At 62.2% G+C, this 230,686-nt stretch carries 175 protein-coding genes, 2 tRNA genes, 4 pseudogenes, 1 CRISPR repeat array and 1 riboswitch (2 of these 183 only partly in view); of the genes and pseudogenes, 119 read left to right on the top strand and 62 right to left on the bottom strand.

Annotated features, from left to right (window positions below; genetic code table 11):
• From BL8807_RS01145 to BL8807_RS01125, 5 genes are all read left to right on the top strand, one after another.
• Positions 1-1,013, top strand: partial view of a sugar ABC transporter ATP-binding protein gene (locus BL8807_RS01145; protein ID WP_205408860.1) — the 3' portion only. 556 nt of this gene lie to the left of the window's left edge; 1,013 of the gene's 1,569 nt are visible here — the last part of the coding sequence; the start codon falls outside the window, past its left edge; the stop codon is at positions 1,011-1,013.
• Between the two features lie 51 nt (positions 1,014-1,064).
• Positions 1,065-2,069, top strand: coding sequence for an ABC transporter permease (locus BL8807_RS01140; RefSeq protein ID WP_072725813.1), 1,005 nt, complete (start codon positions 1,065-1,067; stop codon positions 2,067-2,069).
• A gap of 84 nt (positions 2,070-2,153) precedes the next feature.
• Complete coding sequence (locus tag BL8807_RS01135) at positions 2,154-3,086, top strand: transketolase (RefSeq protein ID WP_264298323.1); 933 nt, start codon at positions 2,154-2,156, stop codon at positions 3,084-3,086.
• Positions 3,083-4,042 (top strand): transketolase family protein, encoded by a 960-nt coding sequence (locus BL8807_RS01130; RefSeq protein ID WP_072725817.1) that lies wholly within the window; start codon positions 3,083-3,085, stop codon positions 4,040-4,042. Before BL8807_RS01135 ends, BL8807_RS01130 begins: the two co-directional genes overlap by 4 nt.
• 160 nt (positions 4,043-4,202) lie before the next feature.
• Positions 4,203-5,495, top strand: coding sequence for a citrate synthase (locus BL8807_RS01125; RefSeq protein ID WP_072725820.1), 1,293 nt, complete (start codon positions 4,203-4,205; stop codon positions 5,493-5,495).
• A gap of 356 nt (positions 5,496-5,851) precedes the next feature.
• Here BL8807_RS01125 and dapD read toward each other — a convergent pair whose 3' ends face one another.
• Both dapD and BL8807_RS01115 read right to left on the bottom strand, forming a co-directional pair.
• Entirely contained in the window at positions 5,852-6,841 is a 990-nt protein-coding gene (dapD, locus tag BL8807_RS01120) for a 2,3,4,5-tetrahydropyridine-2,6-dicarboxylate N-succinyltransferase (protein ID WP_072725828.1), read from the bottom strand.
• 136 nt (positions 6,842-6,977) lie between these two features.
• Positions 6,978-8,132, bottom strand: coding sequence for a helix-turn-helix transcriptional regulator (locus BL8807_RS01115; protein ID WP_072725830.1), 1,155 nt, complete (start codon positions 8,130-8,132; stop codon positions 6,978-6,980).
• A 120-nt stretch (positions 8,133-8,252) separates the two neighbouring features.
• Here BL8807_RS01115 and BL8807_RS01110 point away from each other — a divergent pair, with 120 nt between their 5' ends.
• Together BL8807_RS01110 and BL8807_RS01105 are read left to right on the top strand one after the other, a co-directional pair.
• Positions 8,253-12,323 (top strand): DEAD/DEAH box helicase, encoded by a 4,071-nt coding sequence (locus BL8807_RS01110; RefSeq protein ID WP_072725833.1) that lies wholly within the window; start codon positions 8,253-8,255, stop codon positions 12,321-12,323.
• A 137-nt stretch (positions 12,324-12,460) separates the two neighbouring features.
• Positions 12,461-12,856 (top strand): annotated as a pseudogene (locus BL8807_RS01105) (very short patch repair endonuclease); the annotation flags it as partial.
• 156 nt (positions 12,857-13,012) lie between these two features.
• Here the strand turns inward: BL8807_RS01105 and BL8807_RS01100 are convergent.
• Complete coding sequence (locus BL8807_RS01100; RefSeq protein ID WP_072725834.1) at positions 13,013-14,068, bottom strand: Gfo/Idh/MocA family protein; 1,056 nt, start codon at positions 14,066-14,068, stop codon at positions 13,013-13,015.
• Positions 14,069-14,350: 282 nt separating this feature from the next.
• On the opposite strand from BL8807_RS01100, the gene BL8807_RS01095 reads away from it, so the two are divergent.
• Complete coding sequence (locus BL8807_RS01095) at positions 14,351-15,517, top strand: aminotransferase class I/II-fold pyridoxal phosphate-dependent enzyme (RefSeq protein ID WP_072725935.1); 1,167 nt, start codon at positions 14,351-14,353, stop codon at positions 15,515-15,517.
• A gap of 270 nt (positions 15,518-15,787) precedes the next feature.
• A complete protein-coding gene (locus BL8807_RS01090; RefSeq protein ID WP_072725835.1) occupies positions 15,788-16,696 on the top strand; it encodes a cation transporter in 909 nt (302 codons plus the stop codon).
• 11 nt (positions 16,697-16,707) lie between these two features.
• On the opposite strand, the gene BL8807_RS01085 is transcribed toward BL8807_RS01090, so the two are convergent.
• The 4 genes from BL8807_RS01085 to BL8807_RS01070 all read right to left on the bottom strand — a co-directional run bounded on the left by BL8807_RS01085 (position 16,708) and on the right by BL8807_RS01070 (position 20,499).
• Positions 16,708-17,529, bottom strand: a complete 822-nt coding sequence (locus tag BL8807_RS01085) for an ABC transporter permease subunit (protein WP_072725836.1) — start codon at positions 17,527-17,529, stop codon at positions 16,708-16,710.
• Positions 17,526-18,329 (bottom strand): ABC transporter permease subunit, encoded by an 804-nt coding sequence (locus tag BL8807_RS01080; protein WP_072725837.1) that lies wholly within the window; start codon positions 18,327-18,329, stop codon positions 17,526-17,528. Before BL8807_RS01080 ends, BL8807_RS01085 begins: the two co-directional genes overlap by 4 nt.
• Positions 18,326-19,372 carry an ABC transporter ATP-binding protein gene (locus BL8807_RS01075; protein ID WP_226847398.1) on the bottom strand — a complete coding sequence of 349 codons (1,047 nt, stop codon included), beginning with the start codon at positions 19,370-19,372 and terminating at the stop codon, positions 18,326-18,328. The genes BL8807_RS01080 and BL8807_RS01075 overlap by 4 nt, the downstream gene beginning before the upstream one ends.
• Before the next feature lie 104 nt (positions 19,373-19,476).
• Complete coding sequence (locus BL8807_RS01070) at positions 19,477-20,499, bottom strand: endonuclease/exonuclease/phosphatase family protein (RefSeq protein WP_072725838.1); 1,023 nt, start codon at positions 20,497-20,499, stop codon at positions 19,477-19,479.
• A gap of 297 nt (positions 20,500-20,796) precedes the next feature.
• On the opposite strand from BL8807_RS01070, the gene BL8807_RS01065 reads away from it, so the two are divergent.
• The 3 genes from BL8807_RS01065 (at position 20,797) to BL8807_RS01055 (ending at position 23,435) form a co-directional block, all read left to right on the top strand.
• Positions 20,797-20,872: transfer RNA gene (locus BL8807_RS01065), tRNA-Arg, on the top strand.
• 166 nt (positions 20,873-21,038) lie between these two features.
• Entirely contained in the window at positions 21,039-22,088 is a 1,050-nt protein-coding gene (locus tag BL8807_RS01060) for an adenosine deaminase (protein WP_226847396.1), read from the top strand.
• Between the two features lie 501 nt (positions 22,089-22,589).
• On the top strand, positions 22,590-23,435 hold the full coding sequence (locus BL8807_RS01055; RefSeq protein ID WP_072725839.1) for an SDR family oxidoreductase: 846 nt from the start codon (positions 22,590-22,592) through the stop codon (positions 23,433-23,435).
• Between the two features lie 194 nt (positions 23,436-23,629).
• On the opposite strand, the gene BL8807_RS01050 is transcribed toward BL8807_RS01055, so the two are convergent.
• The gene (locus BL8807_RS01050) at positions 23,630-23,917 is read right to left on the bottom strand and encodes an exodeoxyribonuclease VII small subunit (RefSeq protein ID WP_072725840.1); all 288 of its coding nucleotides are present in this window, start codon (positions 23,915-23,917) and stop codon (positions 23,630-23,632) included.
• 196 nt (positions 23,918-24,113) lie between these two features.
• Entirely contained in the window at positions 24,114-25,400 is a 1,287-nt protein-coding gene (gene xseA, locus BL8807_RS01045) for an exodeoxyribonuclease VII large subunit (protein ID WP_226847497.1), read from the bottom strand.
• Positions 25,401-25,865: 465 nt separating this feature from the next.
• Between xseA and nrdD the strand changes: the two genes are divergently transcribed.
• Entirely contained in the window at positions 25,866-28,265 is a 2,400-nt protein-coding gene (nrdD, locus tag BL8807_RS01040; protein ID WP_072725843.1) for an anaerobic ribonucleoside-triphosphate reductase, read from the top strand.
• Positions 28,262-28,963 carry an anaerobic ribonucleoside-triphosphate reductase activating protein gene (gene nrdG / locus BL8807_RS01035; RefSeq protein ID WP_370737549.1) on the top strand — a complete coding sequence of 234 codons (702 nt, stop codon included), beginning with the start codon at positions 28,262-28,264 and terminating at the stop codon, positions 28,961-28,963. Before nrdD ends, nrdG begins: the two co-directional genes overlap by 4 nt.
• A gap of 118 nt (positions 28,964-29,081) precedes the next feature.
• On the opposite strand, the gene BL8807_RS01030 is transcribed toward nrdG, so the two are convergent.
• A complete protein-coding gene (locus BL8807_RS01030; RefSeq protein ID WP_072725847.1) occupies positions 29,082-29,945 on the bottom strand; it encodes a D-hexose-6-phosphate mutarotase in 864 nt (287 codons plus the stop codon).
• A gap of 221 nt (positions 29,946-30,166) precedes the next feature.
• On the opposite strand from BL8807_RS01030, the gene BL8807_RS01025 reads away from it, so the two are divergent.
• Positions 30,167-35,197, top strand: a complete 5,031-nt coding sequence (locus BL8807_RS01025) for an acyl-CoA dehydratase activase-related protein (protein WP_072725848.1) — start codon at positions 30,167-30,169, stop codon at positions 35,195-35,197.
• Between the two features lie 84 nt (positions 35,198-35,281).
• Positions 35,282-36,559 (top strand): glutamate-cysteine ligase family protein, encoded by a 1,278-nt coding sequence (locus BL8807_RS01020; protein WP_072725850.1) that lies wholly within the window; start codon positions 35,282-35,284, stop codon positions 36,557-36,559.
• A gap of 197 nt (positions 36,560-36,756) precedes the next feature.
• Here the strand turns inward: BL8807_RS01020 and BL8807_RS01015 are convergent, their stop codons facing one another.
• Positions 36,757-37,434: a TetR/AcrR family transcriptional regulator gene (locus tag BL8807_RS01015; protein WP_094725233.1), complete on the bottom strand. Its 678-nt coding sequence runs from the start codon at positions 37,432-37,434 to the stop codon at positions 36,757-36,759.
• A 252-nt stretch (positions 37,435-37,686) separates the two neighbouring features.
• Between BL8807_RS01015 and BL8807_RS01010 the strand changes: the two genes are divergently transcribed.
• The 4 genes from BL8807_RS01010 (at position 37,687) to BL8807_RS00995 (ending at position 43,654) form a co-directional block, all read left to right on the top strand.
• Positions 37,687-38,946, top strand: a complete 1,260-nt coding sequence (locus tag BL8807_RS01010; RefSeq protein WP_072725852.1) for an MFS transporter — start codon at positions 37,687-37,689, stop codon at positions 38,944-38,946.
• 27 nt (positions 38,947-38,973) lie between these two features.
• On the top strand, positions 38,974-40,524 hold the full coding sequence (locus BL8807_RS01005) for an alpha-N-arabinofuranosidase (RefSeq protein ID WP_072725854.1): 1,551 nt from the start codon (positions 38,974-38,976) through the stop codon (positions 40,522-40,524).
• Between the two features lie 256 nt (positions 40,525-40,780).
• Positions 40,781-41,416: a TetR/AcrR family transcriptional regulator gene (locus BL8807_RS01000; RefSeq protein WP_072725856.1), complete on the top strand. Its 636-nt coding sequence runs from the start codon at positions 40,781-40,783 to the stop codon at positions 41,414-41,416.
• A gap of 120 nt (positions 41,417-41,536) precedes the next feature.
• Positions 41,537-43,654, top strand: a complete 2,118-nt coding sequence (locus tag BL8807_RS00995) for a beta-galactosidase (protein ID WP_072725858.1) — start codon at positions 41,537-41,539, stop codon at positions 43,652-43,654.
• Here BL8807_RS00995 and BL8807_RS00990 read toward each other — a convergent pair.
• On the bottom strand, positions 43,651-44,274 hold the full coding sequence (locus tag BL8807_RS00990; protein WP_072725860.1) for a TetR/AcrR family transcriptional regulator: 624 nt from the start codon (positions 44,272-44,274) through the stop codon (positions 43,651-43,653). The two genes, BL8807_RS00995 and BL8807_RS00990, sit on opposite strands and share 4 nt — an antisense overlap.
• Positions 44,275-44,590: 316 nt before the next feature.
• Here BL8807_RS00990 and BL8807_RS00985 point away from each other — a divergent pair, with 316 nt between their 5' ends.
• On the top strand, positions 44,591-45,925 hold the full coding sequence (locus BL8807_RS00985) for an MFS transporter (protein ID WP_072725862.1): 1,335 nt from the start codon (positions 44,591-44,593) through the stop codon (positions 45,923-45,925).
• A 102-nt stretch (positions 45,926-46,027) separates the two neighbouring features.
• Entirely contained in the window at positions 46,028-47,374 is a 1,347-nt protein-coding gene (locus tag BL8807_RS00980) for a glycoside hydrolase family 30 protein (RefSeq protein ID WP_072725864.1), read from the top strand.
• 593 nt (positions 47,375-47,967) lie between these two features.
• Here BL8807_RS00980 and BL8807_RS12080 read toward each other — a convergent pair.
• On the bottom strand, positions 47,968-48,093 hold the full coding sequence (locus BL8807_RS12080) for a hypothetical protein (RefSeq protein WP_264298322.1): 126 nt from the start codon (positions 48,091-48,093) through the stop codon (positions 47,968-47,970).
• A 165-nt stretch (positions 48,094-48,258) separates the two neighbouring features.
• Here BL8807_RS12080 and BL8807_RS00975 point away from each other — a divergent pair, with 165 nt between their 5' ends.
• From BL8807_RS00975 to BL8807_RS00940, 8 genes are all read left to right on the top strand, one after another.
• On the top strand, positions 48,259-48,972 hold the full coding sequence (locus BL8807_RS00975) for a LytR/AlgR family response regulator transcription factor (RefSeq protein WP_158217111.1): 714 nt from the start codon (positions 48,259-48,261) through the stop codon (positions 48,970-48,972).
• Entirely contained in the window at positions 48,969-50,300 is a 1,332-nt protein-coding gene (locus tag BL8807_RS00970; protein WP_083570220.1) for an ATP-binding protein, read from the top strand. The genes BL8807_RS00975 and BL8807_RS00970 overlap by 4 nt, the downstream gene beginning before the upstream one ends.
• A gap of 146 nt (positions 50,301-50,446) precedes the next feature.
• Positions 50,447-51,901, top strand: a complete 1,455-nt coding sequence (locus BL8807_RS00965) for a family 43 glycosylhydrolase (protein ID WP_072725871.1) — start codon at positions 50,447-50,449, stop codon at positions 51,899-51,901.
• 17 nt (positions 51,902-51,918) lie between these two features.
• Positions 51,919-54,969, top strand: coding sequence for a glycoside hydrolase family 3 protein (locus tag BL8807_RS00960; protein ID WP_072725873.1), 3,051 nt, complete (start codon positions 51,919-51,921; stop codon positions 54,967-54,969).
• Positions 54,966-55,433, top strand: coding sequence for a hypothetical protein (locus BL8807_RS00955; protein ID WP_072725875.1), 468 nt, complete (start codon positions 54,966-54,968; stop codon positions 55,431-55,433). The genes BL8807_RS00960 and BL8807_RS00955 overlap by 4 nt, the downstream gene beginning before the upstream one ends.
• A 107-nt stretch (positions 55,434-55,540) precedes the next feature.
• Complete coding sequence (locus BL8807_RS00950; protein WP_072725877.1) at positions 55,541-57,094, top strand: MFS transporter; 1,554 nt, start codon at positions 55,541-55,543, stop codon at positions 57,092-57,094.
• Positions 57,095-57,207: 113 nt separating this feature from the next.
• Positions 57,208-58,425, top strand: coding sequence for a glycoside hydrolase family 5 protein (locus BL8807_RS00945; RefSeq protein WP_072725879.1), 1,218 nt, complete (start codon positions 57,208-57,210; stop codon positions 58,423-58,425).
• Between the two features lie 216 nt (positions 58,426-58,641).
• On the top strand, positions 58,642-60,288 hold the full coding sequence (locus BL8807_RS00940) for a glycoside hydrolase family 43 protein (protein WP_072725881.1): 1,647 nt from the start codon (positions 58,642-58,644) through the stop codon (positions 60,286-60,288).
• A 119-nt stretch (positions 60,289-60,407) separates the two neighbouring features.
• On the opposite strand, the gene BL8807_RS00935 is transcribed toward BL8807_RS00940, so the two are convergent.
• Positions 60,408-61,613 carry an ATP-binding protein gene (locus tag BL8807_RS00935; protein WP_083570221.1) on the bottom strand — a complete coding sequence of 402 codons (1,206 nt, stop codon included), beginning with the start codon at positions 61,611-61,613 and terminating at the stop codon, positions 60,408-60,410.
• 276 nt (positions 61,614-61,889) lie between these two features.
• On the opposite strand from BL8807_RS00935, the gene BL8807_RS00930 reads away from it, so the two are divergent.
• Positions 61,890-63,113 carry a glycoside hydrolase family 5 protein gene (locus tag BL8807_RS00930; RefSeq protein ID WP_193057477.1) on the top strand — a complete coding sequence of 408 codons (1,224 nt, stop codon included), beginning with the start codon at positions 61,890-61,892 and terminating at the stop codon, positions 63,111-63,113.
• A 210-nt stretch (positions 63,114-63,323) separates the two neighbouring features.
• On the opposite strand, the gene BL8807_RS00925 is transcribed toward BL8807_RS00930, so the two are convergent.
• Positions 63,324-63,758: a type II toxin-antitoxin system VapC family toxin gene (locus BL8807_RS00925; RefSeq protein WP_072725883.1), complete on the bottom strand. Its 435-nt coding sequence runs from the start codon at positions 63,756-63,758 to the stop codon at positions 63,324-63,326.
• Positions 63,755-64,024 carry a FitA-like ribbon-helix-helix domain-containing protein gene (locus tag BL8807_RS00920; protein ID WP_083570222.1) on the bottom strand — a complete coding sequence of 90 codons (270 nt, stop codon included), beginning with the start codon at positions 64,022-64,024 and terminating at the stop codon, positions 63,755-63,757. Before BL8807_RS00920 ends, BL8807_RS00925 begins: the two co-directional genes overlap by 4 nt.
• Positions 64,025-64,153: 129 nt before the next feature.
• Between BL8807_RS00920 and BL8807_RS00915 the strand changes: the two genes are divergently transcribed.
• Together BL8807_RS00915 and BL8807_RS00910 are read left to right on the top strand one after the other, a co-directional pair.
• Entirely contained in the window at positions 64,154-64,792 is a 639-nt protein-coding gene (locus BL8807_RS00915) for a TetR/AcrR family transcriptional regulator (protein ID WP_072725885.1), read from the top strand.
• Between the two features lie 121 nt (positions 64,793-64,913).
• Positions 64,914-67,277, top strand: coding sequence for a glycoside hydrolase family 3 N-terminal domain-containing protein (locus tag BL8807_RS00910; protein ID WP_072725887.1), 2,364 nt, complete (start codon positions 64,914-64,916; stop codon positions 67,275-67,277).
• 116 nt (positions 67,278-67,393) lie between these two features.
• Here BL8807_RS00910 and BL8807_RS00905 read toward each other — a convergent pair whose 3' ends face one another.
• Complete coding sequence (locus BL8807_RS00905) at positions 67,394-68,221, bottom strand: MerR family transcriptional regulator (RefSeq protein ID WP_072725889.1); 828 nt, start codon at positions 68,219-68,221, stop codon at positions 67,394-67,396.
• A 105-nt stretch (positions 68,222-68,326) separates the two neighbouring features.
• On the opposite strand from BL8807_RS00905, the gene BL8807_RS00900 reads away from it, so the two are divergent.
• The 3 genes from BL8807_RS00900 (at position 68,327) to BL8807_RS00890 (ending at position 71,673) form a co-directional block, all read left to right on the top strand.
• Positions 68,327-69,181, top strand: a complete 855-nt coding sequence (locus tag BL8807_RS00900; protein WP_094725235.1) for an SDR family NAD(P)-dependent oxidoreductase — start codon at positions 68,327-68,329, stop codon at positions 69,179-69,181.
• 139 nt (positions 69,182-69,320) lie between these two features.
• The gene (locus BL8807_RS00895; RefSeq protein ID WP_226847394.1) at positions 69,321-70,604 is read left to right on the top strand and encodes an L-lactate MFS transporter; all 1,284 of its coding nucleotides are present in this window, start codon (positions 69,321-69,323) and stop codon (positions 70,602-70,604) included.
• A 31-nt stretch (positions 70,605-70,635) separates the two neighbouring features.
• Positions 70,636-71,673, top strand: coding sequence for a Gfo/Idh/MocA family protein (locus tag BL8807_RS00890; protein ID WP_072725891.1), 1,038 nt, complete (start codon positions 70,636-70,638; stop codon positions 71,671-71,673).
• A 100-nt stretch (positions 71,674-71,773) separates the two neighbouring features.
• On the opposite strand, the gene BL8807_RS00885 is transcribed toward BL8807_RS00890, so the two are convergent.
• A complete protein-coding gene (locus BL8807_RS00885) occupies positions 71,774-72,874 on the bottom strand; it encodes a LacI family DNA-binding transcriptional regulator (RefSeq protein ID WP_072725957.1) in 1,101 nt (366 codons plus the stop codon).
• Between the two features lie 341 nt (positions 72,875-73,215).
• On the opposite strand from BL8807_RS00885, the gene BL8807_RS00880 reads away from it, so the two are divergent.
• The 4 genes from BL8807_RS00880 to BL8807_RS00865 all read left to right on the top strand — a co-directional run bounded on the left by BL8807_RS00880 (position 73,216) and on the right by BL8807_RS00865 (position 80,557).
• Positions 73,216-74,523 carry an MFS transporter gene (locus BL8807_RS00880; RefSeq protein ID WP_072725893.1) on the top strand — a complete coding sequence of 436 codons (1,308 nt, stop codon included), beginning with the start codon at positions 73,216-73,218 and terminating at the stop codon, positions 74,521-74,523.
• A gap of 130 nt (positions 74,524-74,653) precedes the next feature.
• On the top strand, positions 74,654-77,332 hold the full coding sequence (locus tag BL8807_RS00875) for a glycoside hydrolase family 78 protein (protein WP_072725896.1): 2,679 nt from the start codon (positions 74,654-74,656) through the stop codon (positions 77,330-77,332).
• 124 nt (positions 77,333-77,456) lie between these two features.
• The gene (locus BL8807_RS00870) at positions 77,457-78,776 is read left to right on the top strand and encodes an MFS transporter (RefSeq protein ID WP_072725905.1); all 1,320 of its coding nucleotides are present in this window, start codon (positions 77,457-77,459) and stop codon (positions 78,774-78,776) included.
• A gap of 191 nt (positions 78,777-78,967) precedes the next feature.
• Complete coding sequence (locus tag BL8807_RS00865) at positions 78,968-80,557, top strand: DUF5605 domain-containing protein (RefSeq protein WP_072725907.1); 1,590 nt, start codon at positions 78,968-78,970, stop codon at positions 80,555-80,557.
• 38 nt (positions 80,558-80,595) lie between these two features.
• Here BL8807_RS00865 and BL8807_RS00860 read toward each other — a convergent pair whose 3' ends face one another.
• Positions 80,596-81,183, bottom strand: coding sequence for a TetR/AcrR family transcriptional regulator (locus BL8807_RS00860; protein ID WP_072725910.1), 588 nt, complete (start codon positions 81,181-81,183; stop codon positions 80,596-80,598).
• A 223-nt stretch (positions 81,184-81,406) separates the two neighbouring features.
• On the opposite strand from BL8807_RS00860, the gene BL8807_RS00855 reads away from it, so the two are divergent.
• The 6 genes from BL8807_RS00855 to BL8807_RS00830 all read left to right on the top strand — a co-directional run bounded on the left by BL8807_RS00855 (position 81,407) and on the right by BL8807_RS00830 (position 90,975).
• A complete protein-coding gene (locus BL8807_RS00855; RefSeq protein WP_072725913.1) occupies positions 81,407-83,653 on the top strand; it encodes an exo-alpha-(1->6)-L-arabinopyranosidase in 2,247 nt (748 codons plus the stop codon).
• A gap of 198 nt (positions 83,654-83,851) precedes the next feature.
• Entirely contained in the window at positions 83,852-84,370 is a 519-nt protein-coding gene (locus BL8807_RS00850) for a MarR family winged helix-turn-helix transcriptional regulator (protein WP_072725916.1), read from the top strand.
• Complete coding sequence (locus BL8807_RS00845) at positions 84,367-86,217, top strand: ABC transporter ATP-binding protein (protein ID WP_072725919.1); 1,851 nt, start codon at positions 84,367-84,369, stop codon at positions 86,215-86,217. The genes BL8807_RS00850 and BL8807_RS00845 overlap by 4 nt, the downstream gene beginning before the upstream one ends.
• Positions 86,214-88,214 (top strand): ABC transporter ATP-binding protein, encoded by a 2,001-nt coding sequence (locus BL8807_RS00840; protein ID WP_072725921.1) that lies wholly within the window; start codon positions 86,214-86,216, stop codon positions 88,212-88,214. Before BL8807_RS00845 ends, BL8807_RS00840 begins: the two co-directional genes overlap by 4 nt.
• 235 nt (positions 88,215-88,449) lie before the next feature.
• Positions 88,450-89,682: an MFS transporter gene (locus tag BL8807_RS00835; protein ID WP_072725923.1), complete on the top strand. Its 1,233-nt coding sequence runs from the start codon at positions 88,450-88,452 to the stop codon at positions 89,680-89,682.
• A 276-nt stretch (positions 89,683-89,958) separates the two neighbouring features.
• Positions 89,959-90,975 carry a LacI family DNA-binding transcriptional regulator gene (locus BL8807_RS00830; protein ID WP_072725925.1) on the top strand — a complete coding sequence of 339 codons (1,017 nt, stop codon included), beginning with the start codon at positions 89,959-89,961 and terminating at the stop codon, positions 90,973-90,975.
• A 24-nt stretch (positions 90,976-90,999) separates the two neighbouring features.
• Here the strand turns inward: BL8807_RS00830 and lacZ are convergent, their stop codons facing one another.
• Positions 91,000-94,254: a beta-galactosidase, LacZ type gene (gene lacZ, locus BL8807_RS00825; RefSeq protein ID WP_072725928.1), complete on the bottom strand. Its 3,255-nt coding sequence runs from the start codon at positions 94,252-94,254 to the stop codon at positions 91,000-91,002.
• Between the two features lie 402 nt (positions 94,255-94,656).
• Here lacZ and BL8807_RS00820 point away from each other — a divergent pair, with 402 nt between their 5' ends.
• Complete coding sequence (locus BL8807_RS00820; RefSeq protein WP_072725930.1) at positions 94,657-96,126, top strand: glycoside-pentoside-hexuronide (GPH):cation symporter; 1,470 nt, start codon at positions 94,657-94,659, stop codon at positions 96,124-96,126.
• Positions 96,127-96,540: 414 nt separating this feature from the next.
• Here the strand turns inward: BL8807_RS00820 and BL8807_RS00815 are convergent, their stop codons facing one another.
• The 4 genes from BL8807_RS00815 to BL8807_RS00800 all read right to left on the bottom strand — a co-directional run bounded on the left by BL8807_RS00815 (position 96,541) and on the right by BL8807_RS00800 (position 100,241).
• Positions 96,541-97,185, bottom strand: a complete 645-nt coding sequence (locus BL8807_RS00815; protein WP_193057476.1) for a hypothetical protein — start codon at positions 97,183-97,185, stop codon at positions 96,541-96,543.
• 128 nt (positions 97,186-97,313) lie between these two features.
• Complete coding sequence (gene istB, locus BL8807_RS00810; protein WP_072727143.1) at positions 97,314-98,099, bottom strand: IS21-like element helper ATPase IstB; 786 nt, start codon at positions 98,097-98,099, stop codon at positions 97,314-97,316.
• Entirely contained in the window at positions 98,096-99,565 is a 1,470-nt protein-coding gene (istA, locus tag BL8807_RS00805; protein ID WP_072727144.1) for an IS21 family transposase, read from the bottom strand. The genes istB and istA overlap by 4 nt, the downstream gene beginning before the upstream one ends.
• 94 nt (positions 99,566-99,659) lie before the next feature.
• Positions 99,660-100,241, bottom strand: a complete 582-nt coding sequence (locus tag BL8807_RS00800; RefSeq protein WP_094725484.1) for a hypothetical protein — start codon at positions 100,239-100,241, stop codon at positions 99,660-99,662.
• A 203-nt stretch (positions 100,242-100,444) separates the two neighbouring features.
• On the opposite strand from BL8807_RS00800, the gene cas9 reads away from it, so the two are divergent.
• From cas9 to BL8807_RS00775, 5 genes and pseudogenes are all read left to right on the top strand, one after another.
• On the top strand, positions 100,445-103,837 hold the full coding sequence (gene cas9 / locus BL8807_RS00795; protein ID WP_072727130.1) for a type II CRISPR RNA-guided endonuclease Cas9: 3,393 nt from the start codon (positions 100,445-100,447) through the stop codon (positions 103,835-103,837).
• A 28-nt stretch (positions 103,838-103,865) separates the two neighbouring features.
• Positions 103,866-104,780, top strand: a pseudogene (gene cas1 / locus BL8807_RS00790) (type II CRISPR-associated endonuclease Cas1).
• Positions 104,767-105,099, top strand: a complete 333-nt coding sequence (gene cas2, locus BL8807_RS00785) for a CRISPR-associated endonuclease Cas2 (RefSeq protein ID WP_072727131.1) — start codon at positions 104,767-104,769, stop codon at positions 105,097-105,099. The pseudogene cas1 and the gene cas2 overlap by 14 nt, the downstream one beginning before the upstream one ends.
• A 51-nt stretch (positions 105,100-105,150) precedes the next feature.
• A CRISPR array of direct repeats spans positions 105,151-106,081; the repeat unit is 36 nt; unit sequence CAAGCTTATCAAGAAGGGTGAATGCTAATTCCCAGC.
• A gap of 1,005 nt (positions 106,082-107,086) precedes the next feature.
• Entirely contained in the window at positions 107,087-110,407 is a 3,321-nt protein-coding gene (gene ileS, locus BL8807_RS00780; protein ID WP_072727132.1) for a mupirocin-resistant isoleucine--tRNA ligase, read from the top strand.
• 187 nt (positions 110,408-110,594) lie between these two features.
• Positions 110,595-112,844 (top strand): elongation factor G, encoded by a 2,250-nt coding sequence (locus BL8807_RS00775; RefSeq protein ID WP_072727133.1) that lies wholly within the window; start codon positions 110,595-110,597, stop codon positions 112,842-112,844.
• A 30-nt stretch (positions 112,845-112,874) separates the two neighbouring features.
• On the opposite strand, the gene BL8807_RS00770 is transcribed toward BL8807_RS00775, so the two are convergent.
• Entirely contained in the window at positions 112,875-113,966 is a 1,092-nt protein-coding gene (locus BL8807_RS00770; RefSeq protein WP_143148029.1) for a helix-turn-helix domain-containing protein, read from the bottom strand.
• A 38-nt stretch (positions 113,967-114,004) separates the two neighbouring features.
• Between BL8807_RS00770 and BL8807_RS00765 the strand changes: the two genes are divergently transcribed.
• Together BL8807_RS00765 and BL8807_RS00760 are read left to right on the top strand one after the other, a co-directional pair.
• Positions 114,005-115,177, top strand: a complete 1,173-nt coding sequence (locus BL8807_RS00765; RefSeq protein WP_158217144.1) for an MFS transporter — start codon at positions 114,005-114,007, stop codon at positions 115,175-115,177.
• A 16-nt stretch (positions 115,178-115,193) separates the two neighbouring features.
• Positions 115,194-116,090: a glycoside hydrolase family 43 protein gene (locus tag BL8807_RS00760; protein WP_083570396.1), complete on the top strand. Its 897-nt coding sequence runs from the start codon at positions 115,194-115,196 to the stop codon at positions 116,088-116,090.
• Positions 116,091-116,296: 206 nt separating this feature from the next.
• On the opposite strand, the gene BL8807_RS00755 is transcribed toward BL8807_RS00760, so the two are convergent.
• Positions 116,297-117,571 carry an integrase catalytic domain-containing protein gene (locus tag BL8807_RS00755; protein WP_226805655.1) on the bottom strand — a complete coding sequence of 425 codons (1,275 nt, stop codon included), beginning with the start codon at positions 117,569-117,571 and terminating at the stop codon, positions 116,297-116,299.
• Between the two features lie 270 nt (positions 117,572-117,841).
• On the opposite strand from BL8807_RS00755, the gene BL8807_RS00750 reads away from it, so the two are divergent.
• The gene (locus tag BL8807_RS00750) at positions 117,842-118,519 is read left to right on the top strand and encodes a hypothetical protein (RefSeq protein WP_094725419.1); all 678 of its coding nucleotides are present in this window, start codon (positions 117,842-117,844) and stop codon (positions 118,517-118,519) included.
• Here BL8807_RS00750 and BL8807_RS00745 read toward each other — a convergent pair.
• The 3 genes from BL8807_RS00745 to BL8807_RS00735 form a co-directional block, all read right to left on the bottom strand.
• Entirely contained in the window at positions 118,516-119,010 is a 495-nt protein-coding gene (locus BL8807_RS00745; RefSeq protein WP_094725420.1) for a GNAT family N-acetyltransferase, read from the bottom strand. The genes BL8807_RS00750 and BL8807_RS00745 overlap by 4 nt on opposite strands.
• A 36-nt stretch (positions 119,011-119,046) precedes the next feature.
• Positions 119,047-119,886 carry a YwiC-like family protein gene (locus BL8807_RS00740; protein ID WP_072726865.1) on the bottom strand — a complete coding sequence of 280 codons (840 nt, stop codon included), beginning with the start codon at positions 119,884-119,886 and terminating at the stop codon, positions 119,047-119,049.
• Between the two features lie 127 nt (positions 119,887-120,013).
• The gene (locus BL8807_RS00735; RefSeq protein ID WP_072726864.1) at positions 120,014-120,661 is read right to left on the bottom strand and encodes an alpha/beta hydrolase; all 648 of its coding nucleotides are present in this window, start codon (positions 120,659-120,661) and stop codon (positions 120,014-120,016) included.
• Positions 120,662-121,241: 580 nt separating this feature from the next.
• On the opposite strand from BL8807_RS00735, the gene BL8807_RS00730 reads away from it, so the two are divergent.
• From BL8807_RS00730 to BL8807_RS00685, 10 genes are all read left to right on the top strand, one after another.
• Entirely contained in the window at positions 121,242-121,898 is a 657-nt protein-coding gene (locus tag BL8807_RS00730) for an amino acid ABC transporter permease (protein WP_072726863.1), read from the top strand.
• Complete coding sequence (locus BL8807_RS00725) at positions 121,885-122,559, top strand: amino acid ABC transporter permease (RefSeq protein WP_072726862.1); 675 nt, start codon at positions 121,885-121,887, stop codon at positions 122,557-122,559. The genes BL8807_RS00730 and BL8807_RS00725 overlap by 14 nt, the downstream gene beginning before the upstream one ends.
• Complete coding sequence (locus BL8807_RS00720) at positions 122,552-123,394, top strand: amino acid ABC transporter ATP-binding protein (RefSeq protein ID WP_072726861.1); 843 nt, start codon at positions 122,552-122,554, stop codon at positions 123,392-123,394. Before BL8807_RS00725 ends, BL8807_RS00720 begins: the two co-directional genes overlap by 8 nt.
• Positions 123,395-123,535: 141 nt before the next feature.
• Positions 123,536-124,432 carry a cysteine ABC transporter substrate-binding protein gene (locus BL8807_RS00715; RefSeq protein ID WP_072726860.1) on the top strand — a complete coding sequence of 299 codons (897 nt, stop codon included), beginning with the start codon at positions 123,536-123,538 and terminating at the stop codon, positions 124,430-124,432.
• A gap of 279 nt (positions 124,433-124,711) precedes the next feature.
• Complete coding sequence (locus BL8807_RS00710) at positions 124,712-125,692, top strand: ketopantoate reductase family protein (protein WP_072726859.1); 981 nt, start codon at positions 124,712-124,714, stop codon at positions 125,690-125,692.
• Between the two features lie 286 nt (positions 125,693-125,978).
• Positions 125,979-126,848, top strand: coding sequence for a MetQ/NlpA family ABC transporter substrate-binding protein (locus BL8807_RS00705; RefSeq protein ID WP_072726858.1), 870 nt, complete (start codon positions 125,979-125,981; stop codon positions 126,846-126,848).
• A 140-nt stretch (positions 126,849-126,988) separates the two neighbouring features.
• A complete protein-coding gene (locus BL8807_RS00700) occupies positions 126,989-128,095 on the top strand; it encodes a methionine ABC transporter ATP-binding protein (protein WP_072726857.1) in 1,107 nt (368 codons plus the stop codon).
• Positions 128,096-128,110: 15 nt separating this feature from the next.
• On the top strand, positions 128,111-128,767 hold the full coding sequence (locus tag BL8807_RS00695; RefSeq protein ID WP_072726856.1) for a methionine ABC transporter permease: 657 nt from the start codon (positions 128,111-128,113) through the stop codon (positions 128,765-128,767).
• A gap of 24 nt (positions 128,768-128,791) precedes the next feature.
• Positions 128,792-129,985 carry a pyridoxal phosphate-dependent aminotransferase gene (locus BL8807_RS00690; RefSeq protein ID WP_072726855.1) on the top strand — a complete coding sequence of 398 codons (1,194 nt, stop codon included), beginning with the start codon at positions 128,792-128,794 and terminating at the stop codon, positions 129,983-129,985.
• 177 nt (positions 129,986-130,162) lie between these two features.
• Positions 130,163-131,068, top strand: a complete 906-nt coding sequence (locus BL8807_RS00685; protein WP_370737560.1) for an SPFH domain-containing protein — start codon at positions 130,163-130,165, stop codon at positions 131,066-131,068.
• Between the two features lie 65 nt (positions 131,069-131,133).
• Here BL8807_RS00685 and BL8807_RS00680 read toward each other — a convergent pair whose 3' ends face one another.
• Together BL8807_RS00680 and murI are read right to left on the bottom strand one after the other, a co-directional pair.
• Positions 131,134-131,982 (bottom strand): patatin-like phospholipase family protein, encoded by an 849-nt coding sequence (locus BL8807_RS00680; protein WP_072726853.1) that lies wholly within the window; start codon positions 131,980-131,982, stop codon positions 131,134-131,136.
• 103 nt (positions 131,983-132,085) lie between these two features.
• Positions 132,086-132,865, bottom strand: coding sequence for a glutamate racemase (murI, locus tag BL8807_RS00675; RefSeq protein WP_072726852.1), 780 nt, complete (start codon positions 132,863-132,865; stop codon positions 132,086-132,088).
• 80 nt (positions 132,866-132,945) lie between these two features.
• Here murI and dapF point away from each other — a divergent pair, with 80 nt between their 5' ends.
• Positions 132,946-133,893 (top strand): diaminopimelate epimerase, encoded by a 948-nt coding sequence (dapF, locus tag BL8807_RS00670; RefSeq protein ID WP_072726874.1) that lies wholly within the window; start codon positions 132,946-132,948, stop codon positions 133,891-133,893.
• Between the two features lie 7 nt (positions 133,894-133,900).
• Here the strand turns inward: dapF and BL8807_RS00665 are convergent, their stop codons facing one another.
• Positions 133,901-134,545, bottom strand: a complete 645-nt coding sequence (locus tag BL8807_RS00665; protein WP_072726851.1) for a vitamin K epoxide reductase family protein — start codon at positions 134,543-134,545, stop codon at positions 133,901-133,903.
• Positions 134,546-134,841: 296 nt separating this feature from the next.
• Between BL8807_RS00665 and BL8807_RS00660 the strand changes: the two genes are divergently transcribed.
• A complete protein-coding gene (locus tag BL8807_RS00660; RefSeq protein ID WP_072726850.1) occupies positions 134,842-135,726 on the top strand; it encodes a PHP domain-containing protein in 885 nt (294 codons plus the stop codon).
• An 8-nt stretch (positions 135,727-135,734) separates the two neighbouring features.
• Here the strand turns inward: BL8807_RS00660 and BL8807_RS00655 are convergent, their stop codons facing one another.
• Both BL8807_RS00655 and BL8807_RS00650 read right to left on the bottom strand, forming a co-directional pair.
• Positions 135,735-135,959 (bottom strand): DUF3107 domain-containing protein, encoded by a 225-nt coding sequence (locus BL8807_RS00655; RefSeq protein WP_072726849.1) that lies wholly within the window; start codon positions 135,957-135,959, stop codon positions 135,735-135,737.
• A 132-nt stretch (positions 135,960-136,091) separates the two neighbouring features.
• On the bottom strand, positions 136,092-137,717 hold the full coding sequence (locus BL8807_RS00650) for a phosphotransferase (RefSeq protein WP_072726848.1): 1,626 nt from the start codon (positions 137,715-137,717) through the stop codon (positions 136,092-136,094).
• A 138-nt stretch (positions 137,718-137,855) separates the two neighbouring features.
• On the opposite strand from BL8807_RS00650, the gene BL8807_RS00645 reads away from it, so the two are divergent.
• Complete coding sequence (locus BL8807_RS00645) at positions 137,856-139,451, top strand: ATP-dependent helicase (protein WP_072726847.1); 1,596 nt, start codon at positions 137,856-137,858, stop codon at positions 139,449-139,451.
• Between the two features lie 106 nt (positions 139,452-139,557).
• Here BL8807_RS00645 and BL8807_RS00640 read toward each other — a convergent pair whose 3' ends face one another.
• Positions 139,558-141,162, bottom strand: coding sequence for a zinc-dependent metalloprotease (locus BL8807_RS00640; RefSeq protein WP_072726846.1), 1,605 nt, complete (start codon positions 141,160-141,162; stop codon positions 139,558-139,560).
• Between the two features lie 187 nt (positions 141,163-141,349).
• On the opposite strand from BL8807_RS00640, the gene BL8807_RS00635 reads away from it, so the two are divergent.
• The 4 genes from BL8807_RS00635 to BL8807_RS00620 all read left to right on the top strand — a co-directional run bounded on the left by BL8807_RS00635 (position 141,350) and on the right by BL8807_RS00620 (position 143,706).
• Complete coding sequence (locus BL8807_RS00635) at positions 141,350-142,204, top strand: YlbL family protein (protein ID WP_072726845.1); 855 nt, start codon at positions 141,350-141,352, stop codon at positions 142,202-142,204.
• A 106-nt stretch (positions 142,205-142,310) separates the two neighbouring features.
• Positions 142,311-142,727, top strand: a complete 417-nt coding sequence (locus BL8807_RS00630) for a DUF3052 domain-containing protein (RefSeq protein ID WP_094725422.1) — start codon at positions 142,311-142,313, stop codon at positions 142,725-142,727.
• 263 nt (positions 142,728-142,990) lie between these two features.
• Complete coding sequence (locus tag BL8807_RS00625) at positions 142,991-143,230, top strand: type II toxin-antitoxin system TacA family antitoxin (protein ID WP_083570308.1); 240 nt, start codon at positions 142,991-142,993, stop codon at positions 143,228-143,230.
• Complete coding sequence (locus BL8807_RS00620) at positions 143,227-143,706, top strand: GNAT family N-acetyltransferase (RefSeq protein ID WP_072726842.1); 480 nt, start codon at positions 143,227-143,229, stop codon at positions 143,704-143,706. Before BL8807_RS00625 ends, BL8807_RS00620 begins: the two co-directional genes overlap by 4 nt.
• 335 nt (positions 143,707-144,041) lie before the next feature.
• Here BL8807_RS00620 and BL8807_RS00615 read toward each other — a convergent pair.
• Positions 144,042-144,115 (bottom strand) — tRNA-Val (locus tag BL8807_RS00615).
• A 124-nt stretch (positions 144,116-144,239) separates the two neighbouring features.
• Between BL8807_RS00615 and BL8807_RS00610 the strand changes: the two genes are divergently transcribed.
• The 5 genes from BL8807_RS00610 (at position 144,240) to BL8807_RS00590 (ending at position 149,870) form a co-directional block, all read left to right on the top strand.
• Positions 144,240-145,727 carry a DivIVA domain-containing protein gene (locus BL8807_RS00610; protein WP_072726840.1) on the top strand — a complete coding sequence of 496 codons (1,488 nt, stop codon included), beginning with the start codon at positions 144,240-144,242 and terminating at the stop codon, positions 145,725-145,727.
• A complete protein-coding gene (dxr, locus tag BL8807_RS00605) occupies positions 145,727-146,911 on the top strand; it encodes a 1-deoxy-D-xylulose-5-phosphate reductoisomerase (RefSeq protein WP_072726873.1) in 1,185 nt (394 codons plus the stop codon). The genes BL8807_RS00610 and dxr overlap by 1 nt, the downstream gene beginning before the upstream one ends.
• Before the next feature lie 53 nt (positions 146,912-146,964).
• The gene (gene ispG, locus BL8807_RS00600; protein ID WP_072726872.1) at positions 146,965-148,188 is read left to right on the top strand and encodes a flavodoxin-dependent (E)-4-hydroxy-3-methylbut-2-enyl-diphosphate synthase; all 1,224 of its coding nucleotides are present in this window, start codon (positions 146,965-146,967) and stop codon (positions 148,186-148,188) included.
• A gap of 168 nt (positions 148,189-148,356) precedes the next feature.
• On the top strand, positions 148,357-149,076 hold the full coding sequence (gene recO / locus BL8807_RS00595) for a DNA repair protein RecO (protein WP_072726871.1): 720 nt from the start codon (positions 148,357-148,359) through the stop codon (positions 149,074-149,076).
• 2 nt (positions 149,077-149,078) lie between these two features.
• Positions 149,079-149,870, top strand: coding sequence for an isoprenyl transferase (locus BL8807_RS00590; RefSeq protein WP_072726839.1), 792 nt, complete (start codon positions 149,079-149,081; stop codon positions 149,868-149,870).
• Between the two features lie 173 nt (positions 149,871-150,043).
• Here BL8807_RS00590 and BL8807_RS12075 read toward each other — a convergent pair whose 3' ends face one another.
• The 9 genes and pseudogenes from BL8807_RS12075 to thiM form a co-directional block, all read right to left on the bottom strand.
• The gene (locus BL8807_RS12075) at positions 150,044-150,616 is read right to left on the bottom strand and encodes a GH32 C-terminal domain-containing protein (protein WP_264298335.1); all 573 of its coding nucleotides are present in this window, start codon (positions 150,614-150,616) and stop codon (positions 150,044-150,046) included.
• Positions 150,608-151,590, bottom strand: a pseudogene (locus BL8807_RS12070) (glycoside hydrolase family 32 protein); the annotation flags it as partial. The pseudogene BL8807_RS12070 and the gene BL8807_RS12075, both read right to left, overlap by 9 nt.
• Before the next feature lie 163 nt (positions 151,591-151,753).
• Positions 151,754-153,073, bottom strand: coding sequence for an MFS transporter (locus tag BL8807_RS00580; protein WP_072726837.1), 1,320 nt, complete (start codon positions 153,071-153,073; stop codon positions 151,754-151,756).
• A 232-nt stretch (positions 153,074-153,305) separates the two neighbouring features.
• Complete coding sequence (locus BL8807_RS00575; RefSeq protein ID WP_072726836.1) at positions 153,306-154,355, bottom strand: LacI family DNA-binding transcriptional regulator; 1,050 nt, start codon at positions 154,353-154,355, stop codon at positions 153,306-153,308.
• 98 nt (positions 154,356-154,453) lie between these two features.
• Complete coding sequence (locus tag BL8807_RS00570) at positions 154,454-155,764, bottom strand: serpin family protein (RefSeq protein ID WP_226847392.1); 1,311 nt, start codon at positions 155,762-155,764, stop codon at positions 154,454-154,456.
• Positions 155,765-155,872: 108 nt separating this feature from the next.
• On the bottom strand, positions 155,873-156,244 hold the full coding sequence (locus BL8807_RS00565; protein WP_072726834.1) for a thiamine-binding protein: 372 nt from the start codon (positions 156,242-156,244) through the stop codon (positions 155,873-155,875).
• Between the two features lie 85 nt (positions 156,245-156,329).
• Entirely contained in the window at positions 156,330-157,124 is a 795-nt protein-coding gene (thiD, locus tag BL8807_RS00560; RefSeq protein ID WP_072726833.1) for a bifunctional hydroxymethylpyrimidine kinase/phosphomethylpyrimidine kinase, read from the bottom strand.
• Positions 157,125-157,155: 31 nt separating this feature from the next.
• A pseudogene (locus tag BL8807_RS00555) lies at positions 157,156-157,929 on the bottom strand (thiamine phosphate synthase); the annotation flags it as partial.
• A 65-nt stretch (positions 157,930-157,994) separates the two neighbouring features.
• Positions 157,995-158,903: a hydroxyethylthiazole kinase gene (gene thiM / locus BL8807_RS00550; RefSeq protein WP_072726831.1), complete on the bottom strand. Its 909-nt coding sequence runs from the start codon at positions 158,901-158,903 to the stop codon at positions 157,995-157,997.
• Positions 158,893-159,000: riboswitch (TPP riboswitch) on the bottom strand. Its footprint overlaps the gene before it by 11 nt.
• Before the next feature lie 193 nt (positions 159,001-159,193).
• Between thiM and BL8807_RS00545 the strand changes: the two genes are divergently transcribed.
• The 12 genes from BL8807_RS00545 to BL8807_RS00490 all read left to right on the top strand — a co-directional run bounded on the left by BL8807_RS00545 (position 159,194) and on the right by BL8807_RS00490 (position 174,455).
• On the top strand, positions 159,194-160,645 hold the full coding sequence (locus BL8807_RS00545; RefSeq protein WP_072726830.1) for a C1 family peptidase: 1,452 nt from the start codon (positions 159,194-159,196) through the stop codon (positions 160,643-160,645).
• 186 nt (positions 160,646-160,831) lie between these two features.
• Positions 160,832-162,307, top strand: a complete 1,476-nt coding sequence (locus BL8807_RS00540; RefSeq protein WP_072726829.1) for a glycine--tRNA ligase — start codon at positions 160,832-160,834, stop codon at positions 162,305-162,307.
• 93 nt (positions 162,308-162,400) lie between these two features.
• Positions 162,401-163,543 carry a tRNA dihydrouridine synthase DusB gene (gene dusB / locus BL8807_RS00535; RefSeq protein WP_370737561.1) on the top strand — a complete coding sequence of 381 codons (1,143 nt, stop codon included), beginning with the start codon at positions 162,401-162,403 and terminating at the stop codon, positions 163,541-163,543.
• Positions 163,544-163,685: 142 nt separating this feature from the next.
• A complete protein-coding gene (gene ftsZ, locus BL8807_RS00530; RefSeq protein WP_072726827.1) occupies positions 163,686-164,873 on the top strand; it encodes a cell division protein FtsZ in 1,188 nt (395 codons plus the stop codon).
• A 25-nt stretch (positions 164,874-164,898) separates the two neighbouring features.
• The gene (locus BL8807_RS00525; protein WP_072726826.1) at positions 164,899-165,372 is read left to right on the top strand and encodes a cell division protein SepF; all 474 of its coding nucleotides are present in this window, start codon (positions 164,899-164,901) and stop codon (positions 165,370-165,372) included.
• A 95-nt stretch (positions 165,373-165,467) separates the two neighbouring features.
• A complete protein-coding gene (locus BL8807_RS00520) occupies positions 165,468-165,749 on the top strand; it encodes a YggT family protein (RefSeq protein WP_072726825.1) in 282 nt (93 codons plus the stop codon).
• Between the two features lie 129 nt (positions 165,750-165,878).
• Positions 165,879-167,201: a DivIVA domain-containing protein gene (locus tag BL8807_RS00515; protein ID WP_072726824.1), complete on the top strand. Its 1,323-nt coding sequence runs from the start codon at positions 165,879-165,881 to the stop codon at positions 167,199-167,201.
• A 20-nt stretch (positions 167,202-167,221) separates the two neighbouring features.
• Positions 167,222-167,842, top strand: a complete 621-nt coding sequence (locus BL8807_RS00510; protein WP_072726823.1) for a signal peptidase II — start codon at positions 167,222-167,224, stop codon at positions 167,840-167,842.
• The gene (locus BL8807_RS00505; protein ID WP_072726822.1) at positions 167,839-168,762 is read left to right on the top strand and encodes an RluA family pseudouridine synthase; all 924 of its coding nucleotides are present in this window, start codon (positions 167,839-167,841) and stop codon (positions 168,760-168,762) included. Before BL8807_RS00510 ends, BL8807_RS00505 begins: the two co-directional genes overlap by 4 nt.
• Before the next feature lie 41 nt (positions 168,763-168,803).
• Positions 168,804-172,379 carry a DNA polymerase III subunit alpha gene (gene dnaE / locus BL8807_RS00500; protein WP_072726821.1) on the top strand — a complete coding sequence of 1,192 codons (3,576 nt, stop codon included), beginning with the start codon at positions 168,804-168,806 and terminating at the stop codon, positions 172,377-172,379.
• A 124-nt stretch (positions 172,380-172,503) separates the two neighbouring features.
• Complete coding sequence (locus BL8807_RS00495; RefSeq protein ID WP_226847391.1) at positions 172,504-173,493, top strand: D-2-hydroxyacid dehydrogenase; 990 nt, start codon at positions 172,504-172,506, stop codon at positions 173,491-173,493.
• Between the two features lie 71 nt (positions 173,494-173,564).
• The gene (locus BL8807_RS00490) at positions 173,565-174,455 is read left to right on the top strand and encodes an aldo/keto reductase (RefSeq protein ID WP_072726819.1); all 891 of its coding nucleotides are present in this window, start codon (positions 173,565-173,567) and stop codon (positions 174,453-174,455) included.
• A gap of 106 nt (positions 174,456-174,561) precedes the next feature.
• On the opposite strand, the gene BL8807_RS00485 is transcribed toward BL8807_RS00490, so the two are convergent.
• The 4 genes from BL8807_RS00485 to BL8807_RS00470 all read right to left on the bottom strand — a co-directional run bounded on the left by BL8807_RS00485 (position 174,562) and on the right by BL8807_RS00470 (position 178,899).
• A complete protein-coding gene (locus BL8807_RS00485) occupies positions 174,562-175,464 on the bottom strand; it encodes an ABC transporter ATP-binding protein (protein WP_083570304.1) in 903 nt (300 codons plus the stop codon).
• A gap of 53 nt (positions 175,465-175,517) precedes the next feature.
• Positions 175,518-177,305 (bottom strand): ABC transporter permease, encoded by a 1,788-nt coding sequence (locus tag BL8807_RS00480; RefSeq protein ID WP_072726818.1) that lies wholly within the window; start codon positions 177,303-177,305, stop codon positions 175,518-175,520.
• 146 nt (positions 177,306-177,451) lie between these two features.
• On the bottom strand, positions 177,452-178,300 hold the full coding sequence (locus BL8807_RS00475; protein WP_083570302.1) for a nucleotidyl transferase AbiEii/AbiGii toxin family protein: 849 nt from the start codon (positions 178,298-178,300) through the stop codon (positions 177,452-177,454).
• A 2-nt stretch (positions 178,301-178,302) separates the two neighbouring features.
• Positions 178,303-178,899, bottom strand: a complete 597-nt coding sequence (locus BL8807_RS00470) for a type IV toxin-antitoxin system AbiEi family antitoxin domain-containing protein (protein ID WP_072726816.1) — start codon at positions 178,897-178,899, stop codon at positions 178,303-178,305.
• 85 nt (positions 178,900-178,984) lie between these two features.
• Here BL8807_RS00470 and BL8807_RS00465 point away from each other — a divergent pair, with 85 nt between their 5' ends.
• The 10 genes from BL8807_RS00465 to priA all read left to right on the top strand — a co-directional run bounded on the left by BL8807_RS00465 (position 178,985) and on the right by priA (position 186,220).
• Entirely contained in the window at positions 178,985-179,380 is a 396-nt protein-coding gene (locus BL8807_RS00465) for a DUF4186 domain-containing protein (protein WP_072726815.1), read from the top strand.
• A 149-nt stretch (positions 179,381-179,529) separates the two neighbouring features.
• Positions 179,530-179,910: a hypothetical protein gene (locus BL8807_RS00460; protein WP_072726814.1), complete on the top strand. Its 381-nt coding sequence runs from the start codon at positions 179,530-179,532 to the stop codon at positions 179,908-179,910.
• A complete protein-coding gene (locus tag BL8807_RS00455) occupies positions 179,894-180,274 on the top strand; it encodes a hypothetical protein (RefSeq protein ID WP_072726813.1) in 381 nt (126 codons plus the stop codon). The genes BL8807_RS00460 and BL8807_RS00455 overlap by 17 nt, the downstream gene beginning before the upstream one ends.
• Positions 180,275-180,313: 39 nt before the next feature.
• Positions 180,314-180,712 (top strand): DUF3592 domain-containing protein, encoded by a 399-nt coding sequence (locus BL8807_RS00450; protein WP_083570300.1) that lies wholly within the window; start codon positions 180,314-180,316, stop codon positions 180,710-180,712.
• Between the two features lie 88 nt (positions 180,713-180,800).
• Entirely contained in the window at positions 180,801-182,198 is a 1,398-nt protein-coding gene (gene hisD / locus BL8807_RS00445; RefSeq protein ID WP_072726812.1) for a histidinol dehydrogenase, read from the top strand.
• Entirely contained in the window at positions 182,195-183,370 is a 1,176-nt protein-coding gene (locus BL8807_RS00440; protein WP_072726811.1) for a histidinol-phosphate transaminase, read from the top strand. The genes hisD and BL8807_RS00440 overlap by 4 nt, the downstream gene beginning before the upstream one ends.
• A gap of 3 nt (positions 183,371-183,373) precedes the next feature.
• Entirely contained in the window at positions 183,374-183,973 is a 600-nt protein-coding gene (gene hisB / locus BL8807_RS00435) for an imidazoleglycerol-phosphate dehydratase HisB (RefSeq protein WP_072726810.1), read from the top strand.
• Positions 183,973-184,704: a hypothetical protein gene (locus tag BL8807_RS00430; protein WP_072726809.1), complete on the top strand. Its 732-nt coding sequence runs from the start codon at positions 183,973-183,975 to the stop codon at positions 184,702-184,704. The genes hisB and BL8807_RS00430 overlap by 1 nt, the downstream gene beginning before the upstream one ends.
• Before the next feature lie 58 nt (positions 184,705-184,762).
• Positions 184,763-185,410: an imidazole glycerol phosphate synthase subunit HisH gene (gene hisH, locus BL8807_RS00425; protein WP_072726808.1), complete on the top strand. Its 648-nt coding sequence runs from the start codon at positions 184,763-184,765 to the stop codon at positions 185,408-185,410.
• Positions 185,411-185,494: 84 nt separating this feature from the next.
• The gene (priA, locus tag BL8807_RS00420; RefSeq protein WP_072726807.1) at positions 185,495-186,220 is read left to right on the top strand and encodes a bifunctional 1-(5-phosphoribosyl)-5-((5-phosphoribosylamino)methylideneamino)imidazole-4-carboxamide isomerase/phosphoribosylanthranilate isomerase PriA; all 726 of its coding nucleotides are present in this window, start codon (positions 185,495-185,497) and stop codon (positions 186,218-186,220) included.
• Positions 186,221-186,332: 112 nt separating this feature from the next.
• Here the strand turns inward: priA and BL8807_RS00415 are convergent, their stop codons facing one another.
• A complete protein-coding gene (locus BL8807_RS00415) occupies positions 186,333-187,775 on the bottom strand; it encodes a DUF2252 domain-containing protein (RefSeq protein WP_072726806.1) in 1,443 nt (480 codons plus the stop codon).
• 193 nt (positions 187,776-187,968) lie between these two features.
• On the opposite strand from BL8807_RS00415, the gene BL8807_RS00410 reads away from it, so the two are divergent.
• Positions 187,969-189,306 (top strand): glutamine synthetase family protein, encoded by a 1,338-nt coding sequence (locus BL8807_RS00410; protein WP_072726805.1) that lies wholly within the window; start codon positions 187,969-187,971, stop codon positions 189,304-189,306.
• Between the two features lie 81 nt (positions 189,307-189,387).
• Complete coding sequence (locus BL8807_RS00405) at positions 189,388-190,539, top strand: MFS transporter (RefSeq protein ID WP_072726869.1); 1,152 nt, start codon at positions 189,388-189,390, stop codon at positions 190,537-190,539.
• Positions 190,540-190,738: 199 nt separating this feature from the next.
• Here the strand turns inward: BL8807_RS00405 and BL8807_RS00400 are convergent, their stop codons facing one another.
• Positions 190,739-191,566, bottom strand: a complete 828-nt coding sequence (locus tag BL8807_RS00400; protein ID WP_226847495.1) for a hemagglutinin — start codon at positions 191,564-191,566, stop codon at positions 190,739-190,741.
• Positions 191,567-191,709: 143 nt separating this feature from the next.
• On the bottom strand, positions 191,710-193,251 hold the full coding sequence (locus BL8807_RS00395) for a DUF5067 domain-containing protein (protein ID WP_072726804.1): 1,542 nt from the start codon (positions 193,249-193,251) through the stop codon (positions 191,710-191,712).
• A 347-nt stretch (positions 193,252-193,598) separates the two neighbouring features.
• On the opposite strand from BL8807_RS00395, the gene BL8807_RS00390 reads away from it, so the two are divergent.
• Both BL8807_RS00390 and BL8807_RS00385 read left to right on the top strand, forming a co-directional pair.
• Positions 193,599-194,456 carry an MFS transporter gene (locus BL8807_RS00390; protein ID WP_143249053.1) on the top strand — a complete coding sequence of 286 codons (858 nt, stop codon included), beginning with the start codon at positions 193,599-193,601 and terminating at the stop codon, positions 194,454-194,456.
• On the top strand, positions 194,423-194,818 hold the full coding sequence (locus BL8807_RS00385; RefSeq protein ID WP_072726802.1) for an MFS transporter: 396 nt from the start codon (positions 194,423-194,425) through the stop codon (positions 194,816-194,818). The genes BL8807_RS00390 and BL8807_RS00385 overlap by 34 nt, the downstream gene beginning before the upstream one ends.
• Before the next feature lie 889 nt (positions 194,819-195,707).
• Here BL8807_RS00385 and BL8807_RS00380 read toward each other — a convergent pair.
• Entirely contained in the window at positions 195,708-196,712 is a 1,005-nt protein-coding gene (locus BL8807_RS00380; RefSeq protein ID WP_072727158.1) for an IS30 family transposase, read from the bottom strand.
• Between the two features lie 122 nt (positions 196,713-196,834).
• Between BL8807_RS00380 and BL8807_RS00375 the strand changes: the two genes are divergently transcribed.
• The gene (locus tag BL8807_RS00375) at positions 196,835-198,076 is read left to right on the top strand and encodes a nucleotide-binding domain-containing protein (protein ID WP_226847390.1); all 1,242 of its coding nucleotides are present in this window, start codon (positions 196,835-196,837) and stop codon (positions 198,074-198,076) included.
• Positions 198,077-198,088: 12 nt separating this feature from the next.
• Here BL8807_RS00375 and BL8807_RS00370 read toward each other — a convergent pair whose 3' ends face one another.
• From BL8807_RS00370 to BL8807_RS00345, 6 genes are all read right to left on the bottom strand, one after another.
• Entirely contained in the window at positions 198,089-198,658 is a 570-nt protein-coding gene (locus BL8807_RS00370) for an SLATT domain-containing protein (RefSeq protein WP_072725273.1), read from the bottom strand.
• 63 nt (positions 198,659-198,721) lie between these two features.
• On the bottom strand, positions 198,722-200,344 hold the full coding sequence (locus tag BL8807_RS00365) for a restriction endonuclease subunit S (protein ID WP_072725114.1): 1,623 nt from the start codon (positions 200,342-200,344) through the stop codon (positions 198,722-198,724).
• Entirely contained in the window at positions 200,341-201,864 is a 1,524-nt protein-coding gene (locus tag BL8807_RS00360; protein ID WP_072725116.1) for a class I SAM-dependent DNA methyltransferase, read from the bottom strand. The genes BL8807_RS00365 and BL8807_RS00360 overlap by 4 nt, the downstream gene beginning before the upstream one ends.
• A gap of 9 nt (positions 201,865-201,873) precedes the next feature.
• Positions 201,874-204,255, bottom strand: coding sequence for an EcoAI/FtnUII family type I restriction enzme subunit R (gene hsdR, locus BL8807_RS00355; protein ID WP_083570169.1), 2,382 nt, complete (start codon positions 204,253-204,255; stop codon positions 201,874-201,876).
• 379 nt (positions 204,256-204,634) lie between these two features.
• Positions 204,635-208,699 (bottom strand): ATP-dependent RNA helicase HrpA, encoded by a 4,065-nt coding sequence (gene hrpA, locus BL8807_RS00350; RefSeq protein ID WP_072725120.1) that lies wholly within the window; start codon positions 208,697-208,699, stop codon positions 204,635-204,637.
• 67 nt (positions 208,700-208,766) lie between these two features.
• Positions 208,767-209,429, bottom strand: coding sequence for a class I SAM-dependent methyltransferase (locus tag BL8807_RS00345; protein ID WP_072725275.1), 663 nt, complete (start codon positions 209,427-209,429; stop codon positions 208,767-208,769).
• A gap of 234 nt (positions 209,430-209,663) precedes the next feature.
• Here BL8807_RS00345 and hflX point away from each other — a divergent pair, with 234 nt between their 5' ends.
• From hflX to BL8807_RS00330, 3 genes are all read left to right on the top strand, one after another.
• On the top strand, positions 209,664-211,106 hold the full coding sequence (gene hflX / locus BL8807_RS00340) for a GTPase HflX (protein WP_072725277.1): 1,443 nt from the start codon (positions 209,664-209,666) through the stop codon (positions 211,104-211,106).
• A gap of 197 nt (positions 211,107-211,303) precedes the next feature.
• A complete protein-coding gene (locus BL8807_RS00335) occupies positions 211,304-212,266 on the top strand; it encodes an L-lactate dehydrogenase (protein ID WP_072725122.1) in 963 nt (320 codons plus the stop codon).
• 367 nt (positions 212,267-212,633) lie between these two features.
• Positions 212,634-213,569 carry a cation diffusion facilitator family transporter gene (locus BL8807_RS00330; RefSeq protein WP_072725125.1) on the top strand — a complete coding sequence of 312 codons (936 nt, stop codon included), beginning with the start codon at positions 212,634-212,636 and terminating at the stop codon, positions 213,567-213,569.
• A gap of 3 nt (positions 213,570-213,572) precedes the next feature.
• Here the strand turns inward: BL8807_RS00330 and lexA are convergent, their stop codons facing one another.
• The gene (gene lexA, locus BL8807_RS00325; protein ID WP_072725279.1) at positions 213,573-214,286 is read right to left on the bottom strand and encodes a transcriptional repressor LexA; all 714 of its coding nucleotides are present in this window, start codon (positions 214,284-214,286) and stop codon (positions 213,573-213,575) included.
• Positions 214,287-214,456: 170 nt separating this feature from the next.
• Between lexA and BL8807_RS00320 the strand changes: the two genes are divergently transcribed.
• Both BL8807_RS00320 and nrdR read left to right on the top strand, forming a co-directional pair.
• Positions 214,457-214,810, top strand: a complete 354-nt coding sequence (locus BL8807_RS00320) for a LysM peptidoglycan-binding domain-containing protein (RefSeq protein WP_072725127.1) — start codon at positions 214,457-214,459, stop codon at positions 214,808-214,810.
• Between the two features lie 57 nt (positions 214,811-214,867).
• Complete coding sequence (gene nrdR / locus BL8807_RS00315) at positions 214,868-215,314, top strand: transcriptional regulator NrdR (RefSeq protein ID WP_072725130.1); 447 nt, start codon at positions 214,868-214,870, stop codon at positions 215,312-215,314.
• 120 nt (positions 215,315-215,434) lie between these two features.
• On the opposite strand, the gene serA is transcribed toward nrdR, so the two are convergent.
• Positions 215,435-216,634: a phosphoglycerate dehydrogenase gene (gene serA / locus BL8807_RS00310; protein WP_072725132.1), complete on the bottom strand. Its 1,200-nt coding sequence runs from the start codon at positions 216,632-216,634 to the stop codon at positions 215,435-215,437.
• Between the two features lie 9 nt (positions 216,635-216,643).
• The gene (locus BL8807_RS00305; protein WP_072725140.1) at positions 216,644-218,923 is read right to left on the bottom strand and encodes a HelD family protein; all 2,280 of its coding nucleotides are present in this window, start codon (positions 218,921-218,923) and stop codon (positions 216,644-216,646) included.
• Between the two features lie 411 nt (positions 218,924-219,334).
• Between BL8807_RS00305 and mraZ the strand changes: the two genes are divergently transcribed.
• From mraZ to BL8807_RS00255, 10 genes are all read left to right on the top strand, one after another.
• Positions 219,335-219,853: a division/cell wall cluster transcriptional repressor MraZ gene (gene mraZ / locus BL8807_RS00300; protein ID WP_072725142.1), complete on the top strand. Its 519-nt coding sequence runs from the start codon at positions 219,335-219,337 to the stop codon at positions 219,851-219,853.
• Positions 219,853-220,890: a 16S rRNA (cytosine(1402)-N(4))-methyltransferase RsmH gene (rsmH, locus tag BL8807_RS00295; protein ID WP_072725144.1), complete on the top strand. Its 1,038-nt coding sequence runs from the start codon at positions 219,853-219,855 to the stop codon at positions 220,888-220,890. Before mraZ ends, rsmH begins: the two co-directional genes overlap by 1 nt.
• Positions 220,891-220,899: 9 nt before the next feature.
• Complete coding sequence (ftsL, locus tag BL8807_RS00290) at positions 220,900-221,358, top strand: cell division protein FtsL (protein WP_072725281.1); 459 nt, start codon at positions 220,900-220,902, stop codon at positions 221,356-221,358.
• Positions 221,355-223,151, top strand: a complete 1,797-nt coding sequence (locus BL8807_RS00285; RefSeq protein ID WP_072725146.1) for a peptidoglycan D,D-transpeptidase FtsI family protein — start codon at positions 221,355-221,357, stop codon at positions 223,149-223,151. Before ftsL ends, BL8807_RS00285 begins: the two co-directional genes overlap by 4 nt.
• 28 nt (positions 223,152-223,179) lie before the next feature.
• A complete protein-coding gene (locus tag BL8807_RS00280; RefSeq protein ID WP_072725148.1) occupies positions 223,180-224,061 on the top strand; it encodes a hypothetical protein in 882 nt (293 codons plus the stop codon).
• Positions 224,062-224,107: 46 nt separating this feature from the next.
• Positions 224,108-225,592: a UDP-N-acetylmuramoyl-tripeptide--D-alanyl-D-alanine ligase gene (locus tag BL8807_RS00275; protein WP_072725150.1), complete on the top strand. Its 1,485-nt coding sequence runs from the start codon at positions 224,108-224,110 to the stop codon at positions 225,590-225,592.
• Positions 225,593-225,611: 19 nt separating this feature from the next.
• A complete protein-coding gene (gene mraY / locus BL8807_RS00270) occupies positions 225,612-226,715 on the top strand; it encodes a phospho-N-acetylmuramoyl-pentapeptide-transferase (RefSeq protein ID WP_072725152.1) in 1,104 nt (367 codons plus the stop codon).
• Between the two features lie 58 nt (positions 226,716-226,773).
• A complete protein-coding gene (gene murD / locus BL8807_RS00265) occupies positions 226,774-228,216 on the top strand; it encodes a UDP-N-acetylmuramoyl-L-alanine--D-glutamate ligase (RefSeq protein WP_072725154.1) in 1,443 nt (480 codons plus the stop codon).
• Positions 228,203-229,441: a putative lipid II flippase FtsW gene (gene ftsW, locus BL8807_RS00260; RefSeq protein ID WP_072725156.1), complete on the top strand. Its 1,239-nt coding sequence runs from the start codon at positions 228,203-228,205 to the stop codon at positions 229,439-229,441. The genes murD and ftsW overlap by 14 nt, the downstream gene beginning before the upstream one ends.
• Before the next feature lie 64 nt (positions 229,442-229,505).
• A protein-coding gene (locus BL8807_RS00255; protein ID WP_072725158.1) for a UDP-N-acetylglucosamine--N-acetylmuramyl-(pentapeptide) pyrophosphoryl-undecaprenol N-acetylglucosamine transferase crosses the window boundary here: on the top strand, positions 229,506-230,686 show its 5' portion. The gene runs 7 nt beyond the window's last position; the window shows 1,181 of its 1,188 coding nt (coding positions 1-1,181); it begins with the start codon at positions 229,506-229,508; the stop codon falls past the right edge of the window.

The raw sequence follows: 230,686 nt of genomic DNA, 5'->3' as shown, positions 1-230,686 counted from the left end.
TGAATGCCAAAGTTATTGTGCTGGACGAGCCGACATCATCGCTATCTGAAAAAGAGGTTGAAGATCTTTTCCGTGTCGTGCGCAAACTGAAAGCGCAGGGGATGGGCATCATCTACATCTCCCATAAGATGAGCGAGATTTTCGATTTGACAGACAACGTGATGATTATGCGTGATGGAACGTATATCAACACCGTCGTCACATCAGCTACGGATGAAGATGAGCTGGTCCGTATGATGGTGGGACGCGATGTTGAAAATTACTATTGTCGCGTTTTCAACACTCCTGGTGAAACGGCACTGTCCGTCAAGAACTACGTATGTAATCCTTGGCGGAAACCCGTGGATTTTGAGGTGCGTCGCGGTGAAGTTCTAGGATTCTACGGCCTGATTGGTTCTGGGCGTAGTGAGTTGCTCGAATCGATTATGGGATTCCGCGATGGTGGATCGGGTGAGGTTTATGTATTCGGCGAACAGGTGAGTGACAAAACCGACCCGATTCGAATGCATGGTCTCGGTTTGGCCTTGGTGCCGGAAGACAGAAAAACCGAAGGTCTGTTCCTCTTCAACGACATCAGATTCAATTCATCGATCGCCTCATTGCATGAGTTTATCTCCAAGTTGCGTGTCAACAATCATAAAGAGACGCAGATAGCGCAACATGCTGTGGATTCGCTCAATATCAAGGTGCCTTCGCTGGAATCCAAAGTGGGGAACCTCTCAGGAGGAAACCAGCAGAAAGTGGTTCTAGGAAAGTGGCTTGCCACAAATCCTAAGATTCTCATTCTGGACGAGCCGACTCGCGGCATCGATGTGGGAGCTAAAGCGGAAATCTACAGGATTATCAACTCTTTGGCATCTGACGGTGTTGCCGTGATCATGATTTCATCTGAACTCAATGAAGTCATGAATATGTCCGATCGCATGGCCGTTATGCGTGGAGGCGAAATCAGCGCAGTGCTTGAACGTGATGAGTTCAATCAAGACAAAATCCTCAAGTACGCGCTCGGCTAACAAACGAACATCCGTAACAGTGGAACACTTTCTATCCCAAGGAACAGAACAATGAAGATACAAACCAAGGTCCTCGATCGACTAGAGGACATCCCTGTCGTCGGCTCCGTTGCCAAGGTCGTCAAAGCCAATATGGGTATCCTTATCGGATTCCTCGTGCTTCTGGTCTTCTTGAGCATCTTCGCCGAGAACTTCCTGTCGTGGGCGAATATCGTCAATCTGATGCGGTCTGTGTCGACCAATGCGATTCTCGCCATCGGAGTCATGCTTTCAATCATGCTCGCGGGTATTGATCTGACCTGCGGTGCCCTTGTCGCTTTGTCCGGCGTAGTTGCGGTGTTGTCGATGTCGCAGTTTGGCATGCCTTTGCCTGTCGCGTTGCTGTTCGGCATCGCCATTGGTCTGGTCGTCGGTCTGCTTAATGGTGTGATCATCGCATATACCGGCATCCATCCGTTCGTCGTCACTCTTGCCATGCAGAGCATCTGTCGAGGGGCGGCCTATCTCGCTGCAGGTGGTAAACCCGTCACCGTGCGTAATGAGGCATTCACTGCGTTGGGTAACGGCTATCTGGGGCCGATTCCGCTGCCGGTCATCTATATGCTGGTATTGTTCTTCCTTCTGTACCTGCTCTTGAACAAGACCCGTCTCGGACGACACATCTATGCGCTGGGCGGCAATCCGACCGCGGCAAAGTACTCCGGCATCAATGTCACGCGAGTCAAAGTGTTCGTCTGGGCGGTGTCCGGTCTGCTTGCGGCTTTCGCCGGAGTGGTGCTCGCCTCACGTATGTCATCGGGACAGCCGACCTCCGGTGTCGGCTATGAGACTGATGCGATTGCCGCGGCCGTGATTGGTGGCACATCCATGTACGGCGGTGTGGGACGCACGTCTGGCGTGTTCATCGGTGTGCTGATTATTGGAATGATTTCCAATGGCCTGAATCTGCTGCACGTCAACTCGTTCTGGCAATACGTGATCAAGGGCATCATCATTATCGTTGCCGTCTATTTCGATATGCGCAAGAACAAAGGAAACGTCCGCACCGGTTTCTGACACGCGAATCCATGGATGAGCCGATCACGTCATCTCGGTTGAGCGATCGGCTCATCCGACAGACGCTCAACTCTTAGTCACGAATTGGGCGGTCGGATTCCTCTTCCTGTCCGACCGCCCTCCTTTACGAAAGAGCATGATATGGAACATACTCAACAAATCAAACTTGAAATCACCGCCGCAGAATGTCGCAAAGAAGCCCTTGCGATGGTTCAGGCGGCGCAATCCGGCCATTTGGGCGGATCGATGTCGGTTATGGATATCCTCACCGTGCTGTACTTCAACACAATGCGTATCACCCCGGACTCACCTAAGAATCCCGATCGTGATCGTTGTGTGCTGTCCAAAGGACATTGCACGCCCGCCATGTATTCGATCCTCGCGCATAAGGGATTTTTCCCCATCGAGGAATTGAAGACGTTCCGTCGTATCGATTCCAATCTTTCCGGTCACGTCGAAATGACGAAGGTGCCTGGCGTCGATATGTCCGCTGGATCTTTGGGCCAAGGACTATCGGCGGCTTTGGGCATGGCTCTTGCCGCGCGAATCGATGGATGCCAGTACCGTGTGTACTGCATCTGTGGCGATGGCGAGATACAGGAAGGCCAGATCTGGGAGGCAGCACAAGTCGCATCGCATTATGGCGCGAACAACCTTACCGTCATCGTGGACAACAACCGTATCCAGCTTGATGGTTTCACCGACCGCATCGGAGGTCCGTCGAACGCGGCCGACAAGTTCCGTGCATTTGGATGGAACGCTATAGAAATCGATGGGCATGATGTCAGTCAGATCGCGGCTGCTCTTGATGCAGCTGCTGCGGACGCGATTGCTCCGACTGCGATCATCGCCAATACGGTGAAAGGCCGTGGAGTTTCGTTCATGGAGAACAATCCAAAATGGCATGGCGGTACACCAAATGAAGACGAGTTCGCCATTGCGTTCTCGGAAGTGCAATCGCGTATCGACCATCTCAATGATGTTTTACACAAGATTTCGGAAGGGGTTTCACGATGAGTGATATGAATGTCGAGTCGACTCGAGTGGCCTATGGTCGAGCTCTGTGCGAGTTGGGCGAACGTAGGTCGGATGTGGTTGTTGTTGATGCCGATCTGACCACATGCACGATGACCTGCTTCTTTGCCCAGAAATTTCCCGAGCGTTTTTTCAACGGAGGAATCGCCGAATCTAATATGGTCGGCATGGGGGCAGGGCTGGCTACAACCGGTAAAACAGTATTCGTGAACTCATTCGCGATGTTCTCAGCCGGGCGTGCCTATGATCAGGTCCGTAACGCTGTATGCTATCCGCGTCTCAATGTCAAAGTTGTCGGTACCCATGCCGGTCTGTCCGTTGGTGAAGACGGAGCCACTCATCAGTGCATCGAGGATATCTCTTTGATGCGCACGATTCCTAACATGACGGTGATTGTGCCGTGTGACGCCGAGGAAGCCAAGCGGGCGACCATCGCAATGTCGGAATATGATGGGCCCTGCTATCTGAGGCTGGGGCGCTCACCAGTTCCGGCCGTCACTTCGGGAGTTGCGGATTATGACTTCCAGATTGGTAAGGCCTCCACTCTGAAACAAGGCACGGATGCCACCATCATCGCTTGCGGGTTGATGGTGGGCAAGGCCATGGAGGCCGCAGCCGTGTTGGAATCGACAGAGGGTTTGAATGTGCGTGTGGTCGACATGCACACCATCAAGCCTATCGATAAGGAAGCCATTCTTGCCGCCGCTCGGGAGACGGGGGCCATCGTGACCGCAGAGGAGCATAATATGATCGGTGGCTTGGGCGCTGCTGTGTGCGAGGTGCTCAGTGAGGTTCCGGCTGAATGCTGTGTGCCGATAATCAAAGTCGGTGTCGCAGATGTGTTCGGACACTCCGGAACCGCTGAGGCATGCCTCGAAAAATATGGCTTGACCGTTGGCCATGTTGTTGATGCAGTCAAAAAAGCGCGTTCTCTGTGAGTGTTGTAGCCGCTGATTGAAATGGTCTGTGCCGAAATGCCGTCCAGTCTGTTAGTATGGGCGCATTTCGGCACACTTGTGTATCGACGCGTATCGTGCGGTAACACACGTGCCATATGGTTTGTGGAGTATCCCGACAGGCGGGGTTCAAGGAGGTTGCATGGCAACGGCACAGTTGAACGTCGATGAGAGCAAATTCACGCTGCCCGTGGTCAAGGCCAGCAACGGCCCGGACGGCATCGTCGTCTCCGGTCTGCGCAACGACGGCTGGGTGACGCTGGATCCGGGTTTTCTGACCACCGCCCAGTGCGAGTCGAAAATCACCTTCATCGATGGCAACAACTCGGTGCTGCGCTATCGCGGCTATTCGATCGAGCAGTTGTGCGAACAGTCCGACTTCCTTGAGGTCGCTTGGCTGCTGCGCCACGGCGAACTGCCGACCAAGGCCGAATACGACCAGTTCTGCGCCGACGTGAACCATAAGACCATGGTGGGAGAGGATTTCCGCACCTTCATGGGCTCGTTCCCGCGTTCCGCCCATCCGATGAGCGTGCTCGCCTCGGCGGTGAACGCGTTGGCCACGTTCTACCCTGACACCACCGATCCGGACGATTCCGACCAGCTTGACGAGGCCGCCAAAATCATCATGGCCAAGGTGCGTACGATCGTCAGCTACATCTTCCGCCGCCGCCGTGACGAGCCGATGCTGTATCCGGATTACGCGCGCGGCTACGTCGACGACTTCCTGCGCATGTGCTTCGCCGTGCCGTACGAGCCCTTCGAATCCGATCCGCTGTATGTGCACGCGCTCGGCCGGTTGCTGATCATCCACGCCGATCACGAGCAGAACTGCTCCACCTCGGTGGTGCGCATCGCCGGCAGCGCCCACGCCAATCTGTATTCGGCGGTGTCGGCTGGCATCAACGCGTTGTCGGGGCCGCTGCATGGCGGCGCGAACGAGGCGGTGCTGCGTCAGCTCAAGGCGATTCGCGATTCCGGCAAATCCGTGCGTGAATTTGTCGATTGGGCCAAGGACGGCGGCCACCGTATCTCCGGATTGGGCCACCGCGTCTACAAGTCGTACGACCCGCGTGCGGCCATCGCCCGCCAGTATCTGGAGCGGATCATGGATCGCGAGGATACGCTCAAGCTGCCGGCCGACGAGCGTGCGCTGTTCGACGTGGCGGTTGAGCTGGAGGACATCGCCTTGAACGACGAGTATTTCGTCTCGCGTCACCTCTATCCGAACGTCGACTTCTACACCGGCCTGATCTATCGCGCGATCGGCTTCGATCCGGCGATGTTCACCACGTTGTTCGCACTGGGACGCATTCCCGGATGGATCGCACAGTATCGAGAGATGCTCGCCGATCCGAACACCAAGATCGGACGTCCGCGTCAGGTCTACACCGGTCCCGTCGAACGCGACTGGGTGCCGATGTCCGAACGGTAATTCAATTCTCCCATTTCCGTCCGTCGTCTGTTATCGAGTTGGCACTTGACCCCTCCAGTTGGCACTGGTCCGCTGTTGGTCATCGGCAGGAACATGGTTATTTCGCCATTCCGTGTTGTCGTCTTTATCCGACGGGTGCCAACTGGAGGCTCCAAGTGCCAACTGGATAAACGGCGTGAAATCGAAACGCATGTAGGATTCCTCTGCGTTGGCAGGAATCCTGGACGACGCGCAAGACGGTGTTGGAACGTCAACGTCAAATGGCTCGGGTCCTGGTCAATCATGCGTCACGCATGATTGACCAGGACCCGAGCCATTTACGATAACGGCTGCATAAGAACTAAGAACTGAAGTTCTTAGTTCTTATGCAGCTGCTCGTTGAGCTCGATGCCCGTTTTGCGGTGACGGGCCTCGATACCGCCGGTCAGCGAGTTGCGCAGGAACAGGATGTTGTTCTTGCCGCTCAGATCCGAGCCCTTGACGACCTCAAGCGGCTCGCCGGCCTCGACCTTGGCCTTGTCGTAGATGGTGATCTTGGTGCCGGCGGTCACATACAGACCGGCCTCCACCACGCAGTTGTCACCCAGAGAGATGCCGATGCCGGCGTTCGCGCCGAGCAGCGAATGCTCGCCGATCGTGTTGCGCAGCTTGCCGCCGCCGGAGAGCGTGCCCATAATCGAGGCGCCTCCGCCGATGTCGGAGCCGTCGCCCACGACCACGCCTTGGGAGATGCGCCCCTCCACCATGGAGACGCCCAGCGTGCCGGCGTTGAAATTCACGAAGCCGGCGTGCATCACGGTGGTGCCTTCGGACAGGTAGGCGCCGAGGCGCACGCGGTCGGCGTCGGCGATGCGCACGCCGGTGGGCACCACATAATCGGCCATGCGCGGAATCTTGTCGATCGCCAGCACACTCACATCCGCTCGGGGCAGACCGGAGGCTGTCTGCGTGGCGGCGGCCATCACGTCGAGTCTGCGCAGCGTGAAGTCCGGCACGGCGAACGGGCCGAAATTGGTCCACACCACGTTGGTGAGCTTGCCGAAGATGCCGTCGAGGTTCATCGTGTTCGGCTTGACCAGACGCATGCTCAGCAGGTGCAGGCGCAGGTAGGCGTCGGCGGCGTCCACAATCGGCTCGTCCAGAGCGCTGATGGTGAACACGGGGATGCGGCGCACGCCGCGCACATCGGTTTCGACGTGGACCATCGCATCGAACTGATGGTTCGGACGTGAGCCTTCGGCCGGCGCCTCGCCGAGCGTCAGCTTCGGGTACCAGACGTCCAGGGTGTTGCCGGCAGCGTCCACGCTCGCCAGGCCCCAGCCCCATGCCATGCGTTCATTGCTCATATTCGCTCCTTGTGTGTGCAGGGCAATTTTCAACTCCACCTTAGCGGCAGGTGCGCCGTAACCGCGCCGATGGCGGAAACGTCGCGTCGGCCGCCGGCGCGTACCGTGCCGCGATCGCGGACGTATGGCCCTCTCCTCAGGCCGTATCGTCGGCCTGGCGGCGGGATTCGCCGCGGTCACTGGCTTGCGGGGGGTTGGACCCCTGACGGTACGCCTTGATCAACGTGGTCCCCGCCTGGTACAGCCGTTGTTTGAGACTGTCGGGGCCGGCCACGATCACGGAGCCGTTCCACGAGTATTGCAACGCCCACCAGAACACGGCCCTCTCCGGCGCTTCGACGGCGACGACGTATTCGCGTCCCTCCGGCGACTCGTCGGATGTGTCGCTGTGCCGTTCGGTGACCGTGGGCTCGTCGAACCATTCGAACACGTTGTTCAACATCGACTGTCCGCGGACGACCATATGGATCGTAACGGGATCGTCCGTCACGGGGTAGGGGCGGTGGCGCATGAAATCCACCGCGTCGAAGCCCTCGGGCATGGGATTCCTCATGGCGATCCGCCCGCCGTGCAGGTCCACCTCGGCGATGCGGTCGACCACGAAGGTGCGCAGGCCGGGCCTGTCATGCAGCCGGCAGATCAGATAGTATCGTCCGTTCTTGTACACCATCTGGTACGGGTCGGCCGTGTAGACGGCCGGTTCGTCGCCTTCTCCCGCCGGGGCGGAACGGCTCACATGAGGCACCAGGGAGCCATCCGGCGCGTAGTCGCGATATGCGAAGGTGACCGCGCACCGCTCCTCGATCGCCTGGTTGAGTTGGTCGATGGTGTAGAGGAATTCGCCGTTCATATGCGCGTAGCTGGAGACGTGTTCCAGATGCGCGATGCCGTCGCCGGCAGCTCCCGCCAGATCGCGGATTTTGCCGACCAGTTCGCCCAACGCTTCGGGGTCGATTCTCGACAAGGTGAGACTGTCGGCCAGCAGACGCATCTGCGGCGCGGTGAGGAACGCGTCCATATACCAGCCCGGCTGCGGGTCGGCGCATTCGATGTCGGACAGTTCCTCCGCGCCCACGCGGTCGACGCGGCGTCCGAGAAAGCCGTTGGCACGCAGGTTGGCCAGTTGGTTGCGCACGGTTTTCTCCGTGGGCAGGGCGTCCGTGCCCGGATGCATGCGGGCGAGTTCGTCGAGAATCTGCCGCACGCTCAGCCCATGGCCGAAATACGTATGCCGCCACAACACCTCGGCCACATCGATGGAGGTGTTGCCGGCGTAGGTTTTACGCGTCATAGATGCAAGGCTACTCGCCCGCCTCGGCTTTGCGGAACGCTTGGTGCGCGTGTTGCATGGGTTGCGGTGGGCGGCGGCTAAGATGGGGAATCCGGTATTCGTTTGCGGGCAAGGAGCCATATGGACGGCATCACAGGAGTGTTCGGGCATGTGCCCGAGGATCCCTTCGCCGATGATTCCGACAGAGGCGAAAACCGCAGCAAGGGGAGTCGAGGCCGTTCCTGGCGTGCCGTCCATACGGAAGGCGAGCTGGACGATTTGGACGAATTCGGCGGCTTCGACGATCTGGGCGACGCATACCCATACGGCGGTTCCGACGATGTCGATGATGCCGACAATCCCTTCGCCAACTCCTTCGTCCCGTCCCGCGCGTCCCGCGTCTTTGGTTCGTCGGGCACACGTTTCGCGGATCTTACGGAGCCCCCGGATCATGCCGCCGTGCCGATTGCGGCGTTGAAATCCGATATGGAGAGCTCCGTCTCCCATGCGGTGTTGGAGCGCGCGCACGGCATAGCGCGTCGAAGCGGGAGCATGCTGGTCGATCCCTCGTACCGTGAGAACCGGCACACCGGCTACGGCGAGCTCGACGCGGTCGTCCGCGGCACGACCAGCCCCTCCGACTGTTATGACACCAACGTGCAATTCGATCTTCGCGACGGTGAGATGTCCGGCGGCAGCTGCACATGCCCCGCCTACCATCGTGGCTACGGCATCTGCAAGCATATGGCCGCCGTGGTGCTCGCCTTCAGCGACGATCCGCGGCTGTTCGAGGGCTACGAAGCCGGTCAGGTCCGCCCCTCCAGAGCGCTGCTGGCGTATATGGAACGTGAGGACGACCGTGAGGCGCGCGCCCGTCGGGCCCGACGCGAGGCCTTGCTCGCGCGTCTCGACTCGGCGTCGGGCGGTCGCGCGTCATCCGCCCGACGTGACGCCGGCCGGGCCTATGGGAATCACGGCCGATCCTCCACGTCGCCGCGGGCCTTGACGTTCGAATCCGACACCGTCGCGCCCGGAGAGGTCCACCTGCATCCGATTTTGAGTTTCATCGACGGCGTGTGGAGCGTGGAATTCCTCATCGGCGCGCCGTCCAACGGTTCGTCGTATGTGCTCAAATCGATTCCCCGGCTGGTGGGCGACCTGCGCGACGGCGCCTACGCGCAATACGGCAAGAAACTCGCCTTCACCCATACGTCGAATATGTTCGACGCCGAATCGCGTGGGATTATGCGCTGGCTTTCCACGGCGATGTCCGCGCGGCAGGCCGCTGAACGGCAGGACCGGTATTACGGGCATATCCCCATCGACCGGCATCTGACGCTCGGCGAGCCGGAGGTCGCCGCGCTGCTGCGCCTGTGCGAGGGCGGAGGAGTCGGACTGATTCTGGACACATGGTTCCACAATCAGCCGTCCAGCGTGTGGGTGGATGGTTCACAGGCGCAGCTGGCGCTGACGGTGCGTCGGCGTGATTCGCGGGTGTATGGCGACGACGCCGGCTATCTGCTTATCAGCGCGCCCGCGGTGGAGACGGTGGTCCGCGGCGATGATGACGACTGGCTGCTGCTCGCCTCAGAAGAGCCGGTGGGGTATGCGGCCGCGTTGACGTTGCAGGACCGCCGTCTTATGGAGACCCGCCGCAAACCCGCGTCGGGATGCCGGTTCATGCGCTGCCCCAAACGCGTGCGTCCGCTGTCCGCGCTGATCGGAGAGCTTTTCGAACCCGACGGCGAGGGCCAGCCGATTCCCGGCGACGACGTGCCGCTGTTCGCCCGCACGTTGCTGCCGCGGCTGATTGAAGCGGGCCTGGTCGACGAGGGGGAGATGCCGCATGAGCTCGCCGAACTACGTCCGGTCGAGTGCGTGGGCGAGTTCTATCTCGACCGTGACGAGCATGGCGTGCTGTGCGAGGTCAAAGCCCGTTACGGCGATGCCCGCATATCGTTGATGCCTGCGGCTTCCGGCGAATCCGTGCACGTCGGGCGCGACTATGACGCGGAACGGCTGCTGTTGGACGCGGCCTGTGAGTTCTTCGCCATGCCGTCCGTCGCCGGCGCGCGGGGCGGGGCGCGGAAGGGGCATCGTCGTGAGTTCGGACGGCCCGTGCCGTCACGCGCGCGCGAACCGCATACCGCATATATCGACCGCGACGACACGACGCAGCTTATCCGCCTGTTCGACGAGGGGCTTGCGACCTTGCGGTCCGTGGGCGCCGTCTACACCACGCCGGCATTCGACCGACTGCTCGCGCCCAAACCGCCAAGCGTCAAGGTCGGCCTGTCCATCAAGGGCAATCTCGTGGAGATCTCGCCCATCGCCGACGAGGTGCCGCCGGATGAGGTGGGCTCGCTGCTCGCCTCCTACCGTCGCCGCCAGCGCTACCACCAATTGTCCGACGGCACGCTGGTCAACCTGCGGGGCGCGCGGCTGGAGGCCATGGACCGCATCGCCGACGAGCTGGGGCTTGATGAGAAGCAGCTCAACTCCGGCCTGATCGAACTGCCCGGGCATCAGGCCTTCCTATTGGACGGCGAACTGCCCGACGACGGCTCCGACGCGGTCAAGGACGCCGCCTTCCAGGAGTATGTGGACGACCTGCGCGTCATCGATCCCAGTCGATATGAGGTGCCGGAAACGTTGGCCGCCGTGCTGCGGCCATACCAGGCTGAAGGCTACCGTTGGCTGCGCACCCTGTGCGACAAGGGATTCGGCGGCATCCTCGCCGATGAGATGGGCTTGGGCAAATCCGTGCAGCTGATCGCGTTGCTGGCGGCGCGCTCGCAGGAGAAGGACGGGCGGGATCCCTCGGCTTCGCTCGGGATGACGGAGACGGTGTCGTCCGGGATGACGGAATCGGTGTCGCTGATCGTCTGTCCGGCCTCGCTGGTCTACAACTGGGCCGCCGAATTCGTCAAATTCGCGCCCGGCATCGACGCGCGCACGGTGGCCGGCAGCAAAGCCGAACGCCGCGCCGCCATCGCACGGGCCTTCGAAGAACGGCCGCGGGGCGCGTCGAGCGTCGTGCTGATCACCTCGTACGATTTGCTGCGCCGCGACGTGGAGGAATACACGAAGTCCGGCCGCCGATTCGACGTGATGGCGCTTGACGAGGCGCAATACATCAAAAACCACACCACACAGGTCGCCAAGGCGGTGAAATCCGTCGCGGCCGACCATCGGTTCGCGCTTACCGGCACGCCGATCGAGAACAGGCTGAGCGAATTGTGGAGCATCTTCGATTTCCTGATGCCCGGGCTGCTCGGCTCCTACAAGCGCTTCCACGAGCGCTACGAGCTGCCGATCGCCAATGGACGCGCGGCCGACGCCAGCACCGCCGAAGGGCGCGCCGCGGCCGAAGTCAATCCCGAATCCGCCCGCGTGGCCCGCCGCCTGCAATCGTTGGTGGGCGTGTTCATCAAACGCCGGCTCAAATCCCAGGTGCTCACCGACCTGCCCGACAAACTCGAATCCGTGGTCACCGTGCGGCTTGCCGGAGAACAGCGCAAACTCTACGCCGCCCACGAGCAGCGTCTGCGCATGCAGTTGGAGCACAGCGATTCCGCCGATTTCAACACCTCCAAAATCCGCATCCTCGCCGAGCTCACCAAACTGCGGCAGATCTGCTGCGATCCGCGCCTGCTGTACGACGACGCCAAAGACCAGTCGGCCAAACTCGCCGCCATCGAGGAGCTGGTGGCCAACTGCATGGACGAAGGCAAGAAGGTGTTGGTGTTCTCGCAGTTCACCAGCTTCCTGGAGATGATCGCCGCGCGTTTCGACGCGCATGGCATCAGGCATTACTCCATCACCGGCGCCACGCCGAAGAAGCGCCGCTTGGAGCTGGTCGACCGTTTCAACGGGGACGACACCCCGGCGTTCCTGATCTCGCTGAAGGCCGGCAACACCGGATTGAATCTCGTGGGTGCCAGCGTGGTGGTGCACGCCGACCCTTGGTGGAACGCCGCCGCGCAGGACCAGGCCACCGACCGCGCGCATCGCATCGGGCAGACCCAAGATGTGAGCGTGTACCAAGTGGTGGCGGAAGACACCATCGAAGAGCGCATTCTGGAGCTGCAACATACGAAAAGCGAGCTCGCGCGCCAGTTCACCGACGCCTCCTCGCTCGGTTCGGACGCGGCTGGCGTCGCCTCCATCGCCTCCCTCACCAAGGACGACCTGCTCGACCTGCTGGGCTGACGCGATGAGCCGTCGTAATCGAGGGAGGAATTTGCTCACACGCATGAGCAGGTGCCGCCCTCACCGTGGTATAGGCTGTGAGGGTGGCACGAGGGCAGCAAACGGAGAAATACGAGCGGGGCACGCGTTCGTACACGATGTCGCGCATCCGGGGCAAGGACACCTCGATTGAGGTGATGGTGCGCCGTTACCTGTTCTCCCGCGGCCTGCGGTTCCGTAAGAACGACAAACGGTATCCGGGGCATCCCGATGTGGTGCTGCCGCGCTGGCACACCATCGTGTTCGTCAACGGATGCTTCTGGCATATGCACGACGATTGCCCCAAAGGCGTGCGCAATCCCAAATCCAACGTGGAGTTCTGGAGCGCGAAACTGCTGCGCAACCGCGAACGGGACAGGATGCAACGGGCCCAACTCGAGGCGGACGGATGGCATGTCATCACCGTTTGGGAGTGCGAATTGACGAAAGCCGCCCGCGAGGAGCGGCTTGAGCGTCTGTATGAGCAGATCGTCGGCGGTCCGGCCGATGATGCCACCGGCGACAGCGGCACGGCCGTATCTGATGACGTCAAGTCAAACGGCGTCACACCGGTCGGGGACGCATCGGCCGGGCCCATACCAAGCGAGACTTCGCCGGGTGACGTCGTCGTGCCCAATACGACGACGCCACCCGACACGTCTCGGTGACGCTCAGTCCTCGAACGGGAACCTCAGACCCCAGCGCATGCGAATCGAATCCATCAGCTCCATGATGCGCACCGTGTCCTTATGCGGCATGGCCTCGCATTCGGTTTTGCCGTCGATCAACGCGTTCGCCGCGTCGGCCACCTCGTATTCGTAGCCGGTGAGCTGCTCGGGCACGTCGACATGGCGTGCCAGCCGATGGTCCGCGCCATACACGTCGATGCCTTCCGGATTGTTGATGTTATGCACCACCAGATATCCCTCGGTGCCCCACACGTAGCCTCCGCGGTCGGAGGCGACGACCATCGAGCTGGCGGAAACGGCCATCACGCCGTCGTCGTAGACCAGCGTGGTGGAGTTCTGCGCGTCCACACCGGACTCATGCGCCACCATGGAGGTGTCCATATGGTCGATCGCGCGGCCATGGTCGGCGCCCACCGCCATATCGATGAAATTCAACGGATACACGCCCACGTCGAGCAGCGCTCCGCCGGCCGTGTTCGGATCGGTCATACGCGCCTTATCGGACACCGGATAGCACAGATTGGCGCTTACGGACTTCACCTCGCCGATCTCGCCCGAGCCGAGGATCTCATTGATGATCCGGCGGCTGGGCATGTACCGCGTCCAGATCGCCTCCGCGCACAGCATGCCGGTCTCGCGGGCCACGTCCAGCGTTTCGCGGGCCTGGTCGGCGTTCGCGGTGAACGACTTCTCCACCAGCACGTTCTTGCCGGCCTTCATGCATAGGATCGCCTGTTCGGCGTGCAGACTGTGCGGCGTGGCGATATACACCAGATCCACGGCCGGGTCGGCGACCAGATCCTCATACGAGCCGTACGCCTGATCGAATCCCCATTGGTCGGCGAAAGCCCGCGCGCGGCCCAAGTCGCGGGCCGCCACCGCATACGGGTGGATCAGGTCCGCATAGCGGGGGTCTGCGGCCATTTTGACCAACGTGTCGGCCATGGTGTGCGCGATGCGTCCCGCGCCCAGAATGGCCACGTTCACCTTCTCGTCATTGGTGTCGAATGCTGCGCGGGTGCCGTTCAGCCTGCTCATGGTTCTCCTTCGAACGTCGATGTTGGTTCGTCGTACCTCAGTATACGGTTCCGCCCGTGCATCGGGAGGCGCGCCGTCCCGCCTGGGATGTCAGGACGGAGGTGCCGTTTCTTTTCATCGCGCTGGCGCAGGCGTGGGCGGAGTCGAAGCATCTCGGCGGGGAGGGGATGCAATGTCCCGAATCGCGGTTACAACGACATTATGGAAAGCGCAGCACAGCAGCAGTCTCAGCCCTCCGGTTCCGCCAAGGCGTCCGGCGGCGGCCCGTCCCCGATGCCCGCGATGTCGCGGCGCGCGGCGGAATCCAACCCCTTCCGCGCGATGGTGTTCGGCGAAAAGGCCGACCGCATGATCGCGGACGGCGTCGACGTGATCAAACTCAGCCTCGGCGAGCCCGACTTCGGCGCGCCGCCCGCCGTACGCGACGCGATGCGCGAGCAATACGACGGACGCGCCCTGCCCTACACCGCGGCCATGGGGCTGCCCGAACTCAGGCGCGCCATCGCCGACTTCTACCACGAACGGCACGCGCTCGACATCGACCCCAAACGCATCGTCATCACCGCGGGAGGCTCGGCCGCGCTGCTGCTCGCCACCGCGCTGACCGTCGACCCCGGCGACGACGTGATGGTCGCCGACCCCTCGTACCCATGCAACCGCGAACTCGTGCGCTCCTTCGAAGGCAACGTCGTGGACGTGCCGACCAGCGCCGCGACCCGCTTCCATCTGACGGACGAACTCGTCGAACGGTATTGGACCGAACGCACCAAAGCCGTGATGATCACCTCGCCTTCGAATCCGACCGGCACCACCATCGGCTTCGACATGCTCTCCCGCGTCTGCGCGCTGGCCGCCGGCCGCGGCGCATGGCGCATTGTGGACGAGACCTACCTCGATCTGGCCGACCGCGAGCCGGACGGCACCAAGGTGCGTTCCGTGCTCGCCTGCGATCCGGACGCCATCGTGTGCAACAGCTTCTCCAAATTCTTCGGCATGACCGGATGGCGGCTCGGCTGGGCCATCATGCCCGACGACGACGCCGTGCTCACCGCGGTCGACGATCTGGCCACCAACTACTACCTGTGCGCGCATACGCCCACCCAACACGCGGCGCTCGCCTGCTTCACCCCCGACAGCCTCGCCGAATGCGAGCGCCGGCGTCGGGAACTGCTCGCCCGCCGCGCCATCGTGGTCGAGGGACTCAAGCGCATCGGGCTGCCGGTGGAGGTGGAGCCGAACGGCGCGTTCTACGCCTACTTCAACGTCTCCTCGACCGGAATGGACGCGTGGACCTTCTGCGAGCGCGCGTTGGCGGACGCGCATGTGGCGCTGACCCCCGGCCGTGATTTCGGCGCGGCCACCGCCGACACGCATGTGCGTCTGTCGTATGCCGCTTCGCGCGAGGCGCTGGAGGAAGGGCTGGAGCGGCTGGGGAGGTTTGTGGGGTGAGGTCGTCGTCGCACGGTCGCATCGGGCGATAAGTCCCGTGCGACCCTTTTTCGGGGCGCAAACGAACAGGTTTCGACTGAAATGGCTGTATTCCGCCAGACCGCGTAACATGCGCGTGTTTGTTTCTGTGCGGAAAAGTCGCACGGGCGTCGGTCGGGTGGTGCTTCGTGCGACCTCACGTCTCCGCCCCGCGCTGAATGCGCGGCGGCATCCGCGTATTGCCGCTAGCATGGGATTCGAGCCGCCCCGACGACGAAAGCGAGGTGGTGGATGCTCAATCAGAAACGTGTGGAACAGCGTGCGCTCGGCGTGGGTATCGCATGCAATGCGGTGATGGGCGCCGCGGGTCTGACGGTGTTCTTCATTACCGGTATGGAGGCGATTTTCCTAGATGGCGTGTTCACCGTCATCGCGCTGATCTCCGGGCTGGTGGCGCTGGTCGTCTCGTCGCGCAGCGCGCGCACCACAGACCGGTTCCCCAACGGATTTTTCGCGTTGGAACCACTGTATGCGATCGTCAAGGCGGTGCTGACCCTGTCGCTGCTCGCTTTCTCCACCATCAACGTCACGCAGGCGGCCATTGAGTATTGGCGGTTCGGCATAGGCGACCCATTGGTGCTCGGTCCGGTGGTCTGGTACGAGCTGGTGATGGTGGCGATCTGCGTGGGGATGGTGCTGTTCTACCGCTATGAGAACGCTCGCATCCATGGTGCCAGCACCATGCTCGACGCGGAGGCGCGCACCACGCTGGTCGACGGCATGGTTTCCGGCGGCATCGGCGTGGCCGCGCTGGCCCTCAGTTTCGTGCCGTTGGATTCGCCGCTCGGATGGCTCAACTACACCGGTGATTTCTTCATCACCATCGCTTTGGTGGCGATTTCGCTCAAGGAGCCGCTGACCGTGCTGCGCGACGGATTCGTCGAATTGATCGGAGGCCGCGTCATCGACGAGGACACCAACGAGCGCATCGAGCGTGAGGCGCGTGCGCATCTGCCCGGAGGCACCCGTTTCGACCACGTCCACGTGTTCAAACAAGGCATGAGCTACACGGTCGACGTGTACCTGCTGTGCGAGAACGACACGATGAACGTCAGCCACGTCAACAGCCGCAAACAGGAGCTGGAATCCGCGCTGCGCTCCCGGTTCCCCAACGTCGACGTGAACTTCGTGTTCGACTGATCCGCACGGAATCATTCGACTAGGTCGCGTTTGGCGAACGCCGTGTACGCGGCGGCCAACGCGGCCGCGACCAATGCCGCCGCCAACAGCGTGAATGGAAGGGAGACGGTGCCGTCCAATAGTTCGACGGGCGGCCAGTAGCGCATGGGGGAGCATAGTCGGGCGATCAGGGACACTCCGGCATGGTCCGGGAACATATCGTAGACGACCGCGGCCAGATAGCACAGCACCACCGCGCCACCACCGATCAACGCCGCCCGTTCCATACGTCGGCAGCAGGCGGCCAGCACGGCTCCCAATGCGCAGAACACCAGCGCGGTCAGAGCGGTCCATGCGGTGAATGCCGCGAACAGCTTCCATGGAATGGCGTCGGCGGTGGAGGGTCCGTCCATCAGGGCATAGCCGGCGGCGGACGACAGCAGATTCACCGCGCAGAACACGATGACGCACGCCAGCGCCGCCACGAGCTTTGCGGTGAGAATCGACGCGCGCGAGCGTGGGCGTGTGAACAGGAACTCGCATGTGCCGTCGGCGATCTCGCGGGCCACGGCGCCATGCCCCAATTGCACGCCGTACGCCGCTGCCATAATGCCGATATAGAACATGAGCACGGCGTAGAACCCCGGGAATGTGGCCACATTCAGTCCGGAAATCCCCAGCACCGCCAGCACGACGGAAGGAAAGGCGTCGATCACCTGCTGGGTGGCCTCGACCCCGCCGTCGGCGAAGCCGGAGAACTTCATCACGCCGACGATATCGAGGAACGCCAGCGTCACGGACCATACCGCCAGCGCTTTGGCGTTGGCCTTCAAATCGATGACGAACACATTCATCGCGCGCGCACGTCCTTTCGCACAAACAGAACCCAGGACACGGCGAAGCAGCACACGGCCACCGCGGCGGCGGCGACCAGCCAGCCGGTTTCGAACCGTCCCTCGCCCAGCGCCGTGTCTTGGGAGAAATACAGGAACGGCGCGATCGCGCGCCAGGAGTCCTCGCCGGTCAGTCCCGGAAGCGAGGCCGTGGCGAATCCCATAACGCCCAATCCCGTGGCGATGCCAGGCACCGAACGGACGCGGCGCAACGCCACGCCGAGCAGCGCGCCGAACGCAAGGAACACCACAGCGACCCCGGGAACGGCGAGCGAGGCCACGGCGAGATGCCCGGCCTCGACGCCGGCCCCGTCATCCACGGCCGTCGCCACCAGTTGCAGCGCACCCACATACAGCGCTCCGACCACGGCCACGCCGGTCAGGCAAGCGAACAGTTTGGCCGCGAACACACCGCCGCGTCCCACCGGCATCGTGAGTAGAAAATCCAGGGTTTTCGCGCGACGCTCCCGTGAGAACGACCCCAACCCCCACGAGCCTGCCGCGATGGCGGCGATCAGGGCGAGATACAGGTAACTGAACCGGTAGAATCCGGCGAATGTGAAGATATCGTCGCTGACGCCGAACGCCGCCGCGAATTGGGGCGGGAAGTCGTCGAGTATCGCCATGACCTGTGGTTTGGCGTCGCGGTAGATCGGATAGGCGCCGCCGACGAACAACACCAGCAGTCCCAGCAAGGCGACGGCCGCCACGGCGAAACCCCGCGCGAGCGAACGCAATTCGAAAAGGAACACATGGATCATCGCGCGGCCTCGCCAGGCTCGCAGGCGGAGCGTTCGTCGGTGTAGTAATGCATGAACACCTCTTCGAGCGTCGGCTCGGTGATCTCCACATCGGCAAGATCGAACGACGCGAGATGTCCGATCAGCCGGTTCGCTTCGCCCTCGAACAGGAACGTCGCCATGGCGGCCTGCTGCGGGGCGGATCGCCGTATATCGGATTGTCCGGTGCCGGTCGGGGTCGAGGCGTCTCCTCGGCTTTCGAGGATCTCAAACGAACGCACTCCGGGCAACGCGGCGAGACGGCCGATGTCGGAGGAGACCGAGGAACCGTTTGGGGAAGGCATCATCAGACGCACTTGTTTGACCGATGCCCGCCGCATCTCCTCGATGGCCCGCACGGCGATGATGCGGCCGTCTTTGATGATGGCCACGCGGTCGCAGATGCGCTGCACCTCGCTGAGGATATGGCTGGAGAACAGGATGGTGGCGCCGCGGTCGGCCTCTTCGCGAATCACATCGAAGAACGTGCGCTGCATCAGCGGATCGAGACCGCTGGTCGGCTCGTCAAGCATGATGACCTCGGGGGAGTGCAGCAGACCTTGGATGATGCCCACCTTTTTGCGGTTGCCAAGGCTCATATCCTCGATTCTGCGGTTCAGGTCCAGATCGAGTCGTTCGGCGAGTTCGCGAATGCGTCCGGCGCAGTCCCGCTCCGGATGGAAACTGGCCGCGTAGGCCAGCAGATCCTTGGCCCGCATGCCGTCGTAGTAGAACACCTCGCTGGGCAGATATCCCACATGGTGCATGATGTCGACGTGGTCGCGTTCGATGTCGAGGCCGAGCACGCGCGCCTGTCCGGAGGTTTTGCGGATCAGCCCCAAGAGGGTGCGTATGGTGGTGGATTTGCCCGCGCCGTTCGGGCCGATGAATCCGAAGATCTCGCCTGGGTATACCGTGAAGCTGACGTCGTCGATGCCGCGGGCCGCGCCGTAGCGTTTGGTCAGATGGTCGATTTCGATGGCCGGAGGTCGGCTGGATGATGGCTGGGCGATGGATGCGGTCACGGTGGACTCCTTTGGCTGCCCGATGAGACGCCTCCAGTCTAGCCGCCCAGGCGTTAGGAATCCGTTTGGACGGCCGCACCGCGTGTGTTGCGCCGCGCCCCGCTCTACCGCACCGCGACGGTCGCCAGCAGGGCCGCGTGGTCCGATCCGGTGACTTCCACCGTCTGGCATTGGCCTGCCGTCATGCCCTGGTCGAGCACCACATGGTCGATGCCGGCGAAGGCGGGCAGATACGGGCGGTCCATGGGCCAAGTGAAGGTGAATCCGTGTCCGGACTGGCGGGCCGCGTCCGTGAATCGGTCGCCGAGGAAGTTGCGGAATGGCGTGTGGTCGTAGGTGGCGTTGAAATCGCCCATGAATATGTATCGTGTGTCGGTGTCGGCTCGCATCAGGGCGAGTTCGTCCAGCGAGCGTTTCCACTGGGCCCAATAGCCGGGAACCGGGGCGGTGGTATGCACGGAGACGAAGCGCACCGCGGTGCCGGCGAAGTCCACCGTGCCGCCCGGCATGAATGAGGCGCTGGAATTCACATCGTCGTCGGCCGGATCGGATTGCGGCGCGGCCGACCAGATGCCGTTGCCGTACACGCCGTCGGACGAGGAGACGTTGGCGTACGGCAGGTAATATTCGATGCCCGCCTCGTTCAGGCGCTCCACGAAATCGTCGGTCGTCTCCTGCAGAGCCAGCACCTCGATGCGCTGGTCTCGCACCAGATCGACGATCTCCTGCGCGTCGGCCTGTCCTTTGTAGACGTTGAGCGTCATCACTCGCGCGTAGGCGTCCGAGGTGTCGGCCGAGGCCGAGGCCACCGCTTGCTGCGCCTCGTCGGGCAGTGTGGCGGATGGTTGAAAGAACGGCAACTGCCAGTAGACGTTCAATCCGATGGAAGCGATGGCGATCAGCGCCACAACCACACGACGGGAGACGATGGCGAGCAGCAGCGCGAGTAACGCCAATAGCGTGAACCACGGCGTGGCGGAGACGACGACCGGCACATAGGGGAGTTCCTGCAGGTCGGCGGGAAGCTCGCGCGCGGCCGTGCCCAGCAGCGCCGCGACGGCGAAGATTCCGGCGAACGCGCCGAGAATACGATGACGTCTCCTGCCTTTGCCAGCCGATCTTGCCATTTATGCCTCCTGTCTGTCGTCGAATCGTGTGCGTGACCGCGAACTGCCACCTTAACGCATGGGGCTTGGCGCGCGCACTCGTTCGCCGGGCTGATTCGCCGGTTTGCACCAAACCGGCACGAACTGTTCGATGGGCGCGCTGGAGGGCGGAGAACAAGTGTGCCCCAGATAGGAATCGAACCTACGACACCACCTTTAGAAAGGAGCGCCCTTTGTGTTTGCATCATTGTTCCGGCAACATCGGCTGCGACAATTGGTCGAATCAGGTGCGAAACGCGTGTACAATATCAACTCGTTGCCCCAGTAGCTCAGTGGATAGAGCACATCTCTCCTAAAGATGGTGTCGCAGGTTCGATTCCTGTCTGGGGCACCATTCCTTCGACATGTCAACGGCCGAGCCCGCCGGTGCGTTGTCTGGAAAAGCGTGCCGCTTTGCTGTACGGTTGGGGCATTCACAGTGAACGACGGGTGCGATACGGCTGGTCCGCAATGGAGGCGGCGCCGCCGATTCCCACGGCGTCGCAAGGGAAGGAACTCCTATGATGAACGCGGCGGCATCCGATTCGACCACCATCCAAGCATTGCGCGACATGCCGAAGGCGGAGCTGCATCTGCATATCGAAGGATCGTTGGAGCCTGAGCTGGCGTTGCGGCTGGCCGCGCGCAACCATATCGAACTGCCGTACCGAGATCTCGACGACCTCAAGCGCCAGTACGCCTTCGAGAATCTGCCGTCCTTCCTGGACCTGTACTACCGGCTGATGACCGTGCTGCGCTCGCGTGAGGACTTCCGCGATCTGATGCTCGCGTATCTCGAGCGCGCGCATGCGGATGGCGTGCGTCGCGCGGAGATTTTCTTCGATCCGCAAGTGCATATGGACAACGGCTGCGGCATCGACACCGTCATGGACGGATTGCTGGAGGGGCTGGCCATCGGACGCGAGCGTTACGGCATCCGCGGCGACCTGATCGTGTGCATGCTGCGCGACCGTCCGGTGGAATCCGCCATGGCCACGTTGGATGCGGTGGAGCATCGCGCCGGCGACCTGATCGGCATCGGACTGGACTCCGCCGAAGTGGGATATCCGCCCGAGCCGTTCGCCGAAGTGTATGCGCGGGCCGCGGCGATGGGCCTGCATCGCGTCGCCCACGCCGGTGAGGAGGGCTCTGCCGCGTATGTGACGGGCGCGTTGGACGCGCTGCACGTGGAACGCGTCGACCACGGCATCCACAGCGCCGACGATCCCGCCGTGACGCGGAGGCTGGCCGACGGGGGCGTCGCGCTCACCTGCTGCCCGCTGTCCAATCTGCGGCTCAACGTGGTGGGGGATGTGCGCGACCTGCCGTTGCGAGAACTGGCCCGGGCCGGCGTGCGCATCACCGTGAACTCCGACGATCCGGCCTACTTCGGCGGATACATCGCCGACAACTACATCGCATTGGCCGAAGCCGGCTATACGATGCCCGAACTCGCCGAATTCGCGCGCCAGTCGCTGCTCGCCACCTTCGACACCCCGGAGAACCAGTCCGCCGACCTCGCCGCATGGGAGGCGTGGCGTCGGCGGTACGGCTCGCTGCTGCTCCAGTAAGGCGCTGGCCTTCGGTTTCGCCCGACCGGCCTGTTCCGCTCCGCTCGGGCGGTTGCACGCCATGGATGGTGGGGGTGTTGCTTGGGACGGTGCGGTGTTGCGTGGGATGGTGGGTGGTACTGCCTATGGGCGGTTGCGTGCCGTCTATGGGCGGTTGTCTTGTCCTTCGGGCGGTTGATGGGTTGGCCGTTTCCATCGGCTGATTGTGTTCGTCAAGACAGGAATGGCTGAATTCCAACGTTTCTTATTGTGAGAACAAACGAATGTCGGAGAGTGGACAAAATCCTTGACCGCCCGAAGGCGGGGATTGCCGCCCGTAGGGCAAGACGGCCGCCCGAAGGTGGCGTGCAGCCGCCCGTAGGGCAAGGCAACCGCCCGTAGATGATTCACCGCCCGGCGTGGCGTTGCTGATTGCCGGCGAATTCGCGCGCCGGGATGATAGCGTTGCGGTACGGCCAAGCGCCGGACGGAACAACGACGTGACGTGAGAAAGGCAACGACATGCGTGACTATGATGCGATCTATCCCCTCGATAAATGGCGCGATCCCGACTATAAGGTGATGGACAAGTTTTCGTTGAACGGCAAGAAAGGCTTCGTCACCGGCGGTGCCGGCGGCATCGGACGCAACGCCGCCGCCGCGTGGGCGGAGGCCGGCGCTGACGTGGCCATCGTCGACATCGAACCGAAAAAGGGCGAGTTGGAGGCGCTGGCGGCCGAACTATCCGAACGCTATGGCGTGCGCGTCGTGCCGATGCTGTGCGACGTGTCCGACCGCGAGCAGGTCGCCGCGCTGAAAACCCAATTGGTGGACGAGCTTGGCACGGTCGACGTCGCGTTTCTGAACGCCGGCGTCAACGTGCCCGGCGACGACGCCGACGAGCCGTATGAGGTGTGGCGTACAACCATCGACATCAATCTGACCGGTGCCTATATGACCGCGCAGATCGCCCAGAACATCATGCGCGAGCATGGGCATGGCGGCTCGCTGATCTTCACCTCGTCCCTATCCGGGCACAACGCGAACTACATCGCCGGAGGCCCCTCGCCGGTCGCCGCGTACGGCGCGACCAAGGCCGGCATCTACGAGTACGCGCGTTATCTGGGCGCCGCGCTGGCTCCGTACGGCATCCGCTCCAACGTGATCTCTCCCGGATACGTATGGTCGGGCATCCACGCCGGCCGCATCGACGACGCGGTGCACGACGCGATGATCGATGTGGTGCCGATGAAGCGTTTCGGCTGCAACGACGAATTGGCGGGCGCGCTGCTGTTCCTCGCCAGCGACGCGTCCTCGTATATCACCGGCGCCAATCTGCAGATCGACGGCGGTTACGCCATCTATTAAACTCCGCGCCACGGCAGGACTCGGCGAATCACTGGGCTGAGCCGTGAAGCGCGGGCCCCTGTGGGGCGCGTGTAGGCGAGGTGGGCGGCGTGCCGCGAATGGGACTCAGGACAGATTGTCCTGGGCCGAGCCGTGGAGCGCGGGCCCCTGTGGGGCGCGTGTAGGCGAGGTGAGCGGCGTGCCGCGAATGGGACTCAGGACAGATTGTCCTGAGTCCCCGCCGTGTCCGCGCCGGAGGATTGCGCGGCTTGGGCGGCGTCCAGCTTGGCGCGCACGTCGTTGAGCAGACTCTGCGCGCGCTTGGCCAGCGCCTCGCCGATCTCCCATTGACGCATCGACTGGTCGAGGTTGAGTCCTCCTGCCTCCAGCGCCTGCACGGCTTGGATGAGCTTGTCGCGCGCCTCCTCGTACGGCATCTGCGCGATGGCCTCGCGTTCCTTATCGCTGAGGGAGGATGCGGGGGCGGTGTTTTTCTCGGTCATGTGGTTCTGCTTTCTGTGAGATCCCTCGACTTCGCTCGGGATGACGGGTGGTGTCGTTCGGGATGACGGGTGGTGTCACTTGGGTGGTAGGTGGTGTTGCTCGGGATGGTGGATGGCGCCGTCCGGGACGGGTGCGTCCGGGATTCGGAGGCTGACGGGGTGGTCGGGATTCGGGAATGTTGGGGCGACGGGCGGCTCAGTCGACGGTGGATGACGTGGCTTGGGCGGTGAGGACGCCGCGCTTCAGGGTCAGTGTGAGTTCGTCGCCGGGAGAGACGCGAGCCGCGTCGTCGAGCACATGCCCGTCGGCGGTCTGCACGACGGCATAGCCGCGGTTCAGTGTGGATTGGGGACTGAGCGCGGTGAGCGAGGCGTGCGCCTTCTCGACGGTGAGCGCCGCGTCGTCGGCGATGCGACGCAGGCCGATGTCCAATCGTTGCAGCGCCTCGTCCACGAACCGTTGGTGGGGTTCCAGCATGGTCAGCGGCTGGGTTAGGCTCGGCCGGTTCGCATAGCCTTCGACCAGACGGATCTCGTTCTCCACGCGGGCGCGCACGCGCAGCCGCATCTGGCCGATGGCGTTCTCGATCAGCTGTTGTTGCTCGCGCACGTCCGGCACCACACGTTTGGCCGCGTCGGTCGGTGTGGAGGCGCGCATGTCGGCCACCAGATCCAGCAGCGTCCAATCGTCCTCATGTCCGATGGCGGAGACCAGAGGAGTGGCGCAGGCATAGGCCGCGCGCACCACACGCTCGTCGGAGAATCCGATGAGATCCTCGAACGCGCCGCCGCCGCGGGCCACGATGATCACGTCCACCTGTGGGTCGGCGTCCAATTGTTCGATGGCTTTGACCACATCCGCGGGGCACTGTTCTCCCTGCACGTGCACGTGCACGACCGAGAACTCCACGGCCGGCCAACGCAGATTCACATTGGTGATCACATCGCCTTCGGCACGGGCCTGCGGCGCGCATATCAGGCCGATGCGGCCGGGGAATTGGGGCAGGGAAAGTTTGTGGTCCTCGTCGAACAGGCCTTCTCCCTTGAGCCGCTTGCGCAGTTCGTCGATCATGGCCTTCAGGCTGCCGCCAGCGCCGACGCGCAGGATCGTGTCGCCGCGCAACGACAGCGAGGTGCGTTTCGTCCACAGGTTCGGTTTGCCGTGGATCACCACGCGGTCGCCCTGCACGAATTGCGAGGCGGCCGCGGCGAACTGGCCGAAGCCGTTGACCTCCATCGCGATGTCCTCGAAGTCGTCGCGCAGGGTGATGTAGGCGGAGCCGGCGCGGCGTGTGTTGATCTGTGTGATCTGCCCGCAGACCCAGGCCGAGGGCCAGCGGTCCACGGCCATGTGGAACTTCTGGCTCAGGACGCTTACCGGCCATGGATTGGCCGCCGTGGTATCGCCGGCGCGCGCGGGCAGCTGGTCCAGCGGCCGCGGCTCGGCGGGGATGTCCACGGCGGCGGGCGCGCCCGGATTCATGGTTTCCATAAACGATGTCATAGCCCTCAACATTCCTCTATATAAAGGACATGCGTGTCTATGGCGGTGTTGCCGCATATGGGTCGGGATTCCTCGGCTTCGCTCGGGATGACGAGAGGGGACGCCCGCTCTGGGAAGACACGCCCGCTTTGGGAGGACGCAGCTGCCTTGCCGTCATCCTGAGCGGAGCAAAGTGGAGTCGAAGGATCCGCGCCCGCGGCGGTTCCGCGAAAGGGGCGCGCACGACACGCTGAGGCGAAATCGTTACCTTAATCACACACATGTAGTTTTGGCGGAAATACGCCAAAAACCACTATAAATAGTAGACACGCCGCATTGCGGTACTAGATATAGGGGTGCCCTTGTCGTACAGTTCATAAAGCTGATTGAATCACACGTGTGTAATTAAGGCAGCACGTACGGCCGCCACAGGGGCGGTTCGAGGTACTAGGAAAGGGACGACCGATGGACGCACAGGTTCTGGAGAGCACCGCGAAAACCAAGCAAGGGGCGAGGGTCTCCGTGGTGTTGGTGGAGAAGCGTGACGGTCGCGTCGTCGACTTCGACCCGCTGAACATCATCTCCGCGGTGAAGTCCGCGTTCGAGGATTTGGACAAGCGGATCGGCCCCGAGGAGGAGAAGCTCATCCGCGGCATCTCCGACCAGATCGAAGGCGAGATCAAGGAACGCTACGCCGGTCCCGCCAAAATCGAGGACATCCAGAACCTCGTCGAGCACGCGTTGATCGAGCGCCACCTGTACGACGTGGCCCGCAACTACACGAACTACCGTCTCGACCGCGACATCGAGCGAGCCAAGGCCACCGATGTGAACGAGGCCGTCTCCCGCTTCATCAACCATGATCCGACGCTGATCCACGAGAACGCGAACAAGGACTCCAACGTCTACGCCACCCAGCGCGACCTGCTGGCCGGCGCCGTGTCCAAGGCCGCGGCGTTCAACATGCTGCCCCCGGCCGTGTCGAACGCGCATATGAAGGGCGACATCCACTTCCACGACGCCGACTACTCCCCGTTCACCGCGCAGTCCAACTGCTCGCTGCCGAACTTCTGGGACATGCTGGCCAACGGCTTCACCCTCGGCAACGCGCCCATGGCCTCCCCGAAGTCCATCGCCATCGCCGCCACGCAGATCACCCAGATCATGAAGGATGTGGCCTCCAGCCAGTACGGCGGCCAGACCGCCAACCGCGCCGACGAGCATCTGGCCCGCTACGCCCGCAAGGATTACGAGAAGTTCCTTGAGGAGGCCCGCGAGACCATTCCCGACGGCATGCCTGTGGAGTTCGCCCGCCGCCAGGTGGAGAACGCCAAGCGCAACGAGCCCTCCAAGCTGCATTTCGGCTCCCGCGAGCCGTTGCCGATGGACACGCCGTTCCATACGGATGTCGACGAACTGGAGCAGGAGCGTGAGATCCTCGCCAAGATCCGCACCCGCAAGGCCATCTACGACGCCATGCAGACCATGGAGTACCAGATCAACTCCAACCGCGTGAGCAACGGACAGACCCCGTTCGTCACCATCGGCTTCGGTCTGGGCACCGACTGGTTCGCCCGCGAGATCCAGCGCGCCATGCTGCTCAACCGCATCCGCGGCCTCGGCAAGGAGCACCACACCGCGATCTTCCCGAAGCTTGTGTTCACCGTCAAGCACGGCGTGAACGCCGATCCGGGCGACCCGAACTACGACCTGAAGCAGCTCGCCCTCGAATCCGCCACCAAGCGCATGTATCCGGACGTGGTGTTCTATGAGAACATCGTCAAGATCACCGGCAGCTTCAAGGCGCCGATGGGCTGCCGTTCCTTCCTGCAGGGCTGGATCAATCCCGAAACCGGCCAGGACGAGGAGGACGGCCGTATGAACCTCGGCGTGGTCACCGTCAACGTGCCGCGCATCGCCTTGGAATCCCACGGCGACAAGGAACGCTTCTGGAAGCTGTTCAACGAGCGTATGGAGATCGCGCACCAGGCCCTGCAGTTCCGCATCATGCGCTGCAAGCAGGCCACGCCGGTCAACGCGCCCACCCTGTTCCGCTACGGCGCCTTCGGCCGTCTCGGCGCGAACGACAACATCGACCAGCTCTTCCGAGGCGAGCGCGCCACCGTGTCGCTGGGCTACATCGGCCTGGCCGAGGCGACCGCCGTCTTCTACGGCGAGCATTGGATCCGCGACCATGGCTGGGATCCGGAAGGCAAGGAGTTCGCGCTGTCCATCGTCAAGCGCATGAACGAGCTGTGCAAGCAGTGGAGCCATGCGGAGGACTACCATTATTCCGTGTACTCCACGCCCGCCGAGTCCCTGACCGACCGATTCAACCGCATGGACCGCGAGAAGTTCGGCGAGGTGGCCGGCGTGACCGACCACGACTTCTACACCAACTCCTTCCACTATCCCGTGTGGCTGCAGCCCACCCCGATGGAGAAGCTCAACTACGAGAAGGACTTCCCGTACTACGCTTCCGGCGGCTTCATCAACTACTGCGAGTACCCGTGCCTGCAGGACAATCCGAAGGCGCTCGAGGCCGTGTGGGACTACGCCTACAACATCGGCATCGGCTATCTGGGCACCAACACCCCGATCGACCACTGCTTCGAATGCGGCTTCCAAGGCGACTTCGAACCGACCGAGGAGGGCTTCAAGTGCCCCGAGTGCGGCAATTCCAACCCGGATAAGTGCAACGTCACCAAGCGCACCTGCGGCTATCTGGGCTCGCCGGTGCAGCGCCCGATGGTGCACGGCCGCCATGAGGAGATCGCCCATCGCGTCAAGCATATGAGCGGCTCCACCGGCAGGGTGGTGCTGGACGACGGCAACACCCGCGAATGGTTCGAGGAAACCAAGTGACCACGCGCCGCGACTTCGCGGCCGGCGAGACAGGGCGCGGCCCCTCCATTCCCAGCGGCGGATTCGCCAACGATCCGCGCGCCGGGCAGTGGGATGGCCGCCGCATGTCCAAGCGTATGATCGCCGACTACAAAACCTTCATCGTCACCGACGGCGTAGGCGTGCGCAATTCGCTCTACGTCTCCGGATGCCCGTTCCACTGCGTGGAATGCTTCAACGCCTCCATCTGGGATTTCCAGGCGGGGCACGAGTACACGCAGGCGCTTGAGGACAGGATCATCACCGATCTGGCCCAACCCTGGGTGCAGGGCATCACCTTCCTCGGCGGCGAACCCATGCTCGCCACACCGGTGCTGGTGCCGCTCGCGCGGCGGATCCGCCGTGAATTCGGCCACACCAAGGACATCTGGAGCTGGACCGGCTACACATGGGAGGAGCTGATGCGCGAGGGGGAGACCCCCGACAAGCGCGAGCTGCTCGAACTCATCGACATCCTCGTGGACGGCCGCTACCTGAAGCCCCAGCATGATTCGCTGCTGCAGTTCCGCGGCTCCGCGAACCAGCGCATCCTCGACGTGCCGAAATCGTTGGCTGCGGGGGAGCCGGTGATCTGGGCCAAACTGCACGACCAGGAGCGGTTCATCCCCGAAATCTACGGCAAGGATCGCGCCGCCGGCGAAGGGCAGCAGGCCAGCTGAGCGAACACGCGAATCCGACCGTCGAAGAACCGACGTCCATGTTCCGATATGGCGAAGGCCGCCGAACCAGTGGATTCGGCGGCCTTCGCCATAAGCAACGGGCGCGTGTTGGATTGCGTCAGGCGAGCGACACCGTCTGCGTCAGCGTATGCGTGGCGCCCGGCTCCAACGCGATGCCGCGGTCCAACCGCGCGACCGCCTCGACGCAGACGAATCCGCGCCATTCGCCTTGGTTCATGTCGCCGATCGCATCGCCCGCGGCCTCGCCGGGATTCCATACCACGGTCTGCGGGGCGCCCGATTTCCCAACCACGATGGTGCGGCCCAACACGGCATCCTCGATACGCACCGCGCCGTCCACCTCATACGTGCGGTCCACCATGCCGTCGAAGGTGATCGCCTCGCCGCTCGCTTCGACATAGGGCACGCCATCCTGGGCGTTGTCGAGATATCCGGCGGACTCCAGCCCGCGCACCACGGTCCGCTCCACATCGCCCACCTGGAAGTACGTGTGCAGCGCGGCCTCGTAGACCAGCGGCTGGGAGCCCGTGTTGGTGACGGTCAGCGCCATGGTCAGACGTTCGCCCACCGTCACATCGTAGACGGCCCGGAACCGCGGATCGGGGCAGCCGATCGTCCGCAGCAGTTCGGGCTCGCAATCAGCGGAATCCAAGATATAGCGCGCATGGCCGGCACGGTCGGAGTTGGCCTCGTCGAACTTCCAGAAGCTCGCGCGGGCGAATCCATGCTTCGGCTTCTTGTTCACGGGGCGGCCGCCGTCGTAGCCGGTGTTGAACCACGGGAAGATGATCGGCACACCGCCGCGGATGGCGGAACCCGATGCGAGATAGACCGCCTCGGGCTGCCAGACCACCGGTTCATGCCCCGCGGGGGCGTAGGACAGCACATGCGCGCCGTAGTCGCTGATGGTCGCGGTGGCGTCGTCGTTGACGAGTTTGCGGATGATGAAGGTTTCACTCATGCGCCCCAGTATACCCGTCCGCGCAGGCGGCCCATATGCCGACATAATCAAGGAAAATGTCGGTTTGTATGCATTCTACGAGCGAAAACGGCACGAACCACGACCTGTCTGACGAGGCGACCGACTACATTACCTATATGAGTAGCTGGGCGTAGCCATGCCCGACCGGCCGCCAAGGACCATTGCATGGCATCCCAGAAACAGAGCAGATGAGGACAAGTATGGTTGACGTCACCGCGACGACTCGCAAGGTCAAGCCGCTGCGTGTGGGATTGGATATTGGTTCCACCACGGTCAAGGCCGTGGTGTTGGACCAGTCCGACGCGCTCGGCGACACCCTGTTCTCCGACTACCGCCGCCATCACGCCAACGTGCGCGCCACCGTGGCGGGACTGTTGGTCGACATCCGTGAGACACTGGCCGAACTCGGCCGAGGAGACGAACCCATCCGTCTGGCCATCACAGGCTCCGGCGGACTCGCGCTCGCCGACAATCTGCATGTGCCGTTCGTCCAGGAGGTGATCGCCGAAACCGAGGCGATCGATGCGGAGTATCCGCAGGCCGATGTGATCATCGAACTCGGCGGCGAGGACGCCAAAATCACCTATCTGAAGCCCACGCCGGAACAGCGCATGAACGGATCGTGCGCGGGCGGCACCGGCGCGTTCATCGACCAGATGTCCACTTTGCTCGACACCGACGCCGCCGGTCTCAACGATATGGCGAAGGAATACCAGAACCTGTATCCGATCGCCTCGCGATGCGGCGTGTTCGCCAAAACCGATCTGCAGCCGCTGATCAACGACGGCGCGGCCAAGCCCGATCTGGCGGCCTCGATCTTCACCGCCGTGGCCACGCAGACCATCGCCGGCCTCGCCTCCGGCCGCCCGATCCACGGCACCGTGATCTTCCTCGGCGGCCCGCTGTTCTTCATGAGCGAGCTGCGCGCCGCCTTCCAGCGCGCGCTCGAAGGCAAGGTCGACGAGTTCATCGTGCCCACCGACGCCCACCTGTACGTGGCGTACGGCGCGGCGCTGCTCGCCGAATCCGACACCGACGACGAAGGCAACCATTTCGAAGCCCGGCCTTGCAGCGATATCCTGGCCCGACTGGATGAGTTGGAGAACCTGCCGAGCAACACGCCCACCATGCCGCCGCTGTTCCCCACCGAGGCGGACCGTGAGGCGTTCAACGCCCGCCACCATCGCGAGCATGTGCACGTCGGCACGCTTGAGGGCGCGCGCGGACCGCACTTCCTCGGCATCGACGCGGGTTCGACCACCATCAAGGCCACGCTCGTCAACGACGACCGTGAGATCGTCTGGTCGTCGTACGCGAACAACGAAGGCAGCCCGCTGACCGCCGCCATCAACATCGTCAAGCAGATCCAGTCCGAACTGCCGGCCGAGGCGTGGATCGCGCGCTCCTGCGCCACCGGCTACGGCGAGGGCCTCATCACCACGGGCCTGCATCTCGACGAGGGCGTGGTCGAGACCATGGCGCACTACCGGGGCGCCGAAATGACCAGCCCGGGCGTCACCGCCGTCATCGACATCGGCGGTCAGGACATGAAGTATCTGGCCATCTCCGACGGCGTGATCGACTCGATCGCCGTCAACGAGGCCTGCTCCTCCGGCTGCGGGTCGTTCCTGCAGACCTTCGCCATGTCGATGGGGCTGACCATTCAGGAATTCACGCAGAAGGCCCTCAACTCCACGCATCCGGTGGATCTGGGCTCGCGTTGCACCGTGTTCATGAACTCCTCCGTCAAGCAGGCGCAGAAGGAGGGCGCGAGCATCGAGGACATCGCCGCGGGCCTGTGCTATTCGGTGGTGCGCAACGCCCTGTACAAGGTGATCAAACTGCGCGACTCGGGCGAGCTCGGCGACACCGTCGTCGTGCAGGGCGGCACCTTCCTCAACGACGCCGTGCTGCGCGCCTTCGAACTGCTCACCGAACGTGAGGTGACCCGGCCGAACATCGCCGGCCTGATGGGCGCGTTCGGCGCCGCCCTCACCGCCCGCATGCACTACACGGACGAGGCGGACGCGATGGACGGCCAGTCGACGGCCGCGATGCAGCCCCAGACGGGCGCGTCCGGCGAGGAGTCCTCCACGCAGGCCTCCGACGGCTTCCGCGCCACCGGCGAGGTCTTACATACGGTGGTCGTCGACGGCGTCGCCCACACCTGCTCGTCGATTCTGACCGGCGAGGCGCTCGACAATCTGTCGATGACCTCCGAACGCGACATCTGCAAGCTGTGCCAGAACCACTGCAAGCTCACCATCACCACCTTCGCCGACGGGTCGCGCTACGTGACCGGCAACCGCTGCGAACGCGGCGGCGACGCCAAGAAACAGCGCTCCGACCGTCCGAACCTGTACGACTACAAGTACAAGCGTTGCTTCGCCTACCGCAGACTCACCGACAAGAACGCCACCCGTGGCGAGATCGGCATCCCGCGCGGCCTGAACATGTATGAGAACTACCCGTTCTGGTTCACGCTGCTCACCACGCTGGGCTTCAAGGTGATGATCTCCGGCCGCAGCTCGCACGAGCTGTTCGAAACCGGCATCGAATCGATCGCCTCCGAGAACATCTGCTACCCGGCCAAGCTGGTGCACGGCCATATCAAATGGCTGCTGGGCAAAGGCGTCACCACGATCTTCTACCCGTGTGTGAGCTATGAGGACAATCTCGTCGAGAACGCCGACAACCACTACAACTGCCCGGTGGTGGCCAACTATCCGCTGGTCATCGGCGCGAACATGCCCGAATTGCGCGACGAGAACGTGCGCTACATGCACCCCTACTTCAACCTCGCCAACCACGAGCTGATGGTCGACCGCATCGTCGACGAGTTCGCGTGGGCGAACGTCACGCGCGAGGAGGCCGAGACCGCCGTCAAGGCCGCCTACGCGGAAGACAAGGTCTTCAAGCACGACGTGCAGCAGGAAGGCCTGAAGGCGTTGGCCTACATGAAGGAGCACGACTGCCGCGGCATCGTGCTCGCCGGCCGCCCCTACCACATCGACCCCGAAATCAACCACGGCATCCCCGAGACGATCTGCTCGCTGGGCATGGTGGTGCTGTCCGAGGATTCGGTGTGCGAGCTGCAGCCGGGGGAGAAGCTCAACCTCACCGAATTCCTCGGCCAGGACGAGACCGATCCGCGCGCCAAAAACGCGAACGGCTTCCGTCACGTCGGCGACCGCAAGGTCACCAAAATGCCGCTGCGCGTCACCAACCAGTGGGCCTACCACGCGCGCCTGTACACGGCCGCCAATTTCGTCGCCTCCTATCCTGGACTGGAGCTCGTGCAGCTCAACTCCTTCGGATGCGGCCTCGACGCCGTCACCACCGACCAGGTGAGCGAGATCCTCGCCGACAAGGCCGATGTGTACACGCTGCTGAAAATCGACGAGGTCTCCAACCTCGGTGCGGCGAAGATCCGTCTGCGCTCGCTGAAGGCCGCCATCGAGGAGCGCGAACGCAACAGGTCCGCCATCGACGTCACCGAAGCCTCCTCGCCCGCCGTCCAGAGCCTTTCCTCTGCCAGCTCGAGCTCTCCCTCCGCCGACTCGAGCCTTCCCTCCGTCGACCCGAGCTCTTCTTCCTCCGTCATCCCGAGCGAAGTCGAGGGATCCCCCGACGAATCCGCCGCCCAAGCCCAAGCCGATCTCGACGCCGCCAAAGCCGAGCTCGCCAAGGCGCAGGCCGCGGTCGACGCCGCCGAGGCCAGACTCGCCTCCCGTACGGCTCCGAAGTCCACGGGATTCCGCAAAACCGGATCCGAAGCGCCGACTCCGGGCCGTCAGGTGCTGCTCGACGCCACGATGAAAGCCAATCCGAAGCTTACCCAGGCGGTCAAGGACGCCTCGAAACGCGCGTCGGAGAGCGCCGCCCAGAAGTCCGGCTCCGGCCACAACAACGCGACGATGAGCCGCTACGCGAACCGCGTGCCCTTCGGCAAGTCCATGAAGAAGGACTACACGATCGTGGCCCCGCAGATGAGCCCGATCCACTTCTCGCTGGTGGAATCCGTGATCCGTTCTGGCGGATACAAGTTCGACATCCTCGAACACGCCAGCCATGAGGATGTCGAAACCGGCCTCAAATACGTGAACAACGACGCCTGCTATCCGGCCATCATGGTCATCGGCCAGCTGGTGGACGCGATCATCGAAGGCAAATACGATCCGGACACCACGGCTCTGGCCATCACGCAGACCGGCGGCATGTGCCGTGCGACCAACTATTTCGGTCTGATCCGCAAGGCGTTGGTCGACGCGGGCTACCCGCAGATCCCGGTGATCGCCATCTCCACGCAGGGCATCGAGGACAATCCCGGCTTCACCGCCACGCCCACGCTGCTGCATCGCGCGATCAAGGCGCTGATCATCGGCGACCTGCTGATGAAATGCCTGTACCGCGTGCGTCCCTACGAGGTCGAACCCGGCTCCGCGGACGCGTTGTACCGCCAGTGGGACACCATTGTGCGCGAAACGCTCGAACACCACGGCCATTCCAAAACAGCGCGCAAGACGCTGGGCGTGGGCATGGGCTATCTGCCGTATCCCAAGCTCGTCAAGGAGATCGTCAAGTCCTTCGACGCGCTGCCGTTGAAGGATATTCCGCGCAAGGTGCGAGTCGGCGTGGTGGGCGAGATCCTCGTCAAGTACCAGCCGGACGCGAACAACCATGTGGTCGACGTCATCGAATCGCAGGATTGCGAGGCGGTGGTGCCCGGCATCATGGAGTTCATGACCACGCGTCCCTACATCTCCGATTGGAACGAGCGCAATCTCGGCACCGGCGGCAACAAGACGGCCTACGCGCTGATGCGCTGGGGCTTGGACCGGTATATGAATCCGGTGCGCGCCGCGATCGCCACGTCGAACGGCAAGTTCCAGCAGGACGAGCCGATGCCCGAACTGGTCAAGAAGGCGGCCGAGGTCACCTCGATCGGCGTGCAGGCCGGCGAAGGCTGGCTGCTGACCGCCGAGATCCTGGAGCTCATCGAGCAGGGATGCCCGAACGTGGTGTGCGCGCAGCCGTTCGCCTGCCTGCCCAACCATGTGACCGGCCGCGGCATGTTCGGCAAGATCCGCCGACTGCACCCCGAGGCCAACATCGTGAGCATCGACTACGATCCGGGCGCCAGCGAGGCCAACCAGCTCAACCGCATCAAGCTGATGATCGCCGCCGCCAAAAAGACCGCCGCCAACCAGGCGGGCGAGGCATCCAAGTGAGGATAATCCGCTATCGATTATTCGTATAGCGGATTGGCGCGCTTTCGGCCAGCCCGTATGCGCGCTCGAATACGATGGTGAAGCATGGTTACTCCACGGATCAGTTACGCGCACCTGCTGGCCACGCCTAATCCGAAGCATGTCGACAGTCTGCTGTCGTTCTTCGAGAACGGCCGGGCCCAGCGCGGCACCGGCGGCTTCGGCGTCGAAATCGAGCATCTGCCCGTGCATAACGCCGACGACACCGCCGTGAGCTACTACGAGCCGAACGGCGTCGAAACGCTGCTGCTGCGGCTTCGTCCGTATTACGACGAATCCAAGGAATACTGGGAGAACGGCCATCTGGTCGGGCTCGCCCGCGACGGCGTGTCCGTGTCCCTTGAACCCGGCGGACAAGTGGAGACCTCCATCGGCATCCTGCATACGCCCGAGGACCTCAACGCCCTGTATTCCCGGTTCCGCCAGGAGGCCGACCCCATCGTGGCCGAGCTGGGTTGGCGGTTCGTCGCCTACGGGTACCAGCCGAAATCCAGCTTCGCCGATATACCGGTGAATCCCAAGGACCGCTATGACGCGATGACCTCATATCTGGGTCGCGTGGGCCAGTTCGGCCCCTGCATGATGCGCTGCTCCGCCTCCACGCAGGTGAGCATCGACTTCGTGGACGAGCACGACGCCATCGCCAAAATGCGCATCGGCACCGCCATCGGCCCGATCCTCGCCTGGTATTTCCGCAACTCGCCGTATTTCGAGGGGCGGATTAACCCCTATCCGCTGTTGCGCCAGCGCATGTGGGATTATCTCGACTTCCAGCGCACGAACGTGATCCCCGGACTGTTCGACCAGCGTTTCGGCTGGGAGGATTACGCCATCGACGTGCTGTCCACGCCGCTGATGTTCGCCGACCTCACGCACACTCCGGAGGCGCTCGAATCCGGCGCCACGGCCAAGGAGCTGCACCGCGCCGCATTTTACGAGAACGCGGGCGACGTCTACCCGGACCGCGAGCTCAACTCGTACGAGATCAACCACATCATCTCCACCCATTTCAACGATGTGCGGCTCAAGAACTTCATCGAACTGCGCCACTGGGATTCGTTGCCCGTCGAACGCGCCGAGCGGCTCACCGAAATCGTCGCCTCGCTGTTCTACGTGCCCGCCAACCGCATCCGTCTCGAAAGCTACTTCGATGGGCTTCGCGAGGAGGATGTGCTCGAGGCCAAGGCCAACATCCAGGCGCGTGGCCGCGACGCCAGCCCATACGGACAGCCGCTCGATTTCTGGCAGGAGTTCCTGGGGATCGAAGGCATCCTCGTGGACGTCCCCGGCGACCCCGCCCATCCCGACGTGTTCCAGGCATGAATTACGAGGCAAAAGGGCGGCTTCCGTAATCTCGATCGTTGAGTTGCCATCAGTGGCGCGAATGACGGAAATCGCCGTTCTCTCGTGTAATTTCAGCCACTGGGTTTTCCCTAGCGGCGCCTTTTACGGAAATCCGCCGATGTTCGCGTAATAAGCGTCGCCGTCGGATATTGGTATTCCGATGAGGGGCCTATCGGTTACCGGTAGCCGTCCCATGTGGGGGAGGGGAAGAGCACCCGCTCGGCCCTGTCCCACAGCTCGACCATCGTCTCGTTGGGATTGGTCAATGATTGGATCTGCACGCCGTCCATAGCGAAGAACACGGTGACGATAAGGTCGTGCAGTCGCTCGGGATCGCGGTATTCCTCAGGGAGATTCCAGTCGCCGTCCATCATGCTCCGCAGCACGCCGGTATGACGTTCGACGTAGAAGTCGTGCGCGGGGTGGTGCGGGTCGGCGGCCTCGATCGCCAGTCGCATGAACAGCGACACCAGTTCGGGCCGCTGCGCGTTGGTGCGCACCACTTCGCGGATGGCGGATGGATAATTCCGTGGATGACGGTCGCCCGTCCCGGATTCGCCGTGTCCATCGGATTGGGTCTGACCGCTCTCCTCAGGGTTTTTGAGGAAGTCCATGCCGGAGTCGTAATAGGTTTCGATGATCTGCGCCAGCAGCTCCTCGCGGCTTTTGACGTAATGCCCCAGTCCAGGGAGCGTGAGTCCCACCGCATCGGCCAGCGACTGCATGGAGAAGCCGTAGGATCCGTACCGGCTGATCAGTCGGACGGACGCCTCGATGATCTGCGTGCGCCGTTCCTCGGCGGTCATCCGCACCCGCTTGCCGATGGGGCGGAAATCGTCATGCCGTTCGCTCATCAGATGAACCTCCTGTGTCCCCTTCAGCTTCCGAGGGTAGCAGAAGGGGCGCGGGAATCGGGTCCGTGCGCCGTGGGCACAGCGACACGCCGTATCACTATCTTATATATCTAAGATATAAAATAAATGTCGTGACAAGCAATGGTCGCCTGTCATGGGAGCGATCGAGCTCCCGACGAATCGCCGCGTGAGGACGGTATGGTCGCCGTCGCGGGTGGTTCGCAAGAGATAGAAAGAAACAAGGAGATTACCATGTCTCAGGTCGTTCAGCCCGCTTCGGGCACGGGCACGCTGTCGAAGACGAACAGGGTGCGGTTCTGCATCGCGTTCTTCGTCTTCTCGTTCTGCTGGATGCTGGCTCTTCAGGTTGTGGCGGCGGTGCTGCTGCCGCAGCGTCTGGCCGACATCGCCCCCGATTCCAAAGACGCGATCTTCGGTGTGCTCAACTCCGCCACCGCCCTCGCCTCGCTGATCTCGAACCTCGTGGTCGGCAACCTCTCCGACCGCACCCGCTCCGTCTTCGGCCGCCGCACCCCGTGGATCGCCTCCGGCGGCATCCTCGCCGGCATCACCCTGTTCGGCGTGGGCGTGCTGCCCAACGGCTTCCTCATCGGCGTGAGCTACTGTCTGGCCATGGTGGGGCTCAACATGATGATCGCGCCGATCATCGCCTCGCTTTCCGACCGCGTGCCTGAAAGCATGCGCGGCACCATGAGCGCGTTCATCTCCGCCGGCACCCTGTTCGGCTCCGCTCTCGGCCAGATCGTGGGCGCGCGGTTCATCACCATGCAGCTGCCCGGCTTCATCGTCTCCGGCGTGGTGATGGCGCTTTCCGGCGTGCTCGCCGTCCTCTTCTGGCCCAAGGAGGACTCCAGCAAGGACATGCCCAAGACGGAGGGCAGCCTCAAGGACCTGCTGGTCAGCTTCCGCCCGCCGACCAAGGGCGCGCGCGACTTCTGGCTCGCCTTCGCCGGGCGTTCCCTGCTGCTGTTCAGCTACTACATGATCCTCAACTACCAGCTGTATATCCTGCAGGACTACATCGGCCAAAGCGTCGAGGACTCCGCCGTCACCATCTCCACCATGAGCCTGGTGCTGATGGTCGTCTCTCTGATCTCCGCCCTCTCCGCGGGCCCCATCTCCGACAAGATCGGCCGCCGCAAGATTCCGGTCGTCATCGCCAGCATCCTGCTCGCCATCGGCTACGCCCTGCCCTGGCTGATGCAGAGCCCGCTCGGCATGATCCTCTTCAGCGCCATCGGCGGCTTCGGCTACGGCATGTACGGCTCCGTGGACCAGGCCCTCAACGTCGACGTGCTGCCCAACGAGGAGGAGGCCGGTAAGGACCTCGGCATCCTCAACATCGCCACCACCCTCGGCCAGATGGTCGGTCCGATCGTCACCTCCGCCATCGTGGTCGCCACCGGCTCCTACCAGCTGGTGTTCCCGACCGCCATCGTGCTGGTCGCGCTCGCCTGCGTCTTCATCATGATGATCAAGAAGGTCAAGTAGTATCCCATCCCAGGAAAGGACACGTCCATGACCACATTCATCGATCCGAGCCGCGAGATCGGGCGCATCGACCCCAAGCTGCACGGGCAGTTCATCGAATTCCTCGGCGAATGCATCGACGAGGGCCTGTGGGTGGGGGAGGACTCGCCCATCGAGAACGAACACGGCTACCGCAAGGCCACGCTCGACGCGCTGCGCGCCCTCGAACCCCCGCTGCTGCGCTGGCCCGGCGGTTGCTACGCCGACACCTACCACTGGCGTGACGGCGTGGGGCCGCGGACCGAACGCAAAACCACGTTCAACGAGAACTTCGCCACCTACGAGCTCGACGACCACAGCTTCGGCACCGACGAATTCCTGCGTCTGTGTGAGATGCTTGGCGCCGAGCCGTGGATCAACATCAACATGCTGTCCGGCACCGTGGCGGAGATGAAGGAATGGATGGAGTACTGCAACCGCGAACAGCCCACCGATGTGGCGCTCGAGCGCGCGCGCAACGGCCATGAGGCGCCCTACGGCGTCAAATACTGGGGCATCGGCAACGAGGTGTGGGCCGGCGGCGGCACCATGACCCCATCCACCTATATGGACGAATACCGCCGCTTCGCCTCCGCGATGCCGAAGTTCACCACCGACGTGTTCGCGCCCTCGCCGATGTACGCCATCGCCTGCGGTCCCGACGGCAACAAACCGCGCGAACGCGAGGCGTGGACGCAGGACTTCTTCCGCGCGCTCGCTGAATACCGCCAGCCTCCCAGCAACGGCTACGATCTGCACTTCTACAACTGGAACGTGGACAACGACGCCGACACCCCGACCGAATTCGACGAGGACGGCTGGAACACCGTGATCGACGGCTGTCTGGAACTGGAGGACATCCTGCGCGACCAGTGGCGGCTGATGCAGGACGGGCTCGCCCTGATCCACGAGCCCGAAGTCGCCATGGACACCAAACTCGAGCATGTCGACCTGATCATCGGCGAATGGGGCAACTGGCACAAGACCGCGTTCTTCGCCCGTCCGGCATTAAGACAGCAGGTGACCATGCGCGACGCGGTCACCACCGCGCTCACGCTCGACCTACTGCAGCGCAACTGCGACAAGGTGTCGATGGCCTGCAACGCGCAGACCATCAACGTGCTCAATTCGCTGGTGCTCACCGAAGGCGAGGCCACCATCCTCACGCCGAACTACGACGTGTTCATGATGTACAAGGCGCACCGCGACGCCGTCGCACTCGACGTGCCGCGTCAGGACGCCGCCGACGAATCGGTCTACACCTTCGCCTCCAAGTCGCAGGACGGCAAGGAGCTGCTCGTCGACCTCACCAATGCGCATATGAACGACGCCGCCGAGATCACCGTGGTGATTCCGGCCGTCGCGCGCGTCGAAGAGGCTACCGTGCTGGCCGCCGCGGATCCGCACGATTGCAACACCGCGGAGCAGACCGATCTGATCCGCGCCCGCACGGTGCCGGTTGCCGACATGGTGAAGGCGACCGCCGCCGGTTCCGGCACCGAACTGGTCGTCTCCCTCGCCCCCGCTTCGGTGAACACGCTGCGCATCGCGCTGGACTGAACCGAACCGAATCGCACGGCGAATGGGCGACTTCCGTAATTTCGTTCACTGAGTTTCCATCAGCGACGTGGATTACGGAAGTCGTCCATTCGCCGCGTAATTTCGTTCACTGAGCTTCCGCCAGTGAACGGATTTACGGATGTCCCTGAAACTTCGCGTAATATGCGCCCGAAGTGTCACCAGACGGCATATGTTGTGATGGCTATCAGTGCGGATAAACGGGGGATAGCGGCGGCTGCCGATAAACTGGTGAACTATGGCGAATGTGGAGAAAACGAAGCGGGTGCGTAAGAGCCCGCAGGAGCGACGGGAAGAGATCGTTGAGGCCGCGACCAGGTTGGTGGGCGAGCGTGGGTTCAATGGCATCTCGCTCAAAGATGTGGCCGACGAGGTGGGGATGAGCCAGCCCGGGCTGCTGCATTACATCGGCACCAAAGAGGGGTTGCTCTCGATGTTGGTCACGGACAGTTACGACACCACCGGCACTCCTGATGACTTTCTGAAATCCGGATTGCCCGGCAGTGATCCGGACGCTCCGTCGTTCCCGTCGTATCTGCGTTTTCTGGTGCGGCACAACGCCAGCCGGCGCATGATGGTGCAGATGTATATGATTCTGCAGACGGAGTCGCTGAATCCCGACCATCCGCTGCATGAGTACTTCGGCAACCGCCCCGAGTCTGTATGGGACTACTACAGCCGGTTCCCGTGGAGGATCCCCGAGCAGCTGGGCTCGTGGGACGAGGGGATGAGGCCGGTGGTCCGCCAGTGCATCGAGGCGATGGACGGCATCCAGCTGCGGTGGCTGCGCAAGCCGCCGATCGACATGTACGACGAATGGCTGGTGTTCGAGCGGATGATCTTCCCCTCGCCGATGTGGGACAGGTATCGCTGATGTACCGTATATCCGTTAGATAGGAAAACGGCGCTGTCATCTCGATTTGACAGCGCCGTTTCTTTTGCATATCATGTTTTATATCTAATGACCGTTAGATATAAAACAAAGGAGTTTATGATGAGCGCAGCATCGGTCGACCATATCCTCTTCGGCGCCGCTTACTACGACGAATACATCCCCAAGGATCTCGACCGGGTCGATACCGACATGCGGATGATGGTGGACGCCGGCATCAATGTGATCCGCATCGCCGAATCCACTTGGAGCACCTGCGAGCCGCAGCCCGGAGTCTTCGACTTCTCCCATGTCGACCGCGCGCTCGACGCCGCCCACCGCCACGGCATCGACGTGATCGTGGGCACACCGACCTACGCCGTGCCGACCTGGCTGGTCAGGATGCATCCGGACGTGCTGGCCGTCACCCCGAATGGTGAAGGCAAGTATGGCGCGCGCCAGATCATGGACATCGTCAACCCCGCCTATCGTTTCTACGGCGAGCGCGTGATCCGCGAACTCATCAGCCATGTCGCCGACCATCCGGCCGTCATCGGCTATCAGGTGGACAACGAGACCAAGTACTACGATTCCGTCTCCGCCGACATGCAGGCGCTGTTCGTCAAGTATCTGCGCGGCAAGTTCAACGACGACCTCGACGCGCTCAACGCGCATTTCGGCCTCGACTACTGGTCGAACCGCATCAACGCGTGGGAGGATTTCCCCGACGTGACCGCTTCGATCAACCAGTCGCTGCGTGGCGAATTCGACGTGTTCCGCCGCGCCCAGGTGGCCGAATATCTCGCCTGGCAGGCCGACATCGTGCGCGAATACGCGAAGCCGGGCCAGTTCGTCACCCAGAACTTCGACTTCGAATGGCGCGGCTACTCCTACGGCGTGCAGCCCGCGGTCGACCACTTCAAAGCCTCCCAAGCCGTCGACATCACCGGCGTGGACATCTACCACCCCACCGAGGACGAGCTGACCGGCAAGGAGATCGCCTTCGGCGGCGACATGACCCGCTCCACCAAGGATGGTGCCAACTATCTCGTGCTCGAAACCGAAGCCCAGGGGCAGCACGGCTGGCTGCCGTTCCCCGGCCAGCTGCGCCTGCAGGCCTACAGCCACCTCGCCTCCGGCGCCGACTCGGTGATGTACTGGCATTGGCACTCCATCCACAACTCCTTCGAAACCTACTGGAAGGGCCTGCTCAGCCACGATCTGGAACCGAACCCCACCTATCGTGAGGCCGGCGTGTTCGGCAAGGAGATCGCGCAGGTGGGGGAGCGCCTCGTGCATTTGCGCAAGCGCAATCAGGTCGCCATCATGGTGAGCAACGAGGCGCTGAGCGCCCTCGAATGGTTCCGCCTTGAAACCGGCTTCCCCGACGGCGTGGGCATGAACTACAACGATGTGGTGCGCCGCGTGTATGACGCGCTGTTCGCGCTCAACATCGAATGCGACTTCGTGCCCGTCGACGCGCCGGCCGAACGCCTCGCCAAGTACGCGATGGTCGTGACCCCGGCCCTGTACTGCGCTCCGCAGGCCACCACCGACACCCTGCGCGACTACGTGGCGAACGGCGGCCACCTCGTCTCCACGCTGCGCTCCTTCGTCACCGACGAAGAGGTGACCGTGTGGCACGACCGCGCCCCGCACAACCTCACCGACGTGTTCGGCATGACCTACAACCAGTTCACCCGCCCGAAGGGCAACGTGCCCGTCGACTTCGCCGGCGCGCTCAGCGGCGCTGCCCAGGCAGACGCGGAAGCGCTGATCGAACTGCTCAACACGGACGCAGACACCCTCATGCTCGCCTCCTACGGCCACTATGCATGGAAGGATTATGCGGCCGTCACACGCCACGCCTTCGGCAAGGGCAGCGCCGAATGGATCGGCACCGTGCTCGACGCCGACGCCATGAAGGCCGTGCTGGCCGAAGCCGTGGCGAACGCCGGCATCGAATCGGATGGCGCCGCGCTCGCGGGCTCTGTTGTGGTGCGCCAGGGCGAGAACGCCAAGGGCGAAACCGTCACCTACCTGCTCAACTACTCCGCCGAACCGGTTACGGTCGCCAGCCCCGTCGCGGGCGAGGTGGTTGTCGCTCCGGTCGTCGTCGGCACGGAGGGCACGGTGGATGAGGCGGCCTCGGCGGATCTGCCCGCCAAGGCCGGAGCCAAGGTCGCGGTCGGCGACGAGCTGACCATCGGCCGCTGGAACCTGATGGTGATCGCCGGCTAGGGAATCAGCAGGTCGATCAGAGCCTTCCACTCGCCGACGAAATCGACCTCGCGCGCACCGTTGAGCCAGCGCAGCTGCAAGCCTTCCATGGCGGACAGCGCCTGCACGGCGGTGCGCTCGGGGTCGGCCACGCCATCGCGCTTGGCGGCGAAGGCGTACTCCTTGAGCAGATTGATCTCACGCGCCTCGAAATACTCATGTGCCGGATGGTCCTGGCTTAAGGCCTCGCTTTCCAGCAGGGTGTAGAGGCGCACCAGCTCAGGCCGCGCTGCGTTGGTCTCCACGGTGGCGTTGAGGATGGCCTTCAGTCCGTGGTCGCAGTGGTAGGCGATGCCGTCGGCGAGCACGTCGCCGGTCACGCCCTCGACTCCGAGATGTTCGGCGATGGCGATCTGGTTGATGCGGTCGGCGTGCTTCAGCGCCTCCACCAGCAGCTCCTCCTTGCCGGAGAAGTAGTACAGCAGACCGGCTTCGGTGATGCCCTCGGCGTCGGCCACGTCGCGGATGGTGAAGCCCCAGAACCCGAACTGGGAGATGCAGGAGATGGTGGTGTCCAGGATATGCCTGCGCCGGTCCTCTGCGCTCATGCGTTTGGTGGGGGAGGGTGTGCGTCGTCTCATCGGCGCTCCTTTCTGGAGTGCGCGCGTCGTGCGGCAGGTCTCATATCAGATGAATTTGTCTACTTACAAGGTACTAGGTAAATGAGAAGGAGGTGTCGATTCCTCGGCGCGACACGCCGAATTTCCAGCTTTAGTTAGATGGGATTATTATCTAACTAAGCAATTACTAAGTACTGGAAAACAAGAACGGTGATTGCCCTACAACTCAAAGAGGAGTAGATCACCGCCGATTGCGAAATACTCGATAACCACACGAATATTCCGTATACCGGTACGGACCATGACGTCCATGATTTGCAAGAAAAGAGGTTTCCCAATGAGCGATCCGTTTACCGCCGCGCCCTCCAAGGAAGAGCGTCTGGCCGCGTACAACGCGAACATCGCCGCCGCCAACGCCGACCCGGCCCTGTCCCCGGCGACCGGCAACCCGCTGGACAAGCTGTCCGTCGCGCGATACGGCGCCGGCTTCCTGATCTTCGGCATCCTGTGGATGAGCGGCCTGGGCATCGTGTCCGCCGTGCTGCTGCCGGAGCACTACAAGAGCATCGAGGGCATCCAGCCCGAGGCCCTGCTGGGCATCGTGAACGCCGCCACCGCGGTCGCGTCCCTCGTCTCCAACCTGCTGTTCGGCAACTTCTCCGACCGCTCCCGCTCGCGCTTCGGCCGCCGCACCCCGTTCATCCTCGGCGGCGCGGTCCTGGGCGGCGTGACCCTGTTCCTGACCGGCACCACCACGAACCCGGTCCTGCTGACCGTGTTCTACTGCGCCTGCATGTTCGGCCTCAACTGCATGATCGCCCCGATGGTCGCGATCCTCTCCGACCGCGTGCCCTCCGGCATCCGCGGCACCATGAGCGCCTTCTACGGCGCCGGTGCCACCATCGGCTCGCCCATCGGCACCATGATCGGCGCCCTGTTCATCACCAACCTGATCCCCGGCTTCGCCGTCGCCGGCGTGCTCATGTTCCTCGGTGGTCTGGTCTCCGTGCTCATCATGCCCAAGGAGGGCCCGGCCGACTTCCTGCCCAAGGACAAGGGCTCCTTCGCGGACGTGCTCATGAGCTTCCGCCCGCCGAAGTTCTCCACCGCGCACGACTTCTACAAGGCGTTCGCCGGCCGCTTCTGCATGCTGGTGAGCTACCAGATGATCTTCGCCTACCAGCTGTACATCATCCAGAACTACGTGGGCCAGACCGCCGAGGAGTCCGCCGTCACGATCTCCGTGATGTCCTCCATCATCATGGTCGTCTCCCTGATCGGCTCCTTCATCTCCGGACCGGTCTCCGACATCATCGGCCGCCGCAAGCTGCCCGTGATCGTCGCCTCCGTGCTGTTCGCCGTCGGCATCGCCATGCCGTGGATCATGCCCTCCACCACCGGCATGTACCTCTTCGCCGGCATCGCGGGCCTCGGCTACGCGGTCTACTCCGCCGTCGACCAGGCCCTGCTTGTGGACGTGCTGCCGAACAAGGAGGAGGCCGGCAAGGACCTCGGCATCCTCAACCTCGCCACCACCCTCGGCCAGATGGTCGGCCCGATCATCATGAGCGCCATCGTGCTGTCCCTGGGCTACGCCTTCGCGTTCCCCATCTCCATCGCCCTGGCAATCATCGGATGCTTCTTCATCATGGTCATCAAGAACGTCAAGTGATCCCTTCTCCCAGCGCCCCGCGTCAGGGCGGCTTCCAGTCGGCCGGACGCGGGGCGTTCCCTATTCCCAATACTTTTCCAATCCCATGCAAAGGAGCATGATATGACCACGTGGATCGCCACGACGCAAGAGAACAAACTTGAGGACCGCTCGGCCGACATCGCCGCCACCGGCGCCACCACCGCCCCCGACCTGCAGCTCACCGGCGAGGAATTCCAAGCCCTGCGCGGCTTCGGCGGCTGCTTCAACGAGCTCGGCTGGCTGCCCTTGCAGCAGGTGAGCGAAGAGGAGCGCGACCAGATCATCAAGGAGCTGTTCAGCCCCGACGAGATGAACTTCACCTTCAACCGCGCGCCCGTCGCCGCCAACGACTTCGCCGACCATTGGTACAGCTACGACGAGATCGAAGGCGACTATGAGATGGAGCATTTCTCCGTCGAAAACGACGAAAGCACGCTGATTCCGTACATCCACCGCGCCCAGGAGTGGCAGCCCGACATGCAGCTGTTCTCCAGCCCGTGGTCGCCGCCCACCTGGATGAAGCGCCCGAAGGCCTACAACTACGGCCGTCTGATCCAAACTCCGGAGAATCTCAAGGCCTACGCCAAGTATCTGGTCAAGTATGTGCAGGCCTATGCCGAGCATGGCATCACCGTCAACCAGCTGCATGTGCAGAACGAGGTGTTCGCCGACCAGAAGTTCCCCAGCGCCCTGTGGGACTCCGAGGCGATGAAGGTGTTCATCCGCGACTATCTCGGCCCCGCGTTCGAGGAGGCCGGGCTTGACACCGACATCTGGCTGGGCACGCTCAACGGCCCCGAAGACATGGCATGGACCGGCGGCGGTTACGGCATGCGTCTGAACAACTACAACCGTTACGTCGACAACATCCTCTTCGACGACGAGGCGCGCAAGTACATCAAGGGCATCGCCTACCAGTGGGCCGGGCAGAACTGCATCGCCCGCACGCACGAGTCGTGGCCCGAGATCGAGCTGATCCAGTCCGAATCAGAATGTGGTATGGGCGACAACAGCTGGGAGTATGCGGAATACATCTTCCACCTGATCAACCATTACCTGCGCAACGGCGCCACCGCCTACACCTACTGGAATATGATCCTCGACGACCAGGATTCCACATGGGGATGGTGGCAGAACTCCTTGTTCACCATCACCGCCGACACCCATGAGGTGCGCCGCAATCCCGAATACTACGTGATGCGCCACTTCTCGCAATTCGTGCGCCCCGGCGCGAAGGTGCTCGGCACCACCGGCCACTTCAACTCCATGGCCATCGCCTTCCGCAACCCCGATGGCACCATCGCCGTCGTGGCGCAGAACGCGCTCGAAACGGAGATGCCGTTCGAATTCGCGGACCCGGCCGACGCCTCGCGCGGCATCAAGGCCACCCTCGCCCCGCGCTCCTTCAACACCTTCGTGCTGGACTAGGGGAGCGGCTGAAGTCATAAGAAAACGTCTTGCGGCCCATCCGGAAAGGATGTGCCGCAAGACGTTTTCTTAGTCTTGTTTCCCCACATCGCGATGGGTATCCGAATCGTAGCTGGAATCCGTAGGCCGCTGCCAATCGAAACGTGGACGCTCCGTAAAATCATCATCGAGGGTGATGAGTCTTTATCCAGTGCGTCGCAATGGAAAGCAGCACTCCGACTGAGGAAAAAACGAAGCCGAGTATGAGGTAATCGAGCGGCGGAAAGTAGATATTCCATCCACGGAACATATTTAACGATGTGCCGATGATCATCGTCGCAATCAACGACAATATCCCTGAAAGCAGTATGGTCAGCAGGTTTGCGCATACGCCTCGATGAGATCTCCCCGATTTGAAGCCGATATAAAGAAGCTGGCATGGGAGAACAATCCATAGCACGCCATAAATCGACAGAACTGACGGGAACACCCATATGACCACAAGCGATATTATCCAGACAAGCGCCTGAATCAATATAGGGGCTCTCCTCCGGGAGTTTGCGCCTCCCGTTCCTTCTTTGTGACTCATTCCACACATTGCGGCACCCCATTCCTTATGACTTCTTCTGCCGGTTGGGGCGATGGGCGGTGTCCATGTCGAGATACTGGGTGATGTCTTCTTCGCCCTCGTCGAAGATTTGGTCGAATTCCAGGGGCGTCTTCTTTGATGGCGTTTTCATATGAAAAGGCTATCACTTTCGATATGTGCTCTGGAAAGATGCGCGGGTAATGTCTGTTTAATTGACTGCTGGATGTTAGACGTGTGGGATGAGATCGTTGTATCTGATTTTTACGCGCATGTAATATCGGAGAGCAGACGGGTATGGGCCGGACGGAAGGATGATGTGGTGCTTTCAGTGTCCGTTGTGGAGGATGACGACGATTGCCGCACGCAGATGTGCGACTTTCTGCAGCGCTACGGCCGCGAGTGCGGCGAGCGCGTCGAAGTGACGACCTATGAGGACGGCGACGGCATCGCCAAGCAGTACAAGCCCGGCTGCGACATCATCCTGATGGATATCGAGATGCGCTTCATGAACGGCATGGACGCGGCCGCCGAAATCCGCAGAACCGACGACGCCGTCACTATCATCTTCGTCACCAACGCACCCCAATACGCGATGAAGGGGTATGAGGTGGGCGCGTTCGACTACATCCTCAAACCCATGACCTACGGCACGTTCCGCCAGCATTTCGAGCGTGCGGTCCGCAGCCTGCGCAGGCGGCAGGGGAGTTTCGTGACGCTGCCCATGGCGGGCGGCTTCCAGCGCGTGCGCACCGACGCCATCCGATACGTCGAGGTGCGCGACCATACGCTGGTGCTGCACACGACCAACGGCGACATGGCCGCCCGCGTCACCATGCGCGAGCTGGAGGAGAAACTCGACAGGAGCGTGTTCTTCCGCTGCAACAAGATGTTCCTGATCAACCTCGACTATGTGGACGGGCTCAACGGATCCGACGTGCTGATCGGAGACGAGACGGTGATCGTCAGCCGCGCCCGCCGCAAGCCCTTGCTGGACGCGCTTAACGACCGCATGGGGGAGACGGCGTTATGAGTCCGGATAATCCCATGGATATGACGCTGGTCGAAACCCCCGGCAGCTACTACATGTTCGCCTACTGGTTGGCCGCGCTGGTGCTGTGCGTGGCGCGTATGCCGCGCCGCTTCGACTGGTGGCGCACCACCGCCCTGTCGCTGGGCGCGATCGGCCTGCTGGAGGGGTGGATGCGGCTGACCGACGGCATTCCCATGATGCTGTACGTGCCCAGCGTCGCGTTGTGCATGGCGGTGGTGTTCGTTTTCATCCTCGCGACGTGCCGGTTGAACGCCATGCAGGCCGGATACTACACGGTGCAGGTGGTGATGCTGGGGGAGTTCGCCGCCTCGCTTGAATACCAGATCTACTACTATCTGATCAGCCGCTGGTCGGTGCCCAGCGTGCAGGTGGCGAACGTGGCGTGTCTGGTGGTGATCCATGCCGCGGTATTCTCGGCGGCGTGGTTGCTCACCCGGCGCAGTCGCGGCTCCGGCCCGGAATTGCGCGTGCGTTGGAACGATCTGCTGACGGTGGTGTTCATCGGTCTGTTCGCTTATTCGCTGAGCAATATCAGCTATGTGCTTTCGGACACTCCGTTCAGCACCACGCTGTCGGGCGAGTTGTTCATCATCCGCACGATGACCGATTTCGCCGGTGTGGCCATGCTGTTCGTATTCGACCTGCAGATGCGCGAACGGAACCTCGAGGTGGAGCAGGCGGCGCTGCGCTCCATGCTGCAGATGCAGTACAACAGCTACCGCATCTCCAAAGAGAGCATGGATGTGGTGAACCGCAAATATCATGACCTCAAACATCAGATCGCGCTGCTGCGGGCCGAAGGCGGTGACGCGAACGCGCATCTCGACCGACTCGAGCGGGAGATCGGTGCGTATGAGGCCGCCTACCGCACCGGCAACGACGTGCTCGACACGATGCTCACCATGAAAACCGAACGATGCCGCACGCTCGGCATCCAACTGCAATGCGTGGCGCAGGGGGAGAGCCTGGAATTCATTGATCCGATGGATTTGAGCTCGCTGTTCGGCAACGCTTTGGACAACGCCATCGAAGCGGCCGGCCGCGTGCGCGACGCCGACCGCCGGCAGGTCCTCTGCTCGGTCGCGGAGCGCAAGGGCTTCGTGCAGATCTGCGTCGAGAACGGATGCGAGGGGCCGGTCTCTTTCGACAAAGGCGTGCCGCGCAGTACCAAAGGTGACGATGTCAATCACGGCTTCGGATTCAAAAGCATGCGTGAGATCGTGGAACGCTACGGCGGCTCCATCACCGCGCGGGTCGATGACGGTCGTTTCATCCTGCGTATGCTGATTCCCGTGCGCTCGGCCTAATCCGGCGAACTGCCCGATCGCGTCGCAGAATGACAGTTCACGGCATAATCGCCACCGATGGCGTTCGCCGGGCCCTTCTCCCATGCCGCGTTCGGTACGTTGGAACCATCACAACAACGTGACGAACGAGACGAGGAGGTTCTCCCATGGCAGCGCTTCAGGCCTTCAACCCGTATCTGCCGAGCTACGAGTATGTGCCCGACGGCGAACCGCACGTGTGGGGCGACCGCGTGTACCTGTACGGCTCCCACGACCGGTTCAACGGCTACAGCTTCTGCCTCAACGACTACGTGTGCTGGTCCGCTCCGCTGAACGACCTGGCCGACTGGCGCTACGAGGGCGTGATTTTTTCGCGAGATCAGGATCCGCACGGCAACCGCAACCGCATCCAGTACGGATTCGCCGCCCCCGACATGTGCCAAGGGCCGGACGGACGCTACTATTTCTTCTACTTCATGGGCGACCACTACATCAAGGTGGCCGTCTGCGACGAGCCCGCCGGACGCTATGAGTATCTTGGCGTGGTCAAATACGCCGACGGTGTGGCGTTGGGCATGCGCAACGAGCCGAAGATGTTCGACCCCGGCGTGTTCGTGGACGACGACGGCCGCATCTACCTGTATTCCGGATTCGCGCTGCAGTCCAATCCGATTCTGCTGCACGGCGAGAAACCCACCGTCAAGGGTGCCATGGTGTTCGAGCTCGAACCCGACATGCTCACCATCAAGCCCGGCTATGAGGATGTGCACTACATCGGCGTGCCCGGACCGGGCGCCGCCGAGGGCACGGGCTATGAGGGGCACGAGTTCCTGGAGGCCGCCTCGATGCGCAAATTCGGCGACACCTACTATTTCGTCTACAGCTCGCAGTTGAGCCACGAACTGTGCTATGCGACCAGCGACAATCCGGTGAGCGGATTCCGCTTCGGCGGCGTGCTGATCTCCAACGGAGACATCGGACTCGACGGACGCACCGCCCAGAAGGCGACCAACTTCACCGGCAACAACCACGGCAGCCTGATTGAACTCAACGGCAAATACTACGTCTTCTACCATCGCCAAACGAACCGGCACCAGTTCTCCCGGCAGGCCTGCGCCGAGGAAATCCGGTTCGAGGATGGCAGGTTCCTGCAGGTCGAAACGACGTCGTGCGGACTCAACGGGGGCCCGCTCACAGGGAAAGGAGTATATGAGGCAAGAATCGCCTGCAATCTGATGTCCGCCAAGGGCACCCGATTCTACGGAGCGTTCAGAGGACTCAAAGGCCACGAGCCCTATTTCACGCAAACCGGGAAAGACCGCGAAAGCAATCCGGACCAGTACATCGCGAATATGAGAAACGGCGCGACCGCCGGCTTCAAATACTTCGCGCTGGACGATACGCGACGGATCGCCATCAGCGGCAAGGGCAACGCGCGCGGACGGATGGTGGTGTCGACTCGTATGCACGGCGAACCGGTCGCCAGCATCGACGTCACGCCGTCCACACGCATCACCACGTTCCCCGCGGCGGCATTGAAGCCGCAGACGGGAGCGCAAGCGCTGTACTTCACTTTTGAAGGCACCGGCGCCTTTGATTTCCATCAATTTGAACTGAACTAGAACAAGGAGAGCAGCGGATGTCCCGCAAGACAAACGTATGGCGTGGATTCACGACCATCACCGCCTCGTTACTGGCATTATCCGTGGGAGTGGCCACGGTGTGCGAAAGCTGGAAGGAGTCTTTGGACCAGAACCTCGGCACCACCTCCAGCTCGATCCAAACCAGCGACAAAACGGCAAGCGACACCTACACCTACACTTCGGACTACACCACCACCGACGAATTGGTGCAGGCCCACAAAGACCTCAACGAGCAGCTGAGCGAGGAAGGCAGCGTACTGCTCAAGAACAACGGCACGTTGCCGCTGAGCAGCGGAGACAAGGTCACGCTGTTCGGAGCGACGAGCCACTACCCGTACTATGGTCCCGAATTCGGAGGCTCCGTCGACGAAGAGAACGCGGTGTCTTTGGAACAGGCGCTGACGGATGGTGGTTTCGAGGTCAATCCGACCATGACCGCCCTGTATGAGACGCTCGGCAATGTCACCGATGGTAAGGACGACCAAGGCAACGACATCTACCCCTATCGTCCGGGCGCATTGACCTCCACGTTCATCGGCCCGGTTCCGGGACAGTACGCGGTCGGAGAGCCGCCGTTGTCCGCATACGAAGAGCATGCGGCAGGCTACCAGGATTCCTTCGCCGAGTATTCGGACGCCGCGATCGTGGTCGTGGGGCGCTCCGCCTCCGAAGCAGCGGACTATCTGCCCGGCGATGACGGATTGGCCGAAGGCGAAAGCGGCGCGAACGCGTTGGCGTTGAACGACGAGGAACGCGCGATGATCGATCTCGCCTGCCAGAATTTCGATAAGGTCGTCGTACTGATCAACGCCGTGAACCAGCTTGAAATCGGCGATCTGGCGGATAACGACCAAATCGACGCGATTATGTGGGTCGGTCTGCCCGGCGTCTACGGTTTCAACGGCGTGGCCGACGTGCTCAACGGAGAGGAAAGCCCCTCCGGTCATCTGACGAGCACCTACGCGGCGAACTCGCAGTCGTCTCCCGCCATGGTGAACTTCGGCAACTACGAATACGCCAACAAGGGAGACCAGATGGAGTCGATGTATCTGGTCGAAGCCGAAGGCATCTACTCCGGATACAAGTATTACGAAACCCGCTACGCCGATGCCGTCGCCGACCAAGGCAACGCGGATTCCGCAACGGGATCCATCGACGGCGATGCGTGGAACTACGAGGATGAAATCGTCTACGGATTCGGCGAAGGCCTAAGCTACACCACCTTTGAGCAGCGACTCGACTCGGTCGAGGCCGACGACGAGAACCATACGATGACTGTGACCGCGACGGTGACCAACACTGGTAGCGTGGCGGGCAAGGACGTCGTGCAGGTTTACGCGCAGTCGCCGTACACCGACTACGACAAGCAGAACAATGTCGAGAAAGCCGGCGTGCAGCTGATGGACTACGTCAAAACCGATGAGCTGCAGCCCGGCGAATCCCAGACCGTTTCGACCACGTTTGAGTTGAAGTATCTCGCCAGCTACGACTACACCACCGCGAAAACCTACATTATGGACGCCGGCGACTACTATGTGGCCATCGGCAATGGTGCGCATGACGCATTGAACAATATCCTCGCCGCGCAGGGTTATGACACCGCCGACGGTATGACCGCCGATGGTGACAGCTCGTTGACCTACACCTGGCATCAGGATGAGTTCGACGACACCACCTATGCCACCAGCGAGAACGGCACCGAAATCACCAACCAGCTTGACGATATGGATCTCAACTATTGGCAGGAAGGCACGGTGACATATCTCAGCCGCTCCGATTGGGAGGGCACGTGGCCCAAGTCCTACACGGACATCGCAATCACCGACGAGATGCAGCCGTACATGCAGTCGGACTTCTACGAGATGAAAACCGATGAGGACACCAGCGACATCTTCCCCGAAGAGGAAAGCAGCGTCTCCTTCTTGGAGATGAAGGGTGCCGACTTCGATGACGAGCGCTGGGAAGAGATCATGGACGGCGTCACGCTTGAGGACGCGCTCTACGGCATTCGAGTTGGCGGCACCCAGCCCAAGAAGTACGAATCCGTCGACGAAATCGTCAATGCGCTCGAATCGGATGGCCCCGGCGGCATCAACGGAACCGACCTTGCCACCCGCAGCACCGATCCCGACTCCCCGACGTACGTGTCCGAAGACGATCCGAACGCGACCTACAAGCCCAACGACTATGTCTGCGAGCCCATCGTCGCCTCGACCTTCAACAAGGACCTCGCCACCGCGCAAGGCGCGCTGTTCGGCAACGACTCGCTGTGGACGAACACCACGATCTTCTTCGCTCCGGGTGTGAACAACCAGCGCACGCCGTATAACGGACGCAACGACGAATACTATTCGGAAGATCCGATGGTAACGAACTACTGCGCCAGCGCCGTGGTGGCCGCCGCCAGGGAGAAGGGCACGATCATCGTTCCCAAGCATCTGGCCTTCAACGACCAGGAATCCGGCCGCATGGGCATCAGCGTGTTCATGAACGAGCAGAAGGCCCGTGAAACTGAGCTTCGCGGCTTCGAAGGCATGGTGGACGCGGGCATGAACGGCCTGATGACCTCCATGAACCGCGTCGGCGTCACCTACTCGTCCGGACATGTCGGCCTGATGCAGAACATCCTGCGCGGAGAATGGGGATATCAGGGCTTCCTGATGACCGATATCGTGTTCTCGATGAAGGACGTCACGGATTACATGTCCGCCAAGGAATCCGTCATCGGCGGCACCACGCTGATGGGCATCAGCTCCGACAGCCAGATCGGCAGCTCCGGTTCCTGGCAGTACATGACCGTGGAGGGCGTCAGCGGCGATCGTCAGTTCGTGCAGGCCCTCCGAGACAACACGAAGTACCTGTTCTACGCCCTCGCGAATTCGAACGCCATGAACGGCCTGAACAGCACCTCTCGTGTGGTGACGAATATGACATGGTGGCGTTGGAGCTACGCGGCGTTCATTGCGGCCGCGCTGGCGCTGACGGTGCTGTCCCTGACGATGTATGCTCGCGCGCTGCGCAAGAGCGGAAAGGAAATCGAACGATGAGCAAGAAGAAAATCGGCGTGGGAAACATCCTGCTGGCACTGTCCGCGCTGTTCGCCTTGGCAGGGACCGTGGTCTACGTCATCAATGCGACCGGAAGCTATTACGGTGACTTCGCGTTGCTCGTGCCGGTGCTCGGTGTGGTGACCGTTGTGTTCATCGCCGCACCTATCGTACTGGAAGCGGTTATGGGCAACCGGCAGTGGATCGATGCAATCTATCCGATCGCGGGCGTGCTTGGCATCGTCACGATGGTGCAGTACATCGCCGCTCGTGCCGAATCCGTGGCCCTGATTCTCGGATCCTCGCTGGAAGCCGGAAACGTCGCCGCGCATCAGGCCCTGTACACGGCGTTCGCGGGTATCGCTTGCTACCTGCTTGCGGTCGTCGCGGTATGTGCGGCGGGATTCTTCAACCGCGTCGCACCAGCATCCGCGGAAACGGTCGTCCAGCCGGTGACGGCCTGACCGATTCCCCTCGTGGTCATATGGCCCGCCTCCGGTTTCATTCCTCTTTCCTGGCGGCGGGCCGTATGGCCTCCTCAATTCCCTCTGAAACATAGGACTTTGCGATCATGACCTCCAAACTGCAGCGCTTCTTCGACTCGCCTCTTGTCGCGACGCGCGTCACGTCCGCGGACGTGAAGATTCCCGAAGCCGTGTTGGGCTATCTCGTCGGCCCGTTCCTGGCCTTCATCTCCAACGCGATTTTCGGCTCCTACCTCAACCGTTACTACTCCGACGTGCTCGGCTGGACCGACGCCCAGCGCTTTGGCGTCTTCTCCGGCCTGCTGCCCATGGTCTCCGTGGTGTTCGTCATCGTCGGCAACCTGTGGGTCGGCCGCCTTATCGACAACACGCGCACCTCCCAGGGCAAGGCCCGCCCGTATCTGCTGATTTCTGCCCCGCTGCTGCTGGTGGCGATCGTTTTCCTGCTGTCCGACCCATACACGGCGAGCCCCGTCGTGCAGATGGTGTGGATCGCGCTGAGCTACAACATCTACTACGCGGTCGCCTACCCGTTGTTCTACGCCTCGCACAGTTCTTTTGTGGCGCTCTCCACCCGTGATTCCAAGCAGCGTGGTCTTCTCGGCACCTTCTCCAACGCATCGATGGTGGCCGCCGTGGGCGTGGGCGCGAGCATTCTGGTGCCGATGCTGCTGCAAAGCTGGCTGTTCGTGGAAACCGACGGGTCGATCGACACCGTCGCCAGCTACAACCATTGGCGTATTCTGATGATCGCCCTGTGCGTGGTCACTGTTGTCGGCATTCTGATCGAGTACTACTTCACCCGTGAACGCATTACCGAGGAGAACCTCAAGCTCGGTATCGTCGAGCAAAAGGTGCCGTTGGGCAAGCAGATCGCCAGCTGCGTGAGCGAGCCGTATTGGTGGTTGATCATCCTGTACTTCGTGTTCTTCCAGTTCTCCGGCATGCTCAAGAACGGTTCGATGAGCTACTATTCGCGCTGGATGTTCGACGGTGTGACCGATGAGGCCTCCGCCGGCACCGTGATGAGCCTGCTCGGTCTGATCGGCGGTGTGCCCACGGCCGTCGGCATGCTGATCGCGTGGCCGATCGCCAGCAAACTCGGCAAACGTAACGCCATCGTCGCGGGTCTCGTCATCTCCGTGATCGGTGGGTCGGTGAGCTTCCTTGACGTGCACAACCTCACCATCGTGTGCGCGGGCGTGGTGCTCAAAGGCATCGGTTCGATTCCCGCCATGTACGTCACGCTCGCTCTGCTTTCCGATGTGCTCGACCATTTGGAGGCCAAGAACGGCTTCCGTTCGGATGGGTTCACCATGTCGGTGTACGGCTCGATTATGGTCGGCATGACGGGCCTCGGCAACGGCATCATCAACGCGTTGCTCGTCGCCGGGGGGTACGACGCCTCGCTCGCCGAGCAAAGCGGAGCGGTGCAGGCCGTGCTCACCGGCACCTATCTCGGTGGAGAGATCGTCTGTTATGCGATCATCGCGGTGCTGATGGTTTTCCTCGGGGTTGAGAAGCATGTGAAGGCCGATCAGGAGAAGATCGTCGCCTCGCAGAAGGCCGCGGTGGAGGCGGCCGGCGGCGAGTGGATCTCCCCGGAGGAGCGTCTGCGGATGGAGGAGTCCAAGGGCTGATTCGACACGACGCTCCCGCAGGCGAAGTTGCGCTTTCTTAAGAATGTATTATCATATAACTAAGTGATTACTAGATAATAGAAAAGTGGTCACACGAGTACGAAGGAGTGCACATGGACATCAAGTACATCAACGGCGTGAACCTCGGCAACTGGCTCGTCCTCGAGAAGTGGATGAACCCGGCTCTGTTCGACGGCACCACCGCGGATGACGAATACTATCTGCCTACCCAGCTCTCGCCGGAGGTCTATGAGGCCCGCATCAAGACCCACCGCGCGGAATACATCAACGAACGCGACTTCGCCACCATCAAGTCCTGGGGACTCGACTCGGTGCGCATCCCCGTGCCGTACTTCATCTTCGGCGACCGCGCGCCCTTCATCGGCTGCATCGAAGAGCTCGACAAGGCCTTCAACTGGGCCGAGAAGTACGGTCTGACCATCCTCATCGACCTGCACACCGCACCGATGAGCCAGAACGGATTCGACAACGGCGGCATCTCCGGCGTGTGCAAGTGGGCGCAACTGCCCGAAGAGGTGGAATTCGTACTCACCGTGCTCGAACGCCTCGCCCAGCGCTACGGCAACCGCGAATCCCTGATGGGCATCGAAATCATCAACGAACCGAACACCACCACATCCTGGCCGATGGCGAACGTGACGGAACGCTACAAGGCGGTCGACCCCGAACTCGCCGAAGGCACCGGCCCGATCGAATTCGACTGGCTCAAGGACTTCTACGTCACCGCCTACCATCGCCTGCGCGACGCCGAGCATGGCGCGCTGCCTGAAGACAAGGCCGTGGTGTTCCACGACGGCTTCGATATCTGGCAGTGGAAGGACTTCATGCGCGGCGAGGACGGCAAGCTCGCGCCCGAGTTCGTCAACGTGATCCTCGACACCCACCAGTACCTGATGACCGCCGAGATGATGGGCTGCCCGCAGACCGTGGAAGGCTACGACGACTTCGTGCGTAACACCTACGCGCCGATGATCAAGGAGATGAGCGAATACTTCCCCGTCATCGTGGGGGAGTGGTGCCTGTTCAACTCGGTCGGCTGCGGCGTCGACACCCACGGCGGACAGAGCGTGCTCAACGGCGAGGAAGGTGCGCAGGTCGAAGCGCTCACCCCGGCCGAGAAGCGCGACCTCTACCAGGGCGTCGCCAAGAGCCAGCTCGAAGCGTGGAGCCACGGTTCCGGCTACTACTACTGGAACTACAAGCTGCTCACCGACACCGTCAACACCCCCGGCTGGATCGGCTGGGACTCGTGGGATCTCGGCCGCTGCATCGCCCAAGACTGGTTCCCCACCCCCTCCGGCCGCAACTAGTCGGGACGAATCCGGCTCGCAAAACGTAACGAGCCGGTGGTCGGGATGTTCTGTTTAGGACCGTAAAGACTTGGCCTGAGCGGCCCGGAGCGTGTCATAAATAGAACATCCCGGCCACCGGCGGACACCGCACCATCCTAAACAATCGCAACTGTCGCAACCACCAGCGGACACCAAAACCATCGCAACCAATCACACAACCCAAGGAGAAACGCAATGCTGCTCAATCCGATCTTCAAAGGTTTCAATCCCGACCCGGCGATCTGCCGCAAAGGCGACGACTACTATGTGGCCGTCTCCACCTTCGAATGGTTCCCCGGCATCCCTGTCTACCATTCCAAGGACATGAAGCACTGGGAGCTGCTCACCCACGTGCTCACCGACGACACCGAGCCGAACCTCACCAAGCTGCCGTCCGCCAAGGGCATCTGGGCACCGTGCCTCACCTACAACGAGGAAGAGGACATGTTCTACGTGATCTACGGCGTGATGAACTCCATGAACGCCCGCTACTTCGACGTGGACAACTACCTCATCAAGTCCAAGAGCATCGAAGGCCCGTGGAGCGAGCCGGTCTACCTCACCTCCTCCGGCTTCGACGCGTCCATTCTGCATGACGACGACGGCAAGAAGTACATCGTCTCGCTCGAATGGGAGACGCGCGAAGGCTACGAGAAGCCGGGCGTGATCTGCATGGTCGAATACGATCCCGAAACCCAGCATGTGGTCGGCTACCCCAAGCGCATCTGGCGCGGCGCCACCGACCGCGGCTGCATCGAAGCCCCGCATCTGACCAAGCGCGACGGTTGGTACTACATCATGTGCGCCGAGGGCGGCACCGGCTACAACCATGCCGTCACCATGGGCCGCTCGCGTAACGTGTGGGGTCCGTACGAGCCGGATCCGCAGGGTGCGATCGTCACCTCGCAGCCGGTCGAATCCAACGAGCGCGCGGATGACGACCACTTGAAGCCCCGCTATTACAACCCGGATTCCGTGCTGCAGAAGTCCGGCCATGGTTCCTACGTGGACCTGCCGAACGGCGAGACCTATCTGGTGCATCTGACCTCGCGTCCGTTCGCGCCCGAACTGCGCTGCACGCTCGGCCGTGAGACCGCCATCCAGAAGATGACGTGGACCGAGGACGGCTGGCTGCGTATGGCCGACGGCTCAAATCTCGCCAAGACGGAGGTCGAGGAGCCGAGTCTACCCGACGTGCCGATGCCCGAAATCCCCGCGTTCGACGACTTCGACGGTGGCGAGCTGGGCAACTGGTACTATTCGCCGCGCCTCATGCCCACCACCTTCGCGAATGTGACCGAGCGTCCGGGCTGGCTGCGCGTGCGAGGTCAGGAGTCGCTGGCCTCGCTCAACCGCACGAGCCTCGTGGCCCGCAAGCTCACCAGCGTGTACGCCACGGTGACCACGAAGATGGAGTTCTCTCCGGAGGTCTACCAGCATTCCGCTGGCCTGACCATCTACTACGACAACATGAACAACATCTTCCTGCGCAAGTACTATTCGGAGACGCTCGGCGGCGCCGCCATCTCGCTGGTGCGCCTGGAGAACGGCGAGAAGACCGAGATGCTCGACACCCGCGTGGCCGTCGAAGATCGCGCGATCTACATGCGCCTGAACATCGAAGGCCGCCGCACCTGGTTCGAGTGGGGCTACGACGGTGAGAACTGGACCAAGATCGGACCCGAGTTCGACACCACCACCTTCTCCGACGAGTACTGCAAGTTCGGCGAGTTCACCGGCACGATGGTCGGCGTGGCAGTCACCGACGCCTCGCTGCACGAGCGCACCGCCGACTTCGACTTCTTCGACTACAGGGCCGACGAGTCCAAGCCCGTCGCCTGACGTGGCTGTCAGCGTGCCCGTCTTCTGACCGGCCGCACCTAAGCGCCGCTCCCGACGATCAATCGTCGCGGGCGGCGCTTTCTTGTGGTTGTTCGACCAAACGAGTTTTCTTGATATATCTACTTGTCCGCGGCCAACCAATCGAGCGCATAGACCTGCTGGATGCCGTCATGCGAGGTGGGGCGTACGTCATCGAGGGTGATCAAGGTTTTGGGGTAGTTGTCGCGGATTGAGGAGAATGACGACAATTCGCGTTCAAGAGTCTCCGGATTGTTCACCGATTCGCAGACCTGCCAATACCGTCGTCCTTGCGGGCCATTGGTGACGAAATCGATTTCGCCTGTGGGTCCTTGCCCGACGAATACCTCTTTGTCGCGGCGAAGCAGTTCGAGGTATACGATGTTTTCGAGGATTCTGCCGGTGTCGCGAACATTGTTCGAACATAGGATGCGGCGCAATCCCATGTCGACCGCGTAATACTTCTTTTCCCGTTTGAGGATGCGCTTGCCTTTGACGTCGTAGCGATCCGCGGAATAGAGCACGAACGCCGATTCCAGCGCTTCCAGATAAGCGCTGACGGTAGGGGTGGAGACTTTGGTCCCCGACGAGGTCAACGTGTTTGCGATGTTGCGAGGCGTGGTTAGATTGCCGATATTGTCGTACAGATACACCACCAAGCTCCGCAACAATGATGCGTTCGCGTTGATGCGTTGCGAAACGTCTTTGATCAGAATGGTGTTGAGCACGCCATCGAGGTAATCGTGTATGAGATTGTCGTTGCCGTCCAGCTCATTGACCGCAGGAAACGAGCCATCGTGGATATAGTTCGACCACCGACGTTGTTGGGAAGTCTCGGTGTTTGTGGGCGTGGTGAGATATTCGGCGAACGATAGCGGCAGCATCGAGATCTCCGTATATCGGCCGGATAGGAGGGTGGCCAATGTGCCGCCGAGCAGATTGGCGTTCGACCCGGTGATATACAGGTCGATGTTGGGGCGCACGTACAGGCTGTCGACGGCTTTCTGGAAATCCGGTACATTCTGGATTTCGTCGATCAGCACATAATGCATTGCATCGTCGGCGCATCGGCTCAGAATCTCATTGTGGAGCGCGTGATACTCCAGAAGCGGCTCGTTTTCGAGCAATTCGAGATTGATATGAATGATGTGGCTTGCGTCGATGCCTGCCTGCTCCTGCAGATAACGCTTCCACAGTTCCATCAGTGTGGATTTGCCGCAGCGTCGCACGCCTGTGATGACTTTGATGACGTCCTTGTCTTTCCAAGGCTTCAGCATATCCAGGTAATGCGGCCGCTCGATCATCATGCACCTCTCAAAGTAAAATCTTTTTTCAATTATACTCTATAGGCGGCAGAATGAAAAAATGTTTTCATTCAACCCATATTTGCTGGGGAATGAAGATTTCTTTTCTGTCGTGCCGTCTGTTGATGTCGGTGGCAGTGTGACGAGTTGTGCCGGGAAGTGTGGCGGAAATGGCGTTTCTTGTTGTGACATGTGAACATGGCCGCACTGTATGTCCAAGAAAGTGCCACATCGCAGGGGCGCATTATAGAATCGGGACATTCCTGCGAAGAAAGAGGGATGAGCATGGTGCTGGGGTGTGACGAGAAAATCAACGGCGTGAACCTCGGCAACTGGCTGGTGTTGGAGCGGTGGATGTCCCCGTCCTTGTTCGAGGAAAGCGGCGAGGACGACGAAATCTGGATGCATCGCACCATGCCGGCCTCTCGTTTGGAAGAGGTGCTACGTGAGCATCGCGATACCTATGTGACGCTGGCGGACTTTCAGGCCATCGCCGCGCGCGGATACAATCTGGTCCGTCTGCCGGTGCCGTACTTCGTATTCGGTGATGTGTCCGGGCATCCGGGCTGCATCGAATATGTGGACAAGGCGTTCGCATGGGCGCGTGAGACCGGATTGAAAGTGCTGCTCGATCTGCATACGGTGCCCGGATCGCAGAACGGATACGACAACGGCGGACTGACGGGCGTGTGCCGGTGGAGTCGTAGCCCGCGCGCCGTGGAATTCGCGCTCAGTGTGTTGACTCGTCTTGCCGAGCGCTATCGCGATGATCCCGCGTTGTATGGCGTCGAAGTGCTCAACGAGCCGATCAGTTGGCTGGTCTACCGCACCGCGCCTTCGACGGGACGTGCGAAAAGCATGGGCGAGGCGTACGGTAGCGGCCATGTGTCGATGCGGTTCCTTAAACGGTTCTATCGGGAGGCATACCGACGGTTGCGTTCTGTGCTGCGCCCTGAGACGGTAATCGTATTCCATGACGGATTCCGTCTGAATCGTTGGGGGAACTGGTTCCGACGTGAAGGTATGCGGCGCGTCATGCTGGACACGCATATTTATATCGCCGCGATGGAGAGTTTCGTGCCCATCCATGAGATGTGGGCGTACCGGCTGTTCGTGAAACTCAACGAACTGATGATCCGCCGCGCGGCGAGATATGTGCCTGTGGTGGTCGGCGAATGGTGCATTGAAAACCGGTGGGCCGCGTCGTGTGGTGAGGCTGGTGTGGTTGTCGACGATTCGGTTGACGCAATCTCCGAACGCGAACGACGCATGCGCGACGCCTACCGTGAGGTTGCGGCGCTGCAATTGCGCGCATGGAACGTCTCCGCCGGGCAGATCTACTGGAATTATCAGTTGGTGCGCGACGTCTCCGGTGGCGACGACTGCACTCGTCGCAAACAGGTCGATTTCGAAGCTTGGGACCTCACCCGCGTCTGGCGCAATGGTTGGATGGCTGATCGTCGAGCTGGGATTTGTGATCGCTTGACTCTTTTTCGCGAGTAACCTTGAAATCGCAAAGTTCATCACCTGTGCCATGCGTTTGCGCCCGCTCAAATCTTATATGAAGACCCATTTAATCAACCTTGGCCGATGACTCGATTGTTCTCCGGCGAAATGATTCAGGAATTACTGATTTGTGTTGATCTGCTGAATTCCAATGCCGTGACGCCGGCGGCATGACTTTGTGTTGGCGATTGTCTCATCTGCGAAGGATTATGCGGCGGGCTCCCACGGGTTGATGAGGGGAACGCCGGTGTGCTGGAAATCCTTGGTGTTGCGTGTGGCCAAGGTGCAGTTGTTGGCTTGGGCGATGGCGGCGATCTGCGCATCGGCCAAGCCGACAGGATGGCCGTGTGCGTCCAGATCGGCTCGGATAAGAGAGCATCGTATGCCGGCTTCGCGGTCAAAAGTCAGAATACGGTTCTCATAGTTTCGTATGGTTCGTTTAATGGTTTCGGCCATGACGGAACGTCTTGCGCCTTGCGGCATGCGCCATAGTCCGTACATCATTTCCATAATGGTGATGGACGATATGTAGGCCCCATCGTTCTGCTTCAACCATGCAATCACCGTTGGATTGGGGGTTGGTTTGTAGAACTCCGAGATAACGTTCGTGTCGACCAGAATAGGTCGTGATTTGTTGTTCATTCGAAATCCACCGGCCTTGGTTGTTCGTTCTTGTCTCGAGGCATGGGCTGGAATTCGTCCTCGTCGATGCCGCCGTCAAGCAGTTCAGTGCGGATGTGTTCGAAGAATTCCCAATCCGAAGCTTTGTGGGCCACCCATGAGGCGGCGAACTCCTCGAGCACGGAACGCGCCTGCGCCTCGGTGGAGCGGCCGTTGGCTTTCGCCGCCTTGGCCAGAGTCTCTTTAACGTCTTCGGGAAGCTTGCGAATCAGCAGTGATGTGGTCATAATGCCCCTCCTTAGTCTTGATATCACAATGATATCAAAGGTGGGATTTCTTAGACGTTCACGACGTGCTTCACACTCAAAAAACGTGAAGCACGTCGTGGTGTGGAGGATTGGCTAGACTTGCGTAGTATGCCTACATCGGAGAATAGCGGAAAGCGGGTGCGCAAGTCGCCTGAGGAGCGCAAGCGTGAGATTCTGGACGCGTCGGTGCGGCTGATCAGCGAACGCGGTTTCAATGGCATTTCGATTCAGGACGTCGCCGACGAAGTGGGCATCTCGAAGCAAGGGCTGCTGCGGTATGTGGGCAGCAAGGACAATCTTCTGGCGATGACCTACGAGGAATACTACGCCTCGTCGGGCACGGTCGAGGAGTTCATGGAATCGGGGCTGCCGGGCAGTGCTGCGGATGATCTTCGGTTCCCCGCCTATCTGCGTTTTCTGGTGCGGCATAACGCGCGGCGTCGCATGATGGTCCAGTTGTTCGCGATGCTGCAGGCCGAGGCGTTGAATCCGGCGCATCCGTTGTATGAGCATTTCCGTGTGCGCCATACGCAGATTTGGGAGAGCTACTCGCAGTACGCGTGGTCGATTCCGCCGCAGCTGGGGGAGTGGAGTCGGGCCATGCGCCCCTATGTGCGCAAGGCGATGGAATCGATGGACGGCATCCAACTGCGCTGGCTCGGCGAGCCGCCCATCGACCTGTATGACGAATGGCTGGAATTCGAGCGCATGATTTTCCCTTCGCCGCTGTGGGATGAATATCGCTGAGTCCGCTGTCTGCGTCGGTATGACTTTTTGTCGCTGATGTGTGTCGCGCCGCGTGTGATGTATACTCTTAATTACCGAATGGTAGTTAAAAAGTTCATCTTCATCGAGGAAGGCGACATTAATGACCGAAACCGCAGCCACCCTGCCCTACAAGAACCCCGATCTGCCGGTCGAGGAGCGCATCGCGGACCTGCTGGGCCGTATGACCCTTGAAGAGAAGGTCGGACAGATGATGCAGCTCGACGCCCGCAGCGGCGATCTGGACGATCTGATCGTCGGCAAGCACGTCGGCTCCATCCTGCACACCAGCCCCGAGGACCTGCCGCGCGCCGTCGAGACGGTGAACACCAAAACACGCCTCGGCATCCCGCTAGTCATCGGCGACGACTGCATCCACGGCTACTCCTTCTGGCCGGGCGCGACCATCTTCCCCGAACAGCTCGGCATGGCCGTCAGCTGGGATACGGAGAAAATCGAGGCCATGGGCCGCGCCACCGCCGAAGAGGTCTCCACCACCGGCGTGCACTGGACCTTCTCCCCGGTGCTGTGCATCGGCCGCGACACCCGCTGGGGTCGTGTGGGCGAGACCTTCGGCGAGGATCCGATGCTGATCGGCGAACTCGCCTCCGCCATCGTCAAGGGCTACCAGGGCGGTGCCAAGGCCGGCGAGCCGCTCGCCAAGGACGCGATCCTCGCCTGCGCCAAGCATTTCGCCGGATACTCCGAAACCCAGGGCGGCCGCGACGCCTCCGAAGCTGATCTGAGCCACCGCAAGCTCGAATCCTGGTTCCTGCCGCCGTTCGAACGCGTCGCCAAAGAAGGCTGCGGCACGTTCATGCTCGGCTACGAATCCATCGAAGGCGTGCCGGTCACCTTCAACAAGTGGCTGCTGAGCGACAAGCTGCGCGGCGCATGGAACTATCAGGGCACGCTGATCACCGACTGGGACAACGTCGGCCGCGCTGTCTGGGAGCAGCACGTCAAGCCCGACTACACGCATGCGGCCGCCGACGCGGTCAAGGCCGGCAACGACCTGGTCATGACCACGCCGCAGTTCTACGAGGGTGCCATCGAAGCCGTCAAGAACGGCATGCTCGATGAATCGCTGATCGACGCCGCCGTGGAGCGCATCCTCGCGCTCAAATTCCGTCTTGGTCTTTTCGAGGATCCGCGCCTGCCCGACCCCGAACGCATCAAGGCCGTCATCGGCTCCGAGGAGCATCAGCGACTCAACCTCGAACTCACCCGCGAATCCGTGGCGCTCCTCAAGAACGATGGCGCGCTTCCGTTCTCTCTCCCTCGTCATGCTGAGCAGAGCGAAGCGGCGTCGAAGAATCTCCGCATCGCCGTGGTCGGCCCGCTCGCCGACGACGCGCAAACCCAGCTCGGCGACTGGGCCGGCAACTCCGGCCAGGTCAACTGGATGCCCGACGGCCATCCGCGCGAGATGATCACCACCGTGCTCGACGGCGTCAAAGCGATTGCCGACGAGGCCGGAGCCGAAGTCGTCTACTCCCGCGGCGCGAACATCATCGACCTGGTTCCCGACCCCGAAGGCGAGTTCTATCCCGACGGACAGCCCCGCCCGAAGATCGGCGTCGCGGCACCCGTCGACCAAGCGCTGCTCGACGAGGCCGTGGCCAACGCCCGCCAGTCCGACCTGATCGTGGCCGTGGTGGGCGATGTGATCCAGCTGATCGGCGAAGGCTGCTCCACCGGCACGCTGGAACTCGTGGGTGGACAGAACGCGCTGATCGACGCGCTCGCTGACGTGGCCAAGGAGACCGGCAAGCCCTTCGTGGTGGTGCTGGTCAGCTCCAAGCCTCAGGTGATGCCGGCCAGTGTGGTCGGCGGATACGGTGTGATCGACAAGCCTGCCGACTCCGGCGTGAGCGCCTTCCTGTGGGCGCCGAGCCCCGGCATGAAGGGCGGCCAGGCCATCGCCGAAATCATCTTCGGTCTGACCGAGCCTTCCGGCCGTCTGCCGATCACCTTCCCGCGCCATGCGGGCCAGCTGCCGGTCTACTACAACCAGATCCGCGGCCAGCACGGCAACCGCTACGCCGACCTCACCCAGGACCCGGCGTTCGCGTTCGGCGAGGGCCTGAGCTACACGACCTTCGAATACGGCGAGGTGGCGATCACCAACGCCAGCGAATCCAAGCCCTTCGCTGAAACCGACACGGTGCATGCCGAAGTCACCCTGACCAACACGGGCGAGCGGCCCGGCACCGAAGTCGTGCAGGCCTACATCGGCGACATCGTCACCTCCTACAGCTGGACCGACCGTGAGCTCAAGGCCTTCAAGCGCGTGACGCTCGCGCCGGGGGAGAGCGCGACCGTCGCCTTCGACATTCCGGTCGCGGACTGCACCATCGTCGATCCGCAGGCCAACCGCATCGTCGAAGCCGGCGAGTTCGAGTTGCTCATCGGCCATTCGTCGCGCCGCGAGGACCTGAAGCGCGCCACCTTCACCGTCGCCTAGCGCGCGGATTCGTCGGTTGAAGGTTGAGGGCCGCCTCCCAGCATCGTCACGATGCATGGGAGGCGGCCCTTTTCGTTTACGTGCCAGTGCAGTGCTGAGCGGTGGTGCTAGAACTCCTACACCGCGCAACGGTGCCGCGAATAGCGGATCGACACCCTACCTCGCGACGCGCGGCTTCCCCAAATCTCCGTCATGGTGGCGTGGGGCCATTGCTCGGGGTCGTCGCGCATCGTCATGGCAGCACCCTCGTCGAAACACTGCGAGAGGCGGTCGCGTTCGATCGCCATGCTTTGCGCCGGTCCTCCCGCGGGATTGAGCACGGTGATCGACTCGTCGAAACGGTAAGGTCCGTCATGTGCGCCCTGCGGGTCGAACTGATGGTATGCCCACGCGCGTTCGTGCAGATGGTCGATGAGGATGCCGCGGCGCAACAACGGCGTGGCATCGGCCTCGCGCATGGCGTTCCGCAGCTCCGCCATAGTGCGCAGATACCGTTTGATGGCGAACGGTTGGTTATAGGCCCACGGTTTGGCCGCCAGCCAAGTGGGCTGTAGATCCGAGGAGACCACGCCGTCTTCGGGGGTCTGCGCCTTGCGCACGATCTCCTCCAAATAGTCGTTAAGACTGGTCTGCTGCTTGCGCAGGCGCGCGATTTCGTCATCCACCCGGGCGCGGCTGGCGCGCAGCACCCCACGCCAATCCAACGTGCCATCCTCCAGACGATGGCGTTCCAATGAATCCAGCGGCATGCCGGTCGCCAGGCAGATGCGCACGACGTCAAGCTCCAACACCTGGTCGGGGGAGTAGTAGCGGTATCCGGTGCGCGGGTCCACGACCTCGGGTTTGAGGATGCCGTGCGCGTCGTAATAGCGCAGCGCCTTCGTGGTGACTCCGTCCAGCTTGGCGACCTCGCCGATCGTCAGCAGCTCGTCATCATCGGCCACGCGCACCTCCTTGACCTTGCCCTTGGGGCAAAGTCTAGCATTCCGGATGTTGCCCCAACCAACGACGGACGGGGCGTGACGCATATATACAAGGAGGTATCTGCCATGGAGGCGGAACAGAAGCGTGATTGGCTGGGCATCATGGGAGATGTCTGCGTGGTGACCGGCGCGGTGGGCGGTATGGGCACCGCCATCTGCGGGGAGCTGGCCAAGGCCGGCGCGCGGCTGGCCATGGTCGACGTGTCCGAGGATGCCACCCGGCAGTTCGCCGACGAAATCGGTTCGACCTACGGGGTGGAGGCCAAGGGGTACGGCTGCGACATCTCCGACGCCGACGACGTCGCCATTCTCAAAGACAAGATCCTCGCCGATTTCGGCACCGTGGACGTGCTGGTCAACACGGTCGGCATCCTGCGGTTCGCTCCCCTGGAGGACCTGCCGTTGAGCGACTGGCGCGATGTGGTCAACGTGAATCTGACCGGCGCGTTCATCCTTTCGCAGGCTTTCGGCAAGGTGATGCTGGAACACAAGTCCGGACGCATCGTCCATATCTCCACGGTCGCCTCGCATTCGCCGGAGACCTTCTCCGGAGCCTATTCCTGCGCGAAGGCAGGATTGGGCATGCTCTCCAAGATGCTCGCCGCCGAATGGGGTCCGTTCGGCATCCGCAGCAACTGCGTGTGCCCCTGCTTCGTGAAGACGCCCATGTCGGCCTCGTTCTACGCCGATCCGAAGGTGACCGAGGAGCGCGAACGGCTCATCGCCTCCCGCCGCATCGGCGAAGTGGAAGACATCGCCAACGCCGTGGCGTTCCTGGCGAGCCCGCGTTCCGACTTCGTCAACGGCGATGAAATCAGCGTCGACGGAGGCTTCCACCTGATGATGGGCGATCTGACGCCGAAACCGGGCGGCCGCCGCCAGTTCGCCGTCAACTCGCTGAAGCAGCGCGGACTGATCTAAAGCGTCCCCGCGATCCCGAGATTCCGTGATTTCGGGATTTCGGGATTACGGAACCGGCGGCGTCCAGTCGACGTGTGGTCTGTGGTCGCCGCCAGGCGTTCATATCATCAACAGTTTTCCAATATTCAAGGAGCAATACGTGTCTTCGACAACCGCAACCGCAGCCTCGCCCAAAGAGGCCAACCGTTACGGCGTGCTCGCCGCCGCTTTCGTGGTCATGTTCTTCGTGGCCTCCATCGCTCTGTTCAGCGTGTTCCTCACGCCGCTGAGCGAACAGCACGGCTGGAGCACCGCCGAGGTGAGCCTGTCGTATTCGATCTTCCAGACGGTGATGGCCGTCACCGGCATCTTCTCCGGGCGCATCTGCGACAAGTTCGGCCCGCGCAAGGTGATGCTGATCGGCGGATTCGTTTTCGGTCTCGGCTGGTTCCTGACCGGTATGGCCGGCAGCATCCCGATGCTGTATCTCTTCCACGGCCTGATCGCCGGCATGGGCAACGGCCTGGTCTACAATCCGGCGCTGACCACCGCGCAGCGTTGGTTCCCGGACATCCGCGGCAAAGCCTCGGGCATCCTGCTGGCCGCCGCGGCCATCGGTCCGGCCACGCTTTCGCCGATCGCGAGCTTCCTCTCCAGCACCTTCGGCGTCTCGACCGCATTGAAGATCCTCGGCGTGACCTTCTGGGCGGCCATCACCTTGGGCGCGCTGTTCGTTTCGCCCGCGCCGGCGAACTATCAGCCGAACGGCTGGACTCCGCCCGATGAGAGCAAGCCGGGCGTGGCGCAGGGTGCCGTGGATGGATTCGACTGGAAGGGCATGCTCTCCACGCCGCGCTTCTACGTGCTGCTGCTCGTCTACGCCGCGGCCGCGACCGCCGGCACCATGCTGGTCGGCGCGCTCTCCTCGATCGCGCAGGAGCAGGTCGGCTCCGTGGGCGCGATGACCGCCGCCGCGTTCGGCGCGATGGTCGTGTCCATCAACACGCTCTCCAACTTCGTGGGTCGTCTGGCGTTCGGCGCGTTCTACGACAAGTTCGGCGCGTTCCGCTGCCTGTCCGTCATGCTCGTCGTCACCGCCGTGGCCATGGTCGCCATGTCGTTCGCCACATCGGCGCCGTTCTTCATCGGCTGCGTGATCGTGCTGGGCTGCGCGTTTGGCGCGCTGCTGGTGATCTACCCGCCGTTGACCGGCGAAACCTTCGGAGCCACGCATCTGGGCATCAACTACGGCATCATGTTCCTCGGCTACGCGCTCGGCGCGTGGATCGGACCGCGCGTGGCGACCAGCCTGCACAGCGATGTGTTCGGCTACCGCAACGCCTTCTATGCGGCCGCCGTCATCACCGTAATCGGCCTGGTCGTGGCCCTGCTGCTCGCCGCCCGAGTCAAGCGCGCCGGCACCATGCGCGCTTCCTGTCGCTAAGAACCCACCCAACTCACGCAAAGGAATCATCATGACCGAACAACTTAAACTCGCCGTCGTCGGCGCTGGGGCCATGGGCCGCGACCATATCCGCTACATCCAGGACGATCCGGGTGCCACGCTCGCCGCCATCGCCGATCCCACGGACGAGGCGCACGCGCTCGCCGATTCGCTGGGCGTGCCATGGTTCGCCGACTGCGAGGAGATGGCACGTGAAGGCGGACTCGACGGTGTGGTCATCGCCTCGCCGAACCATCTGCATCTGGCGAACGCCCGCGCCGCCCTCGCCCACGGCATCCCCGCCCTGGTGGAGAAGCCGATCAGCGACGACCTCGACGATGCGCGCGCCTTCGCCGCCGAAGCCCGCGAATCCGGCGTGCCCGTGCTGGTGGGTCAGCATCGCCGGCACAATCCCAAGGCCCGCCGTGCCAAGGAAATCATCGACTCCGGCGCGCTCGGCACCATCGTCGCGGTGTCGGTGCACTACGGCATCTACAAGCCGGACGGCTACTTCGATATTCCGTGGCGTCGCCAGAAGGGTGCCGGCCCGATTCTCGTCAACATGGTGCACGACGTGGATATGCTGCGCTTCCTGTTCGGCGAACCGGTGGAGCTCCAGGGCATGGCGGCCAATCAGGCGCGCGGCTTCGAGGTGGAAGACACCGCCGTGGTCAACGTGCGCTTCGCCAACGGCACGCTCGGCTCGATCACCCTCTCCGACGCGGCGGCCAGCCCGTGGAACTGGGAGTCGACCGCCCGCGAGAATCCCTTCTTCGCGCCCTTCGACACCGACGCCTACTACATCATGGGCACCAAGGGATCGCTGTCGATGCCGCAGCTCAAGCTGTTCACCCACGACGGCGGCGTGAGCGACTGGACCAAGCCGTTCGTCTGCGAGATCCAAGGCGTGCGCGAAGGATTGCCGCACCGCCTGCAGCTCAAGCATTTCCTCGAAGTGATCCGCGGCGAGGCGAGCCCGCTGGTCACCCCAGAGGATGCCATCAAGTCGCTTGAGGTGCTGAACGCCATCAAGCGTGCCGCCGACGAAGGCGAGATGATTCGTCTGTAGGCCGGCGATAGGCGCATACGCGCGGAAGCGGCGGGCCGTCCATATGATATGGGCGGCCCGCCGCTTCGTATATTCCCTGTATATCTCGTGCGAGCCTGCGCTACCGCCGTGTGGAGGCTCGTCGGATCAGCGTGGGGTCAAGCATGGTGGAGCCGTGAATATGCGAGGGATTGTTGATTTCGTCGAGCATCGTCATCATGGCTTTACGTCCCATATCCGCGCCCGGGGCGGCGACGACGGTGATCGCCGTGTTTCCGACGCTTTCGTTGCGCACGTTCTCGGTGCCGATGACGCTGACATCCGCGGGGATTGAGCACAGGCCTTCGTCCGTCAATCCCAAGGACAATCCGATGGCGAGCTGATCGCTGCCTGCCACGATGCCGTCCGGCGGCAAGTCGCCGTTGTTGGGAAGGGTCGTGGGGTCGTCTGAGGTGTTGGATGACGTCTTGCCGCGGGCCTTGTTGATTTCGACGGCGAGCCTTTTGCCGACTTCCATGCCGTCATCGAATGTCAGGCCGCCGGAATCGATCACCGTAAGCGTGGCGTCTCCTCCGGTTCGCATCACAGCCTGTTGCATGCCGAGATATCGGTCTTGTATGGCCTCGTAATCGAAGGAATGTGCGACGAACGCCAGACGTCGGCATCCGGAGCGGATGAGTTCCTCGGCGGCGAGGCGTCCGCAGGTCGCATTGTTCTCCTGCACGCTGCAAGCTGTGTTCTCACCGATGGGGGAGGTGTGGTCGAGCAGGATGATGGGTTTGTCCGCCGCGTCGGCGATGGCGATGTCTTCGGTCGGATCCTGCACGGTGGCAAGCATGATGCCGACCACATCGGGCATCTGCGTGAACAGACGCACCAATTCGTGCTGTCGCTCAAGATCGGAGAAGGCGTTGACGCCGATCACCTGCATGCCGTTGTCCTCGCACACCTCTTGGATTCCCTCGAAAATCGAGGTGAACAAGGAATGTTCGATGTCGGTCATCACGTATCCGACCAGCGGCGTGGACGGCGATGAGGAGGCTGCGGAAACGGGCATGGCGCGGCGCGGCACATAGCCGAGTTCGGCGATGGAGGCGCTGATCTTCGCCTTCAACGTATCGGAGACGCGTTCGGGATAGTTGAGATAGTTCGACACGGTGCCGATGGACACTCCCGCATGCTTGGCGATGTCCGATACGCCGACTTTCTTCGTTGCTGGCATACGCGCGTCCTCCTGTTCCGTCGCCGCGCTGGCGGGATATTCGATATGCTCCACAATACGCCGAAATCACGCATGATGTTTTGAAAAATTTCAACACGCCGTGAAGTTTGATTTGAATATTTCAAAATAGGGGAATATAATCATAGTTATCAAGGTGGAGCGGGAAATGCATGGCGGCTCATGTATCTTTCCTGACGAAACCAAGAGAATTCAAGAATAACAATGGTGTTGTCGTGAAGATGTCTCATGAGAAAACCATTGAATATCTTGAACAGAATTGAAAATATCAATTCACGTTTCAAGCCACAGTGGGTTTGAAACACGAGGTGCAAGGAAGAGATATGAATACTTCAACAAAGCAGGACAAGGGTCTCGGCGGATACATGCCGTTGGCCGTCGCCGCCGGCATCGGCTCGATGCTCGGCTCCGGCATCATCGTCGGCCTGTCCTCGACCATCACCGTCTGGCAGAACGGTTTGGGCCTGAGCACCGCCGAAGTCGGCGTGCTCTCCGGCGTGCTCACCTTCGCCATCGCCTTCGGCTCCCTGTTCGGCGGCCGTCTGGCCGACAAAATCGGTCGCGTCACCTTCTTCAACTGGATCAACCTGTTCTACGCCATCGGCGCGGGCATCTGCATCTTCGCCAACAACTTCACCGTATTGCTTATCGGCCTGATCATCGCGGGCATCGCCTCCGGCGCCGATCTGCCCGTGTCGATGACCGTCGTCTCCCATGACGCGCCCAACGACCAGATGGCCGCCCGCCTCGTCTCCACCACCCAGGTGTTCTGGCAGGTCGGCGTGTTCATCTCCTTCATCTGCGCCTTCCTCGTCTCCACGATGTCGGGCGCGACCGGCGGCCGCGTCGTCTTCGCCATCCTCGCCGTGTTCGCCGTGGTGGCATGGCTGTGGCGTCTGACCTCGCCGACCTTCCGTCGCTTCCACGAGGAGGCCGACGCCCGCGACGCGGCCAAGGGACGCGCCGCCTCCACCGAAAAGGTGTCCGTCGTCAAGGTGCTGTTCGGCGCCGACAAGAAGATGTTCCTCGGATTCTTCCTGGCCATCATGATCTTCTACCTCGGCTGGAACCTGCTGGCCAACACCTGGGGCCAGTTCCAGACCTACATGTTCGTGCAGGCCAACGCCTCGCAGACCCTCGCCACGGGCCTGGGCATCATCCTCAACTTCGTGACGCTGGTGCTCAACATCGCCTTCGCCTCCATCGCCGGCGGCAAATACCGCAACAAGATGTTCTTCGTCGGCATGGCCATCACGCTGGCCGCCATGGTCATGCTCTCCCTGGGCGGCACCAACCTGTGGGTGATCGTCGGCGCCACCGCCATCATGAACGTCGGCGGCCCCTTCGCCGGCGAGGCCCTCTACAAGGTGTGGACGCAGGAATCCTTCCCCATCGAGGTGCGCGCCTCCATCCAGGGCTTCATCAACGGATTCTCCCGCCTGTGCTGCGGCCTGTTCGCCCTCGTCACCCCGGCGCTTGTGGTGCCCGCCGTCATCAAAACCACCATGTGGGGCTTCGTGGGCGTCGTCATCATCGAACTCATCGCCGGCTCCGTGATGCTGGCGCTGCAGAAGAAGTACGGCACCGACGAGGAGCGTCAGGCGAAGGCCGCGGCGGCCGTCGAAGCCTGAACCTCGCAACCTCTCCGGTCGGGATCGAATCCTTGAACGGTTCCGATCCCGACCGGAGCGGCGGAACGCATACGCAACACGAATACCATGTGAGAAACGATCGCACCAGCGAGCCGACGAAGGAGTCATCATGAATGCCACCACACACGCACCGCAGGTCGTGCCGGCCGTAACCGCCGGAGAACTTGCCATCACCCGTTTCACCGTCGAGCATTACCCCGGCGACGCGCTCGGCATCGGCACCGCCGCCCCGCGCATGAGCTGGGTGTACGCGAAGCCGGTGCCGGCCGACGCGCAGATCCTGCTCAAGCTCACCCGACGTGTGCCCGGCGGCAAGCCGGTCGAGCTGGAGACCTATCTGCCGGTCGCCGACAGCGTGCTGGTGCCGTGGCAGTTCGAGCCGCTGGCCTCCCGCGAAGAGGTGTACGCCACCGTGCAGGTGGTGTCGGCCAGCCACCAGCCGCTGGGAGAGCCCAGCGAGACGCTGCATTTCGAGGCCGGTCTGTTGCTGGAGCATGACCATGTGGCCGATTTCGTCGGACCCTCATGGCCGGAGGCCCGCAGCGACCATCGCCATCTGCCGCTGGTGCGCACCGAAGTGGGACTGCGGGACAAGCCGGTCCGCGCCCGCCTGTACCTGTCCGCGCTGGGCTTGGTCGAGGCGGAGATCAACGGCGTGAAAGTCGGCAACGACGCGCTGATCCCCGGTTGGACGAACTACGAGAAGCGCGTGGAATGCTGGACCTACGATGTGGCCGACGCGCTCACCGCCGGTCGCAACGCGCTGGGATTCTGGCTGGGCGACGGCTGGTTCCGCGGCCGCATCGGCTTCGACGGCGGCTATGCGAACTACTACGGCGATAACATCGGCGTGTTCGCGCAGCTCGAGGTCGAATACGCCGACGGCGGCACCGAGGCGTTCTACTCCAACTCGTGGGACCGTACGTGGAAGGTCGCGCTCGGCCCCATCGTCTGCTCCGACCTGTGCGAGGGGGAGCGGTATGACGCCCGCCTCGAACGGGCCGGCTGGTCCGAACCCGGCTTCGACGACTCCGACTGGGAGCCCGTGTCCGAAGTGTTCTACAATCCGGCGAACATCGAAAACCCCGAAACCTCGCCGGTGCGCGCCCATGAGGAGCATAAGCCGCTCTCCATCGCCCGCGTCGGCGAAACTGCCCAAGGCCGCGGCGTATGGCTGGTCGACTTCGGGCAGAACTGCTCGCAGCGCATCCGCCTGCATATGCGCGGACTCGCCGCCGGTGAAACGGTGGAATTGCACCATGTCGAAGTGCTCGAACCCGACGGTTCGATCGCCACGCGCACCCTGCGCCGCGGCCAGCAGCACGATGTCTACACCTCCAACGGGCAGGACGCCTGGTGGGAGCCGCGTTTCGCCATGCATGGCTTCCGCTATGCGCAGATCGAAGGATTGCCGGGGGAGTTGACCGCCGACGACATCGAATGCCGCGTCTACCATTCGGTGATGGACCGCGCCGGCGAGCTGGAGACCTCCGACTCGCTGCTCAACAGGCTGCACGCCAACGCCGTATGGTCCATGCGATCCAACTTCGTCTCCATCCCCACCGACTGCCCGCAGCGCGACGAACGATTGGGCTGGACCGGCGACATCTGCCTGTTCGCGCCCACCGCCAGCTACCTGTATGACGTGCAGGGATTCCTCGGCAGCTGGCTCAAGGATGTGCGCGCCGACCAAATCAAATGGGGCACCGTGCCGTTCTATGTGCCGTTCGTGCCGCTCGGCGCGTGGGCGCATCCGCAGGCCATCTCCACATGGGGCGACTCCGCGGTGGAGGTGCCGTGGACGCTGTACATGGACAGCGGCGATGCGAAAGTGTTGGAGGACTCCTACGATCTGGTCCGCGCGTGGATCGACGAGGTCGCCGGCTACCTGTCGGATGACGGTGTGTGGGACCGCAGGCCGGATTTCGTGCTCGGGCAATTGGGCGACTGGCTCGACCCGGCCGCTCCGCCGGACGACCCCACCCAGGCGATGACCGAGAAGGAGCTCGTCGCCACTGCGTTCTACTACCGCAGCTGCGTGCAGGCCCAAGCCATCGCCGGAATCCTCGGCCGCGATGATGACGCCGAACGCTTCGCCGAATTGCGCGATCGCGTCTGCGCCGGATTCCTCGCCCGCTTCACGAACCTCGACGGCACCATGAGCTCCGATACGCAATGCGCCTACGCGCTGGCCATCGCCTTCGGCCTGCTCGACGGCGAGCCCGTGCGCCTCATCAAGGCCGGCAACCGTCTGGCCGAACTCGTGCGCCTGTCCGGCGGACGGGTGAGCACCGGATTCGCCGGCACGCCGTTCGTGCTGCCCGCACTGAGCATGACCGGCCACGACAAGGAGGCCTACGACCTGCTGACCTCGACCGAATGCCCCAGCTGGCTGTACCAAGTCAAGATGGGCGCCACCACCACATGGGAGCGCTGGGATTCGATGCGCGAAGACGGCACGCTCAATCCGGGCGGCATGACCTCGTTCAACCACTACGCGCTGGGCTCGGTCGCCGAATGGATGCACGCGCGCATCGGCGGACTCGAAGCCATCGAGCCGGGTTGGAAGCGATTCCGCGTCTCGCCGCGCGTCGGCGGCGGCATCGACCACGCCTCCACCTCGCACGTCACCCCCTACGGCAAGGCCGCGGTCGACTGGAAGGTCGCCGGCGACGTTCTTGAGCTGACCGTCACCGTGCCGGTCGGTACCACGGCGATTGTCGAAATCCCCGACTACGAGTCGCGCGAACTCGGCGCGGGCGAGCACCGACTCGAATTCCACCGGTGACGTTCCGGCTTCGGACGTGAGGTGCGGGCCGAGACGACACGTCTCCGCCCGCACCCCGCACCATCCCTTTCCTCGTATGCCTCTCGATATTCCGTGTTCACCATAATCAACGAAGGAAACGCTTATGACACTCAACGAAGAGTCGTCGACGACTCGAACCGCAACCGCTCCGACTGCCATCTCCAACCTCGCGCCCGACACGGGGCGTCCCCTAAGCGGCCGTGACAAAATCCGCTTCGGCGTGGGTTTCGCGCTGTTCTCCCTTATCTGGATGACCGCCGGAACCTCCGGCTCGGCCGTACTGCTGCCCCAGCGCTTCACCGAACTCGGCATCGGCGTGCCTGAGGTGATCCTCGGCACTATGAACTCCGTGGGCTGCGTGTTCGCGCTCGTGGCCAATGTCGTGTTCGGCGCGCTCTCGGACATCACGCGCTCGCGTTTCGGCAAGCGCACGCCATGGATCGTCGCCGGCGGCGTCGTCACCGCGGCCGGTTATGTGCTCGCCTCGCAAAGCGTGGGCCTGTTCGGCATCGTGGCCGGCTGGTCCGTCGTGCAGGTGGGCGTGAACATGATGATCGCCCCGGCCGTGGCCGTGCTCTCCGACCGCATTCCCGAGAACACTCGCGGCACGTTCTCCGCGTTCTACGGTGGCGCGCAGATCGTCGGCCAGTCTGCGGGCACCTTCCTGGGAGCGCAGTTCATCGAGAAGATGGGGCAGGGCTTCATGATCGGCGTCGCGCTGTTTGCCATCACCGGCGTCGTGACCGTGTTGGTCTGGCCGCGCGAACGTTCGTCGAAGACCGTCGCCGCCGGAGAGACGGCCGCCAAGCTGGACGCCAAAGCCATCCTCAAGTCGTTCGTGCCGCCCACGAAGAACTGCCGCGACTTCTACCTCGCGCTGGTCGGACGCCTGATGCTCATCCTCGGCTGGTCGATGATTCAGGGCTACCAGCTGTACATCCTGCAGAAGTACTGCGGGCAGACAACCGAAGACTCGGCCGCCACGATTTCCACGATGTCGGTCGTCTCCATGATCGTGCTCATCATCACCTCCGTGGTCTCCGGGCCGATTTCCGACCTGCTGCACCGCCGCAAGATCATCGTGGCCATCGGCTCGGTGATCATCGCGGTCGGCATCGCCATCCCATGGTTCATGCCCACCGGTTTCGGCATGATTCTGTTCGCCGGTGTGGGCGGTTTCGGATACGGCATCTACATCGCCGTCGACCAGGCGCTCAACGTCGACGTGCTGCCCAGCCAGGAGGAGGCCGGCAAGGACCTCGGCATCCTGAACCTCGCCAATACGGTCGGCCAGGTGCTCGCCCCGGTGATCGTCGGCGCGATCGTCGTGGCCACCGGCAGCTATGCGACCCTGTTCCCGATCGCCCTCGTCAGTGTGCTGCTCGGCGCCGTGGTGATCATGTTCATCCGCAAGGTGCGTTAAGTCAACGCGCGCGGGCCCATGGCTGATGGCGAGCGTCACAGCCATGGGCTTTGCCATATGCGTGCGATTCGAGGTGTGTCATCGGTTGCATATGATTCAATCGGCACTACAGTAGCTATCGGGATTCCAATGCCTCCCCGCGTTTTCCGACACGCACGCCGCAGTGCGTCCGACGAAAGGTAATCGCCATCATGGCCCCAATCGCACATGTCGAACGATACAGGATGTTCGAGCTCAATCTCACCGGAACCTCAGCGGGCAACCCGTACGCGGACGTGACGATTCAGGCGATGTTCACCAGCCAATCCACCGGCGAGACCGTCACAGTGAACGGCTTCTACCGCGGACAAGGGCGGTATTCCATCCGATTCATGCCGACCGAGGAAGGCGTGTGGACGTACGAGACGCGAAGCGACGCCCCCTCCATGGAAGAGCGGAAGGGCGAAATCGTCGTGGAACCTGCCGGCGAGGGCAATCACGGACGCGTGCTGAGAGCCTGCGACGTGGCCAAAGGCGCGTTGCGCGAGGCGTACGGCGCGCAATTGCCGTACTGCTTCTCCTACGAGGACGGCACGCCATACCAACCCTATGGCACGACATGCTACGCATGGACGAATCAGCCATCCGATGTGCAGGATCGTACCGTGGCCACGCTTGCCAAAGCGCCGTTCAACAAGATCCGCATGTGCGTGTTCCCCAAATATTATGACTTCAATACCACGGATCCCGAAATGTTCGCCTACGAGGGGTCCATGGCCGAGGGCTTCGACCACACCCGCTTCAATGAGCCGTTCTTCGAGAATCTCGACCGTCGTATCGAGCAGCTCGACGAGCTCGGCATCGAAGCGGACATCATTCTGCTGCATCCGTACGATAAGCCGGAATGGGTCTTCAGCGCGATGGGCGCGGAGGCGGACGGATTCTATCTGAGCTATATGGCCCGTCGATACGCGGCCTATAAGAACGTATGGTGGTCGCTGGCCAACGAATACGACATTCTGCTGCCGCAGAAACCCTTGGAGGACTGGCGTCGGTACGCCCGCATCGTGATGGCGAACGATCCCTTCAACCACCTGCGTTCCGTGCATAACTGCACGAGGATGTACGACTACAACGAAACGTGGTGCACCCACTGCTCGATCCAGCGCATCGACGTGACCCGCACCACCGAATGCATCGCAGACTGGCGGCGGGAATTCGGCAAGCCGGTCGTGTGCGACGAGCCCGGCTATGAGGGCAACATCTACTGGGGCTGGGGCAACCTGACCGGCGAGGAATTGATCCGCCGATTCTGGGAAGGGGTGATGCGACGCGGCTACGTGACCCATGGCGAGACGTTCATCGACCAAGGCGAGCAGGTGTGGTGGGCGCACGGCGGCGAATTGCATGGCGACGCTCCCGCACGTATCGCCTTCATGCGTGACGTGTTCGCGGATCTGCCGCTTGACGCCGCCCCTCTGGACGCCGACATGCCGTCTGAATTCGCATGGTCCACGCTTCTGCCGTCAGGAGAGAGGGTTCCTCATACGCCGCAGGGGGAGAAGGCGGGGCCGTATTGGGACGTGCCGGTGCTGCGCAGCAGCGATGACTACCAACTCGTGTATTTCGGCTGGTACCGCCCCGCCTACCGTGAGTTCTCGTTACCGGAAGGGAATCGGTACGCCGTGGATGTGATCGACACCTGGGGTATGACGATCGAGACGCTTCCCGGCACCTATGAGGGTTCGGTCCGCGTCGATTTGGGGCGTCAGTATATGGCTGTGCGCATCCGCAAAGCCTAGTCTGTCCGGTTTCGCGGGGCCACGGCACCGCGAAACCGTCAGCGATAGCCTTCCCACAGGGGTAGGGGGAAGAGCACGTTCTCGCATTCGGCCCACATGGCGTTCAGGTCCTGGCCGGGGGTGCGCAGCCATCGCAGCTGTATGCCATCCATCATGGCGAACCCGGCCTGCAGCATGCGTTCGGCATCCACGCCCTGGGGCACATGCCAGCGGATGTTGAGCGCCATATCGACGGTGTCGCGTTCGCGCGCCTCGAAATAGTCGTGGGCCGGGTGCGCCGGGTCGAGCGCTTCGGCGCTCAGGGTCGAGAACATATGCACCAGCTGCGGGCGCTCGGCGTTGATGGCCACGGTCCTGCGCCACAATTCGGCGATCAGCGGACGTTCCTCGCGCACCATGGACGAGGTGAGATCCACGGTTTCACGGTCGTACATCTCGCCGAGCACCAGATCGAGCAGTCCTTCTTTGGATCCGACGTGGTGGAGCACTCCGGCCTTGGTGAGTCCCACTTCGTTGGCGATGCGCTGCAGTGAGGTGCCGTAATAGCCCAGTGTGCCGAACGAGACGACGGCCGCGTTGAGGATCGCGGTGCGGCGGTCGGTGTCGACGGTGTTCTCGAATGTCATGGCTCTCCCTTCGCCGTCCTTCGTTGACGACATCCTCCGGTCCACGATGGGGTAGGAGGAAAGATGGGATAACCATACGGTTGGTAGGTAGTAATTTCAATATTCATCGGCGTGTTGAATGCTATGAATTGATAAAGTACCTACCAACCGGTTGGTAATAAACAGTCGCCGATGACCGACCGCTGGCCGGAACAACGAAGTGCAAGACAGAAACGAGGAATCCATGAGCGAGAACACCATCCCGTCCGTCAACGACCTCACCCTGGAGGAGAAGGCCTCCCTCACCTCGGGTGGCGACGCCTGGCATCTGCAGGGAGTCGAAGACAAGGGCATTCCGGGCTATATGATCACCGACGGCCCCCACGGCCTGCGCAAGTCGCTCGCCGTCGAAACCGGTGCCACCGACCTGAACGATTCGGTGCCCGCAACCTGCTTCCCGCCCGCCGCCGGACTCGCCAGCTCGTGGAACCCCGAACTCATCCACCAGGTCGGCGAAGCCATGGCCGAGGAGTGCATCCAGGAGAAGGTGGCCGTGATCCTCGGCCCCGGCGTCAACATCAAGCGCAACCCGCTCGGCGGCCGCTGCTTCGAATACTGGTCGGAGGACCCGTACTTGGCCGGACACACCGCCGTCGGCATCGTCTCCGGCGTGCAGTCCAAGGGCGTGGGCACCTCGCTCAAGCATTTCGCCGTCAACAACCAGGAGACCGACCGTCTGCGCATCTCCGCCAACGTCTCCCAGCGTGCCCTGCGCGAAATCTACTTCCCGGCCTTCGAGCACATCGTCAAAACCGCCCAGCCATGGACCATCATGTGCGCCTACAACCAAATCAATGGCGTGCATGCCTCACAGAACCATTGGCTGCTCACCGAGGTGCTGCGCGACGAATGGGGCTTCGAAGGCATCGTGATGAGCGACTGGGGCGCGGCACACGACCGCGTGGCCTCGCTCAACGCCGGCCTCAACCTTGAGATGCCACCGAGCTTCACCGACGACACGATCGTCTACGCCGCCCGCGAAGGCCGCATCGCTCCCGAGCAGCTCGACCGGATGGCCCAGGGCATGGTCGATCTGGCGAACAAGTCCCGCGCCGCCATGAGCATCGACGGCTACCGCTTCGATGTGGACGCCCACCACGAGGTTGCCCGCCAGGCCGCCATCGAATCCATGGTGCTGCTCAAGAACGATGATGCCATCCTGCCGCTGAACCCGGCCGCGAGCATCGCCGTGATCGGCGAATTCGCCCGCACCCCGCGCTACCAGGGCGGCGGCTCCTCGCACATCACCCCCACCAAGATGACCAGCTTCCTCGACACCCTCGCCGAGCGCGGCGTCTCCGCGAGCTTCGCCCCCGGCTTCGCGCTCGACCTGAGCGAGCAGGACCCCGCGCTGACAAGCGAAGCCGTCGAAACCGCCAAGGGCGCCGACGCGGTGCTGATGTTCCTGGGCCTGCCCGAAGCCGCCGAATCCGAAGGCTTCGACCGCGAAACCCTCGACATCCCCGCCAAGCAGGTCGCACTGCTCGAAGCCGTCGCCGCGGAGAACCCGAACGTGGTCGTCGTGCTCTCCAACGGCTCCGTCGTCACCGTGCATCCCTGGGCGGGCAACGCCAAGGGCATTCTCGAGGCTTGGCTGCTCGGCCAGGCCGGTGGCGGCGCGCTCGCCGACGTGATCTTCGGCGAGGTGAGCCCCTCCGGCAAGCTCGCGCAGAGCGTGCCGATGGACATCAACGACGACCCGAGCATGCTCAACTGGCCGGGTGAGGAAGGCCACGTCGACTACGGCGAGGGCGTGTTCGTCGGCTACCGCTACTACGACACCTACGGCAAGGCCGTCGACTACCCGTTCGGATTCGGCCTGAGCTACGCGAGCTTCGAACTGACCGACGCGGTCGTGTCCAAAACCGGCGCCAACACCGCGTCGGTGAGCGTGAAGGTGACCAACACCTCCGATGTGGACGCCGCCGAAACCGTGCAGGTCTATGTGGCGCCCGGCAAGGCCGAGGTCGCCCGCCCCAAGCATGAGCTCAAGGGCTTCAAGAAGGTGTTCCTCAAGGCCGGCGAATCCACCACCGCGACCATCGACCTCGACGAGCGCGCCTTCGCCTACTGGTCCGAGCGCTTCAACGACTGGCATGTGGAATCCGGCGAATACACGGTCGAGGTCGGCACCTCCAGCCGCGACATCGCCGCCACCGGCGTGGTCACGCTCGACGGCGACGGCAAGGCGCTGCCGCTGAACGAGTGGTCCACCTTCGGCGAATGGCGCACCGACCCGGTCGGCGCCCCGATCGTCGAGGCCATGCAGGCCAAGGGCGAAGCCGGCGAGCTGGTGAAGCTGCCCGACAACGACATGATGGCCATGTTCCTCAACTCCATGCCGATCAACAGCATGACCACCCTGCTCGGCGCGCCGGGCAAGGAGATCACCGCCTTCCTGCTCGACGAGTACGGCAAAGTGACGAAGTGATCGCTCGAACAAACGTCCTTCCCTAACTGTTAGGGGAGGGGAGTCGAAGCCGAGGAGGCCAGTCCGCGAATGAACCGGTGCGGACTAGTCTCCTCGGCTTCTTTGTGTGATACGCGACACGCCGATTGTTGTAGATGCAACTGTTGTATGTGCCACCTATTAAGGTGTGTGGAGCACACACCAAAAGGAGGTGCATACATGAATGACGATTGTGATCCGAACCGCATCCCGTTGGGGGTGGCGGTACGTTCGCTGAACAACATGATCGCGCGGTACGTCGCGGCCACCACAACGGAGGACCGATGCGAGGCCACCGGCGTCAACGCTGATATCATCGTCTTTTTGGTGCAACACCAGGACCGGGACATCTTCCCGCAGGATCTGGAACGGCGGTTCTGCACCACGCGCTCCACGGTATCCCGCGTGCTGGGACTGATGGAAAGCAAAGGATTGGTCGAACGCAGGCCGGTCGAACACGACGCCCGACTCAAGGCGATCGTGCTCACCGACAAGGCGAAGGCCATCGCCGAGTCGATGCGCCAACACGGGGATGCGATGGAGCGCACGCTCCTGCAGGGCATGGACGATGAGGAAGTGGCGGCGCTGCGGCGCAGTCTGCACACGATGCGGAACAATCTCCTGGCCACCGGCAAGGTCGGCAAGGACGACAAGGAATGTATGAACGACACGACAACGGAAGGAAAGAGCGAGGTATGACATCCACAACCGTGGACCGCGACGGCAACACCACGTCGCAAGCCCAGCAGCAGACCCCGCCGGCCAAGGTGCCGGTGGTGCGCACGCTGCTCAAATCACTACGCGAATATAAGAAGGCGAGTCTGCTCACCCCGGTGTTCGTCGCCGTCGAAGGCATTCTCGAAATCGTCATCCCCACCGTGATGGCGGAGCTTATCGACGAAGGCATCACCGGCGGTTCGATGCCCGTGGTCTGGAAGTTCGGCCTCATCCTGCTGTGCCTGGCGATGGTCTCCCTGGCATGCGGCTTCCTCTCCGGCAAGTACGCGGCCATCGCGTCCGCCGGCTTCGCGAAGAACCTGCGCCACGACCTGTTCGAGAAGGTGCAGGGCTTCAGCTTCACCAACATCGACCGCTTCTCCACCGGCTCCATCGTCACCCGATTGACCACGGACGTGACCAACCTGCAGAACGCCTACCAGATGATCGTCCGTCTGGGCGTGCGCGCCCCGATCATGGTGGTTATCGCTTGGCTGTTCTCCTTCCGCATCAGCCCGTCGATCTCGCTGGTGTTCCTCGCCTGCATCCCGATTCTGGGCATCGGTCTGATGGGACTGGCCGCGCTGGTGCATCCGGTGTTCGAGCGCGTCTTCCACACCTACGACGAGCTCAACAACACGGTGGACGAGAACCTGCAGGGCGTGCGCGTCGTCAAGTCCTTCAACCGTGAGGATCACGAGGTGAGCAAGTTCTCCCGCGTCTCCGAACGCATCTTCGTCGACTTCGTCAAGGCCGAGAAGATCATGAGCTTCAACATGCCGCTGCTGCAGTTCTGCATGTACGCCTCGCTGATCCTCATCGCATGGATCGGCGCGCAGCAGATCGTCGGCTCCGGCAACAACGCCGCCCTGGGACTGACCACCGGCGACCTGACCGCGCTGGTGACCTACGCCATGCAGATCATGATGAGCATGATGATGCTTTCGATGATTTTCGTGATGGTCATCATCTCGCGCGCCTCGTCCGAACGCATCTGTCAGGTGCTCGTCGAGCAGAGCACCGTCACCGACCCCGACCAGCCGGTCACCAAGGTCGCCGACGGCTCCATCGCCTTCGAAAACGTGAGCTTCCGCTACTCCGACAACGCGGAGAAGCCCGTGCTCGACCACATCGACCTGAAAATCGAATCCGGACAGACCATCGGCATCGTCGGCGGCACAGGCTCCGCCAAGTCGAGCCTTGTGCAGCTCATCCCGCGTCTGTACGACGTGACCGAAGGCTCGCTCAAGGTCGGCGGCCGCGACACCCGCGAATACGATCTGGAATCCCTGCGTGACGAGGTGGCCATGGTGCTGCAGAAGAACGTGCTGTTCTCCGGCACCATCGCCGAAAACCTGCGCTGGGGCAACCCGAACGCCACCGACGAGGAGCTGCGCCACGCCTGCCAGCTCGCCCAGGCCGACGGATTCATCCAGGAATTCCCCGACAAGTACGACACCTACATCGAACAGGGCGGCACCAACGTCTCCGGCGGCCAGCGCCAGCGTCTGTGCATTGCCCGCGCGCTGCTCAAGAAGCCGAAGATCCTCATCCTCGACGACTCCACCAGCGCGGTCGACACCAAAACGGACCAGCTCATCCGCGGCGCGTTCCATCACGAGATCCCGGACACCACGAAGATCATCATCGCCCAGCGAGTGGCCTCCGTGCAGGAATCCGACATGATCATCGTTATGGACAACGGCCGCGTGCTCGACAAGGGCACGCATGAGGAGCTGCTCGAATCCTGCGACGAATACCGCAGCATCTACGAATCGCAAACCAAGAACCAAGCCCAGCCCGACGAACTGGAAGGAGGCCAGGCATGAGCGCGCAGAACAAACCGCAGATGGCCAAGGCCGCGCCTGGCACCACCAAGCGCATCTTCGGCTACATCTTCAAATACAAATGGCAGGTCGCCCTCGTCGTCGTATGCATCCTGCTCTCCGCCGCGGCGCAGGCCGGCTCCTCGCTGTTCCTGCAGTCGCTGATCGACACCTACATTCTGCCGATGATCGGCGTGAGCGACCCCGACTGGGCGCCGCTGCTGCAGGCGCTCGTGTTCATGGGCTGCCTGTACGCGGTGGGCATCTTCAGCACCTGGTTGTACAACTGGATGCTCGTCGGCATCGAACAAGGCACCCTGAAGGACATCCGCGACGAGATGTTCGCCCACCAGCAGGAACTGCCGATCCGCTATTTCGACACCCACGAGCACGGCGACGTGATGAGCCACTACACCAACGACACCGATACGTTGCGTCAGGCCATCAGCCAGTCGTTCCCGCAGATGTTCTCATCGGCCATCACCGCGCTCGCCGCGCTGATCTCCATGCTGTGGCTGTCCGTGCCGTTCACCGTGTTCGTGCTTGTGTTCACCGTGCTGCTCATCGTTGTGGTGCGCGGCATCGTGAGCCGCTCCGGCCGCTACTTCGTGCGCCAGCAGCATGAGCTCGGCGACGTGAACGCCTTCGTGGAGGAATCCGTCAACGGCCAGAAGGTCATCAAGGTCTTCAACCACGAGGACGCCACGCAGCGCGACTTCGACGAGCGCAACGAACGCCTGTTCCACGCCAGCTCCGAAGCCAACATCTACGGCAACATCACCATGCCGGTGGTGGGCAACATGGGTTACATCCTCTACGTGCTGCTCGCCATCGTGGGCGGATCCGTCGCGCTGTCGGGCATCGGCAACTTCGGCCTGTCCGGCGCCGGCCCGCTCACACTCGGCACGCTGATCTCGCTGCTCACCCTCTCGCGCTCCTTCGTCAACCCGATTGGCCAGGTCTCCATGCAGTTCAACATGGTGATGATGGCCCTCGCCGGCGCGTCGCGTATCTTCGCGCTGATGGACGAGCCTGTCGAGGACGACGGCGGCACCGTGACCCTGGTGAACGTCGAACTCGACGAGGACGGCCGCACCATGCGTGAGGTCGACCACGTGACCGGCAACTGGGCGTGGAAGCGCGAGGAAGGCGACGACGGCACGCGCTCGCTGGCCGCCGCCCACCTGCTCAGCCCCAAGGCCGCCGAAGTGGCGACCAAGGCCCGCGAGCAGGCCGTCACCTCGCCGGACGGGCGTCTGACCCTGCTGCGCGGCGATGTGCGCTTCACCGACGTGACCTTCGGTTACACCGAAGACAAGCCCGTGCTGCACAATATCACCTGGTTCGCCAAGCCGGGCCAGAAAATCGCGCTTGTGGGCGCGACCGGCGCCGGCAAGACCACGGTGACCAACCTCATCAACCGCTTCTACGATGTGCAGGAAGGGCAGATCCTTTACGACGGCATCTCCGTCAAGGGCATCCGCAAGCCGGACCTGCGCCGCTCGCTCGGCATCGTGCTGCAGGACGTGAACCTGTTCACCGGCACCGTGATGGACAATATTCGTTACGGCAAGCTCGACGCCACTGATGAGGAATGCATCGCCGCGGCGAAGCTGACGAATGCCGACGGATTCATCCGCATGCTGCCCAACGGCTACCACACCGTGCTCGAAGGCGACGGATCCGGCCTTTCCCAGGGGCAGCGCCAGCTGATCTCCATCGCACGCGCCGCCGTGGCCGATCCGCCCGCGCTGATCCTCGACGAGGCGACATCATCCATCGATACGCGCACCGAGGAGGTCGTGCAGGCCGGCATGGACGCGCTGATGAAGGGCCGCACCGTGTTCGTCATCGCGCACCGCCTGTCCACCGTACGCAACTCCGACGTAATCATGGTGCTCGACCACGGCCGCATCATCGAGCGCGGCTCGCACGACGAGCTCATCGCGTTGAAGGGCGAGTACTACCAGCTCTACACCGGCGCGGTCGAGCTGGAGTAGGACAAAAGCTCGGAAGCATCCGACAAGCAACCCCTCACGGTGGAATTTGAGTCGTCGACTCCTTTTCCACCTTGAGGGGTTTCTTTTTATGTAGGCCCAGCGAGATAACGAGGTTCTTTGGTTTGATGTGTTTTCCTAGCGTGACTGGATGGACGCTTAATGGCAGACAGAGTTGTGCAATGTTGCTCGGAAACACGCCCATACATACCGTTGGGCTCCTGATAGCCTAACTGTTATGACACAGTCTTCTGCTCCTGCCGGTGCCGCTGCCGAGCCGAACTACAACCGCACGATGATCGCGTGTTTCGTGGGCTACATCACTCAGGCGGTGATCAACAACTACATGCCGCTATTGTTCGTCACCTTCGCGGCGACGCTGGGCATCGATATGGCGCGCCTGTCCGCGCTGATCACGGTGAATTTCGTCACGCAGCTGGTGGTGGATGTGTTGGCCGGGCGGTTTGTGGATAGGATCGGCTACAAACCCTGCATTATTGCGGCTCACGTGTCGGCCGCCGCGGGACTTCTGGTACTGGGACTGGTGCCAACGCGTGTATCTGACCCATATTGGGCCATTTTGGTGGCAATTTTGTTGTATGCCTTGGGTGGCGGACTAATCGAAGTGATGGTCTCGCCGATTGTGGAGGCCTGCCCCTCCGAGCACAAAGCCAAGGCGATGAGTCTGTTGCATTCGTTCTACTGCTGGGGTCAACTGGGCACTGTGGTGATCTCCACGCTGTTTTTGTGGGCGTTCGGTATGGGAACGTGGCCGGTGCTGGCTTGCCTGTGGGCGATTGTGCCGCTGGTCGGCATTGTGATGTTCTGGAGCGCGCCGATGCCGCGCGTCGTGCCCGAAGGTGTGGCGACGATGCGGCTGCGCGATTTGGCGGCCAAGCCGGTGTTCTATCTGCTGTTCGTGATGATGCTGTGCGCGGGCGCGGCCGAACAAGGCATGAGCCAGTGGGCGAGCACCTTTGCGGAGACCGGTTTGGGCGTGACCAAAGTGGTGGGCGATCTCGCCGGTCCTGCCGCGTTCGCGTTGATGATGGGTCTGTCTCGCACCATCTACGGCATGATGGGGCACAAGCTCAACCTCCGGGCGTTCATCGCCGGCAGTTCGATGCTGTGCGTGGCTACCTACCTGACCGCGGCGTTGACGACCTCGCCGGTGTTGGGGTTGGTAGCCTGCGCGTTGACCGGATTCTCGGTCGGCATCATGTGGCCCGGCACCTTCTCGTTAGGCGCGGATGCGATGCCCGGCGGCGGAACGCTGATGTTCGCACTGTTCGCGGTGGCCGGCGACCTGGGATGCGCCGGAGGGCCGGCCGTGGTGGGATTCATCGCCGCAGCCAACGGCAATAATCTCAAGGCCGGATTACTGTTCGGCTCGATTTTCGCTGTGATTCTGCTGGTGTGCGTCCTCATCGTGCGGCGCGTCGATGTTGTTGCTCCGTCTTCTCGTGGCTGAATTATGAAGTGTGTTTCTCGCGCATGCGGAGAGGAATAAAGTAACGGCTCGAATGTCACCTCAAGGTGTCAATCGGCCGTTACAAGTCCTAATCTTATCCAAGGGCTGTATCCTTATCCCGCCTGCCTCACATAGGTAACATCCTCGAGAACGGTGCAGGTTGCGTGGGATTCGCGCTCATAGCGTATCGTAAGCATTGAGGTCCCTCGCCATCCCCAATCCGCATGTACACTGGAGATTGGTAAATAATTTACTAGTTTTGACGAAAGAGTGTTCATGGCCACCATCAAGGACATCGCGCGGCATACCGGATTCTCTCAGGCGACGGTGTCGCGTCTGCTCAACGGCGATCCGACGCTGTCGGTCAAAGATGAGACCAAGCGCGCGATCATCCAGGCCAGCGAGGAGCTCGGTTATACGATGCAGGCCAAGCGCATCGTGCTGCCGCGCGAAGTGGCCGTGCTGAACAACGTCGATTCCGACGAGGAGCTGCAGGACGCCTACTTCGACGCGCTACGCGAAGTGCTGGAGACGAACGCGCGCGACCAGCATATGAACCTCACCTTCGTCGACGGCATCGACCATCTCGTGACCGACGCGAAGCGCTTCGACGGCTTCCTCTCCATCGGACCCGTGGCCTTGAACGGCGACGAGCTGCGCCGCCTGCACCGCGTGCTGCCCTACGGCGTGTTCATCGACATCAATCCGGCCCCCAACCTGTTCGATTCCGTGCAGCCCGACCTGTCCCAAACCGTGCTGGACGCGTTGGATGCCTGTCTGGCCGCGGATAAGCGTTCCGTCGCCTTCATCGGAGGTTTGGGGCGTGTGATGGGCATGCATGAGTATCCGGAGGATGTGCGCACGCTGGCCTACCGCAACTGGACTGAACGTCTGGGAGTGCCCGCGGATGGGCTGATTTACGCCGATGGTCCGTTCACCGTGGACAACGGCCGTAGGCAGGGCGAGCGGCTGATCCGTGACCATGCCGACACCCTGCCCGATGCGGTGATTGTCGCGGCCGACACGATTGCGGTGGGCGTGCTGCAGGCTTTCACTGCGGCCGGGCTGCTGGTGCCGCGCGACATCAGCGTCATCAGCATCAACAACCAGCAGATCGCCCGATACACGTCGCCCACGCTGAGCTCCTATGACATCGACCAAGGCGAACTGGCGCGAACCGCGATCTTCATGCTGGCCGAAGCGATCTCCAACAAACGCCGCACCCGCCAGCACACCTATATCTCCACCGAACTGGTCGTCAGGGACAGTTTCACGCCGGCGCAGGGCGCATAAGTCGCGCGCCGGCGTCGCCGTCAATTAGATGAGCGTGAGCTTCAGATCCAATTCGAGCGACCGGTCGGCGGGGACCTGATAGCGCGCATGGACCGGCGCACCCCAGGAATCGTCGCCGCCGACGCCCATTTGCGCCGCGAGCAGCCGCAGGAACATATGCCGCGGCTGCGGCAATTCGTCCTGATGCGTGGCCTCCTCCAGCATCATCGTGCTGTAGGGGAGCAGGCTGGCGCAGAACTGCTCCGATCCGGCCCTTTCGACCCGCATGCCGTGTCCCTCGTCGTCCGTGATCTGCGCCCAGCGGACGCCTTCATGATTGCCGGTCTCCTGCGGAACCAGATACGGAGCGCAATCCTTGAACGCGTCGGTGCTGTGGATGCCCAGCTTCGCGCCGTCACGCCGGTCGGCATAGGTCTCTTCGGGGCCGAGCCCGTAGAACCGCAGATTCGCATACCGCACGGGCAGCATCCATTCCAAGCCGAAAGCCGGCAAGGTGGGCGCGCCAGGCTCTCCCGGATACCGCACGTTCAAACGCAGTCCGCCATCGACGAGCGTCTGATAACGCACGCTGACCCGCGTGCGCTGCGGCGTGGCCAATTCGTAGACGTAAGTGGCGGTCACGCCGTCGCCGTCGCGCTCGAAACGTGAATCCACCACGCGGGCGTATCGGCCGGCCGCAAACCATTGCGCGCGGTCGAAGCCGCTGGACGCTCCGCGGTCGTTGTCGGTCAGAGGTCGCCAACACAGCAGATTCGGCCGACGGATCATCATCTCACGTCCGTCGCGACGCCAAGAGACCACGCCGCCCTGCGTATGCGACAGCAACGTCTCGCAATCGCCGTCCCGCACGCCGACGTTCCAACGGCCCATGGTGACCGTCGTCGTCGCAGCGCTCGCCGATGCGCCGTTATCCGCAATGACATCGTTCGCAGCCACGGTATCGTCGGCGGGCTCGACATCGTCGACGGAGGTGCGCCGTACAGTGACGGTATGCTGGCCGAACGCCAGTTCGTAGCCTTCCGGTGCCCAGAGGGTCGCCGAACCCAGATGCTGCGTGACTTCATAGGTCAGCTCGATTTCGTCGATTTCGTCGGCCGCGTTGGAAAGCCCATCGAACACGACGTCGGGGGAGGGGAAGTCGATGGGGAATCTGCGGTTTTCGCCGGCGGGCACGTCGAAGCGCAGTTCGCGGCTCCACACGGGCTCGCCGTCGACCAACAGCCGTGCGGTGAAACGGCTGCTGGCGGTGGAGACGAACAGATTGCCGTTCTCGACCGTCACCGACTCGCCGTCGGGGGTCAGCCGGACGTTCGCATACTGGTGTTTGACTTCCTGCAGTTTGGGCGAGGGCGTGCGGTCGGCGAACAGCAGTCCGTCGCCGGCGAACTCGTAGTCGCACGGACGCTCGTCGAAATCGCCGCCATAGGCGAGGCGTTCCGTGCCGTCCGGCAACCGCTGCCACAACGCCTGGTCCACGAAATCCCAGATGAATCCGCCCTGATAGTGCGGGTAGCGTTCCAACGCCGTGTACTCGTGCAGATTGCCTACGGAATTGCCCATCGCATGCGCGTATTCGCAGGAGATGTACGGCTTGTCCGGATTCTCGGTCAGGTAGCGTTCGATCTCGTCCGGTTTGGCGTACATGCGGCTTTCGATGTCGGTGACGTCGTCGTAGTCGCGATTCCACGTCACGCCCTCGTAATGCACTGGACGGGAGGGATCCAGCCGATGCGCGTGGTCGCTCATCGCGCGGAACACGTCGCCCGCGTAGGATTCGTTGCCCAACGACCAGATCAGCACCGAGGGATGGTTGCGGTCGCGGCGGATCATGCTGTTGACCCGATCCAAACATGCGGCCCGCCATTGGGGGTCGCTGCCCGGCACGCTGGTGTCGGCGACCACCACGTCGCCGGGGCTGGACCAGGTGCCATGCGTTTCGATGTTGGCCTCGTCGATCACATAAAGGCCGTATTCGTCGCACAATTCGTACCAGCGCGTCTGGTTGGGATAGTGGGAGGTGCGCACCGCGTTGATGTTGTTGCGTTTCATCAGGGTGATGTCGGCGATCATGCTCTCCTCGGTGAGCGCGCGGCCATGGCGGGCGTCGAATTCGTGGCGGTTGACGCCTTTGAAGACGATGCGTTTGCCGTTGAGCGTCATCACGCCGTCCTCGATGGCGAAGCGGCGGAATCCGACGCGCTGCTGGGCGGTTTCGATGAGACCGCCGTGGTCGTCCAGTATGCGCAACTGCACGGTATACAGATTCGGTTCCTCCGCGCTCCACGGATGGATGCCCGGAATGCGTGCGTGGAATGTATGCGTGCTCGTTGCGGGGTGTTCGTCGGTGGAGGCGGATGCTGTGTCGGAAGTGACGTGGATGGCTGTCACGTCCGTTGCAGCGGCGCATGATTGGGCGGATTGCCAGACGATCGTACCGTTCGGATCGCGTACGATGGCGGCGATGGTGTCGGCATCGCGTGTGTTGCGGATGTCGGCCTGCACGCCCAGTTCGGCGACGGCGTCGTTCGTGTCGTAATCCGTGGACAGCCGCAGGTCCTCCACATGCACATGGGGGTGAACGGCGAGCTCCACGTCGCGGAAGATGCCGTGCAATCGCCAGAAATCCTGGTCTTCGAGCCAGCTGGCGCTGCTGAATTCATAGCAGGCGACGGCCAGCGTGTTGACGTCGTCGCGCAGCAGGTCGGTCACGTCGAATTCGCTGGGGGTGAAGGAGTCCTCCGCATAGCCGACGAAATCGCCGTTAAGCCATACCATGATCGCCGTGGACGCGCCGTGGAAGGTGATGGTGACGCGCTCCTCTCCGGCGGTGTCACGAGTGGACAGCGCGTGGAGCGCACGCGGGGCGAGGGTGAATTCACGGCGGTACAGCGCCACATGGTTGCGTTGCGGAATGTTCGGGGCGACCGGGTCGTCGTGCCCATCCCAAGGATATTGCTGATTGACGTATTGGGGTGTCAGCAAACCTTCGGTCTCCAATGTCGAGGGCACCGTGATGCGCGTGTGGGCGGCGTCGTCGAAATCCGGCATGGCGAATGCGGGTGTGGCCTCGGCATCGAGGTCCAGGGCGTCCGCTTGGTCGATACGTACCGTCCACACGCCGTTGAGGCTTTGGATCAGGTTGGAGGGTACGCGTCCATCGTCAGCGACGTCGGTGTCGATGGCGGTATACGTGTGGCTGGTGTGCGCAGGCAGGCGATTGACCGCGAAGACGGTCGGATCGGTGATCCAGCGGGACTGGGAAGAGTGAAGTGAGGACATGGTTCCTGCTTTCGAGATACATCACGACGTTGTTCTGCACAAGAGAAGTAAATCTCTTTACATATACAAGTAAATCATATTATTCATCATGGTGAAGCCTTGCGTGTCGAATGATGTGTCTTATTGTCGGATGTCGTTGAGATGTGTGGTCCTTTGGTTGTCGGGAAGAGGGGAGGGCGTGTCGGTGGCATCTTGCTTGATGAGGTTATCTGTTTGTTGGGGGAGGAGGTATTTGGTGGGGAGCAAAGACTGTGTCGCGTTGTTGTCTCGTCCATGTGTGCGGGTCGCGACACGCTGGTAGTAATTATTTTCAGTAATGAATTTTACTAAAAATAAGTAATGACATATACTATCTTCTGAGATCAACGGATGATCTTTTCCATCTCTTAAGGAGAACAAGCAATGAGCGATCACCAAGAACAGTCGTCCGTCCCGGCATCGACGCGGGGCAATCTCGGACGGCGCGTCGCCTACGCATTCGGCAACCTCGGCCAGGCCGCGTTTTATAACGCGCTCAGCACCTACTTCGTGGTCTACGTGACCAGCGTGCTGTTCGTCAACGTCGACAAAGGCACCGCCACCAAACTCATCGGCCTCATCACCGGACTGATCGTGGTGATCCGTATCGCGGAGATCTTCCTCGATCCGTTGCTGGGCAACATCATCGACAACACCACCACACGATTCGGCCGCTTCAGGCCATGGCAGTTCATCGGAGGCCTCGTCTCCGCCGTGCTGCTGGTCATGGTCTACACCGGCCTGTTCGGTCTGGTCAACGTGAACCAGACCTGGTTCATCGTGCTGTTCGTCATCGTGTTCATCGTGCTCGACGTGTTCTACTCGATGCGCGACATCTCCTACTGGGGCATGATCCCCGCCATCGCGTCGGATTCCAACGAACGCAGCGTCTACACCGCGCTCGGCACCTTCACCGGCTCCATCGGATACAACGGCATCACCGTCGTGGTCGTACCCATCGTCTCGTACTTCAGCTTCAAATTCACCGGCTCGCATACGGAAAGCCAAAGCGGCTGGACCGCCTTCGCCATCATCACCGCGCTGCTTGGCGTGCTCACCGCATGGACCGTCGCGTTCGGCACCAAAGAGAACGAAAGCGCGCTGCGATCCAAAGCGCAGAAGAACGGCAACCCGTTGCAGGCCTTCGCCGCCCTAGCGAAGAACGACCAGTTGCTGTGGGTCGCGCTGTCCTACCTGCTGTACGCCGTGGCGAACGTCGCCACCAACGGCGTGATGTTCTACCTGTTCAAATTCGTGCTCGGTATGCCCGACTCGTTCTCGATCGCCGGCGTCATCCCCGTGATCACCGGTCTGATCATGGCCCCCGCCTTCCCCGTGCTCAATCGGTGGATTCCACGCCGCTTCCTCTTCATCGTCGGCATGGCGCTGATGATCGCGGGCTACCTACTGTTCAGCGTCGCCGCCACCAGCCTGCCGGTGGTCATCATCGCGCTCATCCTGTTCTACCTGCCGGCCACGTTCATCCAGATGACCGCCATCCTGTGCCTGACCGACTCCATCGAATACGGACAGCTGAAAACCGGCCGCCGCAACGAGGCCGTGACCCTGTCGGTGCGTCCGATGCTCGACAAGATCGCCGGCGCGCTGTCCAACGGCATCGTCGGATTCATCGCCGTGGCCGCCGGCATGACCGGGACCGCCACCGCAGCCGACATGACCGCGTCCAACATCAGCACGTTCAAAACCTTCGCGTTCTACGTGCCGCTCGCCTTCATCGTGCTGAGCCTGCTGGTGTTCCTCTTCACCGTGAAGATCGACGAGAAGATGCACGCGCAGATCGTCACCGAACTCGAAGAGAAGCTGGGCACCGAAAGCATCGAAGCCGACGAATAGTCCGCGACCGGGATGTCGTCTGTCCTCTCGAATCCGGAGAGCGAGCCGACGAGTCTGACCACCTTGCCGATGTGGGGAAGTCCATATCTCGGTGAACCAGTGGTTTGCGAGATTTCAATCGTGTCCTCACTGCGCGGAACCCAGATGCCCGAGCGTCGCTGGATTCGGCGTGTTATATTGGAAATGCTAATTCTCAGTAAAGACGGACTCGATAGCCGTCTTGAATGCTAAGCAGAATTCTGCAGGGGCGGATTTCCGCCCCGTTTTTCTTTTCCTGTTTTTGAGCGATAATAGATGCAATTATTTGTTGAACGAAGGGGCTCAAATGACGAATCGTCGTTATCGTATTGGAATTGACGTCGGTCTGGGGTTAAGTGACAAAATGTGGGTCTTATTCGGGCGTGTTGGTGTTGGTCATGATCGTCCGGCCCATCCTTTTCTGATGCCGAACCCGCTTTCGTAGGCGTCGACGCCGGTCGTGGGCAGCTGCACCGCGGTCTCGGTCCCGGGCGCGGGCCCGTCCGGCTCCTCCCGCCTCGTTCGTTTCGCCCGCCAGCATTCCGGCGTGACGAACGATTCGGGGTCGGGGTCCCGGCTCTTCATGTACACCACCCATTCGCAGCAGCGCCTCATGTGCTCACCGGTCAGGCCGCGGTGCGCGTCGAGCACGCGTTTGACGTCGGCGTTGACGCCGCCCTCGATCCGGTTCGTGGTGGACGGCACCGGACCGCCGGCCACGAGGTCCGGATCGCAGAACGCGAACAGCTCGCCCCTCCGGTTGAGACGGACGAGGCGGAAGTACGCGCGGCGCAGCCGCTCGTGCGTCCACCACCACCTCCTGCCCGCCCTCGCCCTGGGATCGGACGGATCCGACGACGCCATGGTCCGCTGCCTGATGAACGCGCCGTGATCGTTGTGCCACCGGTTCAGCCCGGCCAGCCATACGGCGGCCCCGCCGGCGTCCCCCACCTTGGCGAGCCGTCCGGCCAGGGCGAGCAGCTCCCTGCCGGCCGGGGTCCCGGGCCTGCCGGTCAGGTCCCTCCTCGTGTTCCTGACCACGTGCACCAGACTGTCTTTTGTCAAGTTCGTGTCGGCTGGATGGTCGTGTTGTTTTCCGCAGGATGTGCAGCGGGTTTTCCGCAGGATGATCGTCCTGTGGGTTCGCCCGCTGCCTTGGTTTGTTTTGGTTATTTGGTCATGAGGGCGTTGCGGCTGCGGTAGCTTTCGCCCTTGAAGCGGATGAGCCTGCCGTGGTGGACGGTGCGGTCCACGACCGCGGCGGCCATGTTCGGGTCGCCGAACACCCTGGCCCATCCGGAGAATTCGATGTTGGTGGTGTAGACGACGCTCCTTGTCTCGTAGGAGTCGGATATGACCTGGAAGAGGAGGCGGCTGCCCTCCTCGTCGATGGGGATGTATCCGAGCTCGTCGATGATGATGAGGCGGGCCTTGGCGATGGCGGCGAGCTCCCTGTCGAGCCGGTTGTCCGCCTTGGCGCGTCTCAGGCGCATGACCAGGCTGGAGGCGGTGAAGAACCTCACCGGTATCCCGGCCCGGCACGCGGCCCTGCCGAGCGCGATGGCGAGATGGCTTTTGCCGGTGCCGACCGGCCCGTAGAGCACGAGGTCCTCGGCTTTCCCGACGAATTCGAGGCCTTCGAGCTGGCTCCGTCCCCAGTCGGCGGGCATGTCCAGGTTGGTCCAGTCGTATCCGTCGAGCTCCTTGTCGGACGGGAACCCCGCCGTCTTCATCAGCCGGGCGCGTTTGGCCCGGTCGCGCGATTCGAGTTCGGCTTGGAACCATCGTTCGATGAAGTCGAGCTGGGCGGGCGTGGCCTCGGCCAGCGTGTTGGCGAGCACGCTGCGGGTCAGGGTCAGTTGCTTGCTCATCGCCATGATGCGCTGGCTTGTGGCGATGGTGTCGGCCCTGCGCCTGCGGGTCTCGGGGATCTGTGGTTCGGGTCTGGTGCTCATGCGGTCTCCTTTCCGGGCCGGTTGAACCTGTCGTAGGCGCCGAGGTCGGGCAGGTCGCCGCCGTAGTCGATGTCGCCTTCCGCGATGCGTCTGGCCAGGATCGTCATATCGGCCTCGGAGAAATCGCATCCGTGTCGGATGAGATGGCCGGCGGCCCGCATCGCCGGTTCGAAGCCCGCGGCCTCGCAGGCCCTGGCGATGGCACTGAGACTGGCCTTGAGGGTCTTGTCGTCGGCCTGGTCGAGCCGTTCCCTCACGTCGTCGGGCACGTCGGGGCGGATCGAGCAGTCGCGCCACGCGCCGGGTTTGCGCGCGAGCAGAGGGAACACCGTGGCGGGATCCTGGATCGTGCGCGACGATCTGCCGTAGACGCGGGAGAGCTCCGCGATTGTGCGCCCGTCCGGATCCTTGACGGTGACGCTTGTGGCGCGGATGGCGACGTCGACCCTTCTGCCGTGCAGCGCGGGGCCGATCTGGTAGCGGTTGGAGTCGATCTCGACGCACCCGTACTTGTCGGCCTTGCGGGTCTCCCATCTGACCGCGTCGAACCGGCACGAGGGCAGCGGGCGCAACGCCTTCAAATCGTCGGCGAACAGCACGTCGATCGGCTCCAGGGCGCGGTAATGGACCTGTTCGCCGAGTTCGTCGCATTTGGCGAGCATGAGCCGGGTGAGCTGTTCGTGGGTCTCGGCCGCCATGGGCGGGACCATGAGGTTGCGCCGCAGGAACCCGACCGCGTTCTCCACGCTGCCCTTCTCGTTGCCCGAGTACGGGTTGCAGAAGCGCACGTCGAGGCGATGGTGGCTGACGAACGCCTCGAACACGCGCGACAAGGTCACGTTCCCCCTAGAGTCGCGATGGCCCGCGCCGGACGCGTTGTCGATCACGAGCGTGTGCGGGACGCCGCCGATGTGCTCGAATATCGAGGTCAGGCCCTCGCAGATGCATTCCGCGTTCTCGGCGGGCAGGCTCGCCGCGTACCGCTTGTTCGAATGCGGGAACGTGACGACCAGGCAATGGTCGTCCACCCATTCGCCCGCCAGCCGCGCCTTGGCCAGGCCGAAGTCCATCTGCACGCTCCCCGGCATCCACTCCAGCTCCACGTAGCCGTCGGACGGCTCGCGGTTCGCCGCGCGCCACTCGTCCACGTAGCGCAGCACGGTGGAGTACGAGCCCGTGAACCCGTGCTCGTCCCTGAGCCGGTCGTGCACGCGCTTGGCGGTGTGGCGCTGCTTGCGTGGCATGAGACGGTCGGCCTCCAGCCACGAATCAATCAACGGCTTGTAGCCGTCGAGCACCGACTTCACCCTGCGCCTGGCGGGCGGTTTCGGCGAGCAGTCCTCCATGCCCGCCCACTTCGCGACCGTGCCCCGGTCCACACCGAGCCTTCTGGCGATCTCCGTATGCGGCAGGCCCTTCGCGTCGAGCCTCCTGATATCTTGCTGTTTGGACATGGGTATCGTCACTGTCCTTTCCTTCCCCGGGCCGGCGGCAACCGGCCCCTGGCTGCTATTGGTTTGCAACCCGGGAATCTAACAGGCAGGACGAACCCATGGCCGCTCATATCATCACGAAGATGACGACACTGCGGAAAAACAGCTGCACATCAAGCGGAAAACACCATGCCACTCCTGCCCAAAGAACATTGAACATAAACACCAGACACCGCTGGACCCTCGCGTCCGGCCACTCGTCGCCGGCGGCGGCCAGGCAGCCGGCCCCGCCGTCGGCCACCAGCACGTCCGGCATGGGGATCCGTCCGAACAGCCGCCGGTACGCGGCGCGGCTCTCCGCGTCGCACCACTGCCAGCCCAACGGCTCGCCCCCGCCGTCGACGGCGATCAGCATGCACCAGCCGTGCGCGTACGTGCCGTCCGTCTCGACGACGTGGCATACGGCGCCGTCCGTCGCGATGGAGGGCCTGACGTTCCAGCACCACGCGACGCGGCGGGCGAAGGTGCGGCGGCTCACGCCGAGCCCGGCCGCGGCCTGGGCGGCGGTGCTCCGTCCCGTGATCCACGCGAGGAACGCGCGGAACTCGGCCATCCTCGTCAGATCGACGCGTTGCGCGACCGTGCCGGCCCGGCACCGGTCGCAGTGCCACCGCTGCCTGCCGGCCGAGGTGAACCCCTTCTTGCGCATCGCCTCCCCGCACAGCCCGCACCGTCTCGCCCTCGCCGATTTTCTCCTGCCCATGCATCCCACGACAGCAGAAGCACGAAACACAAGGAAAGTCAACCACGCCGCCTGATCAACACGCAGGACGTTAAAACCCCGCGACACGCGTTGCACGACAACGCCCCGCACCGGATTTAAGACCCACATTCTGTCACTTAACCCTCGGTCTGAAATCCGTGGGGCTTGCATGTATCCAAGTGGATGACGACGGTATGCCAGTCAGGATCCTCAACGCACAGAGCGTGATTCATGACGGTGGCATTGATCCCCAGAAGAACAAGGAAGCAATCACTCGGAAGAACATGTCTGGCGTGGCACGTCGTACTAGGCGTATGCGGCACCGGCGTCGTAAGCGTTTGGAAAAGCTTGACGCATTGCTCCAACAGTATGGGTATCCGATTGTTGATTCCAATACCTTGACCGAGCCTTTCGCAGAATGGATGATTCGAGCGAAAGCGGCGGATGAATTCATCGCAGATGAAGAGCAACGTAAAGAGGCTATTTCCGTGGCTGTCCGTCATATTGCTCGGCATAGAGGATGGCGCAATCCGTATCATCGTACGGAGTCATTGTTGAACGAGAACGATTATTCCGAACAGTATGGGCAGCTTCTGGAAAAGACCGAAAGATATCTTGACCGTGATCTTCCAGAAGGCCTAACCCCTGCGCAAATTATTGAAGAGGTACTGTCCGCTGGTTACGCGGAAGCTCTACGGCTGAGAACCGGATCCGTTAATCGGGAAGCACGTGAAGGACTTCTTCCTACAAAGCTTATGCAGGAAGACAATGCTAATGAACTTAAGGTGATCTTTTCCATGCAGCATGTTCCTGAGGGTGAGTCGAGAAAGCTTCTCTTGGCGGTTTTTCATGCGCATTCGCCTAAAGGGTCTACGGAACATCGCGTGGGGAAAGACCCTTTTGACCATGAACTGCGTGCGCTGAAGGCATCTTTGGTATTTCAACGCTATCGGATTGTGAGTATGCTGGCAAACTTGCGTATCGCAGAAAACGGATTCCAGCGACCTCTGTCCATTTCCGAAAAGGGAACTGTGTATGACAGTCTCACCGCACCATCAACAGAAGAAATCACTTGGTCTGATGTGGCCGAGATATTCGGTTGGAAGCGTTCACAAATCAAGGGCGTGGGCAGTCTGACCCCGGATGGGGAGGAACGTATCACCAGTCGCCCTCCGCGGCTGAACTCAGTGCAAAGCATCTTTGAATGCAAAGACAAGAAGCTCCGTGCGAAGCTGATTGACTGGTGGAGGGCAACGGACGAATCATCTCATGAGTCCATGATTCGATTGTTGTCGAACACGGTTGACGTGGGTAAAGTCCATGATGATCCGTGCTATGAGCAGGCAATCAGTTTTATAGATCAGCTGAACGATGAAGAGTTGTCGAAGCTTGACGAGATAAACCTGCAATCAGGTCGTGCCTCGTACTCTGAAGGAACCTTGCGCAAGCTCACTCATCAGATGCTGACCACAGATGACGATTTGCATGAGGCTCGTAAGCATCTTTTCGGAGTGGGAGATAATTGGCGTCCCGCAGCGGAGAGGATTGGAACTCCAGTTGGTAATCCGTCCGTTGATCGAGTATTGAAAATCGTCAATCGATATCTGATGAGTTGTCGCAACCGTTGGGGAGATCCAGAATCGGTGCAGATTGAGCATGTGCGTGATGCGTTATCTTCCGTTGCGACTGCGGGTAGGAACAAGAAGGCGTATGAGAACACCCAGAGGCGACGTACGCTGTACCGAGAAGATTTGATCAAATACCTTAAGGACGATATGCGAATTGCAAGTCCTCGTGAGTCCGATATTCGACGGTTGGAAGCGATTCAGCGTCAGAATGGACAATGTCTGTATTGTGGTGCTGGCATTAGCTTTAAGACATGTGAAATGGATCATATTGTTCCGCGTAAAGGAAAAGGGTCTACCAATACTCGGGATAACTTGGCCGCAGTATGTGCGGAATGCAACCGTATGAAGGGGAAGACTCCATTTGCCGCATGGGAGAAAACAGTCGCCGCTCAAGCTCGCAGAGTTGATATGAAGCAAGCTTTAGAACGTGTGGAAGCTTTCCTTCCTGGTGCAGATACTTCCTCTGAACAGAGAGCTTTCAAGCAATCGGTGAGCATGCGCTTGAAACAAACGGAGGAAGACGAGGCGATTGATAATCGTTCCATGGAATCAGTTGCGTGGATGGCCGATGAATTACATCGCAGGATTGATTGGTTCTATAACGCAGATCGTTACAATGGCAAATCGTTAGCAAAAACAGAAAAGGCTTTTATTGCGGTTAATGTATATCGAGGGCGCATCATCGCTGACGCACGTAAAGCAAGTGGTATTGATGGCGCTATTCATTTTGTGGGAGCCCATTACAAAACTCGTCTGGACAGGCGGCACCATGCAGTGGACGCGGCGATCATCGCGATGATGGATTCAGACAGCGCGCAAACTTTGTCTGTGCGCGGATCTTTGCGCGAATCGCAGGTTTTTTACGGGATTCATGATGGAATGGTGAGCTGGAAACGGTATCCGGAACCGGGGTCTGGCTCCTATGATTCGTACCGGCAATGGTCGAATCGTATGAAAACGCTGCTGGTCCTGCTGAATGATGCTCTTGATCATAATCGGATTATGGTTTCGCAGTGGCAACGCATGTCCTTGGGGAATTCAATCGCTCACAATGCGACGATTCACGCGTTGGATAAGTGTGAATTGGGAAGTGCCATTGACTCGGATACGATTCGTAAAGCTTCCACTCCTGCACTGTATTGTGCGTTAACACGTCTGCCTGATTACGATGTGGCGCATGGTTTGCCAGAGAATGTAGATCGGGTAATTCACCTAAATGGCCAGCGACTCGACGCAGCGGATAGGGTGTCGTTTTTTGCATCAAATGCTGCTCAGATTGCCGTACAAGGAGGGTCTGCGGATATTGGGTCGGCCATCCATCATGCCCGTATATACCGTTGTTGGAAAGAGGGTGCAAAGGGCGACAAGTGTTTCTACGGTATGATCCGTGTATTCCAAGTTGATTTGCTGCGAAGTGCTAGTGAAGATTTATTCACTGTTTCGTTACCTGAACACTCTGTATCAATGCGTTATGGCGAAAAGAAAATCGTGCGGGCGATTTATGAAGGTCGAGAAGAGTATTTGGGTTCTCTGGTGGTCGGGGACCTTATCAGAGTGGACTTTGGGGAGCAAAAAATAACGGGGCAGATCGCTGACATGCTCAACTTCTTTCAAAAGGACTGTACGCAGTCATTCAATGTATGCAGCGATTGGACCGTCGCAGGATTTGGAGACCCCTCGAAATTGATTCTAAGGCCTCGCTTTCTCTCTGCGGAAGGTTTGAAAGAGACGGCTGAGAAAAAAGGTGCAGAAGTGCCAGACGGGGTTCAGAAAATAGTGAGCGGAAAAGGATGGCGTCCTGCTATTGATCCTTTGGCAAATTTAAAACCGCAAGTGCTGAGATTCAATGCGTTGGGTGAACCACGTATGCGATCTCTGCATGGACTACCCACTTCATGGAGGTGGTGCGAATAAGAAAGGCTGAGACGGATGCGAGGAAGGTATGCAAAATGCATGGAGAGTAATTGATTGTACGGAACTTGAGGGACGAATCACTTATGTCCGTGGACGAGTCAGTATACAGCCAACGAATGCTGACTCGCCTACGGAAGTGCCGCTTGCCCAGACTGCTGTGATGTTGCTGGGGCTGAAGGCGAATTGCTCGACTGCGGCGCTGTATGAGTTGGCCAAATATGGTGTAAGCGTTATATTGTGTGATTGGCGGTCCGTTCCCATTTCCGCAATGCACTCATGGAGCGAAACGCATACATATGTCACGGCACGGCATATTGCACAGTCGCAGATGTCGTTACCTCGAAAAAAGAATGCTTGGGCGCGTATCGTGCAGAATAAAATACGCGGACAAGCCGCTTGTCTGGATTCTCAACATATTGATGGTGGTGGTTTATTGCGAGGCATTGCCGCGCAAGTAAGATCAGGCGATCCCGCGAATGTAGAAGGTTATGCCGCTAGGGAATACTGGAAACGAGTATTCCCTCGTGACCATGAGTTCACGCGCGCCCCCGGAAGTGGATTGGGCCGTAACGCTCAACTGGACTATGCCTACATGGTTTTATGAGGTTTTGCGATCAAAGCGGTTATATCAGCAGGATTATCACCAGTGTTTGGAGTGAACCATCATGGCAGAGGCAATTACTATTGTCTCGCTGATGATCTCATAGAGGTTTACCGTCCAGCAATTGATTTGGCTGTATCGAATCTTGACGAAGACGACGTTCTCTCGGACCGTGAAATCAAGCGTTACCTTGTTGATGCTGTGAATCAGCAGTTTAACGGTGTTGGTTTGACCATTCCAAGCTCTTTGAATGACTTTGCTCAGCAGTTTGGAATGTACTGCGAGAAAAAGATCGACCGTCTTGAGGTTCCTCTCTTTGAGGGGATCTATGAAAATCGATGAGGACAGCGGAGGCATGTGGTGTTTGGTGATGTTTGATTTGCCGGTGCGAACCAAGAAGCAAAGGCAAGAGGCCACACGGTTTCGTAACTTGCTGCTTGATATGGGCTATTCGATGGTGCAATTCTCTGTATACGCTCGATATACGCCAACTCAGGCTGGAAACAGGGCGACGGTGAAGATGGTAAAAGAAAACCTGCCAGCGAAAGGGCAGGTCCGAATACTGCATATCAGCGATCACCAGTGGTCGACGGCGCTGCGTTTTTCCAGTCGTAAGGTGGATCATGAGGAAGAAACTCCAGATACGCTTTTGCTTTTTTGATTGGAAAATCGAGCGTAACCTATTGGAAAATAGCCCTTCTTGACGAGCTATCAAGCTTATCAAGAAGGGTGAATGCTAATTCCCAGCGACCATTGGCTCGTCTACGTATACGCCACAAGCTTATCAAGAAGGGTGAATGCTAATTCCCAGCATTTGAAGCCGTGTATGTCGTGCGGGTGCAAGCTTATCAAGAAGGGTGAATGCTAATTCCCAGCAAAGGAGTTGGCGATGAATCCGCTGAAGCAAGCTTATCAAGAAGGGTGAATGCTAATTCCCCGCTTGGTGTGACGTTCATTGAGGTTACATCCAAGCTTATCAAGAAGGGTGAATGCTAATTCCCAGCGCTCATGCGGGATGAGCAGACCATCTATCAAGCTTATCAAGAAGGGTGAATGCTAATTCCCAGCACGCGATAGATGTCGAGTTCGCGGACGGCAAGCTTATCAAGAAGGGTGAATGCTAATTCCCAGCCGATCATCTGCGTGCCGACGCCGTTGCCCAAGCTTATCAAGAAGGGTGAATGCTAATTCCCAGCTGCATAGTAGGCGGTGTTGCCGTGAGCTCAAGCTTATCAAGAAGGGTGAATGCTAATTCCCAGCTAAGATCGTATCGGGTGGCGGTGGCCATCAAGCTTATCAAGAAGGGTGAATGCTAATTCCCAGCTAAGAAGCGCATGTCCTATTACTTTTCGCAAGCTTATCAAGAAGGGTGAATGCTAATTCCCAGCTGTAGGCCTGCGGGATCTCATCGATGAACAAGCTTATCAAGAAGGGTGAATGCTAATCCCAGCCTTTGGTCAGGCGGTGAGCAGCACGAAGCAAGCTTATCAAGAAGGGTGAATGCTAATTCCCAGCCAAACATCCCGTGAATGCGGGCAAGATGCAAGCTTATCAAGAAGGGTGAATGCTAATTCCCAGCGAATGGAGCGGCCACGTTCCCGTGATGCCAAGCTTATCAAGAAGGGTGAATGCTAATTCCCAGCTAGATGGCGGAGGAGAGTTCGTGGAGGTTCAAGCTTATCAAGAAGGGTGAGCAGGGATCTTTCGTCGTCCCTGTTCCCGATATAAATAGAGTCGTATATGGTGTCGCTGAGTGATGACAATGAGACCTGCATCGGTGAAAATGTTAGTTCTTCATACGAGGGATTGGCGTTGTCTTTGTGAATGGTCTACTTTGGTTTTTGCGCGTGATTAATATTTGAAGCTGAGAATTAGTGCTTTAGTTGCGTGTTTAAGCCGTCTTCTGTTGGAGAAGACGGCTTTTTCAATATGTTTCATGACGACATCTGTTTTGAGATTCTGTCTCGGCATACCATGCCAATAAATATTTGGAGAGCCATGAAAGGAGATTCGGATGTGGCGTATAGATATGACTGTTATGCATGTGGAAAAGGAACGTCACTTTACGGTGAAAGTGCTAAGAGCCGCACTGCTGGTTGTGGTCAGCATGCGCGTAGCGATGCATTGCATATTCCAAGTGTTTTCCTATGAGAGAGTGATATAGCTTCTCTTTGTGAGCGGCAGTGCGTGCGGTAGATATTTCTCTTTGTTGAGCAGTGAACCTATTTCCGATCTTGTGAGGATTGTCGTGTGAACCTCTTGCAACACTGCGCGGAACCCACCGGAACTTCGTCCGCCCGGCGGTGCTATGATGGGCGGCGTTGTGACGCGACGATCCGTTATCAGCGGGGAGCGCTCGGAAGAACGGCGGCGGCCGTCGGTGCGAAGCATATCGCACGGCGAACGCGGCTTATTAGACCCGACGGGACCGGCCCGAAACAGCCGGACATGAAGCGGTCGCGCATCATCGCCCCAAACCGGGCGACGAAGCGTGGCAAGCGAGGTGGTACCGCGGTAATGCCGCGGCCGGTGCGGTCCGCATCCCGAAGCGCAGCAGCAGCGCGACAGCGGGGAACGGATGAAACGACCGGCCCGTCATCATCGTCCTCGTGAGGAAACCAACGAAGCATCTCACGAGGAGAACAGCGGTGAGCGAGAACACCAACAGCGTGTATCCCAAGGCATCGGTGAGCGACGAAACCCAGCACGTCGCCCCGAACCCCAGCTTTCCCAACCTGGAGGAATCCGTCCTCAAGTACTGGGACCAGGACGACACCTTCAACAAATCCATCGAACGCAACCCCTCCGGCGACCACAGCCAGAACGAGTTCGTGTTCTTCGACGGCCCGCCCTTCGCCAACGGTCTGCCGCACTACGGCCATCTGCTGACCGGCTACGCGAAGGACGTGATCCCGCGCTACCAGACCATGAAGGGGCGCAAGGTCAACCGCGTGTTCGGCTGGGACACCCACGGCCTGCCCGCCGAACTGGAGGCGCAGAAGGAGCTCGGCATCGACTCCGTGGACCAGATCCACGAGCTCGGCATCGACAAGTTCAACGAGGCCTGCCGCTCCTCGGTGCTCAAATACACCAACGAATGGCAGGAGTACGTGCACCGTCAGGCCCGCTGGGTCGACTTCGAGCACGGCTACAAGACGCTCAACATCCCCTACATGGAGTCTGTGATGTGGGCGTTCAAGCAGCTCTACGACAAAGGCCTGGCCTACAAGGGCTACCGCGTGCTGCCGTACTGCCCGAAGGACCAGACGCCGCTGAGCGCGCACGAGCTGCGCATGGACGCCGACGTCTACCAGGACCGTCAGGACACCACTGTCTCTGTGGCCGTCAAGCTGCGCGACGAGGAGGACGCCTACGCCGTCTTCTGGACCACCACGCCGTGGACCGTGCCCACCAACTTCGCCATCGTCGTCGGCGCCGACATCGACTACGTCGAGGTGCGCCCCACCGAAGGCAAGTTCGTCGGCAAGAAGTTCTACCTCGGCAAGCCCCTGCTCGCCTCCTATGCGAAGGAGCTCGGCGAGAACTACGAGATCGTGCGCGAACTCAAGGGTGCCGAGATGGAAGGCTGGCGTTACTGGCCGGTGTTCCCATACTTCGCCTCCGACGAGGCGCTCGCCGAAGGCGGCACCCCCGGCCCGAACGCCTATCAGATCTTCACCGCCGACTACGTCGACACCAACGAGGGTACCGGCCTCGTGCATCAGGCGCCCTATGGCGAGGACGATATGAACACGCTCAACGCGCACGGCATCAAGAGCGTGGACGTGCTCGACGAAGGCTGCCACTTCAACGCGCTGTGCCCCGACTATGAGGGCCAGTACGTGTTCGACGCGAACCTGCCGATCCTGCGCAACCTGCGCGCCGGCGACGGTCCGCTCGCCCGCATGGGAGAGGACCAGCGCGCGATTCTCTTCCAGGAGAAGAGCTACGTGCACTCCTACCCGCACTGCTGGCGCTGCGCCACCCCTCTGATCTATAAGCCGGTCTCCAGCTGGTTCGTCTCCGTGACCAAGATCAAGGACCGTCTGCTCGAACTCAACCAGGAGATCAACTGGATCCCCGACAACGTCAAGGACGGACAGTTCGGCAAATGGCTCGCCAACGCGCGCGACTGGTCCATCTCCCGCAACCGTTTCTGGGGCAGCCCGATCCCGGTGTGGGTGAGCGACGATCCGAAGTATCCGCGCGTCGACGTGTACGGCTCGCTGGAGGAGCTCAAAGACGACTTCGGCGACTATCCGCGCGATGACAAGGGTGAGATCAACATGCACCGCCCGTGGATCGACAATCTGACCCGCGTCAACCCGGACGACCCGACCGGCAAGAGCCGCATGCACCGCATCACCGACGTGCTCGACTGCTGGTTCGAATCCGGCTCCATGCCCTTCGCGCAGTTCCATTACCCGTTCGAGAACAAGGACTTCTTCGAACAGCACTTCCCGTGCGACTACATCGTCGAATACATCGGCCAGACCCGCGGCTGGTTCTACACGCTGCACATCATGGCCACCGCCCTGTTCGACAAACCCGCGTTCAAGAACGTGATCTGCCACGGCATCGTGCTCGGCTCCGACGGCCAGAAGATGTCGAAGCACCTGCGCAACTATCCGGACGTCAACGGCGTGTTCAACGACTTCGGCTCCGACGCGATGCGTTGGTTCCTCATGTCCTCGCCGATCCTGCGCGGCGGCAACCTGATCGTCACCGCCGAAGGCATCCGCGACACCGTGCGCCAGGTCATGCTGCCGGTGTGGAGCTCCTACTACTTCTTCACGCTGTACGCCAATGCGGCCAACGGCGGCAAGGGCTTCGACGCGCGCACCCTGCGTGCCGACGAGGTGGCCGCCCTGCCCGAGATGGACCGCTACCTGCTGGCCCGCGCCCGCATGCTGCTCGAGCGCGCGACCAAGTCGCTGGACGAGTTCGCGATCTCCGACGCCTGCGACGCGGTAAGCGACTTCATCGACGTGCTCACCAACTGGTACATCCGCAACACGCGAGACCGCTTCTGGAACGAGGACGAGAACGCGTTCAACACGCTGTACACCGTGCTCGAGGCGTTCATGCGCGTGCTCGCGCCGCTCGCCCCGATGGAGGCCGAAGCCGTGTGGCGTGGCCTGACCGGCGGCGAATCCGTGCATCTGGCCGACTGGCCGGCGCTGGTCGACGCGTCCGGCGCCGCGACCGAACTGGGCGAGGTGCTGGTGGGCGACGATGCGCTCGTCGCCGCCATGGAGAAGGTGCGCGAGGTGGTCTCCGGCACCTTGTCGCTGCGTAAGGCCGAGCAGATCCGCGTGCGCCAGCCGTTGTCCAAGCTCACCGTCGTGGTGGCCGATCCGACCGCCGTCGCCGCGTATGAGGAGATTCTGAAGTCCGAGCTCAACGTCAAGGCCGTCGCGCTCTCCACACTGGAGGACGCCGGCGAGCATGGGTTGAAGATCGTCAACGAGCTGCGTGTGAACGCGCGCGCCGCCGGCCCTCGCTTGGGCAAGCAGGTGCAGTTCGCGATCAAGGCCTCCAAGTCCGGCGCATGGCATGTGGACACCTCCGGCGCTCCCGTGGTGGAGACCCCGAACGGGGAGATCGCGCTGGTCGAAGGCGAGTACGAGCTGATCAACCGTGTGGAGCAGGAGAACGCGGATGCCGATGCGGCCGCCGTCTCCGCGGCTCTGCCGACCGGTGGTTTCGTGATCCTCGACACCGCGCTGACCGACGATCTGGTGGCCGAAGGCTACGCGCGTGATGCGATTCGCGCCGTGCAGGACGCCCGTAAGTCCGCCGGTCTCGACATCGCCGACCGTATCGCGCTGACGTTGACCGTGCCCGCCGCCGATGCGGCCAAGGCCGAACAGTTCAAGGATCTGATCGCCGGCGAGACGCTGGCCACCTCCCTTGAAATCGAGGCCGCGGACGTGAAGGAACTCGGCGTTCAGGTCGTCAAGGCCTGATTGGCGGGTTCGCATGGGCGTCGCGCGCAGTGACGCCCGTGCGAGGAAACCGCACACGAAAGCACATTTCGTATAGGCTGGGATTCGTTGGAATTCCAACGAATCCCAGCCATTTTTATTCGTTTGGTCCTCGCAAAAGGGTCGCACGGACACGTTCTGGACATCGCCGCGTGCGAAAGGGGTTCCGATGAAACACATCGTTGCGGGCATCGTGGCCCATGTGGACGCGGGGAAAACCACCCTGTCCGAAGCGTTGCTCTACCGCACGGGCGAAATCCGCAAACTCGGCCGCGTGGACCACGGCGACGCCTTCCTCGACACCGAATCGTTGGAAAAGCAGCGCGGCATCACCATCCATGCGCATCAGACCAAAGTCGTTCGCGGCGATCTCGAACTCACCCTGCTGGACACGCCGGGCCACGTCGACTTCGCGGCGGAAACCGAGCGTGTATTGCGCGTGCTCGATTACGCGATCCTCGTCGTCTCCGGCATCGACGGCGTGCAGGGGCATACGGAAACGCTGTGGCGATTGCTGTCGCAATACCATGTGCCGACATTCGTTTTCGTCAACAAAATGGACTCCCCAAGCGCCGACCGTGAGACGGTACTCGCCCAACTGCATCGCCGCTGCTCCGATGCGTGCCTACCGCTTGCGGCCGCCATGTTCGGCGGAGAGGAATCGTCCGACTCGACCGGGCAGGTGGGTGGAATCACATCCGGAGATGACGAACCTTCCGCCGAACTGCTCGAATCCATCGCCGAACAGGACGAACTCGCGTTGGACGAGTTTCTGGAGACCGGCGGAATCTCATTGGGCCGCATCCAAACCATGATCGCCGAACGCAGACTGTTCCCCGTCTTCTTCGGTTCCGCGCTGAAACTCGACGGCATCGACGAGTTCATGGCCGGCCTGTCGCGGCTGGCTCGCGAGCCTCAATGGCCGGCCGAATTCGGAGCGCGGGTGTTCAAAATAGCCCACGACCAGCAGCACAACCGCCTCACTTGGCTGCGCGTCACCGGCGGCACGCTGAAAGCCAAGACGATGCTGAGTTCCACGCCGGTCGCGTCGGAGGCACCGCTTCACTCAGCCGGTGGGCAGTCTGATGGGGGAGCGGCCGCGCAAGACGAACGCTGGCATGAGAAAGTCGACCAACTGCGCGTCTACAACGGCGCGAAATTCGACATCGCCACAGAGCTGCCCGCCGGCGCCATCTGCGCCGCGACCGGCCTGACCCAAACATTCCCCGGCGAGGGACTCGGTTTCGAGAAGGATGCCGAATCGCCCGCATTGCAGCCGGTGCTCACCTACACCGTCCTACCTCCCGACGCGAAACCCGAGATGGAGACGGCGGCGCGACGGCCGGCCAAGTCTCCTGCATCCGATTCCCCGGACGGAAAGAGCAATCCAGACGACTCAGGCAAGTCCGAGGAATCGGACGAATCGCAAGCCGATGCTGCGCAGCGTAAGGCCGCGCCGAAGCCGACGTTTGACGATCTGATGCTGCACAAACTTTTGGGCGCGCTTCGCGAACTTGAGGACGAGGAACCGTTGCTGCACGTCGCGTGGGTGGAGCGGCTGCAGGAGATCCACGTGCAGCTGATGGGTGCCGTACAGTTGGAGATCGTCCAGCAAACCTTGCGCGACCGGTTCGGTCTGGATGTGGCGTTCGGTCCGGGCGGCATCCTCTACCGTGAGACCGTCACCGAAACGGCGGAAGGCGTGGGGCATTTCGAACCGCTGCGCCATTACGCCGAAGTGCATATTCTTTTGGAACCGGGGGAGCCAAGCGGCGGCGTGAGCATCGCCAGCGCGGTGAGCGAGAACGAGCTCGACCGCAACTGGCAGCGGCTCATCATGACGCATATGCGCGAAAAGGAGCATCTGGGTGTGCTCACCGGCTCGCCGCTGACGGATGTGAGGATGACGTTGGTCGCAGGCCGGGCGCATCTCAAACACACGGAGGGTGGCGACTTCCGCCAGGCCACCTACCGGGCGATCCGGCAGGGACTGATGCGGCTGAAGGAGCGCGGCGCATGCCGTGTGATGGAACCGTGGTACCGTTTCCGCCTGGAGGTGCCGGGGGAGATGGTCGGTCGCGCCATGTCGGATATCCAACGCATGGCCGGTTCGTTCGAACCGCCGGTGATGGACGCCGACTACGCGCTGCTGGTGGGGGAGTGCCCCGTTTCGGAGATGCGCGACTATGCGATGGAGGTGCACTCATACACGCACGGCCGCGGGCGTCTGAGCTGCACATTCGCCGGATACCGTCCCTGCCATGACGAGGAACGGGTGGTCGCGCAATCCGCGTACGACCCCGAATCTGACCTCGAGAACACCCCGGACTCGGTGTTCTGCGCGCACGGTGCCGGATACCCCGTCAAATGGTACAAAGTCCCCGACTTCATGCACCTCGACTGGGCGGTGGAATCGTAAAGCGCATCCCACGGCGAACGCACGGCGCGATTATGTGCCCAATCCTGTTTTCAGGAATGCGTTTCGATACTGTTTGGGGGTCAGAGAGAACCGCTTCTGGAAGATTTTGTGGAAGTAGCTGGGGCTTGTGAACCCCACAAGTCGGGTGATTTCGGCGATGGTGAGTTCCGATTGGGTCAGGGCCGTGGCCGCCTCGTTAAGACGTGTTTCATTGATAAGGGTCCCGAGGGTTTTTCCGCTGTGTGATTTGCTGTATCGGGAGAGGTATCCGACGCTGTATCCCAGTTGATGTGCGATGGACTCGATGGAGATATGCGCGATATCCCGATCGATGATTTGTTGGATGGAAGCGATGAGAGGGTCTGCGTGGGCGCGCTCGTCCAACGTCTGGCTGAGGTAGTGAACGCATTCCAACAGGTTGCCGACGACCGCGTAATGCAACGAATGTTCGGAGGAACCGTATTCCACGATAAGGCGATTGATGGCTGATTCCAGAGATGGATTCTTGTCCGGTCCGATGGCGATGTAGGGTATGTCGCTCAAGGAAGAGGCCCATTGGTGGAAGGCTTCGTCATGGGAGTGCGGTGCGAGTGCGCGCATTCGATTGATGATGGTCTCGGAGACGAGCATGTCGATTTCAATGGGGACTGAATCCGCGTCTCCTCCGACGGGTGAGATCAGATGCTTCGCACCCGGTTGGATGGCTATGGTTCCGCCCGCTCGCACGATTTCCGTCCGTCCCTCGATCCAGAGCATGACGCTGCCTTTGAGCACATGGGTGACTTCGACGTAGTCGTGGAAATGCGGTTTTGACCGATGCTCAAGTTCGTGCGCGATGATGCCGAACCCATCGTCGGGTGAGATATGTTCGACCGCTTGGGCGACGTCCTGAAAGGATGTGAGTTCGATGCGCTGCTGGGCGACGTCGATGCTGTTGTGGGACATGTCGACGTTTTGGAAATCCACATACTTGATGAGGTCGTCGGGATTTCGCTGCAGAACATCGCGTATATCCAAGTGGGGCAATGCGTGTGAACGTCTATCCTTCATAAAGGTCATTATCGAGCACACTGTGGTCATTATGCAAGATAAATGGCTTAATACAGTAAGTCTTGACAGCAATGTCGCATCAAAACAAGGTTGTTTTCGAGGAGAATAGTATGCGTATCGCAAAACCGACAATAGGTATCCTGACGTTAAGCATGATTTCGTTGTCAGGAATCTTCATCACTCCGGTTATCGGACTCGTGGCGGAGGCTTTTCCGCAAGCTTCGCTGAGCAGCGTGCAGATGATCGTTTCTGTCTCCACGCTGACGGCTCTGGTCGGAGCTTGGTGCACAGGCAAGCTCGTGCAGCTCTTTTCGCGCAAAACCGTCGCATTGCTTGGTATCGCTGGCGTCTTGGTGTTCGGATTCCTGCCGTTTATCGTGCATTCGAGTCTGAGCGTCGTTATCGCATTGTCCGGATGCCTGGGTGTGTGCTTGGGTCTTATCAACAATACGTTGCCGGCCTTCATCTCCGAGCATTACGATGTGGAGCAGCGTCAAGGAATGATGGGCAAGCAGGTCGCCTTCGCCAGCATCGGCGCGATGGTCTTCATCTACGCCGCAGGAATGCTGGGCACCGTCGCTTGGTACTACGCCTATCTGGTATACCTGTTCGCTGCGATTGTCTTGCTGGTTTGCTGGTTCACTCTTCCTAAAGATGCGGTGGCCGAGGATGGGAACCGAGGCGAACAGAAATTCTCCATCACGCAGGCGTTGACACCTAAGGTCCTGTTCCTGCTCGCGGCTGGTTTCTTCTTCCTGATCGCCAACAACGCATACAGCAACAACCTCGCGCTGCTGGTCGCTCAGAACAATCTTGGCGATAGCGGCACCGCCGGTCTCGCCACCACCATCGGCCAGTTGGGCGGTTTGATCGCAGGCCTGCTTATCGGACGGCTGGCGAAACGCATCACCAATCACCTGTTGATGCTTGGATTCGTCATCGAAGGCGTCGCTCTTCTTGTTGTCGGATTCGCTCCCAATCTGCTGGTGCTCGTCATCGGATGCTTCTTCGTCGGTGCGGGACTGAGTGTGTACTACGCTCAAGCGCCCTTTCTCATCACCGTGCTTGAGAAGCCGTATCTGATCCCTCTCGGCATCGCCGCTATGACCACGGCGAACGCGCTTGGCGGTTTCGCCAGTCCGGTGGTGGTCAACGCCATCAACGGACTGTTCGGATCCACAGCCGCGGGAGCGATGTGCATTGGCGCTACCATGGCTCTGATCGTTGCCGTTGTCCTTGGCGTGACGAACTACCAGAAGCATTGTCTGGACGCTGTTCGGTGAATGGCGACCCGTTGGTATGAACAAGAAATGGGATGTGACGATGAATCTTGAACAGATTAATATTCGCGACCCTTTCGTTATGGAATATGACGGAAGCTACTACATGTACGGAACCCGTGCCGAAGGCGTATGGGGAGAGATGGACGGATTCGATTGCTACGTTAGCGATGATTGCGTCCAATGGAATGGGCCTGTTGAGGTTTTCCACAAGCCGGAAGGTTTTTGGGCGGAGCGCGCGTACTGGGCTCCGGAATGCTACCGCCGCAACGGCAAATTCTATCTGATCGCCACTTTGGCAGATGTCGAAGGCCGCAAATCGGTGAATGTGTTGGAATCGGAATCGCCCGTTGGCCCATTCGTCTATCTGTCTCGCCTTACTGATCCGGCTCAGGCCTGTATCGACGGTACGCTCTACGAAGAAGACGATAAGGTCTACTTGGTGTATTCGCATTCTCTTGAAGATGTGCCCGAGGGAAATATGGATGCGGTGGAGGTATCCTCCGATTTGACCCATGCGATTGGAAATCCATTCACCGTATTTCGGGCGTCCGACGCATCTTGGAGCGTGCCGGTGCCATTCGCGAAGGCTGAATTCGGCATCGATGGGCCAGCCTATTTCTCCGACGGTCCTTTCCTTGAGAAAACCTTGCAAGGAAAGCTGGTCATGCTGTGGTCCAGCTGGTCGGAACAGGGATATTCAGTCGGGCAGGCCGTGTCCTCCGACGGCAGCATTCGTGGGCAATGGGTACACGAGCACAAGCCTTTGATTGGCCAAGGCGGGCATGGAATGCTGTTCACCGGGCCTGATGGCAAACGCTACTTTGCAATGCATGCGCAGAATGATCACGAACCCGAGCATCCTCGGTTCCTTGAAGTCGCGGAATCAGAGCAAGGTCTCGCTATGCGCATCTGATCTTCTGCTTTCAAGCGGCTCTCGACTGTTCTTCCAGTCGAGAGCCGCTCGCTATGGTTGGGGTTGATGATGCTCGGAATTCAGTCTGTAGAGCTGCTTTTCTCGTGGCTGAGACGCTGTGTAATGGCGAGGTTCGTCATTAATAAGTGAGCGCGTAATCGTTGTTCGTTTGTCGTAATGGGTGAGCGCGAAACGGTGCCTGCGATCTATTTGTCGTTTTGTCCGGCGTCGGCGCGCATGCGTTCGATCGCCTTTCCCAAGTATCCCATGTCCAGGCCGGCGCGGCGGGCCATCGCCTCGGTGCGGTCCCGGCTGACGCGTTCGAGTTCGTCCTGGATGACGGCGATCTCGCGGTTGAGGCGGGCGGGGTTGGTGGCGGCGATGATCCCCTCGATGCGGCGGCGGGCGTCGTCGACGACGTATCCGCCGCCCCCGGCGGCGCGGTCGGCGGCGTCGTGCTCCAGCACGCGCGCCCACGGGGTGCGGGGCTCGTCGTACACGGTCTTCCTGCGCCCGTCGCGCCCCTGGTCGACGCGCACGGGCTTGCGGGTGGGCGTGAACAGGTTCAGCAGCACGTAGGTCTTCGCCCACAGCCGGTTGAGCAGCTCGCGCTGCTGCGCGGTGTCGTAGCGCCAGTGGAACGCGTATTTCCTGACGACGTGGTTGTTGCGCGACTCGACGGTGGCCTGGTCGTTCTTCCTGTACGGGCGGCTGCGGGTCTGTTCGATGTCCTGTTCGAGCAGCCAGTCGACGAGCTCGTCGTTGATGAACTCGACGCCGTTGTCGGAGTCGAAGCAGGTGACGGGAAACGGGAAGAGCGGCAGGGCGGTGGCGACCGCTGCCTTGATGTTGGATTTGGCATTGTTGCGGGCGGTGACGTTCACGGTCCAGTTCGTCGCGTAGTCCACCATCGTCAGGGTGCGGGCGAACTCGCCCTTCATGCTGGGCCCGCAGTGGGCCACGGTGTCTGCCTCGGCCAGGCCGGGAACGCGGATTGTCTCGTCGGTGCATTTGCGGATCCTGATCGAGTTGCGCATGTGCTCCGCGGCCGGCCGGGTCAGCGACGCGCCCTTCGGCATGGCGGCCTGTTTGAGCGGTCTGAGCCGCCGGTCGATGGTCGACGGACTCATCGCCAGCACCTGGTCCAGCGCGTCGCCGTCGATGCCGTCGAGCTCGCCGTTCGCCAGGAGCGCGGGAATCCACTGGTCGAACATGGCCTTCATGTACGGGCCGCACGGCATGCCCATGAGCAGCCACAGGCGCTCCAGCAGCCGCTGCGCGCCCGCGTCGTACTTCGGCCGCCTGCCCCGCGCCGCGCCTTTCACGGGTTTCTCCCTCTCCGCCTGCGTGAGCAGCCGCCGGGCGGTGGACCTGCCCATCCCGACGGCCTCGAGGCGGTCGAGGATCTCGCCCTTCTGTTTCTTGTCGCCCTTGGCGTACTCCGCCTTGAACCTGTTCGTCAGCCGTTTTCTCGTGGCCATGTCCAGTCTGCCTTCCATAAGGCAAGCATCCCCGCGAACGACGCGGGCCGCGCGGGATTTCGCGCTCATTATTTATGACGAACGGAATCCAATTTCGCGCTCAAACATTACGACGAACGTCGATGGCGATATCTGTTGCTTAAAATTCGCTAAGCTACATTTATCGAGTTAAATGTAGCTTAGCTCGCGAGGCAACGCCGGATATCGGCGGTATGATGCGGATTATTCCTATTACGCGTAGACGTGTGTTTTGAAGTGCTGTGGGGAGGGATGATGGCGAAACCGGTTGTGTATACCGACTTTGATGGGGTGCTGAATGCTTTTCCGGATGACAAGGTGTTGCGTCGCGGAGGGCAGGCGCATCTGGATTGGCTGAAGGACGGCGACCCGCGCAAAACGCTGTACGACGTGGGTAATGCGTTCCTTCTGGATCGAACAAGACGAGTGCCGACTCCTATGGGCAAGTTTCGGGTTCGCTGGTCGGATGAGCTGACCGATGCGCTGCACGCAATGGCCTCGGAGGGGAATATCGAGCTGAATTGGCTGTCGACGTGGCAGCCGTTCACGGCTGCACTGAATGAAACCTTGGGTTGGGATCCGGAAATCGTCGACACGGTGACTTGGTATGACCCGGTTTCCGGTCAGGGACGTCTCACTGGCAAACGCGGAACGGTGTTTCGCCGAGTTGAGGCTGAACGCCAGTCCGATGGTCCCGCGCCAATCGTCTGGATCGATGATGAAGAATGCTATGACAGTGTGGCGATGCAGTTGGAATCGTTAAACCCGACGGCACCGGTGTTGATGGTCCGTCCCGATGACCGTATCGGCATCTCACGCAGGCAATGGCGGTTGATTGAGCGCTTTGTCGATGATCCGGCGTCATTCGATCCGGTCACACTCGATGAGGAGCCGACGCTGCACAACCGTTCCGGACACATCGGCTTCTAGAACGTCAGGCGCATTTGGTGCCAGGTTACGTTGCCGTGGGTGGAGTCGGAGACGCCTTCGTCGAGGAAGCCGAATTGGGCGTAGAAGCCGATGAGGGGTTCCTTGCAGGTGAGAACCAGTCCGCGGCGGCCGGCAGCGCTGGCGTCGGCGATGACCTGGCGCATCACGGTGCCGGCGTGGCCCTGATGCTGGTATTGGGGCGCGGTGTCCACGCCGAAGATCATCTGCCATGCGCCATGCGGATCATGCAGCGTCGCATCCTCATACATGTCGTCAGTCAGGTCGGGGCTGTCCGTGGCGAATCCGTTGATGAATGAGATGATGTCTCCGCCCTGCCCATCCTCCGTCAGCAGCCAGAAAAAGTCGGGGTAAACTTCCAGTCGGGCGTGAAGTCCTTCTTTGGTCGCGGCTTCGGCGGCGGGGAAGCAAGCCATCTCCACGGCGGCGATGGCATCAAGGTCGGCAAGCGAGGCATGACGAATCGTAGGCATGGTCCCAATTATGGGACGGGATATCGTCATCCAGCGCTAGATCGCCAGCCATGGCACGGACATGATGATCGTCGCGAAGGTCAGCAGACTGGCGAACAGCTCGATCAGTCCGGGAACAATCGGTTTGAGCGTGAATTTGTTGGCGATCAGCGGCAGCGCCACAGCGCGGGCCAGCAACACCAGCGCGGTGCCGCCGAGCGCGGGGGATAACACGAAACCGCCGATGACCATCCCCACATGCCATGTGATCGACGCGACGAGATACGGCACACTGCCGCGCTCGCGAATCATCGTTTTGACGAACAGCACCGACCCGAACTGCGTCACGGCGAACAGAAGCGCTGCAAGAACGCCGATGCGCGGGAACGGTGGATACACGTTCGTAAGATACTGCTCCAGCGGCGCTCCCTCGGACATCGGCATCACACCGGCCACGACATCCGCACCGAACGACGCGGTGACCACGGCCATCGCGCACGCGGCGACGATCGCCACCCCATTGCCCCACAAAGTCCGCTCCTGCCTACGCCATGCGGCCAGCATCGACAGCGCGAGCAGTACCACATACAGCGGCGCCCATATCAGCACGTGCGGATGCATCACCACGAATGGCACGCCCAGCACCACCAGCACCGCGCCATACACCAACGCCGGCAGACGGTAGCGTTTGCGGAACCGCGACTTCACCCACCGGGCGGCGGTGAACTGCGTGCAATAGCACAGCAGCCACAAGCCCAAAAGCCACAGATTCGTGGGATTGGCGCCGGTGAGCGCGATTCCCGCGATGGCGGGCAGCAGCGCCATCGCCCAAGCGCCGGGCTGGTCGGGAATCCATAGGCGGACGGATGTGCGGTGGGAAGCGGCAGATTGAGACATGATTGCCATCATAGAGGAGCGGGCGCGCAAAGACCAGAGCTTGGGATGAGATGCCTCGACTACGCTCGGCATGACGATGAGGTGCGCTCGGCATGACGGTGGGCACGGCGGGAGCGCGGCGGCGGGACTACCAGATCGTTGGTCGTACGGCGCCGATTCGTTCCAGGAATTTTGCCACATCGCGCATCTCATCCATGCAGATACCGTGCGCCACACCGGGATAGACGTGCTCGTCCAGCGTGCCGTGCCCGCCCCAGAAGTCGGACATGGCCGCGACCTCGTCGCCTGAGAAAATCGGGTCGAGCGCGCCGCGCCCGTAGAATACCGGCGGTTTCGACTCGGCCAAGGTTTCGTCGCCCGGCAGCGCGCCCGGCGCGAGCCATCCGGAGAAGGCGACCGCGGCCATATAGCGCGACGGATTCAGCCTCAGCATGTGCGCCGCCAGCAGTCCGCCCTGCGAGAAGCCCATCATCACTACCTTGCGGTCGGCGGGGATATGCTCGGCGACCCACCGATCCACCGCCTCGGCCGCCTGCAAGGCCTGACGGTCGAGCGACTCGCCCTCCGGCGCGCCCTCATGCGCCCACTCGCCAAACCACGTGTACCCCATGCCGTATGCGATCGGCGCGCGCAACGACGCATAATCCGCGCCCCGCGCGCAATAGTTCAGCAGATCGGGCAGATCCCGCTCATCGGCGCCCCACCCATGCAACAACACGAACACGGGGGTTTGGGCGGAGCCATGCAGGGACGTGATCGCGGTGGTGACTTCCATAATGCCTCTTTCGTTTGGGGAACGGACGTCTCATACTGTGGGCAGCGTTTACCACCAATCTAGCGGTATTTCAGTAGCCTGAGATTACACGGTTGCGTCGCCATACGCGGGGCAGAAACGTCGTGGACCATGTCGTACGGCGTGGTGGTGGAGCTCTGCTCCCACGTCGCCGTACGCGGGGACGGAAGACCTGCGGACGGGCCGCATTCGTGCGGCACGCAGTCCGGCATCCGCACGCGGCATGCCGGGACGCGGCGCGGACGTGACAGGAACGTGACGGACTCGCGGTTGCACGGTCTATAAGCAACGCCTATAGCCACGCCGCCGCAAGCGCCGCGCGCGCCACGTACTATGACTTTCGCGTATGCGGGCATATGCCCGCTTCGCATAGGGCATAACGCGCAGGCGTGTGTCACAATAAAGCAACTCGCCGCGGCGGGCGAACAACGCACGCCGAAACGGCCGCTCGTCACGCCGGCCGACATCGTGCCGCGCTGGTTCGCAGCCGCCGATATAAGCCGGTCGAACGCGACACCGCGCGGGCCAACGAGAGATGAAGACAAGGAAAGGAGCCAACGCCATGTTCGATTGGACATTCGTCGAGCGTTACGCGCCCTTCTTCGTCTCCGGCACGCTGATGACGCTGTTCATCTCCGTGTTCGGCATCCTGCTCGCCCTCGCCGTCGGACTGGTCTGCGCCGGCGTCGATACCGCGCGCATTCCGGTCGCGCGCCAGATCGTACGCGTCTACATCGAACTCAGCCGCAACACCCCGCTGTTGGTGCAGCTCTACTTCCTCTACTTCGGCCTGCCGAAACTGGGCATCGTCTGGTCCGCCGAAACCTGCGCCATCGTGGGACTCGGCTTCCTCGGCGGCTCCTATATGGCCGAGGCCATCCGCGGTGGCCTTGAAGCCGTGCCCGATGTGCAGCGCGAGACCGCGTACGTGCTGGGATTGAGCCCCATGCAGTCGCTCTCCCGCGTGGTGCTGCCGCAGGCCGTCTCCACCGCCGTGCCGGGCGTGGTCGCCAACGTGATCTTCCTCATCAAGGAATCCTCCGTCGTATCCGCCATCGCGCTCGCCGACGTGATGTACATGGCCAAGGACCTGATCGGCATGTACTACAGCACCTACGAGTCGCTGTTCATGCTCGTCGTGGCCTATCTGGTCATCCTGCTTCCGGTTTCGCTGTTCGGCACCTGGCTCGAAAGGAGGTTCGACTATGCAAAGCGCTGAGATCCTCCTGCAGCCGGGTGTGTTCCCGCGGCTGCTGCAAGGCCTGTGGGTCACCGTGTGGATCGCGGGCGTCTCCGTGGGCGCGTCCGTTCCCGTCGGCCTGCTGGTCGGCTGGCTGATGACGCTGCGCAATCCGATCGTGCGCGCCGTCATGCGCGTGTACCTCGACTTCATCCGCATCATGCCGCAGCTCGCCCTGCTGTTCCTCGCCTACTACGGTTTCGCCCGATGGTTCAACTGGAACCTCGACGCGACCGGCGCCTGCGTGCTCGTGTTCGTGCTGTGGGGCGGCGCCGAGCTGGGCGACCTCGTGCGCGGCGCGCTCACCTCGATTCCCAAGGCGCAGTACGAGTCCGCGTATGTGCTGGGATTGAGCCCGTGGCAGACCTTCGCTCGCGTGATCCTGCCGCAGGCCGTGCGTCGGATGCTGCCCGCGTCGGTGAACCTCGCCACCCGCATCGTCAAAACCACGTCGCTGGCCGTGCTGCTCGGCGTGGTGGAGGTCATCAAGGTGGGCCAGCAGATCATCGACGTGAACCGTTTCCAATATCCCGACGGCACGCTGTGGGTGTACGGCGCGATCTTCTTCATGTATTTCATCGTGTGCTGGCCGCTGTCGATCGTGACCCGCAGACTCGAAAAGAGGTGGGCCAATGGCTGACGCAATCCAGACCAACGCGACCGCGGTCCAGCCGGACGCCGGCGCCGAGGCTCCCGCCGCGCTGACCCTGACCGGTCTGACCAAGCAGTACGCCAACGCCGACCATCCGGTGCTCGACGGCATCTCGTTAAGCGTGCCCAAAGGGCAGGTTCTGGTGATCGTCGGCCCGTCCGGATCGGGCAAGTCGACCCTGCTGCGCACCGTCGCCGGACTCGAGCCGATCCAAGGCGGCACCATCGCGTTGGACGATCAGATCATCGAAACCGGCAGACCCGGCAGTGAGAAGTCCGGCCGATCCGACAGAAGCAGCGAGCTGCGCACGCGCATCGGCATGGTGTTCCAAAGCTACGACCTGTTCCCGAACAAAACCGTGCTCGGCAACCTCGTCCTGGCTCCGACCATCGTGCAGAAACGCGACAAAACGCAGGTCGAGGCCGAAGCCGTGCGGCTGCTCGAACGCGTCGGATTGGCCGACCGCAAGGACGCCTGGCCCCACGAACTTTCGGGCGGGCAGCGCCAGCGTGTGGCCATCTGCCGCGCGTTGATCCTGCATCCGGAGATACTGCTGTTCGACGAGGTGACCGCCGCGCTCGACCCTGAGATGGTGCGTGAGGTGCTCGATGTGATCCTCGACCTCGCGAAACAGGGGCAGACCATGCTGATCGTCACGCATGAGATGCCCTTCGCCCGCGCCATCGCCGACCACGTCGTGCTGCTGGAGGACGGTGTGATCGTCGAGCAATCCGACGATCCGGAACGTTTCTTCACCCAGCCGCGAACCGAGCGGGCACGGCAGTTCCTGCACACCTTCGAATTCGAACGCGCGGAACGCTGACCGGCCGCCCGGCCTCCACGGCCACGGACGCACAACAATCGCGACACAATCGCACGCCATACTTGTCGGATGAGACGCCAAGCGCCGCTTGTCGTATACCGGCCTACCCTGCAACAACCACACCCAAGAGAAGGAGACGCCATGAACGCATCATTGGCCAAACCATTCAAAACCCTGCTCGCCGCCTCGGCGGCGCTGATCATGGCGGGCTCGCTCGCCGCCTGCGGCCCTTCCGCCGGCACGCCGAGCGACAGCGCCTCCGACGACACCACGGCCACGACCTCCGCGACCGCGCGCACGCTTGACGAAATCAAGGAATCCGGCGTGCTCAAGGTCGCCGTGTTCTCCGACAAGGCGCCGTTCGGCTATGTGGACGCCAATGGCGACTACGCCGGCTACGACGTGGTGTTCGCGGAACGTCTCGCCGAGGACCTCGGCGTCGAACCCGAATACACCTCCGTGGACGCCGCCGCCCGTGTGGACGTGCTGACCTCCAACAAGGTCGACGTGGTGCTCGCCAACTTCACCGTCACCGACGAGCGCGCCGAAAAGGTCGACTTCGCCGATCCGTACATGAAGGTCTCGCTCGGCATCGTCTCGCCCGAATCCGCCGTGATCTCGGACGTGAGCGAGCTGGACGGCAAAACCCTCATCGTGGTCAAGGGCACCACCGCCGAAACCTACTTCGAGGAGAACTATCCGAACGTGACCCTGCAGAAGTACGACCAGTACGCCGACGCCTACAACGCGCTGCTCGACGGCCGCGGCGACGCCTTCTCCACCGACAACACCGAGGTGCTCGCCTGGGCCAAGTCCAACGAGGGCTTCACCGTGGGCGTGACCAGCCTGGGCGACGTGGACACCATCGCGCCCGCCGTGCAGAAGGGCAACACGGAGCTGCTCGACTTCATCAACGATGAGATCGCCGCGCTCGCCGACGAGAACTTCTTCCACAACGACTATGAGGAGACGCTCCAGCCGGTCTACGGCGACGACGTGGATCCCGACGACATCGTCGTGGAGGGCGGCCAGGTCTGATTGGAGCCCTTCGCACGGGCCTCGTCCCCGAGGGCTCCCGTGCGACCCTGATAACGGGTCGAAACGCACATGAAATGGCGTGATTCCTTGGAGTCACGCCATTTTGCTATGTGAGGTCCATGTGCGTTCCTGTGCGGAAAAGTCGCACGGAACGTCAGGCGGCAGCCGTCCGTGCGAACCCCTCATAACTAATCCATATAGCCACGCCGGCCCGCGGCGTTCCAGGAACGGATACGTTGGCATCGAGAAAAACACAGTGAACGGGAAGGAAGGCAAACGATGCGATACGCGGTTCTCGGCGCGGGCGGCATGGGCATCCAATACGGTGTGCTGTTGCAGGAGCTCGCCGGCAGACAGGTCGATTTCATCGACACCTGGGAATCCAACATCACGACGATCCGCAATCAGGGAGGCGCGTTCGTCTCGCAGGACGGCAAAGATCGCAGGCTGGTGCCGATTGATGTGTACTATCCCGAGGAATATCAGGGGGAGCCGGATGTCTGGATCGTATTCGTCAAGCAGCAACAGCTGCCGGAATTCCTGAGCCGCACGGCCCATCTGTTCCGCGACCATCAGGTCGTGTTCTCCGCGATGAACGGATACGGCCACTTCGAGCGTCTCAACGAGTATTTCTCCGCGGACCGCATCTATGGGGGCACCGCGCTGATTGGCGCGTACGTGTATGGTCCGGGCGATTTCAACTTCACCGGCGGCGCGCACGCCAAAGCGATGAACATGTGCGCGTACGACGGGCATGAGCCGGATGAGAAGGAACTCGCCATCTTCGAGGATTTCAAAGCCGCCACGCTCAACCCCACCATCGTGGACGATTTCCTCGGCATGTGCATGGCGAAAATCGTGTTCAACTCGGTGCTGAACACGTTGTGCACGATGTATCAGATCCGTTTCGGCGAATTCGAACGGCATCCCGATTCGCGTTGGCTGACCGAACAGCTGGTCGACGAGGCGTACCGCGCCGCGGAACATGCCGGAATCACGCTTCTGGGAACGCGGGAATCCGAGGTCGAGACCATCCTGCGCACCGCCGGGGTGGCCCATCCGCTCCATTACCCCTCGATGTATCAGGACCTGACCAAAGGACGGCCCACGGAGGTGGACTACATCAACGGGTACATCGCCTCGATCGGACGCGAACATGGATATCCGTGCAAACTCCATGAGATGCTGACGCGTGAACTGCATCTCGCCGAACACGCGTTCGCCATCCACCATCCCGATGCCGCCGACACCAACGGCTGACCGTCGCCTCCCATATCATCCCATGCCCGGACGCGCATTCAGACGGAGCTCGCGTCCGGGCTTTCGCATGTCTTCCGTCTCGTGAGACAAGGAAGGTGCCGGCCGCTGATAAAACGCCATAACATCCGCTGATACCGCTTTGAAAGCGGTATAACAAGCCCCGATAACCCATGGCGCGTGTGGCGTTCGCGCAGTGGTTAGTCTGATGCTCGACGGTTGGGGAAAACCGTCGAACACCAACGACATCGCATGGCGATGTGTGTTTTCGTTAGAGAGGGAAACGACCATGACCACTTCCAATATCGCCGCCGCCGTCAAGCGTGGCGTGACGGCCGCTCTTGTGTTCGCAGCGCTGGCATCCATCGCAGCCTGCGGCTCCGCGAACGCCGCCGACGCCGATCTGACCGACGCTCCCGCCGAAGGCGAGACCACACAGATCGTCGTCGGCGTGTGCCCCGGACCGTACGGCGACATGGTCACCGACGTGATCGCCCCGCTTCTGGAGGACGACGGATACAAGCTGACCACCAAACTGTTCAACGATTACGTGCAGCCCGACAAGGCTCTGGCGGCCGGCAGCATCCAAGCCAACCTGTTCCAGCATTCCAATTATCTGGAGACGTTCACGGCCGACAACGATCTCGACCTGACCGCTCTCGGACAGGTGCCCACATTGGGATTGGGCATCTACTCCAACGTCTACCAGTCGATCGACGACATCGCCGACGGCGCCACCGTGGCCATCGCCAGCGACGGCAGCAATCTGGCCCGTTCCCTCGGGGTTCTGGAACAGCAGGGGCTGGTGACGCTCGATGGGGATGTGGACGCGACCAAGGCCACCATCGACGACATCGCCTCCAATCCGAAGAACCTGCAGTTCAAGACGTTGGACGCCGCCCAGCTGGCCCGTTCGCTCAGTTCGGTCGACGTCAGTCTGGTCCCCGGCAATTTCGCTTGGGCGGCCGGTCTCAAACCCTCCGAAGCGCTGGCGAGCGAACGGCAATCCGATGGCGTGATCAACGTGTTCGTGGTGAACACCAAGGACGCCGACGGCGATTTCGCCACCAAGGTCAAGGATCTGCTGGTCAGCGACGAATTCAAGGAGGCCATCGCCGACAGCGAATTCGCCGATTTCGGCAAGCCCACCTCGTGGTGACGACCGGCCGGACTGCAACAGGGACCAAAACCAACCATAACAGGCGCGACGGCCCTGCGCGACAGCTGCACCGCCGCGGCGGGACGGTCGACCGACCGCCGCGGCCGTCGCATCGCAGGTCGGAACGAAGAGAGGAAACGATGAGCGTCATCGAATTGAAGGATGTGTCCGTCACCTTCCATGAAGGACGGCAGAATATCGCCGCCGTCAGTCATGTGGATCTCACGGTGGAACCGGGGGAGATATACGGCATCGTCGGATTCTCCGGCGCGGGCAAAAGCACGCTGGTGCGCACCATCAACCTGCTGGAACGTCCGACCGGCGGACGCGTGCTGTTCGACGGCAAGGACATCACCGACGCGAAGGGCGCCGAACTGCGGGCGCTGCGCAAGCGCGTCGGCTTCGTGTTCCAAGGATTCAATCTGATCTCCAACGTGACGGTCGGCAAGAACATCGAGTTCGCGCTTAAGGCCGGCGGTTGGCCGCGCGACGGATGGGACGCCCGCGTGCGCGAACTGCTCGCGCTGGTGGGGTTGGAGAGCAAGGCCGAGAGCTATCCGGCAAGCCTGTCGGGCGGGCAGAGGCAGCGGGTGTCCATCGCCCGCGCGCTGGCCAACAAGCCGGAGGTTCTGCTGTGCGACGAGGCGACCAGCGCGCTCGACGTGGAGACCACCGAGGGGATACTGACGTTGCTGCGGCGCATCAACCGGGAGCTCGGCATCACCATCGTGTTCATCACACACCAGCTTGACGTCGCCAAACAGCTTTTCGACCGTGTGGCGGTTATGGAGAACGGACGCATCGTCGAACAAGGCGACACCTTCACCGTATTCAGCGACCCCCGTCACCCCACCACTCGCGCGTTGGCGGAGCGTTACCTCGGCATTGCGATCCCGCCGCAACTGACTCCGTCGCTGCCCGCCGGGCGCATCGTGGAATTACGGTACAAGGGGAGGGACGCGCTGACGCCGTTGATCAGCGAGGTGGTGCGACGGTACGGGGTTTCGGTGAATGTGCTGCATGCGAATGTGGAGTATTTCGGCTCGCAGGCCATCGGCACGCTGATCGTGCAGGTGGGTGAGGCCGCAGGTCCGGATGGTCATGGCGCGAACGCCGGCGGAGACCTGTCGGTCGCCCGCGCGCTCGACGATTTGAAATCGCATGTGTACGGATTCCACGAAATCGACCGTGACGCGTTGGATCAGCCGCCGTTCGGGGAATCCCTCGTCGTCGCGGACGCGGAATAAAAGGAAGGCAATGGGATGGATACTTGGGAAATTCTGCGAAACAATCTCGGCCAGGCGCTGATTGACACCGCGTATATGGTGGCGGTGTCCACGCTGATCGGCGTGACGTTGGGCACGCTGGTGGCTTTGGTGCTGTATCTGACGCAGAACCGCCTGTTCGCCCCGAACCATGTCGTGAACGCCGTTGTGGGATTCGTCGTCAACGCGATTCGTTCGATGCCGTTCATCATCCTTATGGTGGTGTTGATTCCCGTCGTGCAGTTTCTGGTGGGGGATCCCTACACGCCCACCGGCGGAGCCATCTCCTTGTCGATCGCCGCGGTTCCGTTCTTCGCCCGCATCGCGGAAAGCGCGTTTGCCGAAGTCGATTCCGGTTTGCTGGAGGCGGCCGTATCCACCGGCGCCACGGTCCGCCAGGTGATTCTCGACGCGGTGTTTCCGCAGGCCCTGCCTTCGTTCATCCGCGGCGTGGTGCTCACCGTGATCTCCCTGATCGGATACTCCGCGATGGTGGGGACCATCGGTGCCGGCGGCATCGGCGACATGGCCATCCAATACGGCTACAACCGCTATGAGACCGGCGTGCTGGTCGTGATCGTCGTCATTCTCATCGCGCTGGTCCAACTGATCCAATGGGCGGGCGATTGGTGCGCCCGCAAGGCCACGCACTGAGCCTCAAGGAAAGGAGCGCCCGCGATGGCGTCACATGTCTCTCCCGTGGGATTCTCCACGGTGGCCCGTTCGATTCCGCCGAACGTCTTCGCCGATATGGATCGCAAGGTCGCCGCCGCCGTCGCCGAAGGACACGACGTGATCGATCTGGCGAAAGGCAATCCGGACGCGTATCCGGCCGAGTTCATCCGCGAGGCGGCGAAAAAAGCCGTCGACGACCCGGCGAACGCGCGGTACACGCCGTTCGACGGCAAGCCGGAGTTTCTGGAGGCCGCCGCCGACTGGTACGCCCGTGTGCATGGGGTTCATCTTGACTGGACCAGCCAATTGTTCGCGGTGGAGGGGGCGGTCGATGGTCTGGCCGGACTGTTCTCCATCCTTGTCGATCCGGGGGACGCCGTCGCGTTCGTCGATCCGTATTACCCGTCGTACCATTGCATGTCGGTGATGGCGGGAGCCGAGGAGGTGCTGCTTCCGGCATTGGCGGAGCGGGATTTCCTGCCCGATCTGGAAGCGGTTCCCCAAGAGGTGTGGGAGCGCGTCAAGGTTCTGGTGCTCAACTATCCCAACAATCCCACCGGAGCGCAGGCTCCGTTTGATTTCCTGCGGCGAGCGGTGGATCTGGCCCGTCGGCATCGTTTCGTGGTCGTCCAGGATTTCGCCTACGCGGGACTCGGCGTGGGCGGAAACGGCGCCGATGCGCAGCAGACAAGCGTTCTCGCCGTGCCGGGGGCGTGCGATGTGGCGGTGGAGGTGTGCTCGCTGTCGAAAATGTACGCGATGGCGGGATGGCGTGCCGGTTTCGTCGCGGGCAACGACGATATCATCGCGCATCTCAAGCGATACCACTATCAGATGGGCTCCATGATCACCGGCAGCGTTCAGGATGCCGGCATCGTGGCATTGCGTGGCGACCAAAGCCATGTGGCCGAACTGGCGGAACGCTACGCGCGTCGGCGCGGCATAGTGGCGCGTGGGCTTCGCGCCGCAGGCCTCGACGTGTTCGACTCGCCGGGCGGCGTTTATGTGTGGGCGCATGCGCCGGCCGGCTATGATGGCGGACGATTCGCCGACCTCCTGTTGGAGAGGACTCACGTCGCCGCGCTGCCTGGCTCGTGTTTCGGTTCGACGGGGGTCGGGTACGTGCGATTCAGCCTGTTGAGATCCGATGACGAGCTGCGCGAGGCCGTGCGCCGGATCGCGGACATCCTCCGTTGAGCCAAGGCTTGCGTCGGCCGGCGCCGGTATCGCTGTACACGTCTGATGACAGGGAAGCCGGGACTTCGGCGTTCGCGAACGTCGTTGATAGGATGGGAGACGTCGCGGCAATGGTTGCCGCGGCGCCTCATGAAGGGAACGGTTATGTCAACGACATTGGGAATGATAGGAGCGGCGATGCTGATAGGTGTTGTGGTGCTGGCGTTGATCGTGGTGCTGTTGTTCGCGGCGATTTTCATCGTGCCGCAGCAGCAGGCGTACATCATCGAACGCTTCGGCAAACTGCATAAGGTGCAGTTCGCCGGCATCCACGTTCGGATTCCGTTCGTGGACCGCATCGCGATGAAGACGAATATGCGCGTCAACCAGCTCAACGTGCAGCTGGAGACCAAAACGCTCGACAACGTGTTCGTCACCGTCGTGGCATCCACGCAGTTCCGCGTCAACGCGCAGAATGTGGCCACCGCGTACTACGAGCTGCGCGATCCGGCCGGACAGCTGCGCTCCTATATGGAGGACGCGCTGCGCTCCGCCATTCCGGCGCTCACCCTCGACGACGCCTTCGCCCGCAAGGACGACGTGGCCTCCGACGTGCAGAAAACCGTCGGACAGGAGATGGCCCGCTTCGGCTTCACCGTGGTGAAAACCCTGATCACCACCATCGATCCCAGCCAGCAGGTCAAGAACGCGATGGACTCCATCAACGCCGCCCAGCGCGAGAAGGAGGCCACCCGCCAGCGCGCCGAGGCCCAGCGCATCCAAATCGAGACGCAGGCCGCCGCCGAGGCGGAGAAAACCCGCCTGCAGGGCGAGGGACAGGCCAACTACCGCCGTGAGATCGCCAACGGCATCGTCGACCAGATCAAAAGCCTGCAGGCCGTGGGCATGAACATCACCGACGTGAACAACGTGGTGCTGTTCAACCAGTATCTCGACGTGATGCGCTCGCTGTCCGAGTCGAACAACGCCAAAACCGTGGTGCTGCCGGCCTCCACGCCCGGCGGCTACCAGGACCTCTACGAGCAGATCACCAAGGCCATGCTCACCGCCAATTCGACCAGCGAACCCGGCTTCGTCAAGTAACGAAACCGGACTTGTCCTCTCGCGCCCTCCGCCTGGGTCTCAGCGCGGAGGGCACGTCCGTCCGTTTATGAGTTCAGGAACTCCTTGATGGGTTCGGCCGCGGCGTAACCGGCGCGGTACATGCGCTCCAGTCCCTCGAAGCTTTTGCTCAGGGTGCTCAGGCCATAGAGGTCCTCAGGCGCCACGATGAGCACACGGCCGTCCTTTTCGTATTCCTTGGCCAGCGCCACCTCGTCGTTGTAGGTGCGATAGCGTTCGCGCAGTCTCTCGGCCGCGGCCGGATAGAAGCGCTCCAGCACCTTCGCCGGGGCGAGGTCCTTCTTCTGCTCGCGGACCTCGTCCCTCAGACGCGAGAGGATCACCACCACGCGCTCATAGCCGTCGTCCAACGCCTTTTGCACCGGAACCGGGTCGGCGATGCCGCCGTCGAAATACGGCACGCCGTCGATCACATACGGCTCGCATGCCACCGGCACGGCCGACGAGGCTTTGACCACATCGAAATCGTCATACCGCACGCGGGACTTGTCGAAATACATGGTCGAACCGTCCTCGGCGTTGCACGCCACCACCGTGAACAGGGTCGGATTCGCCGCGAACGCTTCGTAATCCACGGGATATTCGCCGTCGTGGTTGCTCAGCGTGCCGTAGATGTAGTCGAGGTTCGCGAAGTTGTGGTTCTTCACGAAGCTGTTCACGCTCGCATACTCCTTGCGGAAGGCGTACTCCGTGTAGAACTTGTGGTTGCGCCCCCGCTGATGCGCGATATACGAGGTCATATTGGCCGCTCCCGCGGACACCCCGTAGCAATGGTCGAAGTCGATGCCGGCCTCCATCAGCCGATCCATGACCCCGCATCCGAAAATCGCGCGGAATCCGCCTCCCACATCGATCAACGCGGTACCCTTGGCCATGAGAACGTCCCCTTTCTTTACGACTTGATATCGAGATTACGCGCGTATCGCGGACAAACCCGCGTCGACTCGCCTAAAGCGCAATCGGCTGGAAAACCGTGGCTCAGGCGGCGTCCAGCAGCGAGCGCGCCAACGCGGCGACACGGTCGGAAGGATCGGAGTTGGCGAGATCGACCGAACCGTTCTGCGAATCGGGCGCGAGACGCCCCAACGATTCCAACACCACCGACAAGTGCCGCACGGTGCCTTCGTTGCCGTCGATGACCGCGGCGGACTCGGGCAGCAGTTCGCGGAAGTGGTCGCGGTAGAACACGAAATGCGTGCATCCCAGCACCACCGCGTCGATGGAGGCCAGATCATACCGGTCGAAGTAGCGGTGCAGCGTACCCATCACCATGTCATGGTCGCCCAATCCGCCCGACTCCACGATCTCGACCAGATCGGGGCAGGGTTCGGGGAAAATCGTATGGTCGGTGGTGAATCGTTCCATCAGCGCGGCGAATTTGCGTTCGCGCAGCGTCAGGGGAGTGGCGGCGACGATCACGCGCTGGCGTCGTCCCCGTCCGCGGTCGCAGGCGACCTTCAGCGCGGGCTCCATGCCGATGATGGGAATGTCGTACCGCTCGCGCAGCTCGTTGACCGAAGCGGAGGTGGCGGTGTTGCAGGCGATGACCACGGCCTTGGCCCCCTGCCGCACGAACCGTTCCACGATGGCGAAGCTCAGCTCCCGCACCTGGTCCGGCGTTTTGGTGCCGTAAGGGGCGTTGGCGGAATCGCCGAAATAGAGCACACGCTCGTGGGGCAGCTCGCGCCGCAGTTCGCGCACCACGGAGATGCCGCCCAATCCCGAATCGAATACGCCGATCGGCGCCGTCGAAGCCATCGCAACCTCCTTGCCAAACGTTTCCAGACTACACCGTCGCATGCGGGTACGCCGGCATGGTGGCGGGTATGCTGGGGCGTATGACCATTCCTCACCATGTGACCAAGGCCCACGCCACAGGCAATGATTTCGTCGTCTACGCCGATCCGACCGGCGGGTTCGAACCGACGGCGGACGAGGTGCGCTTCCTATGCGACCGCCATCGCGGCATCGGCGGCGACGGACTGATCCGTCTGGCCCATCCCCGGTCGGTGTCGGATCTCGACGAGGCGCAACGCGCGGCATGCGAGGCGGGCGGCGCCGTATGGTTCATGGACTACCGCAACGCCGACGGCTCGCTGGCCGAGATGTGCGGCAACGGCACGCGCGCCATCACCCTGTTCGCGATGGACCGCGGACTTGCGAACGGCGGCGAGCCTTTCCGCTTGGGCACGCGAGCCGGCGTGAAGACGCTTACCCCCTTGGGGGATGTGGAACCATATGGGCGCGATGTGCTGCGCGTGGATATGGGCGCGTGGCGCATCGGGGAACTCGGCGCGTATGAGGTCTCCCTCGCGGGAACGCCCGGTTCGGCGCGCGGCACCTTCGTGGATATGGGCAACCCCCATGTGGTCGCGGTGACCGGTGCGGACGGGCGTCTGCTCGCTTCCGGCGCTCTGAACGGCGCGTCCGTCGCCGAATTGCTGGGCTCCACGCTGCCGGATGTGGACGATTTGGATCTGACGGTCAAACCGCGGGTCTCGCCGGCGATCGAAAGCGACCAGAACGTGGAGTTCGTGCGCATCGACGCCGTGAACGCCAGCACGCGTGAGGGCAAGGCCGTCATGCGCGTGCATGAGCGGGGCTGCGGCGAGACGCTGTCCTGCGGCACCGGTCTGTGCGCCACCGCGATTACCCTGCGCGCGCTCACCGGCGTCGACCACTGGGATATCACCGTGCGCGGCGGCATACTGCGCGTCGACGTGACCGACGCGAATGTGACGCTTACCGGATCGGCGACGCTGGTGGGGGATATCGCGCTGCGTTAGGATGCGGTCAGGCGAACAGCGCCGGCCCCTCCACGACGATGATCAGCACGGCCAGCGTCACCACCCACAGCACATCGATCATCAGATCGATGCCCAAACGATAGTAAGTGCGCAGGCCGGTGGCTTTGGCGGGCAGATTCCGCACGGCCACGGTGGCGTGGCTTAACGCCATGAACTGGATGGTGGTGGAGAACATCAGCGTCAGACACCACGGGCACAGGGCCTGGATCACGAACATCGACTGCGAGAACAGCCAGTAGGCGTAGGCGAGGGCGGCGAGTCCGCCGAACCAGGTGCAGACGGCGAACCAGCGCGGCACCGCGACCTTCGCCATGCCGATCACCGCGACGGTGACGAACACCGACTCGGCGGCGATGCCGAAGAAGGCGTTCGGATAGCTCAATCCGCCGAATTTGATAATCTCCGCCTGCCAGGATTGCGCGACCGCGGAGCAGGAGACCACGCTGTTGACGTCGCAGCCCAATACGGATTCGGGATGGCGCGCCAACTGCAGGGTTTCCGCCGCCAACACGAACGAGGCACCCAACGCCACCGCGGAGGCGACCAGCATGACCAGATAGGTCCACCAGGCGCTGTGCCGCCATCCACGCAGTGGACGTTCGTCGATGATGACGTTCTCGGTGCTGGTCATAGACACGCTCCTTGATCGGGGAATGGGATCTCATGGATGCTTGAAATCGAAATCACTATATCGCAAGACCTCCGCATAGGATCGTATAGGGCCGCATGGGACCGCATAGGACCGCAAGCCGAACCGGCATGCTCATGCGGATTCCAAACGTATCGCGCACGACGCACCGTCATCGTGCATGTATCGTGCGAGCATCGTGTGCGCATCGCGCATGGCGGCGCGCGCGATACTCGTTTTCGCGCATTCATCGTCGAAACACGCCTGTCGAGGGACGATCAGGCTCTACGATGGAACGTATGAACCAGCCTGAACCCATGCCTGTTCCGCCGAGTCGCGGATGGGACATCCACTGCCATACCGCGTTCTCAGACGGTACGGAAAGCCCAGCGACGCTGGCTGCCGAATGCGCGCGTCTGGGATTGCATGGCATGGCCATCGCCGACCATGACACCACGGCCGGCTGGGACGAGGCGCAACAGGCGGCGCGGACGCACGGCCTGCGTCTGCTGCGCGGCACGGAGGTCACCGCGGTCGACGGCAGGGTCTCCGTGCATATGCTCGCCTACCAATACGATCCCGCGAATCGTCGGATCAGCGACCTGTTCGCCGACACCCGCGCCGCACGCCTCGCACGCACCAAACGCATGGTGGAACTGCTCGCCGAGGATTATCCCATCGACTGGAACGCGGTGCTGGCGCAGGTCAGACAAGGGGAGCGCACCACCATCGGACGTCCCCATATCGCCGACGCGTTGGTGGCGGCCGGCGTGTACCGCGACCGTTCCGCGGCCTTCGAAGACGCGGTCAGCGCGAAATCACGCTATTACATCCCCACGCCGTCGCCGACCACGCATGAAGTGGTGGCCGCGGTCAAAGCGGCCGGCGGCGTCGTTCTGGTCGCGCATGCGGGAGACACCAGCCGCAACCGCCACCTCCTGTCGGACGATCAGATTCGCGCTTTGGTCGACGAGGGGCTGGACGGATTGGAAGTGTGGCATCGGGGCAACCCGCCCGAGCAGCGCGAGCGGCTGCTCGGACTGTGCCGGCGATACGGATTGCTGGTCACCGGCGGTTCCGACTGGCATGGCGCGGGCAAACCCAACGCTCTGGGGGAGAACCTCACCGACGATGCGACCGTCGAGGCCATCGCCCTGCGGGGTGTGTTGCCGTTATACGCCTAAGGATACGTTTAAAGCGCGCCGAAACCGACGGCGTGCTTGGTCTCCGAGCCGATAAGCGCGTATCCCAACGCGCCCGCCGGCACCACGATGCGGCGGCCCTTGTCGTCCGTCAGGTTGATGGTGCGGTTGTCCGCCATCGCCTTCTCGATGATCTGGCTGACCTCGTCGGCGCTGGCGTCGGTGCTGAAGCTCACCGGTCGTGCGACGTTCTGAATGCCCAGTTCGATATCCATGGATTCTCCCTTATATTGGCCGGCAAGCCGGCGGGTTTGTGATCTCTGTTGCCTATTATGCCGTCCGTGAGCCCCTGTCTCGCGGGGTTACGCCTTCGGCGTGGATGACGCGCGGCCGAGTGGGCCCGTCGCTTATCGGTCGATCGGCATGCCGTTCTCGTCGAATCCCTCCAGTCCGGCCTGGGCGTCGCGCAACGCGCGCTCCTCACGCTCCAGCAGCGGGATTAGCGTGGTTTCGGCCTCGCGTTCCGGCGTGGCGGTGTGGGGGCCGGGGGCGACGGAGCTTGGAGAGACGGGTTCGCGCTCGTCGGTGCCGTCGGCTCGCGCCGCGGCGCTGGCCACGGCGTAGGCGCCGTCGCCTTGGATCGCATGCTCGGCGCTGGCGATGAGCTCGTTGATGGTGATGGTCACCGATGAGCCTGGCGAGCGTTCCGCCGAGGAATGCGGGCGCGCGTTGCCGAGCGCGGGCCGGTCCGCGGTGGAGTCGGCGTCGGACGGGGTGACTGGGCGGTCCGCGGTGGAGTCGGAGGCATCGATGGGGGTGATTGGCCGGTCCGCGGTGGAGTCGGAGGTGTCGTCATCCGCGGGTGAGGTGGCGACGATCTGCGCGGAGCCGGTGCGATCGGGATCGGGTGTGTCGTCGGAAGGCTCGTGCGCTTGGTCGACGAAGGCGTTGGCGCGCGTGGCTTGCGCGGCGCGGCGTTCGGATTCGTTGAGCAGCGTGCCGACGGTGATGGTGGACGGCGATTGCGCTCCGGCCGGATTCGCGCCATCGGTCGAGTTCGTCGTGGCGTGCGCCGCATTGCCGGCCGGCGTGAGCACGCCGAGCTGGTGGGCGAGACGCTCCACCTGCGCCTTGAATTGCAGGATGCGGCCGTTGTCCGCGCGGTTGAGCGCCTGGATGAATTCGCCCACCTGCTCCATCTGCAGCCATAGGTTGGCGCGCAGCATGATCAGATCGTCGAGACGGGAGCCCATCATGCGTCCGTAGGCGGCAAGCACGGCGTTGCGATGTTCGTCGTCGAGCTTGAGGAACACCCAGGCCAGATCGCGCGCCGGATCGTTCACCTGCATATCCTGCCAGTTGGTGACCGCGGTGATGGTCGAACCGGAGAACAGCACGTCGCCGTCCGAGAATCCGCCGTGCACGGTGCAGGTGGAGAACGACCACAGGCCTTCGGTTTCGATGATGCGCGCCCAGCTGTTGGTGATTTCGGAGGGCACATGGCCGGCGGCGCGCAGACGCTTGATCCACGCGGTCAGCTGCGAGCGGATCTGGCCGGTGGTGAACACCGGATATTTCGCCTCGGCGAGAAAATCGGGACGCAGTCGGTGGATCGCGCCGATGGCGGTGCCCATGCTGGCGCAATCGTCCAGTGTGAGCAGATCCAAGCTGCGGGGCTGCCCTTCGCAGTGGGGCGTGACCATCACCGCGGTGGATTCCGTGGGTCCGTTCGGCTCATCTCCGGAGGCGAAGGCGATCACGCGGTCCAAGGTGAAGCCCAATCCGCCGGGGTCGCGCGCGTCGGCAAGTGTGCGGGCCGCGCGCACGCGGGAGGCGAGGCGCTTGCGTCCGGCCTCGGTATCGGTGGCGTATACGTCGTACAGTTTGCCCGAGGCGTCCTGCAGCACCGCCTGATCGATGCCCGCGGCCTCGTCCGTGGCGCTGCCGGTCGCGTTGTCGCGCACGCCGGCGACGGCGATATTCGGGCAGAGCGCGGAGGTCAGCGCGGCCAACATAAACTTGCTACGTTTCATCACAGTTCCACACTAATACACGCGGGCGCGCAAATCTCGCCGTCCGGCATATCTCGAAACGCCGAGTGTCGCTCGAATCGTCGCCGAAGCGTCGGTCCGCGGGCGGGCGCGGCACAGGGCGGATGCCACAATGGAGGCATGGAGGCATCGACGATTCTCGAAGGGCTGGATGAGGCGCAGCGGCGTGCGGCCACCACGCTGCAAGGGCCCGTGCGCATCATCGCGGGCGCGGGCGCGGGCAAGACGCGCACGGTGACGCGGCGCATCGCCTATGCCTGCGCGACCGGAGCCTGGGACGCCTCCCGCACGTTGGCGGTGACGTTCTCCGTCAAGGCCGCCGCCGAAATGCGCGCCAGACTGACCACGCTCGGCATCGGCGACCAGGTCACCGCGGCCACGTTCCATTCGGCGGCCTTACGCCAGTTGCGCGACGTGTGGATGGACATCTGCGAATCCCCGTTCCCTCATCTGGTCGAGGACCAGCGCGATCTGGTGTCGCGCGCGTTCACCCGCGCGTCGGGGCGTTCCGGCATGGAACCCACGGCCGCGCGTGACGTGCAGGCCGAGATCAACTGGGCGAAAATCTCGATGGTGGCGGCGGAGGATTACGCACGGGTGTGCGAACTGGTGGGACGCACGCCCCCGGCCGGGCTCGACGCCAAGCATTTCACCGACATCTACGATGCCTACGAGCAGGAGAAGACGGGACGTGGGGAGATCGACTTCGACGACATTCTGCTTTTGACCTGCCATGTGCTGGATGATTTTCCCGACGCGGCCGCGCGGATCCGTTCGTCCGTCGGATGGCTGACCGTCGACGAATACCAGGACGTCTCCCCTTTGCAGCATCGGCTGATGACGCTATGGCTGTCGGACGGGGAGGGGATCGCCCTCAACCGCAATATCTGCGTGGTGGGGGACCCGGCCCAGACCATCTATTCCTTCGCCGGGGCGTCCAGCTACGATCTGCTGGCCTTCGGAGACGAATTCGGCCCGCTGAGCGCGGATGTCAGCCTCAATACCGACTACCGCTCCACCGCGCGGATCGTGGACTACGCGAACAAGGTGCTCGCCGCCGCGCCCGATCGTCAGGACTACCTCACATTGACCTCGGCGCGCGAAGCGGGCGCGCGCGTCGAGAAAACCGTGTACGTCAGCGACCAGGAGGAGGCGCAGGCGGTGGCGGCCCGCATCGCGCATATGGTCGCCCATGACGGCGTCAGAGCCTCGGACTGTGCGATTCTCACGCGTATCAACGCGCAGCAGCGGTTGTGCTGCGCGGCGTTGCGTTCCGCGGGATTGCGCTACCGCGTGCGGCGCGACACCGGCTGGCAGACGTCGGCGTCGGCCAGCGAGGCGGCGCAACGGCAGGCGTTGCTTGAGGCGATGGGAATCGTCCCCTCGGGGCGGGGATCCTCGGCCTCCCAGGGAACGGACACGGCGGCGGTGGGCGGAACGGACGAGGCCGCGAAACCCGTACCTGAGGATCCTGGCGTGACCATCTCCACCATCCATGCGGCCAAAGGTCTGGAATTCAAGCATGTGTTCCTGATCGGCTGCTCGGAGGGCCTGTTGCCGTACGGGGCCGGGGCGTCGGGGGACGCGTTGGAGGAGGAACGGAGGCTGATGTACGTGGCCGTCACGCGAGCGGAGGACTCCCTGCACCTGTCATACGCGCGCAGCAAGGACGGCTATGGCGCGCAACGGCGCAGGGCCTCGCGTTTCGTGGTCTGAGATTCCCCGGCCGGTGGCCGGTTTCACCGGCGCATGCCGCGGCCCGTCGTCTGCGAGACCCCACCTCATGCGATTGGTGTGAGGCGGGGTCTCGCCGTTCGTCGCGCTATTGGGCTTGATCCGTGTCGCCGGCCTCGTCGGTGTCGGCGACGTTGGCGTCGTCGCCGCTCGTCTCGTCGGTGCCGACGTTCTCGTCAAGCAGTTTGGAGAGTTCCGCATCCCAGTCGATGGCACCGGGCTTGGCATCGAAACCGGATGACGACGAGGGGGATTGGCCTCCGGTCTCTCCGGTGGTCTCCGTCGCGCCGGTGGCATCGGCGTTCTTCGCCTGGTCGGGGGACGGGTCCATACGCGAGGGGTGGGCGGCTTCCGGCGCCGCGATGGTCTGGGGAGCGTCGCCCGACAGCGCGGGCAGCAGATCGGGATGGCTCCACTTGGCGTCGCGGGCCTCGGGACCTTCGGCCATGGTGACCATCTCCCACAATCCGGCGGCTTCGCGCATGCGCTTGGGACGCAGCTCCAGTCCAAGCAGGCTTTCGAACGTGCGCTCGGCGGGACCACCTACCGCGCGCTCACGGCGCATCATCTCGCGCAACTGTTCGATATGCGGAATATGCGCCATGCCGGCGCGCCATACCACGCAATCGACCCATCCTTCGACCAGCGCCAGCAGCGTTTCCAACGAAGCCATGGCCTCGCGCTGCTCCGGCGTGTCCGGGATGCCGACCTTGGTGAGGTTCACCGCTCCGGAGATCGATTCGGGATCCATGGAGGTCACATCGCGCAGCTGTTCCTCCATCGCGTCCAGATCGATGGTGATGCCGCGCGCGTATTTGCCGATCAGCGCCTCGAAACGCGGCATCAGCCACGGCACCGCGGCGAACAGACGGGCATGCGCCACCTCGCGCAGGGCCAGGAACGCGGTCACCTCGTCGGCGTCGATCCCCAGCGATTTGGCGTACTCCTCCACATTCTGCGCGATCAGCGCCCCGGCGGGATTCTTCAACAGCATGATGCCCTGGTCGAAACTGCCATGCACCTCGTGGCTGAGATTGCCGGCCGCCTGACCAAGCTGCATGGCATACGAGGTGTTGCCCAACAGTTTGAGCAGCTGGGCGGGATTCTTCATGCCGTCGGGAATCGGAATCGGCACGGGGCCCGCGAACATGCCGGCTACCTCGCCTTCGAACGCGTCTCCGAGCCGCTCTCCGATCACGGACGACATCGCGTTGCTCATCGACTCGGCCACGGGTGCCGCGAACTTCGCCCACTGGTCGATGGTGCCTTCGACCCAATCGGCGCGGGTGAGCACATCGGGCTCGCCCGGCGCGGGATCGAACTGGCAGGCGGTGTCGAGCCACAGATTCGCCTCGCTGATCGCGCGACGCGCCGTCTCTCCCTGCTGGGCGGATACGGTGGTCGCCGCGCCGGCGGCGTTGGCCTGCTGCAAGGCGATCGACTTGGCGAGTTTGACGTTGATCGGTCCCTCGTCGAGCGTGCGCTGCATATCGCCCATGGTGTTGAGCCCGCCGGCCGTGAACGCCGTCATCAGCTGCTGCACCTGCGCGGGGTCGGGCAGCCGCGAGGGGTCCTGGTCCATCAGCTGCTCGCGGATGTGTTCGGGCAGCTGGCTGATCTGCTGCCAGGCCATCTCGCCTTGGATGGGGCCGAAGCATTTGATCAGCCATTCGTGAATCGCGTTGTCGTCCATATCCGTCCCTTGACTGCCGGTGGTATTGCTCACCAGTGTAGAGCGTGCCCGCGCCCGTTTCGCCGCGAGCCGAGTGATTGCGCGGTTCTCGCACATGACCGAATCACCGTGTTCCCGTCGCGGTGTGCCGCCGCGTCTCATGTCCGCATTCAGCCATCGCACAGGCGCGTGTCTACACTGGGAAGCCATGTTTGGAAAAATCCGTGGTGCAGGCCGGCGCGTGAGCCGGTATTTCGCCGCACGGTCCGCGCGGTATCTCGCGGGGGCGGCGGCTGTGGTCCTATCGGTGGTCGTGCTGGTGACGCCCAGCGCGTATGTCATCGAAATGCCGGGGCCCACGCAGGATGTGCTGGGTACGGTCGACTCCGGCACGGTGATCGATGTGGAGGGTGTCGACACGTATGAGGATTCCGGCGAACTGCTGCTGGTCACGGTGAGCGCCATGGGCGTGTCCAGATATCCGCTCACCAACGCGCAGGTCCTATGGGGATGGCTGGACCCGCAGATCACGGTGCTGCCGCGCGAGGCGGTGGTACCGGTCGGCATGACCGACGAGGAGTACGAGGAGAAGAACGCCGAGTCGATGTCCAGCTCGCAGGACGCGGCCGTCGCCGCCGCGAAAACCTACATCGCCGCGCATGCGGACGAGCTGGGCGTGTCGCCCGACGTGCTGGACGACGCTACGATCACCATGCATGTGGACGACATCGGCGGTCCATCGGCCGGCATGATGTACACGCTGGGCCTCATCAGCAAACTCACCGAGGCGGACGAGGCCGGAGGGGAGATCATCGCGGGAACGGGCACCATCGACGAAAGCGGCGAGGTCGGCTCCATCGGAGGCATCCGCTTGAAGATGCTGGGGGCCAAGCGCGACGGCGCCACCTGGTTCCTCGCGCCCGAAGCCAACTGCGGCAGCGTGGTGGGGCATGTGCCCGACGGTCTGCGCGACGTGAAGGTCTCCACGCTGGAGGAGGCGTACGCCGCGTTGGTCGCCATAGGCAACGGCGAGGGCGATGATCTGCCTCATTGCACGGCGTGAGCGCGGGTCCCGCGACGACGCCGGCTTTGTGGTCGCAGGCGTGGATCCACCCACACGCGCGGGTTGTTAACGTGTTTTTTCGCGAACCCTTGCTAAGGTGTCCACTGTGAATCAAACGGCATCACAACACGCTGAAGAATTTGGTTTCGAACTTGGCGACATCATCCAGGAGTGGCTCTGGGACGATGACGTGGACGATTCGATTCGAGCCCAGATCGAGGAGCTGACCGGCGAGGATCTCGTCGACGAGGATTACGACTCCGCGGTCGACGGAGTGATCATCTGGTGGCGCGACGGCGACGACGAGGACGAACTGTCCGACACCATCGTGGACGCCTATACGGTGCTTGGTGACGATGGCCCGTTGTGGGTGCTGACCCCGAAGCCGGGACGCCGGGGCGCCGCCAGTTCCAGTACGGTGCAGTCCGCGGCGAAAACGGCAGGCATGAACGCCGCCACTCCGCTGACGGTGAATTCGGATTGGAACGGAATCCGCCTGCGCGCGTTCGGCAAAGGCCGTTGACGGCGGCGATGATGCGTTTCTGCGCGTCGGCCACGAATTGATGCACGAAAGAGTCCGCCAAACAATCCCGTTGATTGGGCCAGTGATGAGATATGCGTAGGCATGTCATTGGTTCATTTCATTGATGGCCCTCTGCTGTTCATGCCCCATGTGTGTTCTGACGTCGTCCGCCAGAGTCTTGTCGACATGTCGATGACTAGTATTGTATAGCAAATTGCTATACAATACTGAGTATGTCCTCACAAACAAAGAAAAACACGCAGATGAACCTACGGTTGACCGACGAGCAGAAAAGCCTTATCGAACGCGCCGCCGCGCTGCGAGACATGTCCCTGACGCAATGGTCGGTGGGAAACCTCGTCGATTCCGCGCGACGAGACATCGAGAACGCCACCACGCTGCGCCTATCCGACGAGGTGTTCGACGCGTTCCTCAAAGCGCTCGACGAGCCCATGCCGCAGGCCACGCGCGACCTGCTGGACGAGGAGCCGATCTGGGCATGAACGAATTTCTCCCGCCGCGACGTCTCGAAGAGAACGACGACATCGCAGGATTCGAAAGCGGGTTGCCGGTCGTGGACGACTGGCTTCATAATCGAGGTCTGCGCGCCCAACGCAACGGCACCGCGGTCGTGTACGCCTCATGGGAAAAGAACGGGCCGCTGGCCGGCTTCTACACCCTTGGCGCTTACTCCGTGAGCCGTGACGAGATCTCCGGCGGATGGATGCGCCGCAACGCGCCGAAGCGGGTGCCCGTGATCCTTCTCGGCATGCTCGGCGTCGATATCCGCTACCAACGCAGCGGCATCGGCAAACACCTGCTCCGGGACGCGATTCTGCGCGCGTCATCGGCGGCTAGCGTCATCGGTGCGAAAGCCCTCATCGTGGAACCCGCCGGTGGCTCCGACCCCTTCTACCGCAAATACGGTTTCCAAGAGATTCCAGGAACCGGCTATCTCTACGTCAAGCTCGAACGCTGATTGCCGAACGTCGATAATCCGACGTGGGCGCGTCCCCTCGTTCGAGAACGCGCCCACGTCTGGCCAGGGAGAGTCGCCCGTGCTCAGAATCTCTGGCGAAGATCCGGCAGTCCCACGCTAAGGAGTCTCAATCATGACCGAGATCGATGGCGATTGGCGCACCAATGAGGCCAGCGGCGTTGGCGGAGTCGGAGCGAGGAAACTTGAACGCCGGTATCTTCAGGCGAGAAAGGAGTTGGACGAGCAGTTCAAGCGCGAAAGGGCCAGCGTGTCAGGCCTTGGGAAAAGGGGAGAATCAGTCGGACCCCGCTATAATGATGGGGCAAGCGATGAAGTGGGCAATAAGGGACTCGAACCCCTGACATCCACCGTGTAAAGGTGGCGCTCTAACCAACTGAGCTAATTGCCCGCAGTCGACCACCATAGCGCATGGGCGGCACAATCGCGAGTGCGATGCGTGCCGATGCTGCGCGCGTCGCAACAATCGCGTAAGGTGGAGAAGAGTTTACTACCTTCAGGAGGTCGAACAGCCAATGGCTCAGGAACTTCAATCCGGCGCCAGCGCGGCGGGCATCGCGCGGTCGGGCAAGCGTAAGTGGGGGTACGATCCGGGTCAGGTGGACGCCTTTTTGGAGCGCGCCCACGCCCTGTACGACAGCGAAGGCGCGCGACTGACGCAGCGCGACATCCAGAACGTGTCCTTCGATCTGGTCAAAAACGGTTATGTGATCGCGCAGGTGGACGCGGCTCTGGCCCGTCTGGAGCGTGCCGTGGTCGACAAGCAGACCACTTGGGAGATTTCCCAGCACGGTCGCATCGCCTGGAAGGCCGATACGGAGAATCTGTATCGTCAGATCATCAACCATGTCGACCGGGCCGCGGGCGAACGGTTCAAGCCCGGCGAGCCCAAGAGCCCCTCCTACGACAAGAAGCAGGTGGACCGACTCGCGGACCAGATCGTGGACAAGGCCGCCGCGGCGCTGGGCATCGACGGCGTGAGCGAGGACGACGTGCGTTCTTTGGCCGATCTCAACGCGACGAGCGTCTCCAACGTGATCTTCACCCAGCGCACAGGCAAGCGGGGTTATGACGAACGTCAGGTCGACCATTTCCTCAATTCCTGTGTGCAGCTGTTGAGCCGTATCGAGTCGTATGCCCGCGTGGCCGACTACATCTCCGCGGATTCGGGTGCCGCGACCTCCGTCGCGCCCATGCCCGCGCCCGTCGCCGCGACGACGGGCGAAGCGGTCGCTCCCTTGTTCTCGTCCGACGCGCAGTACCGCCGCGACGCCGCCTCGTCGACGGAAAGCCTCCCGTCCTTCGCTCCGGCCGCGACGCAGCACGACGAGTCCTTCGACGCGCTGCATCAGGCGGAACGCAGCCTGTTCAGCGGCGCGCCCGTGGTCGACGCCCCGTCCTTCGCGCCGGTTGCCGCGCCCGCGGCTCCGGCGGCGCCTGTGACGTCCGAGGCATCCGCCGCGCCCGAGGCACAGGCCACGCCCGAGGTCTCCGCCATGCCTGAGTCTTCCGCCGCGCCCGAGTCCTCCGTGCAGGATGCCCCGTCGTTCGCGCCCGCTCCGGCGCCGGCAGCGACGCCTGAGCCGGCACCGGCAGCGGTCCCCGCTCCGGCACCGGTCGCGGTCGAGCAATCCCCCCAGGAACCCGTCGCCGAGCAGGCGCCGCAACCCGACTCGTCATTGGCCGCCCTGGCACAGATGGCCGAGACGGTGCAGGAGCATCCCGTCGCAGACACGCCGTCCTTCGAACCGCATATCCCCGATTTGGACGCGCCCGTCGCGGCGAAGGCGGATGAGGACATGCCTCCTTCCTTCCAGCCGGCCTCCGCCGAGGAATCGTCGTTCGTCGCGACCACGCCGGTCAAGCCGCAGGACGATTCCGATGGGAATCTGTTCCCCGAGATGTTCCCCAACGTCCGCCTCGCTGTGGACGATCAGATTCCCGACCTGTCCTTCCCCTCGTTGGACGACGTCAATCCCGCCGGCACGAAGAGGCAACAGTGATCGCCAACTCCACGGTCGTCGTTCTGGGCTCCACCGGTTCCATCGGCACGCAGGGGCTGGATATCATCGCTCGGCATCCGGAGCGTTTCACCGTCACCGGTTTGGCGGCGGGCGGCGCCCATATCGATCTGCTCGCCCAGCAGGCGGCGCGTTTCCGCGTGCCGCAGGTCGCCGTATTCGACGAGACGAAGGTGGCCGCGTTGCGTGAGGCCCTTGACCAGGCCGGCGCGTCGAACACCCAGGTGCAGGGCGGCGCGCGGGCGGTGACCGCGTTGGCGGGCTCCGGCGCGAACGTGGTGTTGAACGGCATCACCGGTTCCATCGGATTGGAACCCTCGATCGCCGCGTTGCACGCCGGATCCCAGCTGGCGTTGGCCAACAAGGAATCCGTGGTGGCGGGCGGCCATCTGCTCTTCGGCGCGCAGACCCGCAGCGGCCAGATCAATCCCGTGGATTCCGAGCATTCCGCCATCTGGCAGTCGCTGCGTTCCGGCACCCAAGCGGAGGTGTCCAAACTCGTCGTCACGGCCTCCGGAGGTCCGTTCCGAGGCTGGACCCGTGAGCGGATGTCCGATATCACGCCGGAACAGGCCCTGAACCATCCCACATGGAATATGGGTCCGGTGGTCACCATCAATTCGTCCACGCTGATGAATAAAGGCCTGGAGGTCATCGAGGCCTCGCGGCTGTTCGATGTTCCCCCGGAGCGTATCGAGGTGACCGTGCATCCGCAGTCCATCGTGCATTCGATGGTGGAGTTCGTCGATGGTGCGGTCATCGCCCAAGCCTCGCCGCCCGATATGCGGCTGCCGATCGCCTTGGGACTGTCCGCGCCGGATCGCATGACCGACGTGGCGGCGGCCTGTGATTGGACCAAAGCCGCGACGTGGACCTTCGAACCGTTGGATGACGTGGCGTTCCCCGCCGTCTCGCTCGCCCGCGAATGCCTCGCAGCATCGGAGAAGCACACGGCCGTGCTCAACGCCGCCAACGAACAGGCCGTGCAGGCCTTCCTCGACCACCGGCTGCCATATCTCGGCATCGTCGACACGGTGAAGGCCGTGCTCGACGATATGGATGCCGCCATGCGCGGCGCGCCGCTGTTCGCCGACGTGGAGGAAATGGGCCAGATTGAGCTCGAGGCGCGCCGACGTGCCGATGATTTGATAAACAAGCAAGTGTGAGCCATCCGCACACGTATCAGGATTCGAACCAAGCCCTCCAGGGAGGCGAACGCATGCCCAACGAGCCCTTTGCCCCAGCCGAGCAGCCGGTCGACAAGCCGTTCCGTAAAACCGGCGAGGCCGCGATCAGCGAGTCGCCATTGCATCCGCGCCGCGAATCGCGCCGCATCATGGTCGGCCCGGTTCCGGTCGGAGGGGGCGCGCCCGTCTCCGTGCAGTCGATGACCAACACGTTGACCGCGAACGTGCCCGCCACGCTGCAGCAGATCGCCGAACTCACCGCGGCCGGATGCGACATCGTGCGCGTCGCCGTGCCCAGCCAGGACGACGCCGACGCATTGCCCGAAATCGTGCGCAAGTCTCCGATTCCGGTGATTGCGGATATTCATTTCCAAAGCAAATACGTCTTCCAAGCCATCGATGCCGGATGCGCGGCCGTGCGCGTGAATCCGGGCAACATCCGCAAATTCGACGAGGTGGGTCCCTCGATCTGCCAGGCCGCCACCGATGCCGGCATCTCGCTGCGCATCGGCGTGAACGCCGGCTCGCTGGACAAGGACCTGTACGCCAAGTATGGTGGCCCCACTCCCGAGGCGCTGGTCGCCTCCGCGCTCAAGGAGGCGCGCATGTTCGAGGATGTGGGCTTCCATGACTTCAAAATCTCCGTCAAACACCACGACGTGATCACCATGGTCGAAACCTATCGGCTACTCGCCTCCAAAGGCGACTGGCCTCTGCATCTGGGCGTCACCGAAGCCGGTCCCGCCTGGCAGGGCACCATCAAATCATGCCTCGCGTTCGGCGCGCTGCTGGCCGAGGGCATCGGCGATACGATCCGAGTCTCCCTGTCCGCGCCTCCGGTCGAAGAGGTGAAGGTGGGCTGCAAGCTGCTCGAATACATGGGATTGCGCCAGCGCAAATTCGACATCATCTCCTGCCCGAGCTGCGGACGCGCGCAGGTGGATGTGATCCAGCTCGCCGAGGCCGTGACCGCCGGATTGAAGGACGTCACCGCCCCCATCCGCGTGGCCGTGATGGGATGCATCGTCAACGGACCCGGCGAGGCGCGTGAGGCCGACCTCGGCGTGGCTTCCGGCAACGGCAAGGGGCAGATCTTCATCAAAGGCAAGGTCATCCAGACCGTGCCCGAGGACCAGATCGTCGAAACCCTGCTCTCCAAAGCCCAGGAGATCGCCGCGCAGATGGAGGCGGACGGACAGGTTCCCGTCAACGCCACGGGTCCCGTCGTCGTGCCGATCCAGCATCCGGGTCACTGAGTCTTCCGCGGCAGCTCGACCTTTCGTGGATGTCGGGCCGCGTGCAGTCGGTATGCGGTGACTGATTCGTTGTGAGTGGGCTTCCCCCATCCGGGAATCCACGGAAACGGGAGACTTCCCCGAAGGCGTATCCTCATGTGCCGGCCGCCATGCGGCATAATGGTGAGCATGCCGTTGTATCGAGATGAGGGAGTGGTGCTGCGCACCGCCAAACTGGGGGAGGCCGACCGCATCGTCACCCTGCTCACTCGGGAGCACGGCAAGGTGCGGGCGGTCGCCAAAGGCGTGCGCCGCACCAAATCCCGCTTCGGAGGGCGTCTGGAACCCTTTATGCGCGTCGATGTGCTGATCGCCGAAGGCCGGTCGTTGGACGTGATCTCCCAAGCGGAATCGGTCGCCTCGTACGGCGGGGCGATCGCCGCGGATTTCGATACGTACAGTGCGGCGAGCATCGTTGTGGAGACGGTCGACAAACTCGTCGACGTGCAGATGGAACAGGTGGGGGAGCAGTACCGTCTGCTTATCGCGGCTCTGGCCGCGCTCGCGCGGCATGCGCATGATCCCAAGGCGATCGGCGGCTCGTATGTGATGCGTGCGCTGTCGATCGCCGGATGGAGTCCGCGGCTGGGCGCGTGTGTGGTGTGCGGCAGAACATCCACCGAATATCTGTCGATTCCGGCGGGTGGCGTGATGTGCGCCACCGACCACACACCCGAATCGCAACGCGTCGGTGTGACGGCCCTGACCCAGCTGAACGCGCTGGTTCGTGGTGATTGGAACGTGCTGGAAGGCGGCACGCTCGAACCCGCCACCGAGCGACTGGTCGAGGAATGGGGAGAATACTATCTGGAACGGCCGATTCGTTCACTGCGCTTGCTAGATTCGTGAGTATGGCTTTTGAACACGTGGACTACACCTCGCTGAGCGTTCCCGCGGCGCCCTTCTCAGACCCGTCGCGCATTCCCGATTTCCCGAAGAACCAAGTGCCGAAACATATCGGCGTGATCATGGACGGCAACGGCCGTTGGGCCCAGGAACGCGGATTGATTCGCACCAACGGGCATCAGGCCGCCGAACCGGTGGTGTTCGACACCATCGCCGGCGCCATCGAGGCCGGCGTGCGGTATCTGAGCCTGTACACCTTCTCCACGGAGAACTGGAAGCGCAGTCCGCAGGAGGTGCGTTTCCTGATGGGATTCTCCCGTGAGATCATCCACCGCCGTGTGGCGCAGATGGATGAGTGGGGCGTGCGTGTGCGCTGGTCGGGCCGCCGACCCAAACTGTGGAAGTCGGTGATCGACGAGCTTGAGGTGGCGATGGAACGCACCAAGCACAATAACGTGATCGATGTGGTGTTCTGCATCAACTATGGCGGCCGCGCCGAAATCGCCGACGCCTGCGCCGCGATCGCGCGCGAGGTGCGTGACGGGAAGATCAGCGGCGACCGCGTGACGGAGAAGATGATCGCCGACCACCTGTACAACCCCGACATCCCCGACTGCGATCTGGTGATCCGCACCTCAGGCGAGCAGCGCACCAGCAACTTCCTGCCATGGGAGGCCGCCTACGCCGAACTCGACTTCGTGCCCGAACTGTTCCCCGATTGCGGCCGCGATGTGCTGTGGCGCTCCATCGACCACTACATCCACCGCGACCGTCGCTTCGGCGGCATCAAAAAGTGACTTCGTCATTGCGGGCGTAGGCCACCCCGTCATTCCGAGCGTAGTCGAGGAATCTCGGACATCCTTCCACGTCTGACACCGGCGAACACGGAAGGATGTCATACAAACAGACAGAGCCCCTGTGAGGATCTCTTGGCGCGATCCTCACAAGGGGCTCTTGGGATGGGAAGCGTTTACTCCAGGCCGATGCTCTTAAGCGTGTGCACGGTCAGGGAGTCGACCTTCAGCTCGCCGGATTCGCTGGTGAGCTTGATGGCGCGCGGTCCGTCGGTCGGATAGCTGTAGGAGCTCATCGCCTGGTGTCCGTCGTTGACGTAGACCTCGACGCAGCCGCGGTCCACGAACACGCGCAGCTTGAGCTTGCCGCCCAGTTCGGCCTCGTCCAGCGGAGCGGCGCGATAGCCCTTGTCGCCGTTCACCGCGGCCTGACGGTCGATGACCACGCGGCCGATCTGGTCGTCGTAGGCCACGTAGGTGTAGGCGCCGTCTTCGGTGGCGTGCACCTTGAGGCCGGCGCGTTCGGCGGTGGAGTTGTCCAGATCGATGACCATCTCGATCTCCACGGCTTCGGCGTCGTCGCAGATGACCTTCTCCTCATTGAAGCTCAGGGCGATTTCGCCATGCTCGACGGTGCTCTCGCGGTAGCCTTCGACCTCGGCGCACGGGGCGGTGTGCACGTCGCCGTCCTCGCCCAGGGTGATCTCGCGCGGCAGGGTGAGGTTGCCGCACCAGCCGTCGTTCTCCATCGGGATGGGCTGTGCGAACGGGCTCATCCAGCCGTACATGATCTGGCGGCCGTCCTCGGCGGTGAAGGACTGCGGGGCGTAGAAGTTATGGCCGCAATCCCACAGGCGGAACTCGGTTTCCGGCTTGAATTCGCCGCCCGGCTCCCAAGTGCCGATCATGTAGCCGGCGTTGTTCACGTTGCGGTTCATGAAGGCGTTCTTCTTGGCGCCCATGGCGGAGAAGCCGATAACCCACTTCTCGTTGCCGTCCTTGTCCTTGATGGGGAAGAAGTCGGGGCATTCGAGCATCCACACATCCGGATCCGGATGCTGGAAGAGCACGCGCTTGAAGGTCCACTCGACCATGTCCTCGGAGGTGTACAGCCACATCTGGCCGCGGCGCTCGGCGGAGCACACGCCGAAGGTCATGTACCAGGTGTCGCCGGTCTTCCACACCTTCGGATCGCGGAAGTGGGAATCGACCTCATCGCGCGGGCAGTCGACGACCATGCCGTGCTTGGTGGCGCTGGTGAGCTCGTCGTTGTCCGGCGTGGCGTACATCTGCACCTGCCATTCGCCGCCGGAGCCGTCCACGCCGTTGGCCCAACGGTGGCCGGTGTAGTAGAAGCGCAGCGCGCCGTCGTCGCCGATCACGGCGGATCCGGAGAACACGCCGTTCTTCTCCTGCTCGAGGCTTGGGGCGAACATCACGGGTTCGCGCTTCCAATCGACCATGTCGGTGGAGGAGACGTGGCCCCAGTGCATCGGCCCCACTGGGTGCCGTAGGGGTGCAGCTGGTAGAAGACGTGCCAGCGGCCCTTGTAGAAGCACAGGCCGTTCGGGTCGTTGATCCAGCCGCCGTTGGAGGCGATGTGGAATTTGGGATACCAGCGGTTGTTGCGCTTGGCGGCGAGCTCGGCCACGCCGGCTTCGGCCTTGGCGAGCTCCTCGGCATGGTCCTTGATCGGGGTAAGGGTGGGGGAGAAGTCACTCATCGTCGAATACTTCCTTTCTGAAAGGCGATGTCGGTTGTCACGCCGTTGCAGGCCTTGCGATGCGTTGTGTTCGTTATGGGTTCAGTTATAGGGTTCGGTTATAAGGGGCGGTATCCGGAAAGCCAGATGTTCCGGATACCGCGAGGTGTGTTTGCTGACGGGATCAGGCCTTGGCGGCTTCCATCGCGCGCAGCTGCTTGTCGGTGTAGAACGGGTCGCCGCCGACTTCCTGGTCGTCCTTCTTGATCACGAAGAAGCCGTAGATCAGAGCGACGAGCACGATGCCGGAGATGGTGAAGAAGGTCGGGCGGTCGCCCATCGCGTCATGCAGCATGCCGAGCGGGGTGGAGAAGATGACCTGGCCGACCTGCGAGGCGATCTGGAAGCCCACCATGTACAGCGTGGCGGAGAGCTTCGTGTCGAAGTGCAGGGTGAAGTAGCGGAACGCCGGCAGGCAGAACAGCGGGACCTCGATGGAGTGGAACATCTTGACGATGGACACGGAGATCGGGTCGTGGAACACGCCGCACAGGCCGATGCGGGCGAACATCACGAAGGCGCCGAGCAGCAGGGCGTTGCGCACGCCGATCTTCTGCATGATGATCGGAACGACGCCCATCATGGCGGATTCGACGAAGACCTGGATGGAGTTCAGGGTGCCGTAGGTGGCGTCGCCGACGTCGGTGCTCGAGAAGAGGCTGGAGTAGTAGGTGGGGAACATCTGCTGGTCGAACACGGTGTAGAAGGTGTTGGTCAGCAGCATGAAGACGATGAGGACCCACAGGGTCGGCATCTTGAGGACGGCGATCATTTCCTTGAAGGAAGGATTGGTCGGAGCGGCGTTCGGATCGGCTTCCTTCTTGAGCTCCTCCTTCTGCTCGGCCGGGACCCACAGCAGGTAGACCAGCAGCATGCCGATGCCGCAGGCGGAGCCGACCCAGAAGTTGAGCATCGGGTTGATGTTGAACAGGAAGCCGGCGCACAGAGCCACGATGGCGTAGCCGAAGGAGCCCCAGGCGCGGGACTGGCCGTACTCGAAGTTGAACTTACGGGAGTAGCGTTCGGTGACGGCCTCGATCAGGGAGCAGCCTGCCATGAAGCCCGCGGACAGGACGACGGAGCCGATGAGGACGCCGACGTAACGGGTGGCACCGCCGGCCGAGAGCAGCGGCGCGTAGACGAACTGGACGAACGGGCCGACGCAGGCGGCGATCGCGGAGATGACGATGACGAGCTTGCGCTTGATGCCGAGCTGATCCTGGATCACGCCGTAGATGAACATGATGACGAGCGTGGCCAGGGAGTTGATCGAATAGATCGATCCCTGCTCGGCGGAGGTCATACCCAGACCCTTGTCCGGGTCAAGCAACCACCTGGAGAAGAAGGACCACCAAATGCCCCAGGAACAGAAGAACATGAAAATGCCAAAGGAGCTCTGCAGGTAGGAAGGATTCTTCCATGCAGACTTGCTTGCGCTTGCCATGATGTTTTCCTTTTTGTGTTGGTTTCCCGCTGCCTTGCGGATTGTTGTTGCTGTCGCCACAGCTGCCGCGCTGTGTGGTGACGCTACTCAGTATAACGCGTCAATCGTTTGACGGCAAACGATTGACGCGTGTCGTCCGCAAGTATATCGTCAAACGATTGACGTTATGCGGTTTCTGAGGTTCCCGATGTTCGCATCATCGGCGTGTCGCGTTTGACTGACGGATGGCCTATCACGCCCGTTGGGCCACGGAGCCCTTCTCGATAAGCGTGCAGCGGATCATCGCCGGAATCGGCGAATCCAGCGGCGGCAGCGGTGCCGTCGTCTCCGGCGTGGCGATGTCGTCCAGATCGCGCTTCTCGATCATGGACACCAGTTTGCGCACGGACCAGTAGCCCATCTCGAAGTGCGGGAGCTCCACCGTGGTCAGCTGGGGTTCCAGCGTCTCGGCGAGCACGCGGTGGTTGTCCACGCCGATCACGGAGATGTCCTTGCCGATGGTGAGTCCGCGTCGCGCGGCGCATTCATAGACGTACCAAGCCCGCGCGTCGTTGAAGCAAAAGAATCCGTCGGGACGCTGCTCGTCGAAAAGGTCGCTGACGGCCTGCAACGCCGGTCCGTTGTTGAGCACGTTGCGCACCAGACGTTCGTCATAGCCCCGCCCGGCGTCCTCCAGCGCGGTGCGGTATCCTTCGAGTCTCCTGTCCTGGGCGAGCATCGGCTCGGAACAACCGATATAGGCGATGCGCTGGCAGCCGGCCTCGATGAGTCTTGTGGTCGCGTCGTAGGCGATGTGGACCTCGTCCGGCTCGACGCTGGGGAAGCGCCCCCGGCTGTCCGTGGCGTCGACCAGAACAAGCGGCGTGGAGGTCAGGCTTTCGGGCACGTCCGTGTATCGGTTCGACATCTTCGCGTACAGGAATCCATCCGCGCCATACCGTTTCAGCGCGGTGATCTCCTCGTCCTCGCTGTCCTCGCCGTCGGTGTTGACCGTGATGAGCATGTATCCGAGTTGGCTGGCGGCGGCCTGCGCGCCGAGGATGATGCCGCCGGCATACGGGGTGGTGGCCACCTCCTCGCTGATGAAGCCGAGGATGCGGGTTTTGCTGGTGCGCAGGGACCGCGCGAGAGGGTTGGGCTTATAGCCGAGTTTCTCCGCCATTGCGCGCACTTGGTCGGCGATACCTGATTTCACTCGGCCTTCGTCTCGGTCGTTGAGCACCAGAGAGACCGTGGAGACCGACACCCCAGTCTTCTCTGCAATCTCTTTCATCGTCGTCATACGTCAAACGATATACCATCAAATCGGATACCGCCATCACCCCGGCCGTCGGCGTTCTTCTTTCGGTCCCGGCGCCAACCGCCGGTGATGATCGGAAATCAGGCGGCGATGTTGCGGACCGCGCCGATGAACAGCGGCACGCCGTCGGGTGTGGTCAGCGCATAGAGGAACGGTCGGTCCACGGTGAACTCCACGACGTCGGCGGGAGCGCCCGCCGTCGTCATGCCCGCTTCCGTGTAGGCGGCCGCCTTGGCGCCGACCTCGCTCACCTCGATGCGGGTGCCTTGGACCACGGTGCCGAGATACAACGCTCCGCCGTCGGCCGCGGTTCCCAACCTGCCGAAATCGGCCGAACCGGCGTCGAAAGCGTCGGTCATGCCCAACGATTCCAGAATCCGTATGGAATCCTCGCTGTCGAACGTGTTCTCGATCGTGAAGCGGGGAAGCGTCATGTCCACCGAAGCCGTCGCGCCGTCCGCGTCCCGCGCGTCAGTCTCGAACGCATGCTGCAGCATCGCCGGATCGGCCGCCAAGGTCTCGAACCGGCCCTCGTCGGGCAGAAGCACCTTCAGCATGCCGCCGTTGTCGAACGGGATATCCGCCCGCCGCCAACCGGCCGCGTCATCCTGGATGAGGTCGAGGGAGTCGAAGGTCTGATGCATGAACGGCACGGTGGAGTCGTCGTCGGCGCCATGGAACGTCGCGTCATCGGTGGCCGACTCGTCGAACGGGCTGGACCATCGCCCGTCCGCGTACACCGTGTTGATGATCGCCATCACTTCGTTCGGGACGATCGTGATCCGTGGCCGCAGCGTGTCGCCGGTCTGTTCGGCGATCCAATCGCTTATCGTCCGGGCGGTGTCGGCGTCGGAGAAGTCGACGGTGCGCACCTGCGCGTCGAACGGGCCTTTGACGGTGTCGAGGAAGGATTCGTCCGGCGTCACCTGATCGTCGTCCACCCACAATGAATTGGCGGTCCGCATGTCGGAGCGGACGTCCTCGCCGTAATCGCCGTTGATGGACAACCTCAGCGAACGGTAGTCCTCATCGTCCATCCCCTCCAATCCCAACGTCTCTTCCATCTGCTCGCGCGTCCGCCCGTCCGCGCCTTGGGCCGCGATGGCCAACGCCAGCCACAGCGAGGCGGGGGAGTAGTTCGTGTTGCCGTTGCGGTCGCGTAGGTTCATGAATTCCGGCGCGGAACGGTAGGTGAACGAGACGGACTCGTCGTCGGGATCCTTCGCCGTGGCCGGTCGGGTCAACGCGGCCTTCGCGGCTTCGCTTGCGGGTATGGCGTCGGGGCGCACGTCGCGCGCGGTGAACCACCATATGCCGACGCCCGCACCGGCGATCAGGGCGATGGCGACGATGATGGCGACGATGGTGGCGGATACGTTGGTGTGTTTCATGATGGCCCCCATCCTTCTGCGGCGCGGCGTCATTGCCTCGGCCGTCGGCGTTGCTCCCCGTCTCCTGTGTCCAGTATACGGGCGGGGAGCAACGGATGGATGCCGACGTCAGTCCTCCTTGGAGAGGATTTCGTCGACCAGCGCCTGCTTGGCGGTGATCTGGCCGGAGAATCCGGGTCGGATGTCAAGCTTGAGGCTCACTCCGGTGCGGTATCCCTGCTCGGCGAGTCTCTTCGTGGCTTCGACGACCACGCGAACCACATCATCGAGGTCGCCTTCGATGTTGGTGAACATGGCGTTCGTCTCGTTCGGCAGTCCGGAATCGCGGATTACGGCGATCGCCTGCGAGACGTACTCGCTCAGTTCGGCACCCACTCCGCTGGGGGCGATGGCGACGGCCGCCACCGTATTGAGATACGGTTTGCCGGTCTCCGGATCGACCGGGACCTCCTGCTTTTCGGCGTGACGATCGATGGTCATGGGTGCTCCTTATGCATGTGCGTATATACAGGTGATTCCACAATGTGCCGGTGATGGGCCGGTCGGCATGGTCCTAGTCGTGATGTTACCTCCAGGCCCACGCGTGGTCCATGGGACCGGAGCCATGGCCGAGGTCGAGCATGGCCCGCAGAGCCCCGGTCAGATAGTCCTTCGCGGATTTTACGGCCAAAGGAAGCGGCAGTCCCTTGGCGAGATTCGACGCGATGGCCGAACTGAGCGTGCAACCGGTGCCGTGCGTGTTCGGATTATCGACGCGGACGCCTTCGAACCAAGTCAAAGTGCCATCCGGCTCGACCAGCACGTCGCTGGCGTCGTTCGTGCCATGGCCGCCTTTGATCAGCGCGGCGCATCCATACTGCGTGGCGAGACGCAGGCCCGCGGCCTCCATATCCTCGCGGGTTGTGATCGATGCGTCGGTCAGTGCCTCGGCTTCGGGAATGTTCGGTGTGATCACCGTGGCGAGCGGGAACAGCATGGCGGTCAGCGCGTCGACCGCATCGTCGCCGATGAGTTTCGCGCCCGACGTGGCCACCATCACCGGGTCGAGCACCACATTGGCGGCGCGATGCTCGGCGAGTCGGTCCGCGATGGTCTCGATCAGCACGGTGCTGGACACCATGCCGATTTTGACGGCCACAGGGCGGATGTCATCGAACACGGCGTCGATCTGGTCGGCGAGGATGTTGGGGTCTGTGTCCTGTACGGAACGCACGCCGGTGGTGTTCTGTGCGGTGAGCGCCGTGATCGCGGACATGCCGAACACGCCGTTGGCGAGCATGGTTTTCAGATCGGCTTGGATGCCGGCGCCGCCGGACGAGTCCGAACCGGCGATGGTCAATACCGCGGGAAGCGTGGTCATCGTATGCTCCTTGACTCTTCGATGTCTATCGGGTTGCGTGAGATCGGGCCGTGTCGCGTTTGGCGTAGCCGTGCTTGGCGTCGCCGCGAACGGCTTTCCACCGTGCGACCAGTTCGCGGGTGGCGGCTTCGGGGTCGGGAGCGCCCGCGATGGCGGAGACGACGAACCAGCCGGCGGCCTTGGTGCCGGCCAGCATGGGGATGTCGTCGGCCTTCACGCCGCCGCCCACCACCACGGGGAAATCGCAGGCGGAGCAGATCGTGTTGATCTGCGTCTCGTCGAGCGTGTGCTTCGCGCCGTCGTCCTCGACGACCGCGGCCTCCGGTTTGGTATTGGTGTAGTGCAGCGGGCCCGCGCCGATGTAGTCGATGCAGCCGTCCGGCAGTTCGTTGATCAGACGGACCAGACGCTCGGTCTGCGCGGACAGGCCGACGATGGCCTCGTCTCCGAGCAGCGCGCGGGCCTGGGCCGGTTCCATATCGGTCTGGCCGATATGCACGCCGTCCACTTTGATGCCCTTGCGTCGCGCCTGCCACACCACATCCACGCGGTCGTCGATCACGAACGCCACCGAATCGGATTTGTCGTTGTTTTCGATGATCTGCGCGATGTCACGCGCCATCTGGGTCAGTTCGCCGGCATCCGCGTTCTTGGCCCGCAATTGGACGAACGTCGCGCCGCCGGCAAGCGCCCGGTCGACGACGTCGGTCAGCGGACGTCCCTTGCAATCGTCGGGGCCGAGCACCAGATAGGCGGACAGGTCAAAACGGTCGCGCATGGATGTGTAAGGGTATTCGTTGGTCATGGGATTCCTTCACAAGAGGTGATACGAGTCGTGAAATCGATATATGGTTTGGCGCAGGTTTGCGGTCACGCCATCGACATGGGGGATGCGGCAATCTGTTCGGCTGTGGTGTTCCAAAGAGCGTCAAGGAATTCGACTTGGAAGGAGCCCGGGCCTCGTGACGCCGCTTCGGCGGATTCGCCGGCGCGGTTGTACAGCAGCGAAGCCGCGATCGCGGCGGTGAGCGGATCGGCGACCGCGAGATAGGTGGCGGTCACGCCGCCCAGCGAACATCCCGCACCGGTGATCTTCGTCATCATCGCGCTGCTTCCCGGCAGACGGTAGACGTGTTCGCCGTCGGTCACCAGATCGACCTCGCCGGACACCGCCACGGCGGCCTTGCCGGCATGGCTGCTGAGATGCCGTGCCAAACGCATGGCCGCGCCGGTCGCGGAATCCACGTCATCGACGGATTCCACGCCGGCCGGCCTGCTGCTTGGGTAAGCTCCCCCCACGTTGTCGTTCAATCCCCACATGTCGGCCAGGGCGATGATCTCCGACGCGTTGCCGCGCACGACGGTCGGCGGATGGTCGCGGAACGATTGGAGAATCGCGGTGCGTGTCGTGCCGATGCCCGCCGCCACCGGGTCGAGCACCCACGGTTTGCCGAGCCGGCCGAGCCGCTCGGCGATATCCGCCAGCGCGTCCTTGTAGAACGGCAGCAGCGTGCCCACGTTGATATAGGTGGCGCCTGCGATCTGGGCCGTATCGACGATGTCGTCCGGCAGGAAACTCATCGCCGCGGTGCCACCCGATGCCAGCTGCGCGTTGGCCACCAGATTGATCGTCACGAAATTCGTGAAGGATTGGGCCAGCGGTGTGGTGGTCCTCACGGACTGCACGGCTTCGGCGATGCGCGCGCGCAACGGGTCGTCGGGCGAGATTTGGATTGCTGAGTATGCGGCGTTGCCGCAACGAGTCGAGTCGTCGCTCATCACTGCTCCCTACGATGGTCTTAACCAACAGGTTCTAAGGGTCAGGCCTTGGGCCACTCTCAACTCCGAACCTCCCGGAGTTCCCCTGCGTTTATGTTTGCCTTCACGGTAGGCGCGCGTGTGGACAGGGACGACGGCGCCGACGGCGACGCCATAACCGGTCGGCAGGTCAGCGGGGAACGGCACCGATTCGGTATGCGTGTTGATGATGACGTTGTTTTGAACACCGCCGTCCGGTGGCGTAGGGTGGTGGTGTTTTGCATTACGACGACGATAAGGAGCGCATACCGATGGGCGAGACGAACGAACGCAACGACATGGCCGTGAAAGCCGTGGACGCCGAGCGGTTGCGTGAATATTCCCGCGCGTTCAACGCCGACCGCGCGAATCTGGTGGCCGCGAACGCCGCCGTGTCGTCCGGCGTGCTCAAGGCCGCGACCGACTACCATGGACTGCGCGATCTTCCGAGGGATTTCTCGGTGGAACTCAAGCAGGGGAGCATCACCAACCAGGAGCGTTCCGGCCGCTGCTGGATGTTCGCCTCGCTGAACACGCTGCGCTACGAGCTGATGCACCGTTGGAATCTCGAGGATTTCGAATTCTCCGAAACCTACCTGTTCTTCTGGGACGCGATTGAGAAGTCCAACACCTATCTGGAGAACGTGCTCGCCACGCTTGACGAGCCGGTCGACTCCCGCGTGTTCGAGGCGGTCAACGAAGGCCCCTCCGACGACGGCGGCTGGTGGCAGATGTTCGCCGCGTTGGTGAACAAATACGGTCTGGTGCCGAAGTCGGCGTATCCCGAATCAAGCAACTCCCGCGACTCCGAAGCGTTCAAACAGTATCTCAACACCAAGCTGCGCGAGTTCGCCGCCGACCTGCGCGCCCGTCACGCGGCGGGGGAGACGGTGGCGTCGCTGCGTGAGTCCAAGCATGAGGACATGGCGACCGTATATCGTATCTGCGCGATCGCGCTTGGCGAGCCGCCCGCGACGTTCGACTTCCTTGCCCGGGTCAAGGATGACGGCGACGATGCGGGTAAGTCCGGCGAAACCACATGCGAAGCGAAGAACGCCGACAATCAGCCGAAAACCGGCAAGGACACTCGTCGGCAGATTCGCGAAACGGGCATCACCCCGCTGGAATTCGCCCGCAAATACGTGCCGGTGGATGTGAACGACTTCGTGGCCCTCTGCAACGCGCCGATGGAACGCACCCCGTTCTCCACGCGTTACCGCGTCCGTTTCTCCGCGAATGTGGCGGAGGCCGGCGATATGGAATTCATCAACCTGCCGCTCGACGTGTTCAAGAAGGCCGCGGTCGACCAGCTCGTCGCCGGGCATCCGATCTGGTTCGCCTGCGACTGCATGCAGTTCGCCCTGCGCAAGGAAGGCGTGTTCGACCGCGACAGCGTGCGCGTCGACCAGCTGTTCGGCACCGAATTCACCTTCGACAAGGGCGCGGGACTTGAATACGGCGATTTCCCGAGCAACCACGCCATGACGTTGACCGGCGTCAATCTTGATACCGACGGCAAGCCGAACCGTTGGAAGATCGAGAACAGCTGGGGCAAGGACAACGGCAAGGACGGCTATTATGTGGCCTCCGACTCGTGGTTCGACCAGTTCGTCATCGAATTGGTGATCCACAAGGATCATCTCGACGCCGCCACACGCGAACTGCTGCACGCCGAGCCCGTGGAACTCGACCCCTGGCAGCCGCTGACCCGCCCCTGCCGTTAGAGGACGCTCATGGTGCGGTGGTTCCATGGTGCGGTGGCCTGATATTCCGCCATTCCTCGCCACCGCACCATGGAAAGGCGCCATACCATGGACCGAACACCGCACCATGCGTTTGGGTGTCACTGTGTGCGGGTACTCTTCAATGGTTAACCCAAGACCCAAACCGTTCAAACCAGAAGGTGCATTGTGGCTCAATCCAAACTCGATGAAGTCGTTTCCCTCGCCAAGCGTCGCGGATTCGTGTTCCCCGCCGGCGAAATCTACGGCGGCACCCGTTCCGCCTGGGACTACGGCCCCCTCGGCGTGGCTCTGAAGGACAATATCAAGCGCGAATGGTGGCGCTTCATGGTCACCACCCGCCCCGACGTCGTCGGCGTCGACACCTCCATCATCCTGCCTCCGGCCGTGTGGGTGGCCTCCGGCCATGTGAGCGTGTTCAACGACCCGCTCGTCGAGTGCCTCAACTGCCACAAGCGCAACCGCGCCGACAAGCTCGAGGAGTCCTACGCGGAGAAGCACGGAGACAAACTGCCCGAGAACGGCATGGCCGACATCGTCTGCCCCGACTGCGGCACCCGCGGCCAGTGGACCGAACCGCGCGACTTCAACATGATGCTGCGCACGCATCTGGGCCCGGTCGAGGACGAGAACAGCCTGCACTACCTGCGCCCCGAAACCGCCCAGGGCATTTTCGTGGACTTCAAGAACGTAATGACCTCCTCGCGCTCCAAGCCGCCGTTCGGCATCGCCAACATGGGCAAGAGCTTCCGCAACGAGATCACGCCCGGCAACTTCATCTTCCGCACCCGCGAGTTCGAGCAGATGGAGATGGAATTCTTCGTGGAGCCCGGCACCGACGAGGATTGGCATCAGTACTGGATCGACGCGCGCACCCAGTGGTACCTCGACCTCGGCGTGAAACCTGAGAACCTGCGCCACTACGAGCATCCCAAGGAGAAGCTCAGCCATTATTCGAAGCGCACAGTCGACATCGAATACAAGTTCGGCTTCCAGGGCTCCGACTGGGGCGAGCTCGAGGGCATCGCGAACCGCACCGACTTCGACCTGTCCGCGCACGCGAAGCACTCCGGCGAGGACCTGAGCTACTTCAACCAGGCCACCGGCGAGAAGTACGTGCCGTATGTGATCGAGCCGGCCGCCGGCCTGACCCGCTCCCTGATGTGCTTCCTGGTGGACGCCTACGATGTGGACGAGGCCCCGAACACCAAGGGCGGCGTCGACAAGCGCACCGTGCTGCGTCTCGACCCGCGTCTGGCCCCGGTCAAGGCCGCCGTGCTGCCGCTGAGCAAGAAGCCAGAACTGCAGTCCGTGGCCCAGGATCTGGCCGCCGAACTGCGCCAGCATGATTGGATGGTCGACTACGACGAGGCCGGCGCCATCGGCCGCCGCTACCGTCGTGAGGACGAAATCGGCACGCCGCTGTGCGTGACCGTCGACTTCGACACCCTCGAGGATCAGGCCGTGACCATCCGCGAGCGCGACACCATGGCCCAGGAGCGCGTCGCTCTCGACAAGGTCGCCGACTATGTGGCCGAGCGCATCGGCGAGAAGCGCGTGCCCGTGCCGATGAAGCCGGTTTCGATGGGCGGTGGGGCGTGGCCCGATTCCGTGCGCATCAACCAAGCCGGTGGTCTGTACTAAACCATGACTGATCTGGTTGTCGACGTCAGAGGCGACTCGAATGTGGGTGAGGACCCGCGTTCGGTCGCCTCTGGCGCGTTGAAGGATGTGACGATGGCCCCGGTGCGGCTGGGGCCGGTGACGGTGAACACGCCGGTGGTGCTTTCTCCGATGGCCGGCGTGACCAATTGGCCGTTCCGCGTGCTGTGCGAGGAATACGGTCCGGACGGTCTGTACGTGGCCGAGATGGTCACCGCCCGCGCGCTGGTGGCCCGCAATCCCAAGGCGCTGCGCCTGTGCCGTTTCGCGCCGAGTGAGAGGATTCGTTCGCTGCAGCTGTACGGCGTGAACCCCTCCATCACCGAACAGGCCGCGAAAATCGTGGTGGACGAAGGCATGGCCGACCATGTGGATTTGAACTTCGGCTGCCCGGTGCCCAAAGTCACCCGTCGCGGCGGCGGATCCGCCCTGCCGTGGAAAACCGACATCTTCGCCGAGCTCATCCAACGTGTGGTCAAGGTGTGCGATGCGGCGAACATTCCCGTCACCGCCAAAATCCGCGTCGGAATCGACCATGAGCACGAGACCTTCCTTGAGGCCGGCCGCATCGCGCAGGAGGAGGGCTGCAAGGCCGTCACCCTGCACGCGCGCACCACGGCGGAATATTACGGAGGCCACTCCGATTGGAGCCGCATCGGCGAGCTCAAGCGGGCGTTGGACATTCCCGTGTTCGGCAACGGCGACATCTGGGGCGCGGACGACGCGCTCGCCATGGTGGACCAGACGGGATGCGACGGCGTGGCCATCGGCCGCGGATGCCAGGGCCGGCCGTGGCTGTTCGCCGACATCAGGCACGCGTTCGAAGGCAGCGGCGAACGGTTCAATCCGACTCTGGGCGAGGTGTGCCGCGTGATTGAACGGCATGCGCGCCTGCTCACCGAGTTCTACGACGGCGACGAGCGCATGGCCGTGCACGACCTGCGCAAGCATGTCGCGTGGTATCTCAAGGGATTCCCCGTGGGCGGGGCCACGCGCAAGGCGTTCATGGAATGCGAAAGTCTGGCCGATGTTGAGCGCGAGACGGGAAGGCTCGACCCCGAGATGCGATTCCCCGAACGGGTGGTGGACAAACCCCGTGGGCGCGTGCGATTCGCCAAGAAAGTGCATCTGCCCTACGGATGGCTTGATTCGCGGACCACCACGCATGAGGAGCGCGAGGCGCTGTTCGGCGACGACCCGATGGACGCCAGCTACTGAGTCGGTGTCGGGCACCGGTCGGCGGGCCGATAATCTGCCAGAAAAAATCACGAAACACAGGTGTTCTCGTGCGGTAATATGCCGTACAGAGACCAACCTCTGCGCTAGAGTTAGGCATAACCGTGAGTGACAGGAGTCCAATGTGAGCGAGATCGCCCAGACTGAGTTCAACGACAAGACCAATATCAAGGTCGTCGGCGTAGGTGGAGCCGGCGGCAACGCCGTCAACCGTATGATCGCCGAAGGGCTGCAAAACGTTGAATTCGTGGCGGTGAACACCGATGCGAAGGATCTGCTGCGCTCCGACGCGGATGTGAAGATCTCCCTGTCCGACGCCTCCAGTCGAGGGCTGGGCGCCGGCGCCGATCCGGAGAAGGGCGCGAAGGCCGCGCAGGACCACCAGTCCGACATCGAGGAGGCCCTGAAGGGCGCCGACATGGTGTTCGTCACCTGCGGCGAAGGCGGCGGCACCGGAACCGGCGCCGGCCCGATCGTCGCGCGCGCCGCCCACCAGCAGGGGGCGTTGACCATCGCCGTCGTGACCCGTCCGTTCAGCTTCGAGGGCCCGCAGCGCGCCGCCTCCGCCGACTACGGCATCGACAACCTGCGCAAGGAGGTCGACGCGCTGATCGTCATCCCCAACGATCGTCTGCTGGAATTGTCCGACCGTTCCATCGGCATCATTGACGCGTTCAAAACCGCCGACACCGCGCTGCTCGCGGGCGTGCGGGGCATCACGGACCTCATCTCGATGAACTCCTATATCCATGTGGATTTCTCCGATGTGAACTCCATTCTTCGCGGCGCAGGCACCGCGCTGTTCGGCATCGGCTCCGCCCGCGGCGAGGACCGCGCCACTCAGGCCGCCGAAATCGCCATCAGCTCCCCGCTGCTTGAGGAAAGCATCGAGGGCGCGCACGGCGCGTTGATCAACATCGCCGGACCGACCGACCTCAAGCTGCAGGAGGCCTCCGCCGCCACCAATCTGGTGCGCAAGGCCATCCATCCGGAGGCGCAGATCATCTGGGGTCTGGCCCTGGACGACGCCTATGGCGACGAGGTGCGCGTCACCGTCATCGCCGCCGGTTTCGATCCCGTCACCAAAGCCGCCGGCGCCCACGCCGCGCAGCCCGCCGTCAAGGAACCGGTGGTGCAGACTCCGATCGCGCAGCCGACCACGCCAGTCATCGACGAGCCCATCACTCGCCGCGAGTTCAGCCCCTCCGCCGGAGACGCGGCATCGCTGCCGTTCGACGATATGACCGTGGAGCATCCGACCGTCGCGGTGAACGATCCCGGCGACCTCGATATCCCCGACTTCCTGCGCTGAAACGGCGTAACGAAAGGAAACAACCATGGCAGGCTTCATGAAGAACGCGATGTCCTATCTGGGCATGGCCGACGTGGTGGATGACGACGAGGATTTCGCTCCGGAGGACGAGCCCGCCGCCGCGTCGACCTTCGACTCCGATCATCTCGTCACGCCGATGGCCCAGCCTTCCGCCGCCGCCTCGGCGGGCAAGCGCGACGCGAGCCCGTTCCAGAGCAAGGTCAACCGCATCACCACCATCCATCCCAAGTCGTATGAGGACGCGCAGCTGGTCGGTCGCGCGTTGCGCGACGGCGTGCCGGTGGTGCTGAATCTGACCGGCGTCTCCGAAGCCGTGGCCTACCGTATCGTCGACTTCTCGGCCGGCGTGGTGTTCGGCGTGCGGGGCTCGCTGGAGCGGGTCACCCCGCGCGTGTTCCTGCTCAGCCCCGCCCAGGTGAACATCAAGGTCGAAGAGCCCGCCAACGTGTCGTCGGCGCGCGATCTGTTCGTCGACTGACCGGGCCCGCACGCCCATTGTCCATGAAGCCGCCTGATTGCGCTCCCAGCGAGCGTTCAGGTGGCTTTCGTGTTCCGCTGGTACGTTAGGACATCATGATTCTGTATTTCATCGCGCATATCCTCGACTGGTTGATTGGCGCGTACATCACCGTGCTGTTCGTCCGTATGATCCTCGATTGGGTCGCCATCCTCGCCCCGCGCTGGTATCCGCGCGGCATCGTCGCGCAGCTGATCAATGTGGTGTATTCGATCACCGAGCCGCCGTTGCGGTGGCTGCGTCGCTACATCCGTCCGATCCCCATGGGGGCGGTGTACTTCGACGTGAGCTTCATCGTGCTGTATTTCGCGCTGGTGGTGCTGCAGATCATCATCTGAACGGCCTGCCCCCATGAAATTCGACGCGCTTTTGCATCAAAATGCGCTATTGCGCGGGGGCCGTGCTAGCATCGTGAGTTGATACCAACTCTTAGCGAGGGCACTGCCCCAAAGCGAGGTGCAAGATTTATGGCTCTGTTGACGCCGAAGGATATTAGGGAGCATACCTTCCAGACCGTTCGATTCAAGGAAGGCTATGACGTCGACGAGGTCGACGACTTCCTTGATCAGGTCACGGAAACGGTTGAGGCGCTGGGACGCCAGGCCGTTGCCAACGGTCCGTCCACGCAGTCGCTCGGTCCGGATGTCGCCGGTCTGAACGCGAAGATCTCCGATCTGACCGCGCAGGTGCAGCAGCTGCAGAACGAGAATGCCGCGCTGAAGAACGCCGAGCCGGTCGTCGACGATCAGGAGGTCCAGATCACCGCGGCCAAGCTGAGCGAGGCCGAGGAAAGCAACCGCGCCCTGACCGCTCAGAACGACCAGCTCAAGGGTCAGGTCGACCAGCTCAACGCGCAGATCGACCAGCTCACCGCCCAGGCCGCGCAAGCCGCGGGCAATCAGGAGGTCGCCGACCAGCTGGTCGCCGTGCAACAGGAGCGCGACAAGTTCCGCGCCTCCAGCGAGGATCTGTCCCGTCAGCTTGCCGAAGCCCAACAGCGCGCCGCCGCCACCCAGCAGCTCAACGAGCAGGTCGCCGACCTGTCCCGCCAGCTGCAGGAGGCGAAGCAGCGCGAGAACCAACTGCGCGCCCAGGTCGCCAAGGTCGAGCCGAACACCGAAACCGGTTCCTTGCAGAAGATCGCCGGCGCCGCGCAGATGGCGAACACCGAGCCCGAGCGCGCCACCGCCATGCTGACTCTGGCGATGCAGCTGCACGACCAGTACGTCGACAAGGGCAAGGCCAAGGCCCGTGAGATCACCGATGCCAGCCAGGCCAAGTACAACGAGCTGATCGAGAAGGCCAACGACTACTCCAACCGCACCCGTGGCGAGGCCGACGAGTACAACAGCCGCGTGCACACCGAGGCCGACGAGTACAGCGCCCGCATCCATTCCGAGTCCGACGAATACTCCGCTCGCGTGCGTTCCGACGCCGACGAGTACAGCACCCGCGTGCACACCGAGGCCGACGAGTATTCGGCGAACACCCGCTCCGAAGCGGACAACTACGAGAACGAGGTGCATCAGCGCGCCGAGGTCCATGAGAACCAGGTCCGCCAGCATGCCGCCGAGTACGACCAGAACATCCGTTCGGCCGCCGATACCTACGCCCAGCAGGTGCGCGACAATCTCACCGCGCAGTCGAAGGTCGTCGAAGGCAACATCCAGAGCCTCAAGCAGTTCGAAACCGAATACCGCGCCCGTCTCACCGAATTCCTCGGCCAGCTCGCCGCGCAGGTGTCGGACACGAACAACTACGACAACCAGACTTCGTCCACCAACGCGTGACGATAAGGGACTGACGATCTATGAATAGTCAACAGGGACGGCTGCGCATCCGCGTGGCCGTCTTTGCGTGTGTGGCGGCGGCCGCCTTGATCGCCGATCAGTTCACCAAGGCATGGGCGCAGACCGCCCTGGTCGACGGACGTGACGTGCAGGTCATCCCCGGTCTGCTGTCGCTGACTCTGGTGTATAACCCCGGCGCCTCATTGGGAATGGGATCCAACGTCACATGGCTGATCTCCCTGCTGGCGATCGTGGCCTGCGTGGCGCTGGTGGTGCTTGCCGTGCGCACGATTTCCATGCGCTGGACCGTGGTCCTGGCCCTGGCGTTCGCCGGCGCGTTCGGCAATCTGATCGACCGTGTGGTCTATGCCGAGCATTTCCTCGACGGCAAGGTCGTGGATTTCCTCAACTACGGTTGGTCCGTGGGCAACGTCGCGGATGTGTTCCTCGTGGTCGCCGGCGTGCTGATCGTGGGGATGATTCTACTGGGCGTGCCCTTCAGCCAGAAGGATCTGAACGAACGCGCGCAACAGGCGAACGCTTCCTCCGCCGATGCCGTGGCGGCCGACGAGCAGGGCGAAGCCTCCGTTGCGCGAACTGGGGACGGAGGCGAGGGCGAGCCGGGAAGCGAGGGCCGATGAGCCGTCTGGTTCCCGCTCCCGACGCGCTGGTCGGCAAGCGTTTCGACGTCGCCATCGCCAAAATGCTGGGGATCTCGCGGTCAAAGGCCGCGGAACTGATCGACTCCGGACAGGTCCGCGTGCTGGGACGCGACATCGCGCGTTCCGGCACGTTGCAGGCGGGGGAGACCATCGATATCGACCTGATTGAGGAACAGCGCGAGCCCGAGCCCATCGCCAACGATATGGCCGTCGTCTACGAGGACGACGACGTGGTGGTGGTCGACAAGCCGGTGGGTGTCGCCGCGCACGCCTCCATCGGCTGGACGGGCCCCACCGTGCTGGGCAGCCTGCGCGACCGCGGCGTGCATATCACCTCCTATGGCGCGGCCGGACGCGAAGGCATCGTCTCCAGGCTCGACGTGGGTACGTCGGGGCTGATGCTCGTCTGCAAGTCGGAACAGGCGTATGTGGAGATGCGCCGGCAGTTCGCCGAACATGAGGTGGTGAAAACCTATCACGCGCTGGTGCAGGGGGATCTGAAACAGGACCGCGCCACCATCGACGCGCCCATCGGACGCGCGAAGGTCTCCGACTTCCGCTTCTGCGTCACGCCGGCCGGCAAGCCCGCCATCACCCATTGGGATGTGATGGAGCGCTTCGGCGAGGCGACGCTGGTTTCGGTGAATCTGGAGACCGGACGCACCCATCAGATCCGCGTGCATTTCTCCTCGATCGGCCATCCTCTGGTGGGCGATCCCATGTACGGCGCCAACCCGGTATTGTCCGAGGACTTGGGATTGATCCGCCAGTGGCTGCACGCCAAACAGTTGGAATTCCGCCATCCGCGCACCCATGTGTGGACGACGGTCACCAGCGGATATCCCACCGATCTGGCGCAGGCTCTGGAGCGCATGCGCGAACGCCACCTCGAACACTGACGGTTCCGGACGCGTCGCCTCGGGCAGGTATCGTGGAGGGCATGGCTGAATCGGGAAACTTCGTACATCTGCACAACCACACGCATTACTCGCTGCTGGACGGGGCTTCGAAAATCCCGGAATTGGCGAAACGCGCGGCGGAACTGGGCATGCCCGCGGTCGGCATCTCCGACCACGGCAACATGCACGGCGCGTACGAGATGTTCACCGAATGCGTGAAGGCCAACGTCAAACCGATCATCGGCATCGAAGCGTATGTGACGCCTGAGACCGCGCGCCAGGATCCCACCCGCGTGAGCTGGGACACCACATGGGACAAAAGCCTGCACGGCGGCAAACGCAATCCCGACGACGTCTCCGGCGGCGGCCTGATCACCCACCTCACCCTGTGGGCGGAGAACGACGAAGGCCTGGTCAATCTGCTCAAGGCGTCCTCGGTGGCCAACCTCGAAGGCCGCGTGCAGCGCTATCCCCGTATGGACAAGGAAGTGCTCTCCACCTACTCCAAAGGTGTGATCTGCGGATCCGGCTGTCCCTCGGGCATCATCCAGACCCGTCTGGCCCTCGGCCAGTTCGACGAGGCGCTGCGCGCGGCCGGCGAGATGCAGGACATCTTCGGTCGCGACAACTTCTTCATCGAAATCATGGACCACAACCTGACGATCGAGAAGCGCAACGTGCCCGGCCTGCTGGAGATCGCGAAGAAGCTCAACGCGCCGCTGCTCGCCACGAACGACGCGCACTATGTGCTGGAATCCGGCGCCGAGGCGCAGGACGCCATGCTGTGCATCAACTCCGGCTCCAGACTCGACGAGCCGGGACGCTTCAAATTCGACGGCTCCGGCTACTACATCAAGTCGGCCCAGGAGATGCGCGAGCTGTTCAAGGAATTCCCCGGCGCTTGCGACAACACGCTGGCCATCGCCGAACGCTGCAACGTGATCTTCGGCGACAACGAGGACGGCGCGTTCATGCCGCAGTTCCCCTGCCCCGAAGGCTGGGACGAGACCAGCCTGTTCCTGAAGCAGGTGGAGGAGGGGCTTGAGCGCCGCTACGACGGCAACGTGCCGATCGACGTGCTGCAGCAGGCGGATTACGAATGCGGCGTGATCTGCCAGATGCAGTTCTGCGGATACTTCCTCGTGGTGGCCGATTACATCCAGTGGGCCAAGGACCACGGCATCATGGTGGGGCCCGGTCGTGGCTCGGCCGCAGGATCGATGGTCGCCTACGCGATGGGCATCACCGAGCTCGACCCGTTGCAGCATGGTCTGATCTTCGAGAGGTTCCTCAACCCCGAGCGAGTCTCCCTGCCCGATATCGACGTGGACTTCGACCCCGAGGGACGCATGCGCGTCATCGAATACTGCGGCGAGAAGTACGGCCACGACAAGGTGGCCCAATGCGTGATCTACGGCACCATCAAAACCAAGCAGGCGCTCAAGGACTCCGCCCGCATCATGGGATACGAGTATTCCATGGGCGAGCAGATCACCAAGGCGCTGCCGCCCAGCAAAAACGGCAAGGACGCGAGTCTGAGCGAGATCTTCGACCCGACCTCCAAGCGCTACGCGGAGGCGCGCGAGTTCCGCGAGTTCTACGATTCGAATCCGGACGCCAAGCAGATCACCGAGAAGGCGAAGGGCATCGAAGGACTGATCCGCCAGACCGGTGTGCACGCCTGCGCCACCATCATGGGTTCGGCGCCCATCACCGACACCTCGCCGCTGTTGGAACGCGTCGACGGCACCGTCACCACCACCTTCGAATACCACACCTGCGAAACGCTGGGTCTGGTGAAGATGGACTTCCTCGGGCTTTCCAACTTGACGGTGATCCACGACACGCTGAAGAACATCGAGGCGAACGGCAAGCCGGCGATCGACTACACGAAGATCCCGCTGGACGACAAGGAGACCTACCAGCTGCTGTCGCGCGGCGACACCCTTGGCGTGTTCCAGCTCGATTCCGACGGCATGCGCGCGCTGCTGCGCACCTTGCGCCCCGACAACTTCAACGACATCTCCGCTCTGATCGCGCTCTACCGGCCGGGCCCGATGGATATGGATTCGCACAACAACTATGCGAAGCGCAAGAACGGCCTGCAGAAGATCGAACCGATCCATCCCGAACTCGAGGAACCGTTGAAGGAGATCCTCGACGAGACCTACGGTCTGATCGTCTATCAGGAGCAGGTGCAGGCCGCCGCGCGAAAACTCGCCGGCTATTCGCTGGGCAAGGCCGACGTGCTGCGACGAGCCATGGGCAAGAAGAAGCCCGAGGTTCTGGCCAAGGAGAAGATCCCGTTCTTCGAGGGCATGAAGGAGCATGGCTATTCGGAGGAATCCGCGCAGGCCGTGTGGGACGTGCTCGTGCCGTTCTCCGGATACGCGTTCAACAAGGCGCATTCCGCCGCCTACGGACTGATCTCCTATTGGACCGCCTACCTTAAAACCCATTATCCGGTGGAGTTCATGGCGGCCCTGCTGCAAGGCACCAAAGACAACAAGGACAAAACCGCCCTCTATCTGGGCGAGGCGCGTCGCATGGGCATCCAGGTGCTCTCTCCGGACGTGAACGAATCCGTGTACGAGTATTCCGCAGTCGGCGACGTGGTGCGCTTCGGCTTAGGCGCCATCCGCAACGTGGGAGACAAAGCCGTGGCCGACATCATCGCCGAACGCAGCGGCGAACGGGGCAAGTTCGTGAATTTCATGGACTATATCCGCCGCGTGCCGCTCACCGCGATCAACCGACGGTTGGTGGAATCGCTGATCAAGGCGGGCGCCTTCGATTCGATCGACCCCAACCGCCGCGCGCTGTTCACCGTGCATGAGACCGCCATCGAATCGGTGATGGGATTGAAGCGCAAAGAGGCCGAAGGACAGTTCGACCTGTTCGCCGACATGGACGACGGCGGCGGAGAGGATATGGGCGACGCGTCGGTGAGCGTGCCCGACTTGGAGGAGTGGGATAAGAGCACCAAGCTCAACTTCGAACGCGAGATGCTTGGCCTGTACGTCTCCGACCATCCGCTTTCCGGCATGCAGTCCGTGCTGGCCAGCCTGCGCGAGGTGTCCATCGCGCAGCTGATCGACCGTGCGAAAACCATGGGGGCGGGGCAGCAGGTGACCCTCGCCGGACTGGTCACCGGCGTGGACCGGCGCGTCTCCAAAAAAGGCAATGCGTGGGCCATCGTCACCATCGAGGATTTGGAAAGCTCCATCCAATGCATGTTCTTCGGCAAGGTGTACGAGTCGAACGCCGCGGATCTGGTGCTCGACAAGGTGGTGCAGATCCGCGGGCAGGTGGAATTGCGCGACGAGACGGTGAGCATGCGCGCCACCGAAATGCAGGTGCCCACTCTGGAAGCCGAGGACGAGCGTCCGCTGGTGCTCACCCTGCCGGTGGGCGCGCTCGACCGCAACCATATGATGCAGTTGGGGCAGGTGCTCACCAGCCATCCTGGCTACTGCGAGGTCAAACTGGCGGTATTGGACGACAAAGGCAACGCCAAGGTGCTCACCTTCGGCGACCGGTTCCGCGTCAAACGCGACACCTCGCTGTTCGCCGAAATCAAAATCCTATTCGGACCAAGCTGTCTGCCGGCCGCGTAGTCGTTGGTAAGCAATGCTTGCGGTGTGAACTCCATTCATATGGTGTTCATATCGCGCACAAAACAGGTGTATCGATTTCCCAAATGGTGCATAATGATGATGTCACTTCACCGAAGGAGGGATTGTGGAAACGCAATCTGAACGGGTTATCGTCAACTGCCTGCCGTTGGGCGAGGCGGAACGCGCGCGGTTCGTCGAAGCCGCGGATGGCGTGCGTCAGGAATTCGTCGGGGATGTCGCGCAGCGCGGCGGCATGGGATGGCGGGCGTGCGTTCCGGAATCGCTGAAGGCGCAGGCCACGGCGGTGGTCGGCAATATCGATCCGGGGGAGTGCTCCCACTATCCGCATCTGGAATGGCTTCAGACATGGAGCGCGGGCGTCGACCAATACCTGGCCGAAGGCGTGCTGGGGGCGAACGTCCGCGTCTCGAACGCGACGGGTGCCTATGGCCAGACGGTATCCGAGCATATGTTCGCCATGATGTGGTCGCTGATGAAGAACCTGCCCGCCTATACGCGCAACCAATCCGCATGTCGATGGCATGACGAGGGGCGCGCGTTGTCCCCCGACGGGGCGACCGCCGTGGTGGTCGGCACCGGCGACATCGGCTCGCGGTTCGCAGCCCTCGCCAAAGCCGTGGGTATGCGCACCATCGGTGTGCGGCGCGACCCCTCCCGCACCGCCGAACATATCGACCGCATGGTCGGATTCGATGACCTCGACGCGGTGCTGCCGCAAGCCGATGTGGTGGCCATGAGCGTGCCGTCCACGCCGCAGACCCATCATCTGCTGGACGCGCGTCGGCTGGCGATGCTCAAACCCACCGCCATCGTGCTCAACGCGGGCCGAGGCGACGCCATCGATCCGGACGCGCTGCTCGACGCGTTGCGCGCCTCGCGGGTGCGCGGAGCGGGATTGGACGTCACCGAGCCCGAGCCGTTGCCGGCCGACAGTCCGCTATGGAACGAGCCGCAGTGCCTGATCACGCCGCATGTGGCGGGCGGCAACCATCTGGCCGCCACCGAGGAGCGCATCATCGCCATCGCATTGGAGAACGTACGCCGGTACGTGGCGGGCGAGCCCCTACGCAACCAGGTGCGCCGTACCGTCTAGCCTCACGCCATAGACGGCGCGCCACCTACGCCATTCATCACACCCCATCAGCATCGTAAAGGAGATCAACAATGAACAATCAGGAACGGACGGTGCGTTCGCCGGAACTGACATTGGGCGACGATGCCCGCACCGTCATCCCGCAGATCGGATTCGGCGTGTTCCAGATTCCGCCGGAGGACACGCAGCGTGCGGTCGAGGAGGCGCTGGAGATCGGATACCGCCATATCGACACCGCGGCCGCCTACTACAACGAGGAACAGGTCGGCGCGGCGCTGAAGGCGACCGGCATGGCGGACCAGGTGTTCGTCACCGGCAAGGTGCGCAACTGCGACCAGGGCTATGCGGCCACCCAGGTGGCGTTCGAGGAGTCGCGGCGCAAACTCGGCGTGGACGTGATGGGCATGTACCTGATCCACTGGCCGGTCCCCGCCGTGGATCTGTACCGCGAGACATGGCGCGCCCTGCTCAAACTACGCGACGAAGGCGCGATCCGCGTGGCCGGCGTGAGCAACTTCCTGCCCGAACATCTGGAGGCGGTCATCGCCGACAGCGGGCAGACGCCGACCGTCAACCAGATCGAGGCCCATCCGCGCTACCACCAGCCCGATAGCCTCGCCTATTGCGCGGCGCACGGCATAACGGTCGAAGCGTACAGCCCCCTCGGGCACGGATCCGACATGGACTCCGAACCTGTGGTCGCCGCCGCGGCCGCGCACGGCGTGACGCCCGCGCAGGTGGTGTTGCGTTGGCATACGCAGGAGGGGCGCATCGTCATCCCCAAGTCGAAGCATGCGGAGCGTATGCGCGCCAATCTCGATGTCTCGGGTTTCTCGCTCACCGAGGCGGAACTTGCCGCCATCGACGCGTTGCATGATCCCTCCGGTCGGGTCAGCGCCGACCCGGCCGTGTACGTGCAGTCGCAGTCGTGGGCCGACCAGCGTGCTCGCGGCAACATCTGATCGTCTCGCAAACGGCGGCTCGCCCGCCTGTCTTGTCGCGTTTCATCAACACGCAGGACAGGCGGGCGAGCCGTTATTCGTATGGTTGGGACTGTTTTTCGTTCCGTTATCTCGCCGGCGCGGAACCGGCGCGGTTCGTCCGTTGCGCGCCGGCCGGCTTCGCCTGCGACCAACCCTGGGGCTTGGGGCGTGCGGCCCTGCGCAGCGGCTTGAGTTCGAACACCGTGTCGGACTGGTCGGCGACGGCGGGGCTATGCGTGACGATGATCACGCATTTGCCCTCACCATGCGCCAGATCGCGGAAAATCGCCATGATGTCGTCCTGTGTGGCCATATCGAGATTGCCGGTCGGCTCGTCGGCGAGGATGATCTGCGGCTCGTAGCTCAAGGCCCTGGCGATGGCCACACGCTGCTGTTCGCCACCCGACAGGTGCAGGATGCGCTCGTTCGCGTACTCTTCGGGCAGACGAACCTTATCGAGCAGTTCGACCACCAGCTCGTGCTTGGAACGGTCGAAGCGTTTGCCGCTCGCCTCCATCGACAGCACGATGTTCTCCTCCACCGTGAGCGCGGGCAGCAGGTTGAAGCTTTGGAAGATCACGCCGATGTCATGGCTGCGGAAGCGATACCGGTCGGATTTCGCCAGATCGGCGCCGTCGTACAGGATGCGTCCGGATGTGGGGGAGGTCAGTCCGGAAAGCAGGGAGAGCACGGTGGTTTTGCCCGCGCCCGAGGGGCCGGTGATGGCGGTCACCTCGCCGGCCCGGAACGCATGGGTGAGGTCGCTCACCACTTTCTTGCCGCCTCTGGTATAGGAGTAGGAGACCTTCTCCATGGCGAGAATCGGCGGTTGGATGGTTGCGTTGACGGCATCGCCTTGTGCGGGGCTTTCGGCCGTCGCGTCCGCGTTCGGAGTGTTCGAATCGGTGAGGGCGCCGTTCGTCGCGGGAGCGTCGGTGGCGACGGTCGTGTCGATGACCGGGATGTCCGGAGTGGGGTTCTGTGTCATGATGTTGTCTTTCCTCTTGTCGGGGCGTCTGCTGATTGCGCGGGTGTCGCCGCTCAGGATCGATCGGCCAGGATCTGCAAGGGCTCGTAACGGATGATGGACACCACCGCGGCCAATGCGGAGATGACGGTCAATGCCAGACCGATCAGCACCAGCTGGCCGATGACCTTAAGGTTCACCGTGGCGTCGATGTCGCTCACATAGTCGATGGCCTGCGAGAATCCGCCGAATCCGCCGCCGTCGGGCGCATCGGACGGTTGACCCTCGCCGCCGGCCGTCGCGTCGGAACCGGATTCGGAGGAATCGGTGCCGGAGTCGGCCGCGTCATCCGACGTGGAATCGGATGAATCCGGTCCGCCTTGGCCGCCGGGCGCGCCGGGCATGTCGGCGTCGCGTCCGAACTGCGCCTGCTGGCTGGTCGCCTCGGACTCCTGCGCGGAGACCTGCTGGGCGAGCAGTTGGTTCGCCACCGGCACCGAAGCCACCGCGCCGCCGGCCACGCCGAGCGCGATGCCGATCATGGTGACGATCAGCAGTTCAAGCACGAACTGGGCCGCCACCTTGGACTTTCTGATGCCGATGGCCGTGAGCACGCCCACCTCGTATTTGCGTTCGCGCACGTTGAACAGGTTGAGCACGATCAGCACCACCGCGCCCACGGCGAGCACGATCAGCAGCAGGGTGAGCGCGAAGCTGGCCAGATTGTCCAACGGCACGAGGCTGGACTCGTATTCCTCCACATCGGCCGAGGAGACGGTGTATTCGTCGGACAGGCCGGCCGCCTTCGCATCCGCGGCGAAGGTCTCGTAGTCGTCTTTGCTGGACAGCACGTAGGTATAGCTCAACTGGGTGGCGCTTGCGGAGCTGGTCGAGCTGGCGTCGGTCGAATCCGTGTCGGATGAGTCCTCATCGGTGGACGAGGCGGCCGATTCGGTGGACAGTCCCAGCGATTCCAAGGTGGAGACCGAGGTGTAGATCGCGTTGTCCGGATCCTGGCTGGTGCCGCCCATCGGGCCGTTCGCTCCGGTGTTGGAGGTCGTCGCGTTCTTGTAGATGCCCACGATGGTCAGCTCGTAGGTGGTGCCGTCGTCCGAAGTGTCGGCCACGCTGATCGTGTCGCCCACCTCGAGGCCGTTGAAGTCGGCCAGTGCCTTCGGAATGATCACATCGCCGTCGCTGCTTTCGTCATAGCCGAACACCTCGCCGTCGGACATGGTGAAGCTGCCGTTGGAGGCGTTCGCCACCGCCGTGTCCGAGGAGAAGCCGGTCAGGGAGAAGTCGCCGCTGGACATGCTGCCCATCATTCCGCCCATATCGCCGCCGGGCATGCTGGGCATGGTACCGTCGGACGAGTCGGAGGATACGTCATCGGAGGAATCCTTGGTTGAGGAGTCATCGGAGGAATCCGACGAGTCGGCGTTGGCGGAACTGGAGGATTCGACCGGCTGGAACGCGTCGGTGCCGTTCACCGACGTGGATTCGGTGTAGTACGTGCTCACCGGCACGCTGGACGCCTCGGCATAGGCGTCGTACTCGTCGAGCGTGAGCGCGTCCTGGTCGAGCGCCGAACGCAGCGAATCGAAGTCCGGCTGGCCGCCCTCCTCCATCTCACTGGAATCGAAGTCCTCGGTGGCCTGGCTGATCACCTGCTCGCGGTCCATGCCGATCGTGGCGGTGACGGTGGTGGAGCTCAGGCCCTCCTCGCGGGCCGTTTCGGCCGCGTTGCGGATGGCGAGTCCGATGGTCGCCGCGGCGGCGATGATCGCGACGATGATGACGATAAGAATATTGCGCCCCTTGTTGCGGGTCACCGATCGCCATGCGTTCTTGAGGATAAACATGGGTGTTCCTTTGCGGGAAGTCAGGGTTTACCTCTCCAGATTGGAACGCGGCGGTTGGCAGGCGCTCCATGCCGGCTGGCAACGGGAAGTCGAAACGGTGGACATCCCCACCAAACTTCCTGAACGCTTGCTGGAAGAGATGCCGTCTAGTCTATGCGTGGATTTGCGGTGATGGCCTTGCAGAGAGAAAGCGTAGCGTCGATAACTGAATCGAAGGAATAAGGCATCGCGTAATCATACTTTCTTTGGTACGCCGACCATAGGGCTGCCATGTGTTCATCAGAACGTATCTTTGACAAGATGTGCGAGGAATTCTCAAGGCTGGCTTGGTTGCCACGATTGTGGTTGGTCGCGAAGAATGCGGCTTTCAACAGTTGAGCATCTAGAGGTGTCTCTCCTTTGATGAGGGCTGCAATATCGTAGAAATCGCGCATGCGAGTATTTGCCGTGCCTCTTGATAAAACCGTTTCCAACTTCTCTGCAAGCAGAGTTTCCAGATTGTATGAGGCGAGCGGAATCGTCCCCTTGTCAAATGTCAACGGGTAATTGAGCCTAACGGCATTAGGCGTCAAAGCCTCACCTGTGGAGAAATCGATTTTGAAGGGGATGGACATGTTCTCAAAGGCCGCTCTGAGTTTTGCCCGATATCCAGGATATTCTGCCTCGTCCCGTATTTCCGAAATCTCTTTGACCTCGAATGTGATTCCATCATTCAAAGGTGTGGAAATTACTTGCTTCAAGAAAAGTCGGATGTTGGGTTCGGATAATTCGAATCGCCTCATAGTGGAGTCGATATCTAGGGTGGTGCGGGAATCAATACCTAATGTCGCTTGTACCAATAATCCGCCTTTTATGACGAAAAGGTCTCGACTGTCACTCAATGACAGTCGAGATAAGAATCGCTCCATGGCAAAAAGACAATACAGTGACTGCGCGCGATTGGGGTCATGATGCGATTTCTCTTTGATAAGAGCTCTGATTTTCCCAGTTGACATGATCACGATGTCATCACCGCTTCAAGGTAGGGGCGCATGACGTTGGTGAGTCGGAATTGTGCCGCATATTCGGTGAGTTTCGTTAGGTCGCGTTTACTTGAACGCATGTAGTTGCGGAACGCTGAGAGTAGATCTTGGGATTCGACGGTGCTGCGTGAGCGGAATAAATCGCATATGGTTCGTTCCCAATCATAAGTGCGTACGGAATGTCCGAACATGGTTGTGGCGTGTGAGAGACCGATTTCGAATCTGTCATCCTTGACTTTGCGCACGATGACGTCGCTCTCCGAGAGCCGAGTTGCGCTTGCGGATTGTGGAATGGTGATGGTGGGAGTCGAAGGCACTCGTTCTGCCTCGTCCAAAAGAAAGAGAGCGGTTTCGTGAGAGAAGATGGCTTTCGGATAACGGTGCTGCAATTCGAATAGCGGGTCTTCCCCAGAGTCGTCGGAATGGTAAAGGCCACGCGCTACGCGCTGTAGATTGTTCTCTTTTGCGAACTGCGAGATTGCCGTGCGAGAGAATCCTCGTTTTTCCATCTCGGACGCTACAAAGTATCCGGTGTGGATTTCCAGCTGGCTTAGGTCCTGGTTTCTGGTCACGGACACCTCCTTTTACTTTGGTGCCCTAATTATAATTAATTAGGGCACCAAAGTAAAATCCGGGTGATTGCACAAAGAAGGGACTATGGTGGAGTGCATGGATGAGACGGAGCGATATTGGGTGAACGAGGCGTTGGGGAGGCTGTCTTGTTCGGCGTTCCGAGCGAAATTCGTGCTGTCGGACAAGGATCGTGCGTATGCTCGCGCCAAAGGCAAGGATGCCATCGACCGGCATGCGCGTGAGATGCTGCGCTTGCGGGTGGGAGATGCGCTACCGAAGAACGACGGCAAGCAGACGCCGTGGCGAGGTCATCCGGTGTTCACCGCGCAGCATGCCACTGCCACCTGTTGCCGTGGCTGCGTCGAGAAATGGCACCATATTCCCAAAGGCCGAGAATTGACCGATGACGAGATCAACCGCCTGTCCGACCTCGTCATGGCCTGGATCGAACGTGACCTCATCAACCATCCCGTCGGTTGATGCTCATTCGCCCCGCTGACGGTCTCTATCCCTGATTTCCGATGAATGATGGCATTCCAATAGAGTGTTCGTTTGACGGTGAATTCTGTTTTAAATGTGTATGAACATGTGTATAATATTGTGTAATTAATTGTGTGATTGGAGGGGTTGTGGAAGTCAAGGAACGTGTTGAAGCCTTGCGTGATGCTTCGGCGGCGGGGGCCCGTATCGGTTTGACGGAGCTGGCGAGATCTAATGCATGGCGTGCGAAGCTTGCCGAGCAAGGGGCGTTGGAGATTGTGGACCGGGTGGATCCCACCGCGTATCTGCTGTCGGTGGACGCGATGAACGAGCTGCTTGACACCATCAATGCATTGGAATCCGAGCTGGAGCGTGCCACGCTGCAGATGATGTTCGTCGCAGACGGTGAACGGGAGCGGAACTGGGAATCCGGCGCCGAACTTGAACAGGGAGCGTTGGATTATCTGCATCGCAATGCCGAAGCGATACAAGACATTCTGAGCGAGGCTCGCGATGAACGTCACCAATGACATGCTCGACAAGGCCGTCCGTGCCATCAGCGCGATTCCGGCTGTGGAGATGGATGGCGCATCTTTGGCTCGAGACGTTGTCTTGCTGGCATACGCATGGCCGGACGCGGAGGAATTCGCCGCTGCGGTGGGCGGCACGTGCGAGGCTCTTCGTGCCTTAGCGGAGGGACGTGTGGAGGGATCCGAACTGAAATACCAGTTCGAAGGCTGGAGATCCTTCCACTACCAGCACCGCAGATTCCATAAAGCCAAAGCCGACGCCCGCATCGTGTATCGCAGAGTCGATGCAGGCATTCAAGTATGGGGCTTCGGAGGCCGGCATGTCCCCTCCGATATTTACCGCCGCCTCTCTCGCCTCCAGTAGAGTGGCATCTATCCACATCTGTTATGCGAAGGAGATCGGATGCGGGAACTGGCTGGTGTGATAGCACTGTGCGTGGCGGTGATGATACCGATCGTCATCATCACCATTGTGGTGCTGTTCGGCAATCCGGGCAGAAAAGGCAGGATCCGTTCGATGACCGCGCAATGCCCCGGCTTGGTGCTCAGCGTCAAATCCCATGGAATCGACACTCCGTGGCGTATCCGCGTGCGCTACGAGGTGGACGGCGTCGCATACGAGGTCGTCGAATCGCTCGCTTTGAAATCGTCTGTGATCAAGGCCGGTCCCATCCCCATCGGGCAACGTAAGACCCCGGTGATGGGGCGCGTCCGCGAGGGCGACACCGTCATCGTGATCTACGATCCCGATAAGCCATCGAAGTCCCACATCCAACACAACGATGGTTGGATCAATAACTGAACGCCAATCGCAGGCCCCATCCCACCAATCGGACGGAGATGGACGTTTCGGGGTGTGCGGTTACATCGTGGCGCTACCATGGGGAGCTATGAGCGAGAACATCATGCGAATCATCGACCTTCGTGGTAAGAACCTGACCCGTGCCGAACTGCTGGACGCGATGCCCCGCGCCGAGATGGGCACCTCCGAGGCCACCGATCTGGTGCGCCCCATCCTCGACGACGTCAAGGCCCGCGGTGCCGCCGCGCTGCGCGACTTCGGCGAGAAGTTCGACGGCGTGCGCGTCGAGAACCTGCGCGTGCCGGTCGAGGCGATGCGTCAGGCCCTCGAAGAGCTCGACCCCGAAGTGCGCTCCGCCATCGAGGAGTCGGTGAAGCGCTCCCGCGCCGTGGCCGCCAGCCAGGTGCCGCATGACTTCCACACCGATCTGGCCCCCGGTGCGCGCGTCGCCGAACGTTGGATCCCGGTGCAGCGCGTCGGCCTGTACGTGCCCGGCGGCAAGGCCGTGTATCCCTCGTCCGTGATCATGAACGCCGTGCCCGCCCAGGCCGCCGGCGTCGAATCCCTCGCCATCGCCACCCCGCCGTCCAAGGACGATCCGCAGGGCCTGCCCAACAAGACCATCCTCGCCACCTGCGCCATCCTCGGTGTGGACGAGGTGTACGCGGTCGGCGGCGCCCAGGCCATCGCCATGTTCGCCTACGGCGCCAAGGGCTCCGAGCCGCAAGACGGCGACGTGCTGTGCGATCCGGTCGACAAGATCACCGGCCCCGGCAACATCTTCGTGGCCACCGCCAAGTCGCTCGTCTCCGCTTTCGTGGGCATCGACGCGGTCGCAGGCCCCACCGAGATCGGCATCATCGCTGACGCCCAGGCCAACCCCAAGTTCCTCGCCGCCGATCTGATCGGCCAGGCCGAGCATGACGAACTCGCCGGCTCCGTGCTGTTCACCGACTCCACCGACATCGCCGACGCCGTGCAGGCCGAACTGCTTGAGCGCGTGCCGCGCACCAAGCACGCCGAGCGCGTGCGCACGTCGTTGTCCGGCCGCCAGTCCGCCATCGTGCTCACCGACGGACTCGACCAGTCCATCGACGCGGCCAACGCCTACGCGGCCGAACACCTGGAGATCCAGACCGTCGACGCGGACGCCGTGGTGGGGCGCGTCAGGAACGCTGGTGCCATCTTCCGCGGCCCCTATTCGCCGGTGCCGTTGGGCGACTACATGTCCGGATCCAACCACGTGCTGCCCACCGGCGGCACCGCCCGCTTCGCCGCCGGCCTCGGCGTGCACACCTTCATGAAGCCCGTCGAGGTCATCGAATACGACGAGCAGGGCCTGAAGGAGCTCGCCGCCCGCGTCAACGCCTTCGCCGTCTCCGAGGATCTTCCGGGGCATGGTGAATGCGTGCTCACCCGCTTCGTCGACGACCCGTACGACAAGGCCACGTTGAACGACCAGGAAACCAAGGCGGGCCTCAAGTGAGCGATACCACCAGCAACGCCATCCCGGCGAATCTGCCGCTGCGCAACGATCTGATCGGGGAGGAGCCGTACGGCGCGCCCCAGCTCGACGTGCCGGTGTGCCTGAACGTCAACGAGAACCCGTACGCGCCCGATCCGGCCGTGTGCGAGACCATCGCCGAACGCGTCAAGGCCATCGCCCCCACGCTCAACCGGTACCCCGACCGCGAACATGTCGAACTGCGTCAGGCGTTCTCCGACTACCTCGCCCGCGAATCCGGCGTTCGTCTCGACGTGGACGAACTGTGGGGCGCGAACGGCTCCAACGAGATCATGCTCCAACTGTTCCAGGCCTTCGGAGGACCGGGACGCACCGTGCTCGGCGCCGACCCCACATATTCCATGTATCCCGAATACGCGCGCGACACCTTCACCGGCTGGGAGCTCGCCCACCGCAACGACGACTTCACGCTGAACGTCGACCGTCTCATCGAACGGATCGAGGCCGTCAAACCCTCCATGGTGCTGCTCACCAGCCCGAACAACCCCACCGGCACCCCGCTGGCGCATGAGGACATCGAACGCGTGCTCGCCGTATGCGAGACGGCCGAGGTCGCGGGCGCGCGCGAAGGCGTGCACCCAATCGTCGTCATCGACGAGGCCTATATCGAATTCCGCGACCCGGGCGTACCCAGCGCCGTCGAACTTATCAAGACGCACGCGAACCTCGCCGTCAGCCGCACCATGAGCAAGGCCTTCGCCTTCGCTGGCGCGCGCGTCGGCTACCTCGCCGCAAGCAAGGGCATCATCGACTGCGTGCGCATCGTGCGCATGCCCTACCATCTGAGCGCCGTCACCCAAGCCGCGGCCCTCGCCGCGTTCGAACACACCGACGAACAGCTCAGCCGTGTGAACCACCTGCGTGAGACGCGCAACGCCACCGCCGCATGGCTCAAACAGCTGACCTACAAGGGTCAGGCGCTCGACGTGGCCGACTCCCAGTCGAACTTCCTGCTCTTCGGCGGGCATCTCGACAACCGCGAGGCGATTTTCGAAGGACTGCTCGAGCGCGGCGTGCTCATCCGCGTGGTCGGCCCCGCCGGCTGGCTGCGCGTGTGCATGGGCACCGACGAGGAGATGGAGGCCTTCCGCACCGCATTGACGGAAGTCCTCAACGAACTGGACAAGGAGTAGGCAATGGCACGCACCGCGCATATCGTCCGCGAAACCAGCGAATCGCGCATCGAGCTGACGTTGGACCTCGACGGCACCGGCAAAACCGACATCGACACGTCTGTGCCGTTCTACAACCATATGATGACGGCCCTCGGCAAGCATTCGCTGATCGACCTGACCATCAAGGCCAGCGGCGACACCGACATCGACGTGCACCACACCGTCGAAGACACGGCCATCGTGTTCGGCGAGGCGTTGCGCCAGGCGTTGGGCGACAAGCGCGGCATCCGCCGTTTCGCCGACGCCACCGTGCCGCTGGACGAGGCGCTGGCCAAGGCAGTGGTCGACGTGTCCGGCCGACCGTATGTGGTGTGCTCCGGAGAGCCGGAAGGCTACGAATACTGCATGATGGGCGGGCATTTCACCGGCTCCCTCGTGCGGCACGTGATGGAATCCATCGCCCTGCACGCCGGCATCTGCCTGCACCTCGAAGTGCTCGCCGGCCGCGACCCGCACCATATCGCCGAAGCCGAATTCAAAGCCTTCGCACGCGCCCTGCGCTTCGCCATCGAACCCGATCCGCGCGTGGACGGCATCCCCAGCACGAAAGGCGCGCTGTGATGGCGGACGATCAGGAACCACATTTCTCCGACGAGGAGCTTGAGTCCGCGCTGGCCGGATTCGAAAAGGAATTCGCACAGGATCAGGAAGCAGCGTCCCCGGCCGATCAACCCACGGCGGGTGCGGACGGCGCGGCCGACGCGGATAAGAAGAACGAGACGGATGCGGGTCTGGACCCCGCCTCCATCGAGATTCCCGACGATGCCGCCGAACTGGACCCCTCCGTGGGATTCGACGCGGAACTGGCCGGACTGCTCGGCAACCGCGCGAAAATCGCGGTGGTGGTCACACGCATCGCCGACGCCGACCTTTTGGCCGCGTTCTGCCAGCTGGCGGACATTTCCGCCGACTGCATCGGCTCCAACCAAGGCGCCGTCGCCGTGCTGCGCAACCTCGACGGCGACTCGCCCGAGGCAGCGGCCCGCGACCTGACCACCGTGGTGGCCGGCATGACCGTGATCCTCGCCGTCAACCGCGCCGACAAGCTCGAAGTCACCCTGTACGTGCAGGGCGAGGCCGCGCGGACCTTCGCGCCGCCGATGCTGTTCACCTCCACCGCACGATTCGTGGAGGACCTGCTGCTCGGCATCACCACGGTGAACGCGCTTCGCGAGCAGGGCTTCGAAATCGAGGATTCCGCCGACTTCGACCACAAGCGCGCCATGGCCACCATCGCCAAGCACACCAAATTCGGGCGCGGAGGCTCCACCAAAGGCTCCAGCATCAACTAGCGCCAGCTAGCACACTTAAGCATCCATCGAACAGAACAGCACAAGGGGAACAGCAACGATGAGCACTGCAGTCGTGTTCGACTATGGTTTCGGCAACGTCCGCTCCATGGTTCGCGCGCTCGCCAATCTGGGCGTCGACACCACGCTCACCTCCGACTACCGTCAGGCGCTTGAGGCCGACGGTCTGGTGGTGCCCGGAGTCGGCGCGTTCGCCGCCTGCATGGACGGATTGAAACGCGTCGGCGGCGATCGCGTGATCACCGACCGCATCCGCGCGGGCCGCCCGACGCTCGGCGTATGCGTCGGCGAGCAGATCATGTTCGAGCAGGGACTCGAACACGGCGTGCGCACCGACGGCATCGGCCTGATCGGCGGCACGGTCGAACTGCTGGACGCGGATGTGGTGCCGCATATGGGCTGGGACACCGTCGAAGCGGCCGAAGGTTCGCAACTGCTGCGCGGCGTGGAACAGGAACGTTTCTACTTCGTGCACTCCTACGCGGCCACCGCCGTGAGCCAAGCCGACACCTCGCGCTACGACATCGACTTCGGCGAAGCTCCGGCGCGCGTGACATGGTGCGAATACGGGCGCAGCCGTTTCGTCGCCGCCTACGAACGCGGCGCCCTGTCCGTCACGCAGTTCCACCCCGAAAAGTCCGGCGACGCCGGCGCGCAACTGCTGAAGAACTGGATCGAAACCTTCTGAACCACAATCAGATGGTGCCGCCGTGCGAAGGGCGTGTTTTCCGCCCGCACGGATGGCGCGACATCCCTAGGAAAGGAACCTGTTATGTCCCTCACGCTGCTTCCCGCGGTCGACGTTCGCGACGGCAAGGCCGTGCGTCTGCGCCAAGGCGAGTCCGGCTCGGAAACCGATTACGGCTCCCCGCTTGAGGCCGCCCGCACCTGGGTTCAGGCCGGAGCGGAATGGATCCATCTGGTCGACCTCGATGCCGCCTTCGGCACCGGCGACAACCGCGCCCAGCTGCGCGAGATCGTGCGCGAACTCGGCGACCAGGTCAACATCGAGATGAGCGGCGGCGTGCGTGACGACGCCTCGCTGGAATCCGCACTTGAAGCCGGCGCTGCCCGCGTGAACATCGGCACCGCCGCGCTGGAGAACCCCGAATGGACCAAGCGGATCATCGCCAAGTACGGCGACAAGGTCGCCGTCGGCCTCGACGTGCGCGGCCATACGCTGGCCGCCCGCGGCTGGACCCGCGAGGGCGGCGATCTGTTCGAGACGATGGCGATGCTCGACGACGCAGGCTGCACCCGCTACGTGGTCACCGACGTGGCCAAGGACGGCATGATGAGCGGCCCGAACCTCACCCTGCTCAAAGAGGTCGCCGAACGCACCAACGCCAAGGTGACGGCCTCTGGCGGCATCGCCAAACTCGACGATCTCAAAGCCATCAAGGAACTGGCCGAAATCGGCGTGGACTCCGCCATCCTCGGCAAATCCCTCTACGCACGCGCCTTCACCCTCGAAGAGGCGCTCGAAGTCGCCCGCTGAAACGCTCCCCGCTCAAGGGAAACGTGCGGAAAGCATAATCCCGCCTGACCGGCATGGCCTTCAAAAGGAAGCGGGCCGGCCGGTCAGGCGGGATTCGTCGTAAAGCGACAGGTCAGGCGCAGGGTAGCTCGCCGGATTCGATGAGCTTCCTGAACACGGCGTAATCCTCGTCGTTCTGCTCCGCATAGGAGACCGCGAATGTGGCGATGGCCTGGTCGAACTCGTCCGAACCGCCCAGATAGTTCGCGATGGCGATCGAATCGCCGGTGCGCGCGTGCGCATGCGCCAGGCATCGGGCGCACATGCGGCCCAGATCGCTTAATTCCATCTCGTTGAGATCGTCGATGTCGATCGAACCTTTGCCGTTCCACAGCTGACGCACGTAATAGTCGCGTTTGCGGCCATCCTCGGCGATGAAGCTCGACCATCCCAGCAGCACGTCGGCCGTGGATTGGATCAGCTTCTGCCCCTGCACCACGCGCTCGCCATGCGTGGCGTACGGCGAAGCGCCGCAATAATGCTCCAACACCGAATAGGTGGCCTCCTTCATCTGCAACATCAACGGATCGTCGATGTCCCGCCCGGTGAAGACGGCCACCCATGCGCGCTGGCCCACGGAGCCGACGCCCACCACCTTGCGGGCCGAATCATGGTAGCGGTAATGGTCGAACACATGACGGCGATCCTCATACAACGAATGTCGGTAGTGCCCGAGCAGCGTGTCGATGCGCGCCTGCAACGCCTCAATATCCGCATAATCCTGCAATTCGTTGATGGGCGCCAACTCCGGCGGATCGGAACGGAACCGCAGCTTGCCGCCCTCGAGATACGTCAGTTTGGCGGCCGCCGCGTCGGAGTCCCGAACCGCGGCCTTCGCCGCCGCGTCGCGCAGCGTGCGGTTGCGTTTGCCGCTCTGCGTCTTCTCGAAACGATCCAGCGTCTCGGTCACATCGATATGGTCGTACCATGCGTCGAGATAATCCATCTCGGAGAACTGTTTGATGCGCTCGCGGTACGTGTGCACGCAGCGCATCACCGCGGCCCGCCTCGCCTTCTCCTTGATGCCGTTCGCGCGTCCGCAGATCTCCACCGACACGGCCAGGCGTTTGAGGTCCCACTCCCACGGGCCGATCGCCGTCTCGTCGAAATCGTTGATGTCGAACACCAGACGCGCCGAGGGGGAACGAAACATGCCGAAATTGCCGATATGCGCGTCGCCCACGCATTGCACCGGAATGCCCGTCACCGGCGTGCTCACCAGATCGTTGGTCATGATCAGCGCGGTGCCGCGGTAGAACGTGAACGCGCTGGCGCTCATGCGCTTGTACCGCAGCGGCACCAGATCGGGCACGCGGGTGGCTGACTGCTCCTCAAGCAGCGCGATCGCCTCGCGACGCCCCTCACGCACCCGCCAGACCGCATGACTGCTCAACGGCGCTTTGTCGCGGGCCGTAAAGCCCGCGCACGCGCGTTCACGCGGAGTGTCGGCCTGCCGCCAACTCGTCATATCGATGGGAGGATTGGCGGCCGGTGTCAGATGGTCTTCTTCGCTCATACGCACCACTGTAACGCGTGGAATGTGACGGCGAAGCCCCATGGTGCGGTACTTTCCATGGTGCAATGCCTCGGAAACGTTGCAATATCAACCCACCGCACCATGGAATCACCGCACCCTGGACACCATCGTAGATGTGGGGAACGCGCGTGTTAACGCGGGTCGTAACACGGGTGTGGAACGATAGGCGGTTATGGATAAGCAGCAGGAGTTCGCACTGCGCACGGTCGAGGAACGAGACGTGCGCTTTATTCGCTTATGGTTCACGGATGTGCTGGGAACCTTGAAATCCGTGGCCATCGCGCCGGCGGAGTTGGAGGCTGCGTTCGAGGAGGGGCTCGGATTCGACGGCTCCGCGATCGAAGGCATGACGCGCGTGTCCGAGGACGATATGATCGTCCAGCCGGATCCCTCCACCTTCCAGATTCTGCCGTGGCGAGGCGGACCGCAGGGCACGGCGCGCATGTTCTGCGACGTGCTCACCCCGGATGGCGAGCCCAGTCTGGGCGACCCGCGTTACGTGCTCAAGCGCGCGCTGGCCAAGGCCAAGGAGAAGGGTTTCACCTTCTACGTGCATCCGGAGATCGAGTTCTACCTGTTCGAAAGCCAGGACGACTGGTCCAAGCCTCCGGTGCCGATCGACGAGGGTGGCTACTTCGATCATGTGCCGCGCAGTCCCGGCATGGACTTCCGCCGCGCCACCGTGAACATGCTCGAACAGATGGGCATTTCGGTGGAATACTCGCATCACGAGGGCGGCCCCGGCCAGAACGAGATCGACCTGCGCTACGCGGACGCGCTCACCACGGCCGACAACATCATGACCTTCCGCACCGTGGTCAAGGAGATCTCCTTGGAGCGCGGCATCCACGCGAGCTTCATGCCCAAGCCGATCGCCGACGCGCCCGGCTCCGGCATGCACACGCACCTAAGCCTGTTCGAGGGGGACTCCAACGCCTTCTACGAGGCCGGCCAGGAGTTCAACATGTCACTCACCGCGCGCCAGTTCGCCGCCGGCATTCTGGCCCATGCGGCGGAGATCTGCGCCGTCACCGACCAATACGTCAACTCGTACAAGCGTCTGTGGGGCGGCAACGAGGCGCCGAGCTACATCTGCTGGGGGCACAACAACCGTTCCGCGCTGCTGCGCATCCCGCAGTACAAGCCCGGCAAGGGCAACTCCGCGCGTATGGAGTTCCGAGGCCTCGACCCGGTCGCCAACCCGTACCTCGCCTACTCCGTGCTGCTGGCCGCCGGCCTCGACGGCATCGAGAAGCAGATGACGCTCGGCGAGCCGACCAGCGACGACGTGTGGGAGCTTACCGACGCCGAACGTCAGGCGATGGGCATCGAACCGCTGCCCACCTCGCTGGGCGCCGCGCTGCGCGTGATGGAGAAGTCCGACTTCGTGGCCGACGTGCTCGGCGAGCATGTGTTCGAGTACTTCCTGCGCAACAAGCGCCACGAATGGGAGGAATACAACCGTCAGGTCACCCCCTTCGAACTTAAGAAGTACCTGCCCAAGCTGTAAGCGAGCAATCACGCAGTGAACAACGCAACCGTATCCGATCGGGCGACATCCTCGCCCGATCGTTTTTTCACGCTTCCCGTCATGGTGCTGATCGCCGCGAGCTTCATGCTCGGCATGAGCGAATTCGTCGTCGTGGGCATTCTGCCCGACATCGCGCGCGGCCTGAATGTCACCGAGGTGACGGTCGGTAACTTGGTGTCGGTGTTCGCGTTCTTCTACGCGCCCTGCACGCCGCTCGGCTCCGCCATCACCGCGCGATTCCCGCGATTCGCCACGCATATGACGCTGATGACGGTGTTCCTTGTGGGCAATGTGCTATGCGCGTTCGCGCCGAACTATCCGGTGCTTCTGGTCGCCCGACTACTGATCGCCGCCGTCTCCGGCACGCTGGTCGCAATCGCCATGACCTACGCGAACGACGTGACGCAGGAGAAGTTCCGTACGCAGTTCATCGCCTGGGTGTTCTCCGGCTTCTCCATCGCCTCCGTGGTGGGCGTGCCGGCGGGAACCTGGATCGCCGACTCGTTCGGATGGCGCTGGACCTTCCATCTGATCTCCCTGCTCACCGCCGTGCTGCTGGTGGTGATGGTGATCGTGCTGCCGCGCAACTCGCATCCGGTGAAAGTGGGATTCCTCAGCCAGTTCCGCTTGTTCTTCGACCGCCGCATCCAGCTGGGTGTGATTGACGTGGTGTTCGGCGCGGCCGCCAGTTATGTGTTCTACACGTATCTCACGCCGATCATGCGCGACGAGATCGGCGTGCCGACCCAATATCTCAGCCTTGGACTGGTGGTGTTCGGTGTGGCTTGCCTATGGAGCAACCTGTATGGCGGCAAACTTGCCAACCGCGGCAGGGGAGTGGAGCCGCTGGCGCGCGTCCGGCCAATCTACTGCGTGCAGGCCGTATGCCTGTGCCTGCTGGCGTTCGCCTCATGGATGCCCGGTGCCGGCGCGCTGCTGCTGGTGGCGCTCGGCATGCTTATGTACTTGCAGAACGCCTCCTCGCAGGTGCTGTACATGGATGTGGCCGCGCAATCGCATCCCGGCTCGCTGAACTTGGCCGCGTCGCTCAACTCCATGAGCTTCAATATCGGCATCGCGGTTGGTTCGGCCGTGGGCGGCGTGGTCAATGACGCATTGGGACTGGCGTGGTTGGGCCCGGTCGGCGCGGTGTTCGCCCTGCTCGCCGCCGGCACCGCCACCATGCTGCGCCCGTTCATCGAACGCAAGTAGCTTCGCTGAGATCCTTCGACTCCGCTGCGCTCCGCTCAGGATGACGGAAAAGGACTTCGCTTCGCTCAGAGGATGACGTTAGTGGTTATGTCGTCATGTCGAGCGAAGTCGAGACATCTCTATCAGATTGTCCGGTTCCATACTGTCATCCTGAGCGGAGGCCGTCAGGCCGGAGTCGAAGGATCTCTACACCAGACTTCTATTCTCGCGGATTGCCGAACCAGTTCTCGTAGATGAGGGAGAAGTTGCGGTTGCCGTAGCTGGAGCAGGAGTCGCCCACGCCGTCGCCCGCCGCCAATGCGGCCTCGTTCGGCTGGTAGGGCGTATAGATGTACAGCAGCGCGGTCGCACGGTTCTCGATGTAGATGGTGGATCCGCCGCATGAGGCGTCGGGATGATACTGCACGTAGTTGAGCGCATACGCCTGATAGTTGTACCGGTCGGCGTGGGCCAGATAATACTGGTAGCGTTTCGCCGCTCCGTACACCTGCAGGAAGAATCCCGCGTATGCCGGATCGCAGCTCGCGTCGTCTGGACAGCTCAATCCCATCGCCGCTTTGAGCTGGAAATCCGTGGGGTCGGTGGCGGTGACCAGATGCTGCTCCTTCTGCAGCATGGTGAGCAGCACCTTCTGGCTGACTCCGCATGCCTGCGCTGACTTGGTGATGATCGCCGCCGCCGTCTCGCCCGCCGCGCCCGTATAGTCTTCGCATAGGCCTTCGCCCGACTGGTCGGTGGTGTCGAAGGTCATGGAGGCGATCGCCCCGCCCCGCTCGTCGAGGAACGACTGCACTTCGGCCTGGCTCATGGCGTTGCCGTTGAAGAACTGGCCGTCCGAGATGATGTCGCCCGGGTCGAATCCATACTCCTGCGCCAAGGCCAGCTGCGCCCGCTCCGCGTCGCGAACCTCGCCGCGCCATTGGACGAAACGCACCAGGCCCATCACCAACGCCACCACGCAGATAATCGCCACCAGCATGGTGAACAGCATGCCGGTCCGTTGCATCAGACCGGCCCGCTTCCACATCCGCTTGAATTTCAGTACGCGCGCCTTGAGCGTCGACGCCTTCGCGAGGGAACGGCCGCGGCTGCGTTTCGTGCGTTTCGTTTGTTGTTTCGTGCTCATCGCAAGCCATTGTAACGGCGGCGGCTGAGCGTGCGGTGAACACGCTATTCGAGGGAGAGCGTGCTTTCCATGTCGTCAAAGGACGAATAGGCGTTGAACGACGCTTCGAAGGAATCGTCATCACCGGTGGGCGTATAGCAGATGTCGACGCTCATCGGCACGCCGGGCATGACCAAGCGATACATCGCAGCCTCGTCATACCCCTGTGAGAGGGCATCGCTGATATAGGCTCGGCTCAGCTCGTGGCCGTCTTGCGCAAGGTCGACCGCGCCGAGATCCGCAAGCGAATACGGCCTGTCGGTTTCGTTGATCCACGTGAGGGTGAGCATCACCGTGTCGTTGCCGTCGTAATCCTGTGGACCCTGCCGTACCGAATCGAACCGCAAGGAGATGCGCGACAGCCCGTCATAGTCGGCCATCGTGGTCATGCCTTCCCGTTCGGTCTCGCCGGCCTGTGGGGGAGCTTCCATATCGGCGGCGTCGATCTGCGTGAGCGGTCCGGTTGATTGGCCGTCAGCGAATACGAACGCGGACTGGACGGCCTCGTTGACTCCGGACACATACACCAGAATCGGCGAAGAAACGTCGGTGGGAGTGAACGCCATCGTCACCGTCTGCGTCTGGCCGGATTCGATGTCGTCGCCGCCGTCGGCGTCAGCGAATCCAAGCTGGCGGGTTGCGGCGTTGTTCTCGAAACCGTACGCCTGATCCAGGCCGACGCCGTTCTGCATCACGTCGACATACGCCATGGAATTCAGCGACCATGCCTCATCGGCGTTGTTGGTCACGGTGAAGGAGACGATCAGCTGGGGATTGCCGTCGTAATCGTCGGTCAATCCGTAGGCCGCCTGATCGATGGTGATGTCGTAGGTTTGCCCGTTATAGTCGCTTACCGTGCCGGAATGGTCCGCGACGGTGAACGGCTCGTCGGACGTCTCGTATCCGTCGTAGTCGGTGACGAGTCCGGAAGACGTCCAGGATATGTCGCTATGGGACGTGTTCTCCACAATCAGTATCGCCGTCTGTATGGCGAGCATGACGACGGCGAGCACCAACGCGGCAACCGCCATCACTCGCCCCGACTTCCGGGAGTTCGCGTCGGTCCGGAAGATGGCGACGATGGCCAACGCCAAGGCCACGATGGTGAGGACCATGGAGGAGGTCTCACCGAAGCCGATTACCGCAACGGCGGCGAGCACCAACGCGGCGATGGCGTATCCGGAACGTTTGCCTTGGGAAGTCTTGGCATCGGGACCGTATGCTTGATTGCGTTGCATGGATTTCGCCGACGCATGCGGTTGCGATTGTCGTTTGGGCTGTCGCATGGACCAATGATTCGCCCGGTTGACGGGCTTCGTCGCTTGACGGATGGACATCTGGACGTCGCGTGCCGTACCCGCCGGGCTGGGGCGAGATGATGCCGCGTCCTGAAGCTTGCGCATCCTGGCGATATGTTCGCGTTGGTCCTGCTCGGCATCAACCTGCTGGCTGATGCGCGCCGCCTCGACATCCGGGTTGACATAGTCCGGAGCGTCATCGGTGTCGAACGGCGATACATAATCGTCATCCCTATTGAACAGTCCCATACCAAACCTCTTCGTTCTCAGTGCGCTACGTCCATTCTACGGCTGGAACCGGGCGTCGTGCCCGCCTTCGTTTGAGGACCTGAGAGTCATGCAGGTCGAGCGGGATCGTTCGTTGGCTGTGGCGGTGTTCTTGCATGAAGGTGTCATCTCAAGAGGTCAATACCCTGCGTTTCCTATACTGCGGCGTCGAGAGAGGTATCGCTCCATCGCGATATCACCATGCATGGTCGGGAATTGTTGGGATTGCCTTGTTGACGTCGGATGGTGTAGGGCGTGGAAGACAACCCTTTGGGAGGATGGAATTATGAAGACGTTACTTGCCGTCCGTCATTGCGTGGAGGTGCGGGTTGGCTGAGCGTATGACGAATTCGACGATGCCGATCATGGCGTCCATCGTGTTGTCCGGCATCGCGACCTTTATGATCAATCCCTTTCTTGCGTTGGAGCTGATGCAGAAAGGGCAAAGCGCGGGACAGGTCGGACTGATTCTGGGAGTGCTGTCGGGATTCGGACTGGCACGCTCGTCCATAATCGGACGCATCAACGCGAGGTTCGGCTCCAAACCGCTGTCCGTTCTGGGAATGCTGATGAGAGCCGCCGGACTGCTGGTGTTCCTGTTCGAAACGAACACGGTGATGTATGTGTGCTTCGCCATAATCGCCTCGCTCGGCAGTGCTGCCGCGAATCTCGGCGTCAAAACCGAACTCATGCGCCAGTCGACGGATCGTAGACTCGTCGTCATGAGATCGATAGCGGTCAACGCCGGAGCCTTGGTCGGACCTGCGGTCGGCGCGATACTGTATCTGGTATTGCCGTTCGATGACATACTGCTGATCTGCATCAGCGCATACGTACTGCTCGCCTTCGGTCTGCTTCCATTGCGGTTCAAACCACCGGAGGACCTCGGAGGAGTATCCCCGTCCGTGCAACGGAGTGGGACCGGACATGACCGTATGGAACCCGCTTTCGTCATGGTCATCATGCTGACTGTGATGTACTGGCTGATCTATTCCCAATGGTCGTTGGTCGTGCCGTTGTCGGCATACGCTGGTTTCGGGGTGCAAACCGGAGCGAATGCGATCTATATCGGCAACGCCGTGTTCATCCTCGCCGTGCAATACCCCTGTTGGTGCATGCGCTGCACGATGTTCGCAATACGGCGATTCTCGCTATGGGCTTTGCGAGTTTCGTTCCCGCTTTCCTGATGCTGGCGTTGCCGCCGTCAATGCTGGTGCCGATAGGATTCGGCGTGATGTTCAGCATGGGAGAACTGCTGACGAGTCCGACCCTGGACGCGTTGACCGGTGAGGTGAGAAGCGAAGGCAATGGTCTGACCCGCGCGTATGGGTGGACGTCGATGGTCTCGGGAGTGAGTTCGATCATCGGTTCCAGTCTCGGCGGCATGCTTATCGACCTATGCGGCGGCGTACGTGGCAGTCTGGCGCTGTGCCTGCCCGCCGCCGTAATCGCCTTCCTGTGCATCATCCATCTGCGTAGAGAGATCGAGCCCACAAGAGAAGGAACATCGTCCGGTAGAGGGTGTGAGAGGCCGCTGGATTGCTTGTGAGGCTTGGGCAATGTTGCGGCTGTGTGGCTGTAGGCAAGATTGGAGTGTGGAATTCGAAGCCGATGGATGTTCATGCTGGAACATGCTGATATGCGGGTTTGTCTTGCTTTTCAGTACGTACTGTTGATGTCGACGATGCCGACTGTGACGGCCAGTCCGCCTAGGCAATCCTGCCCATGAGGTTGCGGATGCGTCGCAGAGGCTGAACTTTTTCGCGTTCGATGGTGTGCTTCAGGTGGCGGCCGCGTGCGTACTGTTCGCCGTAGAGGAACGGTCTCTGCCTTCTATGGTCAACAGGTTAGCGTGCCCATGCGCAACCTTGTCGATGCGCCGCCTGTCCGCAGTCGAAAGAGTCATGCTCCATGCTTTCGGACATACAAACATATGCGAACATATGTTCGAATATGTGCTATAATGCTCTTGATTGTTGCATGGTGTGTGTGGGATGTCTTGTGATTGGTGGTGTCTGCTGCAAATCGCTATATGTAGTGGTAAAAGTGGTAGATATATACTATATCTAGTAGTATCCTTGTCTTAGATCAGTATGAAAGAATGGGATGGATGTGAATACGATGCTCAGCATAACAAGGAATTGGGCTCTTGGTCGGCAAACTGGTAAGGAGCTTCAAGGAGTGCTCAGCTTAGTAGGAAGCCGCGTAGATGGCCAAACGCTTGGTGCAATGCGGTGATGATGGTGTGAGATACTCACCCACAGCCAATACGGTAATCGCATTCGCGATAAGCATACATACAGAAAGTCAGATTATTTTTCCTGAAGGATGAAGAGAATCAGGCAAACAGAGAGAATAGGGAGAAGATTTCAGTGGATGGAAACGCGACATACGAACGGTTTTTCACAGAAATTCATTTGGATTCTAGGCTTGAATTTTCAGAGCAAGTGCAACGTTGTTGAGTGGTGGATTTCCCAGGGTGTCCTGTAGCCGTGGCGTTTGCGTGGTCTGTGGTTGATAGCGTCGTACACGGCCTGGACCTGGTCGTCGTCGATGGTGGCGAAGTCGGTGCCTTTGGGGAAGTACTCGCGGACTAGGCCGTTGGTGTTCTCGTTGCTGCCGCGCTGCCAGGGGTGGTGCGGCAGCGCGAAGTAGCAGACCGCGCCGGTGGATTGCTCGACCTTCTTGAAATCGGCGAACTCCATGCCCCGGTCCAGGGTGATGGTGCGCGTCTCGGGATGCTCGCGGAGCATCCGGCTCTCCACGCGGGCGACGTCGCGTTTGGTGTGCGTGGCGGCGCGTCCGCCGGCAAGCAGACCGCTTTTGCGGTCCACGAGCGTGACCAGGCACGCTCCCGCGCCTTTACCCACGACGGTGTCGCCTTCCCAGTCGCCCAGCCTGGAACGCTCCTCGACCTCGGCGGGCCGCTCCGATATGGGCCTTGCGTCGGGGATCTTGCCCCGGCGTTCCTCGGGCCCGTCCTTGCGGTGCCGGCGTTTGCCCTTGCGGCGCAGCCGGCCCTTGATCCCGCGGCGGGTGCGGGCCAGATCGGGCGGGTCGAGCTCGCGGCCGTTGATCGCCCGGTAGATCGTCGACGCGGAGACGGCCAGATCGGGCCGTTCCAGACCAATCCTGCCCGCGATCTGCTCGGGGGACCAACGCTCCCGCGCGATCAGCCGCACGACCAGCCCGGCCAGTTCCCCGTCGTCGAGGCGACGCGGACGCGCGCAGGCGAGCCGGCGTTCCTCGTAACGGCGTTGGGCCGTCGAGGCGCGGTAGCAGCGGCCCGTGCCGACCTTGAACGAGTTGCGGTCTATCTCGCGGCTGATGGTCGATTTGTCCCTGCCCGTGGCCAGGGCGATCTCGCCATAGCTCCTGCCCTCGTGCCTGAGCAGCATGATCTCCTCGCGTTCGGCCAAGGTAAGATGAGTGTACCGGCCCATGGGCCCTCCCGATGTCTGGTTGTCGTAAGCAAACACCATGCTATCGGGAACCCATGGGCCCATATCATTCACACCCGTTGCACTTGCTCTGAAAATTCAAGAGGGAGTATTTCACCGATTCGTTGAAAACGGTGACTAAAAAGCTGAACCGGTATTTCTATGATTCTGACTCCGACACGGATAACATGATTGTTGTCGGGTCGGTTGGTCGTGGAACTGCAGTTGCACAAACTAGCGATATTGATGTGCTATATGACCTTCCCTCGGATATCAAGAAACAATACAGTGACCATCAGCATGGTCAAACCGACCTCTTACAAGATATCCGGAATACGCTACTTGAACGTTTCCCTCAAACCACTATAAAAGGTGATGGCCAAGCGGTTGTTATTGATTTCTCTTCGAAAAGATTTACTATCGATTTGGTTCCGGCGTTCGCCAATACGGATGGCAGTTTTGATTATCCCGATACACATGATGGGGGTTCTTGGAAGCGCACAGATCCGTTTCCTGAACAGAAGGCATGCGCTCGTATGGAGGAAGAATCTTTCGGATGGTTCGTGCGCTTGTGCAATTCGACAAGAGCATGGGCTGACGCTCAAGGAATTTCATTCAGTGGGTTACTTATCGACACACTCGTCAACAATTACCTTAATGGCCACATGCCGAAGTCAGCGGCTTTCGATGAGACGTACACTATGCTGCAAGAACTATTCTCCTATTTTGGGCGTCAAAACCAGCAGCAATCGTTCTGGCATGCTCTCGGCAGTAACCAGCAGATCCGCGATAAAGGGAAAGGGAAATTCATTCGAAAAGCAAGTAAAGCTGCTGACAAGCTGGAACAAGCTGAATCGGAAGAAGAGCGTGAGGATGCGTTAAGCGATCTGTTCGGCAAACTCTTTACAAGCAGTATTGTTGATGGAGAATCCAAACGGCATCAGTCCAATTGGCTCAGAGATTACCGATGCAGTGACCAGGAAGAGTTTATCGAAGATAGATTCCCTATTCGCATATCGATGGATGTGTATATCGATTGCAAGATTACTCAAAATGGGTTTCGTCCGTTCTTTCTCAGTGGTTTGCTGCGAGAACGCATGCCTCTGCGCCGGGATAAGCAACTTCGATTCTTCATTCAGAAACCGACGGAAATGGATCAGTCGTGTGTTGTGTACTGGAAGATACGTAATCGTGGCGAGGAAGCGTACCGTCGCAATATGCTGCGGGGGCAAATCATTAAGGATGAAGGAAAGCATGAACGAATAGAACATAGCAATTTCAACGGTAACCATTTTGTAGAATGCTATGTCGTTCGTGATGGGATCTGCATAGGCAGAGACCGTATCATAGTGCCCATCAGTGAGTAGACGGATTATCCCTCACTTACTTTTCTCGGACAAATATCGCAGTTTCGGCGGAAGGAATTGTTCGGCTTCGTCTTCATCAAAGGTTTGTTCTTTGTCACGCTGAAGAGCTTTTTTCGTTTGATGATAAGCCCTTGCGGTTGTTCTCGGCGTATGCTTGTATATCTCTCCTACCTCATTTGATAAGTCGTCACGTTTGCGTCGGATGGCTTCATCATCTAGTTCTGTGAAATCACATAGCAGAGATTCGTAGCGTTCGCGCAGACTCCACAATTGATCGGCAGCTTGACGATGGGACTGAGCTTTAGCTTTTGGGCTGTAGTTTTTAGTAACGGCACTCAGTACGCACAATATGGTCGAACATGCTGCGCCAATGACTTTTGCCTGTATTGGAAAGGCGACGATGAGGAAACTGCCGGCAGTAGTTGCAGACAGTGCGATTTGGAGCCAGTGAAGTATATTGTTCAGCTTTGTCAGGCGCTCGGCGTCTTTCTCATGAGCTGTAGCTGTGTACTGTAATCTGCCACGGGCAGATACCAATTGCGCGTAAAGTCGTTGGCGATAGTCTGATTGTGAGTCACTCATAAGAGTCTCCGCTGCTTCCATGTGTTTGACCTGCGATCTATTCGAATTCCCTGGCATCCTTCTCTATTGTCGTATTGTACCGATTTGCTCATTGACTTCGGCTATCTTGTTGACGATACGCTGCTGTTCGGCAAGTGGAGGAATAGGGATGAGAAATGCTGAGATAGCAGATGCTGATATATGAACTATTATTTTCCCATTTGCGGCACTGGTCCTTTGCGAGTTGACAAAAGGAGAATTTAGTAGATTGCAGAGATAGTCGCCATTTTGGTGATGGAACTTGATTCCAGCAAGATCACTGCCATAAGCGAGTATTTTGTCTGTTTTGTTAATGGCTGCTCGGCCGATGTCGATATCATTTTCACCAGTTAAAGTGGCCAATAGTTCATTTGGCAAAAGATGATGACTCTTGTCGAAAACCTCTTTATTAGTATGAGAGCTGCATTCGCGAATCATCCCTGTATATGTTGTATAGAGCTCGCCATAACGTATGCAAGGATAGCCAGATTCCATCACTTGATCACGTTTTATGCCAGAGCCACGCTCAATCACAGCGATAGCCCCCAGTCGTGCCCATGTCCAGTTGTCTGGGATGTCGAAAGGGATGTCTTTGTCGATGCAGATAGGGTCGGTTTTGCCCTTTTGCTCGTACCAGTGGCCGTCCTGATCGTGGTAGATGTGGGATTCGCCGCCTCTGGGGGCTTTGATCTTCTTCTGTTTGATGAGTTCGGCCCGTTCGGCGCGGATACGTTCTAGGAGTTCGTCGGCGGTGCCTTCGCTCTCGTCCTGCTCGACGAGCTTGCCCTGGACAGCAGCCTGCAACACGGATTTTCGTAGTGTGTCTGGCAGTTCAGCATCCAGTTTATTGCGGAGTTCCTGGACCTTACCATAGTCGTCAATCAGGGGAGTCAACTCGTTGATCTTGTTGACGATGCGTTGCTGTTCGGCAAACGGAGGTAATGGAATCAAATAATCCTGTACGGTTGAGAGAGCGAGTTCCTTTTGCTTTGTGGTACCGCTGGATTGCTCTTCGATCACATTTTGAACTGATGGTCCGGCAAAGTAGCTAAAGAGGTACCAATAGTTTGACCAGTGAGATCGAGTGCGAATGACAGTGACATGACTGTCTGCAACGGCCCATCCGTAAGGATTGAGGTTAGAATCGTAAACCGCCATGCGGCCCAATGTGCCCAATCCTGTAGAATTCCACAGCAGATCTCCAGTGAGGAGTATTCGCTCTTCATCATATTTTTCTATGGTTTCAGGATCGACAAATTTGGCTTTCTCCAGGGAGAAACCACTCCATTGATTACATTTCTGAGCAACCACTGGATACTTTTCGATCAGAGAGTACTTCGGCGATTTACCACGCTGGATATAAGTGGTAATTGACTTGAGTCGTGCCCATGTCCAGTTGTCTGGGATGTCGAAAGGGATGTCTTTGTCGATGCAGATAGGGTCGGTTTTGCCCTTTTGCTCGTACCAGTGGCCGTCCTGATCGTGGTAGATGTGGGATTCGCCGCCTCTGGGGGCTTTGATCTTCTTCTGTTTGATGAGTTCGGCCCGTTCGGTACGGATGCGTTCTAGGAGTTCGTCGGCGGTGCCTTCGCTCTCGTCCTGCTCAACGAGCTTGCCCCGGACAGCAGCTTGGAGGATGGCGTTACGGAGTGTTTTGGCGTCCATCATTCACCTGCCTCAATGCCGAGGATGTGGCAGATAGCGGCAAGTTTGGTGTCGATCTGCTGGTCGAGTTCGGCGCGTTTGCTGCGGTATTCGGCGATGAGTTGGTCGGGTGGCAGGATTTCCTCTTCCTCGTGCGGATATCCGCACAGGTCGAGGTTGTATCCGTTGGCTTGCAACTCCTCGATCGTGTATTTACGTGCCTTCCACAGATCCTCATTGTTTGGATCGGGAATATCCACGCGGTTGTCCCACCAATGGTCGATTGACTCCATGTGACGGGACAGGAGTGGCTTGGTTTTGGAGAAGTGCTTGTAGCCTTCTGGCTTGTCGAACCGGTAGAACCATGTCTCCTGGGTGGAGCCGGTCTTGTCGAAGAAGAGGATGTTGGTGGTGATGGACGTGTATGGGGCGAACACGGATTCAGGCAGGCGGATGACGGTGTGCAGGTTGCATTCCTTAAACAACTTCTGCTTGATGGTGGTTTTCACGTTATCGGTGCCGAACAGGAACCCGTCGGGCAATACGACAGCCGCGCGACCATTGCGGCGTAGTCTGGTGATAATCAGGGCGACGAACAGATCGGCGGTCTCGCTGGAACGCAGGTCTGCAGGGAAGGCCATTTTGTCTTCGCTAGTGGCGACGCCTCCGTAGGGTGGGTTCATGACTATGCAGTCCGCGCCGTCTTCGTCCTCGTCGTAGTCGAGGAGTCGTTTGGCGCTTAATGAGTCGCCGTAGGTGATGTTGGGTAGGGAGATGTCGTGCAGCATGAGGTTGGTGATGCCCAACATGTAGGGCAGGGGCTTGAGCTCGCCGCCAATCAACGATTTGTGTACGGTGTGCAGAGCATCCACGTCACCTTCGGTCACCTGCGCCTCCAAGTGACGCAGGGCATCCACGAGGAATCCGCAGGTACCGCATGCGAAGTCGGCCACTGTATCGCCGATTCTGGGGTCAACGTGGCGCACGGCAAACGAGGTGACTGCTCGCGGCGTATAGAATTCGCCCGCCTTGCCAGCGGACTGGAGAGACTTCAACAGGGATTCGTATACGTCGTTGAATTCATGGGTTTCCTCGGCATCAGAGAAGTCCACTTCGTCGAACACGTTGAGCACCATGCGCAGTTGGATGCCGTTAGACGCGTAATTATGGGTGCGACTCATGAAGTCTTTCACCAACAGTGCTCGGGGAGACGTGCTGGGGAAGGGGATGATGGTGTTGCTGTGTTCATCCTGAATGGGGTTGCCGCTGAGCACGGGGATAAGTTCGTTGTTCACGAAATTGATGAGCTCGTCGCCGGTGCGCTGGTCTTTGACGGATTCGCCAGTGGCCCAGTCGCGCCACCGGTACCCCTCGGGGATGACGGGCGTGTAATCGTCGTCGAGTTCGGCTTCCTCTTCCTTGTAGTCGAACACTTTGAGAAACAGGATCCATACGATCTGGCTTAATCGTTGCGCTGTACCATCGATGCCGGCGTCCGGGCGCATGATGTTTTCCAAGCGTTTGACAAGGGCTGCAAGACTCATACGTGTTTGTTAATCCTTCAGATAGAGTGCATTTTCTACTGCATCGAGCATATCGTAATAGCCCCGTTTGCCACCAAACGCTTTAACGGCCTTGAGTTTCTTGAAGCCTGCCGCGCGGAACTGTGGCAAATCCAACGTGTCGAGGTTGCGCAGGGACTCGAAACCGGAGACCACATAAGCGTCCAAGAGAAGGTGCAGCAGGGTACGTTGATCGTCCGTATGCCACTCGTGGTCGATGAATCGTTGCATACTGGCACGACGTGCGCGGTGTTCGCGGCTCATAGGCGGGTCCATCTGGTAGGCGAAGCAGCAGATGATGTCGAATGGGTCCACGTCATAGCCGTAGCGTGTCTTGAAATTGGTTCCCCAGTCGTCGCCGAGCAGCAGGTCGGAAGCCATCTGGCTTTTGTGCTTGTTCAGTTCCCACGCGGCTTGGAAAGCATCATAAGTTTCATACTGACTTACGATGTTGTTGCGGATGCACGAAGTGAGGTTTTGCTCTACAAGGTGCCCGTCGGTGTCCATGTATTTGACGGCCTCGCCCACGATGGACACCTCCACGCCTGCGACCTTGGCCATACGCCGGTTCGGTTCTGGGATGTGACCGGTTTCCGGTGGGTTGGATGGTTTAATGGGCGGCTTGGGCATGGGCTTGCCTTCCGGCACGTTCATCACATCCACAGGATCGCCGTCAAACGAGGGATCGTTGAATTTGCGGTAGTTGGCGCGGAAGTCGAGGATAGTGAAATACATCTTCGACTTTTCCTCACCGCCCACCTTGTAATGCTCGACCACACGGGTGCCGCGTCCGATGATCTGCTTGAACTCGGTCATTGAACCGATGGAACGGTCCAACACAATCAGTTCGCAGGTTTTCGCGTTCACGCCGGTGGACATGAGCTTGCTGGTCACCGCAATCACCGGATACTTCATTTTGTTCGTGATGAAGTTATCCAACTGGGCCTTGCCCTCGTCGTCATCGGCGGTGATTGACATGCAGTAACGGTAGTCTTCGGCCACCAGGTCCGCGTTCTCGTTCTCCAACAGGCGTTGCATGGCGTGTGCGTGCTCGATGCTCTCACAGAACACGATGGTCTTACCAAACCGCATGTCGTTGACTCGCATGTATTCGGCGATGCGTTTGGCGACTAGTTCACGCCTGTCCTGCACGATAATCTGCCGATCGAAATCCTTCTGCTCGTATAGCTTGATTTCTATCGGATTGCCGTCTACGTCCGTGGTCTCCTTGGAAGGCGTGTAACCATCGCGGTCGATGTCCAGCTCGGGAACCACGACTTTGTAAGGCGCGAGATAGCCATCCTCGATGCCCTGTTTGAGTGAATACGTGTAGATTGGATCTCCGAAATATGCAATGTTGCTTTTCGTTGGATCTGAGTCTTCCTTAGGCGTGGCGGTCATACCAATCTTGATGGCTGAGTCGAAATAGTCGAGAATTTCATGCCATGAGGAATCTTGATCGGCGGAACTGCGATGACACTCATCCACCACCACTAGATCGAAGAAGTCACGGGGAAACTGCTTATAATGCTTCCGGACTTCACCATCCTTGGTAGTTACGAACTGTTGGTAGATGCCCAGATATATCTCATGGGCCGTATCAATCCGTGAATTGTCGAACTTGACCATGTGCTCGCCGAATGGGGCGAAATCCTCACGCATGGTTTGATCCACCAGAATCGAGCGATCAGCTAGGAACAACGTGCGCTTGGCGATACCTGTCTTCCAGAACCGCCAGATGATCTGGAACGCCTCGAACGTTTTGCCTGTGCCGGTCGCCGACACAATCAGCAACTTCCTCTGCCCTCGTTGAATGGCCTCCATGGCCTTGTTGACAATGATGCGCTGGTAATAGCGCGGTGTCTTGCCCGTGGCGGTCTGATAATACGGGTAGGAGTAATCATTCGCCTGTTTCTTGCTCATTCCTTTCTGCCTGACATAACGGTTCCATAATTCGTCACGTGTGGGAAAGTCAGCGAGCTTCATCTCACGATTCAAACCGGAAAGCATATCATGCTCGATCAGGTCGTCACCATTCGTGGCGTATGCGAACGGGACATCCAATCGTTTCGCGTAATCGATGGCCTGTTGATAGCCCTCCGAGGCAGCATGATCACGACCCTTGGCCTCCACCAATGCCAACGGCAGATTCGTGTTATGCAGGAGCAGATAGTCGATTTTCCTTGCCCTACCACGGTGCGCCATGCCGTACTCGTCCACCGTGATACGCCCGTCACTGGCCGGATACTCCATTATGATGCTATTCTCACCGGGCCAACGAGTCTGCAACAGGGGGGTGATGAGGTTCTTCTTCGTGTTCTCCTCGTTACCGATCTGGGATTGGAGCATCCCATCATCCACTGGCTGCAACATCGCCCAACCCCCTATAACACGCCTGAATGTTTATGACAGCATGATACCGCCACCAGTGAAAGCAGTAGAGGAAGATTATTCGATATCATCGTGAATGTTTTCAACGACGCTGCCTGAGACACTGAGGTATTCGCCAACGCCGCCTCGACGATGGAGGTGCTCGTCGACATCGACGCAGGATATGCGCGCTATCTCAAAGTCGTCAAAGACTAGGCGTAGCGGTAAATCAAGTCCTTATTGGGGCGAGCTGGGATGGTTCGACTGTGCTACGCTTCGCTCAGCATGACGTTGATGATGTCTATAGCGTCATGCCGAGCGAAGTCGAGTCATCTCTGCTACGGGTAACGAAAGTACCCGTTGCTGCCTCAGCCGCAATCAATCAGGCCAAGGCTTTGCGCAGGCGTTGGATGCTGATGGGTTTGGGGGTGCCGAGCTCCTGCGCCCAGAGGGAGACATAGAACTCCTCGAGCATCCAGCGGGCTTCGTCGGCCTGCTTGGTCAGCGCCTCGTGGCGAGGCCCGGCCGGTTCGCGCTTGGCGCGGTCCAAGGCCTTGTCCACGAGTTGTTTGGCTTCGTCGGCCTCCCATGCCCAGCGCACGTCGCGGTTCTTATCGGTTTTCGCCTTGGTCAGGCGCGCGAGGTCGGCCCTCAAATACCGCTCGATATGGCGCAGCGAATACGGGGGAGCGGCACCGATGAAGCCGGGGAACACCAGCGTGGCGATATGCTCGCGAATCGACTGCAACACCGAGAGCATCGGCAGGTCAGCCTTGCCGGACACCGCCTTGTCGACCTCGGCGTAGCGGGTCAGAATCGCGATCACGTCATGCGCCACCGCGTACACGGTGTCCTCATACACCTGCTGCACGTCGAGCACGGCGTTCGCCAACGCCTCATCGTCGGGCAGTTTGTCCACCTCGGGCAGAAGACGCTTGACCGCGGCCAACTGCAAATCCTCCACCAGCGCCTTGGTGGACTGGTACGGCGCGGAGGCGAGCATCAGCGCCTCGCCGCCCAGCCAGCGCGAGGAGACGCGGTCGGCCGGCAGCCGCAGCGCGTCAAGCGCGCCCTTCCAAAGCATCGCGGCGCGCGACTCGGTGGTCGCGCCCGCCTTGTGCAGCAGATTCGCCTGCTCGACCAGCTTGCCTTGAGTGGCCGCCTGCTCGGCCTGACGCTGGACCATCTGACGGGCCGACGCTTCGGCCTGCGCGGCGAACTCGCGTTGCAGGGCGACCAGATCCTTGGATACACCCATCACCTTCACCGGCCCGCGCGCGCGACGGCGGCCGCGCTGGTTGCGGCTGGGCGGCAACGTCTGCTCCACCGAGAACGTCATACGCAGATACGGGGCGAGCTTGTCCCATAATTCGCCGGTCAGCACCTCCGGATGGATCTGCGCGCCGACCACCTGGATGGCGGCCTGTGTGAACACATGCGCGAAATCAGGCCAACGCGCGGCCTCTCCGTCGGCCGGCAGGGGTGGCAGATTCGGCTTGCCCTGCGAGCCGGAGCCGGGCAGGTCGGGGTAGTGTTCGTCGATCCAGTCGCGCAGTTTGGCGGCCGTGTCCGGAGCGGGCACGAACTGCACGCGCAGCTGCTTGGGCAGGGATTTGATCATGGCGAGCAGTAGCTCGTCCAACAGGCCCGGCACGTTCCATGTGAACTGTTCGGGGGAGACGCGCGAAAGCGCCTTGATTGGCACATGCACGGTCACGCCGTCGTGCGGATCGTGCGGGTCATACACGTAGCTGAGCCGCAAATCGATGGGGCGGCCGTCGGAACCCAAGGTATGCCAATGGTCGGGATAGTCGTCGAGACTCACCGACTCGCTGTCGGCCAGACGTTCCACCTTCGCCGGATCGAAATCCAACAAGGTGGGATGCTCATCGTGTTCGACCTTCCACCATTTCGCCAAATCGGCCACGCAGGTCACCTCGTGGGGGATCACCGCGTTGTAGAAATCGTACAGATCCTCGTCGGAGACCGTGTCGGCGATCTGGCGCGTGCGGCTCGCGTCCTCGGCCGCCTCCTCAAGCACGTCGCGGTTCTTCGCCACGAACTCGTCATAGCTGAAGCGCTGCTGGATGTCGCCTTCGACCAGACCTTGGCGGATCAGGAAGTCTCGCGCCTCCAACGGGTTGATGCGGCCCCACTGCACGGTGCGGTCCTGCACGATCGGCAGGCCATACAGCAGCACTTTTGACGTGGCCACCGCCGAACCGCGCGAACCCGACCAATGCGGTTCGGCGTAGGTGGTGCGGGTGAGCGAGCCCGCCAACGGTTCGGCCCACGCCGGGTCGATCGCGGCGGAATAGCGCGCCCACAGGCGGCTCGTCTCCACCAGCTCCGTGCTCATCACCCAAGCCGGCGTGGCCTTGGCCACCGCGGAGGCGGGGAAGAGGGCGAAATGCGTGCCGCGCGCGCCCTGATAATCGTTCTTCGACTGCTTCTGCGCGCGCTTCATGGCACGCGCCCGAGCCGCGCCGGAAAGCCCCGCGAAATCGGAGGCCTTGGGCTCTCGCACCACCTGCATGCCCATCATGGAAAGAAGCCCCGCCAGCATCGACCTGTGGATGCCTTCGGCGTCCCACGCGCAGCACAGGGAATGTGCGGCCTGCTGGTTGATCGGCAGTTGGCGGATCTCCAGTCCGGCGCGCGAGGAGGGAAGCGGCTCACCCACCTTGAACTTCATCTCGCGGCACATCTCACGCAGCTGCGAGACCAGATCCTTCCACTGGCGCATACGCAGCCAGTTGAGATACTCGGCTTTGCAGATCCGGCGTAGCGCGTTGTTGCTCGGCTCGCCATCCGCCTGGAACACGCGGTCCCAGATATTCAACGCGGTGAGGAAATCACTGGTCGGATCGGCGTAGCGGTTGTGGATGCGGTCCGCCTCGTCGCGCGCCTCGTCCGGGCGTTCGCGCGGATCCTGCAGGCTCAGGAACGCCACGACCACCAGCATGGCGGCCAGCGTGTTCGGCGACGTGGACTTCGCCGCCTCGATCACCATACGGCCCAAACGCACGTCGATCGGAATGCGCGCCAGCTGGCGTCCGATATGCGTGAGCGTCACCTCGCCGCGCTTGCGGCCGATGGCCTTCAACTCGGTCAGCTCGTTGAAACCGTCGGAGACGGCCTTCATATCCGGTGGGTCGATGAAGCCGAAATTCGTCACATCCTCGGCCGTGCGCGCCACGCCCACCGACAGCATATGCAGCACCACCGCGCCCAGTGAGGTGCGCAGGATCTCCGGCTCGGTGAAGCGCGGGCGCGTCTCGTAATCCTCACGCGCGTACAGGCGGATGGCGATGCCGTCGGCGATACGGCCGCATCGGCCGGAACGCTGGTCGGCGCTCGCCTGGCTGATCGGCTCGATCGGCAGACGCTGCACCTTCGCCGTCTTCGAATAGCGTGAGATGCGCGCCATGCCCGGATCGACCACATAGCGGATGCCCGGCACGGTCAGCGACGTCTCCGCCACATTCGTGGCGATGACGATGCGCTGATGCGTATGCGGCTCGAACACGCGATGCTGCTCCTTGGCGGACAGCCTCGCGAACAGCGGCATGATCTCGATCGCGTCGGGGCGGCGCATATCCGCCGCGCGCGGACCGTAATGGTGCCGCAGCGCGGCCTCGAACTCGTGGATGTCGCGCTCGCCGGACGCGAACACGAGAATATCGCGTGCGCCGCGCTCATGGCTCGAATGGATGATGAGCTCGGCGCATGCGCGGGCCACGGCGGTGGGCATATCGGTGATGCCCGCGTCGAGGTCGTCGTCGCCGGGACGCGCGCCGGTGGCGAAACCCGGCACCTCATGCATCAGCGCGGGCGCGGCGCCGAGCGGCTCGTAGGCGATCCGCACCGGATAGGTGCGCCCCGACACTTCGATCACCGGCACCGCCGTGCCCAAAGCGCGTTCGAAATGCTCCTGGAACTTCACCGAATCGATGGTGGCGGAGGTGATCACCAGTTTCAGGTCGCGGCGCTGGGGGAGCAGAGCGGTCAGATAGCCGAGCAGAAAGTCGATGTTGAGACTGCGTTCGTGCGCCTCGTCGATCACGATCGTGTCGTATTTCATCAGCTTGGGGTCGCGTTGGATCTGCGCGAGCAGAATACCGTCGGTGACCACGCGAAGCCGCGTGTTCGGCGAGCTTTCGTCGGTGAACCGCACCTGATAGCCGATCTCGTCGCCCAGACGCACGCCCATCTCGCTGGCGATGCGCTCCGCCACCGTGCGTGCGGCGATACGGCGCGGCTGCGTATGCACGATCTGCCGTCCATGCGCGCCGCGGCCAAGCTCGAGCAGAATCTTCGGCAGCTGCGTGGTTTTGCCGGAGCCCGTCTGTCCGGAGACGATCACCACCTGGCTGGAACGCACGGCCTCGGCGATCTCGCCGCGTGCGGCCGACACCGGCAGTTCAGATGGATACTCGTATTTCATATGCTCCGTCCTTGCCCTTGCCGTCGATGGACAGCGCTCTACGCGGCGGTGTCTTGAGGCGGTGCGGCTAGTTGTTACGCAAAACCTCTATGATACGGAATCCCTTGGAACTGGCGTATTTGCCCACCGCGTACCCGTCGCCGAGCGCTTCGTCCAACCAGGGGATCAGCGAATCCGCGCCGAGGTTCCTCTGCACCACCAGATAGGCCGCGCCGCCCTGCTTCAGCCGCGGCAGCCATGCCAGCAGCAGCGTGTGCAAGGCTTCCTTGCCGATGCGAATCGGCGGGTTCGACCAGATTACATCGAAACGCAGGTCGTCAGGCAGAATCTCACACGCCAGCGCATCGGATACGGGCTGATCGGCCAACGGCACGCCATCGGCACCAGTCTGCGACACATGCACGTTGGCGAGGCCGTTGGCCTTCGCGTTCGCGGCGGTCAGCTCCAACGCGCGCTCGTTCACATCCACGGCCCACACGTCGGCCTGCGGCGACTCGAAGGCCAGCGACAGGGCGACCGGCCCCCAGCCGCAACCCAAATCCAGCAACGCGCCTTGACTCGGCGGTTCGGGCGCCTGACGCAGCAGCACCGACGTGCCGAGATCCAAGCGGGAACCGGAGAACACGCCGTTCGACACCTGCACCGTGGCGTCGTTGCCGCGCAGCGACACCTTCAGCGTGCGGCGCACATCCTTCGACGCGGGCTCCGCCGCGAAATACTGTTCGGCCATCGTCATCCTCACTTCCTCGAATCCGACTTCCAATCCGACTTCCTCGGTCGGCTTACGTCATGTCTGCTCACACGATGATAATAAAGACGATAGTTCAACCGTGTGATGCGAGAGCAGAAGAAGGTGGCATTGAGCCTGGAGACCCAATCCGAGCGGACGGAATCGTTCGAGACAAGCGCCGTTGACGGCACCGCAACCACCGAAGCCGACCGTTTTGCCGGTGTCGACGCCGGCGTGCTCTCCGGGCGTTCCGAAGTTCTGCTGGACGACCATTCAGGTGTGTCCGCGTTCGATGAGGCGGGCGACCAGGAATGGGAGGAGCGAGAGTCCCGCAACGCGCTCAAACATGTCGTGGGCATGGGCGAACTGCAGGACGTCACCGAAGTCGAATACCGTAAGGTGCGACTCGAACGCGTGGTGCTGGTCGGCGTGTGGTCGTCGCAGAACAGCACCGCCGCCAAAGCCGAGGAATCCCTGCGCGAGCTGGCGGCGCTCGCCGAAACCGCGGGCGCGGTGGTGTGCGATGGCCTTTTGCAGCATCGCTCCCGGCCCGACGCCGCCACCTACGTGGGCTCGGGCAAGGCCAAGGAGATCGCCGACATCGTGGCGCGCGAGGAGGCCGACACCATCATCGTCGACGACGACTTGCCGCCTTCTCAGCGTCGCGCGCTTGAGGACGCCACCAAAGTGAAGGTGGTGGACCGCACCGCCGTGATTCTCGACATCTTCGCCCAGCACGCCACCAGCCGCGAAGGCAAGGCGCAGGTGGAGCTCGCCCAATTGCAGTACATGCTGCCGCGACTGCGCGGTTGGGGCGCCTCCCTGTCGCGTCAGGCCGGCGGTCGTGCCGCGGGCGCGGACGGCGGCATCGGCTCGCGAGGCCCCGGCGAGACGAAAATCGAAATGGACCGCCGTGTGATCCGCACGCGCATCGCGCGCCTGCGTCAGCAGATCCGCCAGATGGCGCCGGCCCGCGAGGTCAAACGAGGCTCGCGACGCCGCTTCGGACTGCCGACCATCGCCGTGGTGGGGTATACGAACGCGGGCAAATCCTCGCTGACCAACCGGCTGACCGGTTCGACGGAACTCGTGGAGAACGCGCTGTTCGCCACGCTGGACACCGCCGTGCGCCGCGCCAAAGCCAAGGACGGCCGCCTGTACGCCTATGTGGACACGGTCGGGTTCGTGCGGCGCTTGCCCACCCAATTGGTTGAGGCGTTCAAATCGACGTTGGAGGAGGTGGCCGAGGCCGACGTGATCCTGCATGTGGTCGATGGCTCCCATCCCGACCCGTTCTCGCAGATCGACGCGGTGAACGACGTGCTCGCCGACATCGAGGGAACCGCTTCGATCCCGCGTCTGCTGGTGTTCAACAAAATCGATCTGGTCGACGAAAGCGTGCGCGAGCGTCTGCGCAATCTGGAATCCGACTCCCATCTCGTCTCCGCTTACTCGGGCGAGGGATTGGATGAGCTGCGCGCCGCCGTCGAAGCGTTGCTGCCGGTGCCGCATGTGCATGTGAACGCGCTGCTGCCCTATACGGCCGGCGCGCTGCTCTCGCGCGTGCGCGAATACGGCAATGTGATCGCTTTGGACTACCGCGACGACGGCGTGATGCTTGAGGCGGACGTCGACAGCCATCTGGCCGCGCAGATCGTCGAACAGGCCATCGACTGATCGGGTCCGCGGCAGATGACGGGCGTGTGAGCTTGCTCACGTGTGTTACGACAAGAATGTTAGCGATAACAATCCAGTGGTTCCAGCTGTTTGCGAAAAGCGCTTCCATGGTGGAACGTCATAGCGGACGAGTAGAGTGAAGACGTTGTTTGGATGGAATCCCGCCAAAAAACGGGAAGTGATAGGAAGAGATACCCATGGCTGAATCGCTTATTAAGCCCACCAAGCTTGCTGTGATCGGTGCCGGCGCTGTCGGCTCCACACTGGCCTTCGCCGCCGCCCAGCGCGGCATCGCCCGCGAAATCGTGCTCCAGGACATCGCCAAGGAACGCGTCGAAGCCGAAGTGCTCGACATGCAGCACGGCTCCAGCTTCTATCCCACCGTCTCCATCGACGGTTCCGACGACCGCGAGGTCTGCCGCGACGCCGACATGATCGTCATCACCGCCGGCCCCCGCCAGAAGCCCGGTCAGTCCCGCCTCGAACTCGTCGGCGCCACCATCAACATCCTCAAATCCATCATCCCCGGACTCGTCGAGGTCGCCCCCAACGCCATCTTCATGCTCATTACCAACCCGGTGGACATCGCCACCCATGTGGCCCAGAAGATCTCCGGCCTGCCCGAGAACCAGGTCTTCGGCTCCGGCACCAACCTCGACTCCGCCCGTCTGCGCTTCCTCATCGCCGAGCAGACCGGCGTCAACGTCAAGAACGTCCACGCCTACATCGCCGGCGAACACGGCGATTCCGAAGTCCCGCTGTGGGCCTCCGCCACCATCGGCGGCGTCCCCATGTGCGACTGGACCCCGCTGCCCGGCCACGAGCCCCTCGACGCCGACGTTCGCGAGCAGATCCACCAGGACGTCAAGAACGCCGCCTACAAGATCATCAACGGCAAGGGTGCGACCAACTATGCCATCGGCATGTCCGGTGTCGACATCATCGAAGCCGTCCTCAAAGACTCCAACCGCATCCTCCCCGTCAGCTCCATGCTCAAGGACTTCCACGGCATCTCCGACGTCTGCATGTCCGTCCCCACCCTCATCAACCGCTCCGGCGTCAACACCGCCATCAACACCCCGGTGTCCGACAAGGAGCTCGCGGCCTTGAAGCGCTCGGCGGAGACGTTAAGGGAGACCGCCGCCCAATTCGGCTTCTAGCAAAATCCCGCACCGATGGAGCGCCCCCGGCGTTGCTCGGAACTCGACGTACCTCTGTACGCCTTCGTTCCGTGCGCCTTGGGGGGCGCACGCATCGGTGCGGGATTTTGTGTCCTGGTACCGATGGAGCGCCGTCGGTGTTGCTCGGAACTCGACGTACCTCTGTGCGCCTTCGTTCCGTGCGTTTTGGGGCCGTGCGCATCGGTGCGGGATTTCGCGTAGCGCGATGGGCTCTACGCGGCGTGTGCTATGGTGAAAACGGTGATGAGACCCCGGCTTCGGCCGGGGTTTCGTCGTATTGGAACGTAACTGCAAATGGTATTGAGAAGCGGTTTCACTAGGAACGGGACGAGGGGAGCGGACGACGATGGCGCATGATCATACGCACGCAAGCGCGGGAGGCGATTCGGCGGAGCATCAGCGGCGGCTGATACTGACTTTGACGCTGACCGGAACGGTGTTTCTCGCGGAGGTCGTCGGCGCGGCCCTCACCGAATCGTTGGCCCTGCTTGTCGACGCCGGGCATATGCTCACCGACATGTCCGTGCTCATCGCCTCCACGGTCACCGCCATGCTGATGCGCCGCAAGCCCGACAGCACCCGCACCTGGGGTTGGGCCAGACTGGAGGTCATCACCGCCGCGGGCGGCGCCCTTGTGCTGTTCGGCGTCGGCGCGTACGCGCTGATCGAAGCCGGATTGCGTCTATTCGGAGAGTCGGCGGATGACGTGCATGACGCCCGTCTGCTGCTCGCATTCGGCATCCTCGGACTCGCCGCCAACATCGGGTCCATAGTGATTCTCGCCTCGCAGCGCGGCGACAACATGAATATGAAGGCCGCGTTCCTCGAAGTGCTGAACGACGCGCTCGGATCGGTGGCCGTGGTGCTGTCCGCCGTGGTGATGATGGCGACCGGATGGGCGGGATTCGACGCGGTCGCCGGCGGCCTGATCGCCCTGATGATGATCCCCCGCGCCGTCACCCTGCTGCGCAACGCGGTGCGTGTGCTGTTGGAGGAGACGCCGGAGGGGCTTGACCTCAACGCGGTGCGCGAACATCTCGAAGGCGTTCCGCATGTGGTCGCCGTTCACGACCTGCACGCCAGCACCGTATCCACCGGCATGCCGATACTCATGGCCCATGTGGTGGTGGAGCGGGGCCTGAGCATGGAACAGGCGGAGGGGATTCTGCAGCAGCTTCAGGACTGCCTACGCGAGCACTTCCCGGTGTCGGTGCCGCATACCACGTTCCAGCTCGAACCGGAGGGATACACCACCCCGTCCGCCGAGCAGCTGCATGCGTGAGTTTTAGAGCTTGCGCAGCACGGTGACGACTTTGCCCATGATCTGCGCGTGGGTGCCGTCGATGGGGGAGTAGGCGGGATTGTGCGGCATCAGCCACACATGGCCGTCCTGCTTGCGGAAGGTTTTCACGGTGGCCTCGTCGTCGAGCAGCGCCGCCACGATATCGCCGTTCACCGCGGTGCTCTGCTCGCGTACCACCACGAAATCGCCGTCGCAGATGGCCGCGTCCACCATGGAGTCGCCGTGCACCTCCAGCATGAACAGCGTGCCGTTTCCGGTCAGTCTCTCCGGCAGGCGCATCACATCGTCCACGTGCTGGTCGGCGGTGATGGGCACGCCGGCCGCGATGCGGCCCACCAGCGGCACATCGTGCGACTGCATCACCGACTCGCTTTCGGGGAAGGGGATGATGGTCGCCGTCGCGGTGGGAGCTTCGGACTGTGCGGGCCGGGCCGCGGGCGTCGCCTCGTCGCCTTGCGGGGATGCCACCACTTCGATGGCGCGCCCTTTGTTGGCGTTCATGCGGATGAAGCCTTTGTCTTCCAAGGTCTGCAACTGGTGTTTCACCGACGATGGGCTTTTCAGTCCGGCGTATTCACCGATCTCGCGGAATGACGGGGCGAAGCCATGGGCGTCGATATGCGTGCGGATGGCCTCCAGCACCTTGCGCTGGCGGTCGGTCAGCGCGTTGTCTGCTGATGATGGCTGTGGGGTCATGGTGATGATGCTCACGTCGGGGCTCCTTTCGGGCGGCTGTGACCAGTGTATCGTGCAAATCATGTGAAATCAAACATCTGTTCGACTTGTCGTGTTGACGTTGTCGAACAGATGTGCCACAATCAGAACAAGTGTTCGATAGAACAGGTGTTCGAAAGGATGTGGTTGCGATGGCTGGAACCGCTGTGATGATGGACAAGGGTGTGATGAGGGGCAGCGCCGCGCGATCCCATGGGACGATGCGTCTGACCGCACGGGGCAAGCTGGTTGTGGCGTTGCTGGCGGCGGCTTTGACTTGGGCGGGAATCAGTGTGATTTCGCCGGTTCCGGCGCATTCGGAGTCGGGCGCGACCGCCGTGTCCAGCTACATCGTGCGTCCGGGGGACACGTTGTGGTCGTATGCGTCGAGCATCACTCCCGCGGGGCAGGATGTGTCGAATACGGTCGACGAACTGATCGAGCTGAACGATTTGGAATCCGGTGCGTTGCAGGCCGGCCAACGCATCGTCGTGCCGCAACGTTGACGTCGCGAAACTCCGATGTCTGGCGAACATACGCCACCGCACGGTATCCTTGGCGGAATGCATTGTCCTTTCTGCCAGAATTCCGATACCAAGGTGATTGATACGCGCATCAGCGAGGATGGCTATTCCATTCGTCGCCGGCGGCAGTGCCCCAAATGCGACAAGCGGTTCACCACCGTGGAAATCAGCATGCTGTTGGTCACCAAGCGCGGAGGTAACAGCGAGCCCTTCAATCGCGATAAGGTCGTCTCCGGCGTGCGTAAGGCATGCCAAGGTCGTCCTGTCAAAGAAGAGGATCTGAAAATGCTCGGGCAGAAGGTCGAAGAGGATCTTCGCTCACGAGGGCTCGCCGAAATCACCTCGGACGAGGTCGGCAAAGCGATTTTGAAACCGTTGCGCGAATTGGACGAGGTCGCTTATCTGCGCTTCGCCAGCGTCTACCAGAATTTCGCCGGCCTTGCGGACTTCCAGCAGGCCATCGACGATTTGCGTGACGGTCAATAGTCGATAATCGCGCGAAGATCGTCAGGAACATAAGAAAACCAAAGCGCCGGTCCCGCATCCCGTGAAGGATGCGAGGGCCGGCGCTTTTCGTTGGTGAGGTTTCGCGTTGTCCGTCGTGTTTCAGCTGATCACGCGCATGCGAATCGTTCCCTCGATGTCGCGCAGTGCCTGCAAGGTCGCGTTGCTCGGCGTCTTCGAGACATCGGTGACCACATAGCCCAGCTCGCCCTGGGTGCCCAGCGACTGGGAGGAGATGTTGATGTCCTCCTCGCCGAGCGCGCGGTTGACGTGTGCGAGCACACCGGGCAGGTTCGCGTGCAGATGGGTGATGCGCGTGATGCCGTTGCCGTCGCCGAGGTTGATCTGCGGCAGATTCACCGACAGCGAGGTCGAACCCTTGAACCAGTAGTCCTCGAGGCGCTGGGCGACGAAATGGCCGATGGCCTCCTGCGCCTCCAGCGTGGAGCCGCCGATATGCGGGGTGAGGATCATATTGTCCTCATTGGCCAGCGTGGTTTCGAACGGATCGCCCGATTTCTTCGGTTCGATGGGGAACACGTCGACCGCGGCGCCGGAGACGTGGCCCGAGGCCAGATGTTGCTTCAGCGCGCCCAAATCGACCACGAAACCGCGCGACAGGTTGATGAAAATCGCGCCGGGCTTCATGTGGGAGAACTGCTCCTCGCCGAAGAATCCGGTGTTCGACTTGCGGCCGTCGACATGCAGGGTCACCGCGTCGGCCTGTTCGAGCAGCTCATTCAGCGTGGCGCACCGCTGCGCGTTGCCCAGGGCGAGCTTCTCCTCCAGATCGTAGAACACGACGCGCATGCCCAGGGCCTCCGCCAGCACGGACAGCTGCGAGCCGATGTTGCCGTAGCCGATGATGCCCAGGGTTTTGCCGCGCACCTCATGGGAGCCGCTGGCGGTTTTGTCCCACAGGCCATGCTTGAGATGATGCGTGTGGGCGGGGATGCGGCGCATCAGGCAGATGATGTCGCAGATCACCAGTTCAACCACGGAACGCGTGTTCGAATACGGTGCGTTGAACACGGCGATGCCGCGACGGCCGGCTTCTTCCAGATCGACCTGGTTGGTGCCGATGCAGAAGCAGCCGATGGCGCTTAAATGGGGGCGGGCGGCCATGACCGCGGCGGTGACGTTGGTTTTGGAACGCACGCCGAGCAGGTCGACGCCGTCCAACGCGTCGATGAGTTCGTCCTCGTTTAACGCTCCTTTGAGGATCTCGACCTCAAAGCCATGGTCGCGCAGCGATTGGACGGCGCAGGGATGGATGTTTTCCAGAAGTAACGCTTTAGGCATGTCTCCACCTTAGAGGGTCAATGAGGATTCGTCAGCTTGTGTCCGAACTATAACCAACCGCTGCGTCGGTCGGGTCATGGCCACGTACAGGTCGGCCGCGGCCACCAGACGCGCGGGGGCGTCGTCCTCGATCTGGCCGGGCTGCGCCACGATGACGGCGTCGTATTCCAGTCCCTTGACCTCTTCGGCGCCGCAGACGGCGACCTGGCGGTCCCAGTCGGGCTGGTCGGCCAGGCGCGCGGCCTCGTCCGGGTCGAGCGAAGCCTCCAGTTGCAGCGCCACCGCTTGGCGCAGGGATTCGATCAGTTCGTCGGGGGCGATGACGGCCACGCGGCCGCTGCCGTCGGAGGATACGAAACGCCTCGTCAGTTCGGCCGCGTGCCGGGCCACGGCGTCGGCCAACGCGGCCTCGTCGGGCACCACCTGGGTGGCCACGGATTCGGGCATGCTGCGCACGGCGTTCACCGTGGAGATGTACAGACCCTCTGCGGAGGCGAAGCGCGACGCCAGGTCCGAAACCTCTTTGGGGTTGCGGTAGTTGATCGTCAGCTCGTTGAGATCCCAATGCTCGGCGCCGAACAGTCTGTTCATCGTCTTGGGCCAGGACCGTGTGCCTCCCAACGCGGAAGTCTGCGCCACATCGCCTACGATGGTGAACGAGCGCGACGGACAGCGCCGCATCAGCATGCGCCAGTCCATGTCGGTCAGCTCCTGCGCCTCGTCGACCACCACATGGCCGTACACCCATTCGCGGTCGGAGGCGGCGCGTTGGGCGGTGAGCTCCGCGTCCATGCCGTTGATATGGTCGAGCAGCATCTGGCTGGTCACCAGACCGGTGCCGATCCCCGACTGCGCGAGGGTGTCGCGGGCGAACTGCTCCTCCTGCGCGCGTTGCGCGTCTCGCGCGGCTTGGCGCGCCGTGGCCTTCGGATCGGGGCCCAGCAGTTCCATGGCCTCGTCGAGCAGGGGGATGTCCGAACGGGTCAGCGGCGCGCCTTTGCGGCGGGTGAGCGTGCGCACGTCGTCGTCACTCAACCAAGGCGCCATCGCGCGAAGCTTGTCGGGGCGGGAGAACAGTTGGTCGATAAGCCATGGCGCGGTCATCGGCAACCAGCACAGGTTCAGGGTTTTGCGCACCTTGTCGTTCATGCGCAGCAGCGAGGAGACGCGGCTGCGCTCGGCCGCGTCGGGCGTGTAGTCGAGCTGTTCGACGTAGCGGTCGCGCATGCTGCGCAGCATCTGCTGGATGAAGGTCTCGCGGGCCTTGTTGTGCGGCGCGCGGGTGCGGCGCGCGTCGCTTTGCGCCTGCCGGATATCCGTCGCCAGCATCGGCACGTTGACGCCGCTGATGTTCACGGTCGGCAGGTCGGCGGGGACGCGCACGCGCGCGGCCACCGCGTTGGCGACCAATTGGGCCATGCGCCGGTCTCCCTTGAGCTTGGCCGCGTAAGGGTCGTCGGCGATGTCGGTGGCGAAACCCGGCACCAGATCGGCGATGGTGCGGCTGACCACGCCGGTTTCGCCCAAAGAGGGGAGCACCTGGTCGATATAGTGCAGGAACGTGGAGCTGGGGCCGACGACCAGCACGCCGGAGCGTTCCAGCTTGCGGCGGTGCGTGTAGAGCAGATAGGCGGCGCGATGCAGCGCCACGGCGGTTTTGCCGGTTCCGGGGCCGCCCTGCACGACCACCGCATGGCCCATGTCGGAACGGATGATGCGGTCCTGTTCGGCCTGGATGGTGGCCACGATGTCGGTCATTTTGCCGGTGCGGCGCGAGCTGAGCGACGCCAGCAGCGCGCCTTCGCCGGTGAGCGTGCCGGCGGACGAGGCCTTGTCCACCTGGTCGGAATGCACGTCGAGCACCTCGTCTTCGATGCCGACGACCTCCCGGAAGCTCAGGGTGATATGGCGTCGCATCACGATGTCGCCGTGATTGGACGGGGTCGCCTCGTAGAAGGGTCTGGCGGCTTCGGCGCGCCAGTCGGTGAGGATCGGCTCGTGGGATTCGCTGGACAGGCCGACGCGTCCGATATATCGGCGCGCTCCCTGCTCGTCGTCGAGGCGGCCGAACACCAAACGGTCCTCGACGGCGCGCAATTGGGTGAGGCGGTCCTCGTACATCGTGGCGAAGGAGTCGCGCTCGGTGCGTTGGGTGGGGGAGCCGTGCGATCCCGCGGCCCTTACGGCGTCGAGTCGGGATCTCGTCTGCGCGCGCAACGCGTCCAACCGGCCGTACGCGCGGTCGACGGCCTGCTGTTCCTCATGCAGCTGGGAGGAGTAAGTCGACATGGTCGTCCGTTTCTCATGATGACAACTTCGGGCAATCAAATGTAGCGCGTGCCCCATACGAATCGCTTGCGTCGAGGTCGGGACGCGCGCGATGGGCGATGCGGATGCCGGCGGGCCCCGGCCCGTTCGGGAGGGTGCGTGGGACGCGTGACACGGCAGGGGACTTTTCGGGACATATGAGGGAATCGCGGCGGGATCGGCGGGAGTGTTGCGGGACGGCGCGGAATGTGTGGGTTCCGAATGGTTTCGACTTGGCTTTTTCCGCCGATGACGCGCCCGGTATGGATGTCTTTCTCCTAAAAGGTGCGAAGATTTGTGGCTTGGTGGTGAGAAATGGGGAGTGGTGGGGTAAAGTGGTGAACCAGTTGTGGCTGAAGTGTATCCGGTGCGCCTGCGGAAGGAGGTGGAGTCATGGTTGATGAGCAATCGCCGGCCGCGCAGGACTCCGCCGCGCCTTCGGCGGGCGTGTCCGCTCTGCTGGAGGGGCTTCCGCCGTTGCTGCTGGGCACCTACACGCCCAAAATCGACGCCAAGGGACGCATGGCGCTGCCTGCGAAGTTCCGCTCGCAACTGGGGCAGGGACTGGTGATGGCGCGCGGCCAGGAACGATGCGTGTATCTGCTGCCTTTCGACGAGTTCCGCCGCATCGCCGGGCAGATCCAGCGCACCTCCGTGGGCAACAAGGCCGCCCGTGAATATCTGCGCGTGTTTCTCTCCGGCGCCGTGGACCAGCAGCCCGACAAGCAGGGCCGTGTGCTGGTGCCGCAGATGCTGCGCGATTACGCGGATCTGGGAAGCGACGTGGTGGTGATCGGCGTGGGAACGCGCGCCGAACTGTGGAACAAGGACGCCTGGGAGCGGTATCTGGCGGAGAAGGAAGAGGGCTACGCCGATATCGCCGACGATGTGCTGCCGGAGGTGGAATTCTGATGACCGACCTGACATCCATCCATCAGCCTGTGCTGCTTGACGATTGCGTGAACCTGATGACGCCCGCCTTGAAGCGTTCGGGTGCCATTGCGGTGGACTGCACGCTGGGTTTGGCCGGACATTCCACGGCCTTCCTCAAAGCCGCCCCCGCCGCGCGGCTGATCGGCATCGACCGCGACGCCGAGGCGCTGGCGATGGCCACCGAACGTATGCGTCGAGAGGGCCTGTCCGACCGCTTCACCCCCGTGCACGCCGCCTTCGACGAGTTGGACGCCGTGCTGGAGGAACGCGGCATCGACGAGGTGGACGCCGTGTTCATGGATCTGGGACTGTCCAGCCTGCAGATCGATGAGGCCGACCGCGGCTTCTCCTATTCCCATGACGCGCCGCTGGACATGCGCATGGATGTGAGCCAGGAACTCACCGCCGCGATCATCCTCGCCACCTATGACGCGCCCCGGCTGACGCGCATCTTCAAGGAATACGGCGAGGAGCGGTTCGCCCGCCAGATCGCCGGCCAGATCGTCGCGCGCCGGGACAAGGAGCCGTTCGTCTCCACCGCGCAGCTCAACCGCCTGGTCGACGAGGTCGTGCCGCAGGCGCATCGCCCGGCGGGCAATCCCGCCAAACGGGTGTTCCAGGCGTTGCGCATCGAAGTCAACGGGGAGCTGGACAAGCTGTCGTCGACCCTGCCCCAGGCGGCGAACCGTCTGTCCGTGGGAGGCCGCTTGGTGGTGGAGTCCTACCATTCGCTTGAGGACAAAACCGTCAAGGCGTTCATGGCGCAGGGGCTGCGCATCGACGCGCCCGTCGACATGCCGGTGGTGCCGCCCGACGCGCAGCCGTTCTTCGCGGATCTGACCCGTGGGGCCATCAAGGCGGACGCCGATGAGATCGCCTCCAATCCACGCGCCTCGTCGGTGCGGCTGCGCGCCGTCGAACTGACGCGGCGGATCCCCGACCGCTGGCGGCATCGTTTCGACGAAGGCCCGCGGCGCGACCATGCGACGAACCGCCGTCGAACCAGGAGGGGCTGAACCATGCCGATGTCCTCACCACGCACCGTGCGTTCCCATGCCTCGTCCGCCGCCAGCCGTCCGGAGGCCAAGCCGAGGGCCTCCCGTCCCGAGCTGCGCGTAATCACCGGCCAACGTGCGGAATCGGTCCATGCGGCCGACGCGATCGCCCGTGTGATCGAATGGACGCGCACCCGCAGCGCGCCGCTGCTGCACGTCGCCATCGCCGTGACCTTTCTGCTGTGCACGCTGATCGGTTCGCTGATGCTGCGCACCCAGATGGTCGAGAACTCGTTCGAGGCCTCCGAGATCGAGCAGCACATCAGCCAGCTCACCCAAGACGTCGAAGACGATCAGGCCAAGCTCGACCAGTTGGTGGCATCCCTGCCGAGCAAAGCCGAAGAGATGGGCATGGTGCCGCAGTCGGGCTCCATCTCCATCGACCTCAACGGATACCAGTCAAGTGAAAGCGAAAGCGCAGCCCAATGATCACACGCATCCTCAACTTCGCCCGGGCGAAGAACTTCGCCTTCAGATGCATCGCCATCGGTGTGGTCTTGGCCTTGGTCGCGGCCGTCTGTCTGGCGCAGCTGGCCGCCACCCAGCTGATCAACGGCCAACAGACCGCGTTGGCCGCCACCCAGAGCCGCACGCTCTCCGTGCCGTTGAGCGCCAAGCGGGGCCGTGTGCTCGACGCGAACGGCACCGTGCTGGCGCAAAGCGTGGACCGCTACACCATCGTGGCCAACCCCGAGGCGGCGCAGGATTTCGTTCCCATCACCTGCACCGGCGAGAACGACGACGAATGCCATGAGATCGACGGCGAACCCGTGGGCGTGAAAGGCGCCGCCGCCGTGGCGCGCCTGCTCGCCTCCGTGCTGGATATGAACGCGATGGAGCTGGGCGCCTCCTTAAGCGTCGACGGACAATACGTGGTGCTGAAGAAGGACGTGACCCCGCAGGTCAAGCGCTCCATCGAGGATCTCAATCTCGGCGGCATCGTCTGGGGAGAGCTGAGCGACGAGCGCGTCTACGCCGACGACAACCTGTACGGCGCGCTGCTGGGCGGCGTCGACGCCGAAGGCGTGGGCGTGTCCGGCATCGAACTGATGGAGAACGAGCTGCTCACCGGCACCGACGGCAAAAAGGTGTACCAGCAGGGCAACGGCGGCGAGGAGATCCCCGGCACGGTGACTGAATCGACCGAAGCCGTGGACGGCAGCGACGTGACGCTCACCATCGACAGCGACGTGCAGTGGTATGTCAAGAAGGTGCTGCGCGAGGCGCAGGAGAAGTACGGCTCCGACTGGGGCATCGCCGTGGTGCAACGCGTCAGCGACGCCCAGATCGTGGCGTTGGCGGACAGCGACGAGATCTCCGCCGGCTCCGACGACGCCAAGCTGGGCACGTCGCGTGCCGTGAGCGAGGTGTTCGAACCGGGATCCATCGGCAAGGTGATCTCGCTGGCCGGCTACCTGCAGACCGGGCAGCACAAGATCAGCGACCAATTCGAAGTGCCCGACAGCTACACCCTGGACGGGCAGACCTACAAGGACTCCTTCACCCACGGCACCGAGCACTGGACGCTGGCCGGCATCCTCGAGCAGTCGTCGAATGTGGGCATGATCCTCGCCGCCGAGAACTACACGGACGAGCAGCGTTACGAGTATCTGACCAAATTCGGCATCGGACAGGACAGCGGACTGGGCCTGCCCGGAGAATCCTCGGGCCTGCTGGCCTCGGCCTCGTCATGGGACACGCGTACCCGCAACACCGTGCTGTTCGGCCAAGGCTACGCTACCAACGCGCTGCAGCTGACCAACGCCATCGCGACCATCGCCAACAAGGGCGTCAAGCAGCAGCAGTCCATCATCAAATCGGTGACCGACGCGGATGGCAAAACCACCGAAACCACGACGTCGGACGCCACCCGCGTCGTCGACGAACAGGTCGCCGCCGACGTGCTGAACGCCATGGAATCGGTGTCCGAGCACTACAGCAGCTTCGTGAAGGTCGACGGCTACCGTATGGCCGCAAAAAGCGGTACCGCCGAGGTCGTGGGCAGCGACGGAACGATATCCAGCGTCATCAGCGACTATTCGGTGATCATCCCCGCGGACAATCCGCAGTATGTGGTGACCGTCGTGCTGAAGGATCCGCAAGGCTCCTACGGCGGTCTGACGGCCGGTCCGGTCGCCGCCGATATTTGTGCGTTCCTTATGCAGAAATACGAGGTGCCGGTATCCTCCGCCCGCGAGGATGCTATTCCAGTCAATTGGTGATCCGTTTCGAAGGGAAAGGCGTTATTCGATGAGCGCAGTGAGCGAAGCCGGCAGCCAGCGCTTGACGTTGGGCGGTTTGGCGCAACGGTACGGGCTGGATATGGAGCCCGGGTTCATCGCGAACGTGACGGTCACCTCGATCGCCGACGACGTCGACTCGCTCTCTCCGGGCGCGTTGTACATCGCGCGGACCCCGTCGGCCATCGCCTCGCTGCCCCACGCCGCCCAAGCCGGCGCCTACGCGGCGCTGCTGCCGCGCTCGGCCCGGGGACGCTCCGAAACCGAAGGCGGCGACCTGCCTCTGCTCTTCGGAACGCTGGACGAACGACGTTTGGGAGACCTCGCTTCGGCGATCGCGGGGAACCCATCGAATTCCATGGCGGTGTTCGCCATCGCCGGCGAGGACAGGCACGCCATCGCGGCGGACGTCGCCGCGTTGTCCGATCTGCTGCATCTGCTGGGCAATCCCGTGGCCGTGATCAGCGCCGACGGGTCGCGCTCCATGGAACGCGCTCTTGACCTGTCGTATCCGCTGGGAGTGCTCGATATGCAGCGCGTGCTGTCGGTATGCGCGGAGGACGGAGTCGCCGCGGTGATCATCGCGCTCGACCCGCGCACCGTCGCCGAGTCGGGATTGGAATCGGTCACGATGGATGTGCTCGGCGTGGAACGGGCCTCCGGGCAGACATCCATAGAAGGCCTGCGGTCGCAGTACGGATTCGTCGTCGACGAGGACATGCGGCTGGCCACGCCGACATCGGAGGCGAGGCAGCTGTCCCTGGAGGCCGCCATGTCCAACGGGCGCGGCGTCGGCGAGCCTCTGGCGTTGGCCATCTCCATGGTCTTGGATGCCGGCGTGCGTCGCAACAACGTCAGAAGCGCCCTGAGGGTGTCCAGAGAATTGCGGTAGACGGATTCGAAATGAATCAAGCCCCAGAGATAAAGGAGAGACGACTATGGTGCCGATGAGCGTGGAAGTGATCGCGCAGGCGGTGTCGGGACGACTGGTTCCGCCGGCGCGGCGTGATGTGGGATCGGCGCTCGGCGTCTCGGTGGTCAGCGACTCCCGTCAGGTCGGCGAAGGTTCGGTGTTCGTCGCGATCAAAGGCGAACGGGTCGATGGGCACGATTTCGTTCCAACGCTCGCCCAGGCCGGCGCGGTGGCGGCCATCGTCGACCATCCCGTCGACGGGGCACAGGTGGCGCAGATCGTCGTCGACGACACGGTCGCCGCGTTGGGGGCGCTCGCCGCGCGCAATATCGCGTTGCGCAAGGCCATGGACGAACCGTTCGACATCATCGGCCTGACCGGATCGGTGGGCAAAACCACCACCAAGGACCTGTTGTCCGCGCTGCTGGGCCGTTTGGGCGACACCGTCGCGCCGGTCGGCTCCTTCAACAACGAGATCGGCCTGCCGTTGACGGCGCTGAAGGTCGATCGCGACACACGTTTCTTCGTGGCGGAGATGGGAGCCAGCCATCTCGGCGAAATCGCCAGCCTGACCCGCATCGCCCCGCCCGACGTGGCCATCGTGCTCAAAGTCGGCGTCGCGCATCTGGGTGAATTCGGCTCGCGGGAACATGTCGCACAGGCGAAAAGCGAAATCGTGCGCGGTCTGGTGCCGGGAGGCCTCGCCGTGCTCAACGCCGACGACGACCACGCCGCCGCCATGGCGGATCTCGCCGAGGGAGGGGTCCTTTGGTTCGGCGTCGACCACACCGACGCGGACCATACGGTGAGCGCCGCCGATATCGTGATGGACGAGCGCGACCGCGCCGGCTTCGTCATGCGCACGCCGGAGGGCGAGGCGCCGGTGCGTCTGGGCATCTCCGGCCGGCACAACGTGATGAACGCGTTGGCGGCCGCGGGCGTCGCCCTGCATTTCGGCATGAGCCCGACCGACATCGCCGAAACGTTGGGCGCGCAGCAGCGCATCAGCCCGCATCGCATGGCCGTCAGCCAGGTGACGCGCGGCGCGGCCGGGTTCACGCTGATCGATGATTCCTTCAACGCCAATCCCGATTCGATGAAGGCCGGATTGGACGGGTTGGCGGCCTGGGGAGCGGACAAACCGCTGTATCGCGTGGCCGTGCTCGGCGCCATGCTCGAGCTCGGCGGCGACGGCGCGGAGCTGCACGCCCAGGTGGGTGCGTACGCCGCCTCGTTGGGGGTGGACGCCATCGTCGCGGTCGGCGGATCGGGCGACGCGAGCCTCGACGCTCTGGCCGAAGCGTTGGCCGAAGGGGCAAAAAAAGAGCGCGTCGACGCGGGCGATGACAAGGTGTCGATAGACTTGGTTTCGGATATCGATCAGGCGGACCGTCTGGTGATGGATATGGCCGCCTCTCATCCGGATGCCGTGGTGCTGCTCAAGGGATCGCACGCGTCGGGATTGAGCGCCCTCGCCGAGCGGTGGGCCGCCGGGACGAACAACCGATAGAAGAGATGGAGAGCCTCACGTGATTGCGCTGATCATTGGAATGCTGGTGTCGCTGGTCGTCACCATCGTCGGCACGCCGCTGCTGATTCGTCTGGTGAACCGTCTGCATTACGGCCAGTACATTCGCCAGGACGGACCGCAATCCCACCAGGTCAAGCGTGGCACGCCGACGCTCGGCGGCGTGGTCATCAACATCGCCATCGTCGCGGGATGGGGCTCCTCGGCGCTCTACCGGTGCCTGGCGCGCGGCGAGCAGCTGTCATGGTCCGCCGTGCTGGTGCTGTTCGCCATGCTGTCGATGGGCGTGCTCGGTTTCATCGACGATTTCGCCAAGGTGCGCAAGAAGCAGAACGAGGGATTGTCCGTGGCGGGCAAGTTCGCGGGCCAGTTCATCCTCGGCACCATCTACGCGGTGCTGGCTCTGGTCGTGCCCACCAAATCGGGTTTCCCCAGCGCTCAGGCCGGCATGAGCTTCATCGAGCAGCCGTTCTTCAGCTTTGAATTCGCCGGCGAGTTGGTGGCCACGGTTCTGTTCGTCATCTGGGTGAACTTCCTGATGACCGCGTGGACGAACGCGGTGAACCTCACCGACGGCCTCGACGGTCTGGCCGCGGGCTCGTCGATGATCGCCTTCGCCGGATACGCGGTCATCGCGTTCTGGGAAAGCTACCATCTCAAGGGCAGCGGGCACGAAGGGTACTCCTATGCCGTCTCCGATCCGCTCGATCTGACCATCATCGCGGTATGCGCCGCCGTGGCCTGCTTCGGATTCCTGTGGTACAACTCCAATCCCGCGTCCATCTTCATGGGAGACACCGGATCGCTGGCCTTGGGCGGACTGTTCGCGGCCCTGTCCATCGCCACCCACACCGAGTTCCTCGCGGTGATCGTGGGCGGCCTGTACGTGATCGAGGCGATGAGCGACGTCATCCAAGTGGGCTATTTCAAGATGACGCACCGCCGTGTGTTCAAGATGGCGCCGGTGCACCATCATTTCGAACTCAAAGGATGGACCGAAACCAAGGTCGTGGTCCGTTTTTGGATGATCGAGCTGATGTTCGTGCTCGTCGGCGTGGTGATCTTCTACGGCGACTGGGTGGCCCGCTCCAATCTGCTCGGCTGACGGAAACACGCAAGTCGGCCGTTGAGGACAGCCGCCCGGGCGGCGCAAGGAGGAACGTATGGAATTGGCGAACGCGACCGTGCTGATCGCGGGTCTGGGTGTATCGGGGCGCAATCTCGCCTCCGTGCTCGCCTCCCGCGCCGGCGGTGTCATCACCGTCGACGAGCGTTGCGAGGACGCCGATCTGCGTTCCTTCGACGCGGTGGAGTGGGACCGTGTCGACATGGTGATGAGCTCGCCGGCGTTCAGCCCGGCCACGCCGTTCGTGCGTGAGGCCGAACGCCGCGGCATCCCCGTCTACAGCGAGGTCGAGTTCGCGTGGATGCTGCGGGCGGACAACGCGCGCACCGGCAGGCCCGCCCCATGGATCGGCATCACCGGCACCAACGGCAAAACCTCCACCACCGAGATGGTCTCGGCCATGCTGACCGCCTGTGGGCTGAACGCTCCCGTGGCGGGCAATATCGCGGCGGGCGACATCTCGCGCACGCTTTCGCATGCGGCGCTCAACCCCGACAACGACGTGCTGTGCGTGGAGCTCAGCTCGTTCCAGATGCATTTCACCGAAAGCGTCGCGTTGGAATGCGCGGCCATCACCAATATCGCCGACGACCACCTCGACTGGCATGGCGGGCGCGAACGGTACGCCGCCGACAAGGCCAAGGTGTTCCGTGGCGCACGGCGCGCGATCGTCTACAACGCGCAGGACGCGGTGGTGAGCGCGTTGGCCGCGCAGGCCCCCGTGGCCGAGGGGTGCCGCAGGGTCGGTTTCACGTTGGATGCGCCGCTTGAGGGGGAGTTGGGCGTGCGCGACGGTTGGATCGAGGATCGCAGCGGTCTGGTGTCGGGGAACGGCGAGCCGGTTCGGCTGTCGGAGGTGAGCCGATTCACCCATCTGTGCGAGCCGGACGGTACCATCTACCCGCATCTGCTGGCGGACGCGTTGGCCGCGTTGGCTTTGGCCCTCGGTCTGGGCGCCGACGCGGAGCGCTGCCTGGAGGCGCTGGAATCCTTCTCCCCGGGCGGCCACCGCATCGCCACGGTCGCCACCGCGCATGTGGAGGGCGGCGACATTCGCTTCGTCGACGATTCCAAAGCCACCAACGCCCACGCGGCCAAAGCCTCGCTGTCGAGCTTCGCGGACAAGTCGGTGGTGTGGATCGCCGGAGGATTGGCCAAAGGCGGGCGGTTCGAGGATTTGGTGCGCGACCAGGCCCATACCATCAAAGCCGCGGTGGTCATCGGCGTGGACCAGCAGGCGATGCTGGAGGCCTTCCGCACCCAGGCGCCGGACATTCCCCTGACGGTGGTCGACCCGTCCGACAACGACACGGTGATGGACCGCGCCATCGAGGCCTGCGGCGCCTATGCCCAGGCGGGCGATGTGGTGCTGATGGCGCCGGCCTGCGCCTCCATGGACCAGTTCGTCTCCTACGCGGACCGCGGCGACCGCTTCGCCGAAGCGGCGCGGCGGTGGGTTCGGGCCAATGGCGTCGGGTAAGCCGTCGGCGCCGCGCCGCGCGTCCAGCGCCGGCACTGCGGCGAACACGTCGAAACGCGGCTCGTCCGCCGATGCGGCCTATACGGGTTGGCGCGCCCTGCTCAACCCGCTGTGGTGCTATAACGGCTTCCGCGTCGCCGTGGCGGCGTTGACCTGCTTTGGTCTGATCATGGTGTTCTCCAGCTCGACGGTCACTTCGACCTCGGCCGGCGAGTCCCCGTTCGCCGAGCTGGTCAGCCAGGGGCTGTACTGCGTCATCGGACTGGCGTTCGGCTTCGTGACGATGATGATTCCGCTGAGGATATGGCGTCGCTTCAATGTGTTGGTGATGCTGGCGGCGCTGGTGCTGCAGGCCCTCACCTTCACCCCGTTGGGCGTCGACGCGTACGGCAACGTCGGTTGGATCAAACTGGGGCCGGTGAATATACAGCCCGCCGAGTTCATGAAATTCGCGATCTGCGTCTGGCTGCCCTCGGCGTTGCTGACCTGCGGCAAACGCTATGCGAAGGAGGGCCTGAAGGCATATGTGATGCCGATAGCGCTCTACGGTCTGGGATTGGCGCTGGTCCTGGGCGGCAAGGACCTCGGCACCGCCATGATCATCGTGTTCATCGGTGTGGCGGCGTTTCTGGTGTCCGGCTTTCCCCTCAAATGGATGGCCGTCTTCGGCGCCGCGGTGTCGGCGCTGGTGTTGGCGCTGGTCATCTCCAGTCCCAATCGCATGCGTCGCATCTTCGCCGCGTACGGTGACTGCAGCGCCGCGGACGCGCAGACCGTCTGCTACCAGTCCACGCACGCGCGGTACGCCATCGCCTCCGGCGGACTGCTGGGTGTGGGCATCGGCAATTCGCGTGAGAAATGGAATTATCTGCCCGCCGCGCACAACGACTTCATCTTCGCCATCATCGGCGAGGAAACCGGTTTCGTGGGATGCGCCATCGTCATCCTGCTGTTCGTGATCATCGGCTGGTGCATGATCGTGGTGGCGTTGCAGATCCGCAACCGGTATGTGTCGATTGTGCTCATGTGCGTGACCATGTGGCTGGTCGGCCAGGCTTTGGTGAACATCGGCGTGGTCGTCGGCGTGTTCCCCGTATTGGGCGTGCCCATGCCGTTCATCTCCTCGGGAGGCTCGTCCATGGTGATGTGTTTGGGCGCGGCCGGGCTGGTATGCGGGCTGATGCGGTCGCAGCCGCAGATCAAAAGCGCGTCCCAGCGCGCGTGAAGTTGCTTTGCGGATATCGCGTCGCTTCCGATGTCGGCGCGGCGCTGAACTACACTCGATAGACATGACCCAAGGCAAACCCCATATCGTGCTCGCCGGCGGCGGTACAGCCGGCCACGTCAACCCGTTGCTCGCCGTGGCCGACGCCATCCGCGAGATTCGTCCCGAAGCCCAAGTGAGCGTGATCGGCACATCGGTCGGATTGGAACACGACCTCGTGCCGCAGGCCGGTTACGAGCTGGACGCCATCGCCAAGGTGCCGTTTCCCAGGCGTCCCAATATGGCGGCGCTGCGGTTCCCCGCCGCGTGGCGCAGGGAAAGCGCCAAGGTGCGTGCGATCCTCGAAAGGCGTGAGGCGCAGGTCGTCGTCGGATTCGGAGGCTACGCCTCGGCGCCCGTCTACGCCGTGGCCCACCGCATGGGCATTCCGGTCGTCGTGCACGAGCAGAACGCCCGCGCCGGCATGGCCAACAAGCTGGGCGCGCGTTGGGCCGACTTCATCGGCACCGTCTACGACGATACGGGCCTCAAACCTCGTCGTGACGCGCGCATGGAACGCGTGGGGCTGCCTTTGCGCCCCGCCATCGCCACCCTGGCCACGCGGTTGGAAACCGATCCGTACGCGGCTCGCGTCGCCGCCGCCGAACGTCTGGGTGTGGATCCAGACCGTCCGCTGGTGCTGGTGACGGGAGGATCTCTGGGAGCGGTCAGCTTGAATCGTTCCGTGGCGGCCTGCGCCGGCGATCTGTTGGAGCATGCCCAGGTCATCCACCTGACGGGCCGCGGCAAAATCGACGAGGTGCGCGCGCTGGCCGAACGCTCCGCCGGTCGGGATGCGATCGGCCAACTGCACGTCGACGATCTGACGGTCCGGGACGCGTCCGGCGCGGACTATCACGTGACCGAATACCTGGAACGCATCGATCTCGCCTTCGCCTGCGCCGATCTGGTGGTCTGCCGCTCCGGCGCGGGATCGGTGTCGGAATTGGCCGCGTTGGGACTGCCCGCCGTATACGTGCCGCTGCCGATCGGCAACGGCGAGCAGCGGTTCAACGCCGAACCCGTCGTGAAGGCCGGTGGCGGACTGCTGGTGGACGACCGCGACTTCACCGAGGAGTGGGTGCGAAACACGGTGCCCGGGCTGCTCGCTCAACCCGAACGCCTGCGGGAGTTCGGCCGTAAGGCGTGGGAATACGGCATCCGCGACGCCGCCGGGACCATGGCGCGGCGTGTGCTCGACCTCGT

Source organism: Bifidobacterium lemurum, assembly GCF_014898175.1.
GTDB classification, from domain to species: Bacteria; Actinomycetota; Actinomycetes; order Actinomycetales; family Bifidobacteriaceae; genus Bifidobacterium; species Bifidobacterium lemurum.
The sequence above is the reverse complement of the archived record's forward strand: the minus strand, read 5'-3'. Positions and strand labels throughout refer to the sequence as shown.

Bases quoted from the DNA above. Each gene is read 5' to 3' on its own strand.
- BL8807_RS01140 (WP_072725813.1), top strand. From the start codon at position 1,065: ATGAAGATACAAACCAAGGTCCTCGATCGACTAGAGGACATCCCTGTC.
- BL8807_RS01130 (WP_072725817.1), top strand. From the start codon at position 3,083: ATGAGTGATATGAATGTCGAGTCGACTCGAGTGGCCTATGGTCGAGCT.
- BL8807_RS01125 (WP_072725820.1), top strand. From the start codon at position 4,203: ATGGCAACGGCACAGTTGAACGTCGATGAGAGCAAATTCACGCTGCCC.
- dapD (WP_072725828.1), bottom strand. From the start codon at position 6,841: ATGAGCAATGAACGCATGGCATGGGGCTGGGGCCTGGCGAGCGTGGAC.
- BL8807_RS01115 (WP_072725830.1), bottom strand. From the start codon at position 8,132: ATGACGCGTAAAACCTACGCCGGCAACACCTCCATCGATGTGGCCGAG.
- BL8807_RS01110 (WP_072725833.1), top strand. From the start codon at position 8,253: ATGGACGGCATCACAGGAGTGTTCGGGCATGTGCCCGAGGATCCCTTC.
- BL8807_RS01100 (WP_072725834.1), bottom strand. From the start codon at position 14,068: ATGAGCAGGCTGAACGGCACCCGCGCAGCATTCGACACCAATGACGAG.
- BL8807_RS01095 (WP_072725935.1), top strand. From the start codon at position 14,351: ATGTCGCGGCGCGCGGCGGAATCCAACCCCTTCCGCGCGATGGTGTTC.
- BL8807_RS01090 (WP_072725835.1), top strand. From the start codon at position 15,788: ATGCTCAATCAGAAACGTGTGGAACAGCGTGCGCTCGGCGTGGGTATC.
- BL8807_RS01085 (WP_072725836.1), bottom strand. From the start codon at position 17,529: ATGAATGTGTTCGTCATCGATTTGAAGGCCAACGCCAAAGCGCTGGCG.
- BL8807_RS01080 (WP_072725837.1), bottom strand. From the start codon at position 18,329: ATGATCCATGTGTTCCTTTTCGAATTGCGTTCGCTCGCGCGGGGTTTC.
- BL8807_RS01070 (WP_072725838.1), bottom strand. From the start codon at position 20,499: ATGGCAAGATCGGCTGGCAAAGGCAGGAGACGTCATCGTATTCTCGGC.
- BL8807_RS01060 (WP_226847396.1), top strand. From the start codon at position 21,039: ATGATGAACGCGGCGGCATCCGATTCGACCACCATCCAAGCATTGCGC.
- BL8807_RS01055 (WP_072725839.1), top strand. From the start codon at position 22,590: ATGCGTGACTATGATGCGATCTATCCCCTCGATAAATGGCGCGATCCC.
- BL8807_RS01050 (WP_072725840.1), bottom strand. From the start codon at position 23,917: ATGACCGAGAAAAACACCGCCCCCGCATCCTCCCTCAGCGATAAGGAA.
- xseA (WP_226847497.1), bottom strand. From the start codon at position 25,400: ATGAATCCGGGCGCGCCCGCCGCCGTGGACATCCCCGCCGAGCCGCGG.
- nrdD (WP_072725843.1), top strand. From the start codon at position 25,866: ATGGACGCACAGGTTCTGGAGAGCACCGCGAAAACCAAGCAAGGGGCG.
- BL8807_RS01030 (WP_072725847.1), bottom strand. From the start codon at position 29,945: ATGAGTGAAACCTTCATCATCCGCAAACTCGTCAACGACGACGCCACC.
- BL8807_RS01025 (WP_072725848.1), top strand. From the start codon at position 30,167: ATGGTTGACGTCACCGCGACGACTCGCAAGGTCAAGCCGCTGCGTGTG.
- BL8807_RS01020 (WP_072725850.1), top strand. From the start codon at position 35,282: ATGGTTACTCCACGGATCAGTTACGCGCACCTGCTGGCCACGCCTAAT.
- BL8807_RS01015 (WP_094725233.1), bottom strand. From the start codon at position 37,434: ATGAGCGAACGGCATGACGATTTCCGCCCCATCGGCAAGCGGGTGCGG.
- BL8807_RS01010 (WP_072725852.1), top strand. From the start codon at position 37,687: ATGTCTCAGGTCGTTCAGCCCGCTTCGGGCACGGGCACGCTGTCGAAG.
- BL8807_RS01005 (WP_072725854.1), top strand. From the start codon at position 38,974: ATGACCACATTCATCGATCCGAGCCGCGAGATCGGGCGCATCGACCCC.
- BL8807_RS01000 (WP_072725856.1), top strand. From the start codon at position 40,781: ATGGCGAATGTGGAGAAAACGAAGCGGGTGCGTAAGAGCCCGCAGGAG.
- BL8807_RS00995 (WP_072725858.1), top strand. From the start codon at position 41,537: ATGAGCGCAGCATCGGTCGACCATATCCTCTTCGGCGCCGCTTACTAC.
- BL8807_RS00990 (WP_072725860.1), bottom strand. From the start codon at position 44,274: ATGAGACGACGCACACCCTCCCCCACCAAACGCATGAGCGCAGAGGAC.
- BL8807_RS00985 (WP_072725862.1), top strand. From the start codon at position 44,591: ATGAGCGATCCGTTTACCGCCGCGCCCTCCAAGGAAGAGCGTCTGGCC.
- BL8807_RS00980 (WP_072725864.1), top strand. From the start codon at position 46,028: ATGACCACGTGGATCGCCACGACGCAAGAGAACAAACTTGAGGACCGC.
- BL8807_RS12080 (WP_264298322.1), bottom strand. From the start codon at position 48,093: ATGAAAACGCCATCAAAGAAGACGCCCCTGGAATTCGACCAAATCTTC.
- BL8807_RS00970 (WP_083570220.1), top strand. From the start codon at position 48,969: ATGAGTCCGGATAATCCCATGGATATGACGCTGGTCGAAACCCCCGGC.
- BL8807_RS00965 (WP_072725871.1), top strand. From the start codon at position 50,447: ATGGCAGCGCTTCAGGCCTTCAACCCGTATCTGCCGAGCTACGAGTAT.
- BL8807_RS00960 (WP_072725873.1), top strand. From the start codon at position 51,919: ATGTCCCGCAAGACAAACGTATGGCGTGGATTCACGACCATCACCGCC.
- BL8807_RS00955 (WP_072725875.1), top strand. From the start codon at position 54,966: ATGAGCAAGAAGAAAATCGGCGTGGGAAACATCCTGCTGGCACTGTCC.
- BL8807_RS00950 (WP_072725877.1), top strand. From the start codon at position 55,541: ATGACCTCCAAACTGCAGCGCTTCTTCGACTCGCCTCTTGTCGCGACG.
- BL8807_RS00945 (WP_072725879.1), top strand. From the start codon at position 57,208: ATGGACATCAAGTACATCAACGGCGTGAACCTCGGCAACTGGCTCGTC.
- BL8807_RS00940 (WP_072725881.1), top strand. From the start codon at position 58,642: ATGCTGCTCAATCCGATCTTCAAAGGTTTCAATCCCGACCCGGCGATC.
- BL8807_RS00935 (WP_083570221.1), bottom strand. From the start codon at position 61,613: ATGATGATCGAGCGGCCGCATTACCTGGATATGCTGAAGCCTTGGAAA.
- BL8807_RS00930 (WP_193057477.1), top strand. From the start codon at position 61,890: ATGAGCATGGTGCTGGGGTGTGACGAGAAAATCAACGGCGTGAACCTC.
- BL8807_RS00925 (WP_072725883.1), bottom strand. From the start codon at position 63,758: ATGAACAACAAATCACGACCTATTCTGGTCGACACGAACGTTATCTCG.
- BL8807_RS00920 (WP_083570222.1), bottom strand. From the start codon at position 64,024: ATGACCACATCACTGCTGATTCGCAAGCTTCCCGAAGACGTTAAAGAG.
- BL8807_RS00915 (WP_072725885.1), top strand. From the start codon at position 64,154: ATGCCTACATCGGAGAATAGCGGAAAGCGGGTGCGCAAGTCGCCTGAG.
- BL8807_RS00910 (WP_072725887.1), top strand. From the start codon at position 64,914: ATGACCGAAACCGCAGCCACCCTGCCCTACAAGAACCCCGATCTGCCG.
- BL8807_RS00900 (WP_094725235.1), top strand. From the start codon at position 68,327: ATGGAGGCGGAACAGAAGCGTGATTGGCTGGGCATCATGGGAGATGTC.
- BL8807_RS00890 (WP_072725891.1), top strand. From the start codon at position 70,636: ATGACCGAACAACTTAAACTCGCCGTCGTCGGCGCTGGGGCCATGGGC.
- BL8807_RS00885 (WP_072725957.1), bottom strand. From the start codon at position 72,874: ATGCCAGCAACGAAGAAAGTCGGCGTATCGGACATCGCCAAGCATGCG.
- BL8807_RS00880 (WP_072725893.1), top strand. From the start codon at position 73,216: ATGAATACTTCAACAAAGCAGGACAAGGGTCTCGGCGGATACATGCCG.
- BL8807_RS00875 (WP_072725896.1), top strand. From the start codon at position 74,654: ATGAATGCCACCACACACGCACCGCAGGTCGTGCCGGCCGTAACCGCC.
- BL8807_RS00870 (WP_072725905.1), top strand. From the start codon at position 77,457: ATGACACTCAACGAAGAGTCGTCGACGACTCGAACCGCAACCGCTCCG.
- BL8807_RS00865 (WP_072725907.1), top strand. From the start codon at position 78,968: ATGGCCCCAATCGCACATGTCGAACGATACAGGATGTTCGAGCTCAAT.
- BL8807_RS00860 (WP_072725910.1), bottom strand. From the start codon at position 81,183: ATGACATTCGAGAACACCGTCGACACCGACCGCCGCACCGCGATCCTC.
- BL8807_RS00855 (WP_072725913.1), top strand. From the start codon at position 81,407: ATGAGCGAGAACACCATCCCGTCCGTCAACGACCTCACCCTGGAGGAG.
- BL8807_RS00850 (WP_072725916.1), top strand. From the start codon at position 83,852: ATGAATGACGATTGTGATCCGAACCGCATCCCGTTGGGGGTGGCGGTA.
- BL8807_RS00845 (WP_072725919.1), top strand. From the start codon at position 84,367: ATGACATCCACAACCGTGGACCGCGACGGCAACACCACGTCGCAAGCC.
- BL8807_RS00840 (WP_072725921.1), top strand. From the start codon at position 86,214: ATGAGCGCGCAGAACAAACCGCAGATGGCCAAGGCCGCGCCTGGCACC.
- BL8807_RS00835 (WP_072725923.1), top strand. From the start codon at position 88,450: ATGACACAGTCTTCTGCTCCTGCCGGTGCCGCTGCCGAGCCGAACTAC.
- BL8807_RS00830 (WP_072725925.1), top strand. From the start codon at position 89,959: ATGGCCACCATCAAGGACATCGCGCGGCATACCGGATTCTCTCAGGCG.
- lacZ (WP_072725928.1), bottom strand. From the start codon at position 94,254: ATGTCCTCACTTCACTCTTCCCAGTCCCGCTGGATCACCGATCCGACC.
- BL8807_RS00820 (WP_072725930.1), top strand. From the start codon at position 94,657: ATGAGCGATCACCAAGAACAGTCGTCCGTCCCGGCATCGACGCGGGGC.
- istB (WP_072727143.1), bottom strand. From the start codon at position 98,099: ATGAGCACCAGACCCGAACCACAGATCCCCGAGACCCGCAGGCGCAGG.
- BL8807_RS00800 (WP_094725484.1), bottom strand. From the start codon at position 100,241: ATGCGCAAGAAGGGGTTCACCTCGGCCGGCAGGCAGCGGTGGCACTGC.
- cas2 (WP_072727131.1), top strand. From the start codon at position 104,767: ATGAAAATCGATGAGGACAGCGGAGGCATGTGGTGTTTGGTGATGTTT.
- BL8807_RS00775 (WP_072727133.1), top strand. From the start codon at position 110,595: ATGAAACACATCGTTGCGGGCATCGTGGCCCATGTGGACGCGGGGAAA.
- BL8807_RS00765 (WP_158217144.1), top strand. From the start codon at position 114,005: ATGCGTATCGCAAAACCGACAATAGGTATCCTGACGTTAAGCATGATT.
- BL8807_RS00760 (WP_083570396.1), top strand. From the start codon at position 115,194: ATGAACAAGAAATGGGATGTGACGATGAATCTTGAACAGATTAATATT.
- BL8807_RS00755 (WP_226805655.1), bottom strand. From the start codon at position 117,571: ATGGCCACGAGAAAACGGCTGACGAACAGGTTCAAGGCGGAGTACGCC.
- BL8807_RS00750 (WP_094725419.1), top strand. From the start codon at position 117,842: ATGATGGCGAAACCGGTTGTGTATACCGACTTTGATGGGGTGCTGAAT.
- BL8807_RS00745 (WP_094725420.1), bottom strand. From the start codon at position 119,010: ATGCCTACGATTCGTCATGCCTCGCTTGCCGACCTTGATGCCATCGCC.
- BL8807_RS00740 (WP_072726865.1), bottom strand. From the start codon at position 119,886: ATGTCTCAATCTGCCGCTTCCCACCGCACATCCGTCCGCCTATGGATT.
- BL8807_RS00735 (WP_072726864.1), bottom strand. From the start codon at position 120,661: ATGGAAGTCACCACCGCGATCACGTCCCTGCATGGCTCCGCCCAAACC.
- BL8807_RS00730 (WP_072726863.1), top strand. From the start codon at position 121,242: ATGTTCGATTGGACATTCGTCGAGCGTTACGCGCCCTTCTTCGTCTCC.
- BL8807_RS00725 (WP_072726862.1), top strand. From the start codon at position 121,885: ATGCAAAGCGCTGAGATCCTCCTGCAGCCGGGTGTGTTCCCGCGGCTG.
- BL8807_RS00720 (WP_072726861.1), top strand. From the start codon at position 122,552: ATGGCTGACGCAATCCAGACCAACGCGACCGCGGTCCAGCCGGACGCC.
- BL8807_RS00715 (WP_072726860.1), top strand. From the start codon at position 123,536: ATGAACGCATCATTGGCCAAACCATTCAAAACCCTGCTCGCCGCCTCG.
- BL8807_RS00710 (WP_072726859.1), top strand. From the start codon at position 124,712: ATGCGATACGCGGTTCTCGGCGCGGGCGGCATGGGCATCCAATACGGT.
- BL8807_RS00705 (WP_072726858.1), top strand. From the start codon at position 125,979: ATGACCACTTCCAATATCGCCGCCGCCGTCAAGCGTGGCGTGACGGCC.
- BL8807_RS00700 (WP_072726857.1), top strand. From the start codon at position 126,989: ATGAGCGTCATCGAATTGAAGGATGTGTCCGTCACCTTCCATGAAGGA.
- BL8807_RS00695 (WP_072726856.1), top strand. From the start codon at position 128,111: ATGGATACTTGGGAAATTCTGCGAAACAATCTCGGCCAGGCGCTGATT.
- BL8807_RS00690 (WP_072726855.1), top strand. From the start codon at position 128,792: ATGGCGTCACATGTCTCTCCCGTGGGATTCTCCACGGTGGCCCGTTCG.
- BL8807_RS00685 (WP_370737560.1), top strand. From the start codon at position 130,163: ATGCTGATAGGTGTTGTGGTGCTGGCGTTGATCGTGGTGCTGTTGTTC.
- BL8807_RS00680 (WP_072726853.1), bottom strand. From the start codon at position 131,982: ATGGCCAAGGGTACCGCGTTGATCGATGTGGGAGGCGGATTCCGCGCG.
- murI (WP_072726852.1), bottom strand. From the start codon at position 132,865: ATGGCTTCGACGGCGCCGATCGGCGTATTCGATTCGGGATTGGGCGGC.
- dapF (WP_072726874.1), top strand. From the start codon at position 132,946: ATGACCATTCCTCACCATGTGACCAAGGCCCACGCCACAGGCAATGAT.
- BL8807_RS00665 (WP_072726851.1), bottom strand. From the start codon at position 134,545: ATGACCAGCACCGAGAACGTCATCATCGACGAACGTCCACTGCGTGGA.
- BL8807_RS00660 (WP_072726850.1), top strand. From the start codon at position 134,842: ATGAACCAGCCTGAACCCATGCCTGTTCCGCCGAGTCGCGGATGGGAC.
- BL8807_RS00655 (WP_072726849.1), bottom strand. From the start codon at position 135,959: ATGGATATCGAACTGGGCATTCAGAACGTCGCACGACCGGTGAGCTTC.
- BL8807_RS00650 (WP_072726848.1), bottom strand. From the start codon at position 137,717: ATGAAACGTAGCAAGTTTATGTTGGCCGCGCTGACCTCCGCGCTCTGC.
- BL8807_RS00645 (WP_072726847.1), top strand. From the start codon at position 137,856: ATGGAGGCATCGACGATTCTCGAAGGGCTGGATGAGGCGCAGCGGCGT.
- BL8807_RS00640 (WP_072726846.1), bottom strand. From the start codon at position 141,162: ATGGACGACAACGCGATTCACGAATGGCTGATCAAATGCTTCGGCCCC.
- BL8807_RS00635 (WP_072726845.1), top strand. From the start codon at position 141,350: ATGTTTGGAAAAATCCGTGGTGCAGGCCGGCGCGTGAGCCGGTATTTC.
- BL8807_RS00625 (WP_083570308.1), top strand. From the start codon at position 142,991: ATGAACCTACGGTTGACCGACGAGCAGAAAAGCCTTATCGAACGCGCC.
- BL8807_RS00620 (WP_072726842.1), top strand. From the start codon at position 143,227: ATGAACGAATTTCTCCCGCCGCGACGTCTCGAAGAGAACGACGACATC.
- BL8807_RS00610 (WP_072726840.1), top strand. From the start codon at position 144,240: ATGGCTCAGGAACTTCAATCCGGCGCCAGCGCGGCGGGCATCGCGCGG.
- ispG (WP_072726872.1), top strand. From the start codon at position 146,965: ATGCCCAACGAGCCCTTTGCCCCAGCCGAGCAGCCGGTCGACAAGCCG.
- recO (WP_072726871.1), top strand. From the start codon at position 148,357: ATGCCGTTGTATCGAGATGAGGGAGTGGTGCTGCGCACCGCCAAACTG.
- BL8807_RS00590 (WP_072726839.1), top strand. From the start codon at position 149,079: ATGGCTTTTGAACACGTGGACTACACCTCGCTGAGCGTTCCCGCGGCG.
- BL8807_RS12075 (WP_264298335.1), bottom strand. From the start codon at position 150,616: ATGGAGAACGACGGCTGGTGCGGCAACCTCACCCTGCCGCGCGAGATC.
- BL8807_RS00580 (WP_072726837.1), bottom strand. From the start codon at position 153,073: ATGGCAAGCGCAAGCAAGTCTGCATGGAAGAATCCTTCCTACCTGCAG.
- BL8807_RS00575 (WP_072726836.1), bottom strand. From the start codon at position 154,355: ATGACGACGATGAAAGAGATTGCAGAGAAGACTGGGGTGTCGGTCTCC.
- BL8807_RS00570 (WP_226847392.1), bottom strand. From the start codon at position 155,764: ATGAAACACACCAACGTATCCGCCACCATCGTCGCCATCATCGTCGCC.
- BL8807_RS00565 (WP_072726834.1), bottom strand. From the start codon at position 156,244: ATGACCATCGATCGTCACGCCGAAAAGCAGGAGGTCCCGGTCGATCCG.
- thiD (WP_072726833.1), bottom strand. From the start codon at position 157,124: ATGACCACGCTTCCCGCGGTATTGACCATCGCCGGTTCGGACTCGTCC.
- thiM (WP_072726831.1), bottom strand. From the start codon at position 158,903: ATGAGCGACGACTCGACTCGTTGCGGCAACGCCGCATACTCAGCAATC.
- BL8807_RS00545 (WP_072726830.1), top strand. From the start codon at position 159,194: ATGGGCGAGACGAACGAACGCAACGACATGGCCGTGAAAGCCGTGGAC.
- dusB (WP_370737561.1), top strand. From the start codon at position 162,401: ATGGCCCCGGTGCGGCTGGGGCCGGTGACGGTGAACACGCCGGTGGTG.
- BL8807_RS00525 (WP_072726826.1), top strand. From the start codon at position 164,899: ATGGCAGGCTTCATGAAGAACGCGATGTCCTATCTGGGCATGGCCGAC.
- BL8807_RS00520 (WP_072726825.1), top strand. From the start codon at position 165,468: ATGATTCTGTATTTCATCGCGCATATCCTCGACTGGTTGATTGGCGCG.
- BL8807_RS00515 (WP_072726824.1), top strand. From the start codon at position 165,879: ATGGCTCTGTTGACGCCGAAGGATATTAGGGAGCATACCTTCCAGACC.
- BL8807_RS00510 (WP_072726823.1), top strand. From the start codon at position 167,222: ATGAATAGTCAACAGGGACGGCTGCGCATCCGCGTGGCCGTCTTTGCG.
- BL8807_RS00505 (WP_072726822.1), top strand. From the start codon at position 167,839: ATGAGCCGTCTGGTTCCCGCTCCCGACGCGCTGGTCGGCAAGCGTTTC.
- dnaE (WP_072726821.1), top strand. From the start codon at position 168,804: ATGGCTGAATCGGGAAACTTCGTACATCTGCACAACCACACGCATTAC.
- BL8807_RS00490 (WP_072726819.1), top strand. From the start codon at position 173,565: ATGAACAATCAGGAACGGACGGTGCGTTCGCCGGAACTGACATTGGGC.
- BL8807_RS00485 (WP_083570304.1), bottom strand. From the start codon at position 175,464: ATGACACAGAACCCCACTCCGGACATCCCGGTCATCGACACGACCGTC.
- BL8807_RS00480 (WP_072726818.1), bottom strand. From the start codon at position 177,305: ATGTTTATCCTCAAGAACGCATGGCGATCGGTGACCCGCAACAAGGGG.
- BL8807_RS00475 (WP_083570302.1), bottom strand. From the start codon at position 178,300: ATGTCAACTGGGAAAATCAGAGCTCTTATCAAAGAGAAATCGCATCAT.
- BL8807_RS00465 (WP_072726815.1), top strand. From the start codon at position 178,985: ATGGTGGAGTGCATGGATGAGACGGAGCGATATTGGGTGAACGAGGCG.
- BL8807_RS00455 (WP_072726813.1), top strand. From the start codon at position 179,894: ATGAACGTCACCAATGACATGCTCGACAAGGCCGTCCGTGCCATCAGC.
- BL8807_RS00450 (WP_083570300.1), top strand. From the start codon at position 180,314: ATGCGGGAACTGGCTGGTGTGATAGCACTGTGCGTGGCGGTGATGATA.
- hisD (WP_072726812.1), top strand. From the start codon at position 180,801: ATGAGCGAGAACATCATGCGAATCATCGACCTTCGTGGTAAGAACCTG.
- hisB (WP_072726810.1), top strand. From the start codon at position 183,374: ATGGCACGCACCGCGCATATCGTCCGCGAAACCAGCGAATCGCGCATC.
- BL8807_RS00430 (WP_072726809.1), top strand. From the start codon at position 183,973: ATGGCGGACGATCAGGAACCACATTTCTCCGACGAGGAGCTTGAGTCC.
- hisH (WP_072726808.1), top strand. From the start codon at position 184,763: ATGAGCACTGCAGTCGTGTTCGACTATGGTTTCGGCAACGTCCGCTCC.
- priA (WP_072726807.1), top strand. From the start codon at position 185,495: ATGTCCCTCACGCTGCTTCCCGCGGTCGACGTTCGCGACGGCAAGGCC.
- BL8807_RS00415 (WP_072726806.1), bottom strand. From the start codon at position 187,775: ATGAGCGAAGAAGACCATCTGACACCGGCCGCCAATCCTCCCATCGAT.
- BL8807_RS00410 (WP_072726805.1), top strand. From the start codon at position 187,969: ATGGATAAGCAGCAGGAGTTCGCACTGCGCACGGTCGAGGAACGAGAC.
- BL8807_RS00405 (WP_072726869.1), top strand. From the start codon at position 189,388: ATGGTGCTGATCGCCGCGAGCTTCATGCTCGGCATGAGCGAATTCGTC.
- BL8807_RS00400 (WP_226847495.1), bottom strand. From the start codon at position 191,566: ATGTGGAAGCGGGCCGGTCTGATGCAACGGACCGGCATGCTGTTCACC.
- BL8807_RS00395 (WP_072726804.1), bottom strand. From the start codon at position 193,251: ATGGGACTGTTCAATAGGGATGACGATTATGTATCGCCGTTCGACACC.
- BL8807_RS00385 (WP_072726802.1), top strand. From the start codon at position 194,423: ATGGGCTTTGCGAGTTTCGTTCCCGCTTTCCTGATGCTGGCGTTGCCG.
- BL8807_RS00380 (WP_072727158.1), bottom strand. From the start codon at position 196,712: ATGGGCCGGTACACTCATCTTACCTTGGCCGAACGCGAGGAGATCATG.
- BL8807_RS00370 (WP_072725273.1), bottom strand. From the start codon at position 198,658: ATGAGTGACTCACAATCAGACTATCGCCAACGACTTTACGCGCAATTG.
- BL8807_RS00365 (WP_072725114.1), bottom strand. From the start codon at position 200,344: ATGATGGACGCCAAAACACTCCGTAACGCCATCCTCCAAGCTGCTGTC.
- BL8807_RS00360 (WP_072725116.1), bottom strand. From the start codon at position 201,864: ATGAGTCTTGCAGCCCTTGTCAAACGCTTGGAAAACATCATGCGCCCG.
- hsdR (WP_083570169.1), bottom strand. From the start codon at position 204,255: ATGTTGCAGCCAGTGGATGATGGGATGCTCCAATCCCAGATCGGTAAC.
- hrpA (WP_072725120.1), bottom strand. From the start codon at position 208,699: ATGAAATACGAGTATCCATCTGAACTGCCGGTGTCGGCCGCACGCGGC.
- BL8807_RS00345 (WP_072725275.1), bottom strand. From the start codon at position 209,429: ATGGCCGAACAGTATTTCGCGGCGGAGCCCGCGTCGAAGGATGTGCGC.
- BL8807_RS00335 (WP_072725122.1), top strand. From the start codon at position 211,304: ATGGCTGAATCGCTTATTAAGCCCACCAAGCTTGCTGTGATCGGTGCC.
- BL8807_RS00330 (WP_072725125.1), top strand. From the start codon at position 212,634: ATGGCGCATGATCATACGCACGCAAGCGCGGGAGGCGATTCGGCGGAG.
- lexA (WP_072725279.1), bottom strand. From the start codon at position 214,286: ATGACCCCACAGCCATCATCAGCAGACAACGCGCTGACCGACCGCCAG.
- BL8807_RS00320 (WP_072725127.1), top strand. From the start codon at position 214,457: ATGGCTGGAACCGCTGTGATGATGGACAAGGGTGTGATGAGGGGCAGC.
- nrdR (WP_072725130.1), top strand. From the start codon at position 214,868: ATGCATTGTCCTTTCTGCCAGAATTCCGATACCAAGGTGATTGATACG.
- serA (WP_072725132.1), bottom strand. From the start codon at position 216,634: ATGCCTAAAGCGTTACTTCTGGAAAACATCCATCCCTGCGCCGTCCAA.
- BL8807_RS00305 (WP_072725140.1), bottom strand. From the start codon at position 218,923: ATGTCGACTTACTCCTCCCAGCTGCATGAGGAACAGCAGGCCGTCGAC.
- mraZ (WP_072725142.1), top strand. From the start codon at position 219,335: ATGGTTGATGAGCAATCGCCGGCCGCGCAGGACTCCGCCGCGCCTTCG.
- rsmH (WP_072725144.1), top strand. From the start codon at position 219,853: ATGACCGACCTGACATCCATCCATCAGCCTGTGCTGCTTGACGATTGC.
- ftsL (WP_072725281.1), top strand. From the start codon at position 220,900: ATGTCCTCACCACGCACCGTGCGTTCCCATGCCTCGTCCGCCGCCAGC.
- BL8807_RS00285 (WP_072725146.1), top strand. From the start codon at position 221,355: ATGATCACACGCATCCTCAACTTCGCCCGGGCGAAGAACTTCGCCTTC.
- BL8807_RS00280 (WP_072725148.1), top strand. From the start codon at position 223,180: ATGAGCGCAGTGAGCGAAGCCGGCAGCCAGCGCTTGACGTTGGGCGGT.
- BL8807_RS00275 (WP_072725150.1), top strand. From the start codon at position 224,108: ATGGTGCCGATGAGCGTGGAAGTGATCGCGCAGGCGGTGTCGGGACGA.
- murD (WP_072725154.1), top strand. From the start codon at position 226,774: ATGGAATTGGCGAACGCGACCGTGCTGATCGCGGGTCTGGGTGTATCG.
- ftsW (WP_072725156.1), top strand. From the start codon at position 228,203: ATGGCGTCGGGTAAGCCGTCGGCGCCGCGCCGCGCGTCCAGCGCCGGC.